The 230,686-nt window shown below is 37.3% G+C and carries 186 protein-coding genes, 1 tRNA gene and 3 pseudogenes (2 of these 190 cut by a window edge); 71 read left to right on the top strand and 119 right to left on the bottom strand.

The features are described from left to right. From clpP to AYT27_RS03025, 5 genes and pseudogenes are all read right to left on the bottom strand, one after another. On the bottom strand, positions 1-472 hold the 5' portion of the coding sequence (clpP, locus tag AYT27_RS03045; RefSeq protein WP_011180516.1) for an ATP-dependent Clp endopeptidase proteolytic subunit ClpP. It extends 161 nt beyond the left edge of the window; only the first 472 of its 633 coding nucleotides appear in the window; its start codon is at positions 470-472; its stop codon lies beyond the left edge, outside the window. Between the two features lie 145 nt (positions 473-617). Then, a pseudogene (locus tag AYT27_RS03040) lies at positions 618-1,423 on the bottom strand (hypothetical protein). 11 nt (positions 1,424-1,434) lie between these two features. Continuing rightward, positions 1,435-2,811: a Trk system potassium transporter TrkA gene (gene trkA, locus AYT27_RS03035; protein ID WP_011180515.1), complete on the bottom strand. Its 1,377-nt coding sequence runs from the start codon at positions 2,809-2,811 to the stop codon at positions 1,435-1,437. Positions 2,812-2,814: 3 nt separating this feature from the next. Beyond that, positions 2,815-4,173 (bottom strand): nitrogen assimilation response regulator NtrX, encoded by a 1,359-nt coding sequence (gene ntrX / locus AYT27_RS03030; protein ID WP_011180514.1) that lies wholly within the window; start codon positions 4,171-4,173, stop codon positions 2,815-2,817. A 1-nt stretch (position 4,174) separates the two neighbouring features. Further along, positions 4,175-6,439: a sensor histidine kinase NtrY-like gene (locus AYT27_RS03025; protein ID WP_011180513.1), complete on the bottom strand. Its 2,265-nt coding sequence runs from the start codon at positions 6,437-6,439 to the stop codon at positions 4,175-4,177. Between the two features lie 159 nt (positions 6,440-6,598). Here AYT27_RS03025 and rirA point away from each other — a divergent pair, with 159 nt between their 5' ends. Genes rirA through AYT27_RS03010 form a run of 3 tightly spaced genes read left to right on the top strand, consistent with a single transcriptional unit; the run spans position 6,599 to position 8,768 of the window. Continuing rightward, entirely contained in the window at positions 6,599-7,066 is a 468-nt protein-coding gene (gene rirA, locus AYT27_RS03020; RefSeq protein ID WP_011180512.1) for an iron-responsive transcriptional regulator RirA, read from the top strand. Positions 7,067-7,089: 23 nt separating this feature from the next. Beyond that, on the top strand, positions 7,090-8,283 hold the full coding sequence (locus AYT27_RS03015) for a bifunctional 2-C-methyl-D-erythritol 4-phosphate cytidylyltransferase/2-C-methyl-D-erythritol 2,4-cyclodiphosphate synthase (RefSeq protein WP_075320647.1): 1,194 nt from the start codon (positions 7,090-7,092) through the stop codon (positions 8,281-8,283). Then, the gene (locus tag AYT27_RS03010) at positions 8,280-8,768 is read left to right on the top strand and encodes a CinA family protein (RefSeq protein ID WP_011180510.1); all 489 of its coding nucleotides are present in this window, start codon (positions 8,280-8,282) and stop codon (positions 8,766-8,768) included. Before AYT27_RS03015 ends, AYT27_RS03010 begins: the two co-directional genes overlap by 4 nt. 87 nt (positions 8,769-8,855) lie before the next feature. Here AYT27_RS03010 and AYT27_RS03005 read toward each other — a convergent pair whose 3' ends face one another. The 14 genes from AYT27_RS03005 to tpiA form a co-directional block, all read right to left on the bottom strand. After that, positions 8,856-9,317: a type II toxin-antitoxin system RatA family toxin gene (locus AYT27_RS03005; protein ID WP_011180509.1), complete on the bottom strand. Its 462-nt coding sequence runs from the start codon at positions 9,315-9,317 to the stop codon at positions 8,856-8,858. 2 nt (positions 9,318-9,319) lie between these two features. Further along, the gene (gene lipA, locus AYT27_RS03000; RefSeq protein ID WP_011180508.1) at positions 9,320-10,282 is read right to left on the bottom strand and encodes a lipoyl synthase; all 963 of its coding nucleotides are present in this window, start codon (positions 10,280-10,282) and stop codon (positions 9,320-9,322) included. A 72-nt stretch (positions 10,283-10,354) separates the two neighbouring features. After that, positions 10,355-11,815, bottom strand: a complete 1,461-nt coding sequence (gene lpdA, locus AYT27_RS02995) for a dihydrolipoyl dehydrogenase (protein WP_011180507.1) — start codon at positions 11,813-11,815, stop codon at positions 10,355-10,357. Positions 11,816-12,039: 224 nt separating this feature from the next. Further along, a complete protein-coding gene (locus AYT27_RS02990) occupies positions 12,040-13,368 on the bottom strand; it encodes a pyruvate dehydrogenase complex dihydrolipoamide acetyltransferase (protein ID WP_011180506.1) in 1,329 nt (442 codons plus the stop codon). Positions 13,369-13,382: 14 nt separating this feature from the next. Further along, positions 13,383-14,756 carry a pyruvate dehydrogenase complex E1 component subunit beta gene (locus AYT27_RS02985; RefSeq protein ID WP_011180505.1) on the bottom strand — a complete coding sequence of 458 codons (1,374 nt, stop codon included), beginning with the start codon at positions 14,754-14,756 and terminating at the stop codon, positions 13,383-13,385. 16 nt (positions 14,757-14,772) lie between these two features. Further along, the gene (gene pdhA, locus AYT27_RS02980; protein WP_011180504.1) at positions 14,773-15,813 is read right to left on the bottom strand and encodes a pyruvate dehydrogenase (acetyl-transferring) E1 component subunit alpha; all 1,041 of its coding nucleotides are present in this window, start codon (positions 15,811-15,813) and stop codon (positions 14,773-14,775) included. 128 nt (positions 15,814-15,941) lie between these two features. After that, on the bottom strand, positions 15,942-16,271 hold the full coding sequence (locus tag AYT27_RS02975) for an FtsB family cell division protein (protein WP_011180503.1): 330 nt from the start codon (positions 16,269-16,271) through the stop codon (positions 15,942-15,944). A 182-nt stretch (positions 16,272-16,453) separates the two neighbouring features. Next, complete coding sequence (locus tag AYT27_RS09670) at positions 16,454-16,588, bottom strand: hypothetical protein (RefSeq protein ID WP_368670527.1); 135 nt, start codon at positions 16,586-16,588, stop codon at positions 16,454-16,456. Positions 16,589-17,236: 648 nt separating this feature from the next. Then, positions 17,237-17,641 (bottom strand): TM2 domain-containing protein, encoded by a 405-nt coding sequence (locus AYT27_RS02970; RefSeq protein WP_011180502.1) that lies wholly within the window; start codon positions 17,639-17,641, stop codon positions 17,237-17,239. Positions 17,642-17,736: 95 nt separating this feature from the next. Continuing rightward, on the bottom strand, positions 17,737-19,005 hold the full coding sequence (eno, locus tag AYT27_RS02965) for a phosphopyruvate hydratase (RefSeq protein ID WP_011180501.1): 1,269 nt from the start codon (positions 19,003-19,005) through the stop codon (positions 17,737-17,739). 59 nt (positions 19,006-19,064) lie between these two features. Continuing rightward, positions 19,065-19,904, bottom strand: coding sequence for a 3-deoxy-8-phosphooctulonate synthase (kdsA, locus tag AYT27_RS02960; RefSeq protein ID WP_011180500.1), 840 nt, complete (start codon positions 19,902-19,904; stop codon positions 19,065-19,067). 36 nt (positions 19,905-19,940) lie between these two features. Continuing rightward, the gene (locus tag AYT27_RS02955; RefSeq protein WP_011180499.1) at positions 19,941-21,569 is read right to left on the bottom strand and encodes a CTP synthase; all 1,629 of its coding nucleotides are present in this window, start codon (positions 21,567-21,569) and stop codon (positions 19,941-19,943) included. Between the two features lie 127 nt (positions 21,570-21,696). Then, entirely contained in the window at positions 21,697-22,155 is a 459-nt protein-coding gene (gene secG / locus AYT27_RS02950; RefSeq protein WP_011180498.1) for a preprotein translocase subunit SecG, read from the bottom strand. A gap of 81 nt (positions 22,156-22,236) precedes the next feature. Continuing rightward, positions 22,237-23,001: a triose-phosphate isomerase gene (gene tpiA / locus AYT27_RS02945; RefSeq protein WP_011180497.1), complete on the bottom strand. Its 765-nt coding sequence runs from the start codon at positions 22,999-23,001 to the stop codon at positions 22,237-22,239. 151 nt (positions 23,002-23,152) lie between these two features. Between tpiA and AYT27_RS02940 the strand changes: the two genes are divergently transcribed. Beyond that, complete coding sequence (locus AYT27_RS02940) at positions 23,153-25,042, top strand: peptidyl-prolyl cis-trans isomerase (protein WP_011180496.1); 1,890 nt, start codon at positions 23,153-23,155, stop codon at positions 25,040-25,042. Positions 25,043-26,576: 1,534 nt separating this feature from the next. Here AYT27_RS02940 and AYT27_RS02935 read toward each other — a convergent pair. From AYT27_RS02935 to AYT27_RS09155, 12 genes are all read right to left on the bottom strand, one after another. Next, entirely contained in the window at positions 26,577-27,437 is an 861-nt protein-coding gene (locus AYT27_RS02935) for a phytoene/squalene synthase family protein (RefSeq protein ID WP_011180495.1), read from the bottom strand. Continuing rightward, positions 27,434-27,820, bottom strand: coding sequence for an Mth938-like domain-containing protein (locus AYT27_RS02930; protein ID WP_011180494.1), 387 nt, complete (start codon positions 27,818-27,820; stop codon positions 27,434-27,436). Before AYT27_RS02930 ends, AYT27_RS02935 begins: the two co-directional genes overlap by 4 nt. Positions 27,821-28,300: 480 nt before the next feature. After that, entirely contained in the window at positions 28,301-28,747 is a 447-nt protein-coding gene (yajC, locus tag AYT27_RS02925; protein ID WP_011180493.1) for a preprotein translocase subunit YajC, read from the bottom strand. 367 nt (positions 28,748-29,114) lie between these two features. Further along, positions 29,115-30,293 (bottom strand): M23 family metallopeptidase, encoded by a 1,179-nt coding sequence (locus tag AYT27_RS02920; protein WP_011180492.1) that lies wholly within the window; start codon positions 30,291-30,293, stop codon positions 29,115-29,117. A 167-nt stretch (positions 30,294-30,460) separates the two neighbouring features. Then, a complete protein-coding gene (locus AYT27_RS02915; RefSeq protein WP_011180491.1) occupies positions 30,461-31,120 on the bottom strand; it encodes a protein-L-isoaspartate(D-aspartate) O-methyltransferase in 660 nt (219 codons plus the stop codon). A 135-nt stretch (positions 31,121-31,255) separates the two neighbouring features. Continuing rightward, positions 31,256-32,533 carry a serine--tRNA ligase gene (serS, locus tag AYT27_RS02910; RefSeq protein ID WP_011180490.1) on the bottom strand — a complete coding sequence of 426 codons (1,278 nt, stop codon included), beginning with the start codon at positions 32,531-32,533 and terminating at the stop codon, positions 31,256-31,258. A gap of 48 nt (positions 32,534-32,581) precedes the next feature. After that, on the bottom strand, positions 32,582-33,376 hold the full coding sequence (gene tatC / locus AYT27_RS02905; RefSeq protein WP_011180489.1) for a twin-arginine translocase subunit TatC: 795 nt from the start codon (positions 33,374-33,376) through the stop codon (positions 32,582-32,584). Next, positions 33,373-33,813, bottom strand: coding sequence for a Sec-independent protein translocase protein TatB (tatB, locus tag AYT27_RS02900; protein ID WP_011180488.1), 441 nt, complete (start codon positions 33,811-33,813; stop codon positions 33,373-33,375). The genes tatC and tatB overlap by 4 nt, the downstream gene beginning before the upstream one ends. Before the next feature lie 47 nt (positions 33,814-33,860). Continuing rightward, positions 33,861-34,172: a twin-arginine translocase TatA/TatE family subunit gene (gene tatA / locus AYT27_RS02895; protein WP_011180487.1), complete on the bottom strand. Its 312-nt coding sequence runs from the start codon at positions 34,170-34,172 to the stop codon at positions 33,861-33,863. 258 nt (positions 34,173-34,430) lie between these two features. Then, on the bottom strand, positions 34,431-34,664 hold the full coding sequence (locus AYT27_RS09165; RefSeq protein WP_223396432.1) for a hypothetical protein: 234 nt from the start codon (positions 34,662-34,664) through the stop codon (positions 34,431-34,433). A gap of 52 nt (positions 34,665-34,716) precedes the next feature. Further along, positions 34,717-34,908, bottom strand: coding sequence for a glycoside hydrolase family 3 N-terminal domain-containing protein (locus AYT27_RS09160; RefSeq protein ID WP_236087016.1), 192 nt, complete (start codon positions 34,906-34,908; stop codon positions 34,717-34,719). Then, complete coding sequence (locus AYT27_RS09155; RefSeq protein WP_223396429.1) at positions 34,908-35,255, bottom strand: glycoside hydrolase family 3 protein; 348 nt, start codon at positions 35,253-35,255, stop codon at positions 34,908-34,910. Before AYT27_RS09155 ends, AYT27_RS09160 begins: the two co-directional genes overlap by 1 nt. 845 nt (positions 35,256-36,100) lie before the next feature. Here AYT27_RS09155 and AYT27_RS02885 point away from each other — a divergent pair. From AYT27_RS02885 to pgsA, 3 genes are all read left to right on the top strand, one after another. Beyond that, positions 36,101-36,964: a 23S rRNA (adenine(2030)-N(6))-methyltransferase RlmJ gene (locus tag AYT27_RS02885; protein WP_011180486.1), complete on the top strand. Its 864-nt coding sequence runs from the start codon at positions 36,101-36,103 to the stop codon at positions 36,962-36,964. A gap of 390 nt (positions 36,965-37,354) precedes the next feature. Next, complete coding sequence (uvrC, locus tag AYT27_RS02880) at positions 37,355-39,340, top strand: excinuclease ABC subunit UvrC (protein WP_011180485.1); 1,986 nt, start codon at positions 37,355-37,357, stop codon at positions 39,338-39,340. A gap of 74 nt (positions 39,341-39,414) precedes the next feature. Continuing rightward, entirely contained in the window at positions 39,415-39,996 is a 582-nt protein-coding gene (gene pgsA / locus AYT27_RS02875; RefSeq protein WP_011180484.1) for a CDP-diacylglycerol--glycerol-3-phosphate 3-phosphatidyltransferase, read from the top strand. 103 nt (positions 39,997-40,099) lie between these two features. Here pgsA and ndk read toward each other — a convergent pair whose 3' ends face one another. Further along, positions 40,100-40,522: a nucleoside-diphosphate kinase gene (ndk, locus tag AYT27_RS02870; RefSeq protein WP_011180483.1), complete on the bottom strand. Its 423-nt coding sequence runs from the start codon at positions 40,520-40,522 to the stop codon at positions 40,100-40,102. 510 nt (positions 40,523-41,032) lie between these two features. Between ndk and AYT27_RS02865 the strand changes: the two genes are divergently transcribed. Beyond that, on the top strand, positions 41,033-42,910 hold the full coding sequence (locus tag AYT27_RS02865) for an ABC-F family ATP-binding cassette domain-containing protein (protein ID WP_011180482.1): 1,878 nt from the start codon (positions 41,033-41,035) through the stop codon (positions 42,908-42,910). A 277-nt stretch (positions 42,911-43,187) separates the two neighbouring features. Here AYT27_RS02865 and bafA (AYT27_RS02860) read toward each other — a convergent pair whose 3' ends face one another. From bafA (AYT27_RS02860) to bafA (AYT27_RS02850), 3 genes are all read right to left on the bottom strand, one after another. Then, entirely contained in the window at positions 43,188-45,812 is a 2,625-nt protein-coding gene (gene bafA, locus AYT27_RS02860; RefSeq protein ID WP_011180481.1) for a BafA family autotransporter, read from the bottom strand. A 391-nt stretch (positions 45,813-46,203) separates the two neighbouring features. Continuing rightward, entirely contained in the window at positions 46,204-48,774 is a 2,571-nt protein-coding gene (bafA, locus tag AYT27_RS02855) for a BafA family autotransporter (RefSeq protein WP_011180480.1), read from the bottom strand. 380 nt (positions 48,775-49,154) lie between these two features. Continuing rightward, complete coding sequence (gene bafA / locus AYT27_RS02850; protein ID WP_034447392.1) at positions 49,155-53,171, bottom strand: BafA family autotransporter; 4,017 nt, start codon at positions 53,169-53,171, stop codon at positions 49,155-49,157. A 564-nt stretch (positions 53,172-53,735) separates the two neighbouring features. On the opposite strand from bafA (AYT27_RS02850), the gene AYT27_RS02845 reads away from it, so the two are divergent. Next, positions 53,736-55,025: an MFS transporter gene (locus AYT27_RS02845; protein ID WP_034447393.1), complete on the top strand. Its 1,290-nt coding sequence runs from the start codon at positions 53,736-53,738 to the stop codon at positions 55,023-55,025. On the opposite strand, the gene AYT27_RS09150 is transcribed toward AYT27_RS02845, so the two are convergent. Together AYT27_RS09150 and AYT27_RS02830 are read right to left on the bottom strand one after the other, a co-directional pair. Continuing rightward, positions 55,022-55,288: a hypothetical protein gene (locus tag AYT27_RS09150; protein ID WP_011180477.1), complete on the bottom strand. Its 267-nt coding sequence runs from the start codon at positions 55,286-55,288 to the stop codon at positions 55,022-55,024. The two genes, AYT27_RS02845 and AYT27_RS09150, sit on opposite strands and share 4 nt — an antisense overlap. A gap of 188 nt (positions 55,289-55,476) precedes the next feature. After that, positions 55,477-55,923, bottom strand: a complete 447-nt coding sequence (locus tag AYT27_RS02830; RefSeq protein ID WP_034447394.1) for a DNA polymerase III subunit chi — start codon at positions 55,921-55,923, stop codon at positions 55,477-55,479. A gap of 409 nt (positions 55,924-56,332) precedes the next feature. On the opposite strand from AYT27_RS02830, the gene lptF reads away from it, so the two are divergent. From lptF to rsmA, 6 genes are all read left to right on the top strand, one after another. Continuing rightward, complete coding sequence (gene lptF, locus AYT27_RS02825; RefSeq protein ID WP_011180475.1) at positions 56,333-57,523, top strand: LPS export ABC transporter permease LptF; 1,191 nt, start codon at positions 56,333-56,335, stop codon at positions 57,521-57,523. After that, positions 57,520-58,617, top strand: a complete 1,098-nt coding sequence (lptG, locus tag AYT27_RS02820; RefSeq protein WP_011180474.1) for an LPS export ABC transporter permease LptG — start codon at positions 57,520-57,522, stop codon at positions 58,615-58,617. Before lptF ends, lptG begins: the two co-directional genes overlap by 4 nt. Then, entirely contained in the window at positions 58,618-60,987 is a 2,370-nt protein-coding gene (locus tag AYT27_RS02815) for an LPS-assembly protein LptD (RefSeq protein ID WP_011180473.1), read from the top strand. It begins immediately after the preceding gene. A 101-nt stretch (positions 60,988-61,088) separates the two neighbouring features. Then, positions 61,089-62,039, top strand: a complete 951-nt coding sequence (locus AYT27_RS02810) for a SurA N-terminal domain-containing protein (RefSeq protein ID WP_034447395.1) — start codon at positions 61,089-61,091, stop codon at positions 62,037-62,039. Further along, on the top strand, positions 62,039-63,052 hold the full coding sequence (pdxA, locus tag AYT27_RS02805) for a 4-hydroxythreonine-4-phosphate dehydrogenase PdxA (protein ID WP_011180471.1): 1,014 nt from the start codon (positions 62,039-62,041) through the stop codon (positions 63,050-63,052). Before AYT27_RS02810 ends, pdxA begins: the two co-directional genes overlap by 1 nt. Continuing rightward, entirely contained in the window at positions 63,043-63,873 is an 831-nt protein-coding gene (rsmA, locus tag AYT27_RS02800) for a 16S rRNA (adenine(1518)-N(6)/adenine(1519)-N(6))-dimethyltransferase RsmA (protein ID WP_011180470.1), read from the top strand. The genes pdxA and rsmA overlap by 10 nt, the downstream gene beginning before the upstream one ends. Before the next feature lie 38 nt (positions 63,874-63,911). On the opposite strand, the gene gmk is transcribed toward rsmA, so the two are convergent. The 7 genes from gmk to AYT27_RS02765 all read right to left on the bottom strand — a co-directional run bounded on the left by gmk (position 63,912) and on the right by AYT27_RS02765 (position 70,099). After that, entirely contained in the window at positions 63,912-64,577 is a 666-nt protein-coding gene (gmk, locus tag AYT27_RS02795) for a guanylate kinase (protein WP_172642087.1), read from the bottom strand. Positions 64,578-64,645: 68 nt separating this feature from the next. After that, positions 64,646-65,752 (bottom strand): endolytic transglycosylase MltG, encoded by a 1,107-nt coding sequence (gene mltG, locus AYT27_RS02790; protein ID WP_011180468.1) that lies wholly within the window; start codon positions 65,750-65,752, stop codon positions 64,646-64,648. Between the two features lie 110 nt (positions 65,753-65,862). Then, complete coding sequence (gene fabF, locus AYT27_RS02785; protein WP_011180467.1) at positions 65,863-67,125, bottom strand: beta-ketoacyl-ACP synthase II; 1,263 nt, start codon at positions 67,123-67,125, stop codon at positions 65,863-65,865. Positions 67,126-67,235: 110 nt separating this feature from the next. After that, positions 67,236-67,472 carry an acyl carrier protein gene (locus AYT27_RS02780; RefSeq protein ID WP_011180466.1) on the bottom strand — a complete coding sequence of 79 codons (237 nt, stop codon included), beginning with the start codon at positions 67,470-67,472 and terminating at the stop codon, positions 67,236-67,238. Between the two features lie 261 nt (positions 67,473-67,733). Continuing rightward, the gene (gene fabG, locus AYT27_RS02775; protein WP_011180465.1) at positions 67,734-68,471 is read right to left on the bottom strand and encodes a 3-oxoacyl-[acyl-carrier-protein] reductase; all 738 of its coding nucleotides are present in this window, start codon (positions 68,469-68,471) and stop codon (positions 67,734-67,736) included. 19 nt (positions 68,472-68,490) lie between these two features. Continuing rightward, complete coding sequence (gene fabD / locus AYT27_RS02770) at positions 68,491-69,435, bottom strand: ACP S-malonyltransferase (RefSeq protein ID WP_011180464.1); 945 nt, start codon at positions 69,433-69,435, stop codon at positions 68,491-68,493. Positions 69,436-69,511: 76 nt separating this feature from the next. Continuing rightward, complete coding sequence (locus tag AYT27_RS02765) at positions 69,512-70,099, bottom strand: undecaprenyl-diphosphatase (protein WP_011180463.1); 588 nt, start codon at positions 70,097-70,099, stop codon at positions 69,512-69,514. Positions 70,100-70,449: 350 nt separating this feature from the next. On the opposite strand from AYT27_RS02765, the gene rpsF reads away from it, so the two are divergent. From rpsF to rplI, 4 genes are all read left to right on the top strand, one after another. Next, complete coding sequence (rpsF, locus tag AYT27_RS02755; protein ID WP_011180462.1) at positions 70,450-70,857, top strand: 30S ribosomal protein S6; 408 nt, start codon at positions 70,450-70,452, stop codon at positions 70,855-70,857. After that, a complete protein-coding gene (rpsR, locus tag AYT27_RS02750; RefSeq protein WP_011180461.1) occupies positions 70,857-71,105 on the top strand; it encodes a 30S ribosomal protein S18 in 249 nt (82 codons plus the stop codon). The genes rpsF and rpsR overlap by 1 nt, the downstream gene beginning before the upstream one ends. 143 nt (positions 71,106-71,248) lie before the next feature. Further along, the gene (locus AYT27_RS02745) at positions 71,249-72,229 is read left to right on the top strand and encodes a hypothetical protein (protein WP_011180460.1); all 981 of its coding nucleotides are present in this window, start codon (positions 71,249-71,251) and stop codon (positions 72,227-72,229) included. 24 nt (positions 72,230-72,253) lie between these two features. Next, on the top strand, positions 72,254-72,874 hold the full coding sequence (rplI, locus tag AYT27_RS02740; RefSeq protein WP_011180459.1) for a 50S ribosomal protein L9: 621 nt from the start codon (positions 72,254-72,256) through the stop codon (positions 72,872-72,874). A 773-nt stretch (positions 72,875-73,647) separates the two neighbouring features. Here rplI and AYT27_RS09550 read toward each other — a convergent pair. Continuing rightward, positions 73,648-73,782: a hypothetical protein gene (locus AYT27_RS09550; protein WP_263283921.1), complete on the bottom strand. Its 135-nt coding sequence runs from the start codon at positions 73,780-73,782 to the stop codon at positions 73,648-73,650. 690 nt (positions 73,783-74,472) lie between these two features. On the opposite strand from AYT27_RS09550, the gene AYT27_RS02730 reads away from it, so the two are divergent. The 5 genes from AYT27_RS02730 to AYT27_RS02710 all read left to right on the top strand — a co-directional run bounded on the left by AYT27_RS02730 (position 74,473) and on the right by AYT27_RS02710 (position 80,386). Beyond that, a complete protein-coding gene (locus AYT27_RS02730; RefSeq protein ID WP_011180458.1) occupies positions 74,473-75,960 on the top strand; it encodes a replicative DNA helicase in 1,488 nt (495 codons plus the stop codon). Positions 75,961-75,965: 5 nt separating this feature from the next. Next, positions 75,966-77,339, top strand: coding sequence for a DNA repair protein RadA (radA, locus tag AYT27_RS02725; protein ID WP_011180457.1), 1,374 nt, complete (start codon positions 75,966-75,968; stop codon positions 77,337-77,339). A 144-nt stretch (positions 77,340-77,483) separates the two neighbouring features. Further along, positions 77,484-78,065: a CvpA family protein gene (locus AYT27_RS02720; RefSeq protein ID WP_011180456.1), complete on the top strand. Its 582-nt coding sequence runs from the start codon at positions 77,484-77,486 to the stop codon at positions 78,063-78,065. Positions 78,066-78,143: 78 nt separating this feature from the next. Next, the gene (gene purF / locus AYT27_RS02715; protein WP_034447399.1) at positions 78,144-79,634 is read left to right on the top strand and encodes an amidophosphoribosyltransferase; all 1,491 of its coding nucleotides are present in this window, start codon (positions 78,144-78,146) and stop codon (positions 79,632-79,634) included. A gap of 2 nt (positions 79,635-79,636) precedes the next feature. Next, positions 79,637-80,386 (top strand): SDR family NAD(P)-dependent oxidoreductase, encoded by a 750-nt coding sequence (locus tag AYT27_RS02710; RefSeq protein ID WP_011180454.1) that lies wholly within the window; start codon positions 79,637-79,639, stop codon positions 80,384-80,386. A 575-nt stretch (positions 80,387-80,961) separates the two neighbouring features. On the opposite strand, the gene pssA is transcribed toward AYT27_RS02710, so the two are convergent. The 5 genes from pssA to cysS all read right to left on the bottom strand — a co-directional run bounded on the left by pssA (position 80,962) and on the right by cysS (position 86,858). Continuing rightward, positions 80,962-81,801 carry a CDP-diacylglycerol--serine O-phosphatidyltransferase gene (pssA, locus tag AYT27_RS02705; RefSeq protein WP_011180453.1) on the bottom strand — a complete coding sequence of 280 codons (840 nt, stop codon included), beginning with the start codon at positions 81,799-81,801 and terminating at the stop codon, positions 80,962-80,964. An 8-nt stretch (positions 81,802-81,809) separates the two neighbouring features. Continuing rightward, positions 81,810-82,508, bottom strand: coding sequence for a phosphatidylserine decarboxylase (locus tag AYT27_RS02700; RefSeq protein WP_011180452.1), 699 nt, complete (start codon positions 82,506-82,508; stop codon positions 81,810-81,812). Positions 82,509-82,623: 115 nt separating this feature from the next. After that, positions 82,624-84,507, bottom strand: coding sequence for an ABCB family ABC transporter ATP-binding protein/permease (locus AYT27_RS02695; protein WP_011180451.1), 1,884 nt, complete (start codon positions 84,505-84,507; stop codon positions 82,624-82,626). Positions 84,508-84,629: 122 nt separating this feature from the next. Then, entirely contained in the window at positions 84,630-85,304 is a 675-nt protein-coding gene (locus tag AYT27_RS02690; protein WP_011180450.1) for a DUF421 domain-containing protein, read from the bottom strand. A 42-nt stretch (positions 85,305-85,346) separates the two neighbouring features. Continuing rightward, on the bottom strand, positions 85,347-86,858 hold the full coding sequence (gene cysS / locus AYT27_RS02685) for a cysteine--tRNA ligase (RefSeq protein ID WP_011180449.1): 1,512 nt from the start codon (positions 86,856-86,858) through the stop codon (positions 85,347-85,349). 526 nt (positions 86,859-87,384) lie between these two features. Here cysS and AYT27_RS02675 point away from each other — a divergent pair. Further along, a complete protein-coding gene (locus AYT27_RS02675) occupies positions 87,385-87,756 on the top strand; it encodes a TIGR02301 family protein (RefSeq protein WP_011180448.1) in 372 nt (123 codons plus the stop codon). Between the two features lie 228 nt (positions 87,757-87,984). Here the strand turns inward: AYT27_RS02675 and AYT27_RS02670 are convergent, their stop codons facing one another. Further along, entirely contained in the window at positions 87,985-89,313 is a 1,329-nt protein-coding gene (locus tag AYT27_RS02670; RefSeq protein WP_011180447.1) for a dihydroorotase, read from the bottom strand. A 65-nt stretch (positions 89,314-89,378) separates the two neighbouring features. Between AYT27_RS02670 and ygfZ the strand changes: the two genes are divergently transcribed. Together ygfZ and AYT27_RS02660 are read left to right on the top strand one after the other, a co-directional pair. Then, positions 89,379-90,236 (top strand): CAF17-like 4Fe-4S cluster assembly/insertion protein YgfZ, encoded by an 858-nt coding sequence (ygfZ, locus tag AYT27_RS02665; protein ID WP_011180446.1) that lies wholly within the window; start codon positions 89,379-89,381, stop codon positions 90,234-90,236. 8 nt (positions 90,237-90,244) lie between these two features. After that, positions 90,245-90,865, top strand: coding sequence for a YfbR-like 5'-deoxynucleotidase (locus AYT27_RS02660; RefSeq protein WP_011180445.1), 621 nt, complete (start codon positions 90,245-90,247; stop codon positions 90,863-90,865). A gap of 1,313 nt (positions 90,866-92,178) precedes the next feature. Here AYT27_RS02660 and panB read toward each other — a convergent pair. The 11 genes from panB to rpoZ all read right to left on the bottom strand — a co-directional run bounded on the left by panB (position 92,179) and on the right by rpoZ (position 101,715). Further along, positions 92,179-93,006, bottom strand: coding sequence for a 3-methyl-2-oxobutanoate hydroxymethyltransferase (gene panB, locus AYT27_RS02655; RefSeq protein WP_011180444.1), 828 nt, complete (start codon positions 93,004-93,006; stop codon positions 92,179-92,181). Positions 93,007-93,009: 3 nt separating this feature from the next. Next, complete coding sequence (panC, locus tag AYT27_RS02650) at positions 93,010-93,864, bottom strand: pantoate--beta-alanine ligase (protein ID WP_034447650.1); 855 nt, start codon at positions 93,862-93,864, stop codon at positions 93,010-93,012. 155 nt (positions 93,865-94,019) lie between these two features. Beyond that, positions 94,020-94,790 (bottom strand): DNA repair protein RecO, encoded by a 771-nt coding sequence (recO, locus tag AYT27_RS02645; RefSeq protein WP_011180442.1) that lies wholly within the window; start codon positions 94,788-94,790, stop codon positions 94,020-94,022. A 5-nt stretch (positions 94,791-94,795) separates the two neighbouring features. Then, positions 94,796-95,698 (bottom strand): GTPase Era, encoded by a 903-nt coding sequence (era, locus tag AYT27_RS02640; RefSeq protein WP_011180441.1) that lies wholly within the window; start codon positions 95,696-95,698, stop codon positions 94,796-94,798. Next, positions 95,691-96,398, bottom strand: coding sequence for a ribonuclease III (gene rnc / locus AYT27_RS02635; RefSeq protein ID WP_034447401.1), 708 nt, complete (start codon positions 96,396-96,398; stop codon positions 95,691-95,693). The genes era and rnc overlap by 8 nt, the downstream gene beginning before the upstream one ends. After that, positions 96,379-97,191, bottom strand: coding sequence for a signal peptidase I (lepB, locus tag AYT27_RS02630; RefSeq protein ID WP_011180439.1), 813 nt, complete (start codon positions 97,189-97,191; stop codon positions 96,379-96,381). The genes rnc and lepB overlap by 20 nt, the downstream gene beginning before the upstream one ends. 80 nt (positions 97,192-97,271) lie before the next feature. Beyond that, positions 97,272-97,673, bottom strand: coding sequence for a holo-ACP synthase (gene acpS / locus AYT27_RS02625; protein ID WP_011180438.1), 402 nt, complete (start codon positions 97,671-97,673; stop codon positions 97,272-97,274). Further along, on the bottom strand, positions 97,670-98,272 hold the full coding sequence (locus AYT27_RS02620) for a DUF2062 domain-containing protein (protein ID WP_011180437.1): 603 nt from the start codon (positions 98,270-98,272) through the stop codon (positions 97,670-97,672). Before AYT27_RS02620 ends, acpS begins: the two co-directional genes overlap by 4 nt. 93 nt (positions 98,273-98,365) lie before the next feature. After that, positions 98,366-98,944, bottom strand: a complete 579-nt coding sequence (pyrE, locus tag AYT27_RS02615) for an orotate phosphoribosyltransferase (protein ID WP_011180436.1) — start codon at positions 98,942-98,944, stop codon at positions 98,366-98,368. A gap of 17 nt (positions 98,945-98,961) precedes the next feature. Continuing rightward, on the bottom strand, positions 98,962-101,187 hold the full coding sequence (locus tag AYT27_RS02610; RefSeq protein WP_011180435.1) for a RelA/SpoT family protein: 2,226 nt from the start codon (positions 101,185-101,187) through the stop codon (positions 98,962-98,964). A 129-nt stretch (positions 101,188-101,316) separates the two neighbouring features. Then, the gene (rpoZ, locus tag AYT27_RS02605) at positions 101,317-101,715 is read right to left on the bottom strand and encodes a DNA-directed RNA polymerase subunit omega (RefSeq protein ID WP_011180434.1); all 399 of its coding nucleotides are present in this window, start codon (positions 101,713-101,715) and stop codon (positions 101,317-101,319) included. 549 nt (positions 101,716-102,264) lie between these two features. Here rpoZ and AYT27_RS02600 point away from each other — a divergent pair. Further along, positions 102,265-102,933, top strand: coding sequence for a uracil-DNA glycosylase (locus AYT27_RS02600; RefSeq protein WP_011180433.1), 669 nt, complete (start codon positions 102,265-102,267; stop codon positions 102,931-102,933). A 46-nt stretch (positions 102,934-102,979) separates the two neighbouring features. Here the strand turns inward: AYT27_RS02600 and smpB are convergent, their stop codons facing one another. Together smpB and dapA are read right to left on the bottom strand one after the other, a co-directional pair. Continuing rightward, positions 102,980-103,456, bottom strand: coding sequence for an SsrA-binding protein SmpB (gene smpB, locus AYT27_RS02595; protein WP_011180432.1), 477 nt, complete (start codon positions 103,454-103,456; stop codon positions 102,980-102,982). Between the two features lie 15 nt (positions 103,457-103,471). Then, positions 103,472-104,356, bottom strand: a complete 885-nt coding sequence (dapA, locus tag AYT27_RS02590) for a 4-hydroxy-tetrahydrodipicolinate synthase (RefSeq protein ID WP_011180431.1) — start codon at positions 104,354-104,356, stop codon at positions 103,472-103,474. 247 nt (positions 104,357-104,603) lie between these two features. Here dapA and AYT27_RS02585 point away from each other — a divergent pair, with 247 nt between their 5' ends. After that, entirely contained in the window at positions 104,604-106,706 is a 2,103-nt protein-coding gene (locus tag AYT27_RS02585) for a lytic transglycosylase domain-containing protein (protein ID WP_011180430.1), read from the top strand. A gap of 127 nt (positions 106,707-106,833) precedes the next feature. On the opposite strand, the gene AYT27_RS02580 is transcribed toward AYT27_RS02585, so the two are convergent. Continuing rightward, positions 106,834-107,625, bottom strand: coding sequence for an energy transducer TonB family protein (locus AYT27_RS02580; RefSeq protein ID WP_011180429.1), 792 nt, complete (start codon positions 107,623-107,625; stop codon positions 106,834-106,836). 241 nt (positions 107,626-107,866) lie between these two features. On the opposite strand from AYT27_RS02580, the gene AYT27_RS02575 reads away from it, so the two are divergent. From AYT27_RS02575 to AYT27_RS02555, 5 genes are all read left to right on the top strand, one after another. Further along, positions 107,867-110,044, top strand: coding sequence for a TonB-dependent hemoglobin/transferrin/lactoferrin family receptor (locus tag AYT27_RS02575; RefSeq protein WP_011180428.1), 2,178 nt, complete (start codon positions 107,867-107,869; stop codon positions 110,042-110,044). A gap of 254 nt (positions 110,045-110,298) precedes the next feature. Continuing rightward, positions 110,299-111,342 carry a hemin-degrading factor gene (locus AYT27_RS02570; protein ID WP_011180427.1) on the top strand — a complete coding sequence of 348 codons (1,044 nt, stop codon included), beginning with the start codon at positions 110,299-110,301 and terminating at the stop codon, positions 111,340-111,342. Positions 111,343-111,358: 16 nt separating this feature from the next. Beyond that, positions 111,359-112,264 (top strand): heme/hemin ABC transporter substrate-binding protein, encoded by a 906-nt coding sequence (locus tag AYT27_RS02565; protein ID WP_011180426.1) that lies wholly within the window; start codon positions 111,359-111,361, stop codon positions 112,262-112,264. A gap of 1 nt (position 112,265) precedes the next feature. Continuing rightward, positions 112,266-113,363 (top strand): FecCD family ABC transporter permease, encoded by a 1,098-nt coding sequence (locus tag AYT27_RS02560; protein ID WP_011180425.1) that lies wholly within the window; start codon positions 112,266-112,268, stop codon positions 113,361-113,363. Then, positions 113,360-114,160 (top strand): heme ABC transporter ATP-binding protein, encoded by an 801-nt coding sequence (locus tag AYT27_RS02555; RefSeq protein WP_011180424.1) that lies wholly within the window; start codon positions 113,360-113,362, stop codon positions 114,158-114,160. The genes AYT27_RS02560 and AYT27_RS02555 overlap by 4 nt, the downstream gene beginning before the upstream one ends. Positions 114,161-115,409: 1,249 nt before the next feature. On the opposite strand, the gene AYT27_RS02545 is transcribed toward AYT27_RS02555, so the two are convergent. Further along, complete coding sequence (locus tag AYT27_RS02545) at positions 115,410-116,390, bottom strand: phage tail protein (RefSeq protein WP_011180423.1); 981 nt, start codon at positions 116,388-116,390, stop codon at positions 115,410-115,412. Positions 116,391-119,474: 3,084 nt separating this feature from the next. On the opposite strand from AYT27_RS02545, the gene thiC reads away from it, so the two are divergent. The 9 genes from thiC to AYT27_RS02500 all read left to right on the top strand — a co-directional run bounded on the left by thiC (position 119,475) and on the right by AYT27_RS02500 (position 131,150). Further along, the gene (gene thiC / locus AYT27_RS02540; protein ID WP_011180422.1) at positions 119,475-121,307 is read left to right on the top strand and encodes a phosphomethylpyrimidine synthase ThiC; all 1,833 of its coding nucleotides are present in this window, start codon (positions 119,475-119,477) and stop codon (positions 121,305-121,307) included. Further along, complete coding sequence (locus tag AYT27_RS02535) at positions 121,304-122,254, top strand: FAD-dependent oxidoreductase (RefSeq protein ID WP_011180421.1); 951 nt, start codon at positions 121,304-121,306, stop codon at positions 122,252-122,254. The genes thiC and AYT27_RS02535 overlap by 4 nt, the downstream gene beginning before the upstream one ends. 3 nt (positions 122,255-122,257) lie before the next feature. After that, on the top strand, positions 122,258-122,455 hold the full coding sequence (gene thiS, locus AYT27_RS02530; RefSeq protein WP_011180420.1) for a sulfur carrier protein ThiS: 198 nt from the start codon (positions 122,258-122,260) through the stop codon (positions 122,453-122,455). 3 nt (positions 122,456-122,458) lie between these two features. Further along, positions 122,459-123,232 (top strand): thiazole synthase, encoded by a 774-nt coding sequence (locus tag AYT27_RS02525; protein WP_011180419.1) that lies wholly within the window; start codon positions 122,459-122,461, stop codon positions 123,230-123,232. Beyond that, the gene (locus AYT27_RS02520; RefSeq protein ID WP_011180418.1) at positions 123,229-123,834 is read left to right on the top strand and encodes a thiamine phosphate synthase; all 606 of its coding nucleotides are present in this window, start codon (positions 123,229-123,231) and stop codon (positions 123,832-123,834) included. The genes AYT27_RS02525 and AYT27_RS02520 overlap by 4 nt, the downstream gene beginning before the upstream one ends. Beyond that, positions 123,825-124,583: a hydroxymethylpyrimidine/phosphomethylpyrimidine kinase gene (locus AYT27_RS02515; RefSeq protein WP_011180417.1), complete on the top strand. Its 759-nt coding sequence runs from the start codon at positions 123,825-123,827 to the stop codon at positions 124,581-124,583. Before AYT27_RS02520 ends, AYT27_RS02515 begins: the two co-directional genes overlap by 10 nt. Positions 124,584-125,012: 429 nt before the next feature. Continuing rightward, positions 125,013-125,840 carry a uracil-DNA glycosylase gene (locus AYT27_RS02510; protein ID WP_011180416.1) on the top strand — a complete coding sequence of 276 codons (828 nt, stop codon included), beginning with the start codon at positions 125,013-125,015 and terminating at the stop codon, positions 125,838-125,840. Positions 125,841-125,916: 76 nt separating this feature from the next. After that, positions 125,917-128,544 carry an aminopeptidase N gene (gene pepN, locus AYT27_RS02505; RefSeq protein WP_011180415.1) on the top strand — a complete coding sequence of 876 codons (2,628 nt, stop codon included), beginning with the start codon at positions 125,917-125,919 and terminating at the stop codon, positions 128,542-128,544. Between the two features lie 284 nt (positions 128,545-128,828). Next, positions 128,829-131,150, top strand: a complete 2,322-nt coding sequence (locus AYT27_RS02500) for an ATP-binding protein (protein WP_011180414.1) — start codon at positions 128,829-128,831, stop codon at positions 131,148-131,150. On the opposite strand, the gene AYT27_RS02495 is transcribed toward AYT27_RS02500, so the two are convergent. The 13 genes from AYT27_RS02495 to AYT27_RS02435 all read right to left on the bottom strand — a co-directional run bounded on the left by AYT27_RS02495 (position 131,147) and on the right by AYT27_RS02435 (position 147,239). Further along, complete coding sequence (locus tag AYT27_RS02495; protein WP_011180413.1) at positions 131,147-131,671, bottom strand: methylated-DNA--[protein]-cysteine S-methyltransferase; 525 nt, start codon at positions 131,669-131,671, stop codon at positions 131,147-131,149. The genes AYT27_RS02500 and AYT27_RS02495 overlap by 4 nt on opposite strands. A 411-nt stretch (positions 131,672-132,082) precedes the next feature. Further along, complete coding sequence (locus AYT27_RS02490; protein WP_011180412.1) at positions 132,083-132,907, bottom strand: outer membrane protein; 825 nt, start codon at positions 132,905-132,907, stop codon at positions 132,083-132,085. Positions 132,908-133,889: 982 nt separating this feature from the next. After that, complete coding sequence (locus tag AYT27_RS02485) at positions 133,890-136,814, bottom strand: bifunctional [glutamine synthetase] adenylyltransferase/[glutamine synthetase]-adenylyl-L-tyrosine phosphorylase (RefSeq protein ID WP_011180411.1); 2,925 nt, start codon at positions 136,812-136,814, stop codon at positions 133,890-133,892. A 96-nt stretch (positions 136,815-136,910) separates the two neighbouring features. Beyond that, positions 136,911-138,293 (bottom strand): sensor histidine kinase, encoded by a 1,383-nt coding sequence (locus AYT27_RS02480; RefSeq protein ID WP_011180410.1) that lies wholly within the window; start codon positions 138,291-138,293, stop codon positions 136,911-136,913. Next, positions 138,290-138,976, bottom strand: a complete 687-nt coding sequence (locus AYT27_RS02475) for a response regulator transcription factor (protein ID WP_011180409.1) — start codon at positions 138,974-138,976, stop codon at positions 138,290-138,292. The genes AYT27_RS02480 and AYT27_RS02475 overlap by 4 nt, the downstream gene beginning before the upstream one ends. An 81-nt stretch (positions 138,977-139,057) precedes the next feature. Then, a complete protein-coding gene (locus AYT27_RS02470) occupies positions 139,058-140,569 on the bottom strand; it encodes a Do family serine endopeptidase (protein ID WP_011180408.1) in 1,512 nt (503 codons plus the stop codon). A 185-nt stretch (positions 140,570-140,754) separates the two neighbouring features. After that, positions 140,755-141,213 (bottom strand): cytochrome c-type biogenesis protein, encoded by a 459-nt coding sequence (locus AYT27_RS02465; RefSeq protein ID WP_011180407.1) that lies wholly within the window; start codon positions 141,211-141,213, stop codon positions 140,755-140,757. After that, positions 141,210-143,195, bottom strand: a complete 1,986-nt coding sequence (locus AYT27_RS02460; protein ID WP_011180406.1) for a heme lyase CcmF/NrfE family subunit — start codon at positions 143,193-143,195, stop codon at positions 141,210-141,212. Before AYT27_RS02460 ends, AYT27_RS02465 begins: the two co-directional genes overlap by 4 nt. A gap of 7 nt (positions 143,196-143,202) precedes the next feature. Further along, complete coding sequence (gene ccmE, locus AYT27_RS02455) at positions 143,203-143,682, bottom strand: cytochrome c maturation protein CcmE (protein WP_011180405.1); 480 nt, start codon at positions 143,680-143,682, stop codon at positions 143,203-143,205. Between the two features lie 188 nt (positions 143,683-143,870). Continuing rightward, positions 143,871-144,605, bottom strand: a complete 735-nt coding sequence (locus AYT27_RS02450) for a tetratricopeptide repeat protein (RefSeq protein WP_011180404.1) — start codon at positions 144,603-144,605, stop codon at positions 143,871-143,873. A gap of 304 nt (positions 144,606-144,909) precedes the next feature. Further along, complete coding sequence (locus AYT27_RS02445) at positions 144,910-146,322, bottom strand: ATP-binding protein (protein ID WP_011180403.1); 1,413 nt, start codon at positions 146,320-146,322, stop codon at positions 144,910-144,912. Next, positions 146,319-146,987, bottom strand: coding sequence for a response regulator transcription factor (locus AYT27_RS02440; protein ID WP_011180402.1), 669 nt, complete (start codon positions 146,985-146,987; stop codon positions 146,319-146,321). Before AYT27_RS02440 ends, AYT27_RS02445 begins: the two co-directional genes overlap by 4 nt. 18 nt (positions 146,988-147,005) lie before the next feature. Then, complete coding sequence (locus AYT27_RS02435; protein ID WP_034447405.1) at positions 147,006-147,239, bottom strand: hypothetical protein; 234 nt, start codon at positions 147,237-147,239, stop codon at positions 147,006-147,008. 335 nt (positions 147,240-147,574) lie between these two features. Here AYT27_RS02435 and AYT27_RS02430 point away from each other — a divergent pair, with 335 nt between their 5' ends. The 4 genes from AYT27_RS02430 (at position 147,575) to AYT27_RS02415 (ending at position 152,299) form a co-directional block, all read left to right on the top strand. Next, positions 147,575-149,725, top strand: a complete 2,151-nt coding sequence (locus AYT27_RS02430) for a transglycosylase domain-containing protein (RefSeq protein ID WP_011180400.1) — start codon at positions 147,575-147,577, stop codon at positions 149,723-149,725. A 19-nt stretch (positions 149,726-149,744) separates the two neighbouring features. After that, positions 149,745-150,341 (top strand): DUF1214 domain-containing protein, encoded by a 597-nt coding sequence (locus tag AYT27_RS02425; protein ID WP_011180399.1) that lies wholly within the window; start codon positions 149,745-149,747, stop codon positions 150,339-150,341. Continuing rightward, entirely contained in the window at positions 150,334-150,873 is a 540-nt protein-coding gene (locus AYT27_RS02420; RefSeq protein WP_011180398.1) for a DUF1254 domain-containing protein, read from the top strand. Before AYT27_RS02425 ends, AYT27_RS02420 begins: the two co-directional genes overlap by 8 nt. Before the next feature lie 640 nt (positions 150,874-151,513). Beyond that, on the top strand, positions 151,514-152,299 hold the full coding sequence (locus AYT27_RS02415; protein WP_011180397.1) for a DUF1499 domain-containing protein: 786 nt from the start codon (positions 151,514-151,516) through the stop codon (positions 152,297-152,299). 1,590 nt (positions 152,300-153,889) lie between these two features. Here AYT27_RS02415 and AYT27_RS02410 read toward each other — a convergent pair. Beyond that, a tRNA-Gln gene (locus AYT27_RS02410) sits at positions 153,890-153,964 on the bottom strand. Positions 153,965-154,999: 1,035 nt separating this feature from the next. Between AYT27_RS02410 and AYT27_RS02405 the strand changes: the two genes are divergently transcribed. Beyond that, positions 155,000-155,602, top strand: coding sequence for a superoxide dismutase (locus tag AYT27_RS02405; RefSeq protein ID WP_011180396.1), 603 nt, complete (start codon positions 155,000-155,002; stop codon positions 155,600-155,602). Between the two features lie 80 nt (positions 155,603-155,682). On the opposite strand, the gene AYT27_RS02400 is transcribed toward AYT27_RS02405, so the two are convergent. Next, the gene (locus AYT27_RS02400) at positions 155,683-157,779 is read right to left on the bottom strand and encodes a S9 family peptidase (RefSeq protein ID WP_011180395.1); all 2,097 of its coding nucleotides are present in this window, start codon (positions 157,777-157,779) and stop codon (positions 155,683-155,685) included. 903 nt (positions 157,780-158,682) lie between these two features. Between AYT27_RS02400 and AYT27_RS02395 the strand changes: the two genes are divergently transcribed. Further along, entirely contained in the window at positions 158,683-159,120 is a 438-nt protein-coding gene (locus tag AYT27_RS02395; protein ID WP_011180394.1) for a Ros/MucR family transcriptional regulator, read from the top strand. A 103-nt stretch (positions 159,121-159,223) separates the two neighbouring features. Here AYT27_RS02395 and AYT27_RS02390 read toward each other — a convergent pair whose 3' ends face one another. Next, entirely contained in the window at positions 159,224-159,634 is a 411-nt protein-coding gene (locus AYT27_RS02390) for a SufE family protein (RefSeq protein ID WP_011180393.1), read from the bottom strand. Positions 159,635-159,746: 112 nt separating this feature from the next. Then, on the bottom strand, positions 159,747-160,121 hold the full coding sequence (locus AYT27_RS02385) for a DUF5330 domain-containing protein (protein WP_011180392.1): 375 nt from the start codon (positions 160,119-160,121) through the stop codon (positions 159,747-159,749). A 900-nt stretch (positions 160,122-161,021) separates the two neighbouring features. Between AYT27_RS02385 and AYT27_RS02380 the strand changes: the two genes are divergently transcribed. Beyond that, the gene (locus tag AYT27_RS02380) at positions 161,022-161,870 is read left to right on the top strand and encodes a peptidoglycan-binding domain-containing protein (protein ID WP_011180391.1); all 849 of its coding nucleotides are present in this window, start codon (positions 161,022-161,024) and stop codon (positions 161,868-161,870) included. A 202-nt stretch (positions 161,871-162,072) separates the two neighbouring features. Here AYT27_RS02380 and ppdK read toward each other — a convergent pair whose 3' ends face one another. From ppdK to AYT27_RS02365, 3 genes are all read right to left on the bottom strand, one after another. Beyond that, entirely contained in the window at positions 162,073-164,748 is a 2,676-nt protein-coding gene (gene ppdK, locus AYT27_RS02375; RefSeq protein WP_011180390.1) for a pyruvate, phosphate dikinase, read from the bottom strand. Between the two features lie 183 nt (positions 164,749-164,931). Further along, complete coding sequence (locus AYT27_RS02370; protein ID WP_011180389.1) at positions 164,932-165,588, bottom strand: DsbA family protein; 657 nt, start codon at positions 165,586-165,588, stop codon at positions 164,932-164,934. An 85-nt stretch (positions 165,589-165,673) separates the two neighbouring features. Next, complete coding sequence (locus tag AYT27_RS02365; RefSeq protein ID WP_011180388.1) at positions 165,674-166,174, bottom strand: DUF721 domain-containing protein; 501 nt, start codon at positions 166,172-166,174, stop codon at positions 165,674-165,676. Positions 166,175-166,335: 161 nt separating this feature from the next. Between AYT27_RS02365 and mutY the strand changes: the two genes are divergently transcribed. Then, positions 166,336-167,442, top strand: coding sequence for an A/G-specific adenine glycosylase (gene mutY / locus AYT27_RS02360; protein ID WP_011180387.1), 1,107 nt, complete (start codon positions 166,336-166,338; stop codon positions 167,440-167,442). Between the two features lie 47 nt (positions 167,443-167,489). Here mutY and AYT27_RS02355 read toward each other — a convergent pair whose 3' ends face one another. Continuing rightward, positions 167,490-168,578 (bottom strand): site-specific DNA-methyltransferase, encoded by a 1,089-nt coding sequence (locus tag AYT27_RS02355; RefSeq protein ID WP_395948342.1) that lies wholly within the window; start codon positions 168,576-168,578, stop codon positions 167,490-167,492. A gap of 396 nt (positions 168,579-168,974) precedes the next feature. On the opposite strand from AYT27_RS02355, the gene AYT27_RS02350 reads away from it, so the two are divergent. From AYT27_RS02350 to AYT27_RS02320, 7 genes are all read left to right on the top strand, one after another. After that, positions 168,975-169,676, top strand: coding sequence for an HAD family hydrolase (locus AYT27_RS02350; protein ID WP_011180385.1), 702 nt, complete (start codon positions 168,975-168,977; stop codon positions 169,674-169,676). Between the two features lie 1,013 nt (positions 169,677-170,689). Beyond that, on the top strand, positions 170,690-171,025 hold the full coding sequence (locus AYT27_RS02345) for a hypothetical protein (RefSeq protein WP_011180384.1): 336 nt from the start codon (positions 170,690-170,692) through the stop codon (positions 171,023-171,025). A 181-nt stretch (positions 171,026-171,206) separates the two neighbouring features. Continuing rightward, positions 171,207-171,569 carry a hypothetical protein gene (locus tag AYT27_RS02340; RefSeq protein ID WP_011180383.1) on the top strand — a complete coding sequence of 121 codons (363 nt, stop codon included), beginning with the start codon at positions 171,207-171,209 and terminating at the stop codon, positions 171,567-171,569. 212 nt (positions 171,570-171,781) lie between these two features. After that, entirely contained in the window at positions 171,782-172,150 is a 369-nt protein-coding gene (locus AYT27_RS02335) for a hypothetical protein (protein ID WP_011180382.1), read from the top strand. A 648-nt stretch (positions 172,151-172,798) separates the two neighbouring features. Then, a complete protein-coding gene (gene thrC / locus AYT27_RS02330; protein WP_011180381.1) occupies positions 172,799-174,196 on the top strand; it encodes a threonine synthase in 1,398 nt (465 codons plus the stop codon). A gap of 86 nt (positions 174,197-174,282) precedes the next feature. Continuing rightward, positions 174,283-175,563 carry a M16 family metallopeptidase gene (locus tag AYT27_RS02325; protein ID WP_011180380.1) on the top strand — a complete coding sequence of 427 codons (1,281 nt, stop codon included), beginning with the start codon at positions 174,283-174,285 and terminating at the stop codon, positions 175,561-175,563. A 445-nt stretch (positions 175,564-176,008) separates the two neighbouring features. Further along, the gene (locus tag AYT27_RS02320) at positions 176,009-178,894 is read left to right on the top strand and encodes an EAL domain-containing protein (RefSeq protein ID WP_011180379.1); all 2,886 of its coding nucleotides are present in this window, start codon (positions 176,009-176,011) and stop codon (positions 178,892-178,894) included. 47 nt (positions 178,895-178,941) lie between these two features. Here AYT27_RS02320 and AYT27_RS02315 read toward each other — a convergent pair whose 3' ends face one another. Next, positions 178,942-179,526 (bottom strand): YqgE/AlgH family protein, encoded by a 585-nt coding sequence (locus tag AYT27_RS02315; RefSeq protein WP_011180378.1) that lies wholly within the window; start codon positions 179,524-179,526, stop codon positions 178,942-178,944. Between the two features lie 72 nt (positions 179,527-179,598). On the opposite strand from AYT27_RS02315, the gene AYT27_RS02310 reads away from it, so the two are divergent. Beyond that, on the top strand, positions 179,599-180,453 hold the full coding sequence (locus tag AYT27_RS02310) for a protein-disulfide reductase DsbD domain-containing protein (RefSeq protein WP_011180377.1): 855 nt from the start codon (positions 179,599-179,601) through the stop codon (positions 180,451-180,453). 46 nt (positions 180,454-180,499) lie between these two features. Here AYT27_RS02310 and rnhA read toward each other — a convergent pair whose 3' ends face one another. The 4 genes from rnhA to cyoE all read right to left on the bottom strand — a co-directional run bounded on the left by rnhA (position 180,500) and on the right by cyoE (position 184,111). Beyond that, positions 180,500-180,967 (bottom strand): ribonuclease HI, encoded by a 468-nt coding sequence (rnhA, locus tag AYT27_RS02305; RefSeq protein WP_011180376.1) that lies wholly within the window; start codon positions 180,965-180,967, stop codon positions 180,500-180,502. Between the two features lie 5 nt (positions 180,968-180,972). Further along, positions 180,973-181,932 (bottom strand): homoserine kinase, encoded by a 960-nt coding sequence (locus AYT27_RS02300; RefSeq protein ID WP_011180375.1) that lies wholly within the window; start codon positions 181,930-181,932, stop codon positions 180,973-180,975. 23 nt (positions 181,933-181,955) lie between these two features. Then, complete coding sequence (gene ispH, locus AYT27_RS02295) at positions 181,956-182,987, bottom strand: 4-hydroxy-3-methylbut-2-enyl diphosphate reductase (RefSeq protein WP_011180374.1); 1,032 nt, start codon at positions 182,985-182,987, stop codon at positions 181,956-181,958. 185 nt (positions 182,988-183,172) lie between these two features. After that, the gene (gene cyoE, locus AYT27_RS02290) at positions 183,173-184,111 is read right to left on the bottom strand and encodes a heme o synthase (protein ID WP_011180373.1); all 939 of its coding nucleotides are present in this window, start codon (positions 184,109-184,111) and stop codon (positions 183,173-183,175) included. A 427-nt stretch (positions 184,112-184,538) separates the two neighbouring features. Between cyoE and AYT27_RS02285 the strand changes: the two genes are divergently transcribed. Further along, positions 184,539-185,078, top strand: a complete 540-nt coding sequence (locus tag AYT27_RS02285; RefSeq protein WP_011180372.1) for an invasion associated locus B family protein — start codon at positions 184,539-184,541, stop codon at positions 185,076-185,078. An 87-nt stretch (positions 185,079-185,165) separates the two neighbouring features. Beyond that, positions 185,166-186,584, top strand: a complete 1,419-nt coding sequence (gene tldD / locus AYT27_RS02280) for a metalloprotease TldD (RefSeq protein ID WP_011180371.1) — start codon at positions 185,166-185,168, stop codon at positions 186,582-186,584. Between the two features lie 63 nt (positions 186,585-186,647). Here the strand turns inward: tldD and AYT27_RS02275 are convergent, their stop codons facing one another. The 8 genes from AYT27_RS02275 to AYT27_RS02240 form a co-directional block, all read right to left on the bottom strand. Continuing rightward, positions 186,648-187,901, bottom strand: a complete 1,254-nt coding sequence (locus AYT27_RS02275; RefSeq protein ID WP_011180370.1) for a class I SAM-dependent RNA methyltransferase — start codon at positions 187,899-187,901, stop codon at positions 186,648-186,650. Next, positions 187,894-188,643 carry a TlyA family RNA methyltransferase gene (locus tag AYT27_RS02270; protein WP_011180369.1) on the bottom strand — a complete coding sequence of 250 codons (750 nt, stop codon included), beginning with the start codon at positions 188,641-188,643 and terminating at the stop codon, positions 187,894-187,896. The genes AYT27_RS02275 and AYT27_RS02270 overlap by 8 nt, the downstream gene beginning before the upstream one ends. Before the next feature lies 1 nt (position 188,644). Next, positions 188,645-190,567, bottom strand: a complete 1,923-nt coding sequence (gene dxs / locus AYT27_RS02265; protein WP_011180368.1) for a 1-deoxy-D-xylulose-5-phosphate synthase — start codon at positions 190,565-190,567, stop codon at positions 188,645-188,647. Between the two features lie 206 nt (positions 190,568-190,773). Further along, positions 190,774-191,028, bottom strand: coding sequence for an exodeoxyribonuclease VII small subunit (locus AYT27_RS02260; protein ID WP_011180367.1), 255 nt, complete (start codon positions 191,026-191,028; stop codon positions 190,774-190,776). A 7-nt stretch (positions 191,029-191,035) separates the two neighbouring features. Then, positions 191,036-192,142, bottom strand: a complete 1,107-nt coding sequence (ribB, locus tag AYT27_RS02255) for a 3,4-dihydroxy-2-butanone-4-phosphate synthase (RefSeq protein ID WP_011180366.1) — start codon at positions 192,140-192,142, stop codon at positions 191,036-191,038. Positions 192,143-192,145: 3 nt separating this feature from the next. Continuing rightward, positions 192,146-193,246, bottom strand: coding sequence for a chorismate synthase (aroC, locus tag AYT27_RS02250; protein ID WP_011180365.1), 1,101 nt, complete (start codon positions 193,244-193,246; stop codon positions 192,146-192,148). Positions 193,247-193,373: 127 nt separating this feature from the next. Continuing rightward, entirely contained in the window at positions 193,374-194,192 is an 819-nt protein-coding gene (gene fabI, locus AYT27_RS02245; protein WP_011180364.1) for an enoyl-ACP reductase FabI, read from the bottom strand. 110 nt (positions 194,193-194,302) lie between these two features. Further along, positions 194,303-195,205: a DnaJ C-terminal domain-containing protein gene (locus tag AYT27_RS02240; protein ID WP_011180363.1), complete on the bottom strand. Its 903-nt coding sequence runs from the start codon at positions 195,203-195,205 to the stop codon at positions 194,303-194,305. A gap of 317 nt (positions 195,206-195,522) precedes the next feature. Between AYT27_RS02240 and pdxH the strand changes: the two genes are divergently transcribed. Beyond that, entirely contained in the window at positions 195,523-196,146 is a 624-nt protein-coding gene (pdxH, locus tag AYT27_RS02235; RefSeq protein WP_011180362.1) for a pyridoxamine 5'-phosphate oxidase, read from the top strand. A 708-nt stretch (positions 196,147-196,854) separates the two neighbouring features. Here the strand turns inward: pdxH and ubiA are convergent. After that, complete coding sequence (ubiA, locus tag AYT27_RS02225; RefSeq protein WP_011180361.1) at positions 196,855-197,859, bottom strand: 4-hydroxybenzoate octaprenyltransferase; 1,005 nt, start codon at positions 197,857-197,859, stop codon at positions 196,855-196,857. 91 nt (positions 197,860-197,950) lie between these two features. Here ubiA and purD point away from each other — a divergent pair, with 91 nt between their 5' ends. After that, positions 197,951-199,234, top strand: a complete 1,284-nt coding sequence (gene purD / locus AYT27_RS02220; RefSeq protein WP_011180360.1) for a phosphoribosylamine--glycine ligase — start codon at positions 197,951-197,953, stop codon at positions 199,232-199,234. 597 nt (positions 199,235-199,831) lie between these two features. Here purD and AYT27_RS02215 read toward each other — a convergent pair. The 4 genes from AYT27_RS02215 to AYT27_RS02200 all read right to left on the bottom strand — a co-directional run bounded on the left by AYT27_RS02215 (position 199,832) and on the right by AYT27_RS02200 (position 203,549). Next, complete coding sequence (locus AYT27_RS02215; RefSeq protein ID WP_011180359.1) at positions 199,832-200,356, bottom strand: DUF6101 family protein; 525 nt, start codon at positions 200,354-200,356, stop codon at positions 199,832-199,834. A 150-nt stretch (positions 200,357-200,506) separates the two neighbouring features. Further along, positions 200,507-201,916 (bottom strand): FAD-binding oxidoreductase, encoded by a 1,410-nt coding sequence (locus AYT27_RS02210; RefSeq protein ID WP_011180358.1) that lies wholly within the window; start codon positions 201,914-201,916, stop codon positions 200,507-200,509. 2 nt (positions 201,917-201,918) lie between these two features. Then, on the bottom strand, positions 201,919-202,881 hold the full coding sequence (locus AYT27_RS02205; protein WP_011180357.1) for an L-threonylcarbamoyladenylate synthase: 963 nt from the start codon (positions 202,879-202,881) through the stop codon (positions 201,919-201,921). After that, positions 202,878-203,549: a ribonuclease HII gene (locus tag AYT27_RS02200; protein ID WP_011180356.1), complete on the bottom strand. Its 672-nt coding sequence runs from the start codon at positions 203,547-203,549 to the stop codon at positions 202,878-202,880. The genes AYT27_RS02205 and AYT27_RS02200 overlap by 4 nt, the downstream gene beginning before the upstream one ends. Positions 203,550-203,941: 392 nt before the next feature. Here AYT27_RS02200 and AYT27_RS02195 point away from each other — a divergent pair. After that, positions 203,942-204,981 (top strand): annotated as a pseudogene (locus AYT27_RS02195) (tyrosine-type recombinase/integrase). A gap of 165 nt (positions 204,982-205,146) precedes the next feature. Here AYT27_RS02195 and AYT27_RS02190 read toward each other — a convergent pair. The 3 genes from AYT27_RS02190 to AYT27_RS02175 all read right to left on the bottom strand — a co-directional run bounded on the left by AYT27_RS02190 (position 205,147) and on the right by AYT27_RS02175 (position 208,114). Beyond that, on the bottom strand, positions 205,147-206,055 hold the full coding sequence (locus tag AYT27_RS02190) for a 4-(cytidine 5'-diphospho)-2-C-methyl-D-erythritol kinase (RefSeq protein ID WP_011180355.1): 909 nt from the start codon (positions 206,053-206,055) through the stop codon (positions 205,147-205,149). Positions 206,056-206,313: 258 nt separating this feature from the next. Then, positions 206,314-207,165 carry a S49 family peptidase gene (locus AYT27_RS02180; RefSeq protein ID WP_011180354.1) on the bottom strand — a complete coding sequence of 284 codons (852 nt, stop codon included), beginning with the start codon at positions 207,163-207,165 and terminating at the stop codon, positions 206,314-206,316. A gap of 157 nt (positions 207,166-207,322) precedes the next feature. Then, positions 207,323-208,114 (bottom strand): tRNA1(Val) (adenine(37)-N6)-methyltransferase, encoded by a 792-nt coding sequence (locus tag AYT27_RS02175; protein ID WP_011180353.1) that lies wholly within the window; start codon positions 208,112-208,114, stop codon positions 207,323-207,325. A 198-nt stretch (positions 208,115-208,312) separates the two neighbouring features. Between AYT27_RS02175 and AYT27_RS02170 the strand changes: the two genes are divergently transcribed. From AYT27_RS02170 to glyS, 4 genes are all read left to right on the top strand, one after another. Next, complete coding sequence (locus AYT27_RS02170) at positions 208,313-209,383, top strand: polyprenyl synthetase family protein (RefSeq protein ID WP_011180352.1); 1,071 nt, start codon at positions 208,313-208,315, stop codon at positions 209,381-209,383. A 91-nt stretch (positions 209,384-209,474) separates the two neighbouring features. Beyond that, positions 209,475-211,169: a tetratricopeptide repeat protein gene (locus AYT27_RS02165; protein WP_011180351.1), complete on the top strand. Its 1,695-nt coding sequence runs from the start codon at positions 209,475-209,477 to the stop codon at positions 211,167-211,169. A gap of 101 nt (positions 211,170-211,270) precedes the next feature. After that, on the top strand, positions 211,271-212,224 hold the full coding sequence (locus AYT27_RS02160) for a glycine--tRNA ligase subunit alpha (protein WP_011180350.1): 954 nt from the start codon (positions 211,271-211,273) through the stop codon (positions 212,222-212,224). Further along, positions 212,217-214,439 carry a glycine--tRNA ligase subunit beta gene (gene glyS, locus AYT27_RS02155; protein WP_011180349.1) on the top strand — a complete coding sequence of 741 codons (2,223 nt, stop codon included), beginning with the start codon at positions 212,217-212,219 and terminating at the stop codon, positions 214,437-214,439. Before AYT27_RS02160 ends, glyS begins: the two co-directional genes overlap by 8 nt. 686 nt (positions 214,440-215,125) lie before the next feature. On the opposite strand, the gene AYT27_RS02150 is transcribed toward glyS, so the two are convergent. From AYT27_RS02150 to AYT27_RS02110, 9 genes and pseudogenes are all read right to left on the bottom strand, one after another. After that, entirely contained in the window at positions 215,126-215,620 is a 495-nt protein-coding gene (locus AYT27_RS02150) for a F0F1 ATP synthase subunit B (RefSeq protein WP_011180348.1), read from the bottom strand. A 12-nt stretch (positions 215,621-215,632) separates the two neighbouring features. Beyond that, the gene (locus AYT27_RS02145; protein ID WP_011180347.1) at positions 215,633-216,199 is read right to left on the bottom strand and encodes a F0F1 ATP synthase subunit B; all 567 of its coding nucleotides are present in this window, start codon (positions 216,197-216,199) and stop codon (positions 215,633-215,635) included. A gap of 142 nt (positions 216,200-216,341) precedes the next feature. Further along, a complete protein-coding gene (locus AYT27_RS02140; protein ID WP_004855165.1) occupies positions 216,342-216,572 on the bottom strand; it encodes a F0F1 ATP synthase subunit C in 231 nt (76 codons plus the stop codon). A gap of 58 nt (positions 216,573-216,630) precedes the next feature. After that, positions 216,631-217,389, bottom strand: coding sequence for a F0F1 ATP synthase subunit A (locus AYT27_RS02135; protein ID WP_011180346.1), 759 nt, complete (start codon positions 217,387-217,389; stop codon positions 216,631-216,633). A 7-nt stretch (positions 217,390-217,396) separates the two neighbouring features. Beyond that, positions 217,397-217,822 (bottom strand): AtpZ/AtpI family protein, encoded by a 426-nt coding sequence (locus tag AYT27_RS02130; RefSeq protein WP_011180345.1) that lies wholly within the window; start codon positions 217,820-217,822, stop codon positions 217,397-217,399. Between the two features lie 221 nt (positions 217,823-218,043). Continuing rightward, positions 218,044-218,503 (bottom strand): annotated as a pseudogene (locus AYT27_RS09140) (integrase); the annotation flags it as partial. 893 nt (positions 218,504-219,396) lie between these two features. Beyond that, positions 219,397-220,824, bottom strand: a complete 1,428-nt coding sequence (gene der / locus AYT27_RS02120; RefSeq protein WP_011180344.1) for a ribosome biogenesis GTPase Der — start codon at positions 220,822-220,824, stop codon at positions 219,397-219,399. A 4-nt stretch (positions 220,825-220,828) separates the two neighbouring features. Further along, positions 220,829-221,500 (bottom strand): DUF2659 family protein, encoded by a 672-nt coding sequence (locus tag AYT27_RS02115; protein ID WP_011180343.1) that lies wholly within the window; start codon positions 221,498-221,500, stop codon positions 220,829-220,831. Between the two features lie 663 nt (positions 221,501-222,163). Then, the gene (locus AYT27_RS02110) at positions 222,164-223,936 is read right to left on the bottom strand and encodes an SLC13 family permease (RefSeq protein WP_011180342.1); all 1,773 of its coding nucleotides are present in this window, start codon (positions 223,934-223,936) and stop codon (positions 222,164-222,166) included. Positions 223,937-224,302: 366 nt separating this feature from the next. Between AYT27_RS02110 and AYT27_RS02105 the strand changes: the two genes are divergently transcribed. Then, entirely contained in the window at positions 224,303-225,991 is a 1,689-nt protein-coding gene (locus tag AYT27_RS02105) for a hypothetical protein (protein WP_011180341.1), read from the top strand. A gap of 154 nt (positions 225,992-226,145) precedes the next feature. Further along, positions 226,146-227,507 (top strand): Na+/H+ antiporter NhaA, encoded by a 1,362-nt coding sequence (nhaA, locus tag AYT27_RS02100; RefSeq protein ID WP_011180340.1) that lies wholly within the window; start codon positions 226,146-226,148, stop codon positions 227,505-227,507. 922 nt (positions 227,508-228,429) lie between these two features. Here the strand turns inward: nhaA and AYT27_RS02095 are convergent. Continuing rightward, the gene (locus AYT27_RS02095) at positions 228,430-229,686 is read right to left on the bottom strand and encodes an aspartate kinase (RefSeq protein ID WP_011180339.1); all 1,257 of its coding nucleotides are present in this window, start codon (positions 229,684-229,686) and stop codon (positions 228,430-228,432) included. Between the two features lie 193 nt (positions 229,687-229,879). Here AYT27_RS02095 and ubiG point away from each other — a divergent pair, with 193 nt between their 5' ends. Beyond that, positions 229,880-230,623 (top strand): bifunctional 2-polyprenyl-6-hydroxyphenol methylase/3-demethylubiquinol 3-O-methyltransferase UbiG, encoded by a 744-nt coding sequence (gene ubiG, locus AYT27_RS02090; RefSeq protein ID WP_011180338.1) that lies wholly within the window; start codon positions 229,880-229,882, stop codon positions 230,621-230,623. Positions 230,624-230,645: 22 nt separating this feature from the next. Here the strand turns inward: ubiG and grxC are convergent, their stop codons facing one another. Beyond that, on the bottom strand, positions 230,646-230,686 hold the final stretch of the coding sequence (gene grxC, locus AYT27_RS02085) for a glutaredoxin 3 (protein ID WP_011180337.1). The gene runs 217 nt beyond the window's last position; the window shows 41 of its 258 coding nt (coding positions 218-258); its start codon lies beyond the right edge, outside the window; the stop codon is at positions 230,646-230,648.

The following is a 230,686-nucleotide window of genomic DNA, read 5'->3' as shown; positions in this document are numbered from 1 at the left end:
AACGCTGTTTCATCTTTATAATATCTTGCGCATGCCGCTCAATATCTGAAGCCTGACCTTGAAAACCACCAGATGGCTGATGCACCATAATACGTGCATTGGGCAGAGTAAAACGATGACCTTTCGCTCCAGCCGTTAAAAGTAATGATCCCATAGATGCTGCCTGCCCCATGCAAAGCGTAGAAACAGGAGGGCGAATAAACTGCATAGTATCATAAATTGCCATACCAGATGTTACGACACCACCTGGAGAATTTATATAAAGACTAATCTCCTTCTTAGGATTTTCCGCTTCCAAGAAGAGTAATTGTGCACAAACAAGCATCGCCATACCGTCTTCAACGGGACCATTAATAAAAATAATCCGTTCTTTTAAAAGACGAGAAAAAATATCATAGGCCCGTTCGCCCCGATTAGTTTGTTCAATAACCATAGGAACAAGACTTAATGCTGTTTTTATTGGATCACTCATATTTTTAATTCCGTTCATATAACAATCACTTTTCACGCATTTAACGCTTTCATCCATAGGCTAACACTAGTTTCTTGCGTAAGCCACAATCAACGCTCCTTCAGGCAAAATTAAAATCCCAATGGTTAAAATAGCAATAACAACTCTAACAGAACAAATCATGAGCACCAAGAATGCGAGACAGTGCCCAATTGTAAAAGCTGCCTTCTTGAGATTTTTGAGTGGTCTTTGCCTTTCTGTGGATATGAAATCCTATAAAACATGGATCTGCAAGTAGCTCAACACCAAAAGCTAAATCAAAAATATACTCACTTTTTGCCCCGTCCAATAATAAAAAATTTCCTTTTTCTTTGCATCATGAAAAAAAACCATACCGTTTAGCTAATCGCGAAATACCATCATTGCCAAAGATCATAACTCCAAGATTTACCAGTAAAATAGATATTTTTTCCTCTTTAACCAAAATGACTTCCAAATACGACATCTAAACCAAAGCTACTCAAGAATAATTTCTGTGCATGCCCAATAATCTCCAAACACCTTTATAATAGGGTTATCAGGTAGAAAATAAAGCGCACAAACACCTACTCTTAAAGCATTTTCTCTTGCGAACCAATCTTTATTCACATCTGGATGAAACTGTTTGACCAGATAAACATCTGTATCCAACCAAACACCTTGTTGATACTTCATCAACATAACACGAAAAAAATCCGAAAACTGAACAATTGTATATCCTGGTTTACTGTCAGAAAAATTGGGATCACGGCGGTAAATTTCTGAACGTAGTAGAATCGATTCGTCTTCATGTAATTCAACACCAGCAAGTAAATTTTTCATTTTACCATAATTAAAGAGCTTAACGCGCTGCCCAGTTTTTACCATTGAAGGCAAATAAAGTCTCTCACCTAATCTCAATTTTCTGCTATACAAAACAGTGCAAATATCCATTAAGCAATATATCAAAAATATTCCAAACTTACACGAAAAAGTTGTTCAACATCATGAACACATTCAGCAAGAGCAAAAATCACGACACGATCGCCAGGCAAAATACGCGTATCTGCTGAAAGCTGTATTATTGTCTTATTGCGATAAATCGCACCAATCCTTAAACCGTCTGATAAACCTAGCTCCGACAATGACTTACCAACCAATGAAGAAGTTTGCATCACTTCAGCCTCAATAATTTCTGCCTGACCATTAAAAACCGAGTGAACAGCACGAATACGCCCACGACGCATTTGTTGCAAAATTCTTGATATCGTAACACTATGTGGATTAAGATATGCATCCACACCAACTGCGCGGCTAAATTCCTGATAAGCAACATTATTGATTAACACCATATTGGCTTTGCATCCCAGTCTCTTAGCAATAATAGCACTCAAAAGATTGACCTGATCTTGATTGGTCAATGTAATCATTAAATCGGCCTGACCAATTCCAGCTTCCTGAAGAATAACTGGATCTAATACATTACCATATAAAACGGTCGTTTTTTCGAGTTGATCAGCAATTGTTAGTGCTCTCTCTCTCTGCGATTCTATAATTTTTAACCTTAATTTATGGAGGCGCTTTTCAATAGCTTGAGCAACATAAAGACCTATATGTCCACCTCCTGCAATAATCATGCGATGTGCATCTTGTTCTTTATGACCAAAAAGCCCAACTGCACGGCGCATCTGATCACGAGCAGCAACAAGATAGGTGATGTCGCCAACCTGTAATTGTGTCTCTGAGTGCGCTACCAATAATTCTGAGCCACGCTTAATAGCAGTAACTGTCGTACGAAGATCCGGAAAAAGCTCCGTTAACTGACGCAAAGGTGTATTAATAACTGGGCAATCTTCCATACATTCCAAGGCTAACGCAACAATATCATCGTTGCAAAAATAAAGAACATCTATTGCACCAGGTAGAGCAATACGACGCAGAACCATTTCCCCAACTTCAATTTCTGGCGAAATAACCACATCAATGGGAATATTTTCTCGAGCAAAAAGCGTTTTATAACGGGGTTCTAAATAGGATTGTGAGCGAATACGTGCAATTTTTGTTGGAACATTGAACAATGAATGCGCCACCTGACAAGTCACCATATTGACTTCATCAAATAAAGTTACTGCAATCAACATATCAGCTTTATCTGCATCAGCAGCCAAAAGGACCTCAGGACGAGAACCATGGCCAACAAAACCTCTCACATCCAACGTATCACGAATTTTTTCAATCAATCTCGCTTCAATATCAATAACAGTGACATCGTGATTTTCAGCAGCAAGACGCTCTGCTATCCCATAACCGACCTGTCCCGCCCCGCAAATAATAACACGCATAATCTATGAAACTCCGAGTGCCTTAAGTTTACGGTGCAAAGCTGAACGTTCCATACCTATAAATTCAGCTGTACGCGATATATTTCCACCCAAACGCCCAATCTGCGCTTCTAAATACTTCTTTTCAAACAATTCTCGTGCTTCACGTAATGGTAAATCCATTATACTCTCATCTGTATCCATTTGAAGGCGTGGCAAAGAATCGCTCACTTCACTAGGGAGAAACTCTGTTGTTATTGGATCATCACCATCACGTACAAGAATGAGAAGACGCTCAATATTGTTGCGTAGCTGCCGTACATTACCCGGCCAAGCATGCGTTTGCAAAATAGCCATTACATCATCACTAATTTCACGCGGTTTAATACCAACTTGCTGTGATATTGTTTTAACAAAATGGCGGACAAGTTCTGGAATGTCTTCACGACGTGCTGAAAGCGGTGGAACAGCAATAGGAACAACCGAAAGACGGTGAAAAAGATCTTCTCTAAAACGTCCATCAGAAATGAGATTTTCAAGATTTTGTGCTGTTGAGGAAATGATACGAACATCCACCTTAACACGTTTTGTGCCACCAACTCTTTCAAATGCCTGGCCCGTCAAGACCCGAAGAATTTTACCTTGAGTCTCACGTGGCATATCAGCAATTTCATCAAGATACAATATTCCACCATGGGCTTCCTCTAATGCGCCAATCTTACGTTCTCTCCCCTCCATTTCGCTGCCAAACAATTCTATTTCCATTCTTTCCGGGGTAATCGTTGCAGCATTTATTGTAACAAATGGCCCATTCGAACGCGTTGAAAGTGCATGAATGGCACGTGCTACCATCTCTTTTCCAGCACCCGAAGGACCTGTAATCATGATCCGACTATTGGTCGGCGCTACTTTTTCTATGATTTGGCGTAAATGTTTTATAGCGGTTGATGTTCCAAGCAGCTCCAATGTCTCATTCGAGCGCTTTCGTAATTCTAAAAGCTCACGTTTTAAATTTGAATTTTCAAGAGTTCGTTCTGCAACCAAGACAAGCCGATCAGCTTTAAAAGGTTTTTCAATGAAATCATACGCCCCTCGTTTTATCGCAGAAACAGCTGTCTCAATAGTACCATGACCAGAGATCATTACCACTGGAAGATTGGGATATCGCGTTTTAATTTCATCAAGCAGCGCTAATCCATCAAGACGACTTCCTTGCAACCAAATATCCAAAAAAATGAGCTTTGGAATACGCTCACTAATTTGTGCCAATGCTTCATCAGAATTACATGCAACACGTGTTTCATAGCCTTCATCATCTAAAATACCAGCAATAAGCTCACGAATATCCGCTTCATCATCGACAATTAAAATATCTGATACCATCTTATTCCCCTATCTTATGATTTATGGCTTGTGCAACATTACTCTGCTTAGCCCCATCTGCCGGAAATATCAAACGGATCATCGCTCCACGACCTTCATAAAAGCTTTTTGGTGCATCGTGCAATTCCATGTAACCACCATGATCTTCAATAACTTTGCGCACAATGGCTAATCCAAGCCCTGTGCCCTTTTCCCGTGTTGTGATATAAGGTTCTAATAATTTTTGCCTTTGCTCTTTAGGAAGTCCTTTACCGTTATCAATAACATCCACAACCACAGATCCTTCCTGATAATAAGAACGTACAAGAATATGACCGTGAATACTTTCCTCTCGCATGACTAAGTCTATAGATTCGCTCGCGTTTTTGATAACATTGCAAAAAGCTTGTACAATGAGGCGGTTGTCAAATGCGCCGATAAGTGGTGCACTTCCTAAGTCTTGCTCAAAATGAATATCATGTCGCGTAACTTCTATCAAGAAACATGCTTCACGCAGTAATCCACGTATATCTAAAATATTCATTTGCGGTTTGGGCATGCGCGCAAAAGAAGAAAACTCATCAACCATACGCCCAATATCTCCAACTTGTCGAATAATTGTGTCGATACACCGCTCAAAAACCTCTCGATCCTGTGTAATAACTCTGTCGTAACGTTTACGAATACGTTCAGCTGATAATTGAATAGGTGTAAGTGGATTTTTAATTTCGTGTGCAATACGGCGTGCAATATCTGCCCACGCCGATGAACGTTGTGCTTCAACAAGATCTGTAATATCATCAATAGTTAGAACCCAAGATTGCCCCTGTCCGTCATCCTTTTCCATCGTAATTTGCACATTACAAACGCGTTCTTGTCCCGCAACACTTAAGGTTACCTGCTCACGATGATTTTTACGACCTAGTGAACGCGCAAATTGAAAAACCTGGTCAATTTCAGCACTTAACGATAAAAGACTGTGTCCAATAACGTGCTCAGAGCGAATATCAAACATCGTTTCAATAGACCGATTGATAATTGTAATATTCCCATTATCATCGATTCCAGCCACACCCGCTGTTACACCAGACAAAACAGCTTCAGAAAAACGCCGTCTCTCATCAATTTGATCACGAACTGCAATCAATTCATTACGTCGACTTTTCAGTTCACTGACCATGTAATTAAAAGTTTTTGATAATTGCCCAATATCTCCATCCTTTGCACGGACTGGCACAAAGACCTCCATATTTCCAGAAGCTACATCATCGGCAGCACTAATAAGAAGGCGAATAGGGCGCACCAAGCGATCAGCAACAGCAATACCAGCCCAAATAGCAGACAGGAATAAACTAAAAAAAAGACACAAATAAAGCATACCAAATGCGATTTGTGTCAGCAGACGATTTTCATTTAAATCACGATACCGATCTGTATTAACTTCCGTCAAGCGCAAAGCAGACAAAACATCTTTATCAACGTCACGCACTAGATACAAAAATGTGTTTGGAATATTGGTAAATTTTAAAATAATGCCAAAATAATCATGAACCCCTGGTTGAAAAGAAAAAGGCCTTGTGCTGGTTGCTCGCTCGATAAGATTGGAAGGGGGAATAGGCAGTTTATCCTCATCACCAAGATCGCTCGATATAAAGACAGTTCCACTAGAACTTAACAAAAATGCACCACGCAGATTACGCCCTATAGCATGACGTGTTAATTGCATCCGATATTCAGCTGGATTACGCCCTAAAAGCTTTTTATTATCAAGTGCAAAGGCCATAGCATAGGATAAATTTTTCAAATTTTGCAGCATTTCATCAGCGTAAGCATTCGCTAAATTAATAGAAGAACCTACAATTTGCCGTGTTGTCGTATCAAACCATCGATCAAGGCCTAAATTGAGGGCAGGTCCCGATACAAGAGCAACTGCAACAGCTGGCATTGTTGCAACAAGTGCAAACAATGAAATAAGACGCACATGAAGACGAGAGCCTGCACGTCTTGAACGCCACGCACGAATGATAGGGGTCATCTCGTAAAAAACAATGATCACAAGCCCTAAAACCCAAACACTATTAATCCCTATAAGAATGAGAGTTACAGCCCTACTGGGAACAACAGGAGTTAACCCAATAAGAATAATAAATGAAACAGACGCTGTTAATAAAGCCAACACAATAATTGTGATACCTAAAAAGATATACACCTTACTTAAGCGATACAATTCATCATTATAAGTACTTTGTTCTATGTCTTGGAGATTCGTTATAGATGTTGTATTCATAATTAGCTTACACTACCTTATCCCATTGTCTCCATATAACCTCTTGTGACAAAAATTGACAAGGCCACATTTAAAATATAGCCAATAAAGAACTTCTACATTTTCCGAAATATATTTAAAATAAAAACGCTTTCGGTAATATTTTACAGAGGAGATGAGATGCGGTTAACAAAACAGACAAATTATGCCCTCAGGATTCTCATGTATTGTGCAGATAATCAGGAATCTCTTAGTCGTATTCCAGAAATTGCCAAAGCATATGCTGTTTCTGAACTTTTTTTATTTAAAATCCTTCAACCACTTGTTGAAGCAGGTTTTGTAAAAACAGTACGAGGACGCAATGGTGGCGTTAAACTGGCCAAACCTGCAGCAGAGATTTCGGTAGCCGATGTTGTAAAAGTAACAGAAGATAACTTTTCCATGGCAGAATGTTTTGATAATGCAAAATCTAATTGCCCATTGATCGATTTTTGTAGCTTAAATACCGCACTTCAAAAAGCATTAAATGCTTTTTTTGATGTATTATCCGTGATATCTCTTGCTGATCTGCAACGCCCATCCTTTCGAAATCAATTAAAGATTGATAATCGTGAAATAATCAACTCAAATCATGTGAAAGGCAACTAAGTAAAACATAAGGAAAACCAACCATTTCTATTGCAGCAGTCATATTAGCCGCTGGACGCGGTAAAAGAGCAGGATCTCTTCCAAAAAAACCAAAACAATACCGACTCTTAGGACAAGAGCCGGTTATTTGCCATACTGTGCGTTGTTTTTGCCAAAATCCAGCCATAACAACGATTATCCTCGTTATTCATCCAGAGGACCGTCAAATCTGTGAACAAGCTATTGCCGACTTTAAAGAGCAGCTCATCATCGTTGAAGGAGGAAATACTCGCCAAAAATCTACCTTACGTGGACTTCAAGCACTTAGAAAGTTTAAGCCTAAATATGTACATATTCATGATGGTGCACGTCCCTTTGTCGAAAACAAGCTCCTCGAACAAATACACACCACCGTTACTCCTCAAGAAGGCGTTCTTCCCGTTCTCGCCGTCTGTGATACTCTCAAACGTATCAATAGCACACACCATGTTTTAGAAACAATTCCACGCACACATCTTTATAGCGCACAAACTCCACAGTGTTTTCCTTTTGAACGCATCTTAGCAGCCCATGAAAAAGCAATAAAAACTTGCAAAAAAGAATTCACCGACGATTCTGCAATTGCTGAATGGTTTGGAATTTCTATGCGTACCATTCCTGGAAGCCCTCACAACATAAAGATTACATGGCATGAAGATTTGAATACCGCACATTTATATCTCCAGAAAAAAATGCAAATGTTTCCTGATATCCGTACCGGCAATGGTTATGATGTTCATTCTTTCGAAGAAGGAAATTCTCTTATATTATGTGGCATAAAAATCCCTTTTCATAAAAAATTAAATGGACACTCTGATGCTGATGTCGCTCTTCATGCACTTACAGATGCTCTTCTCGCTACCCGGGGAGCAGGAGATATCGGCACACATTTTCCCCCCTCTGATCCTCAATGGCAAAATGTATCTTCAGAAATTTTTCTACGTCACGCTCTTGATATTGTTAAACAAGCAGGTGGTCGTATTGCCAATGTTGATATCACACTCATCGCTGAAGAACCTAAAATCGGCCCCTATCGTCATGCAATGGTAGGAAATCTTATGAACATGCTCACAATTTTACCCGATCGAATCTCTATAAAAGCCACAACAAATGAAAAACTTGGATTTATTGGTCGTGGCGAAGGCATTGCGGCTTTTGCAACAGCAAACGTCCTTTATCCAGGAGAAATTCCCAAATGACATGTTTTTGTGAAAAACAAGCACGTGAAGTCCTTACAGCTTGTCGCCAAAAAAGTTTGCTTTTAACAACTGTCGAGTCTTGCACAGGAGGGCTCATTGCTGCAAATCTCACCAATATTGCAGGGTCATCTGATGTACTTGATTGTGGATTCGTTGTTTATTCAAATGAAGCTAAAACACGCCTTGTTGGCGTACGCGCTGAACTTATAAAAACCTATGGTGCCGTTTCAAAAGAAGTTGTTCTTGCAATGGCCGAAGGCGGATTAAAATATTCACGAGCTGAAATTGCAGTCTCTGTAACAGGAATTGCAGGACCAGGAGGAGCATGTTTCGATAAACCTGTAGGACTTGTGCATTTCGCAGTTGCTTATAAAAATCATAAAACTCTGTACACAGAAATGCGCTTTGGCAATCTTGATCGCAAGGCTATCCGTCATGCAACTGTTAAAAATGCTTTGAAATTGATCTTGGAATCTCTGCAATGATACCTTCTCTCTCTGATTTCCAGATGACACATCACTACAATCACATCCCATGATATATGACAGATATCATAAATTTAACTGAATAAATTATATTACCGGAGAACCATAAATCCTATGAGCACGCCTTTCAAAAGCATCGGTAAATTTATGAAAAGCAATATCAAACATTGAGCCCATTACCAATCCAAGCATTTTACTTTTAAATTCATAATCAATAAAAAATTCTATATTACAGATGTTGCTCTTCTCAGTATGATGAAAAGCCCAACGGTTTTCAAGATATTTGAATGGACCATCAATGTATTTAACCTCTATGCGTTTTTCCTTCGGTTGAAGAAAGACTTGAGTTGTAAAAGTTTCTCGGACAAGCTTATAGCCAACTGTCATGTCTGCAAGAAGCAAAGTCTTTTCCTCACATTTTTTACGAGAACGGACTATTAAAGCCTCACACATTGGTAAGAATTCAGGATAGCATTCAATATCTGCAACAAGATCAAACATTTCACGGGCACTATGGGCAATTTGCCGATGTGTTGTAAAAGTTGGCATAACTATCTCTGTAAAGCAAATTTTTCATCACGCGCTTTTTGCAAAATTGCAAAATCATCACCCGCATGATGAGATGAACGCGTCAGAGGATTGGAAGCCATATGTAAAAAACCTTTCACTTTACCAATTTTGGCAAAAGACTCAAACTCTTCGGGAGGCACAAAACGAATAACTGGATGATGCTTTCGCGTAGGCTGCAAATATTGCCCAATTGTCATAAAGTCAACATCTGCAGAGCGTAAATCATCCATCAATTGGAGAATTTCATTTCGTTCTTCTCCAAGACCAACCATAATTCCTGATTTTGTAAAGATTGTCGGATCCAGTTCTTTAACACGTTGTAATAACCGAATCGAATGAAAATAACGTGCCCCTGGACGAACCTTTAAATATTTAGAAGGAACCGTTTCTAAATTATGATTAAAAACATCAGGTTTAGCAGCAACAACAATTTCTAAAGCTCCATCCTTATGGCGAAAATCAGGTGTGAGAACTTCAATTGTTGTTTTAGGAGCTTTTCGACGAATCGCATAAATCACTTTCGCAAAATGCTCAGCACCACCATCAGCAAGATCATCACGATCAACTGATGTAATGACAACATGTTTTAATTCCATCCGTGCAACAGCATCTGCCACACGTTCTGGCTCGTTCTCATCAACGGCAAATGGTATACCTGTTGCAACGTTGCAAAATGCACATGCCCGCGTACATATTTCACCCAAAATCATAAAACTGGCATGACGCTGGCTCCAACATTCACCAATATTTGGGCAACCCGCTTCTTCACATACGGTTACTAATTTATGAGCACGTACAATACCATGCGTTTCCTTATAGACCTGTGATGTTGGCGCTTTTACACGAATCCAATCCGGTTTTTTTTGAACACTTGTATCAGGACGATGTGCCTTTTCAGGGTGACGCAAACGTCTATCTGTAACTCTATCAACAACCGTAACCATTTAAGCCTTTGCCTTATCAATATGGAATACCAATGAAAAATTAAACACAAAATTTTCCAGACAATCCAGTCATCAAGCATTTAAAACTTGACCATAAGCATCCAACACACTCTCTTTCATCATTTCCGATAATGTCGGATGTGGAAAGACAGTATGCATCAATTCTTCCTCGGTTGTTTCAAGATTCATAGCAATAACAAAACCTTGAATCAATTCTGTTACTTCTGCCCCTACCATATGCGCACCAAGAAGCTGTCCTGTTTTTTTATCAAAAATAGTTTTCACTAATCCCTGATCTTCACCCAAAGCAATCGCTTTGCCATTCGCTGAAAAGGAATAACGACCAACACGTATATCATAGCCTGCTTCTTTTGCCGCCGCTTCTGAAAGCCCTACAGAGGCGACTTGCGGTGTACAATATGTACAGCCTGGAATTTTCCTTTTATCAAGAGGGTGAATATTCTCCAATCTCGCAAGACGTTCAATGCATATTACACCTTCTTCTTCTGCTTTATGTGCTAACATAGGTGGACCAGCGACATCACCAATCGCATAAATACCCTCTACACCTGTCCAACTCCACTCATCAGTTACAATGCATCCACGATCAGTTTTTATACCTAATGCTTCTAATCCAAGATTCTCAATATTACCCTGAACCCCAACAGCGGAAATCAATCGATCCGCTGTGATCGTTTCTCTTTTACCCTTCACATCAATATGTGCAGTAATGGAATCGACAGCTTTTTCAACCTTTGTCACTTTTGCTTGGCTAAGAATGCGAATGCCTTTTTTCTCTAACCGTTTACGAGCAAATGTTGAAATTTCAATATCCTCAGCTGGCATGATGTGAGGCATCATTTCAACAACAGTTACGCTTGCCCCCATATCATGATAAAAAGAAGCAAATTCAATGCCAATGGCCCCAGATCCCATGACCAAGAGCGATTTCGGCATTACGTGGGGAATCATAGCTTCAAAATAAGTCCAAATGAGCTTCCCATCTGGCTCAATACCAGGAAGGATACGAGGACGTGCACCCGTTGCAATAATGATGTGCTTTGCTTGATAAATCCCTTCTCCTAATGTTCCTTTTGGTACTGGATTTTGCGGTTGCATAATCGGTTTGGAAGATGACGAAACCGTAATTTCCACAAGCTGACTCCCTTTCGCCTTCTTTGTAAATTTCGCTTCACCCCAAATAATATCGATTTTGTTTTTTTTCATCAAAAAACCAACACCAGCATTTAAACGCGCTGAAACTGCACGCGAACGTGCCACGACATCTTTGATATCAGCCTCAATTGAACCGTTGAGCTTTAAACCATAATCCTTCAAATGTTCAGAAAAATGCTTTATTTCCGCTGAACGTAAAAGTGCCTTTGTTGGAATACAACCCCAATTTAAGCAAATCCCACCTAGATGTTCACGTTCAACAATCGCAGTCTTAAAGCCACATTGTGCCGCACGAATTGCGGTTACATATCCGCCAGGACCTGATCCAATCACAATTACATCATAAAGATTCGCCACACTCATTCCTCCATGGATATACACAAAATGGACACGCACTCTTCGAGCTTAAAACAAAAAAACATGATAAAATTTTCTAGTAACTTTCATTCTAAGCTTCACATAAATGCCTTTACTCAATCACAAGTAGCAAAAACATCGCCCTTCAAACTCTTTAAATTCACTTTTATCATATTAACATACCATACTCACAAACACTTTACGTGAAGCACGTTTAAAACAGCTCAAATGAGCATTGTTAATGGATTTTCAATCATCTTCTTAAAAGTACGTGCAAGCTCTGCTGCTAACGCACCGTCAACAGCACGATGATCAGCGGAAAGTGTAACCGACATGACTGTCGCAGCCGCCAATGCACCATTTTTAACAACAGCACGTTGTTCACCTGCACCAATGGCAAAAATCGTCGCATGTGGCGGATTAAGAATAGCAGAAAAACTTTTCACACCATACATCCCCATATTCGATACAGCTGTTGTTCCCCCCTGATATTCTTCCATTTTCAGCTTAAGCTCACGTGCACGCTTTACAAAATCCTTCATCTCATTAGAGATAATCGATAAAGATTTTTTCTCTGCATGGCGAACAATTGGTGTAATTAACCCATTCTCAACAGAAACAGCTACCCCAACATCACAATGTTTGTGATGAAGTATTCCACCCTCAAGCCAAGAAACATTAGCATCGGGAACTGCCATCAAAGAAAGTGCTACAGCTTTAATAATCATATCGTTAACGGAAAGCTTATAAGCAGGCTTAGAACCTTCTTGCATTTTAATTATTGGTGCAGCAGCATTCAATTGTGTACGCAACTGCAATAACGCATCGAGTTCACAATCGAGCGTTACATAGAAATGTGGGACTTTTTGCTTTGATTCTACCAAACGTTTGGCGATTGTTTTACGCATATTATTATGAGGAGTGAATGTATATTCATCCTCTTTAAAGAGTTGCAGTATCTGTTTGTCAGAAGTATTTGCCGTTACCGGCTGTTCAATTTGTGAAGAATAAGAAGCCTTTGAAACACCACCCTTCATGGCCTTTTCTACATCGCGCTTGATAATACGCCCATGAGGACCACTTCCAGAAACAAGTGATAAATCAAGACCAACTTGAGTTGCCAATCTCCGCGCCAAAGGGGAAGCAAAAAAACGCATTCCCTTTTTACCTTGCTGCATTACTTGCTGGACTGATGATATATGAGAGATCTGTGCTACCTTTGAATCTCTCTGTTTTTCACCCTCTGATTCTTTGATTGCAAAAGAGGAAGGGGAATCTTCTGCAACCTTTGCTACTTCAGCTAAATCTTCTCCTTCTTCTGCTAAAACAACAATTAAACTATTCACTTTAACGCCTTGTGTTCCAGCAGGAACAACGATTTTAGCAACAGTTCCTTCATCAACAGCCTCGACTTCCATTGTCGCTTTATCTGTCTCAATTTCGGCAATTATATCACCAGAGGAAACCTGATCCCCCTCCTTGATATTCCATTTTGACAAATTCCCTTCTTCCATTGTTGGGGAAAGCGCAGGCATTGTAATTTTAATGGGCATAGTGCTTCCCTCCGTTATGCTTTATACGTCACAGCCTTAACGGCTTCAACAATTTCAGCGGTATTAGGCAAAGCCAATTTTTCAAGATTTGCAGCATAAGGCATCGGAACGTCTTTGCCAGCAACTGTAGCAACTGGAGCATCAAGATAATCAAAAGCCTGCTGCATAACACGCGTTGCTATCTCAGTTCCGACAGATGACTGAGGATATCCCTCCTCAATTGTTATCAAACGACCTGTCTTTTTGACTGAAGAAACAATTGTTGGAAGATCCATCGGACGAATGGTTCTTAAATCAATCAATTCAACATCAACACCGAGTTTTTCAATTTCTGGCAATGCTTGAACTGCATAATGCATACCAATCCCACACGCAACAACCGTCACATCCTGTCCAGATTTATGAATACGCGCTTTTCCAATAGGTAAAACAAAATCATCTATTTGGGGAACATCAAATTGATGACCATACAAAATCTCATTTTCAAGAAAAATAATGGGATTGTCATCACGAATAGCAGCTTTTAGCAAACCTTTTGCATCGGCAGCACTGTAAGGCATAACAACTTTAAGACCTGGAACATGACTATACCAGGCAGCATAGCACTGAGAATGCTGAGCACCAACACGTGCAGCAGCCCCATTGGGACCTCGAAAAACCATAGGAGCGGTCATTTGCCCACCAGACATATAACGGGTTTTCGCTGCGGAATTGATAATTTGATCCATTGCCTGCATAGCAAAATTAAATGTCATAAACTCGACAATGGGACGCAGCCCTCCAAAAGCAGCACCAACAGCCAACCCTGCAAAACCATGTTCTGTAATTGGTGTATCAATAACCCGGCGTGTACCAAATTCTTCCAATAAACCTTGGCTAACCTTATAAGCACCTTGATATTGTGCTACTTCTTCCCCCAACAGGAAAACCATTTCATCACGCCGCATCTCTTCAGCCATAGCTTGATTAAGCGCTTCACGCACCGTCATCGTAACCATCTTTGTCCCCGCTGGTATATCAGAATCAGGAAGAGTATCCAAAATAGGAAGTTGTGGCACTGATGAAGAAAAAGAAGAAGATGCACCCCCATTCTTTTGATGCGTATTTAAAGAATTTGTGCTCTGTGAAATATCCTCAACAGTTTCACCTTCTTCTAACAATACCGCAATAACGGTGTTAACTTTCACCCCTTCAGAACCTTCAAGCACACAAATTCTACCAAGAGTACCTTCATCAACAGCCTCTACTTCCATCATTGCTTTATCCGTCTCAATTTCAGCAATGATATCACCAGAGCTAACTTTATCGCCTTCTTTCTTGAGCCATTTAGATAATTTACCTTCTTCCATCGTTGGTGAAAGCGCAGGCATCAAAATATCAATAGACATACTTGCTTCCCTCGCATCAAACTAAAATGTCAGTATAGAGCTCAGAAGCATCTGGCTCTTGATCACTTTGCGCAAAATCTACCGCATCAGCGACAATCGCACGCACCTCTTTATCAATAGACTTTAAATCGTCTTCGCTCGCAAAACCTTGTTGAAGAATTCGATTTCTTACCTGATCAATCGGATCCTGTTCCTCTTTTATTTTCTGCACTTCTTCCTTTGAGCGATATTTCGCTGGATCAGACATGGAGTGACCACGATAACGATAAGTTTGCATATCAAGAATAATAGGCCCTTTACCTGAACGTGTCCAAGTAATTGCTTCATCAGCAGCCCCTTTTACTGCTCGAACATCCATACCGTCAACAACAATACCTGGAATTTCAAAGGAAAGACCACGACGAGAAAAATCAGTTTCTGCAGAGGCACGAGCAACTGATGTCCCCATAGCATACTGGTTATTTTCAATAATATAGACAACAGGAAGCTTCCAAAGCGAAGCCATATTAAAACTTTCGTAAACCTGCCCCTGATTGGCTGCACCATCACCAAAATACACCAATGTTACATTATCTTTACCAAGATACTGATTCGAAAACGCCAAACCAGAACCAATCGGAACCTGTGCACCAACAATGCCATGACCACCATAAAAATTCTTTTCTTTAGAAAACATATGCATCGATCCCCCTTTCCCCTTAGAAAAACCACCTTGACGCCCTGTTAACTCTGCCATAACCCCACGGGGACTCATCCCAACCGCCAACATGTGTCCGTGATCACGGTAAGATGTAATAACCTGATCACCTTCTTTTGCTGCCTTCAGCGTTCCAATAACAACAGCTTCTTGACCAATATAGAGATGACAAAATCCTCCGATAAGCCCCATACCATAAAGTTGGCCTGCTTTTTCTTCAAAACGGCGAATTAAAAGCATCTCACGGTAGGCATCAATTTCCTCTTCTTTTGTAAAATTAGCTATTTTTGCTTTCTTTGTGGTGTTTGATAATGCATTATGCACCACCGACGCAGAATTTTTTTTTAATCGTTCTGCCATATTAAACTCCCTATTATGATTATTTAGGAATAACCTTTACGAACAAAAGTTACAAGCATTATCACTCAGCTTAAATAATATCATAGGGGATTGGTTTAAAATATTTTTTGAAATTAAGCAGTTTATAATTAACTTTTAATCTCATTTAAAGGAGTTAAAATTGTCAATTCATTCGGCTTAGAAAAGTTTAAATTCCTTCTAACATACTCATCTAGCATATCCTTTTCAATATGCCCGTTGCGTAAAAGAGAAATACGCTTTTCAATAAATATCCGTTCAGCTTCTAACTTCTGAAGCTCCTCTTCTAATTCGACAATATATTGATTAACTTCACTGCGTGAATACAAGCCATACTCACCATGATAAATGTGATAACTGAAATAGCTCAAAACTCCCACTGTCATAAGTGGAAGTACAAAGCGCATTTTGATTGATCTGCGTTTTTGCTTTGTCCACATAAAATAGAATAATCTTTAAAGAATAATCCTCTTAACACCTGATTCAATTATGAACAATTTTCATTAATACCTCATTACCAAATCCTACACATGCAAATAATTTATTCTTATACACTGAGCACCCCTGCCATAATAAAGCTATGCCATATTATCTTCTATTATATTACAATATGCGGTATTTACTAATTTATGACTCCATACTCATTTTTATCTGTAAAGTTTGCTGTTAAAATGGCTATAAAATCAATAAATGCCCAAATCCCAGATACAAATGTCCTTGAAATTGTTAGAGTTAGAAATAGTATTACAATACCCATCCCAACTTTACCAACCATAAAGAAGTGAATACCAAATATCCCCACCAAAATAAGCAAATGCTCTTAGCATTTGTGATTTTTTCGGCTGTCTTTCATTCAAGAGAGGAACAACAGATTTAATGGCGCCTCCTTCACATACAAAATTAATGGTAATACCCACCCTCGGGTAGACTTTTTCTTAACCAATCCCAAGTCTCAAATTATAGCGCTTACCCCCATCGCCTAAAATGAGATAAGCCCCTTGATCTTAACCAATAATCTTACCTTTTATCCTTACTATTTATAAAATTACTACTCACATGTTCTTCATAAAAAAGTTTTTGCTCTCTTGATAAGATGTTCATGAACTTCACAGGAAGAATACAAGTCATACTCAACAGGATAAATGTTATAATGAAAATAGCTTAAAATTTTCCACCTATCATAAGCAGAAATACAAAGTACAATTTAAATTAATTCGCGTTTCTGCTTTGACCACATAAAATAGCACAATAGTTCACAATTTTCTCAATATCTTTATTAAATTATGTATAATATGCATAATCTTCATGAAAATTTCAGCATTAAATGCTCAAACCCAAGAAATATTGCTTACTTTTTATATTATACATTTACAATAATAGTTTATTTTATCATATACAATCTCTACTAATGTATAATTTGATTGCCATTTTTGTCAGTAAACTTCCCTGCCATAATGACTATAAAATCAACAATTGTCCAAATTCCTGTGATCATCAACCCGACAAGTGTTAACGATAGAATAAGCATTAAAGCACCCGTCCAAACTTTACCAACCATAAAACGATGAACACCAAATATACCAGCAACCCAACAAACGAGTGCAAGCATTACTTTTAAATGTTCTGACTGTTTTTTTAATAATGGAAAAACAGAATTGACAACATCTCCCTCACATACAAAATCAACAGTATCACCTATCTTCGGTGGATTCTTCCCTGACCAATCCCAAGTCGCAAATTGATAACGCTTACCATCATCACCGGAAACGAGATAAGTCCCCTGATCCTGACTAATAATTATACCTCTCATCTTTTAACACCTATAAAATCGTTGCCCCATATGTCTCATCATTAAATTTTATAACCCCAATGATATCACAATTTAAAATTTTACTCTTATCACTATCAACAATACCAATTGCCCGCATAACATGCCTGCAATCCTAGCATTTCTTCAATACGAATAAGCTGATTATATTTTGCTAATCTATCCGAACGTGCAAGAGAACCCGTTTTAATTTGCCCACAATTGGTCGCAACGGCAAGATCTGCAATAAAAGAATCTTCCGTTTCACCTGAACGATGAGATATAATGGCACGATAACCTGCTTTATGCGCTGTTTCTACAGCATCAAGCGTTTCACTTAGCGTGCCAATCTGATTAACTTTGATAAGAATAGAATTGGCTGCTCCCATTTTGATACCATCCCGCAAACGCGCAGAATTTGTTACAAATAAATCATCGCCAACAAGCTGACATTTTTTACCAATCGAGTCAGTGAGTAACTTCCAACCTTCCCAATCATCCTCAGCCATACCATCTTCAATTGTGATAATAGGGTAAGTTTTAATAAGTTGTGCTAAATAATCTACCTGTTCCCCCACATCACGATATTTCCCCTCACCTTCATAAAAATAGGAACCATTTTTATAAAATTCGGTTGCAGCACAATCTAAACCAAGGGCAATTTGTTCACCTGGTTTATACCCACATGCTATTATAGATTCCATAATAAAATCAATCGCTTGCTCGGCGCTTTTAAATTGAGGTGCAAAGCCACCCTCATCACCAACATTGGTATTATAACCTGCATCTTTTAAACGTTTTTTTAACGTATGAAAAATTTCAGCACCATAGCGAATTGCTTCTTTTAGCGTAGATGCTCCTACAGGAATAATCATAAATTCTTGAAAATCAATCGGGTTATCAGCATGAACACCACCATTAATAATATTCATCATTGGTGTCGGAAGAATATGTGCTTGTGTACCACCAATATAACGATATAGAGGTAAAGACAATGACTCTGCTGCTGCTTTTGCAACAGCCAATGAAACACCAAGAAGTGCATTAGCTCCAAGACGTGCTTTGTTTGGTGTTCCATCCAAGGCAATCATTGCTTGATCAATGCCGATTTGATTTCTGGCATCTCGTCCACCAAGTTCCTCAAGAATCTCGCCATTTATTGCAGCAATCGCTTTCTTAACGCCTTTTCCTTGATAGCGCGTACCACCATCACGTAGTTCTACAGCTTCATGGGCACCCGTCGATGCCCCAGAGGGAACAAGAGCACGGCCCAAAGCTCCATTTTCCAAATGAACTTCAACTTCTACAGTTGGATTACCTCGGCTATCAAGTACTTCACGTCCAATAATATCGACAATTATAGTCATATGTGTTTCCTTATCCAACAAAAGTCTCGATCATTTTAACATAATGAGAAACATCTTCTCTATTCAATTGTCTTCTTTGACAGATAATCAAATTCCATTAAAGTCTCAAGCAGTCTTTGTAAATGATCAATTTTAATCATATTCGGTCCATCAGAAGGAGCATTATCTGGATCTTGATGCGTTTCTAAAAAAATACCGGCCACCCCAACCGAAACAGCCGCACGCGCCAAAATTTCAACAAATTGACGCTGCCCACCAGATGAATCACCCTGACCACCTGGCTCCTGAACAGAATGCGTTGCATCAAAAATAACAGGAGCACCAAATGAACGCAAAATAGGCAATGAACGCATATCAGAAATAAGTCGATTATAACCAAATGAAGTACCTCGCTCACAAAGCATAACATTCCGGTTACCACTTTGCGTGACCTTTCTTAAAACATTCTTCATATCCCACGGTGCTAAAAACTGACCTTTTTTAATGTTGATAACACGCCCCGTTTTGGCTGCTGCCACCAAAAGATCTGTTTGACGACATAAAAAAGCAGGTATTTGCAAAATATCTACTGTTGAAGCAACAACCGTACATTGCTCTTCTGTATGCACATCAGTCAAAATCGGACAACCAAATTCCTTCTTCAAATCAGAGAAAATAGCCATTGCATTTTCAAGACCAACACCCCGTACGGCACTCAAAGACGTCCTGTTGGCTTTATCGTAACTCGATTTATAAACAAATCCAATACCAACTTGATCCGTAATTGTCTTAATTCGGCCAGCCATTTCAAAAGCGTGATCGCGACTTTCTATCTGACATGGCCCCGCAATTAATGAAAAGGGTGCTTCATTTGAAAAAATAATATTTCCAACTTTCACAATGGCATTTGGTTCAGACATTTTATCCCTCAAAAAGCAAATAACTCAATTTATGAACTAAACCAATCGACTTTGTTCTACAGTGGCTTCAATAAAAGAAGAAAAAAGTGGATGTGGATCAAAGGGACGTGATTTTAGTTCTGGATGATATTGAACACCAATGAACCATGGATGATCTGCATATTCTATCGTTTCTGGCAAAACACCATCAGGAGACATACCAGAAAAAACCAAACCACATTGTTCTAGCTTGTCTTTATAATCAATATTGACCTCATAACGATGACGATGTCGCTCGTAAATCCTTGTCATGCCATAAATTTGGGCAATATGGCTATTTTCTTTCAACTCTGCGGCAAAAGCACCAAGACGCATGGTACCACCAAAATTGCCACATTTTGTGCGTTTCTCAAGCACATCCCCTTTGAGCCATTCTGTCATTAAACCTACAATTGGATTTTTCGTTTCGCAAAACTCACTTGATGAAGCATTCTCAATCTGTGCAATATTGCGCGCAGCTTCTATACAAGCCAATTGCATCCCAAAACAAATACCGAAAAATGGAACTCTACGTTCCCGCGCAAATTGAATTGCTCGCATTTTGCCTTCTGCACCACGCACCCCAAAAGCACCAGGCACCAAAATTCCATGAACTTTTCGTAAAGTGGACGTAGGATCTTCTCTTTCAAAAAGCTCTGCATCAATCCATTCAATATTAACTTTTACTTTATTGGCTAAACCACCATGCGCAATCGCCTCAGTGAGAGACTTGTAAGCATCTTTCAATCCCGTATATTTTCCAACAACAGCAATTGTCACTTCCCCTTCGGGATGGTGAATTCGATGTGTAATATCTTCCCAACGATCCATGTTGGGTTTATGTGCTGGATGCATTCCAAAAGCAGAAAGAACTTCTGAATCTAACCCCTCTTTATGATATGCTATGGGAACATCATAAATCGTTGGCATATCTAATGCCTGAATAACAGCAGTTGGGCGAACATTACAAAAAAGTGATAATTTACTCCGCTCTGTTTCTGGAATAGGCCTATCTGCACGTACCAACAAAATATCGGGAGCAATACCAACTGATTGTAATTCTTTGACAGAATGTTGTGTTGGCTTGGTTTTTAATTCACCAGCCGAAGAAATATAAGGCATTAATGTAAGATGCACATAAATAACATTTTGCCTCGGTAACTCATTATGAAGCTGACGAATCGCTTCAAGAAAAGGCATTGCTTCAATGTCACCAACTGTGCCACCTATTTCACATAAAACAAAGTCAAATTCTTCGTTTCCCGTAGTAATGAATCTCTTAATTTCATCAGTAACATGAGGAATCACCTGGACTGTTGCACCCAAATAATCACCACGTCTCTCTCGTTCAATGATATTGCGATAAATACGCCCTGTTGTAATGTTGTCTTGGCTATTTGCAGAACGCCCGGTAAAACGCTCATAATGACCAAGATCAAGATCCGTTTCTGCACCATCGTCGGTTACAAACACCTCACCATGTTGATAAGGTGACATCGTACCTGGATCAACATTCAAATAAGGATCAAGTTTGCGAAGCCGTACGCTATACCCACGAGCTTGCAATAATGCAGCTAATGCTGCTGCTGCGATGCCTTTTCCAAGGGAAGAAACCACACCACCAGTAATAAAAACATAACGTGCCATGGGCTTATAGTGATAAGCAGTTTATAATGATTTTTCCAGAAAAAAATGCGAAAAGAAACAGTTTTTTTCTATAAAATAAAAAAGGTGAAAAAATCACCTTTTTTCAATCTATACTTTCTTAAAAAAACTACTTTGCATCATTACCAGGAACTGGATTTTCAAGAATCGGCGGAACTGGGTTTTCAGTTGCAGGATGATCTTTAGACTGATTTTGTTCCTGAGGTGGAACCGAACCACCACCTAGCTCCTCCAAAATAGAAGGTTCAGCCTCACTCTTTGATGATGGCGCAACTTCTGAAGTGCCTTTATTTGTAGAGTTTTGTTCTGAGTGAACTGGAATACGTTTGAGAATATCAGAACTGGAGTTCGATATACTGCCTACTACGGTAAGTCCAATGGACACTGCAAAAAAACAGCACGCTAGGATAGCTGTCAAACGAGATAGCGCATTTTTGCTACCACGGGTTTTCATCAACCCCGAACCACTACTCACACCAAGCCCGCCACCTTCCGAATGTTGGATTAATATAACACCAACCAAAGTAATAACAACTAAAAAATGGATAACAATAAGTACTGTTTGCATAAATCCTGCTCTTCAAATAACTCTTTATGGTTATTTACACATAAATTGCACACAATCCAAGGGAAAACAAAGAGTTCTCTCTTATAATTTACGATAAACATCGCAAATAGTTAAAAAATCAATCGCTTTTAAACTTGCTCCACCTATCAGAGCACCATTCACATGAGCAGTACTCAGAAGCTCGAATGCATTGGATGGTTTTACTGATCCACCATACAGCAAACGTATCTTGGCCCCCTCATCACCAAAACGAGAATGCATCTTATGGTGAATAAACGCATGTACCTCTGCAACATCTGCTGAAGTCGCTGTATTGCCTGTCCCTACAGCCCATACAGGTTCATAAGCGATAATGATATTTTCTGCTGTTGCACCATCTGGTAAAGATCCTTCAAGTTGCCGCGTAAGCACATCCAACACTTTATTACTTTTGCGTTCTTCCAATGTTTCTCCAACACAAATAAGAGCAACAAGACCTGCTCGCCATGCCGCTTGCACTTTAGCACGAACAATTGCATCACTTTCCTGATAAACTGTGCGACGCTCTGAATGCCCAATAATGACATGACTTGCTCCTGCTTCTTTAAGCATAAAAGCTGAAATATCTCCAGTATAAGGACCATAATCATCAAAATGACAATTTTGCCCTCCTAAGAGAATATTTTCTCCACCCAGAATATCAAAAGCACGGGATAAAAGCGTTGCTGGAACACAAATAAGCGCTTCAAACAAACGACCTAAATCAGAGCTAATGCCAGCGGCAATGGCACGTAATTCTCCAAGAGATTCACCAGTTCCATTCATTTTCCAATTTCCCGCAATAAAAGGTCGAATATTTGGAGACATATTTTTACCTCAAGAGCAATCACAACATTTTTTATCTTTAGGTATCAAATTATAAAATGAAAGCAAGTCTTTAAGCTTGCATCTTACGCATCTTTATTGCAAATTCCGTTATTACTTTGATGATAACTCATGCTAAAAATGGAATTGAACGATGCTTGACATCATAAGAAACGCCACAAATTCTTGGATTGCTAGAATTTTTCTTGCTATTTTGCTTTTATGTTTTATCCTTTTATGGGGGATACCACAGTTACACACAAAAAGTGAAAGAGATCTTATCTCTTCTGGAGAGTCCATAATAACTATCGATGATTATCGTCTTGCACTGGCTGATCAAAGTGCACGTTTAGCACTCGCCTCTCGTCTTGGACGCATGTTCACACCAAATGAAATGCAGCAATACCAAATCCCCGCTTTTGTTTTTAATCAGTTACAACAAGATGTGCTCTTTGATGAACAAACGCGTCAAATGAAAATCAATCTTTCAAAAGATGCCATAGCCCGTAAAATTGGTGCGGATAATATGTTCCAAATAAATGGTGTCTTCAAACATGATTTGTTTCGTAACTACCTTCAACAATTACATATAAGCGAAAGTAATTTCCTTGATTATTACACAAAAAAAGAAAAACGTAATCAGCTCATTTCAGCGTCACTGTCAGGGATGAAAGCACCAGATCTTTTTTATAAAGCACTCGCCTTTTATCAAAGAGAAACCCGTATTGCCGATTATCTCGTTCTTGATCTAAAAGAAAAGGAAATAATTTCTGAACCTCATCAAGAAACGTTGCAAAAATGGTTTGAAACACATAGAAATAAATTTCGTGTTCCAGAATACCGTACAATTTCTTTCTTATCCATGGAACTCGCTGATTTTATAAAACCCAAAGATATCTCAGAAGATGAGGTAAAAAACTATTATACACAAAACTCCTCGCGTTTTATAACTCCTGAAAAACGCACGATTGAAGAATTGCGTTTCCCTACACGCGAGGCTGCAGATAATGCAGTAAAAAAAATAGCCGATGGATTAAGCTTCGATGACTTAGTTAAAGCTGAAAACAAGACTCTCAATGACATAAAAAAAGGGCCTTTCACAGAAAATGAACTTCCTAGTTATTTATCCTCTGAGATTTTTGAACTTAAACAAGGACAAATCAGTGCTGTAATCAATGATTTACAAGGTCCTGTTATCATTCGTGTTACAGATATTACACCTGCAGGCCCCATTCCCTTTGAGAAAGTAGAAGACAATATTCGTCAAACACTTGCTCAAAATCGTGCTGCTGATGATATACGTAACAGTTATACGGAAATTGAAAATGCACGTTTTGAAGGTGCTTCTTTCAAAGAGCTTGCTGACCAATATAAATTACCCTTGCGAACAATTACCCTTGATAAAACAGGAAAAACAATTGAAGGCACAATACTTACAGATCTACCCCAAAAAGATCTTTTGCTTAACTCCATTTATCAATCAAACGAAGGAGCTGATCTTGATCCACTCTCTCTTCCAAATGGTGGGTATCTCTGGTACAAGATCAATACTATCATCCCTGCGCGGGATAAAACATTTGAAGAGGCAAAACAAGAGGTCATTGCCCAATGGAAAAAAGAAGAAATCCAACGCCTTCTTGATGAAAAAGCCAAGGACGCTCTCAAACAGCTCACTGAAGGAAAAAGTCTTGTTTCTCTCGCACATATACTTGGTGTTACAAAACAAACAACACAGCCCCTTCGGCGCCAAGATTCATCTGAAATCCTTGGATTTGAAGGCGTTAAAGCATTATTTTCTGGTCCAAAAGGTCACTATGGCATAGTAAAAGGTCCGATTGCAAAAAACCGTATCCTTTATCAAATAAAGGAAGTTACTACTCCTAAAGATATCTCTCCTCATACCCTTTCATCTGATATTCGTAGTAACATAGATATGATGATAAGAGAAGATCTAAAGCTAGAGATGCTGCATGTTGCCAATAAAGAACATCCTTTAAAAATTAATAGCGCTAACTATAATCAAATCTTCCAAGCTCTTCAATAATAGTGTTGCAAATGATCTTAAGTATTTATTTAATAAAATTGTGCTTAGCGTTTTATCTGCAATTTAAAAATCAGGCAAAATTCTTTTTGCCTGAGTGTGGAGCGTATAATATCTCTAAATAATGAGCTTTCTTTCAAATCCTTAAAACTGTAGAAAAATAAATGCGTCACAGCTTTATCGGACGGGGATAAATTTTTATAGACGAATGAAATTTAGAAAAGCGTTTCTTTAGGGTATTTAAAACTTTTATCAGCTCTAACTGAACTTTAAATATTGTTGTGACAAACAGTAATCACTTATTTCTTCATAGTCTCTCCATAATTAAAAATTTCCATGTAAGAAGAAAAGAGAGTTTCCCTCATTAAAACAAGAAATCATGCTTTATTGGAAAATAGACCTCTCAATACATTCAAAGCTCTGAGTATTAAAATTCCAATATCCCTAGATTCTGCATATTTAACTCTCCAAACGAGAGGATAATTGAAAAATTGACTAGGAATTTTATCAAAGAAGAAGCTTCTTTATCGAATCACTAGGATATAGATCTCAAATCTCTGAATTTCTTAAAGGAGATTTTGATAAAGTGATGGTCTTTGTAGAGATGCTTATCATCGTTCTGTACTGTTTTCTAAGTTGCACGGAAAAAAACAGAAATACAGTTTTATTTCCTCTCTAGTTTTCTTAATGCATCTAAACATAGCCTTTATTCGCAAAAACTGAATGTATTTTCATCCTCTTCAAAAAATTGAGATTTTTGAACAATATCATTCCAATTCCCTGTTTGAGAAGAAAATGTAAAGATCGGTTCAAGATCTCCACCAAAGCATGACTCTTCGAGAGTAATCTTGGCTTACTTCTTTGCAATTTTTTTCTCAATGTTTCCTTCTAATGCTAAGCTTTTCTATAGCCTCCAGAAAAATCTATAATCTACAGCATAGGGGTACCGCTCGAATAAAGGTGACATTGACTCACAGATCATTATTATAACCCATAATCCTTGATAAACTCTTCCAAATTGAATTCTAGACCTCTTTCTGACACCAAGTGTCATAACATTTAGAGATGTTAAGTCTCTTACCTAAAGGTAAGAGAAAATCCTCACTGTTTTTAAATAAAATGAATGCTTTCAACAAAAAGACAGATAAGATTTTCAGTCCTCACTTACATCTGAAAAACTTATCCTCAATAAATTCTTAGTTAGCACCACTACGCTTTTACTCCCAAATTTTGCTCGGATGCAAAAACCCTAGAAAACCAGCTGATCTATTGTATGAACTTCATCTCATGGTTTTGTATTCTCTACATCCATCGATACAGGGAATTTAACAAAATACATAATCAATGAGTCAATATGCATTATTTTCAAAATTGTAAATCCTAATTTTAACTCTTTTGAGAGCATCCCACTTCACACGTTAGCGCTGTTTCTAAAATGAGAAGGAAACGGATTGAAGTCACAATAGCATTGCACTCTCCAATATAAAAAATCTGTCCGTATCTTTATCAATTCTCTTTTTGTGAATGCTCTTTTATTCTACAATATTTTTGGAAGATTACTGCTTATCGCGGCTTTGGTTATAAACCAATAGCGATGAAGTAATGGTAAAGCTGCGTTTTCCTGAAAAACTGCCGCTCCTAATTGTATTGCCTTTTGAAGAGATGCTGGTATAATTGCCAATGGAAGAAAAGCTGGTTTAAGAGTTTTAGGCATCATATTAAAATATTCGTAGAACCTATTGTAATGATCTCGTGATAATGCAACCATAGCTTCAATGACGTGGCATTTTTGCTCTTTACTGATACGGTTGGACTCCAACTCTTCCCTCTTTATCCCTAAAGCCTTGAGCATATCAGCAGGTAAGTAATATTGATATCGCGATTGCATGAATGATAAAAGACGTAATACACCACTTAACCCTTGTGCAATCCCTGCATGTTGATAGGCATCTGTAAAATTTTGTGCCATATCTGGATCTAATATCTGACAAGAAAGCTGTAAAATTATACTTGCTGTCTCACCACAATAGAATTCGAGATCGTAAAGAGTCGCTATCGGATTGTGATAAAGATCTAAAATCTGAGCATCGCAATAACGTAAAAAAGCTGTTTTAGGTAAATTAAAAAGAGTCATCGCCATAAATAAATCACTCAAAATCGGATTGCTTTCACTCTTTTCCATTTCACTCTTAGCAATCGAATCGTACCACCAGCGTAATCGTATCTCACCGATAAGGGGATTGTGCACATTTTCACGAATACGAGCAATTTCTGCATTAAAAGCATAAAGAGCGGCCAATGCTCTACGCTTCTTTTTAGGCGCAAATAAAACTGATATATAACGATCACGATCTGCAGCACGTAAAATATCAAGACTATAAGGAAGAAAATTGATCATTCTACAGCAAATAATAAAGCAGCAACTGCACGATCTTCAGCTAACAGAACATTAAATGTACGCACTGCTGCTCCTGTACTCATTGTATCTGATGAAATACGCTTTTCCCATAACAGTACCCGTAACTCTTCAGGTAATCGCAATAATTCAACTCCCGTGCCTATTAATAAAACCTCAATTTGATCTGACTCTTCTAATACACGAGATATATCCTCTTGAGTAGGAACAGGCCCTGTCATATCAATACCATAAATACCTGATGGTATACAAATAATAGAACCTCTATGTGACATATCAGCAAAACGAAAGCCACCATTTCCGTAAGCATCAATAGGTGCACGCCCTGGGAAATGGGCCTCGCGAATCTGAATTGCATGAGACATCAGTCATTGTCCTTTATTTTGAAAGCTCAATTGCGTTTTTCCCCTTCACCCCTAAAAGTCAGCAAAGAAGCAATAATATCCTACATTGCGAGGTTAATGCAAAATCTTTTATAAAAAATACACCTCTGACACTGCAACAAGCAATATATAAAAACTATTACAAACACTCTGGAAACAGCTTGTAATAAAACGCAGTTAAATACCATATCCGTTTAAACATATTTATTGAAAAAAATTATCTGTGCCTATTCGCTCAAAAACAAATAATTTTTGTCCTATAGAACAATGATCTTGTTCAAAGAATAGTTAGAAATTATCACAATGTTCAACAAATAAAATAAATATTTAAAAAACTTATTAAGGTGCATTTACTGACTATAAAACCATCCATACAATGAAAAGGCTTTTATATATTTATATAAAAGCCACTCATTTTCATAAAAATCATTTTTAAAAAGACATGATAACTGTAATCATACTTTAAGAGTGCTCTTCCTTTGATACAGCTTTTTTCTCTTTAGAGGCGCTCATATTTTCCTTCTTTACAGCTTTAGCTTTTGATGGTGCTTTCACTTTAGTATTCAATTTCGATTTTTCTTCCGAAATTGGTTCTCCTTTAACGCGAACATCCGATAGTGTTGAACGTATAACACGAATACGCATACCATCACAAATTTCAACCTCTAATTCACCGCTCTCATCGTAAACTTTCGTAACCTTTCCAATAACACCACCGCCCGTTATTACTGTATCACCACGACGCACAGCATTAAGCATTTCCTGGCGCTTTTTCATTTGCGCACGCTGTGGGCGAATGATAAAAAAATACATAATCCCAAAAATCAGAATGAACGGGACGAAAGTAACAAGTGAGGGCCCGTTGGAAACACCGCCTGCAACTTGAGCATAAGCGTTAGTAATAAACATTTTTATCTCCTATAGATTAAACTTCAGGTATTTCCTACTCTCTCAAAATAAGCTTTTGGTTGAAAAAAGCTTTCCTAGAGGATCATCATACAAAGCAATAACTACACAATTGTAATTATAGCTTTATCGAAAGGCAATAAATCCTTAAGAGGCAGAAGGCAACGAGAAAAAACTTTAAAAAAACAGATTTATTTCTCTTTTCGGAAAAAATAAATGAACAATAACTTTCTTCCCTTCCAAATCTGTTAAACTGATCGCTATCCTTAAACATTTAAGTTTTTCTGCTGAAAAAGCATTAATTTAAGCAGATTGATTGTTTTGTCTGAAATCCAGATAAATTGTAGCTTTTTAAAAAAGTCATCATACGTTAGTTTTCTAAATACTTGATAGGATCAACAGGTAAAGAATTCTCGCGTACTTCAAAATAAACACGTGGAGTTTTAACATCGCCTGAAACACCAGACTTAGCGATCTCATCACCACGCCGTATCCTTTGGCCTCTAGTAACAACAAGCTTGCTATTACATCCATAAATAGTGATAATATTATTTTCATGTCGGATCATAACAACATTGCCAAGCTCTTTTAACCCATCACTTGCGTAAATAACAATACCGTTTTCCGCTGCCTTTACCGATGAACCTTCAGGTACAGCAATATCTATTCCCCGACTCATTGTCGTCCCTCTCTTTTGACCAAACTGACTTAATAAACGCCCTCGTACCGGCCAACGCATCTTAGAAATTCCTGTGGCTTGTGGTGTCACACCATTATCTTTATTCATCACGGTATCTAAAACACCCTTTTCATAATTCAATGAGGACATCTGTGCGGAAGAATTCTGCTCACCATTTGACCTGTTTATCTGTGCAGAAGGCTTGGGTGTTATAGGAGCTTTCTCTGTAGATGAATACTTCTTGTGTCTTATGGAAGATGCAGATTGAGACTGGGATAAAGATTGTTTTGATGCACCCCAATCATTATTGCGAACATTCGAAGTTTCTGCTGTACGCCCACTTGGAATCATAAGGACCTGACCGATATAAATGGAATTACTCCTTATGCCATTTACTAATTTTAATGCCTCAACACTGACCCCTCTTTGTCGAGCAATGCTTAACAGTGTATCCCCAGTTTGAACAATATAAGAGTTTTGCCGAAAAAGAGGATCATTCCTCATTTGTGAACGAGAAAGTGTTCCAAGATTGCGTGGCGGTGTTCCCATAATTCGACTATTAGGAGAAGACGTCCCATCTTGGGGTGGAGAATTATACGCAGTATTATCATAGGTTGATAAATCATTAACTGGCTCTACAGGTGGCAATTCAGTACTTTGTATCATACCAGCGCCGTATGACAATGTTGGAGAATCCGTATACGTTGACATTGTTGTAGATATATTTGGCTGATTAGAAATCGTAGGATAAGAGAAAGGATTAGCGAAACGCTGCATACCAGAACTACACCCCACAAGAACCATTATCATCGCTAAAAGCGCTATACCCTGATTACACCGAACAACATTACCCAAAACTTTTAAACACATAGTTTTGCTCACTCACCAATACTCAACTCAATCTATTAAAGCTTTGTAATATTACCTAAGAGTTAAAATAAGATATTTTATTTGGGAATATCTTTACAATAAAATCAAAGTGAATTTATCATAAAATAAAAGAGGAAGCATTTCATGGAGTATCTATAGTCTGAAAATCAAAGAGTTTCTGCAATACCTTCAATAAAGGGTTGATAACGCACTTGAAACATTTCTAAGCACTCAAACCGGCTAGCAATTTTTGTATAACGCGTAATGGTTTGTACCCCTTCATCGGGTCCTATAGCTTGAATGAGAATTCCATTTTCAGTTAAAAGTTCTAAAAATTCCTTCGGTTCATCAGAACGTGATGGCCAAATAAGAATACGATCAAACGATCCAAAACCTGTAATAATACGGCTTCCATCAATCTGCCGTACAACAATATTTTCAATGCCTAAAGTTTGAAATTTTTGACGCGCCAAATCAACAAGCGTTTTATAGCGATCAACTGTTATCACACGGTCACTAAGGCATGCCATAAAGGCAGTACAAAAACCAGAACCGGTACCAATCTCTAAGACACGATGTTTTTTTTTCAAAGATAAAGCATAAAGAATCAAGAGCTGCTCTTCCAAACGCTCAATATATTCACCACACTCAATTGGAATAACTTTATTATCATAAGCGCTCTTAAACCAAGGAGAACTGACAAACTGTTGACGCGGAATTTTCTCCAATGCCGTAAAAAAGCGAACATCATCAATTCCTTTGCTGCGCATTTTTAGCACAAGACTAGCTAGCTCCTCATGAAATCGTAAAATACCCTTTTGATCCATACTATCATTCGATCTCCAACAGAGTCATTATACCATTGTATACACACTTTATTTCTTTTAAAATGGCATCGTCTTGTGTTTTTATGCTATCATTTGTCAATAATAAGCGTATATCCGTTCTCCTTTTGCAAATTTTTAAGCAGTTATGCAACGCATGCCCCTCATATAAGGTTGTAGAACATCGGGTATAATAATTGACCCATCAGCCTGCTGATAATTCTCAAGAACGGCAATAAGACAACGACCAACAGCCGTACCAGAACCATTAAGACTATGGACGAAGTGTAATGTTTTCTCACCTTCTTTACGATAGCGTGCATTCATACGTCGCCCTTGAAAATCTCCACAAACTGAGCAACTGGAAATTTCACGGTAGCATCCCTGACCAGGAAGCCAAACTTCAATATCATAAGTTTTACGTGCAGCAAATCCCATATCACCCGTAGAAAGAACCATAGTCCGAAAAGGTAAATCAAGCCGTTTTAGTACATCTTCTGCACATTCTGTCATACGTTCCAGTTCAATTAAAGACTGCTCTGCCGTGGTAATTGATACCATTTCCACCTTCCAAAATTGGTGTTGACGCAACATACCACGTGTATCACGTCCTGCTGACCCCGCCTCTGAGCGGAAACAAGGAGTCAAAGAAGAAAAGCGCAGCGGCAAATCCGATATCTCAAGAATTTCATTGTTTACCAAATTGGTTAACGGCACTTCTGCTGTCGAAATAAGCCACCGACCATCTGTCGTCCGAAAGAGATCATCAGCAAATTTCGGCAACTGAGCTGCTCCATAAACACTCTCATCACGAACAAGGAGAGGCACAGAAACTTCTGTATAACCATGCTCATAAACATGCACATCAAGCATAAATTGACCCAATGCGCGCTCAAGCCGCGCTAAAGCCCCTGAGAGTACTGTAAAACGTGTACCCGACAAACGGCTTGCCCGTTCAAAGTCCATCTGTTTGAGATTTTGACCAAGATCAAAATGTTCCTTTGGTGTAAAGTCAAATGTCGTAGGTACACTAAAATGTCGAAGAACAACATTATCGCTTTCATCTTTACCTTCTGGAACATCATCTAATGGAATATTTGGGAGTGCTGAAAGAGCATTCTCCAAACTCTCCGTCAATCGCTTTTCTTCTGCTGTAGCAGAAGAAAGAAAGACTTTAATCTCTTCAACTTCAGCTCTAAAGCGTTCAGCCATTTTCTGATCACAGACAGCTAAAGCCTGTCCTATTTTCTTTGAAGCTGTATTGCGACGCTCCTGCGCAGATTGTACTTTAGCAACATGTGACCGACGCTCAAGATCAAGTTTTATTAACCTTTCAGCTTGCGGCTCAATGCCTCTCTTTGCCAACGCCTCATCTAATTTCTCAGGATGTTCACGAATCCACTTAATATCAAGCATCAAAATTCCTCATTTGCATCGTTTCTGTTCGTTTTCCTATCACACAAGTTATAAACTTCTCTTAAAGGAATTTTTTTTCTTTTCCATATAGTAGGCAATTAAAATTGAGATCTCGTAAAGAGCTATAGTTGGTAATGCTACCGCAAACATAGTAAAAAAATCCGATGGCGTTACTATTGCTGCAATTATAAAAGAGATGAGAATAGCCCACTTTCGTTTAGACGCTAAACTATGAGAAGTTAAAAGTCCAACTTTCATTAAAAGACTCGTGACAAGAGGCAATTGAAAAATCAAACCAAAAATTAGAATAAACGATGTCATAAAACTCAAATAATCGGAGATACGCACTATAAACTCTATTCTTAAATGAACATCCGGAAGAAATTGCTGAGAAAGGCTAAACCAAAGCATAATCGGTGCCAACAGAGCATAAACAAACGCCCCACCAACACAAAATAAAATCGGTCCACCAATGAGAAATGGTAAAAAAGCCATACGCTCATTTTTATAAAGTCCTGGTGCAATAAAGCTATAAAACTGAAAAGCCGTATAAGGAAAAGACAAAATAGTTGCCCCAAAAGCAGCAAGTTTCATCTTCGTTAAAAAAGTTTCCCATACTTGTGTTGATTGCAAACGAATACCCTCAGGATTACCACCTGATATTTTCATTGCCCACTGATAAGGCAATATCAAAAAATTTAAGATATAATCTTTGACAAGAAAACATATAATAAAAGCGATAAAACATGCGATCAGAGCAGCAATAATTCGCTGACGTAGTTCAATCAAATGCTCTAAAAGGGGTGCCATATTGGCATCAACTTCATCTTTCTTAACATTCATGACGCACTTTCTTTATCTTTAGAAGTTACAAATACGCTCCCAGAACTATGAGCATCAACAGGTACATCTAAATCTTCATTGGTTTTGTTCTCATTACATTCAAAATTTTCTTGATCTTTTTCTAATTTATGGTGCGTTGTATTTACATCAAAATTATTGAGGATATCGCCTCTTATATCCTGCATGGGATTTAAAATTCCTGTCAACTTCTTGTCTGGATTAAAATCGTTCATATCCGATAATGTCTTTTGCAAATCATCAAGCTCAGCTTGTTTTATTGCATCATCAAACTGGTGACGAAATTCATTCGCTGTTGAACGCACATAAGCTATTGCCCTTGCCATTGTCTTTAGCATTTTAGGTAAATCTTTTGGTCCAACTACGACGATGAGAACAAGTAAGATCACGAGAAACTCTAGCCCATCAATCCCAAACATCAGTTTATACTCGACTTCCTCATTTAAACAATTATGATTGATTTTTTTTATTTTACACGCTGTTTTTTAACAACAGAAGTTTTGCCTTTTCTAGAGGAAGAAGAACCTTTTACACGCGTGGTTGCACGCTTCACTGATAAAGACTGAAATTTTTGAGGTTCAACATCTACTGTTTCAGAATGGTGGGCCCTTTCAAGCTTATCCTCGAGAATGTCCTCTTCATCTTTCATATTCTTTTTGAAAGCTTTAATCCCCTTCGCCACATCACCCATTAATTCAGAAACCTTACCGCGCCCAAAAAGCACAATAATAATCAGTAAAATTACAATTAAATGTGTTGGTGAAAAAATATTACCCATCACTCTCTCTCACGGCTTTTTAATTTAATTTCACTTATTCGTACTGGCTCTGTAAGAAATGTACCAAATATAATCATATCTTACTTGTATATTTTCTTCTCAAATTAAAGGCAATTGCACATTTTTTATTGTAAACTCGCTTTTTGCCTCTCTCCAACTTTTACTTAGCATATTACAGATAAGCACAAATAAATCAAAAATGACAAACCTCTTCACATAAAACTCAAAAGATTTGAAGATTCCTCTCTCAAAGCAACTTTATCTGATCTGTCTGGTTTGCAAAACACGCCTGCGAGTCCTATACACACATTCCAATGCCTTACCTTTTAAAAATGGCGCAGTATGCGCAACCAAAAACGTCTCTTCTAAATAACCATCGGCAATGCGTAGAAAAATATCACAGCCTGTAGCAAAGATTTTACGTGTTAAATTGGAAAAATTTTTCGAAAGCGCATTTTTCCAAAGAGCTTTTATTGATACATCATCTGACATTAAAAGCTCATTAGAACCTCTCTTTTTACGAATAATATTCTCAATAACTCTTTTAAAGTGTTGCAGGACCCCTCTTGTCAATTGCTTCATAGACAATATGCACAGTCATCGCAGCTGGAGAATCAGCCAAATTTTTAAAAGGCATAAAATCATACTTTTCCAAAATATCAAGGGAGGCATCAACATGTGCTAATTCAAAATGCGTATCGCAAAGCGCTCTACTATGTCCTGGAATATGTTTCATCACCGGTAAAATACCTCCATCCAAAAGCCCCTTATAGCAGCTGCACACCCTAAAGCTGTCACTGTTTCTAAATCTTTAGCATAAGCACGCTTTCCAATAACATCGTGTTCTCCACCCACCGGAATATCTAAAACAGGAAGATAATTGGCATTTATACCAAGCTTTATTAAATCAAAAGCATGAAATCGAGATATAATCCATGCAATGCAAATTCCTTTACTTTGATCCTTTTTATAAAGATTCCCCAAAATTGCAGCTGCTGGATAATGAGGTACCAAAGACGGAAACAAACTTTGTACCTTTTCTCCTTCTTGATCAATAAAAATATCATCCCACTTACCACACATAAAGATGTAGTCAGCGTCTTGACATCATCTGCTGTCTTAATATTGCGGGTAAATAAAATAAAAACCCAAGGCTTATCTCAGCAATGAACGCTTTTTCATCTTCTTTAAAAAAAACCAGAAATACCAGTAATCATAGCTTTTATTTCTGACATTATTGCAATACTTTGATGCTTATTTGCTTCACAATCCCTCGTTTGATTGAGACAGTTCATACATTTCATGTCAATTTTTTAAAACTCGTCTCTCGAGATCCTATACAAAAACCTCACTGTTTCACATATTTAACGTGAAACTTGTGCTCTCCTAAAAAGCCATTTCTTAAATCTCCCGTGAGAAATCTGTCGATACAGCATGCAAAAAATTTACTCTTGTTGTTCATAGAATTTATAATTGATCAGTTTAACTACTTTTGAGATCTTCAAACTGAATCAGCTTCAAATATTTGGCTAGCTTATTGGTGACTGTGCACATTCCGCTTAAAATTTTCAGTAATTCTCGACTGACACATCAATTAACTTGTACCTTTCATTCATTTCATTTTGGGGAAGGCAATAATAAAGGCATTCTTTCATAATCTGTCCAATGCATTAATCGAAATATTTTCTCTTTTTTTCATATGTTTTGTCACAAAATTTGAAATTTTAGTGATTAATCTATTTTATACAGATTAGGTTGATATAAAACACCACTGCCAATTTGCGACATTGGTACTTTACTAAACAGATATGTTTTTTTGATCAAGATACGATTTTATCTCTTTCATAAGGCTTTTATGAATAGAAAAACTGTCGTTTTATGTTAGTAAAGGCATTTGGTAATGCAATACAATAGGGTAGAGTTTACTCATGAATTATCGGCATATTTATCATGCTGGCAACTTTGCTGATGTTTTTAAACATATTATTGTCACCCGCATCATAGAATATCTCAAACGCAAGGAAAAAGCTTTTCGTGTTATAGATACCCATGCTGGAATCGGTATTTACGATCTCTCCTCTTTGGAAGCACATAAAACGGGAGAGTGGCGTGAAGGTGTCTACCAACTTCTTTCAACGCCTATTCCAGAAGACTTAAAAGCACTTCTTTATCCATGGTGCAATATTATTGAAACACTCAATAAGGGGAAAAAAGACATCCTATTTTATCCTGGCTCTCCTGTTCTTATTCGCCAATTATTGCGTAAACAAGACCGATTAACAGCAATTGAATTGCACCGTGAAGATTATCACATTTTAGCAAAAAATTTTGCTGGTGATTATCAAACAAAAGTTTTACATCTAAATGGATGGCTTTCCTTAAATGCCCATCTGCCACCAAAAGAAAAACGTGGTTTCATCCTCGTTGATCCTCCCTTTGAAAAACCTGGTGAATTTTCTCGTCTTATTGAAGGGTTGATGAAGGCGTATCGCCGTTTCTCTGGAGGGATTTATGCTTTATGGTACCCTGTTAAATATGATAAAGAAATTGAAAATTTTCTTCATGCATTGCATCAAACAGGAATTCCAAAAATTCTACAACTCGAAATGCGTATTCGAAAAAGCTCCATACCGCCTACAATGAATGGAAGTGGCATGATCCTTATCAATCCCCCCTATCTTCTTGAAGAAGAAATAAAAAAGCTCAGTCCCTTTCTTATCGCTCGTCTTGGGCAAGATAAAAATGCCCAAATAACTCATAAATGGATTCAAAAAGAACAGCTATTATGTTAAAAAATTTCTATGCTCCCTAAAAAGAAGATCCTTTTCAGGGCCATTAAAGAGGATTAAACTACTTTAAAAAGTGCAGGACAAAGTGAATTCTTTAGTTTACAATTGATTTCAAATGCATAGAAGAGAAAAAGTAAGATTTATTATTTAAAAAAATATATTATCATATAGTTATCATTTCAATCAGTTCATGAACTGAAGGTGGCCTACTTATAAAACTGTTTTCTGAGATTGCCTTCGATTTTTTTATAAAAAGTAATAACTCCAAAATCGTGTAATTTCGTGCCATAATGCATTATTTATAGGAAAAAAACTATAAATACATAAACAATAAGGCTTAATGGAACAGAATATTTCATATAAAAAAATACAAAACATCCCTTGGTAAACTGAATGATCTTGAAAAATAACATCGCTTATGCCGAAAATGAGCAAGAAAAGCTCTCTTTTCTCTCTCATATTACATGGGATGATGCGCATCAAAGAAATGATAAAAATCAATTTAAAGGTGCCAAACTCATACAAGAATTTGTCAAACATCTTCCGCATAAGCCAGGAGTTTATCGGATGGTTGATGAAAATGGTAAGGTTCTCTATGTTGGCAAAGCACGTAATCTTAAAAAACGTGTCTCAAACTATACACGTGAACAAGGACACAATAACCGTATCACCCGAATGATTCGTGCAACATCTCATATGGAATTTGTCGTTACTCACACAGAAATAGAAGCGCTCCTTTTAGAGGCTAATCTGATCAAAAGGTTGCATCCACGTTTTAATGTATTACTGCGTGATGATAAAAGCTTTCCTTACATCATTATTACTGATGATCATCGAGCACCCGCACTTTACAAACATCGTGGCGCTCGAACACGAAAAGCCCATTATTTTGGTCCTTTTGCTTCTTCGAGCGCTGTTACACAAACAATCAATGTTTTACAACGCGCTTTTTTATTACGCACCTGTACGGATTCAGTTCTTGAAAACCGTACACGTCCTTGTTTGCTTTATCAAATCAAGCGATGTTCTGCGCCCTGTACGCATGAAATTAGTGACCGTGATTACAGAGAACTCGTTAAAGGAGCAAAATCTTTTCTTTCGGGGAAAAGCCAATCCATTAAAAATGATATGGTTCAAGCTATGCATAAAGCTGCAAAAAATTTTGATTTTGAACAAGCTGCCGCCTACCGTGATCGTTTATCGGCACTCTCTCACATACAAAGTCATCAAGGCATTAATCCCCAAACAATAGAAGAAGCAGATGTCTTTGCAATTGCGCAAAAGGAAGGAATAAGCTGCATTCAAGTGTTCTTTTTCCGCATGGGACAAAATTGGGGAAACAGAGCATATTTTCCTAAAGCAGACCCATCTTTCTCCAGTAGCGAAATTTTAGCGAGTTTCCTTTCCCAATTTTACGATGATAAACCACTTCCCAAACTCATTCTTTTATCTGAATCGATTGAAGACAAAACACTTCTTGCAGAAGCATTCAGTCTAAAAGCAAATCGTAAAATATCCCTTTCTTTACCCAAACAAGGTGAACGCAAAACTCTGGTTAATTATGCCTATATCAATGCCCATGAAACACTTGGGCACAAGCTTGCTGAAACAGCTACACATACAAAATTGTTTCAGGGTATTGCAGAAATATTTCAACTGCCTCATACCCCATGCCGTATAGAAATCTATGACAATTCCCACATTATGGGGACAAATGCAGTAGGTGCAATGATTGTTGCAGGTAAAAACGGATTTATTAAAAATCAATATCGCAAATTCAACATTCGCTCAACCGATATCACACCTGGCGATGACTTTGGTATGATGAAAGAAGTCATTAAACGAAGATTTTCACGCCTTATCAAAGAGCATGGTCTGCCTCATGAAAGCAAAAACATACAAAGTAAAGACGATGCTTCTTTTCCCATTTGGCCTGATCTTATCTTAATCGATGGAGGTAAAGGACAAATAAACAGTGTGCATACAATATTATCTGAATTAGGATTAGATAATTTCATGACAGTAGTAGGAATAGCGAAAGGCGCTGACCGTAGAGCGGGACGTGAACGTTTTTTTATAAAAGGAAAAACACCTTTTACGCTTCCCCCGTGTGACCCTATTTTGTATTTTTTGCAACGTCTACGTGATGAAGCACATCGTTTTGCAATTGGGACTCACAGAGCAAAACGAAAAAAAGAAACATTGAAAAATCCGCTTGATGAAATCGAAAATATTGGTCCGACAAGAAAGCGTGCGTTGCTTCATCATTTTGGAAGTGCTAAAGCCATTGCAAGCGCTTCACTAGAAGATTTAACAAAAGTTATAGGAATTTCTACCACAATTGCACAAAAAATTTATAACCATTTTAATGAAAAATAGGCTTGTTGCATAATCTTTGCCTTATTACGTTTATAAAGTATATTGTAATTTCAAAAAAAATTGAAAATAATTTTATGAAAAATCATACTTTTTCTTTTCCAAATATTTTAACTTATGCACGAATTGTTGCTGTGCCAATGGTTGTTGCATGCTTTTTTTTAGAAGGACGACTGCAATCAAGTGATATTGCACGTTGGGCTGCTGTTTCTATTTTTGTAGTTGCATCTATTACTGACTTTCTTGATGGTTACCTTGCCCGTATTTGGGAACAAACATCTAATATTGGGCGCATGTTAGATCCAATTGCAGATAAACTTCTCGTCTCGGCCTGTTTACTCTTGCTCGCAGCAGACAGTACTATTGCGGGGTGGACATTATGGGCAGCTATTATTATTCTTTGTCGGGAAATTCTTGTATCCGGATTGCGTGAATATTTAGCTGAATTGAAAGTTAGTGTCCCTGTCTCTCGCCTCGCAAAATGGAAAACTTTTGTACAAATGATAGCTATTATCTTTCTTTTAGCGGGACCAGCTGGCAATAAAATTATCCCTTATACATTGGAATTTGGCATCACTATGCTGTGGATTTCTGCCCTTCTTACATTGTGGACAGGATGGGATTATTTTCGTGCAGGTTTAAAACATGTTATCATATAAAAAATGATAAACTTCACAACTCTTTTAAAAAAATTCATAACCTCATAAGAAAAATTCCGAACAGTATGTTTCGGAATTTTCTGCTTTTCATATATGCCTTTTATTAACCAACAATTTCTACTTCGGAAAACCAAAAAGCAATCTCTGTTTTTGCCGTCTCAGCACTATCTGAACCATGGACAGAATTTTCACCAATTGACAAAGCATGGACTTTACGAATTGTTCCTTCCTGCGCATCTTCAGGATTTGTAGCCCCCATTACTTCACGATTTTTAGCTATTGCATTTTCGCCTTCTAAAACCTGAACAATGGTTGGACCAGAAGACATAAGTTCGACCAATTCACTAAAAAATGCACGCTCTTTATGAACAGCATAAAATTTTTCAGCTTCACGTTGGCTCATCCACACACGTTTAGATGCGATAACACGCAGCCCCGCATCTTCAAGCATTTTTGTAATTGCACCTGTTAAATTACGACGTGTTGCATCTGGTTTAATCATTGAAAAAGTACGTTCTACAGCCATTTGACCACCTTTATTTTATTATAAATATTATCTGACCGTTCTATAGCGAGCAAGACGTCTCTTGCCAAGTGACTATGAAAAAATCCGCACCAATTTTTAGAATTGTATAGTTCTTCGCTGATTTCAATAAAAAATCTCATTTTAACCTCTTGCCTCATCATAGATATAATAGATTGATTTATAAGGATTATCTACCTTTCTTCAACTTGAATGAAAAACCCGAAGATTGTAAGATTTTCTCATTTTAAACCCTCTTATAGTGAATTCATCAACATCCTTCGCTTGCAAATCACAAGGTGGATGAGCATGTGAATAAAAACACTTAAAAAAAGGAGTAAAAATACCTCTCATGAACCGTCTATAAGAGCTGTCGCAACGCAACATTTTGAGCTGACAAATAGAATGATGATGCCAACTTGCACCAAGAATAAAGATGATAACTACACACTCTCTTTAAAGATTAAATCCACTTGCGCTTATTTTAAAAATATGCAAGGGAGATTTTTCATTATGTTAGTATTGAATGATATTACAATACGGATAGCTGGGCGTCTTTTAATTAGCCGTGCTAACATTGCTCTTCCTACTGGTTCAAAAACTGGATTTGTTGGCTATAATGGCACTGGAAAATCAACCCTTTTTCGCGCCATTACAGGTGAAATATCACCCGAAAACGGCGATATTATTATGCCCAAAAGTACAAAGATTGGTCACGTTGCTCAAGAGGCACCCGCAACCGAACACTCTTTGCTTGCAACTGTCTTAGCCGCCAACACAGAACACGCCAATCTTCTCCATGAAGCAGAAAGCGCAACTGATCCTCTGCGGATTGCTGCCATTTATGCACGCTTAGCCGATATTGATGCCCATGCTGCAGAAGCACGCGCCGGAAAAATCCTCTCTGGTTTAGGATTTGATTCTCACACACAACAGCGACCTCTCTCATCCTTTTCCGGCGGATGGCGTATGCGAATTGCGCTAGCAGCTATACTGTTTACTGAGCCTGATCTTTTACTGCTCGATGAACCAACAAATTATCTCGATATTGAAGGAACTCTCTGGCTCACTGAGTATGTGCGTCAATACCCCCATACAGTAATCATAATCAGTCATGATCGCGATTTTTTAAATAATACAGTTAATTCTATCATGCATCTCGAAAATAACCAACTTACTTTTTGGCGTGGTAATTATGATCAATTTGAACAACAAAAAGCTGAAGTTGTTAAAGTACAACAAAAACAAATTGAAAAACAAGAAGTGCAACAAAAACATATGGAAGATTTTATTGTTCGTTTTCGTGCTAAAGCAAGTAAAGCGCGACAAGCGCAATCGCGCCTCAAAGCTCTCGAAAAGCTTAAGCCCCTTACAACGTGGAAAATTCAGCATGTTCAGCCTTTTATCTTTCCAAAAGTAGAAAAGCCTGTAGCTTCTCCTATTATTGCATTATCAAACGTAAGTGTTGGTTATGAAACAGGAAAACCAATTTTAAAAGAATTAAATTTAAGAATTGATAATGATGACCGTATCACTCTCTTGGGCTCAAACGGAAACGGAAAATCAACTCTTGCTAAATTGCTCGCTGGCCGTCTGAAAGCGGAAAAAGGAACAATCACTCTTGCTCCACATCTGAAAATTGCTTTTTTTTCTCAACATCAACTTGATGATCTGAAACCGGAAGAAAATGCAATAGATCACATGCGTCATCTCATGCCAGGAAAAGCAGACGCTAAAATACGCGCAGCAGTCGCTCGTATGGGAATATCAACGGAAAAAATGATGACAAAAGCCAAAGAGCTTTCAGGAGGTGAAAAAGTTCGCTTGCTTATGGGACTTACTGTTTTTGAAGGGCCCCATCTTCTTATTCTTGATGAACCAACCAATCACCTTGACATTGATAGCCGTCAAGAACTGATACATGCACTCAATCATTTTAATGGAGCAGTAATACTTATTGCTCATGACCGCCACCTTATCGAAGCAACAATGGATCGCTTATGGCTTGTGAAAAATAAAACTGTCCTTCCTTATGAAGGTGACATGCATACTTACCGTAAAGAGATTCTTGGACTTTCATCCAAAAAAGAAACAAATGTATCCCTCAAAAAACAACTTTCCCTTTCTAAAAATGATCAACGAAAAAGCAACGCTCAAAAACGTTCTAGTCTTGCTCCATTACGTAAGAAAATTGTAGAAACCGAAGCATTGATAGAGTACCTTCATAAACAAATTGCACAACTTGATGAAGAACTTATTTCTGCTTCTTTTCATAACAAAATACCTGAAAAAATAAAAGAACGTGCCCAAAAGGCTAAAAAATTACAAGAAGCTGAAACACTCTGGTTTACGTTATCTGATCAATATGAAACACAAATGATGCAAAAATAAACTCTTATCACTTCAAAATTTTGCTTGCTTGGGAACTCTAGGATAATAGCCATCCATAAGGCAAAAAATTCACGACTCGACTAAAAATTACGCATCAAATGGATAAGAAATCAGAGGAAACACTCTCTATAACGACCGAACACAAACCCCACCCTCCCTCTGTTAGGAAAATGCATTTACATTCTCTCACAGAAAACTCTCTCATCACTGAGTATTAAACTCACAAAAAACTATTACATTTTCAAAACAGCTCAGAAAATACAACCAGATTGTATCCTTAAAAACTATAGCGTACCCCTAAAATACCTTGGAATGACTGCTTCACCTTGTCCCCTTTAACATACTGTGCTTCCGCATAAAGCTTGAACTTCTTACTCACTAAACTACTCAAACCAATCCCCAATTTACCAAAATTCCCCGACAAGTCCGTGACAAATTGATGCAGCTTATTAATCGTCGTATGATTGCTATCTCTATTCTCACGCAACCACGCTGCCGTAATGTAAGCCATAGAAGTAACATCTCCTCCTAAACAGAATTCATATCCCGCAGATAAACCAACCTCACTGCGTAAGGATGTAAAGGCATTTATATCACCCGTCATCTCATTCGAAAGCTTGATCTCTTTACCCTCTACCTGCAACCAGCTCAATTGTGCATAAGGTTGCATCCAACTACTCTTCGTTGTCTCAAAACGATAACCCGCTTCAAATGATGTACCCAACCCCCATTGATTATAATTTCCTTCAATCGCTATACCATTCGTTGAAACAGCCTTTAGGTTATTCTGATACTGATTGTATTTTAAAATACTATCTAAATACCATCCACTCTTATCAAAATAAGTTGCATACGCTCCAATGCTATAAGTGTTTATGCCGCTCACACCACCTCGTGCATGTGCAACACGTGCTTGATCATAACTGCCAAAACCACCGATATAAAACTCTCCACCCATTAACTCACTTACACCACTGACACCTAAAACTATACCTGTCTGATCAAGCTTAAAGTCTTTATGATCTGCAACGATGTGTTCTTTGCTCTTAATTGCGTGCGCCCAGAAAGCCGTATTTTTCTTACCTCTGTCTAGAATTCCTCTTCCCGCACGTACAGCTTGCAGCTCATTGTGAAAAACCAGTGCTGGAATCACAGACATGGACAATACTGCATCTGTAGAGGGAGTGGTTAAAAAGTGAGAAACTGACAGCTTCTGGCTTGATTGTGGAGAAGAGCTACCTTGCTGACCTGGACGTAAAATCATTTGATCGGCTAAAGATTGGCCATCCGTAGAAACTACTGACTGCTGTTGTTCATCAGAAAAATGATAATGACCTGTTGGACTCGATGTATCAGACGCTGGTTTTTCTAAAAATGGAATCGTCGGAGGAATAGGAGGATGCTGTGCATCTCTCAAATGCCGCGGAGGTCTTGGCTTGGATGTCTGTTCATTATTTTTTCTACGAGTAGTCTGAGAATTGGAATCTTGCCTCTGAGAAGAAGAGAAATTCTGATGAGATTGCGCATCCACACCCACATCACTAGATGAAGCAACTAAAGGAACACGAGTTTTCGATTTATTTTTTACACACTGACTGTAATTATTCGAACGATCTGCCCTTTCAGTGCCTACACCTAAATACCAAACTGTGTAATCACCACTAGAATCAGCACATCTGTTTCTCTTTTGCAAAGTGTACATATATGCTCCTCCATCCACAGCTGTAATTTTCTTACCAAAGTAATTTGCTAGAGCAAAATTAGCTCCTTCACCTTGGCTTCTATCGGTAATTAAATTAAGTTCAGCAATAATGCTACTGTTTCGTGAAAAAGAACTTGTGATCTCAGCTCCAGAATCGGTAATGCTTATGGTATGATTACCCGCACTATTACTACCAATCGATAAGTAATCTCTATTTTCGTCTTTAGTACTTATATTCAAATTGAAATGTAATGTACCCGAAAGAAATTCAACATGAAGTGAAATATGACGTCGATCATAGGGAACAGAAGAAAAAATAATAGTTCCTCCATCACCACTTAAACTGTCAATTTCAATCTGAGGTGTTTCATTGTTGTTTCGCTCACCAACTCCGAATAGCCATTCAGCAACCCTTCCTTCCACAAAAAGTTTTTCTCTTATGATATGATCTGTTCTATCACCTGCAAATAAATAAAGATGTCCTTTATCATTGACCTTTATTTCCCCTTGTAAATCTGCACCAACATATAACCACGAACTGGCAGAACCATTAACCGTTAGTCTATCTATAATTCCACCAGGATATACAACTTGAACAGCTTTATCCTTCAAGATAGTATTAGTAGCCATTCCTTCTGCTAAAATGTGCTGCCTACCATTCCCTGAAACCACAGTGTTTTCTGCAAAACCACCACCGATTTTTTTATTCCCCATATACAGATTCTGTTCCCCTCCTTGCGTAACTTTCGTATTCCAAGCTTTCGCGTCATCATATACATTCTGCTGCCCCACTACTCCATTTCCACCAGAAACTATAGCATCATATGCACTGCTCTGCCTTTGTAAATCGTCAAAATTTGCAGGACTCTCTTCAAAAACAAATTGCTTACCACCGCTGATTTTAGTATCTATTGCTTTTCCTCCACGTGTAACTATCTGTTTTCCACCCTCTTCAACAGTAGCACCTATGGAAGTTTTTCCATTCTCAACAATTTCTACACCACCATCCTGGATCATAATATTACTACTCGGAATAAGTGACTGAGTAACCAGCGCTGAGCTTTTTGCTATCTTTCCCCCACTTGTCACACTTGTTATCTTTTTTAGCGCCCTATTCTTATTCTCACTCGCGCTTGCAACTTGCACAAAACAACTGCTGATTATAAATATTGAAAAACTTAATTTGTATTTATGCCGCATGATTCACACTCCACTATCAATAATGAAAAAAATATCCCGCGACTACAAAGGTAGTTTACTTTAGATTAAACCATAATGTGTTTTATTTATGTTGCAATTACTTTGTAATGCGGCATCATAAACTTTAAATATTAACAGTCATTACATAAATTAAAAATCTATTATCATCTAATAAAGAAGAATTATACTAAAATTAAAATTGTCTCTTATATTCAAGACACAATTTGTAATGCTTGCAATAGTAAATGAAAAAACGAAATTGCTCTTAAATAGAACATAAGTGCATTAGCACTATCTCTACATCAGAAGAATGTAGAAATAGTGCATATTTAGCTCATAAAAAACAATCAAATTTTTAAATTAAAATTGACCAGAAAATAAACGTATAAACTTAAAAAATATAACGTAACCCCAAAATGCCTTGAAGTGCTTGCTTAATCTTATGTCCTTTAAGATAATGCGCTTCTGCATAAAGCGTTAAGTTATCATTAACAAAACTGTTTAAACCTATTCCCAATTTACCGGCATTTCCTGACAAATCGGTAATAAATTTATGCCGGTTATTAATTGTCGTATGATTATTATTTATATTCTCACGCAACCAAGCTGCCGTAATATAAGCTGTTAATAAAGTTTCTGCATTCATAATAAATTCATGCCCTGCAGTTAATCCAACTTCGCTACGTAATGAAGTCAATGAACTTATATCAGCTGTCATTCCATTGGAAAGTATGATTTTTTTACCTGCAACTTGCAAACCTGTTAATTTGACATAAGGTTGCATCCAAGTGCTCTGCGCTGGTTCAAAACGACAGCCCATTTCAAATGACCCACCTATTGCCCACTGATTATAATTACTTTGAACGACTAAACCATTCGTTGAAAGAGCTTTTAAATTATCACGATAATAATTATATTTCAAAACACCATCTAGATACCATCCGCGACGATCAAAATACGTTGCGTAAGCTCCAACGCTATAAGTGTTGAGATCACTGTCACCACCTCGCGCATGTGCAACGCGTCCTTGATCATAACTGCCAAAACCACCAACATACAACTTTCCATGCATTAATTCGTTCAACTGATCAGCGCCAACCACTATACCTGTCTGCTCAAGCTTAAAATGCATATGACCTGTAGCAATGCGGTCTCTGCTCTTAATCGCATAAGTCCATAAGCCTATGTCTTTCTTGTTTTTGTCCAGAACCCCTCTGCCAGTACGCACAATTTCCAACTCATTATTAAAAATAAGTCCAGGAGCTACCCCTGTAGAGAGTACAGCATCAACTGAAGGAGTCGTCGACAGACCACCAGAAACTAACGGATCTTTCGGATCAGGAAGTGAAGATTCTGGTCCACTGATACGATCCGCAGATAAAAACCAAATTTTTCCATTTTCACCCTTTCTCTGTTTCAAATCATACATATAGGTCCCACCATCGATAGCATGAATTTTTTCACCAGAGAGATCTGTCAAAGTAAAATAAGCTTCACCACTGCGATCCGTAATTAAATCACGCTTATTTGAAAAAGGATCAGTAATTTCAACACCAGAATCAGCAACACTTAGTGTGTGGTTACCTTTGCCATTCTCAATGAAAAGATAATCACCACGATTTTGTGCAAGAGTGGTATTAAACTCGAAATGTAAACTTCCTGAAAGATTATTAACATGAAGCTGAGAGTAATACGGATCCGAGCCGGTAAATGCAAAAAGAACACTCCCCTCACCACTTAATTTCTGAATGAGAGAGCTTTTGCCATCAAACTCATCAGTGATAGAGTACAATTTTGTCTCTTTTCCATTTAAAATAACCTCTTCTACTGTAGTACGATGTTGCTCTTTTCCAGCATAAAGATGAAGTTGTCCAGAATGACTTACCAGTGTTTTTCCTTCTAACGTACCACCAGCATACACCAATGATTTTGCTTCATCATTAATTGTTAAATTTTTTACAGATCCATCAGCATATATTTCCTGAAGAGCGGTCTCATTTAAAGTAACTCCAATAGCTTTACCCTCTTTTAAAATACGCTGTTTACCACCACCAAAGACTTGTGTATCAAAAGCAGAACCACCATTTTTTGCGCTTTGAGTCTTTTTTGCAATCTCTTGCACACCTCCTCGCATAACTTTTGTATTCCAAGTTATCCCTCCATCGTATATCTTTTGTTGTCCTAGTGTTTCCCCTTGACCATAAATAACAGTATTAGAAGCACTACTCCCTTTAATCTGTCCTCCAACATCCCCTTCCCCGAAAACAAGCTGTTCTCCACCATAAATTTTGGTTCCTTCTACTTTTCCTCCATTCCCAACACTTTGCTGCCCCCCTTCTTTAACGACAGCATTTTTTGAAAAGCCTTGTTTTCCTTTTAAAGCCTGAACATTTTCAGTCCCACCCTGTTCAATTTTGCTATTCTCACTGAGACCTCCCGCATAAACATAAATCTCTGCGCCATTCCTCACAGTGTTATTGATGGACTGCCCCGGACTATCTATTTCACCATCATTTGAAATGTAAGCTTTTCCATTATGATCGAGTACAAAATTTTCCAGACGCGCCCCATTTTTAACAAAGATGAGTTCAGGACTTTTAAGTACAGGAATACTTCTTCTTTGCGCATTCTGCACAGCATTGCCACCACTCTTGCTCTCAAGTCCTTGTATTTTTCTGACCAATGTTCCAGAGCTGTTCTTCATGGTAAGACCACTAAGCATTTCCAAAGCGTCTACCCCCTTGTTCATCCCAAAAAGGATATTCTTGTCAGGTGTTCCAAGTATACAATTTCCTGTTCTTACATCCTCATTATATTGAGTATGCAATGTTTTTTCATTTTCATTATAGCTTGAAGGTTGACACAAAAGCCATGACCTCCCCTCCTCACCCGCAACAGCTACTTGTACAAAACAGCTACTGACTATAAGCACCCAATAACTCCGTTTCCACTTATATCGCATAACTACATCCTCCCCCTTTATATCTGGATAGATACAAAGCGTAATTAGCTCTGCAAAACCTATTTTCAACCTAACATTGTAATAATTCTCTTTAACGTCCTCTTTATTTCGCTAAAAAATACCCTTAGAATCCTTTCGAATATTTTTTTGACTGAAAGTATAAGAGAGTTCTTTCATTGTTCTTTTCGTATTTTTCCCCAAGGTTTTTCATCAAAGAGAAAGAATAAAATAGAAAAAACAACACACTTTGAAGCACACATCTTGTTATGAAAATCATATCAGCATTCGCTCAAAAACTATTCTTTAACCATACATGGAATATTTCGCTTTAAAAAACGACACTTTCAAAACAGCTCAGAAAATACAACCAGATTGTATCCTTAAAAACTATAGCGTACCCCTAAAATACCTTGGAATGACTGCTTCACCTTGTCCCCTTTAACATACTGTGCTTCCGCATAAAGCTTGAACTTCTTACTCACTAAACTACTCAAACCAATCCCCAATTTACCAAAATTCCCCGACAAGTCCGTGACAAATTGATGCAGCTTATTAATCGTCGTACGATTGCTATCTCTATTCTCACGCAACCACGCTGCCGTAATGTAAGCCATAGAAGTAACATCTCCTCCTAAACAGAATTCATATCCCGCAGATAAACCAACCTCACTGCGTAAGGATGTAAAGGCATTTATATCACCCGTCATCTCATTCGAAAGCTTGATCTCTTTACCCTCTACCTGCAACCAGCTCAATTGTGCATAAGGTTGCATCCAACTACTCTTCGTTGTCTCAAAACGATAACCCGCTTCAAATGATGTACCCAACCCCCATTGATTATAATTTCCTTCAATCGCTATACCATTCGTTGAAACAGCCTTTAGGTTATTCTGATACTGATTGTATTTTAAAATACTATCTAAATACCATCCACTCTTATCAAAATAAGTTGCATACGCTCCAATGCTATAAGTGTTTATGCCGCTCACACCACCTCGTGCATGTGCAACACGTGCTTGATCATAACTACCAAAACCACCGATATAAAACTCTCCACCCATTAACTCACTTACACCACTGACACCTAAAACTATACCTGTCTGATCAAGCTTAAAGTCTTTATGATCTGCAACGATGTGTTCTTTGCTCTTAATTGCGTGCGCCCAGAAAGCCGTATTTTTCTTACCTCTGTCTAGAATTCCTCTTCCCGCACGTACAGCTTGCAGCTCATTGTGAAAAACCAGTGCTGGAGTCACAGACATGGACAATACTGCATCTGTAGAGGGAGTGGTTAAAAAGTGAGAAACTGACAGCTTCTGGCTTGATTGTGGAGAAGAGCTACCTTGCTGACCTGGACGTAAAATCATTTGATCGGCTAAAGATTGGCCATCCGTAGAAACTACTGACTGCTGTTGTTCATCAGAAGAATGATAATGACCTGTTGGACTCGATGTATCAGACGCTGGTTTTTCTAAAGACGAGGTAGAGGAGGAAAACTGCGGATCTTTAGTTATATTCTGGTGAATATGATTCCGATATGAAACCTCAAAAAACTGATTTTTAGAAATTGAAACGGTTGAAGAATCAAAACCCGATGGCTTCTGATCTAAATTTTGGTGAATATTATTTTTACGTAACCCTACAACAGCATTAAAAGGATGAACAGAAGAGAGAGGCTTTTGACGTAAACTTCGGCACCTCCCTCTTTGACACAGAATTTCAGCTGCCTGTTCTTCCGAAGCTAGACTTGTTGAAAGAACAGAAATCGGTTGATTTTGATTTAAATGTCGGAAAAATCTGCCTCTACGCTGGACACTATCAATGTATACTGCAGACAAATACCAAATTTTTTTATTTCCATCATCACCATTTTTCTGTTTTAAACCATACAGATAAGTTCCAGCATCAACAGGTTTTACTTTTGCACCAGATAAATTTTGCAAAGTAAAATGCGCCCCTCCACTTTGATCAACAATTAAATCAAGTTCTGTTGAAGAAGGATTGGCAATTTCAATTCCAGAATCTATAATGCTTATTGTGTGATATCCTGAACCATTCTTGATAGAGAGATAATCACCTTTTTCTTCTGCAAGGCTGACATTAAAATTGAAATGCATACTACCCGAAAGATTATCAATATACAGCCGAGAGTAATACAAATCATTTCCAGCAGAAGTAAAAACAATTTCTCCTACACCGCTTAACTTTTGAATGTAAGAACTTTTGTCATCAAATTCATCAGAAATAGAGTATAAACGGGCATTTTCTCCACTTAAATCAATATCTTCTACCGTAGTCTGATGATCATTATCTCCAGCATCAAGATGGAGTTGTCCAGAATCTTTAACCGTTATTTTCCCTTCTAACATCGCACCAGCAGAAACCCACGAATTCGCTCTATTTTCAATCGTTAGATTTTTCACGTATCCACCAGCATGAACTACTTGAACAGCACCAGTGTATAAAGTAACAGTGTCCGCTTCACCTCCTGCTAAAATACGCTGCATCCCACCCGCGAAAACTTCAGTATTGATCGCTAAACCACCGCTCTTTTGTGCAAAAGTATCATCCTCTGAGAACCATTTAGCAAGAGTTTGTATTCCTCCTTCCATAATTTTTGTTCCTACAGCCATTCCATCATCATATACACTCTGATATCCTGGTATTTCACCTTGTCCGTAAATGGTTGTGTTATAGGCGCTGCTTCCTGCAATACTCCCATTTACATAACCATCTCCAAAAATAAGCTGCTCACCGCCATAGATTTGAGCTTTCAATGTAACCCCTCCACCCTCGACATTTTGTTTTCCACCTTCATAAACAATAGTAGATTCTGAAATACCTTGTTCTGCCACAATCTCAGAACCACCATGTTCAATTGTCGTATTTTTACTGAAACCACCTGCCTCAACATAGAGTGTTCCAGCCCCCTCAACCATAGTGTTAATGGACCATTTAGGATCATCTGATTCTCCATCATCAGAAATATGAACGCTATCCTCACTGATTATAGAGCTTTGCAAACTTTCTTCTTCCTTTTCCATAATGAAATCATCTGGATAAAAACTGAAATCACTTGCATAAGAACTGACTATAGGATCTTGTGAAACTGTCACATCCTCTTCTTTTCCAAGAGATCCATTTATAGGCAACCCCATATTAGATGAAGTGGTTAAAGAAGTAGAAACCTTTTCTGCAGAAGCTAAATACCAAATCTTTTTTTCTCCATCATTACCCTTTTTCTGTTGCAAACTATACATATAGGCTCCACCATCAATAGTAGCCGCTTTTTCACCAGAACGATTCTTTAAAGAAAAATGAGCGTTTCCACTTTTATCAGTAATTAAATTAACTGATTGGAAGGAGTTGTTTGCAATTTCAGCACCAGAATCTAAAACGCTTACTGTATGATCACCTGCTCCTTCCTCAATAATAAGGTAGTCGCCGTAGCGTTCTTTAACATTAACCCTCAAATTGAAATGTAGACTTCCTGAAAGATCACCAACATAAAGCAGAGAATAATAAGAATTAAGCTTTGTAGAATCAGGAGAGGTAGCAGTAGAAGTGAAAATAACACTCCCGTTACCACTTAATTTCCCAATCAGAGAGCTTGAGCCATTAACTTCAGTAGCAATAGAGTATAATTGCGCCTCCTTTCCATTTAAAAGAATCTCTTCTGCTGTAGTTTGATGTCCTCCATCTCCAGCGTAAAGATGGAGTTTTCCAGAGCCATTAATCTTTACTGCCCCTTCCAATATTGCACCAGAATAAACCAACGAATTGGCTCCGCTATTAATCATCAGAGTTTCTACATATCCACCAGCATAGACTCTTTGAAGGGCTCCTTCTTCCAAAGTAACGGTATTCGCTCTCCCACCAGCAAAAACATTCTGTACCCCTGCCGCAAACACCCTAGTATCCACTGCCAATCCACCAATATCTCCAAGCCATGTACTAAGATTTTGTTCTCCTCCGCTCATAACATCTGTGAAAAGAGCCACTCCATCATCATACACATTCTGTTGTCCTAATGTCTCACCTTTACCTTGAATTTTAGAGCTATAAGCATAACTCCCCTCTCCTAAAATGATTTGTTCGCCACCATAAACTTTAACCTCCTCCGTTTGTCCTCCATACTCGATACTCTGTAATCCATATTCATCAATAAGAGTACCCTTTGAAGTTTCTCCATTTCCGACACTCTCAACTTCACCCTCCTTAATTATAAAGCTCCCATTGATGATATTCTTATCCATTTCTCTTGGCTGTTCACTTAGACCTACTGCTCTGTGTGATTTGTCTCCTGACTCAGCTACTGTTTCTGCATTTGCAGTCTTGATAAGAAAACTACTGGTCATCAACAATGTCCAAAAACTCACGTTCAATTTGCGTTGCATTCTTCAAACTCTATGATTTTAAATAAATTCCGCATATTGAGAAAAAGTGCATAGAGGAAAACATCTCGATGCTATTGCTCATGTCCCTGTTTTTAAAGATGGTAAAACATCTTACACACATCATTCACTGTAATAAGTTCTGTATCCCCAAAACAAATGTGTGTTATTAAACTCATGAAAAACCAAAGATTGTATTACCTTTATACACTCAAAAAGTGTCTAAATTGCAGCGATACAAGCTTTTTAAATGCTCTTGAGATACTAGAAACTAGCTTACCAAATAAGATTGATCCCTAAAGAGATAAAAGTAAGAGTGCATAAAAAAACAGTAATGGGAAGTTAAAGAGATTGCATCGTCTATAATAAGATATTTCTCTCTTTTAAACAGTATTTTTATTATCTTCAATTCAGACGCATATACAGTAAGTCATCTATGCTTATTGCATTGTTCTCATAAACTGGAATCATAATAATACCGACTCGACACTGGTTCTAAATTTTTATAATTATAAGCTTTTAGTTTCATAATTTGATTTGTCATATACTGAAAGGGACATTCTGTTCATGTCTATAAACTCAGAAACACAAGGTATAAGCAAACAAAACTCTCCTCGTCGCATTTTGTTTGCAAGCCTTATTGGTCCAACAATTGAATTCTTTGATTTTTATGTCTTTGCAACTGCCGCAGCTCTCATATTTCCTCATGTGTTTTTTCCAACGCAAAATGATCAAATTGCCATTTTGCAATCTTTTCTGATCTTTGGAGCAGCCTTTTTTGCACGCCCCCTTGGATCAATTATCTTTGGACATTTTGGAGATAAAATTGGACGAAAAGCAACCCTTATCGCCGCTCTTCTAACGATGGGACTATCAACAGTCATTATTGGTTTTCTTCCTACTTATGAAACAGCTGGATGGTTTGCTCCCTTTTTCTTAACCCTATGCCGTATTGGACAAGGAATGGGGTTGGGAGGCGAATGGGGTGGAGCCGTTCTGCTTGCAACAGAAAATGCTCCTCCCCAAAAGCGTGGATGGTATGCAATGTTTCCTCAATTAGGCGTTCCAATTGGTTTGTTCTTATCTATTGTCGTTTATTTAGGTCTATTGCATTTCCTTGATCATGACGAACTTTTAGCATGGGGATGGCGCATTCCTTTTATTGCTTCAGTTTTTCTAATGCTTGTGGGATTATGGGTTCGTCTCTCAATCAACGAAACAGTTGAATTCAAAAAAACTCTTGAACGCAAAGAGCGTGTTCAAGTCCCTATAATAGATGTCTTTTTAAAATGCCCACGAATCTTATTTCTTGGGACATTTGCTGGTATGGCAACATTTGTTTTATTTTATTTGGTCACCGCATATTTGTTAAGTTATTCAACAAACCATTTGCAATTGTCATTTTATCAGGCTCTCCAAGTAGAAGTCATTGGTGCTATCTTTTGCGGAATTTTCACTGTCCTAACTGGAAAACTCGCTGATCGTATTAAACGCAGAACTTTGATGATTTGCATCACAATAATTACTGGTATCTATTCTTTCGCAATTCCTTATTTCTTAAGCTCTGGAGTCATAGGAGTGCTTGCAATGTCTACCATTGGTTTGTCGATCATGGGAATGGTGTATAGTCCTCTTGGTGCTGTTTTAGCTTCACCATACCCAACAGCAATTCGATACACTGGTTCTTCTATAACCTTCAACTTAGCCGGTATCGTAGGTGCATCTCTTGCACCTTATATTGCGGAATATCTGGTACAGCATTTTGATACTTCTTATATCGGCTATTATTTACTTCTTGCCTCTTTTATTTCACTACTTTGCTTTGTTGGATTTACGGATGAGGAAATATCAAACTAGAACACAATAAAGAAGAAAAATAAAATGAATGCTGGCGGCAGAAATGCTGCCAATTTCATTTTCAAAGGCATTGGGTGAGGAACATTCCACCACAGTATTCCAGCAAACAGTGCACTCAAAAAAAAGAACAAAATATCCGCTATATTATTAATATAAGCAATAGAAACTATTTGTGATAAGATATGTGTTGTCCCCAACCATGAAACGCAAAAAAAAGCTAACATTACAGCCCATAAAATAAGCAAAATTCGATCAATGATCATTATCACTCCGTTTGAATATTTTGTCAGAAAGATAATTATGAACAATTGTAGAACACATCTTTATTACTCCCAGAAGAAACATCACAATAAAAACCCAATATCCTCCTTCTGATCCTTCTGCAATAAAATTGCCTGATTGATTATTCCTACCAGTCCTATAAAAGTCAAAATAATAGATGTTACATGCATCAAACTTGTTTTTTCCAAGAGCGATCTTCAGTCTGCTGCCAATAAGTCAAATTATGATTTTCCATTTTATATTTTTTCCACTGTGCGCGAACAATGTGCAACTGTTCATCACTTTGACCATCAAAGAGCACTACAAGTCGTTGATAAGCATTTATATCCGAACAAATCGCTCCCTCTATGAGAAAACGTATCTTTGAATCATTCGGATTCTCCTGCCCTGTAGTAAGAAATACAGGCTGAAAATTTGGATATTGATCACACTCAGTTCCGTGTCCAATAAATGCTTCATCAGCATAAACCCATAAACGTGTATCTATAGCATCACGTCGTTCTTTACTCACACATTGTATTGTTACCCTACTAAAACGTCCTAGTGCACGTTCTACAAGTGTTGGCAAAATATCTTCCAACGTTGACTGCGTCAAATGATAGAAAAGAATATCCACCCTCTTCGCCCTTATCATTCTTTATAAAAAAAACAATATCTTTTTGAAGAAACTTCTCTATCCCTCATACAAAAGAAAATGTTTTGAGATAAAATGATTCTTTTTTCGCATTTGTGTATAAATGCTTTTTTCTGATGTGTATTAAAGATAGAAAAAGAAAAAAACAAATCGTCATCTCTTAAGTTAATAAAAGTTCTTTAGTCCGTTTTTTAGTTTCTCTATAGAATACAATTGAAAATAGAATATAATGTATGGCAAAATATGTTGAAATTAACTAGCTACTTTATACTTTTTATTGGTGAAAATGCGCAAGGTAAAGAGGCGGTTTTCAAATTTTGGTTATCTTTTTTAACCTAGTTCGTATAGAGTATCTACTTTCTAATTAAATTTTAAGGATGTTATCCAATCTATGCGTATTATTGAGTTATACATCCTGAAACGCATTCTTATTCTGTTCAGTGCTGTCATGATTGCAGCAATTGGTATCAGTTGGACAGTGCAAATTCTTGCACGAATAAACTTTCTTACAACAAGTAAACAAACGCTTCTAACAATCTTGCAATTTTCAATCTCATTGGTTCCTTCTGTTATTTTTCTTGTTATCCCATTTGCATTATTGATTGCAATTACAAGCACTCTCTCAGCAATGAATCAAGACTCAGAACTCGCTATTATCAGTGCTTCTGGTTTTCCCAAAAGCACTGTTTGGAGACCAATTCTTCTTATCGCTTTTGTTGCATCGTGTGCATCCTTTTTTATAGCCAATTTTGTCATTCCTCAAGCACGTCTTAATATGCGACAAATGCTAGCAACTACTCATTATGATCTTATTAATCTTTTCATTAGTGAAGGCAGTTTCCAAAAACTCGCTAATAACCTTTACATAGAAATTGGCCAACGCAATCCCGATGGAACCCTTGCACACCTTTTCATTGCTGACCAGCGTGATCCTAAGATTGATCTTTTTTATTATGCAACAAAAGCATCAGTTGTTAGTAATAAAAACGGCCATTTTCTAGTCCTCAATAACGGTGAAATAGAAAGGATCAATCATCAAAATGACAGTGTTTCAATCGTTCAATTCAGCTCGTATACTTTTAGCCTGGGTGAATTCATCCCCAACGATAAAACGCCCACTCTCTATCCAAAAGATAGACCTCTTTCTTATTTGCGAAATCCTAACCCAAAAGATCTATACTATCAGCGCAAACCACTCCAATACAGAGCTGAATTTCACCGCAGACTTACAGAATGGCTCTATCCTATCGTTTTTTCACTCATTGCATTAGCAGCAGCAGGAGATACACGCTCATATCGGCAAGTAGGTAATTCTGCAAATTTCTCTGCAATTGCCTTTTCTTTTCTGGTTTACTGGATAGGATATTTTGCTGCCGAAAAAGCAAAGAGTGATCTTGCATACGTTCCTCTCCTTTATATTATACCAATAGGAGTAAGTATACTCGTTTTTTTCATGCTCTTAACAAATCGTACAATTGGTACTCCTATAAAACTTAACGAGGTTATTCAAATTGTTTTTCAAAAAGTAATCAGCAAATTTGAATATCGAAAATCTCAATCTCCCCCGGATGAGGTATCATGATTGGATGGACGCTTGGGCAATATTTCTTTATACGTTATCTCAAAATGACCTGTTATTTTTTGGGAGGGATTTTTGTTCTTGCTCTTTTAATTGATTTTACAGAAAATTCTGGTCGATTATCTTCTCTGCCCCGTTATACGGCAAAAGATGCATTTCTTATCTCTGTTTTACGCATCCCTTTTATCATGCAACAGCTCATCCCCTTTATTGCACTCTTTTCTGCAATGGCAATGTTGATCTCACTTAATCGAAAATCTGAGCTTGTTGTGACTCGTTCAATCGGTATTTCTGCGTGGCAGTTTCTCATGCCTGCTTGTTTTGGAGCTTTTCTTTTTGGATTATTTTCAATTCTTCTCGTTAACCCTCTTGCCGCATGGGGATTTTCTCAAGCAGAAAGAATGATGACAGAATGGCGCAGTAAGAATAATAATGTGCTTACATCTCTTCATAACACACGCATCTTATGGTTAACACAACGTACACATTCAGGCAGAACAACCATTGGTGCTAAATCTATCACCGATCAAGGACTTTCTCTTATAGATGCAACCTTTGTACAGTACAACGATAATGCAACAATCAAAAATTGGATTAACAGCAGAAAAGCAACATTGATAAATGGGGCTTGGCTGTTAACAGATGGAACAATTTATAAAATAGGGCATCCTCCTGAAAAGTTTTCTGAACTTCAGATACAAACCACCTTAAAGCCTGAATTTTTAACTGAACGTTTAGTGAATCCCGCGACTATCCCATTTTACCAATTACCAACAAAAATTATGATTGCACGCTCATTTGGTTATTCTGCCAATAATTTCGATATGTATTTACAATCTTTGATTGCATTACCAGCATTGCTTATAGCAATGACTCTGATTGCAGCAGTTGTATCTTTAAACTTTACGCGCTTTGGACAATCTAAAATATTGATTCTTGGTGGCGTAATCGCCGGGTTCTCACTTTATGTCATTTCCATACTGGTTCAAGCTTTTGGTAATGCCGGATATATTCCACCAATTATTGCAGCTTGGACACCAGTTTTTATTGCATTATTTTTAGGAATCTCTTTTTTACTCCATAAAGAGGATGGCTAAGTGAAAGCATTAATAAGTAAGAGAGTGATTTTGATAAAATTACATACACTTGCCTTTAAAAGTATTATAGGTTGTGTCCTAGGTATATTTTTATCCTGTTCTACAAGCGCCAAAAATCCTACTTTTCTTGTTCAAAATCACAGCCCAAAACCAGTAAGTCCTCTTTTGCTCTCTGCAGATGAACTCATCTACAATCGTGATGAAAATACTGTTTCTGCACAAGGCAATGTGCAAATCGAATATAATGGCAATAAAGTTGTTGCCCAAAAAGTCACTTATAATCAAAAGACAGGACGTATTATCGCACAAGGAAATGTTGAAATTGTTCAAAAAGACGGTAATAAAATTTATTCAAATCAGATTGATATGACCAAAGATTTTGGCGAAGGCTTCGTAAATGCTTTACGCATCGACACAGCCACCAATATCCATTTTGCGGCAACAAGTGCTACACGCCGTAATAACCAGATAACAATCTTTGATAATGCCACCTATACAGCCTGTGAACCTTGCTCTTATAAACCAGAGAGAGACGTCCTTTGGAAAATTAAAGCAAGAAAGATCATATGGAATAGCGTTACCAAAAAAATTCAATTTGAAAATAGCCGTTTTGAAGTTTTTGGTGTACCGATTGCACAGCTTCCAACTTTTGAGCTCTATGACCCAACAATACGGCGTGCTAGCGGTTTTCTCGCGCCCCATTTTTTTTATGCCGATTATTTGGGTATGGGCATAAAAAATTCTTATTTCTGGAATCTTGCTCCCCATTATGATTTAACACTTTCCTCTACACTCTATAGCCAACAAGGTCTTCTAACCGAGGGTGAATGGCGTCAACGTTTTCAAACGGGCAATTACAACATTCGCTTCGCTCATATATACCAATTGAGACCACAAAACTTTGACAATGATACGATTGATGCACAGCATAAAAACCGTTATATGCTCGCAACAAAGGGTGATTTTCGTCTTAATTCACGCTGGACTTATGGATGGGATATTCTCGCTCAATCTGATCGACATTTTAGTCGTGCTTATAAACTTGAAAATTATAGGGATCCTACACAGCTCTCTCAGCTTTATCTAAATGGTCTTGCAGGTAAAAACCACTTTGACATGCGTTTTTACCATTTCAAGGTTCAAGATTTGATCTTAAATGATCCTGGTCATGAACGCCACTCTCGACAAGCGTGGGTTCTCCCTCAAATCGATTATTCTTTCACACCAGATGAATCAATTTATATTGGATTGCTTACTTTTCACAGTAATATGCAATCAGTTTATCGTCATCATACTAACTTTAGCTCTAGCAACTGGAATGGACATCCGCTTAACACTGTGAGGCTTTCTGGTATCGCAGGAAATAGTTTTCGTTTAACAAACGAGCTAGAGTGGAAAAAGCGCTTTACCATGCACGGTGGACTCATATTAACTCCTCTTCTCTCTTTACGTGCTGATATCATGACAACAAATACGCACGACAACAAGAATGCTCATATAACAAATGACCCCTTATCAACAGTCCGTGGCTCAGCACTGCGCGGTATGGCAACTGCTGGTTTAGAATTACGCTATCCATTCCTCATTACATTTGATAGCTCTACACATATTATAGAACCAACTGCACAAATTTTTATACGCAATAATGAACAATATATTGGACAAATCCCCAATGAAGATGCGCAAAGCTTTGTATTTGACGCAACCACTCTCTTTCAACGTGATAAGTTCTCTGGTTATGACCGCGTAGAAGGTGGAACAAGAGCTAATATAGGACTAAGGTATTCTGGAAACTTTAACAATGATTGGTCTCTTTATGGTGTTATTGGACAATCTTTTCATCTTGCAGGAAAAAATTCTTTTGCAGAAAAGGACTTTGTTAATGTAGGCATTCATTCTAGCCTTGAAGCAACACGGTCAGACTATGTTGCAATGTTTGGTGCAAATCATAAGAGTGGTTTTTTCTTGGAAGCTCGCGGACGTTTTGATAAAAAAACGGGAGAAATTCACCGTAGTGAAATTGAAGCGTCACAGAAATGGCAAAATTTTGAGGCTGCTGTACAATATGCCTATATTGCAAGCCAGCCAGACTATGAATATCCACAAGAGCGTCAAGAAATTTCTTTTCAAACTGGTATTAAACTGACTAACTCTTGGTCCATTAGCAGCAATGCCAGTTACGATTTAATATCCGATACATTCGTAAAGAGAGGAATCAGCTTACGTTATGCAGATGAATGTTTCGGGCTAACATTTGGTTATCAGCAAGTCATTAATCTAGGAAAAAAAACACCTTTGCAAAACTTCAATTTCTCTCTTTCATTGCGTACAATTGCAGATATCGGAAAAAAAACAAAATCAGATTTATAAGGAGAATTATAGGTGATATAACTTACCATTGTTTTTATAAAAAAAAACGTATATTTTAAGTCATCGGTGAGAATTGATAAACAATGCGAAAGCCTAATTATATGAACAAATTGAAAAAGCATATTCTTACTTTATTTTGTATCGTACCTTTGAGCATAAGCAACCTGCTGGTTAGTGAAATTCCGTCGACCTTTGCGCAGACTGTCATTGTTGTTACAGTCAATGGCAAACCTATAACAAATTACGATATTCAAAGACGAGCAGCTTTTCTCAGACTGCAACAAAAGCAAGGAAATCTCTCTGAACAAGCTAAAAATGAACTTATCAATGAAGTCCTCAAAAATATCGAAATAAAGCGCCGTAATATTGAGGTAAGCAATAATGAAGTTGAGAGTGCTTTTAAAAACTTTGCAGCACAAAATAATATGACTGTTGATCAACTCAACCAGATCCTAATAGACAATGATATCACCGTACAACACTTTAAGGATTACATCCGTGGACAATTAGGATGGGGGCGTCTTGTTAATGCACGTTATCAAGCTGAAACAGGTATGATCAGCGAACAAGAAGCTGTACGCAGAATATTAAAAAATGGTGGTGTCAAACCTTCAACAAATGAGTATACACTACAGCGCATTATTTTTGTCATTCCTGCGCATCGCCGTTCAGAAATCTTTGAAAGACGCCAAAGAGAAGCGAATAATTTCCGCGCACATTTCCAAGGATGTGCTAACACTTCAAAGCAAGCAAAGGGCATTTTAGATGTTACTGTCCGAAACTTAGGAAAATTTCTTGAACCTCAGCTTCCCAGAGAGTGGGAACAGGCTATTCGTATAACACCTGCTGGAAAAATGACACAATTGCAAGAAACAGCTGATGGAATTGAAGCAATTGCTGTCTGCAAAATAAAAAGAGTTTCTGATGATTATGTTGCTAGACTCATTTTTTCCCTTCAAGATAATAAACAAAAAAGCCCGCAAGAACTTGAAATCTTAAGTGAGAAATATTTAAAAGAATTGCGGCAGGTGGCGCGTATTAAAAGTTCATAATGGATGTACTTGTTGTTAGTGGTGGTGATCCTGCCGGAATTGGTCCTGAAATAGCACTAAAAGCGTGGAATTTGCGTGCCACACGTCAAATTCCGCCTTTTGTTCTTATCGCTGACCCAGATGTTATTCGTGCACGTGCGCATTTCTTACAGATTGACGTCAAAGTAGAAGCTGTTTTAACAGATAATCCTGTAAAAAACTTCCAAGAAGCTCTTCCCGTAATACCTTTAAAAAACCGGCAAAGTGATCAACTAGGATTACCTTCACATGAAAATGCTGCTGGAATAATTGAAGCGATCAAACGCGGCGTTCAGTTGATTCAAAGTGGTCATGCTTGTGCACTCGTCACTTGTCCTATTGCAAAAAAAAGCCTTTATGATGCTGGATTTGAATTTCCCGGTCATACAGAGTTGTTAGCCGATTTAGCCCATCAAGCTTCCGATAAATATTATCATCCAGTTATGATGTTATCTGGACCTCGATTAAAGACCGTGCCTATTACTGTTCATATTCCATTCAAGAAAGTTCCCTCACATCTTACCCACCATTTAATCGTCCAAACAGCACTCATTACTGAAAAAGACTTAAGAACGCGATTTAAAATAATTTCACCTCGTCTAGCTGTTGCTGGACTTAATCCTCATGCTGGAGAAGAAGGAGCAATAGGAAAAGAAGATATTGAAATTATCATTCCTGCTATTGAAACTCTTAAAAATAAAGGACTTAATATTGTAGGTCCCTTGCCTGCCGATACAATGTTCCATGAGTGCGCACGAAAAGCATATGATGTTGCCCTTTGTATGTATCATGATCAAGCCCTTATCCCTGTTAAGACATTGGACTTTGATACCACTGTCAATATCACTTTAGGGCTCCCATTTATTCGTACTTCTCCAGATCATGGAACTGCTTTTGATATTGCTGCTAAAGGGATTGCCTCTCCTGAAAGCTTTATTTCTGCTCTTAAACTTGCACATCAACTGGCGGAAAATAGTTTTACACCATGCCAATAGATAGTCTCCCTCCTCTTCGTGAGGTCATTAATACATATGGATTGCAAGCGCATAAATCCTTAGGCCAAAATTTTCTTTTTGATCTTAATTTAACATCTAAAATTGCTCATCAAGCAGGAAATATAGAAGGAAAACCCGTTATTGAAGTGGGCCCAGGTCCTGGAGGTCTGACACGCGCATTGCTTGCAAAAGGTGCCATTGTAACAGCAATAGAGCGTGATGAGCGTTGTATACCAGCTCTCTTAGAGATAGAAAAACATTATCCACAAAAACTAAAAATCATTTGTAATGATGCTTTAAAACAAGATTTTTCAAAACTGTTTGAAATATCTCCAGAAAAACCACGTATTATTGCAAATCTTCCTTATAATATTGGAACACAACTCTTGTTAAATTGGCTGTTGGCTGAACCATGGCCTCCTTTTTATGAATCAATGACATTGATGTTTCAACGTGAAGTTGCGCAACGTATTACGGCAAAACCTCAATCCGCCCATTATGGACGTTTGAGTGTCTTAACCGGATGGCGTACCATTGCTAAAATTGCTTTTGACGTACCTCCTCAGGCCTTCATACCAGCACCCAAAATAACTTCTTCTGTTGTTCATATCATTCCGCGAACACAACCTCTCACCTGCTCCGCACAAAAATTAAGCTTTGTAACAAAAACTGCTTTTGGACAAAGACGAAAAATGCTTCGCCAAAATCTTAAAACACTTGGAGGTGAAGTACTTTTAGAAAAAGCTGGAATCGATGAAACACGCCGTGCGGAAACGCTTGAAATTTCCGAATTTGTGACTTTAGCTAATTTGGTGATCTAAAAAGCGTAATTTTATTCTTTTTCAAAACGATAAGGAGATTAATCAATCTTTTCAGCAATAAGCCCATTAATAAAAGGCTCAAGAAAGAAACATCGTTCGCGTTTTACTGTTTCCGCTAAATAAATCGATTTAATAAGTGACACGGATTGATTTAAATTTTCATTAATAATTACATAATCATAAGAACGCCAATGCTGCATTTCTGTTCGTGCATTTTTCAAGCGTAAATTGATGATATCTTGGCTATCTTCTGCTCGACGATATAAACGTGAAATAAGCTCTTTCATTGACGGTGGAAGAATAAAAACAGAAACAGTATCTCCTGGCATCTTTTTTTGAAGCTGTTTTGTGCCTTGATAATCAATATCAAATAACATATCTCTACCAGTACTCAACACGTTTTCAACGCTCTCACGTAAAGTGCCATAATAATTTCCATGAACTTCTGCCCATTCAATAAACTCATTACCATCGCGCTTACGTTTAAACTCTTTCTTTGAAATAAAATGATAATGAAGGCCATCCACTTCACTTGGACGTTTTTGCCGTGTTGTCATACTTATAGAAAGTTCTAATTTTCCATCTTTCAAAAGTAACCGAGAAAGGGTTGATTTACCAGCTCCTGAAGGTGAAGAGAGAATAAATAAAAAACCGCGACGTTGATTTCTTTTTTTAGCACTCAATTCATTTTCAAAGAAGGTCACCATATCGTTCTACTTTTTTAACTTTTCTTCAAACTTCAATAACATGCTTTCTAAAGTCTCCCAAAAAATTAATGTGTTGCTTTTAATGCACGCCATTTGCGGACATTTATATTATGTTCCTCCAAAGTTCTAGAAAAAACATGCCCTCCAGAACCATCAGCTACAAAATAGAGCACATCACTGCTCGGTGAATGCGCCACCGCTTTCAAAGAATCTCTACCTGGATTCGCAATAGCTGTTGGTGGCAACCCCTTAATTTTATACGTATTATATGGTGTTTCCTTCTCAAGATCTGAACGGTAAATTGCACGACCGGATGGCAGTCCTTTCCCACCAAAGAGACCATAAATTACTGTTGGATCAGATTGAAGACGCATATGTTTTGCAAGACGGTTATAAAACACCGCAGCAACTTTCGGTCGCTCTGCTGCAATTCCTGTTTCTTTCTCAACAATTGATGCCAATATAACAAATTCGTCAATGGACTTGATTGGCAAATCAGGTGAGCGTGTAGCCCATATAGCATGAATGAGTTTTGTCTGTCCTTCGCGCAACCTGTTTATAATTTCTTTACGCGTTGTTCCCCGAATGAAATGAACAGTATCCGTCATCAAGCTACCCTCTGGAGGCAAAACTTTTGGAAGATCCCCAATTAAAATTTCATTAGCCGCTAATCGATCGAAAACTTGTTGAACCGTCAAACCTTCTGGTACTGTAAATGTGTACTCAATAGATTTTCCTTTCACTAGGATATCCATAATATCCCGCATCGAAGCATATGCTGGAATTAAATATTCACCAGCCTTAAGATCTGTTGTTTTTTGATGGTAACCAACCCCATAAACAAAAACATCAGATGATCGAATGAAACCACGTTTTTCAAGAAGTGAAGCAATTTCACGAATTCCTGTTCCAGGATAGATAAGGACAACTTGTTCTTTCTCTGTTATCCCTTTTCCTTCAAAAATACTTTTTCCAATATAAAGAGGAATACTTATGGCCAAAATAAAAACCACAATAAGCATCAGAAAAAAATGACCGAGAATAACTAACGGATTACGAACAATAAACGACTTCTTTCGTTTCTTTGCTAATAAAAACTTATTATTTATTATATGATTCGAAGAGGAATCATCTACGTCCTTCAGGAGCCTTTGATTGTTCACATCGGACACAACTATCAACCTCAATAATTTTTAGGTACTTATAAATATAATCTCTCATTTAATATTTTTAATAATTTTATAATAAAGTATAAAATATAGAAACAAATAAAAAATATTTATTATTCCGAAAAACGCCGCATCACTAAAGACGCATTTGTTCCACCAAATCCAAAAGAATTGGATAGAACTGTATCAATTTTTCGCTCGCGCGGTTTATGTGGAACAAGGTCAATTTTCGTTTCAATTGATGGATTTTCAAGATTAAGTGTTGCTGGAGCTATATTATCTCGTATAGCTAAAACACAAAAAATAGCCTCAGCTGCACCAGCTGCACCAAGTAAATGTCCTATAGATGACTTTGTTGATGACATGGATACTTGTGGTGCATAATAGCCCAAAACACGCTCAACAGCAGCCAATTCTATAACATCAGCCATCGTCGATGTACCGTGAGCATTAATGTAATCAAGTTCGCTTACATTCACTTGTGCACGCTTAAGAGCAGCCATCATACTACGCTGCGCACCTTCACCACTCTCTGAAGGTGCTGTAATGTGGTAAGCGTCACCAGATAGACCATAGCCAATAATCTCAGCATAAATACGAGCACCTCGTTTTTTTGCATGTTCAAGCTCTTCTAAAACAACAATCGCTGCTCCTTCCCCCATCACAAAACCATCACGATCAACATCATAAGGACGTGATGCCCGTTCAGGATCATCATTACGACAAGTAGAAAGAGCTCGACAAGCAGAAAAACCAGCAAGAGATATTCGATTTATCGGGGATTCAGTGCCACCTGCTAGCATCACATCTGCATCACCCAACGCAATCAAACGTGCTGCATCACCAATGGCATGTGCACCTGTTGAACAGGCCGTTACAACCGAATGATTAGGACCACGCAAACCATATTTAATAGATACATAACCAGAAGCAAGATTAATCAAACGTCCTGGAATAAAAAAAGGAGAAATACGCCGTGGACCTTTATCACGAAGCGTATAACCAGCCTCAACAATCCCTTCAATGCCACCAATACCCGAACCAATTAACACACCTGTGCAAATCTGGTCTTCATCACTCTTGGGAAACCACTCAGCATCTGCAAGTGCTTGGTCAGCGGCTGCAATTGCATAAACAATAAATGCATCAACCTTACGCTGCTCCTTGGATTCCATATGCAAATCAGCATTATATGTACCATTTGTACCATCCCCTACGGGGATACGCGCAGCAATCTGGCACGATAAGTCGGATACATCAAATTCAGTAATGCGTCGAACACCACTTTTTCCTTCAAGAAGTCGTTTCCAACTATACTCGACATCACCAGCTAATGGAGATACCAATCCTAAACCAGTAATAACAACACGCCTCATGACTTTGCAACCCTGAATTGAGATTTACTCTTCAAAGCTCTCTTCTCAAAATAGCCCCCAAAGAATATAGGCAAAAGCATCTTAAACTTTACACCTTTGCCTTTTAGAAATTATGCAGAAGCTTTATCAATAAACTTTACTGCATCACCCACTGTGAAAATCGTTTCAGCAGCCTCATCTGGGATTTCTACACCAAATTCTTCTTCAAAAGCCATAACGAGCTCGACCGTATCAAGGCTATCTGCTCCTAGATCATCGATAAAGCTCGCATCTTCTACTACCTTATCTGCATTAACCCCAAGATGCTCTACGATAATTTTCTTAACGCGCTCTACTGTATCACTCATGTTGAAATCCTCGATTATATTATTTTCCTATAATTTGGTTAGCTATATCAGATCATCTAATCAAGCAATAGATGCTTTATTCTAAAGATTTTAGTAGCAATTTAAAACATCCTGTGGATATCCCCTACAAAATAAACCAATCTGACATTCTGATATCAATTGATCAGCTACCCTTTTAAAGAAACAGATGGATTTTTCTATTTCAGTCGTCACTATCTAAAATAATACGACTTATAAATCAACGTGGAATAAAGCAAATACTCAGATCATTGCCATCCCACCATTGATATGAAGTGTTTGACCTGTCAGATATGCCGCTTCATCACTCGCTAAATAAACAGTAGCAAAAGCTATTTCTTCCCCTATTCCCATACGTTTCATTGGAATCATAGCCATAATAGCTTCTTTTTGCTTTTCATTCAGTTTGTCTGTCATTGCAGATTTAATGAATCCTGGAGCAATACAATTGACAGTGATATTTCGTGAAGCAATTTCTTGTGCCAATGCTTTAGAAAAACCTATCAAACCAGCTTTTGCAGCACAATAATTCGTTTGCCCAGGATTTCCGACAACACCAACAATAGATGTTATGTTAATAATCCGTCCGTAGCGACGGCGCATCATCGAATGTATCAATTCACGTGTCAAAGTAGAAGCAGCTGTTAGATTGACTGCTAAGACATCATCCCAGTCTTGATCCTGCATACGAACAAAAAGACCATCTCGGGTGATTCCAGCATTGTTAACCAAGATATCGATACCCTCCATTTCTCTTTCCGCAACTTCAGCCAGTTGCTTAATGGATTTACGGTCAGAAAGATTGGCAGAGAACACAAAAACATCTTTTCCTAAATCTGCAGCAATTTCTTTCAGCTTGTCTTCACGTGTTCCATGGAGCCCAACAATTGCCCCTTGTGCATGGAAACAACGCGCAATTGCCTCACCAATTCCTCCCGTTGCTCCCGTCACAAGAGCTTTACGACCTGTTAATTTAAACATTTTTCAGACTCCTTAAAGACTAAACACCAAGCACCCGTAGTGCTGCTTCTATTTCCTCTGCTGTCCCAACTGTCAATGCCTTTATATCCTTATTAATACGACGCGCTAAACCTGTTAATACCTTCCCAGAACCAATTTCAAAAAGTGTATTAACTCCATTGGCACTGATCCACTCAATCGTTTCACGCCATCGCACTCTCCCGGTTACTTGTTGGACAAGAAGCGACACAATACGCTCTGGATCACTTTCTGGTATAACAGATACATTGGCAATGAGAGGAACAATAGGAGCTGTTTTGTTAACAGTCAAAAGTGCATTCTTCATAGCATTGGCAGCAGGTTGCATTAAAGCCGAATGAAAAGGTGCAGAAACAGGAAGGAGAACAGCACGTTTAGCACCTTTTTGTGATGCAACCTCTACCGCTGTCTCAACTGCTTTTGCTTCACCTGAAATAACAATTTGCCCACCACCATTATCATTGGCTATCTGGCAGAGTCCTTCCTCAGCAACAATTTCACAAATTTCTTCCACATCTTTTTCATCCAAACCAATAAGTGCTGCCATAGATCCTTCACCAACAGCAACAGCAGCCTGCATAGCGTTTCCACGAATCCGCAAGAGCCTTGCCGTATCAGTAAGACTAAATGTACCGGCAGCACAAAGAGCCGAATATTCCCCTAAAGAATGGCCTGCAACAAATTTTACCTTTTTTTCTACATTAAGCCCCAATTGTTCCATCACACGAATAACTGCCATGGATACAGCCATTAAAGCTGGTTGCGCATTTGCTGTTAACGTTAAAACATCTGCTGGCCCTTCAAAAATGATATCTGATAATTTTTCACTTAAAGCATCATCCACTTCCTCAAAAACCATTCGCGCTGCAACAAATTGCTCTGTAAGAACTTTTCCCATACCAATAAGCTGACTCCCCTGCCCTGGAAAAGTAAAAGCTGCACCCATCAATCGACTCCTAAATTGTTCAATGAAATTGTTTTCTTTTGAACTTATTTATGAGCACAAATCAAGATAAAGTACTTTATTTGGAACGAATATCCCTCTTAAAATTATATTTTAATGGCGGAATTTGATATAAAAACTGAGGAAAGTATGGTACCATAAACTGAATGACCCCCCAACTTATAAGGCTTCCCAAAATTGTACCAGCCAAAATATCAAAGGGATAATGTACGCCAACAAAGATACGCCCCCAACAAATCAAACATAAAAATATCGCTGCAAACCGAGAAGCAATTTTGTATCTATAAAAATAGAAACACGCCATATAAGAAGAAATAGTTAAGGCATGATTACTAGGAAAAGAAGCTGTTGCACGATGCTTAATCAGTGGCGTTGTCAAACCCACAACAAAAGGGCGTGGACGTAAATAAACAAGGGAAATCAGATAACCTATAAAAAGAGCCATACAAATGCTCACACAAATGCTGAGCACTACGCGTCGTTCCCTATCCCCACCGCAAAACCACAATGCACAAAGATGTAGTGGTATAATATAAATTAAAAACTTTGCACAAAAAACACTAAACAAAACTAAGACAGACCATGATTGATGATGACTAGCAAACATTTCAAAAAGTGCAACATCAATCTGGTTTAAAAAATCCATTCTTTTCTCCTTCCTTCTTATAATTTTATAGCATTGTCTTTTCATAAGAAGAGCAAACTGTATAAAAAATATATCAAGATTTAATAAATCACATTTTTTATGAGCATAAACTTGCTATTTTAAAAGATAAGCTGTAAATACCGAACGTTCGTTACCGGCATTTTGGCTGGAGATTGAACGGAGGACTGAAAATTACCAGTAGGAAATGCAATATTTCCGACCTCCCGTATCTTCGCTCTCGAATGTCTCGAATTGTAAACGCGTCCTTTCTTCTTTGGATTTCCAAAAAAGACAAGTCGCAGAGGCTTTGCGCTAAAACCGGTAAAGTTTAATTGAAGAAAGGCAAAACAATGGCTCTTTATGAACATATGTTCCTTGCCCGACAAGATATTGCACCGCAGCAAGTTGATGAACTTTTGAATATCTACAAGGGTGTCATTGAAACGTACGGTGGAAAAGTTGGGCGTGTAGAAAATTGGGGTCTTCGTCCCCTCGCTTATCGTATTCGCAAAAACCGTAAAGCTTATTATGTACTGGTCAATATTGATGCACCAGCTACAGCAATTGCTGAAGTTGAACGTCAAATGCGAATCAATGAAGATATTTTGCGTTATATGACCATTCGTGTAGAAAAACACGAAAAAGAAAAGTCTGCTATGTTCTCGCGCCTTGATCGCAATGGTCACATTGGCCATGATGAAAAGCATCCTCGTTCTCCAAGTCGTCAACGTGAAGATGTTATTGAAGGAGTAGAATAATGACTGAGATGAATCAAACTGCAATACGTCGTCCTTTTCATCGCCGTCGTAAAACATGTCCGTTTTCAGGTACTAATGCTCCAAAAATTGATTATAAAGATATCAAATTATTACAGCGTTATATTTCAGAACGTGGGAAAATTGTTCCTTCACGGATTACAGCCATTAGTCAGAAAAAACAGCGTGAATTAGCTAATGCCATCAAACGCGCGCGTTTTCTTGGCTTGCTTCCATACGTTATAAAATAAAAAATGCGTCTCTGCAGCTGGGGAACTCCTCAGCCGCTTTTCTTATATGATTTGGAAATAGTTCATTTTACTATAGGAAGATATAAAATATCAAAGTTGGGGTATGACAATGCTCCTAACTGCTGAAAGCAGGACAGCAATAAATGAAAAATTTTCGTACTTATGAAATAATGACTGGTATTTTAGCTGGGTTATTTGCTGTTGTTATAGGAATGGCAATCATCAGTGTTATAAATATCGCGCCCTACTTTTCTTTTCTTCTTGGTTGTTTTCTTTCACTGCCAATTTTTATTGTTGCGTTCGGTCAGGGAACATTAGCTAGCCTTGTTGCCTTAATAAGCGCCACTGTTGTTCTCATCATAGTTACAAATATTTACATTGCTTTTGGCTTTATGTTATTATTCTTTCTTCCTGCTGTCTATGCTTCTTGGCTCCTTGGGCTTGCACGACCAGCGCAAAAGGAAAATTCGTTGATATGGTATCCATTATCATCGGTTATCTTTCATTTAACCAACTTTATAGCTCTTATATCAAGCTTTATAGGACTCTATGTTGAAACTCATCCATCAACATCTCTTATTGCGAAGAAAATCACTGCAAACATAGCACAAGCTATGCAACAATCACAGTCATTAAAGGAAGCTGATATAATTGCCTTTAGAGAACTTTTAATGACGCATGCAGCAACTTTAACAGCTATTGTTTTGACTGTTTATAGTCTGATTTTTCTCATTGGTAATCTTTATTTTTCAATGATAACAGCACAGCATATGAAGTGGCTCAAAAGACCCCGTGATGATTGGAGCAAAACTCTCCGACTCCCAATCTCAGGACTTGTTATTTTCATTGGTGTTTGTATAGCATCTATGATTGAATTAGGCCTCACTCTTAATTTAAGCGCACGTGTCTTTAGCACTGCGTATACTGTCGTTATATCAATCAGTGGACTAGCGTATCTCCACAATATTACAAAAGGAATAAATGGTCGGATCATTATACTCTCCCTTGTTTATATTGCTATTTTAACCGTCGTTTTTGCTCCACCTATTTCTTTTATGATGCTTTTAATGGGTATTTGGGCAGCTATTCAATACAACTTTCAGTCACGCAACAAACTTCACTAATTTATTAGTTCGAAAGGAAAAACTATGGATATTATTCTGCTTGAGCGCATTCCTCGTCTCGGTCAGATGGGTGATATTGTCTCAGTTAAAGATGGTTATGCACGTAACTTTCTCCTGCCTCAAGGTAAAGCTTTACGTGCTAATGAAGCTAATAAAAAACATTTTGAAATACAGCGCGCGCAACTTGAAGCTCGTAATCTTGAACGCAAAAGCGAAGCAGAGAAAATTGCTGAAAAACTTGATGGTAAATCTTTCATTGTCGTGCGTTCAGCTGGTGAAACAGGACAACTTTACGGATCTGTATCAACACGTGATATTTCTGAAATCATAACAAGTGAAGGCTTTTCTATAGGACGCAATCAGGTTGAACTTAATCATCCAATAAAAACGATTGGCCTCCATACCATCATGCTTAGCCTACATCCTGAAGTTCAAATTTCTGTGATCATTAACGTTGCGCGTTCAGCCAGTGAAGCACAACGCCAAGCAGAAGGTGAAACTCTTACCTCTGCCGAAGCAATCTACGATGTTAGAAAAGAACTATTAGCAGAAAATCAAGAAGAAACGTTCGCAGAAAATCAGCAAAAAGCGTTAGCAAAAGAAATGAATGACAACGATGCAAACAGCATCAATGAAGAGGCTTAATTGCCATTTTTCTCTGTTTTGCATCTTTTTATTTTTCTGCCGTTTAAATTGGTATTTCATAAAATACTCAGCACTAAAAGCTGAGTATTTTATTATTATCATAATAACTTAAAAACTAAGTTTTTGTTATAGAATCAACCTTTGATGTGTTGTGTAAAAACATCGAGGAATAAACATTATACATATTGTGACAAGCAATTTACATTAACAAGACCACAATCAGAAAAAAAAGATAAAATCACTTTTGGAGAGACAAAGAACTTCTTCAATCATTTTCAGTGCTTTTGATAATAAGGGCACACAAAATTCTGTTGTAATATCACGCTTTCTTTCCATATTTTCAGCAGAAATTTTCTATAAATCAACGTCAATCTAATCTTTATGAATATTACACCAAGGATTTGTATGAACACCTGTAAGAATAAGCAAGCGCAAAACTAGACGTATTATCGTTTTTGTTTTGCAAAGTGTCTGATAAAAAGTCGGAGTATCTTTCCAATCCATAAGTCCGCATATCTTCCGTTTTATGGCATTTTTCCCCAAAGAGCCTTTGCTTTTTCTTCTGCCTATAAAGTCAACATCCAACCCTAGCGCAACAGCATATTTGAGACAAATATTAGGGATGGTTCAGTGCTTTACGAGCTATATCAGCTTTCGCATGCTAAGTTGGAGCAAGAATATGTACGTATATTTGTTTGGTTTATCCCTGAAACGAGAAGATAGCCAATTTGGGGAAAATAAAAGCCCGTAAAGGTAAGCACCAGCTCCTAGCCTTATTCATTATCCTTTAATTCGGCTTTACGGTTTTCAAAAGTATTTAAATTAATATCTTTGAAATAATGGAGACTGCGCATTGCTTCACGTTTTTGTTCCTGATGTTCTTTAATGGAGTCGTGCCCCACACGCAAAACGAAATGCCATTATGTTGCACATTCACGCGCTTGTTTTCAAGAGATATCTCTTAATGCTCCCAAGCATACTTCAACGGCTGCATCTGTGAGAGGTATAATGGTAAAGCCATTGTGCACCACTACCTTTGTGTTTATGAGGTGCAAACCGGCACCATTATTCTCTTTGCCAGCTCAAAATATCCCGATACCTTTTGTATTGAGAGATTCGTAAGAAGCATTTTTACTCCTTTAAGTAGTTCTTCCCCCCCCTTATGACATACACGAGAATGCTTTGATTAATTCACTACAAGAGAATTTAAGATAAAAGAATTTTACAATACTCGGAGCTTTCATTCAAGTTAAAAACGGTAAATTATCTTTATAAATCAATATAATGTATATATTTTAAACCACGTAATGTCCTAATATTCAAAACACGGTGGCATATTTTTTTAGAAAACAGAAAAACCAATTTTGAAAATTACTTGATACCCTTACCTGAAATTTTTAATTTAAAAGGTAAAATATAAAGGAATATGTTACATATTAAGCCTTGCATGTATTGTCATTAAGAAATTAGAGATCAAAACCTTTAAAAATTGAAAACGTGATTTTAACTTAACGAAAATTTATAATCCTGTTTTTATATATGCATTACTCGATTTATTGCTTAAAATAGCTAAACACAATCTTAGTGGAAAAAATGTTATGGAAGAAACAAGCGTCGTCAATTTCAGCTCTTCGCAAAAAGAAGAAGCTTCTTTTCGAGAACTTCCACACAATATTGAAGCCGAGCAAGCATTGCTTGGAGCACTTCTTATTAATAATGATGCGCTCGATCGCGTTTCAGATTTTCTAAAACCCGAACATTTTTTTGAACCATTGCATCAAAAAATCTACGACGTTGTGTCTCATCTTATCAAAAATGGAAAACTTGCAAATCCGGTTACTATCAAGCCCTTTATTCCAGCAGAAGAAAAAATTGGAGATATTACTGTATTTAATTATGTTATTCGTTTAGCTAAAGAAGCAGTAACAATCATTAATGCTGAGGATTATGGACGAGTCATCTATGATCTTTTTATCCGGCGATCCTTGATTAATATTGGTAACCAAGTTGTTAATACAGCTTTTGATGCCCCTTTAGAGCTTACGCCATCCCAACAAATTGAAACTGTTGAAAATCAGTTGTTTGAACTAGCAGAAAAGGGGAAATATGGCGGTGGGTTTGAAAATTTCAATGAGGCTATCAAAAAAGCTATTGACATGGCAACCGCTGCAAAAAAGCGTTCTTCACACTTATCAGGGATAGCAACCCATATTAAAACACTTGATGAAAAAATGGGAGGATTACAACCCTCTGACCTCATTATCCTTGCTGGTCGCCCTGGTATGGGTAAAACATCACTGGCTACCAATATTGCCTTTAATATTGCTAATGCTTGCAACCATGATGCCAACACACAAGAAAATGAGGGAGGTATTGTTGGATTCTTCTCGCTTGAAATGTCATCAGAACAGCTTGCAACCCGTATTATTTCGGAACAAACAGAGGTTTCCTCTTCTGACATTCGACGTGGATCTATTTTAGACGAGCAATTTTCCAAAATCATCCGTGCCATGAATCAACTACAAAAAGCACCTCTTTACATTGACCAAACTGGTGGGATATCCATCGCTCAATTAGCAGCGCGCGCACGGCGTCTCAAAAGACAACACGGTTTAGATGTCTTGATTATTGACTATATACAACTCATGACAAGCAATTCGAAGCGTTCGTCTGAAAACCGTGTTCAAGAAATTACAGAAATTACGACAGGACTCAAAGCATTAGCTAAAGAACTGAATATACCCATTATTGCGCTTTCACAGCTTTCACGCCAGGTCGAAAATCGAACAGATAAACGTCCACAACTTTCAGATTTACGGGAATCTGGTTCCATTGAGCAAGATGCCGACATTGTCCTTTTTGTGTACCGTGAAGAATATTACCTTAAAAATGGAGAACCAAAGATAGGCACTCTTGAATATGAAAGATGGCAAGAAACAATGGACAAAGCTTTTGGAAAAGCGGAAGTTATTATCGCAAAACAACGTCATGGACCAACAGGAACTGTTCATCTTGCTTTTCAGTCTGATTTTACACGCTTTAGCGATCTGGCAGACAGTAATTATCTTCCAGAGCAATATGGTTAATCATTATGGCACGCATCCGTGTTCAATTTATCTGTCAAAATTGTGGGACTGTCCATTCACGCTGGGCTGGCAAATGTAATTCCTGTGGAGAATGGAATTCCCTTATTGAAGAAAATGCGAATAGCGGCATCGGCACTGGCCCCAAGCAAAATGTTCATAAGGGGCGTGTAGTGGCTCTTACATCTCTTTCTGGAAATATCGAAGATGCTCCACGCATCCATTCTGGCATTGCTGAACTTGATCGTGTGACTGGAGGTGGTTTTGTACGTGGATCAGTCTTACTTGTTGGTGGCGACCCTGGTATTGGAAAGTCAACATTGCTTACACAAACAGCAGCAGCCTTATCGCGAAAAGGACATCATGTTATCTACGTTTCAGGAGAAGAAGCTGTTGCACAAATCTGCCTTCGTGCCCAAAGGCTTGATGCTGCAAATACAAAGGTTAAGCTCGCTGCTGAAACTAATGTTGAAGATATTCTTGCAACCTTAAGCGAACACAAAAACCTTGATATGGTTATTATCGATTCTATTCAGACCCTATGGTCAGATGCAGCAGATTCAGCACCCGGTACTGTCACACAAGTGCGCATTAGCGCTCAAGCAATGATCCGTTTTGCAAAAAAAACAGGAGCAGCTGTTGTTCTTGTCGGCCATGTTACAAAAGAGGGACAAATTGCCGGTCCTAGGGTTGTCGAACACATGGTTGATGCTGTTCTTTATTTTGAAGGTGAAGGTGGACATCACTATCGAATCCTTAGAACTGTAAAAAATCGCTTCGGACCAACTGATGAGATTGGTGTTTTCGAAATGTCTGATAAAGGATTACGGGAGGTAATCAATCCATCTGAACTTTTTTTGGGTGAACGAAATGAAAAAGCACCAGGAGCTGCTGTTTTTGCAGGAATGGAAGGAACACGTCCAATACTAGTAGAAATTCAAGCGCTTGTTGCTCCCTCTTCACTCGGAACACCACGACGTGCCGTTGTTGGATGGGATGGCAATCGCCTTTCAATGATTCTTGCCGTCTTAGAAGCTCATTGCGGTGTCCGCTTTGGACAACATGATGTCTATCTGAATGTTGCAGGAGGATATCGTATATCAGAACCAGCAGCTGATTTAGCTGTTGCCGCTGCTTTGGTATCCTCTCTCACAAATATTCCTCTCCCAACGGAGTATGTCTATTTTGGTGAAATAAGCCTTTCAGGAGCTATCCGCGCGGTTTCTCATTCAGCACAGCGTATCAATGAAGCCCAAAAACTCGGTTTTCAAGGATCTGTTCAACCCACCACAACAACCAAAATGATAAAATTGCCAACTTTTCAACAAAAAACATTCTCTGAACTTTCTGAATTGATCGCCGCTCTTGCCACAGGTAAATAACGAACTACTCTACATGCATCATAATAAAGAAAAAACTCTACAAAATGAAAAAGATCCTTGCTATAAGAATAAAAAATGGCATAACCCCAAAATACTTGCATGCCATTTAAATAAAGTGCAATTTTATGTATAAGGAATAAACAAATGATCATAACAGTTCTTGATGGAATTGTCGTAGCAGTCATCCTGTTTTCTGCCTTTCTCGCCATGCTCAGAGGATTTTCACGCGAAGTATTATCGTTAATTTCTTGGGCAATTGCAGCTGTTGTCACATTATTTTTATTTAAACCCGTAGTGCCCTTCTTTGAGCAGTATATTTCTAATAAAATGGTTGCGTTGATCACTACATTGATTGTAATTTTTATTATTGTTCTGATTATTACTTCAATCATTACAATGAAAATATCCGATTTTATTATTGATAGTCGAATTGGTATATTTGACCGCACTATCGGTTTTATCTTTGGAGCACTGCGCGGCTTATTAATCATGGTCATTGGCATGTTACTCATTAATGCACTTGTCAAACCTGAACAACAACCTGACTGGTTAAAAAATGCAAAAACAAAGCCCATCATTGATTCACTGGGACAAAAAGTCTGGAACATATTGCCTAAAAACCTCGACACTGTTCTCGAAAAAACCGAACAACTCTTTAAAAGAAACGATGCAAACACAAATGATCAACATTCTCATGAAAATATGTCCCAACAAAATGGAAAATAATTTGTCATTGAGGAAAAAATTCAGATAATACTAATGCATGATATGAACCGTTTCTCACATCATAATCGAAAGAATACGATGACAAAAATCGACATTCCATTTCAGGAGTTTTCATTGAATGACGATACCCTTCATGAAGAATGCGGAGTCTTTGGTATTCTTGGCCATGAGGATGCAGCGACTTTAACAGCTCTTGGACTTCACGCGCTTCAACATCGTGGACAAGAAGCAGCTGGGATTGTTTCTTACCATAATAAAATGTTTCATCAAGAAAAGCATCTAGGTCTTGTTGGTGATCATTATACAAACCCCGCAACACTTGCGCGTTTACCGGGAAATCGCGCTATCGGGCATACCCGTTATTCAACAACTGGAGAAATAGCATTACGCAATGTGCAACCCCTTTTTGCTGAGTTAAAAGCTGGAGGTATTGCCATTGCCCATAATGGCAATCTTACTAACGGTCTTACATTACGCCGAGAACTCATTGCTTCCGGTGCTATCTGCCAATCAACATCAGATTCTGAAGTTTTTCTTCATCTTATTGCTCGTTCACGTTATGAATCGTCGTCAGATCGCTTTGTTGATGCTATTCGAAAAGTGGAAGGTGGTTATGCCATGTTAGCGCTCACACGCACCAAACTGATTGCTGCGCGTGATCCAATAGGTATTCGACCTCTGGTGATGGGTGAACTTCATGGTAAACCAATATTTTGTTCCGAAACCTGTGCCCTTGATATTATTGGAGCAAAATATATTCGCGATGTTAAAAATGGAGAAGTCATCGTATGTGAAATACAAAAAAATGGGGAAATCACCACAAAAATTATAAAACCAGAAAATAAGAAACCAGAAAAACTTTGCCTTTTTGAATATGTCTATTTTGCGCGTCCTGATTCAATCGTCGGAGGACGAAGTGTTTATATGACACGTAAAAATATGGGTATCCGTTTAGCTCAAGAAGCCCCCTGTGAAGGTGATATTGTGGTTCCTGTTCCTGACGGGGGAACACCCGCTGCAATTGGTTATGCCCAAGAAATTGGAATTCCCTTTGAGCTTGGTATTATTCGTAATCATTACGTCGGACGCACATTTATCGAACCAACACAACAAATTCGCGCTTTTGGGGTTAAATTAAAGCATTCTGCAAATCGTCCTGTTATTGAAGGAAAACGTGTCATTCTGGTCGATGACTCCATTGTACGAGGAACAACATCCGTTAAAATTGTGCAAATGCTCCGCGATGCAGGAGCAAAAGAAGTTCATATGCGCATCTCTAGTCCTATGATTTTCTATCCCGATTTCTATGGTATTGATACACCTAAAGTTGAAAGTTTGTTGGCTAATCAATATCCAGATTTAAAAGCTATGTGCAATTTTGTTGGAGCTGACTCATTAGAATTTCTTTCAACAAATGGTCTATATCTTGCTGTGATAGGAGAAAAACGAAATAATGCTGATCCACAATTTACTGACCATTATTTTACTGGAGATTATCCTACACATCTAGTCGATCAAGAAAGTATTCCTAAAATTTATCAATCATCTGTCCTAAAAACAAGAGATTAAGGATGAAAAAACTTGATTTTAGTCTCTTTGGTCGTGTTGCACTCGTTACCGGTGCTTCAAGAGGAATTGGATATCATTTAGCATTAGAGCTTGCAGAACGTGGCGCTCACATTATTGCTCTTGCACGAACAATGAGTGGGCTCACTGAACTTGACAATCAAATCCAAAAAAAAGGTGCTCGCGCAACACTCATTCCAATCGACTTACATCATATGGAAAACATTGATGCTCTTGCTACTTCAATTACTCAGGATTGGAAAAAACTTGATATTATGATCGCAAATGCAGGAATCCTTGGAACTCTTTCACCAATAGCTCACATAGAAAATAAGGTATTTGAAGATATTTTTCAAATAAATCTTATCAGCCAATGGCGCTTAATGAAAGCTGTTGAACCCTTATTGCGTAAATCTGATGCTGGACGAGTAATTCTTTTATCTTCAAGCGTTGCTCATGTTGCCCGCGCTTTCTGGGGACCCTATGCAGCCTCTAAAGCGGCTCTAGAAATTATTTCCCGTTGTTGGGCAGAAGAATTAAAACAAACCCCAATCAAGATTAATTGTGTTGATCCCGGTGCAACACGCACTGCCATGCGCGCCCAAGCTATGCCTGGGGAAGATCCTCAAACTCTTCCTCCACCACAAGAAGTTGCAGAAAAGATAGCACATTTACTCTCACCTGATTTAAAGGAAACCGGCAAACTCTTTAATGTGCGTAAAAATCGATTCATGAATTATCACGCACCTAATTAAAGCAATAAATTAATTTATAAAAATAATTCATTTTTTTCTGATGAATTAGAAAAATCATTTAAGAAAATAGTAAATATATCTTTCATAAACTATCTAAATTAAGAGTCATTATGGCATTGCAAACTAGCAAATATAATGATGATGAAGGTTTGTGTCTTTAATTGTAAAAATGATAGTGCATAATGGATTTTTTATCTCCTCTACAAACCGCTGTTATATGAAAATGCGGCATGGGTGTTCTGTAGTCATTAACAAATGATTTAAATCAATCCATGTCACTTATTAAATCGATTAGCCGAAATAGTAAAATGCGATTAATGCTTCTTTCTTTAATCTTTTATTAATGCGCTTATTGCTGAAAAGATTGATTAAGCTTCTTATTGTTTTCAAAAAGAATAAAGTTACGCTTTTGAGATCACCAACTTAGCTAAAGTCACACATTCGGAAATTGCAAGCGTCTTTGCAAAATAGGCTTGGAAGAAACTTGCTATTTTTTGTTAAGAGCCATAGAAACAACCAAACTAATTAATTTTTTTCTGTTTCTATTTTTCTTACTAAAAATCAAATATAAAACTCTATGAACTTGAGAGCGTTTTAATATTTGCCTTTTTTTCTTCCAAAGCAGCTCGTTTATTATAAGCTACAAAGCTACACGGAAGAAAAATCATATAACTAACAGCTGTAATCAATAAAGTGTGCCATGTATAAGTTGCCAGAAAACCTACATAAATAACAATGCCCAGCATGCACGGTACAACGATATCACGTCTCAAATTTTGATTAATTGTTTTTCCATTCCATACAGGTAAACGACTGACTAAAAGAAAAGCAATAATCACAGTATAAAGGCTAAAAAACAATGCCCAACTCCAACTTGGAACCAAACCAAGAGCTCCTAAATACATAGGCAATAAAAGCAATAACGCTCCCGCTGGGGCAGGAACACCAACAAAATAATTCCCCTGCCATTTTGGTATATCTGTGTTATCCAACATCACATTAAAGCGTGCTAAACGCAAACAACAAGCAACACAATAGACAAGCCCTGCAATCCAACCGACTTGGTGAGCTTGATTCAAAACAAAAGAATACACAATAAGTGAAGGTGCAACACCAAAATTAATAACATCGGCAAGAGAATCCATCTGCGCTCCAAAAGATGAACTTCCATCCATTAAACGGGCAATGCGACCATCAGCCCCATCTAGAATTGCTGCCAAAAGTACCATTAAAATAGCAGCCTCATAGCGATGCTCAAAAGCCAAACGAATACTGCTCATCCCTGCGCAAATTGCCAAAATAGTAATAATATTAGGAATGATATACCGCATCGGTGTGGGTGAACGCCACCGATTTGCAACATCATCATGCTGTCCTTCAGGATTAAATGAAGAAAATAGCGAAAAATTTCCCATTGTTCGTCCTAATCGAATCTAAATTCAGTTGTAGCACTCTTATCGTCAAAAGAACCTAAAACTGTTTCTCCAGCAATTGATGTCTGACCAACTGTAACACGCAATTTCACTTCATTTGGTATATAAATATCAAGACGAGACCCAAAACGAATGAGTCCAAAACGTTGTCCAGTAACAACGGAATCATCTTCTTGTGACCAACAAACAATTCGGCGCGCAATTGCTCCAGCTATCTGTACTACGCCAATTTTACCATGTTTGCTGTCAATCACCACCCCATTTCGCTCATTAAACTGGCTAGCCTTATCAAGCTCAGCATTGGCAAACTGACCTGGATGATAGATAATAGATTCCACTTTACCACTTATAGGAACACGGTTGATATGGCATGAAAAAATATCCATAAATACGGAAATACGGATCATTTCTGCATTCCCTAATCCCAACTCTTCAGGGGGAATACAGGGCCCCACAAATGAGATGCGCCCATCAGCAGGAGATATAATCCAATTTGGATTCAAAGGGATTACGCGCTCTGGATCGCGGAAAAAATAGATACACCATACCGTGAGGACAAGGCCACACCAAAACAAAGGACTCCATACCCAACCAAGAATGAGTGAAATAACAAAAAAAGCTATGATAAAAGGATAACCCTCTTTATGAATTGGTGCAAAGCTATTATGGACAGATTGTAGAATACTCATATAATTTCCTATTCATCAATATGATCTAAACAAGTAATAAAGCTTTTTGTTCCTCCCATCTTTCTCTATACTTAATCAATCACTCTCTATAAAGCTAAAGATCATTTCATACAGCTTATTTTTTACGATTAACAACACCCAACTCATCTTCTTCACGCATTTTACGTAGTTTTTCTTCTGCTTGCGATGCTTCAAGTTGCTTATTCCACATTGAAGCATACAAACCTTTCTTACGCAAAAGTTCTGTATGTGTCCCATTTTCAATAATACGACCATTTTTGAGAACTAAAATTTCATCAGCATTGATAACAGTAGAAAGACGGTGAGCAATTATTAATGTTGTACGTCCACGACTTATAATATCCAATGCTTGTTGAATTTCTTGTTCTGTTGCCGTATCAAGAGCCGCGGTTGCTTCATCGAGAATAAGAAGTGGAGGAGCTTTTAACAGTGTCCGTGCAATAGCTACACGCTGTTTTTCACCACCTGATAGCTTAAGCCCACGCTCACCTACCATAGACTGAAAGCCTTCCGGAAGCATCTCAATAAATTTTGATATCTGTGCCATTTCAGCAGCTTTGTGCATCTCTTCCTCTGTAGCACTTGGACGCCCGTAGTAAATGTTATAAGCAATTGTATCATTAAATAACACTGTGTCCTGCGGTACCATACCAATAGCTTCACGCAAACTTTTTTGTGTTACATTACGGATATCTTGTCCATCAATTGTGATAGAACCTGCATCAACATCATAAAAACGAAAAAGCAACCGAGAAATAGTCGATTTACCAGCACCTGATGGACCAACAATTGCAACGGTTTTGCCTCCCGGAACCTCAAAATTAATATCTTTGAGAATTTGGCGATTCTGATCATAGGAAAATTTTACCTGATTAAACCGAATACTCCCATTATTGACCACTAATGATTTGGCATCTAATTTATCACTGATTTCCTTCTGAACATCTAAAAGATCAAACATAGCTTCAATATCAGTTAAGCCTTGTCGAACATCACGATAAATTGAACCAATAAAATTTAACGGAATAGAAAATTGTATTAAAAGCGCATTAATAAAAACAAAATCCCCTAAAGTTTGTGTTTTATAAAAAATTTCGTAAGCCGACATCAACATCAATGTCGTCATTCCAATACCAAAAATAAAGGCCTGACCAAAATTCAACCAGCCTAAAGATGTCCAAATCTTCGTCGCGGCTTTTTCATAACCTGCCATAGAAGAATCAAATCGACATGCTTCTAGAGTTTCATTGCCAAAATATTTAACTGTTTCAAAATTTAAAAGAGAATCAACAGTACGTGTATTAGCCTCAACATCTGCTGTATTCATTTCTTGCCGAATACGAATGCGCCAATCACTCGCTTTAATTGTGAACCAAGTATATAAAACAACTGTTACAACAACTATAAGAAAATAATGCCATCCATAACTTACATACAATACAAATGCCGTCAGAACAAATTCTAAAATCGTTGGTACTGTATTAAGAATTGAAAATCTAACAATAGCTTCAATTCCCTTCGTCCCGCGCTCAATCACACGAGAAAGGCCACCTGTTCGCCTTTCCAAATGAAATCGCAAAGACAGTTCATGAACATGTACAAAGGTCTTATAGGCTAACCGACGAATAGCATGTTGACCAACCGTCGCAAAAAGAGCATCCCGTAATTGGTTTAGTCCAGCCTGAATAATACGTGCAACATTATATGCCAAAACGAGCATGAGAGGCACAACCCAACTGGATGGAAACCATACAGGAAACTCTAAGTTCACATTGAGTGCATCTGTAGCATATTTAAAGAAATAAGGGACAGATATGAGAATCAGCTTGGCTAAAATAAGATAAAACGTTGCCCATATAACACGCATCTTTAGATCGCGCCGATCTGCAGGCCACATATAAGGCCATAAGTTATAAAGCGTACGTAAAGTTTGTCCTGTATCTGACGATACAGTTTTTACTATTTTATTCCGTTTCATAAAACCCTAACTTCTCTATCATCCATTCAACAAATATTATAATTCTTCCTCTTCTTGTCGTTTACAGATCATATTTTTTCTATACGCTTTCGGTAAACTATACTTATTATAACTGTTTCAGCCTAGACTGTTTTTGAAAAAGGGACAAGAAATAATCCTTGAGAGGATTTATTAGTTTGATCTGTATTCTTCTCATACCATTCTGCTGCAAATAAATTCTCAACCTTTACATGCTTTTTTTTCAATTCTGCTTGAAGCCATTTTTTTGATTTACCAATCTCTTTAAGACCATCATCGAGAATTTTGCCACTTTGCACTAAAATAGTAGATTTTTTCCCCTCCTCCTTTTTAATAACAGTATAATCGCCATTGGTCTCCAAACGAACAAAAGCCGCTTCATGTAAATTACAGCCTTTAATACGTAACATTGTAATTAAATCATTTACACTGATACCCAACTTCTTAATCTCATCCATTTGGAAAACACCATCTAAAACTAATGCAATACTTCGCCCCATAACAAGATGACGAAAAAAAACTGAATGGCGTCCCCATAAATTAAGTGAGGTGATCAAAGTTTGCCAAATAAATAAAACAAGCAATAATTGAATGATACTGATATTGTGATTATAAATAACGCCCCCAATGATACTCCCCATCACAAAATTGCTTACCAAATCAACCGGTGTCATTTGACTAAGACTACTACGACCCATGGTTCTTAAAATGAAGAGGAAGGCTACAAGGCCTACAATCAATTTAAGTGCAACATATCCATAATAAGATAAAAATTCCATCAAGCTTCCTCCTTAGTTATGAAAGCTGCTAGAATCCGAGAATTAGAACCGTTTTATTTCCCACATAGTCGTACGTTCACCAGTTTGTGGATCCTTGATATCTTTTAAGACAATCCCCTCGGCTGCAAGCTTATCACGAATTGTATCCGCAGCTGTCCACTCTTTATTATGGATAAGTCGTAACCTTTCGGCAATGCGCTGATCAATAAATTTTTCATCAAGAGAGGTTTTTCTCATAAATAATGGGCATTTTCCATCTCTAACCCACTCTTGCCGTAAGAGTCCAAAGAAATTCATCCCACTTGCAAGAGAAACAGCATTCCCTCGTTTATAAAATTTTCGTAAAAGAGTAAGTGCTTTGGGAGTGTTAAGGTCATCACTGAGTGCGTTTATCAAAGAGTCATCAATGACCTCATTCTTCTTCTCCATCTCCGTCTTTTCACAACGAAGCAACTCATACCAACGATACAATTCGCTACTGGACTGCATTAAACGCTGAGCGGTCCAATTTAACGGTTCACGATAATGCGTTTGTAACATCGAAAAACGGGCAGATAAACCAGCCCAATTTTGTTTCATTTCATTTGTTAAAACACCATTGAATTCAAAAAAATCACTCTCTAAAATAGAACGAATGGTGATGAAATTGCTAAGACTTTTAGACATTTTCTTGCCTTCAACTTGCAAAAAACCGTTATGCATCCAAAGATTAGCCATTCGTTCAGTCCCAAAAGCTGAGCAACTTTGGGCAATCTCATTTTCATGATGAGGAAAAATCAAATCAAGTCCACCACCATGGATATCAAAAACATTTTCTGTTGGATCATCGCAGGTTAAACCACCACCATAGGGTGCTAATAACTTTGCCATGGACATTGCTGAACATTCAATATGCCACCCCGGACGCCCCAAAACAGGAATTCCTGCCGGCGATGTCCAACCTGGTTCCCCCTCAGCAGAAGGCTTCCATAAAACAAAATCCATCTCTTCTCTTTTATAAGATGCAACATCAACACGTGCCCCCGCTCTCATTTCATCTAATGAGCGTTTTGCAAATGATCCATAATGGGGATCATTTCTTATACTGCTTACCGAAAATAAAACATGATTTTCCGCTTTATAAGCATGCCCCTTTTCAAGTAATCTTTCAATTAAAGAACGCATCTCCTCTAAATGATCAGTTGCGCGCGGTTCAATGGTGGGCGGTAGACAACCAAGTGCCATTGTATCTTGTTGAAATTGAGTATATGTAAGCTGCGTTAATTGGCGAATAGCGTCGTTTAGTGCTAGTTCTGGATATTCATAAGCTGCGCGTGCATTAATCTTATCATCCACATCTGTAATATTACGAGCATATATAACATGCTCATTGCCATAAACATGGCGCAATAAGCGAAATAAAATATCAAAAACAATCACAGGACGTGCGTTACCTATATGCGCATAATCATAAACCGTCGGACCACAAACATAAAGACGGACTCTTGTTGCATCTATCGGTATAAAATTCTCTTTTTTACGTGTAAGCGTATTATAAAATCGCAACTCTCTCATCCTTACACTCCGTTAACGATATTTACTCGCTGCTTTTCAAAGTAAAGCTTATCCAAAATCACTGCATTAGGTAAATTGAGATCACAACTTCTTAATCTTATGTAAATTCTCATAACTGCTCCATTTTAAAGGCTCTCTCTATCATTCGTTACAAAAAAACAATCCTTATTTATTTGATTGAGCAAGAGCATTTTCTTGAGAAAGATCTTTTATCCCTTTTTTTGATGAAAAAACTCTTAGAGGAAGAAATTTTTGACGCAGCAGAAATAACGCGAATTTACACAAAAAACAGATTGCATGCAGAAAATCTGAAATTTTTAATCACAAAAAACTTCGTGAAAATTTTCAATATTCCCATAAGTGTTTCCTTACTATCTCTCATGCCCTAAATTTTATAATGCATCCCGCTGTTTGTAGTGATGTACACATCGCTTTTGTCATATTTTTCAACATATGTTCAATGACAAAATGACTTTATCTGCGGTTGTAATTGTATAGAAATTTATTAAAATGGAGCAATAAAATAATGTCTAATATATTGATAAAAATTGCTATTTTAACATTTTGTTTAACTTCAACGCCAACTTTTGCGCAGCAATCTCCTCCTTATGATACAAAATTATTACGACTGGCAGAAATTTTGGGAGCCTTACATTCTCTACAAAATCTTTGCAGCACTCCAACAAACCACTGGTATGATTATATGAACTTACTGATTGAAGCAGAAAAGCCGACTCCACAAAGACGCGCTTATTTTTATGAGGCATTTAATGAAACTTATCGCGCTTTTTCAGAAAATTATCATCGTTGTACAAAATCAGCAATTGAATCACACCAAAGATACGTTAAAGAAGGAAAATTCTTATCTGAAAATCTTCTCATGCATCTTAACAATTAACCACCTATAAAACCAGTAAACCCCTAATCTTCACTATATTTACGATAAATTACTAAAATGAACAAACCGCTCAACCAGGTCTGACATAAATAACCATTTCAATTTCTAAAAAATAAATCCTTAAAAGGTTCTTATTTATGTATGATCAATATTTATGTGCGTTAAATCATCAAGAGAAGCTTTTCCAGGCAAAAAATCATCCTATGACACCTCTCAACTTTAATCTGCTTACACCAAAACTTCCGTAAATTTAACAGGTTCACCCTGTGAAGGTGTCACAATTTCACCTTCCCACATAACCCGCATACCACGGATAATGGTCCCAACGGGCCAACCTTTAACTTTTTTACCATCATAAGGTGTCCAACCCGCGCGTGAACCAATCAATACATTCGTTATAATCTCTTCCCGTTTAAGGTCAACAATAGTCAAGTCAGCATCATATCCAACAGCAAGGCGCCCTTTACGGCTTATGCCAAAAATACGGCTAGGACCATGAGACGTGAGATCAACAAAACGTTCAAGAGATATCTTTCCTGCATTTACATGGGTTAACATAATGGCTGCTGTTGTCTGCACACCTGTCATACCTGAAGGTGAGGCGGGATAAGGTTGGAACTTTTCTTCAAGCGTATGAGGTGCGTGATCAGAGCCTAAAATATCAATGATACCCTGCTGAACACCGTACCAAAGCGCTTCACGGTGGCGACTCTCACGGATAGGTGGATTCATCTGAATCAACGTGCCCAATCGCTGATAATCATCAGCCGTTAAAGTCAAATGATGTTGTGTAACTTCAATTGTTGCGACATCCTTATGATTTTTCAAAAAATCAATTTCTTCCGCAGTAGAAAGATGTAAAATATGGATACGCGCCTTCGTTTCATGCGCAATTTTCACCAAGCGTTGTGTGCATTTTAACGCTGCAACCTCATCACGCCAAACTGAATGCGATGACGCATCTTCCTCAATACGCAACATTTTACGCTCTCTGAGCCTTGCCTCATCTTCAGAATGAAAAGCCGCACGACGGCGTATGTTCTTCAAAATAAGACGCACACTTTCATCATCATCCACTAAAAGATCACCCGTAGAAGACCCCATGAAAACTTTAATTCCGGCAACACCAAAAAGTCTTTCTAACTCAACCAATTCATGGGCGTTTTCACGTGTTCCTCCAACCCAAAATGCAAAATCACAATGCATTCGATGAAATCCACGTTTAATCTTATCAATCAATGTTTCTTCCGATATCGTCAATGGATCAGTATTAGGCATTTCAAATACTGCTGTAACTCCTCCTAAAACCGCAGAACGAGAGCCACTTTCCAAATCCTCCTTATGTTCATTGCCTGGCTCACGAAAATGAACTTGGCTATCAATGATACCAGGCAAAATATGAAGCCCTATACAGTCAACCACCTCACCAGCAGACGCACGTGTAAGATCACCAATTTCAGCAATACGGCCATTCGTGATACCAATATCACGTTTGCCACTTCCGTCATGATTTACAACTGTTGCGCCTTTAAAAATTGTATCAAATGTTTTAAACATAACCGTACTCCTTCAATATCACCTCATTTATCGATTATGTAACTTTGAGCAGAAAGGCAATAACCATGATTGAGAAGCCAAATGCCATTTGCTTAAAAAACCGTAAGATTATTAAAGTTACGGGTGAAGAAGCAACACATTTTCTGCAAGCCCTTATCACAACAGATGTCAAAAAAATCGGTCTACAAGAAATTTTCCCTGGAGCCCTTTTATCTCCACAAGGAAAGGTTCTTGCTGATTTTCTCATCGGCAAAAGAGAGGATGGTTATTTTATTGATATTTTTTCATCTTTATCTGATCTCCTCTACAAGCGCCTACTCCTCTATAAAATGCGTACAAAAGTTGAAATTATGCAACCTTTACAAGAATTTGTTACAGTTTCTTGGGAAAATGAAACAGATAGTTTAAATTTTTATTCAAGTTTTATTGATAAACGGTTTCCAGCAAAAGAAAAAATAATACGAATCTATGGTGAAACACCCTTTTTGGCTTCAGAATGTCATGACAATTGGAATCGATTACGTATCCGTTATGCAATTCCAGAAAGCGATAAAGACTATGAAATCGGTAAAGTCTTTCCCCATGATATTAATTATGATCAAATCAATGGATTAGCATTCAACAAAGGGTGCTATATCGGACAAGAAGTTGTCTCACGAATGCATCACCGTCGTGCAGCACGACGCCGTATTTTACTTGTAAAAAGTCAACATGAATTAATCCCCGGTGCCAACATTGTAGCAGGAACAAAAATTCTTGGTTCTTTAGGAACATGTGCTGCAAATGAAGCCCTCGCTTTAATGCGTATTGACCACATCAAAGATGCAATGGATCATAATACTCCCTTTACAGTAAAAGATGTTCCTGTCACTATAAGTATTGCTGAAAATATGAATTTTACTTTCCCTGAAAGCACTGTGTAAACTCACTAATGGCTAAAGCTCAATTATCACAAAATGGAGAAGCGCGCGCTTGGCAAAGAATGCTTTCTGGCCGGCGACTTGATCTTCTAAACCCCTCTCCTTTCGATATCGAAATCGAAGATATTGCTCATGGACTAGCTCGCGTCGCACGTTGGAACGGTCAAACACAAGGAGAATATGCCTATTCTGTTGCACAACATTCACTCTTGGTAGAACAAATATTTCAGAAACTTTTTCCACAATCGCAGAACAATGAATGCCTTTGTGCTCTTCTTCATGATGCACCAGAGTATGTCATCGGTGATATAATTTCACCCTTTAAAGCTGTTATAGGAAAACAATATGAACTCATTGAAAAACGTATACAAGATGCTATACATATGCGCTTTTCTCTCCCCGTTGCTCCCTCTCAAAAACTCTTAAAAAAAATCAAACAAGCTGATCGCATTGCTGCATTTCATGAATCTATTATTCTTGCCGGATTTAATACAGAAGAAGCCCTTCGCTATTTCGGTCACCCAAATAATATTTCACCCGAAGGACTCAATTTGCAACCATGCTCCACAACGAAAATTGAGAACGCTTTTTTAAAACGTTTTCATGATCTTGATGTTGAAAGATTACATTGATATCGCTTTTGATCGTTTACCTTTTGTCACAACCTAAAACACTCCATAGTATTTTAGCTTCATGATCCGAATCTTTTTATACATGCAAAAGTCTCCATATAATTCTCTACAAATTTAGTAGAATATCATCTCACTTTTATAGGAAATAATATTCAAAAAACATTGTGTATATTAGATCGTTTTGCTTTGTACAAAAAACTCTTTGCATTCAACCTATGAAAAGAATTTTTATTCTGAGAGGAATGCATCCCATAAATGGTGTAACGTAAAATCCATTGAACACCACTATCTTTACGATTATGAAAGAAAAAGCTGGACCATCATTCTATTTGCCAGCTCCCAATATTGCTAAAGCCCTTGGCACTTGAGATGATTTATAAAAGGCATTTTTATCCCTTTCTTTATGTGTTTTTACTCACACATCACTTCTACTTATAACGTGTAAGCGAATGGTCTTGATTTATTCAAATAAATGGATTTGAAATGAGAGAATCTTATGATATTAAAGTTTCTTATCCAAGATGGATAAATGATAAATTATCCTTATAAAACAATACTTTGTACATCTCTTGAATACAAGTATTATTAGCGATAACTTATGTATTTTCACCCCATTCAACAAGCTAAGCTGTTTAGATCATAGCATCCCAGTTCTACAATTCTACAAAGTGAGACAAAAACGTAAAGTCTGACTCACACCATCCTTCATAGCATGACTCTTCGGAACCAAATCTTTGGCTTATTTCTTACAAAATCGTCTCTCTCGTACTGACCTTCTTTATAGAATTGCTGCACAATCTATAGTCTGCAAGCACAAGAATGAAAACAGACAAAAATAGCACCATCCCTGATAATTTCACCACCATAGTCTACATTCATAGTTCTTTGCGTATTCCTCAAAAACCGGATGCCAGATCCATTTCTGGTACCAAGCCTTGTAACATTTAAGGATGCTACGCCATTTTCCATAAATAAAGGAATGAAATCACCATTTGTTTGAGAAGTAAAAGAAAAATTTTCGCTATTTTAAAATAAACGCTTTCAACAAAATAACGAGAAAGTTTTTCAGTCATTATATGCATCGGAGAGACTTATCTTCAATAAATGCTAACTCTATTACCAATCCTTGGCTGATTTGATACTTCTCTCTGGTAACACTTTGTTCTTTACAAATGGAACGTTATTACCAGCAACCTTCACTCTCACATCTTGACTTAGTTGAACAAAGCCTAGGCAGAAAGAAAAATTCCCACAAAGAAATATCCGTTCATATTAACCTTATATAGCAAGCACTTTCTAGCAAAGTCTTCGTCTTAACCTGACTTTTGTTTGAGCTTATAAATTTCTTCATCACTTGGAAAAGTACGTGATTTAACATCATCCGCATAACTCTTAATCGCCTTCTCCATCTCCTGTTCGAGAACACCATAACGGCGTACAAATTTAGGGACCCATGTACCGTAACCTAACATATCTTCCATCACCAATATCTGCCCATCACACTGACTAGATGCACCAATGCCAATGGTAGGGATAGAAAGCATCTGTGTAAGTTTTACTGCTAATGGTTCTACAACTCCTTCCACAACAACAGCAAAGGCACCTGCCTTTTCAATTGCTGCTGCATCAGCTTCAATCTGTTGCCAATTACTTTCATTGCGTCCTTGCGTCTTAAAACCACCAAAACGATTCACTGCCTGTGGTGTCAGACCAACATGACTCATAACTGGGATACCGCGTTTACACAAAAAATCAATTGTTTCCGCTATATAAACACCACCTTCAAGCTTAACTGCACTACACCCTGTTTCTGCAAGAATACGCGATGCATTGGAAAAAGCTTGTTCTGGGCTTTCTTCATAAGATCCAAAAGGCATATCTACAACCACAAGAGCCCTCTTAGATCCACGCATAACAGCCTGCCCATGCAAAATCATCATATCCAAACTCACTGGCAACGTTGTCTCAAACCCATGCACAACCATACCAACGCTATCACCAACTAATAGCAAATCACAGTAAGGATCAGCAATCCGCGCACTATAAGCCTGATAAGCAGTTAGAGAAACAATCGGTTCTTGTCCTTTTCTTGATCGTATTTCAGAAGCAGTAATACGCTTTACAGCCTTATGAATAGTCATTTTTCAGCCCTTTTCTTGCAATATGTATTGATCAATAAGCCTAATTTCACCAAAACGGACAGTTAATAATAAAACTGCCGATTTATCCAATCTCCCCTTAACCACAGATAAAGTTTCCATATCCCGTAAGTCTATTGATTCAATAATCGCGCGCGATTCTTGCTGTAAAATATCCCGAACAATTTTACATAATTTATCAACCGACCGTTCCCCTTGGCGATAGAGATTTTCAGCAGCTTTACCGCTCTCAGGAATAATTTTTGCCGCTTTTCGATCTTCTAATGTTAAAAACTGATTACGGGAAGAACTCGCTACACCATCTGCTTCACGTAAAACAGGCACTCCTACAACTTCAATAGGAAAAGCTAAGTCTTCAACCATACGACGAACAATCAAAATCTGTTGAAAATCCTTTTCCCCAAAAAAAGCTTTATCCGGCTGAACGATGTTAAAAAGTTTCGCAACAACGCTGGTCACACCACAAAAATGTCCTGGACGTAATTTCCCTATCAACATACGTGACAATTTCTCTACATTCACAATTGTCTCATTTCCCGGTGGCCACATTTCTTCTACAGAAGGTGTAAAAAGATATTCAACACCGGCTTCTTCTAACAAAGCACAATCGCCTTTCAAATCTCTTGGATATTTATCAAAATCCTCATCGGGACCAAATTGCTTCGGATTGACAAAAATAGAAACCAATACTCGATCACACATTGCCCTTGCTCGCCGTACTAATGCGATGTGACCATTATGCAATGCTCCCATAGTTGGAACCAAACCAATCGAAAATCCTAAACGTCGTTCTTCTGTGATAGATTGGCGTACTTCGGGAATTGTTTTTAAGACTCTCATCTTCATTTTCTATTCATTTTTTCAAATTAATAAACTCATGCTCGCATACAAACTGTAATACCCGTATAGTTTGATAGAACCCGCCGAAAATCTTAATCGCCGTTTTTCTGCGACAAATCAACATACTTTGGTAATTGTTTCTAAGATCGATATTTTCACATTCTATTTATTGTCTTCAGATCAACAAACGATGCTTGCATACGGAATCGCTGTTCAAACAATTGTATCAAACTTATACGCACCGATGGCTGTTTTATATTTCGTGGTTCCCAGACATGACGCATTAAAAAGAAACCTGTTAGAATAAATCCATTTTTTATGTCACTAAAATCAACAGGACGAACAGTTCTTTGCACAAGAAACTGGGGTAAATTTAAGAGCTTTTCTCTCCAAGGGTGCCCTGCTTCCTCGCATACAGCACGTCCTGATTTCGGTGATACGTAACAAAGTTTTTCTAAGCGGCCTGTTGCAGCACAACGAGATAAATCAAGGCCGAAGCCAAGTTCTTCAAGAAATCGCATTTCAAAACGTACAAGCAATTCAGCGTTTATAAACGGTTCATCAAAACTCTGCATAAAAAGATGTAAAATATCATATAAAATAGGATGCGGATCACGCTCAGGAAGAAGATGCAAATGGAAAACGATTAACTGCAAAGCATAAAGTGCTTCTGGGAAAAGAATTAACCGGGCGGCATGTAAATCAAGTGCTTCAAGCCGAAAAAGTCCTAAATGTTCATCTAAACGTGCCCACCATTCAGCCTCCACAAAATTTCCAGGTTGAAGAAGAACCGCCATACGACGCGAACGTCCTCCTTTTACTACTCCCATATAACGCCCATGCTGACGCGTCATCACTTCAAGAATAACACTTGTTTCACCATATTGGCGTGTACCGAGAATAATAGCTTGTTCTTTCCATTTCATTTTATTTAAAAAAAATCTAGTCCCATTTCGCGATAACGTTCCGGATCGGTATCCCAATTGTCACGCACTTTTACAAAGAGAAAAAGGTGAACCTTTTGACCCATAATATCCATTAATTCTTTACGCGCAGCCTGACCAATTGCTTTAATTGTATCGCCTTTTGCTCCTAAAACAATTTTTTTCTGACTATCACGCTCGACGTAGATAACTTGATTAATTCTAACTGAACCATCTCGACGCTCTTCCCAGTTTTCTGTTTCAACTGTTGAAGAATAGGGAAGTTCATCGTGAAGACGAAGAAAAAGCTTTTCACGGGTAATTTCAGCAGCAAGCTGACGCATAGGCATATCTGAAATTTGATCTTCTGGATAATACCATGGCCCCTCCTGCATCATTGTGCTTAATGCATGAAGCAAATCCTTGCAACCAGAGCCCTTGAGAGCTGAAATCATAAATGTCTGCAAAAACTTTACGTGCTCATTAATCCCAGCGGTTAAGGCTAAAAGGGATGACTTAGCAACTGTATCAATCTTATTAAGAACGAGAATTTTATCCTGTTTAATATTCGCTACAATATCTAACATCTTACAAACTTCATCCGAAAGACCATTCTGAGCATCAATCAAAACTAACAGCACATCAGCATTCTTAGCCCCTCCCCAAGCAGCAGATACCATCGCACGTTCTAACCGTTTATGAGGAGAAAAAACACCTGGTGTGTCAATCAATACAATTTGCGCATTATCATGAATGACAATACCTCGGATTAAAGTTCGTGTCGTTTGCACTTTATGCGTTACAATTGAAACCTTCGTTCCAACTAACTGATTCACCAATGTCGACTTCCCAGCATTAGGCATTCCAATGAGTACAACAAAACCAGAACGCGTTTTCATAACGTCATTCATGATTATTTTTTTCCATTGTTTCCCATATACCCTCTCGTCGTAAAATTTTTTCAGCTGCCATTCTTTCAGCACATCGTTTAGAATTTCCTTGCCCAATCTCCGACGCAAAACCAGGAATGCTTACCTCTACCATAAAAACAGGATCATGATCTGGACCAGAACGTTTTACGACCCTATAATGTGGTTGTACACCACCTTGTACATGCGCCCATTCCTGTAACTGTGTCTTGGCATCACGCCGACCAGCATCCATCTGCTTCGCCCGACTTTGCCAATACCTTTGAATAAAAGGTCTAACACTCTCCAATCCCCCATCAAGATATATTACAGCAATCAAAGCTTCAATCACATCGGCATACATATTTGTTAGCCGACGACCTTTTAAGTTTTTCATTTCAAAACCAACATGGATCATAACAGGCAGTTCCATTTCTAGTGCAATATCAGCACATGTCTGCGCATTCACTAAACTGTTTAAACGTACCGATAACTCACCTTCACTTGCCTGTGGAAACAATTGATACAACATTTCCGCAATCAAAAGCCCAAGGACCCGATCACCTAAGAATTCCAGTCTTTCATAATTTCCCTGTTCTGAACCTTGTACACTTGAATGTGTTAACGCTTTTTTTAATTTCTTTTTATCTTTAAAGTAATGCCCCGTCAGTTTTTCAAGCTGATCAATCATTGGAAGCTTCATCATTAATTCCTTGCTTGATAAGCGGCAAATCATGAACAGTATTAATAAAAGAAAACAAACGATTCCAACGCACATCAAATGGCCAACGCCAAATTTGCCAAGCACTTGAACCATTACTGATAGAGAAAAAAATTATACTTGCTCGACCAATAAGATTTTCTTCTGGAACATATCCCACGTCTAAACGACTATCGTCTGAATTGTCACGGTTGTCACCCATCATAAAATAATGCCCCGATGGAACTTCAAAGACCTTTGTGTCATCAACTTGCGGGATAAAAGCTAAATCAAGTGTATCGTAGCTAACACCATTAGGCATTGTTTCGCGATAAACCTTAACAGGGTAATTAACCTCTGTTATATCAACATTTTCAACCTTGCCCATAAAGTGACGTGAAACGGGCTCATCATTAATATAAAGGATACTCTGACGAACTTGTATACGATCACCCGGTAGCCCAACAACACGTTTGATATAATCAATATCAGGATTACTCGGTAAACGAAAGACAACAACATCTCCACGCTGAGGTTGAGATGCCAAAATACGACCCGAAAAAAGAGGAGGAGAAAAGGGCATAGAAAAACGAGAGTACCCATATGCATACTTAGAAACAAACAGATAATCTCCTACTAGCAAAGTAGGACGCATTGAACCGGAAGGAATACTGAAAGGCTGAAAAAAAAGTGTCCGAATAAGCGCTGCTAACAACAACGCCTGTACCAATACGAAAACAAATTCAAGAATTCCGCTCTTTTCTTTATTTTTATGCATTTTCTCTTTCTGGATCATCACCAACTGCCTTCCCATCACAGATATAAGTTTTTTTATCATAATGTTTCAAATAGCAAAAGTACAATCTCCTATGAAACCTATCCACGTGGAAATGCTTCGATAATAATGAATGCCTGCGCCCAAGGAAAATCATCCGTCATGCTAAGATGAATGATAGCATCGTGATGAGAAGGCAATAACTTTTGAAGTTGCATTTGCGCACGATTTGTTAATTTCATAATTGGTTTCCCAGATGGTAGATTGATCACCCCCATATCCTTCCAATTTATACCGCAAGCGATTCCTGTGCCTAAAGCTTTAGCACAAGCTTCCTTTGCAGCAAATCTTTTGGCATAAGAAGAAGATTTTTTTTGAAGACTCTCAGATCTATTCCGCTCAATATCCGTAAAGATACGTTGAACAAAACGATCACCATAACGAGCCAACATTCTCTCAATGCGTCTTATATCAGTCAGATCACTTCCAAGACCAACAATCATAAGATATCACCCGATTTTCTTTGCCACAAACGCTTTTTTTTTGTAATCTTTTGATATCGCTTTTGTTGAAAGCGGGTGATTGCTCTGTAAGCGCCTATATAAGATAAACCACCAAAAATAAAACCTAAAAGTACACCACCTAAGATCATCGGTCTCATGATTGATTGCCATGCGCCCTTGAAAAGAAGAGATGTATTTGAAAGTGCCAAACCGTCAAACAGAGTGCGAATTTGAGAAAGAGAAATCTCACTCACATCGCTAAAAAGTGATAAACAGAAAGAGCCTACCTTATAATCAGCCATAATAATCAGAAAAAATGTAAGTGGATTAGAAAAAATCGTACCAATAATTGCTGCTGCGAAATTTGCGCGCAAGATCCACGAAAAAAATATTGCCAAAACGATATGCATACCAAAGAGAGGCGAACAAGCTAAAAAAATACCGATAGAAAACCCCAGAGCAACTTTATGTGGCGTTGCAGATATTCGCAAAATACGTTTACGTATATAACAAAATGAGCGAGAAAATGAACGACGTGGCCATAACCAAAGTCGAATACGCTTTACAAAATCTATTGGCTCTCGACTACGAAAAAGCATATGATTCTCAATATATATTTTGTGAAAATAAAATAATCCATATGATTCAAATTAATGTTTCCAAGCTTTTGCATAAAAAAAATAGAAAGACAATTAAATATTCCGACTTCCTGGCTTAATCGCTGGAAGTTCCGCGAGTTCAGCAGGAACTGCATCACTAGCATAAGATGCTATCTCGTATTCAGCAAGTGAAATCAATGGAACTCCGACATCAACCTTACCGCCAGAACGATCAAGAATACATGCGCTCGCCAACACATTTGCTCCTGCTGTAACCAGAGCCTCAACCGTTTCACGAATAGAAAGACCTGTTGTCACAATATCTTCAACAATGACAACCCGTGCGCCTTTCTTGATTTCAAAACGACGCAGCTCAAATCTGCCATTTACACGCTCTACCCAAAGAGAGGGAATACCAAGATGACGCGAAGTTTCGTATGAAGGAATAAGACCACCAATTGCAGGACCAACCACATAATCAATTTTTTCCTCGACAGATTTTTTGATTTTTTCAGCCAATCCACGACATAACTTCTCCGTCAAATGAGCATGCATGAACACTTTTGCCTTCTGCATATAAGTAGCACTATGACGGCCTGATGTTAAAATAAAATGCCCTTCTAAAATAGCATCTGCTTGTTTAAAAATATCAATCACATCTTGTGTATTCACCGCAAAATCTCCCTTTTTTATCCATGACCTCGCCGGACTGTACTAACCGAACCAGCCTTTTTTAACTGAGAAAAAATACGATTCAAATGTTTTAAATCCCAAACTTCCAGATCAATCATAATTTCTGTGAAATCTGGTGCTGTGCGGATAAAAGATAAATTTTGGATATTAGCGTCATTAGCAGAAATCACTTGCGTAATTTCAGCTAAAGAGCCCGGACTATTAACAGCCAAAATATTAATCCGAGCCGGAAAACGCTCACTCATTTGGGCATCAATATCCCAACGGACATCAATCCATCGTTCAGGCTGATCATCATACGCCATCAAAGCCGAAGACTGTATCGGATAAATAACAATCCCTGCCCCAGGTTGCATAATACCAACAATCCGATCTCCCGGCACTGCCCCTTCTGGAGAAAAACGTACAGGAATATCTCCACGGGTTCCTCGAATAGGTAATGCTTTGGATTGATGCTTCTCTATAGTTGAATCCTTTTCATTTTCTGGAACTTTAAAAATCATACCTTGAGCATTTTCAATGTTAAACCAACCTTCTTCCCCAGGTTTAAAAGAGGACTTTTGGACCACACGGTGATCTTGATAATCAGGATAAACTGCTTTAATCACATCAGCGGAAGGCAATTCACCACGCCCAACAGCAGCTAATACATCTTCCACATCTTTACGTGCCAAACGTGGTAAAACTTGCTTAAGAACATCTTTTGAAAATTGTTTTCCCATATATCCAAACGAATGCTCGAGTATACGATATCCCAAACCTGAATATTGCTTGCGTACTGCTGTGCGCGTTGCTCGACGAATAGCTGAACGTGCTTTGCCTGTTACAACAAGAAATTCCCATGCCGCTGGCGGAATTTGAGCTTGTGAACGTATAATATCAACTTCATCACCATTTTTTAATTTTGTCATTAAAGGCATAATACGACCATTGATTTTTACCCCCACACAAGAATCACCAATGTCAGTATGGACTGCATAAGCAAAATCAATAGGGGTAGCACCTTTTGGAAAAGCAATTAACCGGCCTTTTGGAGTAAAACAAAAAACTTGATCTTGAAAAAGCTCAAGCTTTGTATGTTCTAAAAACTCTTCTGGATTATCCCCATCTGATAAAGACTGAATCGTTTGGCGTAACCATGCATAGGCATTGGTCTCATTTGATAACTTTGAAGTCGAATAATTGGAACCGTGATCTTTATAAATGGAATGTGCAGCAACACCATACTCAGCAATTTCATCCATATCAGCAGTTCTAATCTGTAGTTCAACCCGTTGCCTCGAAGGTCCTACAATCGTTGTATGAATGGAACGATAATCATTCTGTTTTGGGATAGAAATATAATCTTTAAAACGACCAGGTACCATTGGCCAGGTAGTATGAATAACACCAAGAGCACGATAACAATCATTCACTGTTTCAACAATAACCCGAAATCCAAAAATATCGGATAATTGTTCAAAAGATAATGCTTTACTTTCCATTTTGCGAAAAACGGAATAAGATTTTTTCTGACGGCTTTTAACATCTGCTTTAATGCCATTCTTGAAAAAAAGTTTTGTTAGTTCATTTTCAATCCTGGAAAGCAAATCACGATTGCGCTTTGATAATTCAGAAAGTCGATTGGTAATCGTACGATAACCTTCTGGATTTAAATAAAAGAAAGAGAGATCTTCTAACTCTTCGCGCATATCCTGCATACCCATACGGCCTGCAAGTGGCGCGTAAATATCCATTGTCTCCTCAGCAATACGTCGACGTTTATCATCACGCATAACACCAAGGGTGCGCATATTATGAAGGCGATCAGCAAGCTTAACTAAAAGAACACGAACATCATCAGAAATAGCAATAAGAAGTTTACGCAGATTCTCTGCCTGAACTGCCTTCTTTGATACGAGATCAAGCTTATTAAGCTTTGTCAGCCCTTCAACTAACTTACCAATTTCAGATCCGAAAAGCTGATCAATTTCAGCCCGTGTAGCACTTGTATCTTCAATTGTATCGTGCAAAAGCGCAACGGCAATTGTTGCTTCATCCAACCGCATATCTGTCAAAATAGCAGCAACTTCTAAAGGATGAGAAAAATAAAGATCCCCCGAAGCACGCTTTTGATGACCATGCTTTCGCATTGCATAATCGTAGGCCCTATTTAAAAGACCCTCATCAACGTCAGACTTGTAACGTTGGACACGCCCAACAAGCTCACACTGACGCATCATATAAGCATATCCTTTATCTTTTCACAAACCTAACCTTATTCAATATGAATATTTCATTTAAAAAGACCAAAAAAATAAATGCTCCCGCACGACAACGTATATTTGCTCTTGTAATATAAATTGCCGCAATTAATAATCGTCACTCTTCTCTGGAACGACCAAACCTTCGATACCCGCTAAAAGCTCTTCTTCAGACATATGATCGAATGAACTGCCCTCTTCTTCCGAAGAAGTACCCAAAACACCTCCAGCCTCACTTGAATGAGAAATAAATTCGCTTGCCATTTCTGGCTCATCCACTTCCACATGCTTTTGTAACGAATGAATAAGATCTTCTTTTAAATCGGCAGGAGATAGCGTTTCTTCTGCTATTTCACGCAAAGCAACAACGGGATTTTTATCATTATCACGATCAACCGTAATCTGCGCACCCTGCGAAATTTGACGCGCCCGATGTCCAGCTAAAAGCACTAATTCAAAGCGATTATCGACTTTATCAATACAATCTTCTACCGTTACACGGGCCATTTATGCCTCTTTCTTAAAGATTAAAAAATTTCATAATGAGTGCAAATATATACAATAATCAAAAGAAAACACAAGAAAAACAAAACAAACTTTAATATTTTTTTACTCAAAAGCTTATTGAAGAAAATTCTTGGAAGCTTTATAAAAAGCGTATAACCTCTTTGAGCTAATATAAATACTGCTTAAAAAAAGTTTTAAGAGGAGCTAATTCAAACATGCATTTGACAAAGTGCCTCTCTTTAGAAACTTTATCCTTTAAAGGGATATCAACCATCCTAAACTCTTAAAAGTTTTTCGCAATAACAACAGTTTTATGTGCACTTTTTATGATAAAATATTTATTAAAAATAAGAAACTCTATCCCATTAACATCTTATTCATCGAATACATCACTGAAAGAGTGTCTCTCTTTACAAAATAATCGGCCATGATTTTATGTTAAACCTTGTTATCAAAAAGATTGTTATTCATTATAGGTTGTTTACAAAGACATAATCGGTCATAAAATAACTGGAAAAATTCATATAAAATGATTGATAGCTTCTCACAATGAATAGCCAATTAAAATCGCTTTGCCCAGAACCACCGCAAAACTGCGATTTATGCCCACGTTTACATAAATTCATCTCCGACTGGCGTATAAAAGAACCGAGCTGGTATAATGCTCCAGTACGCCCATTCTTTCCCTATAAAGGGGCAGACACAACACGCCTTCTCATTGTCGGTCTTGCTCCTGGATTACGCGGCGCAAACCGAACTGGACGCCCGTTTACTGGTGATTATGCTGGACACCTGCTTTATTCCACTTTGAAAAAGTTTGGTTTTGCCCAAGGGACGTTTGAAGAAAGAGCTGATGACACCCTTGAACTGATTGATGCAGCAATTGTTAATTCAGTTCGTTGTGTTCCCCCAGAAAATAAACCTACTGGTGCAGAAATTAACACTTGCCGATATTTCTTTTCACCTCTTTTAACAAATCTTCCCAAACTTAAAGCTGTTATCACCCTCGGCACCATTGCACATCATTCAACACTCCGTGCCCTCAATGCAAAAGTTTTAGCTCATCCCTTTGGACATGGACAAATAAACAACATCGGCAGATTACGCATCTTCTCAAGTTATCACTGTTCACGCTATAATACTAACACTGGTCGCTTAACGGATGCTATGTTTCATCAGATTTTCGAAGCAGCAAAAACATATCTTGATCAAAGCTGAAATCTCCTTAGAAGCATTATAAATAAGGACAGACAAACAAATCCTATCATCCATATCTTTTTAAAAGTCGTGCTTTTTCACGCCCCCAATCACGTTTTTTTTCCGTTTCACGCTTATCATGCAGCTTCTTTCCACGTGCCAAAGCAATCTCTAACTTAGCGCGCCCTCGTTCATTAAAATAAAGTTTAAGGGGAACAAGTGTCATTCCTTCACGAGAAGTTGCATTAAAAAAACGCGCCATTTCACGTTTTGAAATTAATAATTTCCGCAAACGACGCGGTTCATGGTTAAAACGATTAGCCTGCGTATATTCAGGAATATAACTGTTCACTAACCATAATTCCCCATTTTCAAAGCTGGCATAACTTTCAGCAATATTCGCATGATTGGAACGCAAAGACTTCACTTCCGCTCCCTGAAGTACCAGACCGGCCTCAAGGTTATCGAGAATTTCATAATTAAAACGGGCTTTACGATTATCCGCAATTATTTTTCGTACTGGCGCGTTCTTTTTTTTGTTCATGTACAGTATATCACTTCATTCTTTAAGCAAACCCGCATGGTATAAAGCTTCATCAATAATCTTCTTTGTGGTATCCGAAAGCGGAACAATCGGCGAGCGAACAATAGTGCCACAAAGCCCTAATTTTGCAGCGGCATATTTAATACCAGCAGGACTTGGTTCAATAAACACCGCACGATTGAGAGGCATCAGAAGATCATTTAATTTGAGGGCTGTTTTATAATCACTACATAAACAAGCAGCATGAAGCTGTGCACAAAGCTTTGGAGCAACATTGGACGAAACCGAAATACACCCTACACCCCCATGTGCATTAAAACCCAATGCTGTACAATCATCACCAGAAAGCTGTACAAAATCTTTACCACACTTTTCACGTTGTTCACTGGCACGCTCAATTTTACCGGTTGCATCCTTTACACCAATGATATTTTTAAAATCACGACAAAGGTCTCTCATCGTCTCCACTGCCATATCAATCACAGAACGACTGGGGATATTATAAATTATAATCGGGATAGAAATTGCTTTTGCAATGGAAGAAAAATGTGTGTATAATCCCCTCTGATTAGGTCTGTTATAATAAGGCGTAACAACTAAAACTGCATCTGCACCTGCTTTCTCTGCATGCTTTGCAAGCTCTACAGCCTCACTTGTGCTATTTGATCCTGCTCCAGCAACAACAGGAACACGCTTAGCAACCTGCTCGACACATAATTCTATAATTCTCTTATGTTCTTCATGAGTTAAAGTTGGTGATTCACCCGTTGTACCAACAGGGCTTACGCCATTAATACCTTGTGTAATCTGCCACTCGACAAAATTGCAAAATGCTTTCTCATCAATAGCGCCATTATCATCAAACGGTGTGATAAGCGCGGTCACAGCTCCCTTGAGCATTATAAACTCCCTGTAATGTTCGCTTTATTTTTTAAATCGCCTTTATAAGTTATCCATAATAGAACATAATCTTGCTCTCTCACTGAAGCAAGATGAATTTCATAAAAGCTTTTACAAGATTAGCATCTCTCTTCTTCAATTCCCAAAATTTCTTTAAAGTATCAATCTGCATTAACGCGTTTTTCATGCTTCTGTCTTAGAAAAACTTGAGTGTTTCAAAAAAGTAAGGTCTTAAGGTCTTTTCTCTATGTATGCATTCTTCATCTTCTCCTTCGTATCAACCTTTACTGCACTTATACTTGAAGCAACAATTTTATTTTCAAGTGCCTGTGCACAAACAACTCTTTTGCACAGACAAATACCAATCCCTTTAGTTCGCCCTACCCCCTTTGTCATAAAAAAACAAGCTACAAAACCTTTTAGACAGATTCACACAACACCCCACAATATTCCTACATTCACAAACACTTCTACGCTCAAAAAACTTAAAGCTGGCTTAGATGCACTTTCAAATAATAATATTGCAAAAACAATCAGCCTTCGCAATTCAATGGAAAAGGATAGCCTTGATCGCCATATTTTGACATGGGCAATTGGGATATCAAGCAAAACCAATGTACCAAGCTCGGAAATATTTAATGCAATCAAAGAACTAAAAGGATGGCCCGGCATAGCGGCTATGCAACGCAATGCTGAACGTGCTTTTATTAATGAAACGAATTTCGCACCGGTGATTATCCAAAAATTTACGCATCATTTACCCCTTACAGCACAAGGTATAGCCACATATGCTAAAGCACTTATCACAACTGGGCAAACCGCTCGTGCTCGACAAATCATCGCGCCATGGTGGCATAAAACGAAGCTCAATGCACAAGAAGAAGAGTTTGTTCTTAAAAATGCAAGTGCAGCATTACAACCTATTGATCATCTGAAACGCATGCAATTTATGCTTTATGCGCATCGATTTGATTCAGCAAAGCGCGTTGCAAAATTAGCCCATGCTCAATCTCTTTTTAAGGCTTTTATCGCAGTCGAAAAAAGTGATCCTCAAGCCGCACAGAAGTTACATTCTGTAGAACGATCATGGCAAAAAAGTCCTCTCCTTCAATTTGCTTACATTCGCCATCTTCGTCGAACTGGACAATATAGTGAAGCCGCAACACGCATGATGAGAACACCCAAAAATATCTTACGTCTTATGAACCCTCATGCATTATGGAGAGAACAACGTGCCCTTTCTCGTGAAATGCTCGATTTAAACAAACCTAAAATTGCTTATAAACTCGTTGCAACACACACTGGTATGAAAGCTTCATTGACAATCGATGCTGAATTTCATGCAGGATGGTATGCACTACGGTTTCTTCATAATCCTCAACTGGCAATGCAGCATTTTTCGCGTATCCCTCAGTTATCTTCTGCACCTCTTTCAGCATCCCGTGGATACTATTGGATGGGACGAACAGCAGAGATACTCGGTGAACATAAAAATGCCCAACATTATTTTCATCGCGCAGCCCATTTCAGTGCAACTTATTATGGTCAATTAGCAGCTTCACGACTGAATCAAAAAAAACTCGAAATCTCCTTTCCAAAACCAACAACCTCTGAGCGACAACGTTTTAGCGCACGAAAAGCTATTCAAGCAATTCAACATCTTGAATCAGCTGGCTATTCTGATTTTGCTAAAATTTTTTATAGAGAACTCGGAGAAAAAATAGAAAGCCCTGGTGAATTAGCTCTTCTAGCTGTTATGGCAGAAAAAAACGGTGACTATTATACAAGCCTTAAAATTGGAAAAACTGCTGTTTTTCAAGGTAAAAATGTTGGTGCACTCTCCCATCCTCTCGGTGCAATACCAACCTCCGCTAATATTTCTGTAGCAGGAAAAGCGCTTATCTATGCCATTGCACGTCAAGAAAGCGAATTTAATCCAAAAGCCATATCAAAAGCAGGAGCACAAGGAATCCTTCAATTGCTTCCTACGACAGCAAAAGCACTCGCAAAAAAGCATTCAATCGCATGGTCACAAAAAAAATTCAGCAGTGATGCCAGTTATAATGCTACGTTAGGTGCCCATTTTCTAAGGGAACAATTGGAACGTTTTAACGGATCCTATATATTGGCCCTTATTAGTTATAATGCAGGCCCCCGTCGCGTTAATGAGTGGATAAAACGCTATGGTGATCCTCGAGGACAACCTCTTGATAAAGTCATCGATTGGATTGAACGTATCCCTTATACAGAAACACGTAATTACGTAATGCGTATCATGGAAAATTATGGAGTCTACAAAGCAAGACTTACTGGAAAAACAGATATAAAAGCTGATCTTCTTTCCGGTTGATGAAAATGAAAAAACTTCAATCCACTAAAAAGCAGTTCGTTCCGTTTCGTCAACTTATAGACCACAATATCATAGCAATTCTAAACATGAAGGAATGTGAAAATTAACCTCCAAAAAAACCGTAAAATCAGCTAAATATTAAGGATACTCGAATAATTTTATTCACTTTTGATGGTGGTGGTGGTGGAAAAAAACCAACACGTTGAAGTGCTACCATGGCTAATCGATCAAGTTCTGGATCACCCGCAGAAACTACAACACGACTAGAAAAAATATTCCCCTGCTCATGCACCCTAAATTCTAACTTCACCGTTCCTTTTGCACCACTGGTACGCTGTCCTATAACATAATTTTTTTGCTTTTCCAGTTGTGCCTGTACTTTTGCTAACCATTTCATTAACAACGCATCCTCAAGCGCTGCTATACGACTGATCTGACTGGTGGTAGACGAACGCGGTTCTACAATGGAATGCTTTACTGCAGTCTTGAGTATCGGTATCGGTTTTTTGTTGAATACTTTATGCTCCACTTTTGGAGGAAGAGATTCTTTCACAGGCTTGAGAAGTGAAAAATCATTTTTTTCTCCATTCCACTGAGGCTCTTCTGGTTGAACTTCATCTTCTGGTTCTAATATCTCTGACTCTTGCTCTGAAAGATCAGGCTGCAACATTTCTGGTTCTATGCTTGGTTCTGTGCTTAGATCCGATAAATCTGCATTAAGATCTGGCATATTTGTATCGACATCCGGATAGACAGTTTCTTGCGCAAAAGTCAGCATAATCGTGGAAGAAAGCGTACCATTACGTACACCAATACTTGGAAAATAAAATTGTGCTCCTAATGCTATATGAAAAAAGAAAGCGCCAAAAAATGCACCAATCCAAAGAGCTAATAACCGCCTTGTATCTGAAAAATTCATCATTTCTTCCGCCGTTATTCTAAGCTTAATATCGATGTTCAAATTCATTAAACAAGCTATTTTGAAATTACAACTTTTTTCTTGACTGTTTTTATCATGTTTAATATGGTTTTCTTGTGATTTTCTGCTAATATCAAATCACTTGCTTGGCTGGCTAGTTTTGATTGGTGAGTCAAGCGTTTTTATTATATGTAATTTTCAAAAGTTAGAGGGGATGTTTAACAAAAGGTTATGATGTGTTATGCGAATAAGACAAAAAAATATCTATAAAGGTTGTGCGATTTTAAGTGCACTATCGGTTTCTATACCTTCATTTGTTTTTGCACAAAGCAACAATTTAGGTAGTGTAACTGAACTCAAACCCATCATTATTAAAGAAAAAAACATAGAGAATGTCTCGGATTCGATAACCATTTTGACTAATCGTAAAACTGCTAAGGACATTGATGAAAAACAAATAAGTGATGTCCATGATGTTAGTCGTCTTAATCCTTCCGTAAACTACAACTCAAGAAATAATAGTTTTGTGATTCGTGGTTTAGATGCAAACCGTGTTCTCACAACAATGGATGGTATTGCTCTTCCATGGTTTGATGATATAGTACGTGGGAGAGGTGGAAATACAACTTTTGATTTTAATGCACTTTCTACATTTGATGTTATTCAAGGATCTGATTCCAGTCTTTATGGATCCGGTGCACTAGGGGGCGTTGTTGCTTTACGTACCCTTAATCCTGAGGACCTTATTACTGAAAACAAGAATTGGGGTAGTCTTATAAAAGGTGGTTATCATTCTGTTGATAACAGTTGGCATATAGATCAAGCTATTGCATTGCGGAATAAGCAAACATTCGTGCTTTTTCAAGGATCTCATGTGGAAGGGCATGAACGTAAGAATATGGGAACTGTAGAAGGCTATGAAGAGCGTACACGTAAAAACCCTGCTCAGTTTGACAAAAATAATTTGCTTTTTAAAATTCATCAATATTTCAATGGCAATCACCGTTTTGGTTTAACCGCAGAACGTTTTAATTACAATATCAATACGCATTCATTGAATGCATCTACAAGGTATGCTCCAGGTTCTGTTTATGATCAGGATAACAAGCGTCGTGAGCGTTTTTCTTTGTCTTATAATTATAATGGCAATGAAGACGCACTTTTTGATGCATTTTCTGGGCAGCTTTATTGGCAAAAACAAATCAGTCGTCATATCATGAATGGATTTCGTGTTAAAGCGCCTGAAGGGGATTATTTAAGAGATAATTTCTTACGTGATACCAGTTACGGTTTCAATACTCATGCTCTCAAAAAAATGAATATTGGTACAGTAAGTCATACATTAAAGCTTGCTACTAATGTTTCATCGTCTCAATTTCATCACTATCTATTAGGTAAAGACAATTGTCATTTGAAAGAATATGCACAGGGATGTGCCTTTTTGCCTGCTAATCGATCAGATTCACCGGATACAAACAGCTACAATTTTGGTTTTGCTTTGGAAAATCAAATTGGCTTTGCCGATGATCATTTCCGCGTGACACCTGGGGTTCGTTATGATTGGTATAAGCACATTCCTCAAAAAACATCCTCTTATGAAAAAGCTCTCATTTCTGACAAATATCCTCCAGAAAGAAATGGTTCGCGTTTTTCTCCTAAATTACGTATGGAGTGGGATGTTCGTGATCAAGTAACATTCTATGTACAATGGGCACAAGCTTTTCGCGCTCCACGTGTTTCAGAACTCTACCTCTCCTATGTCAAACCTCCCCTTTATTATGTAAAAGGAAACCCTGACCTTAAGTCAGAAACAAGTAATGGATATGATATCGGTATACGATATGGAAATGCAAATTTTGGTGGTTCATTTAATGCTTTTACCAACCGATATAAGAATTTTATAACTACTGAGGATAAGGGATCATCAGAAGAATTCCGGTTTGGACGTCGACACTATGTAAATCTTTCAAACGTGCGTATTTTTGGTGTTGAAACAAAAATGCATTGGGTTCTTAATAATGGTTTCCATAGCAATTTTGCCCTTGCTTATTCACAAGGGAAAGACCTTGACAAAAATGAGTATCTTAACTCAATTCCAGCTTTAAAAGCGATTATTGGAGTAGGATATGCAAAAGACACTTGGGGGGCGGATGTTGTGGTTACTTCGTCTGCTAAACGTGATAAAGTTGCTAAAGGTTCTGATTATCAAAAAATTCCGGGCTACAAGGTTGTTGATGTATCTGGTTGGTGGAAACCATTCGATAAAAAAGGCCTTGTTGTAAGAGCTGGTATTTATAATCTTTTCAATGAAAAATATTGGAATGTATCAGACCTTCCTGATGGAAAAAGTTCAACACCAAAGGATTATTACAGCCAGCCTGGTCGTAACTTTAAGGTGTCATTCGTGCAAAGGTTTTAGTCACTTCTGTTAACCATTGGATCAATATAAAGTTATATCGATAAAAGGGTAAATTATTATGTTGCTCCTCAACCTACAAAGACTTGAAAGAGGGGTTTTAACTGTTACTGATTTGTCCGCTTTTGGTTGTGCTGCTGTTGATAATAGGACCTTATTGGGTAAAATGGTTTGAACCCTTAAAAAGGTTCAAACTATTGCTTTGAAATTGTAAAATTTTAAAAGTTAGATCTCAAAAAATATTATAAGGAAAGTCCATGTCATATACAGCCGAAATGATTATTCGTTTGCGTGAAGAAAAAAAAGAGATGCGTAATCGTGATTTTGCAATCTCTATTGGTATATCTGAAGCAGAACTTATTGCTGCCTATTGTACAATTGGAAAAGCAAAAAGACTAAAAACTGATATTGCCGTTCTCCTGGAAAATGCTCCTCAACTTGGAACAGTTATGGCATTGACACGTAATGAACATGCTGTTCATGAAATCACAGGATGTTTTGAAAAAATTGTTCAAAACCAACATGTCCTTCTCACACTTGGTGAAATTGACCTACGTATTTTTGCAAAACAATGGAAATTTTGTTTTGAATACGAAGCAATTGTTCTTGGAAAGCCTACGAAAAGTCTGCATTTCTTTGATCAAAATGGCGTTGCTATTTTTAAACTCTATTCTAAAGATACCACAAATATGGCAGAGTGGAATAAACTTGTTGATAAGTTGCTCCATGAGGATCAATCACCCGTTCTTGATATCCCTCCAAAAGCAATTCCAAACAAGCGCGATATTGTAGAACTGAATGTTGAAGAATTTCGCGATCGTTGGCGGAAAATGACTGATGTACACCAACTTCACGGGATTATTTCTGAACTCAAAATTAATCGACATGATGCTGTAAAATATGTAGGAAATGAATTTGCTCATGAATTAAAGAGAGAAGCTATTGAAATTATGCTCAACCAGGTTGCGCAACAAGAAGTACCTATTATGTGCTTTGTTGGAAACAAGGGATGTATCCAAATTTTTAGTGGACAAATAAAAAACATTAAGCAAATGGGACCTTGGCTTAATGTTCTCGATAAAAAATTTCACCTGCATTTACTCATTCCTGGAATCAAAAATGTATGGTGCGTTCGCAAACCTACCAGTGATGGTCATGTCACTTCACTTGAAGTTTTTGATGAAAATGATGAGATGATTATTCAATTCTTTGGTATGCGAAAAGAAGGGCAAAAAGAACGTGAAGATTGGCGCTCTTTATTAAATAGTTTGCCTCAAAGCCACGCAGTAGCAGTCGCTTAGAAAGGTAAAGTTGGATATGTTTACACTTCTTTTACACAAACGACCAAAATTTTTCCTTATTTGTATACTGCTCTTTTTTACCTTCTTTTCTAAACAAGTGGTCGCTGAACCTGTAACGCATTTTCCTGAAAATGCACGGATCGTCTCTATTGGCGGATCACTTACAGAAATTGTTTATGCATTAGGAGCTCAAGATCAACTTGTTGCCCGTGATAGTACAAGCGTCTATCCGCAACAAGCACTCAAACTTCCTGTACTTGGATATATGCGTGCGCTTTCACCTGAAGGTGTTTTATCACTTGCTCCGGAAGGTATATTACTTGTCGAAGGAAGTGGTCCTGCTTCAACAATTGATATTCTTAAAAAAACATCTATTCCTATAGTCATTATACCAGAAAACTATTCTCGTGAAAGTGTTATAGAAAAGATTCGTCTTGTTGGCAAAGCTCTTCATAGGGAAATGCAAGCAGCTACGTTGATTGAAAAAATAAACCGTGCTTTCGTAGATAATGATGCTCTTTTAGCAAAAGTAACAAAACCAAAGCGAGTACTGTTTGTTTTATCCGTGCAAAATGGCCGTATCATGGCCTCTGGAACAGGGACAGCTGCCGACGGTATGATAAAACTTTCCGGTGGTATCAATGCCATCACTGGTTATAAGGGATATAAACTCCTCAATAGCGAAGCGTTATTGAAAGCAAATCCTGATGTTATTTTGCTTGTCAAGCATGGGGAAAATTCCACTAACATTGATAAGATTTTAGCCTTACCAGCAATTCAAGCAACAACTGCAGCAAAAAATCAGGCTATTAAACAGATGGATGCTATGTATCTTTTAGGATTTGGTCCACGTACTGCAAACGCATCAAAGGAGCTTATTGATATGCTCTATGGTGTAGGTCAAAATGGTAAGAGCTTATAACATGCTAGACACTCCATCCATTGTGCATACATCTGAAACAAAGGAGAATAAAAGAGTAAGTCGTGCGAACTTAGCAAAAATTTTGCTCTTAAGTTTAATTGTGTTTCTTATCTTCAGCATTTTTGGAGGACTCTTGCATGGTGCATCAAAGGCTTCTTTCATTGATTTCCTTCATGTAATGCTCACACAAGATTTTTCGATGAGTAGTAGAACGCGTGATTACCTCATACTTATAGACATAAGACTGCCGCGTATTATCTTGGGAGTGTTAGTTGGAGCAGCTCTTGCTGTCTCTGGTGTTCTTATGCAAGGTCTTTTCCGTAACCCTCTTGCAGATCCGGGGATTGTAGGCGTATCTGCAGGTGCCGGTCTTGGAGCTGTTTTAGCAATTGTTGTCGGTATTGCCTTTCCTTCTTCATTGGCACCTTTTCTAGAACCTTACAAGGTTATCATAGGTGCATTTTGTGGTGGTCTATTATCAACAATTGTTCTCTACGCGATAGCAACACGTCATAGTTGCACATCTATTGCAACAATGCTTCTTGCAGGCATTGCTCTTGGTGCCTTAAGCAGTGCTGTTGTTGGAACATTAATTTTTATCGCAAATGACCAACAATTACGTGATATTACTTTTTGGAATCTTGGCTCTCTTGCAGGTGCAACATGGTTGAAAGTGTGGCTTGTTTTTCCCTTTATCTGTATTGGTCTTCTTTTTTCTCCTTTTTTATCACGCGCCCTTAATGCTCTTGCTCTTGGAGAAGCTGTTGCTGGCCACATTGGCTTCCATATTCAACGGATTAAAAATATTGCTATTTTCCTTGTTGCACTTATGTGTGGTAGCGCAGTCGCTATCAGTGGCGGTATTGGTTTTATCGGTATTGTTGTTCCCCATATTTTGCGTCAACTCATTGGTCCTGATCATCGCTATCTTATTCCTTGCTCAGCCCTCTTAGGAGCGGCATTACTTATTTTTGCCGATACCTTTGCACGCTTAATTGTAGCCCCAGCAGAATTACCAATCGGAATTGTTACAGCACTTTTTGGTGCACCTTTTTTCCTTTGGATTCTTATATGCAAACGAGGAATAAATTTTTCATGATTGAAGCAGTTGATATCTGCGTTCAACGCGGAAAAAAACAGATCCTCAAACATGTTGACCTCCAAGCAAAAAATGGTGCTATAACCGTCATTATCGGTCCTAATGGATCTGGGAAAAGTACTTTTGTCAAAGCACTGAGTGGAGAAATTCCCTACAGTGGAAAAATGACTCTAAATGGTCATGATGTTACCCAAACAAAAACTTCTAAAATGGCAACAATGCGTGCGGTGCTCCCACAGTCAACAACGTTAGCATTTCCATTCTTAGTCCATGAAGTCGTAGAACTTGGTCTCTCCATAAACAAATTTACTATTGCAAAAAAACAATTCCAAAATCTTCCTCAAAAAACTTTAGAACGCGTTGGACTAGCTGACTATGGTCACCGACTCTATCACCAATTATCAGGTGGAGAACAAGCTAGAGTACAACTTGCCCGTGTGCTTTGTCAAATCTGGGAACCTATTTGTAATAAAATCCCTCGTTGGATGATATTAGATGAGCCTATTGCTAGCCTTGATATCCAACATCAACTTGTTGTTATGAATATTGCTAGAAATTTTGCCCATCGTGGCGGTGGCGTTCTTGCTATTCTTCATGATCTCAATCTTGCCGCACATTATGCAGATAAAATGATATTGCTAAAGCAGGGAAAAGTTTATTGTGAAGGAAGTGCCTCTACCGTTTTGACAACGCAAAATCTGCGCGATGTTTATTCTTGTTCGTTAAACGTTTCTGAATTGCCTCAAGCAGACATCCCTTTTATTTTGCCACAAACAGCGCAGCCCCTAATGAAATAGCGTATTTTTTAGAATAACTATTTGCTTAAATCAAAAAAACAAGTCGTATGACAAATTAAAATACGCAAATATGGTGAGAAGTTTTTTTGTTTTTAATTAACTACTTCCCATTCATAGTTTTCTTTATAAAAGTAGCGCTTTTTATATTGTATGAAAGCGTCAAATACCGTCATATTTGTTTGTTTTATCCTTATTCATCATCAAAAAAATCGTTTACTTGCATGTTATAAAAGAGAATAACGTGTGAATAAAAACCGTTTGAGAAAAGACTCAATATTCACCTCTTAAGAACTGCCTTAATGCAAAAACAGCAAGTATCCTAGAATTGAAAAAAGGAAAGTAATCAATAAGGATAATTGCCTATTCATGATAAGGCGCGCATTTGGAAAAATTCATGTATATTTGATTAATGTAAAAGTTAAAGACTTAATTGAAAGCACTGCGCAAATTTATGATAATACGCGTGTAAATCAATCAAGCTTAATATATATGATAATGCTATCATTTATGATGATATTTCTTTATAATGAGACAATTTCTGAATTTGAAAATGATAATGGAACTCAAATCTGCATATGATTACGTTTCTTAATATAGAAATGAGGTATATGCTAATTAAATATCCGAATGCAGAAAGCCCTCCTTTTTAAAATATTTTATTCAAATCTTTATCTTCTTATAAAAGAAATTTTCATTCAAAAATGAAACAATTGTTTCAACCGTTACGCACTTTATAAAATTAGAACTGTTGAGACTTTATTTGATGGAAAAGCAAGCGATCTTAGTGGGTTTGTAAAGCTCGACAGTAACTTAAGTTAGATAATAATAGCCTGGCTGGCAATAATGTTTGAGTTTACAAAAATACCATAACGAAAAATCACGCTAAGATTGCTAGCTCTGTAAAGGTCTGGGGTAAAGCTCATGGATTAGCAAAACTAAAACAATAGATGAATAAACAGCACACTCTTGTACAGTCTCCTTTACGATAAATTCTCAATGACTTTTACAATTTTTTTCGTACAATCACACACATAAAGAAAAAATAACTTTCGACTATTTTTTCTTATAGTAGGTTTTCCCTCCCCACGAGACTTCTAAAATTACTAACCTAAAAATCATTAAAATATTGCTTTTAGCATTCTCAAGTATCTTAATAAATGGCATATGGAGCATTTATGACTTTTCATAGAGAATAACGCGGATTTTCTCCGCGTTCATAATATCATAGATTATTTATCATCCAAAAGTCTCACGATTTTATGGCATAAACAACCGTTGTATTCACAGGCCGTGTTTCTGCCTCACCCGTTGGAGAAAGACTGATATCGTGCGTGTGCGCGCCAGCTGATTGTGTCACCCCTGTACTAGATTGACGGTAATAAAAGGGATTCCTTCTGCCAATGTCACCGGAGTCCCATCCAACTCCATAATACTGAAATTTGTGCGTATGTTCACCAGCTTCTTCAATCGTGCCAATATGTGTATGGGATCTAATACTATCGTGCTGCTGATCTGCAAACTGTCTACCTGCATCCAAACCGCGACCATCATCAAAGCCACGTAAAAACATGCCCCTAAAGTCAGGAACTTTAAAGGTTGTATCGCTGTCTTTTCCCCATTTGTCACCTATCGCCTTGAATAATTGCGGATAATCTTTACGCTCATAGACTGCACCATCACATAAAAGCCAGCCGCTTGGCACTTCTTGCATAGCAAAGGTCGCGATAAACCCTGAAGGAAAGGTTTCTATCTTTGGTGGTGGAAGAGGTGTGGGATTTAAGAGATACCAACCACCATGATCTTCCATTGAAACATCCTTATTATACACCATTTCATAAATAGCATCCCTTTGTAGCTCACCGCCCTCTAATGGTGTAACACCTGCATTAGTTGCTTTATAGAGCAGCTTCTCTTCTATGTTATTAACAATTACTGTCGTCGTACCAACATTTACACCGCCGGCTTTAAAACGTATAATAATATCATTTTTATATTCTTCTATAGGTGAAGCCGTTGTTACTATGATTGATGTTGTTTTATCTTCTGCATTTACTATAAACGTTGAATCAAGAGAGCCGCCATTATCTGCAAGATATTCACGCACACGCTGCATCATCGCCCGCGCACTATCATTGACAGAACTTGGTGGCTGACCTTCTGCCCAATTAATGATATTATCTGAATGTGCATTTTCATCAGCCTTTAGCGACCAATCGTAAATATTCGACATTATAATATTCCCCCTTCTTCTCAATAGTTTTTTAGCATTTTTTTCTTTTTACTAACCATATGCAGCGATCTATTTTCTTACTTGAGCGCTCAATTAATAGTATTCAATCTATTAATGATACTAAGGTGTGGAGAACTGCATTATTATTGGTGTAATACATCATTTTTACTGTATCATGTGTATTCTTTAATTTTTTTTATTTCCTGCGGTTAAATGAAATAAATTACCACATCTTTTTTAATAAAATCAGCATCAATGCCTTTCACTTGCAATATTATCACCCAATTTTGGAGTTGTTTTTTCTACTACTGTCTTCTGTAGTTATATGATTACATTTTGGAATCTCTTTTATCGTTTTAAAGTTGAATAAATATTGTTCATAAAATTCCCTACCGTAGATCTTACAAACTTATCGTTGAAATTATTTATCTTCTAAATAGGAAACCTCTAACATACTAGAATTCTTGATTAAGAATCGCTACATTTTGTAGCGCTTTCAATCCTTTTAGATTGTTTAATCCGGTAATATTTTTTACTCTCTGTCTTTATATTTTACTTATGTATTTTGAAAATTATACAATAATTTTAATGCATTGATCTGTAGCTACAAAATCATCACACGTTGTTTCGCTCTATTCTTACCAGAATAAGCTATATTTTTTGTTGAATTTCTTTCCATATCAAAAAAATTAAGAAAATCTTTTTAGGTTGAAACAAGTCGTTTGCATTATTCACCAAGTTCTTATCTGCACACAAATACTCTTTCGAGTATACCTTGTTTCATTAAAATTGTTACGGAAAACTCATTTTACTAGACTAACGTCAGCACTCTTCTCAAAAATTTGCCCTATCCAGTGTAAAGTGCTCTCGAAGATGCACTCAATACAATGGATCTCCCATATTTTAACTTAAACTAGAAATGACGTACTTAATATACTGCTTAATAAACTGAACTGACTATGCATCATACATTCTCTTTTCCATCGAAAAAAGTTATCATCTTCGCGAACTAAGAAAACGTAAACTGACAACCCTCTAATGCTCTGCAAAAATTGCACTCAGAGCTCCCACAATCAACTTTCTGCTAATCACTTATCCCCCCACAGTTAGCATAAACACCTTTTGATATATTTTATTATATGTAGAGTTTTTTTTCAAGAACAATAAATCTTTTTAACAACCCTGCAATTACGAATATCCTTCATTTTCATATAAGAGTTTCAGAATAAGCATCTGCTAAACAATCTCATTAATCAATTCCACCTGATTAGCTCAAACAGAGCAAAATAGTATCTCATCAACTTTATACTTTTAATATCGCTATCAAAATCTAAAAATTAAAAAAGCTATGCGTCCATCAAGCGATTTAAGCAATGACTAACTCACCTCGTAACAGCCTTTTAAAAATAGTCTTTTTAAAAATTATAGCTTTTAATTGCTCCTTTAATATCTTTTTCAACACTTTCCACAAATTCTGAAACTGATGCGCACAAAAATAGTGCTAAATATCTCTTCTACTATACTTATCCTCTTTGCAAAGTAATCATTAAAGCAAAAATTTTTTCTCAAAACCGCATTTCTTCTAAACTGCGTCAACAACTTTTTACTTAAAAATAAGAGCAAATTTTCCGGACAATCTTAATCTGTCTTGTCATCATTTACCATCAACTTTTTAATCATAAATAATCATCTATACATTGAATTAGACTCATTAATACCTTAATATTTTGTTATTTTAAAAACTTTCAATTATCCCTTATTATAATGTAAGAAAACTGTTCCATAGCAAGTTAATGGAGAGAGCGGTATGTATATTAAACAGCAACTTCAGAAAAGATTAAACTTGCGATTAATGAACCGTTTTAATGCAAGAATAATAGCAAACATTGAGGATAAAAAATATAATGATAATTTTGCTCTGTTATTTCATAATTATAAAGATAGCGAAGTTTATTAGATCTAAAGAAATAATTTCAATACGCTTTATTCTGTAGTGAATGATGTTCTCATTCTTTGTTGTTACAAAGCTGTAAAGGCTTTCTCAATATCAATAAATAAGCAGAATGGCACTTAAGTCTCTGTAAACTATTATTAACATATTTTTATCTGTTTACTTAGCTGCTTTGATTACGGTTTTTTTATATTAGTTCTTCCTTCTTGTTGCACTCATGATCATTGCAGTGATGTCTGCTTTACTTTGGTATTTTAAATTCAAAATTTCTGTATTTCTATTCACAAGGATAGCCAATGTTTTATTAGCTTTCCGTTCTTTTTGTAATATATTACCATCTCCAAATGCAAAAAAAGCAACTAAAATCCTTCCTTACACTTAATCTTCCTTCAAAAGAGCGAGTCATTGCTTTTGTAACGCTGTAAATGTCTTTGAAGCTACACAGTCACGTGTTTTTTGAAAAAGCACTAAGCAAAAAAACATTTCACATTATGCTATTTCCTTTTTCCCAACCAAATATTTATAAAGCGTGCAACCAAAATAAATATTTAAACAACCAGCAGTAATACGTACTGTAAATTCAGCTGCAGCGATATCATAATTGAAAGTATTTTTCGACTAGATAAAAAGTAACATGATATTTCTTTACATAAAGAGTGCTAACCGTAAAAAACTAACTTACATTAAAAAATAAGTTACAAAAAATTAAGAATAGAGGGCAAAAATCTAACCAAAGAAATAACCCTAAACTCTCTCAAAGTTATAATAAATCATTGATTTCACTATTTTTTACAGGCAATAATTAATATTGTAGCGAATTATTTATCATAATATCTATCTTCATTTCTGAAAAATTCACCAAAATCGTTAAAAATATATCTTTATGATTGACAATATATAAGTATTTAAGCCAACCATATTCACGCTAATAAAAGTTTTATTAAGTGAGAGTCTAATACGAATATTTTAAAGATATTTTATCAATTTTTTCAAAATAAAATTTCGCGGGCTCTATTAGATGTATATAAAAGCAATATATGCGTTCTTTTTAAGCGTATGTATTGATGATTTGAATACATCGCCGTTAACATCGCTATCTGTTTTTGAATGATGAATCTATAAGGAAAAAGTTTATGCAGAAAAATATTCCATCAATCAGTTGCAGTCCCTTTCCCGCCTCACGCAAAATTTATCAACAAAGTCCTCTCTTTTCTGATGTTCAGGTACCACTGCGTGAAATTTCATTGACAGATGGCAGTGCTGAAAAATCTTTAAATATCTATGATACGTCTGGCCCTTACACTGACAACGATATAATCATTGATATTACAAATGGCTTGCCCGCAATTAGTTTACCTTGGCTTTCTAAGAGAGCTGATACTGAACCTTATCCTGCACGACCAGTCAAACCTGAAGATAATGGATTGCTTTATGATAAAACGCCTCCTCCGGCCTTTAAACAAAAGCGGCCTATTTTGAGGGCAAAAAACGGTAAAGCAATTACACAAATGGCTTACGCACGTGCAGGCATTATTACCGCAGAAATGGAATATGTGGCTATACGAGAAAATGAAGGATTAACAGTAAAAGATCAGCCAAAAGCGCAACCCGATAAAATATGCAATGGATCAATACCAGAAATTTATACTGCGGAATTTGTTCGCAATGAAATTGCCTGCGGACGTGCTATTATTCCTCATAACATCAATCATCCAGAATGTGAGCCAATGATTATTGGACGAAATTTTCGTGTTAAAATTAATGCCAATATTGGAAATTCAGCAGTTACTTCATCTATGGCAGAAGAAGTTGATAAAATGGTTTGGGCTATTCGTTGGGGAGCAGATACAGTTATGGATCTTTCAACAGGCCGAAATATCCATAATATTCGTGAGTGGATTATTAGGAATTCTCCAGTTCCCATCGGAACTGTTCCACTTTATCAAGCACTTGAAAAAGTACAGGGTATTGCTGAAAACTTAACATGGGATATTTTTCGTGATACTCTTATTGAACAAGCAGAACAGGGTGTTGATTATTTTACTATCCATGCAGGATTAAGATTACCTTTCATTCCTCTAACCATTGATCGCATAACAGGTATTGTTTCACGGGGCGGTTCTATTATGGCAAAATGGTGCCTCCATCATCACAAAGAAAGTTTTCTCTATGAACATTTTGATGAAATTTGTGACATTGCACGCACGTATGATATCTCTCTTTCATTAGGAGATGGATTGCGTCCTGGCTCTATTGCCGATGCTAATGATGAAGCTCAATTTGCTGAACTTAAAACTTTGGGGGAATTAACAAAAGTTGCCTGGGCAAAAGATGTACAGGTTATGATTGAAGGACCTGGGCATGTGCCAATGCACAAAATTAAAGAAAATATGGAACAACAATTAGATCTCTGTCATGAAGCGCCTTTTTATACTTTGGGACCTCTTACAACTGATATTGCACCTGGATATGACCATATTACATCAGCAATTGGTGCTGCTATGATTGGATGGTTTGGAACTGCCATGCTTTGTTACGTAACACCTAAAGAACATTTAGGACTTCCCGATAAGAATGATGTCAAAACTGGTGTAATCACTTACAAAATCGCTGCTCATGCTGCTGATCTTGCAAAAGGTTTACCAAGAGCACAACTACGCGATAACGCTCTCTCACGTGCACGATTTGATTTTCGATGGTATGATCAATTTAACCTTTCTCTTGATCCAGAAACAGCCTGTGCTTTTCATGATGAAACAATGCCTAAGGAAGCTCATAAATTGGTGCATTTTTGCTCCATGTGTGGACCAAAATTTTGTTCTATGCGTATTTCCCATGATATTCGTGACACAGTACACAGAAAAATAAAAGATGAAGGTATGGTCGCCATGGCGGAAAAATATCAAAAGAATGGTGATCTCTATATAGACGTTAGTCCTCCTCAAAAGAAGATAGTAAACCATTGAAAAACATTCTTATTAAAGGTGCAGGTGTAGGGGGATTAACAGTCGCCTTTATGTTACAACAAAAAGGTGTTTCTGTTACCATTTCAGCACCCCCTCATTCTCCTGTAGGAACTGCTAGTTGGTATGCAGGAGGAATGCTAGCACCTTACTGTGAAAAAGAAAACGCTGAACAAATCGTTGAAGACCTTGGCATACAAGCGATACAATGGTGGCATAAAACACTTCCCAATCTCGTCATACGAAAAGGAACTTTAGTTGTTGCACCTACACGGGATAGGGGAGAACTTGAACGATTTTCAGCGCGTACACATCATCATAAAATTATAAATGGTGAGGAAATAGCACATCTTGAACCGGATCTTGCAGAACGTTTCAACCACGCACTCTTTTATGAAAATGAAGCACATCTTGACCCGCGCCAAGCACTTATCACTTTAAAAGAAGATCTTATAAAAAATGGAGTCTGTTTTGTTGATATAGAAACATCTGAAAAAAAATTTGATCTTGTCATTGATGCGACTGGAATAGCGCGTTTAGGAAAAGACAAAAATATACGGGGTGTACGCGGCGAAATGCTTCTCGTACGCAGCACAGATATTAAAATTTCTCGTCCAATTCGCCTCCTTCATCCACGATTTCCTCTCTATATTGTTCCTCGGCAAGATAATATTTTTATGATTGGCGCAACAATGATTGAAAGTGACTTTGATGGTGCCATCTCGATAAGATCAATGATGGAATTACTCAATGCGGCTTATACCTTGCATCCTGCTTTTGCCGAAGCAGAAATTATTGAATCCGGCGTTGGTATACGACCATCTTATCCTGATAACTTCCCTTCTGTATACAAATATGGTAACCATATTTCTATTAACGGATTTTATAGACATGGTTTCCTTTTATCTCCCGAAATGGCAACACGAGCGATGAAATTGGCGTTGGAGTAAAGCATGCAAATATTTGTCAATGGTGAAACAATCGAAACAGAAGTCATCACTCTCAATCTGTTGCTTGAAGAATTAGGTTATGAAGGAAATTGGCTCGCAACCGCTGTTAATGCAGAAGTTGTTCCCATAGATGCACGAAGCCGATGTGTCTTACATGAAGGAGATAAAATTGAAATCTTAAGCCCAATGCAAGGAGGCTAAGCTATGCTGAATCTGTACGGACATAAATTTTCTTCTCGTCTTATGTTAGGTACAGCGCAATATCCTTCACCAGCAATTCTTCGTGATGCTATTCATAAATCGAATACAGAAATTGTAACAGTTTCGTTACGCCGAGAAACCGCTGGTGGAAAACAAGGTGGACAATTTTGGCAGTTTCTTAAAGAACTGGATATAACAGTGCTCCCCAATACCGCTGGTTGTTATACTGTTAAAGAAGCTGTTACAACCGCGAAACTTGCACGAGATCTCTTTAAAACATCTTGGATTAAACTCGAAATTATCGGTAATCCCGATACTCTACAGCCAAATGTTTTTTCTTTAGTCGAAGCAGCAAAAATTTTAAACAGTGAAGGTTTCAAAATTTTTGCCTATACAACAGATGATCTCATTGTTGCTGAAAAGCTCTTGGATGTTGGCTGTCAAGTCATTATGCCTTGGTGTGCTCCTATTGGATCTGCAAAAGGCCCACATAATACTGATGGATTGCGTTCTATCCGTGCTTACCTTCCTGATGTTACTCTTGTTATTGATGCTGGCATTGGACGCCCATCACATGCTACCGTTGCCATGGAACTTGGTTATGATGCAGTGCTTCTTAACACCGCAGTTGCTAAAGCAGCTGATCCTGTCTTAATGGCTGAAGCATTTTCTAAAGCTATTCAGGCAGGACGTATGGGATATAAAGCGGGCATTCTTGAAGCACGCAATGTAGCTGTTCCTTCAACGCCAATTATTGGAAAAGCAGTATTTTCATGAAACTCGATCCATTTTATCCCATCGTTGACAATGCGGATTGGGTTGAGCGTTTGGTTCCTCTTGGCATCAAACTTATACAATTGCGTATGAAAAATGAAAATCTTAAAACAATCCGTGAACATATTAAGCGCGCAAAAAACATCTGCGATAAATTGGGAGCACAATTAATTATTAATGATCATTGGACAATAGCAATTGATGAAAAATGTCATTTTATTCATCTTGGACAAGAAGATTTAAGGAATGCTGATCTTCCCGCAATTCGTAAAAATGCTATAAGATTTGGTCTTAGTACACATGATGAACATGAATTGGATATCGCGCGCTCTGTTGATCCTGACTATATTGCCCTTGGTCCTATTTATCCGACAATCTTAAAAGAAATGAAATGGATGCCGCAAGGATTAGAAAAAATTAAACAATGGAGAAAGCAGATTGGTGCTTTACCTTTAATTGGCATTGGTGGCTTAACACCAGAACGCGCAATTGGTGTTTTGAAAGCAGGAGCCAATAGTGCCGCTGTTGTAACCGATATTCTCCTCCATAAAAAACCTGAAAAACGTGTAAGACAGTGGATCAAAGTGACACAAGCATGGCGTTGATGCCTTCTATTCTTATTGTTGCAGGCACCGATCCAACAGGAGGTGCTGGTATTGTTCGTGATATAGAAACAGCTGCACATTTTCAAATAAAAGCAAATTTAGCAATTACTTGCATTAACGTACAAGATGATAACCATGTTGCTGAAATTGTTCCAATGTGCGAAAAACTCATAGCTGCGCAAATGCGCGCAGCCTTAGAGGCCAATCCAATAAGCGCAATAAAAATTGGGATGACAGGAAATCAAGCAATTATCGCAGCAATCTGTAATGTCATAGAAGACTATCCTCATATTCCGGTTATTCTTGACCCGGTACTTTTTGCCTCATCAGGAGGAAAACTAACAACGGAACCAATCATAGAAATTATGATCAATAAACTTCTCCCTTACGTTGATCTTTTAACACCCAATAGGGAAGAGCTCGCCCTTCTCAGCCAAACCCCATTGGCATCTTGTCATAAGCAAGCAATACAACAAGCAAAAAAACTTCTGTCATTTGGTCCACGTTCTATCTTGATAAAAGGTGGACATGCAGATGGTCCCCTTGCAACTGATAGCTTCATTGATAAAACTGAAATCATCGATATTTCCACTGTGCGCTTAACGAGAACAATGCGTGGAACAGGTTGCATCCTCTCCAGCGCTATTGCAGCACATTTGGCATTAAATGAATCTATGATACAAGCTATAAAAAATGCAAAAGAATATATTTACAGATTACTGTTAAATCACAATCAAAAAGGTGATTAATTAATATTATATCACAATCTTATTAAATATTCTTGCTCACTTTTACAGTTTATATGCTTATTATTTCCTAAAATAAATTTATATCTATATCTTTAGAATTATTTAATTATTTTTAAATTATGATTAATATAAATTTCATACTATAAAATTATCTTTTTTATTTTATAAATATTATAGATTCTTAATTTATATAACTTTTTTGAGGAAAAATTTTTATTATAGGATAATTTAGTATATCTTAACGAAAAAGATCACACATTGAAAAATACATACAACTGCGAACCACTCTATTGTATAATTTTTCTTTTCTATCAAGAAAAAAGGATATCATTGTTTCCTACATAAAAATTACTCATAAACACATCATAAAGCTTGAAGGATAATTTTATCTGCTCTATTCCTAATAGAGAGATTATAAGAAAAAATAAAATGTTAAATCATACTCCGTGCTCAATCACATATGAAGAACTGTTAAGCTTCTATAAAGAAAGCGGTGTAGATACTGCCTTAACAGATCTACCTATTGATCGCTTTAGTCAATCTGCTTCTTTAGAAAAAAAATCAACACAAGTAGTAAAGATTTCTCATAATCAACAGACATCGCCATCCATAAAGTTAGACAATCATCCGCTTTCTAACTCTACTATCATACAAGGTGAACTTTCGGCTATAGAGAGTGCAAAAAATGCGAATACACTTGATGAATTAAAATCTGCTCTCCTCGCGTTTAATGGCTGCTCATTAAAATTGACAGCAAAAAATACCTGTTTTTCAGATGGAACAGCAGGAAGTCCTCTCATGCTTATAGGAGAAGCACCAGGACGAGAGGAAGATATACAAGGAATTCCTTTTGTAGGGAAAGCAGGAATGTTACTGAATAAAATTCTTGCATCAATTGGCTTAACAAGAAATAGTGTTTACATAGCTAATACTATTCCTTGGCGTCCACCAGGAAATCGCACACCCACGCCAAGAGAAGTTGCATTATGCCGCCCTTTCATTGAACGGCAAATTTATTTAGCTAATCCTCGTATTCTTATAGCACTGGGAGGGGTTGCGACACAGTTCCTTACGGGAGCGCAAAATGGAATTATCCGAACCCGAGGTAAATGGCTCACCTATAAAAGCGAGAACAACATAAAAATACCTGTTATGCCAACCTTTCACCCTGCTTATCTTCTTCGAACGCCGAGTCAGAAAAAGCTTACGTGGCTAGACTTTCTAGAAGTAAAAAATCGCTTAGACAGCCTTTTATAATTGGTTAATTCTGCTTTACCTCAACGCGTAAGCTCTCTTTTAATTTGTAACTTTTAAACACTAATAGGAAAAAATTATGCAACAATCATCAGTCCCTATTTATCGTCTGGAAGAATACCAGCAAACCCCTTACGCTATACCTAAAACACAACTGCACTTCCGTTTAGCGCCAACAAAAACCTATGTTACAGCAACATTGTTTCTTGAACCGCGTCATAATACAAAAGAATTAACACCTCTTGTGCTTTCTGGGGATGATCTTACACTCATTTCTGTTGCTCTTAATGGCGAGATATTGCCTGAAAGTGCTTATAAAGTTACTCCTTCACGTTTAGAAATTACTACCCCACCAGCTACTCCTTTTACATTGCAATTGGTCACAGAAGTGAATCCTGAAAGCAACCGCCAACTCATGGGGCTTTATCTTTCAAATGGTGTTTATTGCACACAATGTGAATCAGAAGGTTTTCGTCGTATTACTTATTTTTATGACCGCCCAGATGTTCTTTCCACCTATACGGTAAAAATTGAAGCGGATTCTAAAACAATCCCTGTCTTACTTTCCAATGGCAATCTCATCGAAACAGGAACTCTTGAGAATAATCGCCATTTTGCTCTTTGGGAAGATCCTTACCCCAAACCATCCTATCTCTTTGCGTTAGTTGGTGGTAATCTTGACAAGTTAGAAGACCATTTTACCACCCTATCTGGCCGACGTATCAAACTTGCTATCTATGTGGAAAAAGGAAAGACCAAACGTGCAACCTATGCAATGGATGCTCTCAAACGTTCTATGCATTGGGATGAACAATGTTTCGGGCGCGAATACGACCTTGATGTTTTCAATATTGTTGCTGTTTCCGATTTTAACATGGGTGCAATGGAAAACAAAGGACTTAACATTTTTAACGATAAATATATTCTAGCAGATCCTGAAACAGCAACTGATCATGATTATAGAAATATCGAACGTATCATTGCTCATGAATATTTCCATAATTGGACTGGTAATCGTATTACTTGTCGTGATTGGTTTCAACTCTGTTTAAAAGAAGGCTTAACTGTTTACCGTGATCAAGAATTTTCCTCAGATCAAAATGTACGTAGCCTACAGCGCATTGAAAATATAAAAACATTGAAAACTATGCAATTCACTGAAGATTCTGGTCCACTTGCTCATCCTGTACGGCCCCGTCAATATAGCCAAATCAATAACTTTTACACTGCAACCGTTTATGAAAAAGGTGCAGAAGTCGTTCGCATGGTGCATACTCTTTTAGGCCCTACTCTCTTTCGTAAAGGGATGGATCTCTATTTTCAACGTCATGATGGGCAAGCTTGTACAATTGAAGATTTTATCGCTTGTTTTTCTGAAGTCTCTCATCAAGACTTCTCACAATTTATGCTGTGGTATGAACAAGCAGGAACACCCAATGTGGAAATCGACCATCATTATAGCGATGGTGTTCTCACGATTCATGCAAAACAACATATTCCAGCAACACCCGAACAAAATACAAAAAAGCCTATGCTTATCCCTATCGCTTTTGGACTCTTAGGACATAATGGAGAATCTCTTACCTATGAAGCTGATGCAGATATTCAATCAGGGGTTATGCTTCTTTCTAAAAAAAACCAAACTTTTACATTAAGGGGACTGAGCGAAAAGCCTATTTTATCACTGCTTAGAGACTACTCTGCACCTATCAATCTACAAACTCCATTCAATGAAAGCGAATTCATTTTTCTTGCACAAAAAGATGACAATCAATTTAATCGTTGGCAATCGCTTAACCAATTGATAACGCAAGCTCTGATTAAATCTATTCAAGATGAAACACAAGCAACAGTGGATATGTCCTCTGCTTTGCTAAAATTGATTGAAAACATCATTACAGATGAAAACCTTGAACCAGAGTTTCGTGCATTTTGTTTAAATTTACCAAGCGAAATTGAACTTGCCCATATAATCGGTAAAAATGTCGATCCAGAGCGTATTCACTATGTGCGAAATCAATTTTTAGCTTCACTCGCACATACGCATCAAGAGCTCTTCATAAAAATTTATATGCAAATGGAAACCAATGAGCCCTATTCACCAAACATTGCACAAGCTGGAAAACGAGCATTACGGAATATTGTACTAGACTATCTTTCCATCGCCGAATCCCAACCAAATCGTGCTGCCAAACAATATGCGACAGCTAATAATATGACTGACCGTATGGCCAGTATAGCTATTTTAGTGCAGCGCTTTAAAGAAAGTGAGCAGGCGCAAAATGCCTTAAATGATTTTGAAAACCGATATCGACATGACCCTTTGGTCATGGATAAATGGTTCTCGATTCAAGCAATGGTTGCGGGGACATCAACTCTTGATCATGTTCGAAAACTCATGCAGCATCCGCTTTTTTCACAAGATAATCCTAATCGTGTACGCGCTTTGATTGGTATCTTTGCCTCTCATAATCTAACGGGATTTAATAGAGTTGATGGTGCACCTTATCATTTTCTTTGCCAAATCATTTTGGAAATTGACAAAAAAAATCCACAGCTCGCTTCATGGTTATTAACAAGGATGCGCTCGTGGCGACAATTAGAACCCGTTCGAAAACAAAAACTTGAAACCGCATTAAAAACAATTGCAGAAGCTCCTCAATTGTCAAGCGATGTCGCTGAAATCATCTCTCGTATCCTAGCTTAAAATAAAAAATATTTATAATCAGTATTTTATAAATATTATAAAATAATATTGACGAATTATTCGATCATAATAAGCCTATAAATAGGTAATAAAATACCTGTTTATAGGTCATGTGAAAGTTCCTTTTCATTTCCATAATCCACACTCAATAAAAGTAAAATACCTTTTTCTAAAAAAAGACTGGACAGAGGACTCGTGTTTTGATTCATTGCACCCTATGGGGTTTATTATGAATATCGAAGCAGTTTTTAAATTACATTATTCCATAATTAAAGGAACGAGAAATGGCTAAATTGGACGCATGTAATGCGCCAACGGAGATATATGCTGATTCAAAATCGAGCGCTCAAAATCATAAAGCGCGAACAAAGCATATCAATCCGCTTTTTGACTCGTCCTATCAAAAACTGCTCTTTATTGAACCTTGGTTGAGGCGTTCACTTCCATTCGTCATTGTCGTATTTCTTGTTGTGCTGGCAGCAATTCGTTTTGTCTCAATCTATGATTTGCGCCACACAATTGATAAAAATACGCGTTCTACGATCACTCTGTTAGCTGCTCATATTGCCAATACAATTGATCGTGACTTACTTGCCGCCACTCAGAAAGGAAAAGCCATTGCTCTTTCTCATACTTATTTGCAAAATATCCTTAGTAATTTTCAAAACCAAGGTCTGATCAAAACTGGCACTGTTATCGCCATAGTCGATCAAAAGGGTAATATCTTAGCATCATCCAGTCCTGAAATCATTTTAGGAAAACCTTTACAGGACTTTATCTCTGAGAGCATTGCTTTGCGATCTCTCAGAAAACATGCTGGAATCATGAAAGTCACAATAGGAAAAGATGCACCTGCTCTCGCTTCATTTCATCAAACAGAAAATGGAAAATATGGTGTTTTTATCAGCGAAAAAACGCAAGAGATCTACAGGGAATGGCGAAAAATTTTCTCGTTAAATATAACCCTGCTCATAGGAACAGGAGGCGTCATTTTAGCTCTTCTCTATGCTTATTACAATCAAATCGTACGAGCACGCAAAACAGATTCGATCTCAGAAAAAATTCAAAATCGCATCGATATGGCAATGATGCGTGGACGTTGTGGACTATGGGATTGGAATATGGCAAGCGGACGTGTTTACTGGTCACGAGCAATGTATGAAATGCTCGGTTATATACCTCAAGATGCACTGCTTTCAATTTCACAAATTACCGCTATTATCAATCCAAACGATGCTAATTTTTTTGATCTCGCGCAAGAGTTAATGAGTGGTAAGAAAAAGCATATTGATATTAATGTTCCCATGCGTCATGCTGATGGGCATTATGTATGGATGCGCATTCGTGCTGAAGTTACGGATGAAGAAGAACTTCATTTGGTTGGTATTGCTTTCGATATTAGTGAACAGCGTCAACTCGCAGAAGAAACAGCACAAGCTGATCTTCGTATCCGTGATGCAATTGAAAATATTTCAGAATCTTTTGTACTATGGGATTCAGAAGGACGTTTAGTCATGTCCAACAGCAAGTTTTGCGAATATGCAGCTATCCCTAAACAAGTTTTACAACCAGGGATCCAACGTGCAACCGTTGAAGCCATGGCACGCCCTGCAATCAATGAATATCCTCTCAAAGACGATGGTACTGGGAACTTAACCAGTATTCGCCAAACTGCAGATGGTTGTTGGCTCAAAATTAATGAACGACGCACCCAAGATGGAGGACTTGTTTGCATTGGTACAGATATTTCTGAACTGAAACAACAACAAGAAAAATTTGAAGACAGTGAACGACGTCTTTTCTCTTTTATTCAAGAACTCAAACGTGCTCGAGGAAATGCTCAACAACGCGCAACAGAAGTTGAAAAACTTAATAAAAGTCTGAAAGCAGAAAAAGAACGCGCTGAAAGTGCTAACAAAGCTAAATCAGAATTTTTAGCCAATATGTCCCATGAATTGCGTACGCCTCTTAACGCCATTCTTGGCTTTTCAGATATCATGTTGCAATCTACCTTTGGTCCTCTTGGCTCACAACGCTATCAAGAATATATGCATGACATTTATAATTCAGGAAACCATCTTCTCACTCTTATCAATGACATCCTTGATATGTCCAAAATCGAAGCTGGAAGATTTACCCTTGATCGTAAAAATATCGATCTTGAACCCATTATTAGTGAAGCGGTGCGGACACTTACACCACAAGCTCAAGAAAAAAATATTTCTGTCTCAACAAATATTGCTCCAGAACTGCATGCAGAAGTTGATGGACGTGCCATGAAACAGATCTTCCTCAATCTCATCTCCAATGCTGTGAAATTCACACCTTCTGGCGGAAGTATTAATGTTTGTGCTTTCAAGAAAAAAAATAACCTTGTTTGTAGAATTAAAGATACAGGCGTTGGCATTCCCCAATCAGCAATCAAAAAACTCGGACAACCTTTTGAACAAGTTGAAAATCAACTCACGAAAACCCATACCGGCTCAGGTCTTGGGTTAGCCATTTCACGCTCTTTGCTAGAATTACACAAAGGAAAACTTGAAATTATCTCTAAAGAAATGAAAGGTACAACTGTAACCATTACAATGCCCATTAAACAAAGTTAAATTTCACCCTTTTGTTCCCGTTGTAGTAAAATCTTTTTCCGCCAAATACCCCAACGATATCCAGAAATAAAACCATCCTTGCGCACCACACGATGGCAAGGAATGAGTAATGCTAATTCGTTACGTGCACATGCATTCGCAACTGCACGAAAAGCATTGGGCATACCAATGTGTTGTGCTAACGCTTCATAGGAAATTGTTTCACCACATGGTACTTCACATAATCCCGTCCATACTTTCTGCTGAAAGACTGTACCAATTATATCTAAGGGAAAATCATGTTTCCTTACAAACTTAGGGCTTTCTATCATTGCTACAATATGTGTTACTTCTTTCTTAAATGTGCTATCATCATCCACTTGTTGAACATCACCAAAACGTACTGTGAATTCCTGTAATAATTGTTCTGGAGTATCTCCCAATGCTATATTACAAATCCCTTTGCGAGATTTTGCCACCAAAAGCCCTCCTATTGAAACGTTTTTTAGACAAAATATTCTCTGTTGGGAAATATTCAGCATTCTGATTTTTTATACTTTTTAAAGATTTTGAAAACTCTCAATGCAATAAAGAAAGAAAATTTTCTCATGACTTTCTTTATCGCACTTTTTACACGGTGATGCAAAATCACCCGGAAATTCGTTTTCTTAGTTATTAATTTAAAATCATATTTTAACTATTTTATGGGATGGAATATAAAGAGAACAATAAAAAGCTGAACTCTCTTTAACCCTGAAAGCTCGTAACTTTATCAGAAATCAAATAATTAACACCTGAAAAGCGTATAATTTTAGCATAAAAGCAGATCCTACAAAAAGTACTGCACATAAGAGAACATCTCTCTTCAAAAAGAATACTTTATGGCTCATACTTGAAAAAAGAAAAGTCCCATTCGAAAATGAGACTTTTTAAAAATTTAAGCTTACAAAAAATCAAAACTTGTACGCTACACCAACACGAAAATCATTTGTTTTGTAGCGCATTTCAATTTTTTCATCTGCGAACTTCTTCTTACCATAATCTGAATAACGATATTCTGCACGTACAATAACATTATCAGTCATTGCAAAATCAATGCCTCCTCCAAGGGTATAACCAACCATGGTCTTTTTTTCATCATGAATAACATTAGAAATATCAATGGCTTTCTTTGTTTTATCAGCTTCCTTTTCAAAGATATTTTGAAGCTGCGTATAAGCAACACCTCCTGCAATATAAGGCATCATACGATCAACAACAAAACCAACTTTCACTCGTGTGGCACCAAACCATTTTTGTTTTAAAGTATGAGACAAAGCTCCATTCGTCACTTCTGCAGAAGTGTCTTGATTAGTTCCTACTGAAACTCTTTCCACTTTTTTTTCTGACGAGACTTCTGGCGGAACTTCTGGCCAAGTAATAATTTTCGTATTTTTTTTACCAGACCACATCACATCCGTATCAATACCTATAATAAAACCATTATTGATATCAAAGTTGGAACCTGCATAAATCCCACCTACAAAACCAGAAAGTTTGGGTACAAATTCCTTTTTAACCGGAGTCCATTTCCCTGTTTTCTCATCTCCTAAATAACTCAAAGCAGTCTTACTTGAAAAATTACCAACTTGGCCACCAAGGTAAAATCCTGCCCAGGAAAAAGCAGGAACTGCCACCACAGGCACTGGTTGTTCTGGAACTATAACATCCGCTGCCTGCGCTATAGAAATTGAAATTAAAGAAAAAATAGATGTTGTGATTAAATATTTTGTAGTCATAATTGCTCCCCTAAAAGCTAATGTGACACATAATGTGGGGATGGTTTCATATTTTTTTCAAAAAATCTGTAGTAAAAATAACACAGATGTAAAAAAAATAATCTCTCAATTGGAAATTCCAAAAAAACTTTAATAGATTATGCCATTTTTTGGAATCTATCTTCTTAGAAAGTTTCCTATATTTTAATCAAAGAAGTTTTATTATTCGCTTTGAGGAGTTTCTTATATTCCATCATTGCCTGACACTATGCAAATCCATAATATTCATTTTTAAAAAGAAAATGAAGTCGTTTAACATAACTGATAAAGCTTTTTACCCTATTTTCTCAATATGATTCTGTTATCGAAGTGGTAAAAGATACAGAGCTAGAACTTTTTCAATATTTTATCTCAATTTAAGCAATAAAAATGCCAACTCTCATTCTTTTCTGAAAGAGCTCTGTAGCATCCTCAGTTCATTAAATGTCTTCCTTGATATAGTTTTATTAACATGCAATGTGTTACTATAATATGTATTGAGTAAAAAAAAGCTAAACAAACACTATCTTTCCTTAAAAGGAAAAAACGCATTTTAATTTTCTGAATGAATGTAATATTTGGAAGTCAGTAATTTAGCATAAAAACCAATTCAATCAGCACAAAAAATTAACTGAAAACGGCTTTTTCTCTCTATTCCAATAAGGCACGTAACTAGAAAATATAAAAAATCATGCATTGATCGACGAAAATAAGTGAGAGCACGAACAATTCATGTAAAATTATAATTTTACTCATAGAGACCAAAAGAGAATGTATTTTTCAAATTTAGACTAAAATTAGTGATCTCGTAATCATAAAATGCGTTTCTATCGAATAAATAAAAAAGTTATCGCTCTAGATTAAAAAACTTACAAAAAATTTTCAACAGAGACCTAAAAAATTATAAAATTTATATTTTATAAAAAATATTTTTTGCAATTGTAATTTTCTCATAAAAATATCTTCAATATTTCATGACTTGTTTAAAAATTGAATATACTAATTGCCCTGTTTCTTCTATTAATTTTTCAACACGCAGTAAATCAGGTTCTCCAACACTGCTTAACAAAAGGTCACTTAATCCCGGTGGCATATTATTAAGATCAAGAGCATCATTTAAGCAAAGTCGTATAATTTGGCTCAAATTTGTATAGAGGCCATAAGCATGGTGTAAATCAGAAATAAATGACTGATTAAGAAAACTGTTCGGTAATTGGGTCAAAATATCTGCTGTAGTTGCTCCAATTTGAAACACAATCACATGCGTAATAAGAGCAAATTGGGCAATAAACTCCAGATGCATGATACCACCAGGCATTCTTTTTAAATCCCATCGATTCTCTGGTGGTTTTCCTTTGCCAATCAATACATGCATCTCACATACTGCTTTTATTACATCCTTTTTATTACGAGAAAAAGCAATAATTTCATAAACTTCATTTTCTAACTTTTGTAAAAAATCAAGATCTCCTGCAATACCTCTTGCCCTTGTCAAAGCAAGATGTTCCCATATCCATGCTTCCTTACGATAATATTTCCTAAAAAATTCAAAAGAAACAGCAACAGGTCCCTTATTACCTAACGGACGCAATCTTAAATCAACTGCATAAAGAATACCTTGACTTGTAAGAGTAGATAAAGCTGCAACAAGACGCTGTGTCAAACGGGTATAATATTGAAAAATATAGAGAGGTTTCCCTCCATCAGATATTTCAGCATCCTCATCATGTTCATAAAGCAAAATAAGATCAACATCCGAACCAGCAGTTAATTCACAACTTCCAAGCTTACCCATGCCCAGTATACCAACACGCCCCCCTTTAATATTGCCATGAAGACGAGAAAATTCTTCTTGAACTGTAGCAAACGTTTTTGCAATTATAAGATCAGCAAGGGCCGTAAATGCAAAACCTGCTTTTTTTCCCGTAATTGCACCATTCAAAATTCGAATACCAATCAAAAAACGTTGCTCATCAGCAAAAACCCTTAAGTGATCAAGAATTTCTTCATAAGAAATTACACCTTCAAGAAAATATTCAAGCCGATTTTTTAAATAAGTTTTTGTTGGCAACTCTGAAAAAATAGTTGGATCTAACATTCCATCAAAAACATGGGGTTTATGTGTAATAATTTCTGCAAGACGTGGAGCCGCGCCCATGATAAGCACTAACATATCCAAAAGAGAGGGGTTAGACTGCAAAAGACTAAAAAGCTGAATTCCTGAAGGCAGTCCCTGTAAAAAACTATCAAAACGCAGCATCACTTCATCGGCTCGTTTTGTCGCACCAAAAGCTTTCAAAAGCGCTGGGGTCAATTCCGTTAATCTTTCACGCGCTTCAGCAGATTGAGTAGATTTATAACGCCCACAATGAAGTGTGCGCATAATACGGCAAATATCGCTCGCCCTTTCAAAACCTAAACGTCTTAATGTTATTAATGTCTCTGGGTCATCTTCTTCACCTGTAAAAACTAAATTGCCAATTTCTAAACCAAGTTCTTGCTCGTTTTCAAACAGCGCCGCATAATGTTTTTCAACAACCTGAAGCGTTTTTAATAAATCGCAGATAAAACTGTTCGTCTCTTGATAGCCCATCAAATATGCAACACTGGTGAATTGAGAAACATCAATTGGGAGAATATGCGTTTGTTCATCTGCAAGCATTTGAATACGGTGTTCTACATTTCGTAAAAAAGCATAACTTTTTACAAGGCTATCTCTCGTTTTCTCACTGATCCAACCAAGTCTGTGAAGCTCTGCTAACATCGCAACTGTCTGACGTCCACGCAATTGAGGAAAACGCCCTCCAGCAATGAGTTGTTGTGTCTGGACAAAAAACTCAATCTCACGAATACCACCTCGTCCTAACTTTATATTATGTCCATAAGCAGAAATTTGATCATAATTTTTATATGCATGGATTTGACGTTTGATCGAATGAATATCCGCAATAGCAGCATAATCTAAATATTTCCGCCACACATAAGGGAAAAGCTCTTTGAGAAAGTTAAAGCCTGCACTTTTATCACCAGCAACTGGGCGTGCCTTAATCATAGCTGCCCGCTCCCAATTTTGTCCACGCCCTTCGTAATAACGTAAAGCAGTCCTTACCGGTAAAGCTAAAGGCGTTGAACCTGGATCTGGTCGAAGTCGAAAATCAAGACGAAAAACATACCCCTCCGCAGTACGTTCTTGAATGATACGAATTAGTCGACGTACCATTTTAGAGAATACATCAATACTCTCAGAAAGATTACCAACATGAGGCGACATTTCATCAATGAAAACAATAAGATCAATATCAGAAGAATAATTAAGTTCTCCTGCCCCAAATTTTCCCATCCCTAAAATGATTAAACCGCAATCTTTTTCTGGATCTTCACGATTTGACAAATTTATTTTACCATGATCATGCGCTTCTCTTAAAAGAAAACGAAGTGCAACACCTAATGCGGCTTCTCCCAAACGAGTCAACCAAGCGCATGAAATTTCATAAGTAAAAACACCACCTAAATCAGCTAAAGCAATGAGAACATGAGCTTCCCGTTTCTTGCGTCTTAAAGCCGCCATCAGTGTAGTTTCATGTATAGATTTATTCTTATCAATGAGCGTAATATCCTCTATAATTTCGCTCAATCTTGTTTCTATATCAACATATAATAAGGGACTGAGATACGAGGGATTTGCAATCAAAACCTCACGCAAAAAAGGCGATAAAGTCATAACTGCGTTTAGAAAATTAATCTGCTTTCCTTGGTTTGAAAGAGAGGAAACAAGCGACTCTAAATTTTCTTTTCTCGCTTGTTCTGTAATATCTTTCAGCCATTGAGAACCACTTTCATCAAGAGGACGTAAAGGGAGAAGTTGTGTTTTTAAAAAAGCATTTTTCATCTGCACTCCCTTGAAAAGAATTTAACTTTTCTTTCTAATCACCTTATACTTAAAAAAAATAGTTGTTACGTATCAAAATAGAACGATAAAATACTTTTAAGGAAATAATAAAACAGCTCTAAGCCCTGGATTGGCATCTTCAAGTAAAAGTTCACCACCATGAAGTTTCATGACAGCTTTTGCTATACTTAAACCAATACCAAAACCGGGCCGTGTTCGGCTTTCTTCAAGACGAAAAAAACGCTCTGTTACTTTATCACGTTTATCTGCTGCAATTCCCGGACCATTATCGCTAACGATAACTAACAAATGTTCACCACGATATTCCATCGATAAACAAACTTTCGCCCTCCTTCCATCTTCAGAAGCATATTTAATCGCATTATCGATAAGATTAAAAATTGATTGTGCTATAAGCTCACGATTTAATTTCAACTCTTTATCAAAAGTCTCTCCTAACTGAAGCAAAACACCAGACTCTTCAGCAAAAGGTTCGTAAATTTCAACAGCATCTTCAAGAATTAGCTTCATATTCATAGTTTCAAGATGCTCAATTGCACTGCTCGCTTCAATGCGTGAAATCATTAAAATAGCATTAAAAGTACGAATAAGTTGATCTGACTCAGCAATAATACCATCAAGTGCTTGACAATATTCAAACTTTGTCTTTTGCCCCGAAAGCGCTGCTTCAGCGCGATTTCTAAGACGCGTTAGTGGTGTTTTTAGATCATGAGCAATATTATCTGATACTTGACGCAAACCAATATTTAATTCTTCAATGCGGTCTAACATAACATTAAGATTAGCGGACAATCGATCAAACTCATCCCCTACCCCAGAAACAGGTAAACGCCCACTGAAATCACCCTTCATCAAGCGCTGTGATGCAGCTGTTACATGATCAATTCTCTGCAATGCACGCCTACCAACAAAAAACCATATAAGTAAAGCCCCTCCAACCATTGCTGCGAGAGCAATCATAACTGCTTTACGAATAACCGCTGCAAAACGCTCTGGTTCATCTAAATCCCGCCCCACAAGAATTTTCATAGCATTAGGCAAATTAACAATAATTGCCAAAGCCCGATGTTCACTTGTTTTGCCATGTTCTCCAAAACGCGAATACAAAAAAGAATTCGAAAGAAAACCATTATGATTCAGAAGTCCAACTTCAATACGCGCAACATTGCTTGCTAAAATGCGTCCCATAGAATCAGTGATAAGATAAAGAAAAGCCCCAGGTTGTCGTGAACGATAATCAATAGTACGTATTACTAAAGGAAGCCCACCATAGTTATAAGCGTTTTCGATACGTCTTAACTCTTCACGCAAAGCCTGTTCCGTTTGCTCAGTTAACAATGAAACAGAAAATGCCGTTATATAAATAGAAAGTCCTGTTGCAACTAACCCAAATAGTAAAATATAAAGTGCCGAAAGTCTTAGCGCAGTTGTGCGCATCATATTGAGTAAACGATTCATATTTTGTTATCTGGTGCTTTCAGCATGTATCCAGCTCCACGTATAGTATAGAGAAGTGGAACATCAAAGTCTTTTTCAATTTTTGCTCTTAACCGGGATATATGAACGTCAATGACATTTGTTTGTGGATCAAAATGGTAATCCCAAACATTTTCTAAAAGCATAGTACGGGTAACAACCTGCCCAGCATATCGCATCAAATATTCAAGTAAACGAAACTCTCGTGGCTGTAATATAATATTTCTATCACCCCGTTTTACTGTATGTGCTAGCCGATCAAGTTCAAGATTGCCTACACAATAAACAGTTTCTGCTTCTTTAGGATTTTTCCGTCGTTGCAACACTTCAACACGAGCAAGAAGTTCAGAAAAAGCATAAGGCTTTGTCAAATAATCATCACCTCCTGCACGCAATCCCATCACACGATCATTCACTTGTCCTAAAGCTGAAAGAATGAGAGCTGGTGTTTCATTGCCTTTAGCACGCAATTCAGCAATAATAGAAAGACCATCACGATGTAAAAGCATCCGATCAACAACCATAACATCATAATTTTCTGTTTCAGCTAAAGCGTATCCAGTTTCACCATCATACGCAACATCAACCGAATGCCCAGCCTCTTCAAAAGCTTTTTCGAGATAACGTCCCGTTTCATGATCATCTTCGATAACGAGTATCTTCATAAAACGCATCTCCGTTATTTTATCAAATCACGTTTGTAGGACAAAAGTTTACAAAACTTCTGCCCTACCATTAATCAAGTATTATTTTTTAAAAATAGGAAGAGCGACAAAACGATTTTGATCATTTGTTCGCACTTGTAGAAGTATGGCTTTTCGTCCTAACTTTTGGGCATTTTTGATAGTGTCCGTAATATCAGAGACCTTTTTAACAGATTTATTATTAACTGTTACAATCACATCACCAGGACGTATTCCTTTATCTGCAGCATCAGAATCTGGATCTACATCAGTTACAACCAACCCTACCCCATCATCAGAAGGAGCAACAATCAAACCATAATCTTCCAATGTTTCATCTGAATTACCGTGCTCATTTGAATATTTTGAGCCATCCTTCATATTTTCGTCTTCAGGCATCGAATCAAGTTTAACCTTAATATTCTCTTCTTTACCAGATTTCCAAACTCCTAAGGTTACTGTTTCTCCTGGGCTCATATTTGCAATACGCTTTGCTAGATCACGGACATCATTAATCTTCTCACCATTTACCGAAATAATAACATCACCTGCCTTGATACCAGCTTTTGCGGCTGGCCCCTTTAATGGATCGGTAATTAACGCACCTTTAGCCTCCTTCAAACCAATTGAATCAGAAATTTCTTTTGTTACAGGCTGAATCTGAACCCCAAGCCAACCACGCTGAACTAAACCTTTTTCGATAAGTTGTTGCACAACCTGCTTCGCTGTTGCTGCCGGAATAGCGAAAGCAATCCCAACGTTGCCCCCAGAAGGAGAAAAAATTGCCGTATTCACTCCAACAACCTTTCCGTTAAGATCAAAAGTTGGACCTCCAGAATTTCCTCGATTAACTGCAGCATCAATCTGAATAAAATCATCATAAACACCGGTACCGATATCACGTCCACGTGCTGAAACGATACCTGCTGTCACAGTTCCACCAAGACCAAATGGATTACCAATAGCAACAACCCAATCACCAACACGAAGTTTTGAATCATCACCAAAATCAACGTACGAAAATTTTCTTTTTTCATTGACTTTTAATACTGCAAGATCAGTTCGTGGGTCCGTTCCAATGAGTTTTGCATTCAGTTCTGTACCGTCATCAAGAACAACAGCGTAACTTGTGCCATCAGAAATCACATGATTATTGGTCACAATATAACCATCAGACGAGATAAAAAAACCCGATCCAAAAGCTATAGGACGCAGTCTATGCGAACGTTGCAAAGATTTATTACTAGGCTTATCACGATTATAAAAATCTTGAAAAAACTTTTTCAAGGGATGTTGATCTGGTAATTGGTCAAAACCCGGAGTACTAAAAAAATCACTAAAAAACCATTCTTTTTTCTTTTTATTGCTCTTCACCTGCACTGAAACAACAGCAGGCTTTACTTGAGAAACAATATCTGCAAATCCCTGCTGTTGCATTAATGAACTAAATACAGAATTTGCATGAGCTTTTGTCGTCCACAAGCTTGATCCACATCCACTAAAAAACAGTGCAGTTTCTAAAGCAGCAGAAAAACTTACTGCGGCTAATGTTGTGAAGAAAGTTTTTTTAACCATTTGGTATGTGCTCCTATTTAATCATATTGTTATCCCAATTGCAGTCCTTTATAAAATAACAAACCTTACCGTTTTCTGTCTAAATTGTTAAAGTTTTGTAAGGTTTAAGAACGTAAACAATACATCCTGATGAAAAAAACTAATATCACTTTAAATGTACCCTATTTTTTCCTGTAACATCTGTGTTAATCAAAGAATATTTTTGACTGCTTTTCTTCACTAGCATTCAAAGTAATTACTTTTTCGTTCTTGTACCATTTTATTTGGAAAAATATGGCGCTTGCACCAATAATGATAATTATCAAAGGCGATAACCATAAAAACCAAGTTGTTTTATTAAATGGTGGTTTCAAAAGGATAAAGTCACCATATCGCTCAACAAGAAAATCAATAACCTGCTGATTGCTCTCACCCATTTTCAAACGTTCACGAATTAAAAGCCGTAAATCACGCGCTAATAAAGCATCCGAATCATCAATTGATTGATTTTGGCAAACTGGACAACGCAAGTGTAATGAAATATCACGTGCACGTGCTTCAAGAACTGTATCCTTTAAAACTTCATCTGGCTCCACTGCCATTGCTAATGACAGAGAAAAAACAATGATTAAAAAAAATAAAGTGCAAAATAGTTTCTTTTTCATCTCAATGCCTTTTCAGAAAATTTAAAGCGGGAGACTCTCCGTTGATGCACTCTAATGCGAAACCAATAACTAAAAAGAGAGAAACATCCGCCCATAGCCATCATCAATGCCCCTAACCAAACACATATTATGTAAGGCTTCCACCATATATGTAAAACAAGCCCTCGTTCATCTATCCGTCCTGGAACAATATAGAGCTGAGATAAACCATGATTTTGAATACCAACTTCCGTTGTTGATGTATTTTGACTTGGATAAAACCGCTTTGATGCTGTTACATTACCCACCGTATTTTTATTTTCATATATTGTAAAATGAAACTCTATTGCTGAATAATTCGGGCCAGTTTCATCATGCACTTCATTCAAATGAAGAGTTTTATCTGCTATCGTTACCATATCTCCTTTATGCATGATGAGAATACGCTCTTGCCCAAAAGTTGCGACATAGATAATACCAAACAATGTAACACCTAATCCCATATGCGCTATTGCTGCACCAAAAACGGACCATGGTAATCCAATAAATCTTTTAAACCGTGCTAATAAAGCTATTTTGCGATGTCCGCTCTTCGCCCAAAGACCAGCTAAACTACCTAAGAAAACAAAAGTTGAAAGTCCAATTCCTAAAATGGCAAAAATATCACGCAAAGAAACTACATAAAATGTGATAAAACAAACTATAGCGACTAATGCAAAAACAACCCACAGCCGTTCAAAAACTGCGAGAAAATCACCGCGTTTCCACGCTATCATTGATCCAAATGGAACCAATAATAACAATAACATCATTAAAGGCCCACAGGTAAGGTTAAAAAAATCTGCTCCTACAGAAATTTTTTGCCCTGTTAACAGCTCAATAAAATAAGGGTAGAGCGTACCAATCAAGACTGTCGCTGTTATTGTTGTGAGCAATAAATTATTTAAAATAATAAAACCTTCACGAGAAATTGGCTGAAAAAATCTTCCCGGTGTCAAAGCAGGTACCCGCAAAGCAAAAAGAGACAAAGCCCCTCCCGTGAAAAACAATAAAAGTGCAAGAATTGCTCGTCCTCGTGCTGGATCAAGAGCAAAACTATGAACTGATATTAAAAGACCAGAACGAACAAGAAAAGTTCCCATAAGAGAAAGGGAAAAAGTAAGAATGGACAAAAATAAAGTCCAACTTTTCAATATTCCCCGTTTTTCAAGAGCGAGAGCGGAATGTAAAAGAGCTGTTCCTGAAAGCCAAGGCATAAACGAAACATTTTCTACTGGATCCCAAAACCAATAACCACCCCATCCTAACTCATAATAAGCCCAATAGGACCCAACCATAATACCCAATGTCAAAAAACACCAAGCAAGTAGAAGCCAAGGACGAACCCAACGCGCCCAAAGTCTATCGACATATCCCATAATCAATGCAGCTACTGCAAAAGAAAAACAAAGTGAAAAACCAACATAACCTAAATAAAGAAGTGGTGGATGTATTGCTAACGCGATATCCTGTAAAAGAGGATTGAGATCTTTTCCTTGCAAGGCGGGTGGATTAACACGTAAAAATGGATTGGACATAAAAAGAATAAATAAAAGAAAAGCGCTTGTCATCCAACTTTGGCATACTAAAATAAGTGCCTTAAGCTGTTCTGGCAAATGCTGGCTAAACAACGCCACCAATGTACTAAAAAAAGCGAGACTTAAAACCCATAACAACATAGATCCTTCGTGATTTCCCCAAACACCAATAATTTTATACAGCATTGGCTTTTCTGAATGAGAGTTCTCAACCACATTCAAAACAGAAAAATCAGAAACAATATGGGCATGAACAATAATCAAAAAAGATAAGAATAATAATGTAAAAGTAATATATGTTAGGGGAACAGCTGTTTGCATTAATGAACGCTCTCCCCACAAAAAAACTAAAACGGGTAAAAAAGCCCCTAATAAACTCACTGCAAAAGCTGCGGATAAAAAAAGATGCCCCAGTTCGATAAGCACAATCGAATTATTTCTCCACTCTGTGATGTTTGTTCAAACGATCAGCTGTTTCTCTAGACATATAAGTCTCATCATGTTTTGCTAAAATACGCGTACCTATAAAAAAACCTTGTTTATCAAAATATCCTTCTACGACAACACCTTGACCTTCACGAAAAAGATCGGGTATAGCACCACTGAAAATCACTTTTTCATGTTTTACGTTATCTGTTACGAAGAAAATAACCCCCCTATCTCCAACATACTCAACAGTCCCCTTTTCAACAAAACCACCTAAACGCAAAGGACGTCCCATTAGAATATCTTCTTTTGTAACTTCAGATGGCATGCGAAAAAAGCTTACTGTATTACGCAATGCATACGTAATAAGGCTTGTTGCAATCGCTATAATCAAACAACAAAATAAAACTATCAGCAATCGCTTTTTCTTTCGTTGCTTTAAAATGACTCTCAATGAAGGAGAGTTATGGAATGATTGACTGCTCATAAACTGTCTAAGAAAATTCTTTTATTCATACGGTATATCAATATTCATTATTTCCATGCACTATCTTTTAAAGATAGCTTGGCATATTTTGCTATATGGGCACAACTTTTTATCAATATCTTTAACGCTCTCGAATATCCTCTCCGATTTAATACTCTAAACTGGCTACAATCATTTTTCTTAAGATTCTAATCAGATGCATCACGTAACTGAATAATCATAGCTTCAATATGTGATCGTCCTTTAAAATCCTCAGGCATTGTCTCAAGAAAATTTTTTAAAAACTGTACTGCCTGTACAGATTTTCCAGCCTGATGAAGCGCTTCCGCTAGTAATAAACGAGGATAAAAATCATTTGGCGCTAAATCTGCTGCTTTTTGAAAAGCATTTTGTGCTTCTTGCGTAATCATTCCGCCTTCATAACCAATCAATGACAATCCATATCCCACAAGCCTTGGAGCCGATTCTCCATTTAAGCGAAGTGCCTCTAAATAAATGTTCACAGCATCCTGAAAATACCCTTCTTCGAGGTATCGTATCGCTAATGCGTCTGCTAACTTACCATCATAAGGTAAACGCAAAAAAAGTACTTGTAGACGAACAAGCTGTTCACGTTTATTCAGTGTCTTTGGATCTTTATCCATGAGTTCACTAAAAAAATAACTTTTAACTTCTGGATTGCCTGTAAAACTGTAAATGCTCCAAGTTATAAGAAGAACAAAAAAAATACTCAAAGCTACAAAAGTATGTCTCTTTTTATGATATGTGTAAGGCTTATCAAATCCAACCGAATACATACAGCTTCTCTCACTCTCAATATCTTGAGCTCTCAATTCTTTTTTGGTCCCATAATTATGTAGAGAAAGAAAAAGTATACTCGCCAGAAAAGTGAGAAAAAATACTGCCAAGACTAATAAGAGCATATCATTTTGCTACCAATATGAAATTCAAAAAGCGGAACTAATTTATTCTCCCACCCTATCCATGAAAACACTGATGTAAAAAGATAGAAAAGCACTTTATTTTATCTTATAATATGGTAAGTTTATCATCATTTTCCCAATACGCATAAAAGCATAAAAATAAAATTTTATTTCTAAATTCTGATTACAAACAGATATTGCCCTTCAACATCCTGACATGATTTTCTGCCCTGTGCATTACATGTAAAAATATTGCATCGCTCATATAAATTTTAATATATACGCTCTACAAAGGAAAAACACATTACCTTCTTGGTAATAAAACTTTTGCATATAACCCTCCCAAATCAGAACGCGATAAGAAAAGGCTTCCACCATATTCGTTAACCATATCAGAAACAATTGCTAACCCTAAACCTGTCCCCGGTTTACTCTTATCAAATCGACGACCTCTTTTAACAGCTTCATCAGTTTGTTCTTCTGTTAAACCAGAACCATCATCTTCTACGAGAAGGCTAAAGAATTTCTCTTCTTCAATATTTTTTTCTAAATAACAAGAGATCAGAACTTTGGTGCGAGACCACTGAGCAGCATTTTCAATCAAATTACCCACAACTTCCTCTAAATCTTCCTTTTCACCAGAAAAAATAATATCATTAACATCCATGACAAAACGAAACTGTTTCTCAGGATTAAGCTTTTCCATAACTCGCACCAAACGATTAACTACTTTGCGCACAGATGTGTGATAAATCACACTGTCGCATTGTGCAGCAATGCGCGCACGTTGTGTATAATGATTTATTTGGTCCTGCATTATTTTAATTTGCTCTTTCAATAAAATCGCTTGTTCTCCGCGTATTTTATCAGCCTCATTCATAACAACTGATAAAGGAGTCTTTAAGGAATGTGCAAGATTACCAACCTGAGTCCGAAATCGTTCAATAATACGCTGATTATTATGAATGAGAGCATTCATCTCTTGTGCTAACGGCAAAACTTCGCTTACTAAATCCGTATTGACATAATTAACCCTCCCTTCGCGAATATCATTCAATGCTTGCCGGATAAGCTTCAACGGTTGAAAACTAAAGAGAATAATAGCAATGTTTATAAGAACACTGCCTATACCAAAGCTCCAAAGAAAAATTTGCAAAACCTTTTTAAACTCATGTACTTGTGCATGTGCCTCATCAATGTTCCCAATGAGACGAAAACGCGCAATGTGATCCTGATTATCAAGAACAACATCACTCTCAATCACTTGTAAATTCTGATTATTGGTCCCTTTTATTCGATAAGAACGAAAAAATTTGTTGTCAAAAAGTATATCAGCATCACTAGGTGAAAATATTTGTCCGCTTCCTAATGATGGAGAGGTTAGCCTTCCTTTTAGGTTAGGTGATACAGCAAAAACTTCCCAATACCAACCCGATGTTGGATCTGCATAACGAATATCATTAATCCCCAAATTTCCTTTTAATTCCCCCTCAGGTGACACAGTCACTGTCGCAATAAGACTGTAAAGCTGAGCAGAAAGAATACGCTCTAGGCTTTGTTCACTTGAGCGCTGATAAAATAAAATACTAACTGCAGAAATCAATGAAAGCGAAATAATAACCCATAAGGTTGATAAGATCATAACGCGTAAACTGAGAGATCTACTAACGAAAAAAAATACCCTTTTAAGCCGACCATTGTTCTTTAGAACATTCATTGATCACCTGGCATTCTTACTCGATAGCCCATTCCACGAATGGTCTCAATTAAATCCATCCCAAGTTTTTTACGCAAACGTCCTACAAAAACTTCAACCGTATTCGAATCTTTGTCAAAATCTTGATCATAAAGATGTTCGGTAAGTTCCGTCCTTGAAACTATTCTATCGCCATGATGCATGAGATATGAAAGGAGTCTAAATTCATATGACGTCAATTTAATTAATTGACCATCAAAAAAAACACGAGAAGTTTTCGTATCTAACAAAACTTTACCGCAGCATAACGTGCTTGTTGCATGACCTGTAGAGCGGCGAATTAACGCCCGCAACCGTGCCATCAATTCTTCTAAATGAAAAGGCTTCACAACATAATCATCAGCACCTGCATCAATGCCAAGCACCTTATCAGACCAGCGATCTCGGGCTGTTAGCATTAAAACAGGCATGAGATGACCTTCTTTGCGCCATTTTTCAACAACACAAATTCCATCTAGACGCGGCAAACCAATATCAAGTATCACAGCATCATAAGACTCTGTACTACCTAAAAAATAAGCCTCTTCACCATTGAAAGCACTATCTGAAACATATCCCGCATTTTTTACAGCTTCTGCTAATTGACGATTGAGATTCCGGTCATCTTCAACAATTAAGATACGCATCACAACATCTGCCAAGAACTAATCGGCGGGAACTGAAATTTCAACACGGTGCAGTTTTTTCCCATCACGAGCAGGTACTACAAATACAACCACACATATACCTCTTCCCTCCTGAACAACTGGTGTTGAACGTACTAAAACGGCCTTCTTTTGAGTCGCAAGCTTTTTGCCAATTTTAGCACATTCAGCAGCTCGAACAGAATTTGTATCTAGAAAAACTGCTATCATTAGAAACAAAAAAACTTTTTTCATAGATATTTTATAATCTCTTTTAGGTGAATATAGAATGAACAATATTTTTTTCTCTCTAAAAATCACGTATGAGGAACACCTTCCATTCTGTATAATAGCATAACCACCTAATACTACCCTATATTTGAACAACTTAAAAATAAAATTTGCTTCAAAGATTATACAATAATTGGAAGAGAAAGTTTTTAAACAAATAATAAAAGCTGAAGATACGATCTACAGAAGCTAAAATCGTTTTAAAGTAAGCTCTTTCTTTGTCAAAACTATAGCAAAAAAGTATTTTTACTCCATATAATGATTTGTTTGGTTACATCACTTTGTCATAGGCTCTTTCAATGTTTGACTTTTTTAAAAAAAAGAAAGCACAACAGAATAGAACCTTTCATAGTCCTGCATTCATTGAACTAGATGCACTTTTCGATACAGCACTTTATCGCCTCCGCTCTACTAACAGTCTCTTCTGGAAAAAGACAAAAATTATCTCACAGTATTTTCATATCCGCGGATGGAAACGATTGATAATCGAAATTCTTGATGAAACACTCACGTTAGGATTGATTGGTTTTACTCTTTTTACTATCGTTGGCGTTTCCGTTTTTGAGTTAATAAAAAAAGATTGGTATTTGCCTAAAAATTTTTCCATTCTTTTTCTAGATCGTTATGGAAATCCCATCGGCCACCGTGGTGCATTACCAACTGCATTCGTCCCCGTTGAAGAAATGCCCGATTATGTTATTAAAGCGGTTCTTGCGACAGAAGACCGCCGTTTTTTCGATCACTGGGGTATTGATCTGCAAGGACTGACTCGAGCAATTTCCCAAAATATGCAAGCTAAGAGCGTAGTTCAAGGTGGCTCAACCCTTACACAACAACTAGCTAAAAATTTGTTCTTAACAAATGAGAGAACTATAACACGCAAAATCAAAGAAGCTTATCTTGCTCTTTGGCTAGAAGCAAATTTCAGCAAAAAACAAATTTTGCAACTTTATCTTGACCGTGCCTATATGGGAGGAAACAATTTTGGTATTACAGCAGCTGCAAAATTTTATTTTGGGAAAAACATACGCAATATATCTCTTAGCGAATCTGCTATGTTAGCAGGACTTTTCAAGGCCCCAACCAAATATGCTCCTCATCGTCACCTTTTTGCCGCCCAAACACGTGCCAATGTGGTATTAGCTAATCTTGTTAATAGCGGTTTTATGACTGAGAGCCAAATTATCAACGCCCATCGTCATCCTGCCAGGGCACTTTCAAAAATAAAAAATACTCAACCTGATTATTTTCTTGATTGGGTATTCGACGAAGTCAAAAAAATGGCGGACCAACTTCCAAGTCATACTTTAATCATTCAAACCACTCTTGATCCAAATATTCAAAAAGCAGCAGAAGAATCAATCGCATATCATTTACAGCAATATGGTCAACAATATCGTGTCACACAAGCTGCCACCGTCATACTCGACAATAACGGCGCTGTATGTGCAATTGTCGGAGGAGTGGATTATAACAAAAGCCAATTTAACAGAGCAACACAAGGCGGCCGACAACCTGGTTCTTCATTCAAACCTTATGTGTATGCCGCCGCAATGGAGCATGGTCTGTCTCCCTCAACAATCGTCCTAGATGCTCCAATCAATTGGGGAGGCTGGTCACCGAAAAATAATTCAGGTCGTTATCTCGGTAAAATCGATTTAGCAACTGCTTTAGCTTTTTCCATTAATACGGTACCTGTCTATCTTACCTATCAATATCTTAACCGCAATACAAAACCTATTATAGATTTGATCAAAAATATGGGGATTCATGCGCATATTTTATCACACAAAACTATGGTTTTAGGCACATCCAATATGACCCCTATGGATCAAGCAACCGGTTTTAATGTCTTTGCTAATGGAGGAATGGCTGGGAATCGCCATGGTTTTACGCAAATCAGGACAACAAATGGACATGTGCTGTGGGACTTTGAGTATAACGGGAATAAACTACATCGAGCCCTCAGTAGCCAATCAGCAGCTTATATGAATCAAATGATGGTTGGTGTCACAACACGAGGATCCGGTAAACGTGCCGCCCTCCCCATGACCCTTGTTGCCGGAAAAACTGGAACATCACAATCCTATCGTGATGCATGGTTTGTTGGCTTTACTGGTAATTATACTGGAGCTGTATGGATGGGCAATGATGATTTTTCACCGATGAATCGAGCTTTTGGTGGTGGTATTCCTGCCATGATATGGCACACTATCATGCTCTCTGCACACAAAAATATCATGCTCAAACAGCTCTATGGTGTCAAAGATTCTCTTCTCCCTTATCAACCACCAACACGTCCTTACAATAATGATTCTGAACCTGCACTTCCAATACCCTATACGCTTTCCCCTGAAACATTGAATATTGTACGTCTGATTAACAACGATCTGAAAAAGCTATCTGTAATCTCTTTAAAAAGGGAAACTATCGGAGCTTCAAAACTTTGAATTCGAGATATTTTCTATCATGTTTGTTAAGATCATTATTCCCTTTTCCATTTTTGTTTCCTCCATTTTATGTGGAACACTGAGTGTCGATTATATCCTCAATTCTTTTAATCATTTTGGACGCTTCACAATTGGAGAATGGAGTGCTTACCCTCAAATGGGAACATCCAACACTGATCCATATACGCGCGCACGCGCTGCCAAGCGAGGTGATATTTCAATTGGGCGCACTGAAGGACTTATTTTTCAAATTTGGAAAGATAACCACGGACGTCCACTAAAACCCAATTGCCATTACTTACTTAAAGGCCACATCCCTGAAACACACCTCTTTACGCTTTATACAGCTGATAGATCACTCAAACCATACACTTCATCCAAGGAAATACCTTTCGAACTCTACACAAACAATATTATCTATGAAAATGATGGCTCATTACGCATTAATATTTCGCCAACACCGCAAAGTGGTAATTGGCTTGCAACGGTTAGTCAAAAAGAATTCGGACTTATTCTTACTCTATATGACACCCCAATTATCTCTGCAACAGCATTGCAAAAGCTCACCATGCCATCTGTAGAACAAATTCCATCAGGACAAATAAACTGTGATTAAATTCTTTCACGCCGCACTTCTTGCAATCATTGGCGCTATCATTGTCCATATTTGCGTTCTCTTTCTGATACCCTATTGGGCAAAAAATAATATATGGACAGAACTTAAAAAATCAGGAGCATCTTATCAATTTGTTGACTTGGATGCGCATAATTCTTTTCAGCAGACTAGTGATCCATTCTTTCGTCTTAAAGTCTGCAGATTTGATCTCGAAAATGGCCCTGTTCATTTAAAGGCTCTGAAAACAAACCAATTTTGGTCATTAGCAGCTTACACACAGAACGGAATTATTTTCTACAGCTTGAATAACCGAACAGCCCCTGATGCTACTCTTGATCTCATCATTGGAAAGCCGATTCAAATCATAGAGCTCAAACAATCAAAGCCTAAAAATAATGCCAATTCAGTTTTGATCGCTAAAAATTTAAAGAAAGGTTTTGTAATCTTACGTATCTTTTCCCCTTCTTTACTCGCAAAGAAAGAAAGTGAAGCCTTCTTTTCATCTGCAACCTGTCGAATATTGAATGAATAAATTCACACCGTCTTACGACTGTACAACAGCTTGTTCTCTATACGATTGAACGAAAGTATATTCAAATATTAAGTTTCAAACGCAATCTGCTAAAAATTAGAATTCGAATTGCAATCCTTATTCCAATTTTTAAATACCTGAATTTTTTCTTGCGATAAAAATCATCCAAAATGATCTGTGCAATACTTTTTTGTTGAGACAATAACCTGCTATACAACTTCGCAGAACAAATATCAGTACATTGATGATAAACATGAAATACAATGGAGCTCTTATTGCACTGAAAGCATATCATGTTCGATAGTAAAACTTATCTTCAGCTAGAAGAAAACAAATGAGAGTAAAGTACCAATTTCTTTTGGTAAGCACATTCATCACAAAGCTTGTCATTTGAATTTATTTTCGCGTTGTTACAATCAGTCCCGATAAAGTTTAATCCATTACATTGATAAATCCATGGAGGAGATAACAATTATCCACCCCAATTAGCGAGAATGACTACAAAAGTTGATGGAGTATAGAGCGTCCTTGATCTTAAAAGTAAGTGCTTTACTTTTTTATATAACTAGAAGCTTTCTATAAGATATGAAATCTAAGAAAAATTTTGCTTCTGGTCCGTAATTGAGGGGAAGAAAGCTTCATGAAGAAGACATATGTTCGGTTAATCTCAAGAGCAGCGATATGGTCACCTCGTTTTGGCACGTTAGCGTTCTTTATTTTGTTATTTTCAATCCTTTTACAGCGTTTTTCCGTAATTGACATAGTTGATTTCATGATTTTGATCGTCATCTCTGCTTGCTGTGTTGTTGTTTCCCTTTTCCTTGCACTTAAAGCACTGTACAGTCTGTGGGTGCACGGTGCTCTGGGCGGAATGAAAGCTTTACAAGGGATTATTTATTCATTGATCACTGCTACACCATTGGTATTATTTTTTGGATTTTGGTTTGCTTTACCTGCTCTTTATGATGTTTCTACGGATACACAAAAACCACCAGCTTTCTTTCGCACAATACGTCCCCGTGATGCTTTGCCGCTTAAGAGTGTTTTGATTGGGCAAGCGGCATTACAAATGTCACAATGGCCAGAAATGTCAGGACGTCGTTATGATGGCTCACCTGATCACATCCGCGATTCCGTTCTCAATGTTTTAGATGCTTATGGTTGGCCTATTGTCGCTCAAAGAGAATTTAAAGGTGAAGAAGATGAGATTTATATTGAAACGATAGCAAAAACTTTTTATCTTGGTTTTACTTCGGACATTGTGATCCGTTTAACCAATGAAGGTGATACAACTTTTGTTGATATGCGTTCTGCTTCGCGTTATTTGTCAAGAGATTTAGGATCAAACGCCGCTTTTATTATCAATTTTATGGATGCACTTGATACAGAAATAGCATCACTCCCTCTTTCTCAAGATGATGATTAAAAATTTAAAAGCTTTGCATGCTCTCTTTAGTAACGTCGTTTATTCTTAAAATAAATTTTTCAACGTGTGAAAATGAATAAATAATTTATCACCTCTCAACTCTCATAAGCATATTGATATCTTTTGACCGCAGCTGAAAAGTTATAAAAGCCCTTCAGTGCATAAACTTTGGTTAAGATTCTTGAATTCGCGTTCTCAATTTAATAGCATAATAAATTGATTTTATCACAAGGTTAGGGAATAGGATTGATACAACAAGCTACAAAAACATCTCGTACAGGTTTATTTTTTTGCAAAAATAAAAAATTATTAATTATATCAATACATTAAAATATATTTATCAAAAACTTTATGTAAATTATTATAGTTAAAGAAAAAATAAAATAAAGAACATACTAATTATCAGCAACAATGTTTTTGCCGATTCTTTCAAATTGCAACCATTAAACCTTCGAAAAAATAACACATACAAAGCCGTAAATAATTCAATGATGATGTAATTTAATAAATAATAATCATCATATTAAAATATATTATAATTTAAAATGATTAATATCTAATATATTTGATTATAAAATAAATATTGAAAATAATAGACATATGATATTATTAATTAATAGGATAATAATATTATCACTAATGTCCATTATAAAAATGTAAATTATAAAATATTAACTTTTAAAATACCTTGTTGGAAATTCTCTATAAGTTATAATTAATACCCTTAAATTTTATTTATGATGATCATAATATTTACAAACCTTATTTACAAATCCTATAAGCCCACGCCTGCTCTCCTGCCAACTTTATAGCCCCGATATTTCATCCAATATGGTGCCTCCTGCTATGCCCCTTCTTGAATTCACATACCTCGAAGTCTACCAGAGACAACTTCTCCAATTCTTTCTGCAACTTTCCCTTTAATGCTGCATAAACTCATGGCATTGCCATAATTTTTAATATCGCATACCGTTGATCAACTTATTAAACAATGTGAATCACTAGATAAGCTTGACTTCCCCATTTTAATTTTCTTTTTTATTAAAAACCTATTATAATGATATAATTTCAGTAGCTATCATATGTCTTAGAAAAGTATGAAATATAATTTCAGAAGATATTAATAAAAATTACTTATAAATAAATTATGTCTATATTTTTATTATGAGTAATTACAAATTATATTAAATAATAATTTTTACAATTCTATTAAAATATTTAATATTTTTTTTAACAAAACAATAAAATAAAATGAGTTATTAAGTAGAATTCTATATATATAATTCTTTTTAATTACAAAAATTATGAAGAATATATTTACACTATCATTAAAATTAGTTTTACGGTCTTTTTTTGCACGCATATCCTGAACGATGCTACATTTTTAAATCAATTACCAACTGCATCTTCCCTTTTAGTACGAAAAAAATCTTTTGTTGCCCTTGTGGCAGCTATCAAGCTATTTTTCTCAGCGGAGAAAAAACATCTCACAATAATAAAGTAATCAAAAAGGTTCGGGATAGGCGGAAAATAAGTTAAAAGATCAGTAGAATCAAAATTCCCGAACTTTTAATTGATTATACTAGAAATTGGCTGGGGTACCTGGATTCGAACCAGGGAATGCCGGTACCAAAAACCGGTGCCTTACCGCTTGGCTATACCCCAAAAGAAAAATATGCTCACAGCTATTTTTGCATCTTATAGCGATTCCTGTGATTGTGCGCAATATCTGAAATCAAAGCTCTTAAGTTTTTTATCATAAAGTTTTGCGATCTCGTTAATGTTACATTGATACAAAATTCGTAACAAAAACTTGTTCTTATATACATTCCTAAAAAAAGGCTAATTATTTATTTGTTATTTTGCATTTCTTGTGTTTTGCTCTTTTATCTTCTCATTCCATTCTTTATTCATAGCATAAAATTTAAATTTATATTTTACTAACATATTTAAAGTCTATCATTGACTATCCCTTATTTTAGCGTCTTTTCTTAATGCATTCAAACCTAAGTTCTTTAAATAAAATAAGGAAAATGTAAAAGCTTTGAGTGTTAATGGTTTTTTGTCTTCTTGACCGCATATTTGATTTTAGTTATTCAGCGCATAAGAATTCATCTTCTTACCACTTATAGATTGTGCCAATAATATAGGGGAAAATGAAATGCGATTATCGTGGCAAACCCTTTTTTTGGCCAATATGCGCACACTATCAGTCACAATTCGACTTCTGAAATGTTCTAGATCTGTGCGAAATGAGTAGTATCTGTAAAAAACAATTACTACTAACATATTGAAAAAACTGTGATAAAAACGCTAACATACTCAATGTCGAATAGGTTAAAAAAATCTTTGCACAAATTAAATAAAGATATTTTTGCAGAATAATTAAATTTTAGCGAATATGTGCATAAATTGATAGCTATTTAAATGCCTTTTCATTCTGTGCACCAACTCAAATTTGAAGATATTTGTGTTTTCTGTTAGGCGGCCGAGTTTATGAGTTTCTTCAGGAGTAGGATTAAATCAATCAGTGGTATTTTGATTAATTAAGAAAATATAGCAAGAAAAAGTATCTTTACCAAGAAATGATCACAAAAACTAAATTAATACAAATAAACTTCAACATTTGATTTTAGGTGCTGTAAATGGCAAATTAGGCTTATCGAGTGAGCTTAACAATTAGAATCAAGGAGATTTTAAATGGCTTTTGAACTAGCACCTTTACCTTACGATTATGATAGCCTTTCGCCTTATATGTCACGCGAAACACTTGAATATCATCATGATAAGCATCACCTCGCTTATCTGACCAATACTAATAATTTTGTGAAAGATTTAGGCTTAGAAAACGAAAGCCTTGAAAATATTGTAAAAAAAAGCTTTGGACAGAATATTGGTTTGTTTAATAATGCAGCCCAATACTACAATCATAATCATTTTTGGCATTGGATGAAAAAAGGAGGGGGGGGTCAAAAACTACCTGAAAAATTAGCAAAAGCTATCGAATCTGATTTGGGTGGTTATGATAAATTCCGTGCTGATTTTATTGCTACTGCCATTGCACAATTTGGTTCTGGATGGGCATGGATTGCTGTTAAAGATGGTAAACTTGAAATTATGAAAACGCCTAATGGTGAAAATCCTCTGGTTCATAATGCGCAACCTATTCTGGGTGTTGATGTGTGGGAGCATTCCTACTACATTGACTATCGCAATGTGCGTCCAAAGTATCTTGAAGCCTTTGTCGATCATTTAATTAATTGGGACTATGTTTTGAAACTTTATGAAGATTGCGGACTTTAAATTGTTTGCGTAATTTTTTATGTTGTATTAAAGGCTCCATAATTCATGAGGATATGGAGCCTTCCAAAAAGAAAAGATATTCAAGTTAGCAGCATTTTTCCCGTTATTTTTAAGATATATGCATAAATATACGCAATTTCTTCCAACTTTGAAAAACGCCCAGCTGCACCTGCGTGACCTGAATCCATATTAATGCGTAATAAAATCGCATTATCATCTGTTTTTAAATCGCGCAGTTTTGCCACCCATTTTGTAGGCTCCCAATAGGTTACACGAGGATCAGTTAATCCTGCAATTGCAAGGATAGAAGGGTATTTTTGAGCTTTAACGTTATCGTAAGGTGAATAGGAGGCGATAAGATTGTAATCCTCTTGTGATTCAAGAGGATTTCCCCATTCAGGCCATTCTGGAGGCGTTAGCGGCAGTGAAGCATCTAACATGGTTGTTAAGACATCAACAAAAGGCACATTCGCTACAATCCCAGAAAAATCCTGTGGAGCTATATTTGCGATAACGCCCATTAACATCCCTCCTGCCGAACCACCATGGGCGATAAGTCGATCATGAGAAGTGAATTTATTATTTACAAGGTAGCGCCCACAAGTAATAAAATCTGTAAATGTATTGTATTTAAAACGGTGTTTCCCTTTCTCATACCATTCAACTCCTTTTTCTTTTCCTCCACGAATATGAGCAATAGCATAAACAAAACCTCTGTTAACCAAAGACAATACAGTACTATTGAAATTTACAGGAATAGAGATTCCATAAGCACCATAACCGTAGAGCAAACAAGGAGCACTCCCATCAAGAGCAGTGGTTCTATGATAAAAAAGTGAAATAGGAACTTTCTCACCATCATCTGCAATTGCCATAATACGCCGTGTTATATACTCATCTTTGTTATGCCCTGAGGGAATTATTTGCGTTTTTAGAAGTGTTCGTTTGCGACTTTTCATCTCATAGTCAAAAACTTGATCAGGTGTTGTCATAGATGAATAGGTAAAGCGAATAGTTTGACTATTATATTCTGCAGCACCTTGTAGACCTAAGGAATAAGCTTCTTCTGTAATAGAAATGGAATGAATTTGTTTGGTGGTACGCTCCATTACTTTTATACGAGGAAGCCCCTCAAAGCGTTCAAGCCAAACAAGAAAATCTTGATAAGCATCATGGCATATGATTAAACATCCAAGTTGGTGCGATACAAGCTCAGACCAATTTTCTGATTGTGGAGATGTGTATGGCGCTACCATAATTTTGAAATCTTTTGCGTTATCTAAATTGGTAAGAATATAAAAGACATCACCACCTTCTGTAAGAGAATATTCAATACCTTTTTGTCTCTTCCGTACACATTGGGGAACAGTGAGAGGTGCTTTTGCAGGGATCAGCCAAATTTCTGACGTTTCATGATCATGAATATTAATATAAATAACATCATTAAGTTTAGAACCGCTTACATTTAAAAAAAATCCTGGATTATCTTCACGAAAAATCAGCTTATCTTGCGATTGGTCGGTGTTTAATCGGTGATAATAGAGCTCTGAAGGCCGATGATTTTCATCTATCTTAGTATAGAAGAAACCTTCAGATTTAGCATCCCATATAATTTGTCCGGATGTATCCGTGATTGTATCCGTATAATCAGACAATGTTTCCAAATTACGAATTTTAGCTGTGTAAAATTCAGATCCCTTGTCATCATAGGTCCATACAACATGTTTATGATCAGGAGATTCTTGAACTGAACCAAAATTGAAATATTCTTTCCCTTCGGCCAAGGCATCACCATTAAGATAAACATTTTTTTCCTCTCCATTCCTTGATGTACGAAAATAATGGGGATACTGGCCTCCGGTAACGTAAGAAAATCCGTACGCAAAAGGCCCATGTTTTATAGGAACAGAACTGTCATTTTCCGGGATACGGCTTTTCATTTCAGCAAAAAGCAAATCTTGTAATAGCTTGGTATCAGCCATTTGAGCAGCTTGATAGGCATTTTCTTTTTCAAGATGATGCCTAATATTTTCATCAAGACAGCTAGAATCTTTTAAAACGTCTTGCCAATTAGATGCACGCAGCCAATGATAGGGATCATCGCGACAAATACCGTGATATACGTCTTTATAAATGATTTTGGATGCTTTGGGTGGAAGTACAGAAGAACGGGTCATATATAATCCTACGTAGAAATATATTTATGGTTTCGTTTATATGTTAGAATCATATTATTTTTGCAAATGTATAAATTTATACGTTCCACATACGCGCAGAAATATAATCGCAATAATTTCCACAATTACTCGCTGTACTTCTGTTTCTTGCATGTCATAAGCACTGTTTCTATAAAGATCATGCCGCTTTAATAGATATACTAGAAGATTACACTTTTTAGCAGTATAATTAAAATTTTTTTCAAATAGTAGAAATAAATTCTGGATAGACACAATAAAATTTATTTTAAGAAAGAAAATTCACTTAAACTGTATAGTCTGAAGAGAAAAAAATCCTTCAATACCATACTGATATCTATTTATATATTATCCCATGATGTGCTGCATCTCTTAATATATATTTTGGTTTTTCATCTTATGCACCATATTTTTTGAATAAAAAAAATTGTTTAAGCCATTTTTTATTTCAGAAAAAGATCATCTTATGATAACAAAAAATAAAATTTGTAAAATTGAAAAATAATAATATAATATTATAAATATATAAAATGAAAGCTTTAGTTTATATTTACGGTTTTAAAGCTAATATTTTTATTGAAAATTTAAATAAAAAATAAATAAATTCGTTCTATATTATTTTTTATATTTATGATCTATTTTAAAATCATGCACGATCTTTTATAAAAAAAACTATAATCTAACAGAAAAGAAGTCATTTCTTCTTATTATATATTATGACAAAAAATAGGTTTTTGTTTGATTTTTTTGTGTTTCGGCGATTTTATAGAATAATTGAATTGACAAAAAAGATTTTTGTACAATATGAAACCTACGTGCATGGGATCTCTGTATTATGAGTATGAGTGCCAATGATATCTCGATTTTAAATTAAAGGAAAAAAGAATGGAACATCGTCCAGTCTTAGAGACTGAAAGCAATTTAGTTATTACATTAGTTGCTGATATTGTTGCTGCTTACGTGAGTAATAACTCGATCCGACCGACTGAAGTGCCAAGTTTGATTGCTGATGTTCATGCCGCTTTTCGTAAAGCAGGGAACGCAGATTTAACAGAAGTTGAAGTTGAAAAGCAAAGGCCTGCTGTTAACCCAAAACGTTCAATCTTTCCTGATTATCTCATTTGTCTTGAAGACGGGAAGAAATTTAAATCCTTGAAACGTCATCTCATGACCCATTATGGGATGTTGCCAGAGGAATATCGTGAAAAGTGGCAATTGGACAGTTCTTACCCTATGGTTGCACCTAATTATGCAAAGGCGCGCTCAGCTTTGGCGAAGGAAATGGGGCTTGGACGTAAAAGCAAACGGAAGAAAACAAAATAACCGTATTTTTCAAAAAATTCGTATCTCTAGTCTATAAAAGTGCTTTTTAGGAAGCACATTTTCTGTGAAAATTTTGTGCTGTTGGTGCTACGATAGTGTAATTCTATACGTAACTCTCGTTACGAATTCTTTCAATCATCGATTTAAGACCATTCGATCGTTGTGGTGTAAGATTTTCGTTTAAGCCAAGTGTTTCAAAGAGTCCTTCGGCATCGGCATCGCGAATCTCCGAGGCTTTTTTTCCTGAATAGAAGGCGAGAAGAATATAGATAAGTCCACGCACAATGTGGGCATCGGAATCACCTTGAAAGGTCAATATTGGGTTTTCTGAATTATCGCGTGAAGACAAAAGCCATACTTGGCTTACACAACCAGGAACTTTGTGCGCATCGTTTCGAGCGCTTTTTGGAAAAACCGGTAATTCATGACCAAGTTCAATCACATAACGATAACGATCTTCCCAGTTATCCAAAAGAGAAAAGTTTTCTATAATATCATCAATCGTTTCTGCCATAAACTCAATCCTGTTTTGTTTTTGTGATGATCATGTTGATGTATTTGGTTGACAGAATAAGCGCTTATTCCTCTTAGCATAAAACCAATAGTGCGCATTAAAAACTCTTACTTCAAGGGAATGTTGGATGATTCTTTTTTTGTGTAGGCTTTTCATCCATATTGGGAGAAATGTTTTCAAATTGAGCCATATTTTTATTACTTAATATATTTCCAAGATATTCGTAAGTTGCTTTTGCACCATAACGTGCACGCTCGCTAAGTGAACTTAAAAAGGATTTTCCGATTTTGCAGGCTTCTCTATTACGGTCACAGAATTTTCCTAAATCATTGAGAGTTTCTTTAAAAGCCATCATTACATCGCTCGTTTTTGTCTCAAACTCTCTCTGATTAAAGGAATGGTTATTGCTTGGCTTTGCTGCAAAAAATGAGATGATGATAAAAACAAAAAACAAAAAAAATGATAATTTGATTAAAAAACGTATCATGTGCAGCTAATGTACCACATTTTTAAATAAAACAAAAGTAACAGTTTATGCTCTTTCTCGTTAATAAAAATTTATAAAATGGGTATTTTATAAAATCGAGCAGTTTTACCAGATTTGTGTCATTAACTAAAAATATAGTATATATGATTGTGCAAAAATGGAATAAATTCTCTTCTTAGTAACTTAACATTAAATTTATATAGCCAAAGTAGAGCCATTAGAGATAGAGAGGCTCATACTCTCATCACACTATAATAAGCGTGAATAGATTGTGTGAGAGAAAAACAATAAGATAGCAATTAGGATAATGGCAGAATCTTAGAATCCCTTGCCACACCTATTAGAATTTTCTGTTGCTACAAGGAAGCTCCAATATAAAATTGAGAGGATTAAACAAACTGCTCATTGATCTTGCGTATATGTTTTTGAAAATAATCCCAGCTAAAATGTACAAAATTTATTGAATATTAGGAGAATGGATTTATATCGGAGCATGATAGGACCACGCTGATCACAGCATTAACGGAAAAACGTAAAAGTTCAAATATGAAAAACATTTGAGAAAAGCTGTCATCAGTTTGTCAGTGTTATAGGATGTTTCAACTTAATTGCAAATTCTCTCAAACATATGCGCAAAAAATATATAATAAGATAATGTATAGACTGTCTTTGAGATGCTCATAAAGAATTGATTATAGGTGATAATGAAATTGAGAAATGTGTACCAAAGCCTTTGTTTATTTATAAATACCACTTTTGGATAAAAGATTTTATTTATTTTAACAATTTTAAAGGATAGAGAACAGTAACATAGATATCTCTCATTCTTGCTTAAAGTGAGAATAATTTATATTTTTTCTGTGTGAAAAACAATTGTGACTGGAACTAAAAATTAAAATAATGATAAAAAAAAGAAATTCAAGAAGGCAAAAAATTAAAAAAAGTCGTATACAACGCAGTATTATTATAACATTTTTTCTCATAAATATTCGTTTTATTTTTTTTATTATAAAAAAAAGTTATCTCTATACACAAAAAAATACTTTGTTCTTTGTTGGTTTTATCATTTTTATTGTTAGTTTTGGCTTTTTTTCATTTAATGCTTTATTTTTACAAATGAAAACACATCAGAATGTTTTTACTCAAATGAAATTCATGTCTGGTGCAAATACAAATATAGAAAAAAATTCTGCTTTGTTCTTAAAAGAAGAAAAATTTCAATCAAATAGACATGTTACTTCTTTACTACCTCCGAATTATTTAAAGAAAAACTCATCTTCACATTCTGCGTCACAAAGCATACTAGAAATGCAAAAGAAATTAGCAAAACTAGGACTTTATGATGGTTCTTTAGATGGGCTAGAGGGACCTAAAACACGTCGTGCCATAGCACTATGGAAACAACAAACTGCTGAGGAAATGCAAAACCGTATTTTGCAAAAAAACACAAAAGATGAAATTGCGATATTAATTAAGCAGAGCGAAATGGAAATGATCAATGAGAAAACAAAAACAAAAGATCTGCCTCGTTCAACAGAACCTGTTTTAGAGCCTACTATTGCAGATATTATAGAAGTGCAAAAAGCCTTACGTATTTTTGGTAATCAAGAGGTCATTGTTACAGGTGTAGAAGATCAAAAAACAGTAGAAGCTTTAAAACAATTTCAAAAAATGTTTGATCTTCCCATAACGGGTAAGATCAATCATACAGTTTTGGTGAAAATGCATGAAATCGGTTTGTTAAATTGAATGTAATCAGCTATTTTATAAAATAAACCCTGAAAACATGTTGTGCCTTATAACTTTTCTCATAAATTTACAAAGATAGGCTTCCTCTCTCATATATACTATTTATAAAGTACCCTAGAAATTTCTTTTTTTCTTTAATGAAAGAAATAAAGAGACCATAACAATTTATTTAACCACCACAGCAACCATACAAAAAAATATTCTAAAATCTCTCTCTCTTTTTTGCAATTGCTGACTGTGCTGCAGCTAAGCGCGCAATTGGTACCCGGAAAGGAGAACAAGAAACATAATCCAGATCATTTTCTTCACACAAAGCAATAGAAGCAGGATCGCCTCCATGTTCACCACAAATTCCCAATTTAATTTTTGCACGCTGCGAACGTCCACGCTTTGCAGCAATGGCAATAAGCTCCCCCACTCCATCACGGTCAATAGATACGAAAGGATCTTGTTCCAAAAGTCCTTTTTGGAAATACGTTGCTAAAAAAGGTGCAGCGTCATCACGTGAAATACCAAAAGTGGTTTGCGTCAAATCATTTGTACCAAATGAAAAAAATTCGGCAGTTTCAGCAATTTCATCTGCTCGAAGAGCCGCCCTCGGCAGCTCAATCATCGTTCCAACCATATACTGAATAGTGCTTTTCTTCTCCTTCATTACTTCACAAGCTACCTGATCGATATGTGTTTTCACAAAATCGAGTTCAGATTTCAGTGCAACAAGTGGTACCATAATTTCAAGCATAACAGGAGATCCAGACTTTTGAGCAGCTTCTGCTGCTGCTTCAAAAATTGCCCGTGCCTGCATTTCCACAATTTCGGGATAAGTAATAGCCAAACGGCATCCTCTTAATCCAAGCATAGGATTAAATTCATGCAACTGCTGTGCACGTTCAGCAAGCGCCTCCTTAGAAACCCCCATAACTGTCGCAATATCAAGAATTTCTGCATCCGTTTTTGGCAAAAACTCATGGAGTGGCGGATCTAGCAAACGGATAGTAACAGGCAATCCACACATAATTTCAAATAATTGGACAAAATCTGAACGCTGCATTGGCAAAAGCTTATCTAGTGCTTTACGACGTCCGTTTTCATCATCACTTAAAATCATTTCACGCATAGCGACAATACGTTCACCAGAAAAAAACATGTGCTCCGTACGGCACAGACCAATACCTTCAGCCCCAAAAGAGTGCCCCATACGTGCATCAGAGGGTGTCTCAGCGTTGGCGCGAACTTTTATACGCCGCATCCCATCAGCCCATTCCATCAATTTTGCAAAATCTCCGCAAAGCTCAGGTTGCAACATCGCAACCTTGCCTTTAAAAATTTCTCCACTCCCACCATCAATTGTAATGACATCGCCTTTTTTAAAACTTTGCCCTGAAGCAAACATTGTGTTTGTACTATAATCAATCCGCACACTCCCTGCACCAGAAATACATGGCTTTCCCATACCACGCGCTACAACAGCAGCATGACTTGTCATACCACCGCGTGTCGTTAAAATCCCTTCTGCAGCGTGCATACCATGAATATCTTCTGGACTTGTTTCTATGCGTACCAAAATAACTTTTCGTCCTTCTACCGATGCAGTTTCTGCCTCTTCCGAAGTAAAAACAATTTCACCAGTTGCTGCTCCTGGAGAAGCAGGTAAACCACGTGCAACAACAAAACGCCCTGCTTTGGGATCAAGTGTCGGATGTAGAAGTTGATCAAGCGATTTTGCATCAATTCGCATGACCGCTTCTTCACGGCTTATCAACCCCTCCTCAACCATTTCAATCGCCATCTTTAAAGCCGCACGTGCGGTTCGTTTCCCCGAACGAGTCTGTAACATCCACAATTTACCTTTTTCAATTGTAAATTCGAGATCTTGCATATCGCGATAATGCTTTTCAAGCTTCTGCCCAATGTGATACAATTTCCCAAAAGCTTCTGGCATGATTTTTTCTAAAGATGGCTTATTTGATCCCGCAACAATACGTGCATTTTCTGTAATATTTTGCGGAGTTCGAATGCCTGCTACAACATCTTCACCCTGTGCATTAACTAAGAATTCACCGTAAAGCTCTTTTTCCCCTGTTGATGGATTGCGTGTAAAAGCAACACCCGTTGCTGAATCTTCACCCATGTTGCCAAACACCATCGCCTGGACATTAACTGCCGTTCCCCAACTTTCAGGAATATTATGTAAACGACGATAAGTGACCGCACGTGCTGTCATCCAACTTGAAAAAACCGCTCCAATCGCACCCCATAATTGTTGTTCAGGATCTTGCGGAAAAGGTTTACCTAACTTTTCTTCAATATATGCCTTATAAGAAACAATAACATCTTGCCAATCAACTGCCGTCATTTCTGTATCAATAGTGTAACCCTTGCGCATTTTTGAATCATCAAGAATCTCTTCAAAATACGAATGCTCTAATCCCAAAACAACATTCGAATACATTTGAATAAACCGGCGATAACTGTCATAAGCAAAGCGTTCATTTTTGGTTTGTAAAGCAATTGCTTTCACAGTTTCATCATTCATACCAAGATTAAGCACTGTATCCATCATTCCCGGCATAGAAGCCCGAGCTCCTGAACGAACAGAGAGTAAAAGTGGCCTTTTTTCGTTACAAAATTCACGTCCTGTTTTTTCACCAATATGCTTAAGCGCTTGTTCGACAGCTTCCCGTAATTCCTTTGGATATGACTTGCCATATGCGTAATAAAAATTACAAACTTCTGTCGTAAGAGTAAATCCAGGAGGGACAGGCAAACCCAAATTACTCATTTCAGCTAAATTAGCCCCTTTGCCACCGAGAAGATTGCGCTCGCTTGCACTTCCTTCTGCACTACCATCACCAAAACTATAAACCCATTTTGTCATCGTACAAGTCCTCCCATATCAGCATCAAAACATCATTTGATCTGGGCTAATCCTCAAAAGCAATATTCGATTCAAAATTGGCTAAACCAAAGAAACATCATCTTATCAATGTGAAAAATCCCTTTTCTTCGAAAAGAAGAGCAACGATCACAAATATCAATACCCATCTTCTGAAAAAAAGATTTAGTTTTTAAGAAAACTGTCAATCACTGAAAAGAAGGCTTCTACTGACATCGCACCTTCATATTTATTACCATTAATAAAAAAAGTAGGTGTTGCATTGACACCAAGTTCTTTTCCACGCTCAAAAGATGCATTTACTTCATCTAAAATGGACTGATTTTTCAGACAAGCATTAAAACTTTCATCGGTAAAACCTGCCATTAAGCCAATTTTCTTCAACGGCGTCACAGCATCTCTCGCCCAGACCCACTCAGACTGTTTTTGAAATAAAACTTCTATCAAAGGAAAATAACGATCTTCTGGTGCACAGCGCGCCAACATAAAGCCTGCCGTTGCACGAGAATCAAAAGCAAAATCTCGGAAGATAAGCTTCACTTTTCCCGTTTTGATATATTTTTTACGAATTTGAGGAAGTACATCATTATAAAAATGTGCACAATGAACACACGTTAATGAAGCATATTCAACAATTGTTACTGGTGCGTTTTCCTCTCCCTCAAACCTATCCTTAGCCTTGCCTGATTTAAGAAGTTCGGCCATATCAACAGTCGAAACTGGTTTAACTCCACTAGCTAAAACGGTGGTTACACTGATTTGCATGGTTGTCATTAGAGCAAAAATTACTGCAAAAGACAAAAAGGAACGATAGTTTATCATCAATAATACTTTTCTGTTGTTATTAAACGAATAAGAATCCAACACTCTTTAATATACTAAAGAAAAACATCTAAAATACTCTGCTCTATTTATTCTTTTTTTCTGCAAAAATGCAACAGCCAAGTTCATAAAGTGATTGGCGTAAACTTTCATTTTCAACCCCCTCAAGCATTTTTTCCACGCATTTTTTTTCTTTTACACTCAAGGATAACTTCCTCGGCAACTGATTACTAAAAACCGAGACGCTTCTTTGTTCAATTTTGATGCGGTTAAGAGCAATATACCCAAAAAAAACATTAATTCTATGAATCAATTCCGCTGTCTCATGTATCAATTTTAACGCAACAAACCCTTCACACGCGACAATAAGTGTTCCAGGTTGGAAAATTTCATCTTGATCCACGCGACGTTTCCAAATAATTTTAAGTGGTACTGTATGCTCAGCGATATCGCGTCCTGCAATCTGTGACCAATTTTCTATAAGCGCCACATTAAGTCCTGTTCGCTTACGTAAAATTGGATCAAGCATTTTAAATATTATCTCAGAAAGAGAATAAAAATGGCGCTTTTGAAATTGTTTGCTCATTTTTCTAAATCATCATCAAAACATTTACTAAATTATAAAAATTCCTTCTTTCATCTAAGAGCTTTTACCCTCAAAAACTCATTAAATATCGACAAAATCCGATAATTACTTAATCAAAAGTCCTATAATAAGGAAGAAACAAATTATGAATTGCAAAATAAATGCTTTTTTCTTTTGCATTTTATATCTCCCTATGGTTGACAAAAATCATGCATGAAATTTCTTTGCGCCTTCTTTCTTGGTACGATCAAAAACACCGGCATCTCCCATGGCGTATTACCCCCAAAGAACAAATGCAAGGCATCCGCCCCGATCCTTATCGCGTTTGGCTTTCTGAAATCATGCTTCAACAAACAACTGTCGAAGCTGTTAAGCCCTATTTTAAAAAATTTCTGCAACTTTGGCCTGATCTTTCTTCTTTAGCAAAAGCTTCACAAGATGATATCATGAAAGCGTGGGCTGGTCTTGGCTATTATTCACGCGCACGCAATCTTAAAAATTGTGCTCAGCAGCTCGTTGAAGACTACGGAGGACAATTTCCACAATCTATAAAAGTATTGCGTTCTCTATCCGGTATTGGAGACTATACTGCTGCAGCTATCGCCGCTATTGCTTTTAACCATCCTGTAGCTGTTGTTGATAGTAATGTCGAACGCGTTGTAACACGCTTATTTGCTATCACCTCAGTCTTGCCCAAAGCAAAAGCTGAAATTAAAGAAAAAACACAAAAAATTACTGCTTTAAATCGCCCAGGCGACTTTGCTCAAGCCATGATGGATCTGGGAGCAACAATTTGCATACCACGTAAACCATCTTGTTCCCTCTGCCCTCTTCAAGGTTTATGTAGAGCAGAAAAAATGCAAAAAGCAGAATTTTTTCCAGTCAAAGCTCCTAAAAAAGAACGTCTTTCAAAAACTGGTGCTGCTTTTGTTGTTCTTAATGAAAAGAGGCAAATTTATCTAGAAAAACGACAGGGTAAAAAATTACTCGGTGGTATGACCCAAATTCCTAACAATATTGGAACAAAGAACCCAAATGGACTCCAAAATGCACCCTTTATTGCCAATTGGCAATTTAAAGGACAAATTACACATGTTTTCACCCATTTTTCTTTGAAACTTGACGTTTACTATATTAGCGGTATTCGCGAAATAAAACATCAAAATGGCTGGTGGTGCGATATTCATCATCTTGCGGAACAGGCTCTCCCTACCGTGATGAAAAAAGCCATCGCAGTCGCGATTCCTCACCCCTTCAAGTTAAAATAACGCCCCCACTGAACAGATGAAATATTTAGTAGCGTGAACTGATCATCTTATAAAATACCAGTTTTTAACATCTGTGAACGTATTACCATTCTTAACTCATTTATTGATTTCAATTGTCCGTCTTCTTCGTAATACCAAAATGTCCAACCGTTACAGCTTTGCAGATCTTGAGCCTTTCGCCCCATTGCATGAATAGAACCAGCTTCACCACCATACATGAGAGTGCCGTCAGCTCTTACAATAGCAGATACTTGCTTCTTCCGATCATAAAGAACTTCTCCAGGACAGATTAAACCCGCTTCAAGTAAACTATTGAAGGCAACACGCGGTTCTGCTTTTTTTCTATCCAAAATTGCTAATTCTGGTTCGTTTAAAGGTTTAATCTTAGCAATCCTTTCATATGCTGCATCAATATATTGTTGCTCACGTTCAATACCCACAAAATCACGCCCCAAAAGTTTAGCAACAGCACCTGTTGTTCCCGAGCCAAAAAATGGATCAAGAATAATGTCACCAGGCTTACTAGACGCTATAATAATACGCGCTAATAAAGGTTGTGGTTTTTGTGTCGGATGTAATTTACGCCCTGCTTCATCTTTTAAACGTTCAGCACCTGTACAGAGAGGAAAAAGCCAATCTGAACGCATTTGTATATCTTCATTGGCAGCTTTTAAGGCATCATAATTAAATGTGTATTTTTTATCCTTTTGATCTCGAACAGCCCAAATAAGCGTCTCATGAGCATTTTGAAAGCGACGCCCACGAAAATTAGGCATGGGATTATTTTTACGCCAAATTATATCATTCAGTATCCAAAAACCTAAATCTTGTAAGGCCGTACCAACCCGAAAAATATTATGGTAAGATCCAATAACCCACAATGTCCCATTGGGTTTTAATACACGACGACACGCAAGAAGCCATGCACGCGTAAATGCATCATAAGCAGCAAAATTCTCAAACTGGTCCCACGCATCATCAACTGCGTCAACAAGCGAATGATCTGGACGGTATAAAGCACCCTCTAATTGTAAGTTATAAGGAGGATCGGCAAAAATCATATCAACAGAATGTTTGGGCAGTTTTTCCAATACTGCAACACAATCTCCTTTTAAAATTTTATTACGCCATGACATCTGTGCAGAAGTCTGAACAAAATCTTTTTGAAGCTGAATAACTGACATGAAATACCCAACAAAATGAACTGAAATTATCCCATAATCAAAATGGCTTATAGGCCCGCATTACTAATCTATATTTACAAAATAGAGTAAATGGATCGTTAAACTTATTCAAAATTGTTGCCTATTTCTGCAAAATTGATATTTGTTTTGCTATTAAGAATAATAAAGCAATTTCATACTGATCAATCCTTATTTCTCTTTCTTTAAAGATACTCTTCACATATCTTTCTTTTTTTATCAAACCAACAGGAATCACTTTCAAAGCATATTTTTATGAAATAAAGTCTTCTCAGTGTCATTCTAAAGCAAGTTTTCAAGCTTAATAAGTAACATGTAAAGGAATATCTTATGCCTAAGATAGATCTCATTATTTTTGATTGTGATGGAGTTCTCGTAGATTCTGAATATCTCGCAGCACAAATTGGATCTCAATTACTTAAGAAAATTGGATATGAAATATCACCTGAAGAATTGAGTGCGCGTTATGCAGGACTAATCTTTCCTGATATTCTTAAAAAAGTTGAACAAGAAACAGGAAAACCAACTTCTGCTCATCTTATAGATCAGATGTCAGATCTTTTTCGAGCACAAATAAAAACTGAACTACGTGCTATCGATGGTATAAAAGAAGCGATAGAAGCTATACAATCTCACTATCCTTATTGTATTTGCTCTAATGCAAGAAGCACAGAGATAAAAGAAATGCTCACTATCGTTGATCTTTATGATTTTTTTGATAATAAAGATAAAATATTTTCTGCTCCTGAAGTTGGAACAAAAAAAACGAAACCTGCTCCTGATGTTTTTCTTTTCGCTGCACAACAATTGCGCGTAAAACCAAAAAACACTATTGTTATAGAAGATTCAATTCATGGCGTACATGCTGCAACCGCAGCAGGCATGCGCGTTATCGGTTTTACTGGAGGATCGCATAGCTATCTTGGCCACTCTAATGCACTTGTAGAGGCTGGTGCTGAAACAGCTATCGCAAAACATGCCCATTTACTAGAAGTCTTAGAAGCAATGGCAGTGTGGCAAGATTTACCATAAAAAGATCCCTTAGAAATATATCAACTTACACTGTTTTTCAGTAATATTTTTACTAAAATTTTTTTGCCTTGATAAAATATACCACAAGAATTAAGAGATAATTGTATTAGCTGCGTATGATCACCAGCAGCTCTTAATCATTTTTATCATCAGTAACGTCATTGCTATGCAATCTGCATTCTGCTCATCGTAAATAAAATAATATATTTAATAACCTGAAAATGATACAATCAACATGCTCCTTATCCCTTTGGGGAATTAGGTAATAATGATGCAAATAAATACACTACATAAATAAGATCTACATACAATTCTTAGCTTAAACCATACAGCTCATAGCATTCACCATCATGAATAAAGTTGCATCAATATCCTAAGTATAATTTAGTAAAAACCTTTTTATTGCATCTTATTAAAGTTTTTAGATCTCCTTTTACTGCATATTGGAAACTAAACGGCGCATTCATCAATTTATCCTACTATAATTTTAAATCATAAATTATAAAATTACATCTTGTATCTTAATTTATTATTTTAAATACGTATAAAAAATATAATATAAATTCATTTATGCTTATTATCTCTATTAATTAAATTTGATCCTTACAAATCATATTTATGATTTAAATATAAAATGAGATCATTAAATTTGTGATTCAACTATCTATAATCTAAAAATAAAAACAACGCTTAAAATTAAAAAAATATCCAAAATGAGAATAAAAAATAAATTCTATAGATAAGAATTATAGGAAAAGTTTGATAAGAATTTATAAAATATTTTTTAAAAAATTTCTTTAAAATATTTATCTTAAATTATCATATCTTTAATAATTAAAATAATTATAATTCCACTATGTATTTTTTACTATTGATTAAATATACATAATGATATACATTATTATGCATCATTTGATGTGTAAATACGATTTGTATATATGTAATTCATTTTCACTATATTCAATGATGTATTTAATAATTTAATTAAAATATAGAATATTTGAGGTAAAATTATGAAAAAAGTACTTAGAAATCAGCTCTTGAGTATTTTAACGATTAGTGTTTTTTTTCTTTCACAAGTTGCAAATGTTCATGCAAATCATTTAGAAAATAACTCTCAGCCAGTCGCTCCTATTTCCGTAGTAGAACAGGGAAATAAGGAAACAATCAATATGGCTGCTTTTTATATTCCAAGCTTAAATCATGGAACGGAAAATGAAGTTGCCTTTGAAGGTAAAGTTGAAAAGGTAGTTGACATCATTACGCTCGGGGTAGGTATAATGAGCGCTGGATACATAATTTCAACCGTAATAAATTGGATATCGCAAATTATATCATTCTTCAAATAACGCATAAAGAATCATATAAGCTTCATTATGTGTTTCTTGATATTATAAAGGCACATAATGAAGTAGATATCCTTTACCAAAAGCATTAATCATCGTGAAAATTTACCGACTTCTGCATTACTGACTTCCTCGATGCATCTGCTTATTTATATGAAATAATAAAAACATTTGAGGTAAAATTATGGTTAAAGTATTAAAAAATCAAGTGTTCAGTATTTTTATTGTAACATTTTTTTCTTTTTCACAAATTATAAGTGTTAGTGCTCATGCAAGTCCTTTGAAAAACAGTCCTCAGCAAGAGAATATTTCTGTTTCTGTAATGGAACAAGGAAAAAAGATAGCAATTAACATGGCTACTTTCTATATGCCAAATTTCACTTATGAAGCAAAAAATGAAGCTGCTCTTGAAGGAAAAGTTGAAAAAGTAGTCGAGCCTATCACAATAGGGATTTTTGGTATTGGAATGGCAATCGGGTATGCAACAACTGCAGTGGGACTGCTATTCGGGTGGATAATAAATCTCATTATATACAAAACAAAATAGTAGAGCTCACAAAATTTCTCTTTCAAATATGGAAACTTAATAATTCAGTATAGAAAATGAAAATAGCTTACGCTCTGTACTCATTATTACCCATAAAACGCATCGTTAATTCTTGTGAGCAAAAACAATCCTAAAAACTTTTTTTCAGCGCATCTCCTAGCTTTTTCGATGCATTTGATTAGTGATCAATTAAAAATATTTGAGGTAAAATTATGGTTAAAGTATTAAAAAATCAAGTGTTCAGTATTTTTATTGCAACGTTTTTTTCTCTTTCACAAATTATAAGTGCTCATGCAAGTCCTTTGAGAAATAGCCCTCAGCAAGAGAATATTTCTGTTTCTGTAATGGAACAAGGAAAAAAGATAGCAATCAATATGGCTGCTTTATATATGCCAAATTTCACTTATGAAGCAAAAAATGAAAATACTTATGAAGGAAAAATTGAGAAGGTGTTTGAGCCTATTACACTAGGAATTTTTACTACCGTAGGAGCTCTAGCTTTTGGCTTCCTGACAGGATCTATCATGGGTATATTTACTGGTATACTTGGATGGGCAGTAGGTAAAACTAAAGGTAAATAATCCTAAATTATCCGGTTACTTTTTTCTTTTTTTAAAAATATTTTTTAAATTGCAGTCTGTCTCACATAATTGGGCAGACTGTTTTTTGTATTTTATATAAATAATCTTACTACATTACCAATAATACTGCGTAGAAAAAATATCATACTTATTAGTATGGAAACTGATATTTAAACGAAATGAAAATTACTCCAGAGACACAGTTCATGCACTAAATGCCATGAAATTACCTCATAAATCTTCCAACATGAATTATCCTATACCATTGGAAGAGATTAATTTGTATATGATTTTTTTATTATACAAAGTAAGAATAAAAAAATAACTATGAGTAATTGATTTTTTGCAAGGAAGGTCTTCAATAAATACTATTCTCTATATTTATCTCAGTATTGAAGAAAGTGCATCAATTAACATGAATTGCAAAATAAGCGAATGAATAATAGAAAAAGGTCTCTCGTCTATAACAAACTTTTCATAAATATTTATCTCTTAACTTTAAAGACTCGAAAGGGTTCATGTCATTGTTTTTCATTACTTATAAGAATAAACAAATCAATTTCTATTGATTGAATAATTTAAATATTATGAAAAACATGAAATAAATAACTTGACCAACTCGTCGGAAATAAACAAAGGAAAAAACTTATGCAATATATCAGCACGAGAGGTGAGGCTCCTGCTTTAGGTTTTATTGAAACTATCATGACTGGACTGGCTAGTGATGGTGGACTTTATCTTCCAGAAAAATTCCCCCAATTATCATTCGATGCATTACGAGCGCTTCGTGGCCAATCCTATATGACAATCGCTAAAACTATTCTTTGGCCCTTTGTGAATAACGAAATTGAATATACTTCTTTTGAAAATATGATTTCTGAATCTTATGCTACCTTCCATCATCCTGCAACCTGTCCGTTACTGCAAACTGGCCCAAATGAATTTATTCTTGAACTTTTTCACGGTCCTACTTTGGCATTTAAAGATGTTGCAATGCAGTTTCTTTCTCGACTGATGGATTATGTGCTCATCAAAAAAAATAAATCCGCAACAATTATTGCTGCTACATCAGGTGATACAGGTGGTGCCGCAATACAAGCTTTTGCTGGAAGAGAATATTCAGACGTTTTTATCTTGTTTCCTAAAGGGCGTATATCACCCGTTCAGCAGCGGCAAATGACGACCAGTCAAAAAACAAACGTGCATGCCATAGCCATTGAAGGGAGTTTTGATGATTGCCAAGCACTGGTGAAAGCAATGTTTAATGACCATAATTTCCGGCAAAAAAAAGCACTTTCAGGAGTTAATTCTATAAATTGGGCGCGTATTATGGCGCAAATTGTTTATTATTTTTCATCCGCACTTTCTTTAGGTGCTCCTGATAGAGCTGTCTCATTTACTGTTCCTACTGGAAATTTTGGTGATATTTTTGCGGGTTATGTTGCTGCCCGTATGGGATTACCCATTGCCCAATTGGTCATTGCAACAAATGATAATGATATCCTCGTGCGCACATTGACTAATGGTACTTATGAAACACAGCCGACAACCCACACAACGTCACCCTCTATGGATATTCAAGTCTCTTCTAATTTTGAACGCTTACTGTTTGAAAGTGGCGATCGTGATCCTGTGTGGATTCGCAATGCGATGGAAAACTTGAAAAAGTCAGGATATTTTAATCTTAATGAAAAGCAGCTCAAAAATATTCGTTCCCTCTTTTCTGCAGGGAAAAGTAGCATAGCTGAAACGGCAAAAATAATTGACAGTGTTTATAAGGAAAGCGGCTATCTCGTTGATCCACATACAGCTGTTGCGCTTAAAGTAGCCCGTGAAAACAGACAACCACATATTCCAATGATCGTCCTCTCTACTGCTCATCCTGCTAAATTTCCTGATGCCATCAAAAATGCCTGTGGACTTAATGCTCCATGGCCATCTCGTCTCAACGATTTAATAGAACGCGAAGAACATTTTATAGGTCTTGCTAATGATGAAAAAATAGTAAAAGATTACATTTCTTTAAAATCGCGTGCATCTTATTAAACTTAGCTGCATTAATTCAGATTAACAATATTCCAATACTCTATAATAATTAAAGTATTTGGCTTGTTTAACGGAGTCATGAACACATGGGTGTAGATATCAGCCGCCTGCGTAATGGTTTGACCATCGCCACACATACAATGCAACAAATTGACAGTGTAGCGCTTGGAATATGGGTTAAAGTTGGCTCACGTAATGAAACCTTTACACAGCATGGAATCGCCCATCTTCTCGAACATATGGCTTTCAAAGGAACGGAAAACCGTACAGCCTTTCAGATTGCAAGTGATATTGAAGATGTCGGTGGTGAAATCAACGCTACCACCAGTACGGAAACTACCGCCTATTTTGCACGTGTACTTAAAAACGACATTCCGCTTGCCATTGACATTCTAGCCGATATTTTGATGCATTCAAAATTTGATGAGGATGAATTAGAACGAGAAAAACAAGTAGTTTTTCAAGAAATTGGTGCCGCTCGTGATGTTCCTGATGATGTTGTTTTTGATTACTTTACTGAAACAGCCTTTCGTCACCAGTCGCTTGGTCGCTCTATTTTAGGAACACCAAAAACAGTTCAATCATTTACATCTGCTGATCTCCATAGTTTTATGAATAAACACTATAGCGCAGACCGTATGATCGTAGTTGCAGCAGGCGCTGTCCAACACGAAAATTTCCTGCAAGAAGTCGAAAGTCGCCTCAGCACTTTTCGTCCTCACTCAACAGAGCCTCTCACAAACCTTGCCAATTATGTCGGAGGCGATTTTCGTGAATATCGCGATCTAATGGACACACAAGTTGTTCTTGGTTTTGAAGGACGCCCCTATCATGCGCGTGATTTTTATGCTGCACAAATTCTTTCAATCATTCTTGGTGGAGGTATGTCATCACGACTCTTTCAAGAAGTGAGAGAAAAACGTGGATTATGCTATTCTATTTATGCTTTTCATTGGGGCTTTTCAGATATCGGACTTTTTGGCCTTCACGCTGCCACCGGACAAGAGAAACTAAAAGAACTGCTTCCTGTAATTCTCGATGAGCTCTCTAAGGTAAGCAAAAATATCCACACCAATGAACTTCAACGAGCACGAGCACAATATCGAGCTACCCTTACAATGGCGCAGGAAAATCCATCTAGTCAAGCTAATTTCATTGCCCGTCAAATACTTCTTTATGGCAGAGAAATTCCACTATCTGAAACAATTGAACGCTTAGAGCTTATTACTCCTGCAAGATTAACTGATTTAGCTGGCCGTCTTTTTATCAATGCCACTCCAACATTAGCAGCTGTTGGACCTGTTGGCTCTCTCATGAATTTCGATAACTTAACATCAACACTTTCATCAAATATAAAGCAGGTTTAAATACACCTTTTTCAAACGCTTTAGTACACTATTCCCTATGTGAAGTTTTAAAAAGAGCTAAATAATATAATACACACATCTTATGATAAAATTTACCACAAAGACTCTTCTTCCTGAATAAGTTTGGAAAATATTTCTCAAAGAGGTATACAAAACTATCCAACTCACGCTTCATGTGATAAGAGATCTAGTCAATAAAAGTATATCTGTGAAATCTAAAAACTAATGGCTTAATTTTTTTCTCCCCTAAAACTAAAATTCCATCGGTTTCAAGCCTCATTGAGGCAAGCAGATATCTGATTTATATTTGTGTGAAATCAGCGTAACTTTTTAAAAGGAAACGATAACCGCTCATTATGTAGAATCAATTATAAAAGGTGGACGTATTTTCTTGAAAAGATAAATTAAAATTAAATGTCATAAAAAATACTGAGAGTGAAACATTGTGAAGAGTTTGCGTAAAATAATTAACATCATCTTTGTTATAGTCCTCAGCTCTTTTGTTCATCTTACTTCAGTACAAGCAATTGAGCCTGTTAAAATCTCTTCTCAGGATGCCGCTCTTGATCTTTCAAGAGCAATCGAAATTCATCATACTGACAACTCTATCTTTCAAACAAGTACAGTGCCAGGGCCAGACGGTATTGTATGGCGCATTGAAGTGCAGGCGAAAAATGAAAAATTTTCTGGAAATTGGGCAGTATTTTCTCTTGCAAATCCTACAGACGAACAAATTGATCGTCTTATTGTTGCCCCCCATTATCGCATGGCACACTCCGGTTTTCTTTGGCCTGACCTTGGATCAGCACGGATTCAATCCATAACGCCAAGCGAAGGTTTTTCCCTTGATCGTCAGTCCAGTGCAAACTTTGATATCTTTCGTATTACACTTAATCCTGGTGCCATCGTTACATTTGTTGCAGAGCTTAATTCTGCAAATTTGCCACAAATCTATTTATGGAAACCTGAAGCTTATAAGGATGCCATTAATTCTTACACGCTTTATCATGGTATTCTTCTTGGTATATCAGGTTTTTTGGCGCTTCTCTTAACTGTTCTTTTCGTCGTTCGTGGCACAGTTCTTTTTCCTGCAACAGCTGCTATCGCCTGGGCGGTGCTTTTTTATATTGGCATCGACTTCAATTTTTTAAACAAATTCTTTGCCGTTACCTTAACAACACAACCAATCTGGCGTGCTGGTACAGAAGTAGCGCTTGCTGCCACACTCTTCATTTTCCTTTTTACCTATCTATGTCTTAACCGTTGGCACTATCACTTCAGTTATGGTGCAATTGTGTGGACTATCACTCTTTGTGGTCTGGGAGCGTTCGCTGTTTATGACCCAACTAGAGCAGCTGGAATCGCTCGTTTGTCATTTGGCCTCACCGCTGTACTTGGTATCATTTTAATTAGCTATTTTTCCATCCGAAATTATGACCGCGCAATCATGCTTATCCCAACATGGTTGCTTATTAGCTGCTGGTGTTTAGGAGCCTATGCCTGCATAGCAGGATATTTAAACAATGATATTATCCAACCAGCTTTATCAGGTGGATTAGTGCTGATTGTTCTTCTCATCAGCTTTACTGTCATGCAACAAACTTTTTCCAATGATGCTTTCCATGAAGGAATATTTTCTGACCTTGAACAGCAAGTGCTCGCAGCAAAAGGGGCTGGAAATATTATTTGGGATTGGAATGTCGAACGTGATCGCATTATTGTGCATCCAGATATGAAGTCCCTCTTTGGGACAGAAACACACAAACTCAATGGTCCTATGCAAAACTGGATTTCAGCCTTGCACCATGATGACCGTGAACGCTTTCAAGCCGTATTGGATATCATCCTTAAAAATAAAAAAGGACGCATTGATCAAATTTTTCGACTTTCTTCCGGTGGTGGTTATTATCATTGGTTTTCTCTTCGTGCACGTCCAGCTATGCAAAAAGATGGAAAAATTACTCGTGTCATTGGCACCATTGTCAATATTACTAACCACAAGAAAGCCGAAGAACGTTTATTGTATGATGCAATCCACGACAGCTTAACGGGACTCCCTAATCAACAAATTTTTTTCGATAGATTACAAAACTATACCTCTTTGGCTAAAGCAAATATTAAAATTAGACCAACTGTCTTTATGATTGACTTTGACAATTTTCGTCAAATTAATCACAAATTAGGCATAGCTGTTGGTGACACTGTATTGCTCATTATAGCACGTCGCTTGAGCCGTCTTATTAACTTCCAAGATACCTTGTCACGTCTTTCTGCAGACCGTTTTGCAATCATTTTACTCAGCGAAACTGAACCGCAAAAAATTGCAGCATTTGCAGATCGTCTGCACAAAACAATCTCAGCGCCTATTGCACTTACAGAAAAAAAAATAATGCTTTCACCATCAATTGGGCTAGTCACGTGGAGTGAAAATAGATCAACTGCCAAAGATATTTTAAATGATAGTGAACTAGCGATGATCCGTGCAAAACAAATGGGCGGAAACCATATTGAACCTTTTCGCCCCAATTTTCGTACGTTAGGCCTCGAGCACAACACTATGGGGCAAGACGTTCATTATGCCATAAAACGTAATGAAATAAAAATTCTCTACCATCCTATTCTTAATTTATCAGATGGACATATTATTGGTTTTGAAACAATTGTAGAATGGCATCATCCAAATTATGGAAATCTTAATATCTCTGATTTTATCCAGATCTTAGAAAACGAACAAATCGTTATGGATTTAGCAGAATTTATCATCGACAATGCCGTTATTGATCTTATAAATGTACAAGAAAAATTCTTCCAACAATCTTTCTTTATTTCAATCAATTTACCAAGCCCGGAAATGGTTCATCCTCGCTTCATAAGTCAATTACGCTCCACTCTGCTTCGCCACCCACTTAACAAAGGGGGATTGATGATAGAAATATCGGAATTTGTCTTGAGAAAAAACCCTGAACAATCAGCGCACTTTCTTGAACAAATTAAAGCACTGGGACTAAATCTCGCACTGGATAATTTTGGAACAGGTTATTCATCACTTGCGTATCTCGTTCGTTATCCATTCGACATGGTTAAATTAGATCGTTCACTGATCTCAATCGATTCGCCTAAGAAAAAACTTATTCTCAAATCTATTATCAATATGGCAATTGATCTTAATTTACAAATCATCGCAGAAGGCGTTGAAAATGAAAAAGAAGCGATTTCCCTACGTCAAGAAGGCTGTAAATATGTTCAAAGCACACTTGTTACTAAACCAATTGCCATCGAAGAGTTAATCACTCTCGTTCAAAATCATTTCCCTTATAAAAACAAGCCATAGGAGAAGAATATACTTTTAAATCAAAACTCGGAAAATAGTGAAACTCTTTACGCATGCCCCATTTCAGAAACAAGATAGGTTGGGTTGATCCCCATACGGATTAAACTTTCATCATATTTGCGATTCAAATCGCTTTCGAAAAGAAAACTAGGCGATGTGGAACTTATCAGCCAGCCGTTCGTAGAAATTTCTGCCTCAAGTTGTCCCGCTTTCCATCCAGCATAACCTAGTGCGATCAATGCATGTTGAGGACCTTTTTCACAACTGATTGCTTTTAGTATATCAATTGTTGCAGTAAAACAGATCTTATCCGCAACAAGAACGGTTTCTTCACAAGCATAATCATCCGAATGAAGTACAAAACCACGTGAAGGATCAACAGGTCCACCATAGCGTACGGGAAACTTTTTTATTGGTTCAGAAAGATCTTTTTTTTGACCACTGTTTATGACACCAAGATGAAGTAAAAGCTCAGGAAAACCAATATGATGCAATTGATTGAGAATAATCCCCATAGCACCAGCATCAGAATGTGCACAAATATAAATAACAGAACGGATAAAGCGTTTGTCATTCATTCCAGGCATTGCTATGAGTAACTGTCCACCTAAAAAGCCACCACGTTGCTTCATTAATCTGTTATTCTCCATAACTTACATGTTAAAATTCCAGTCCAGTTCATACAAAAAGAGAATAAAACGCAAATGAAAAAAATTCAAATCTTTATACAATTAAAAAATATTTCAATTTTATGTTATAAAGAACTTTTAGTTACTTTAAACTTAATATTCGTATTTTTAGGATTTCTTCACTCCTCTGTTAGCGCTCAAACAAAACAAGAGGTATATCTTTTTACAACACCTTGGTATGAATCAGATGGAGGACGCGTCAGATTATCTATCACCAATTCTTCTCTTTCTAAAATAAGAAACGGCGTCATTGAAATTGTTCTTAAACCTGGATGGAAAACATACTGGCGCAATCCGGGTGATTCAGGTATGGCACCATTTTTTAATTTCAAGCAACAAGTTTCTTATGAAATCTTTTATCCCACACCACAGCTTTATGAAACAGAAAATGACTGGTCAATCGGTTATAAAAATGAAGTCCTATTGCCTTTTACCATCTCCCATACAAGCGGTAACTTAACTGGTTCTTTAACTCTTGGATTATGTAATAAAATCTGTCTTCCGTTTACTGTTAACTTTAATTTTTCTCCATCCATTCAAAAAAACAAACGGCTTCCTTTATCCCTATTAAAGAAGGCTCAGGATGCCTTACCTCATACAATACATCATGAGTTAAAAATAAATGTTAAAAAAGAGACAAATACCCTCTTTATTAAAATAAAAAATAACAAGAAAATCATACCGATATCTCTCTTTTTAGATGGAGGAGAAATGCAAATTGGACCAGCAAAAAAAGTAAGTGATACCGCCGAATATACACTTTTTAGCGCTCCTATCCATTTCATACCAAAAACAACAAATAAAACAGTTTTTTACACGGTTTCCTTTAAAGATTACGCCTTAAGCGGAACATTCATCGTTCCTCTGTAATCAAACCCTCTTTCTATTCCGTGATCAAAGGAAAAGATCTCAAAGACTATGCCGAAAAACATCCATTTTCGCGATATTCAGCAATTGCCTTACGTGCAAGTGCATCTGCACGCTCATTATCTGGATGACCAGTATGCCCTTTTATCCAGTGCCATCTGATAGTATGGAAAGAACAGACGCCCTCAAGAGCTTGCCATAACTCTTTATTTTTAACAGGTTTTTTTGACACAGTCTGCCAATTATTCTTCTTCCATCCTTTAAGCCATAAAGATATACCGTTGCGCACATAAACTGAGTCCGTATAAAGATCGACCGAACAAGATTCTTTAAGTGCCTTTAACGCACAAAGTGCCGCCATTAGTTCCATTTGATTATTGGTCGTTTGTACTTCTCCACCATAAAGCTCACGTTCATGACCATTCCATCGTAAAATCGCTCCCCACCCTCCAACTCCAGGATTTCCTGAGCAAGCACCATCTGTATAAATTTCAACGACTTTCTGTTGATGTAACATAAAATTTAAAAACCTAATTCACTTAGTGAACCTACATTACTGAAAAAACAAAGCTTATGCCAATATTCCCATGGGTCTTTCTTAACAACAACACTACCCGGCGGTGTATTGAACCAATCATAAAGGCGTGTGAGTAAAAAGCGTAAAGCTGCACCACGTGCCAACAGAACAATCGCATTCAATTCTAAAGGCACCAGTGGCCTTATTTTTTGATAACTTTCCAATAGCCCACGTGCTTTGATAAGATTATAGGAATGGTCATGTTCAAAACACCAAGCATTCAAACAAATAGCCAAGTCATAAGCCCAAAAGTCATTACAAGCAAAATAAAAGTCAATAATGCCAGAAAGACGATCGTTCAAAAAAAACACATTATCATTGAACAAATCAGCATGAATAATACCTGTCGGCAAAATCGACGGCCAATTTTCTTCTAAAAAAGCCAACTCAGTATCAATTTTTTTTCCAAACTCTCTAAGCAACGGATCTTTCCTTACTTGGCAACGTTTCCATAAGCATTTCCAATCCACAAGAGAAAGAGTATTTCTCCGACTAAGCGAAAAATCCTGAGCAGCTAAATGCAACTGGGCTAGACTACAACCCACTTCGCAACAATGATAGATATTGGACTGGCGGACCCATTCCCCTTCCAAAAAGGTAATAATAGCAGCAGGACGTCCTGCTAATTCACCGATCATCATCCCATTATTTTGAATTACCGGTTGAGGACAAGGAACGCCCCGTCTCCCTAAGTGCTGCATAAGATTACAAAAAAAAGGCAAATCATCTTTTGAAATACGTTGTTCATAAAGCGTTAGAATAAACTTACCTTCTGTTGTATACAGCATGAAATTAGAATTTTCGATACCCTCCACTATGCCTTGATAGGAGAGAAGCGAACCTATCGAATAACGTGTTAAGAATGCCTTCAAATCATTTGGATGAATATCTGTATGAACCGCCATTATTCTGCTTTCATTGAAGGCATTTACATATCCTGATTTTTGTTTTTTAGCATCTCAGATCGACCATTCATAAAAGCCATATCTTGAGGAGTCAAAACAACATCACGTAATTCGCGATTGACTAAAAATGTCTCGTTTTCCACCACTGTTTCAGCCAATTCTATTGTCACATTATAACGCTTACGAAAAGCTGAAATAATTTCATCAACAATAATTTCAGGAGCAGAAGCTCCCGCTGAAAGACTTACGACAGAAAGAGCACCTAAATGATCAAAATCAATTTCATCAGCCCGTTGAACTAAAATAGACTGCCGCGCACCCGATCTCTCAGCAACCTCTACCAAACGTCGTGAATTAGAAGAATTCGGTGCACCAACAATCAAAAATAAATCGCTTCCCAGAGCTGCTGCCTTAACAGCATTTTGGCGATTCGTCGTAGCATAGCAAATTGATTCGGCAGCTGGTGGTTCCAACGCAGGGAAACGTCTTTGTAATACATCAAGAATCTCTGCTGTATCTTCAACAGAAAGTGTTGTTTGCGTTACAAATCCTAAATTATCTGGATCATCTGGTTGATAATGCAAAGCATCTTCCACCGTTTCAATTAACGTAACACCCCCTTTTTCAAGCTGTCCCATTGTTCCTATCACCTCAGGATGACCAGCATGACCAATCAATATAACATGACGTCTATGGCGTTGATGACGCATTGCTTGTTTATGAACCTTAGAAACCAACGGACATGTTGCGTCGAGATAAAACAAATTATAACAATCAGCCTGTTCTGGTACAGATTTTGGCACACCATGCGCAGAAAATACAACAGGTTGATTGCGATGTTCTTCTGGAATCTCATCAAGTTCTTCTACAAAAATGGCCCCCCGTTGCTGCAATCCTTCAACGACATAGCGATTGTGTACAATTTCATGACGAACATACACCGGAGCACCATATTTTTTTAATGCAAGAAGAACAATTTGGATAGCGCGATCAACCCCTGCACAAAATCCACGTGGATTACAAAGGCGTATTATTAAAGGGGAAAGTATAGACATAAACCTTCCTTAATATTTATAACTTTGATCATATATTTAAACTCATTGTTCTTACGCACAATACAAACAGTGTAAAAAGAAAAATTGAAAAAAACCTCCTGCCCTGTAACAGCGCATCACGTATGACACATTCTTATAATTATTTAAGCAGAGTTATTTTAAGTTTTCTTTTTAATTTCATTGTACTAGAGAATGATGAAACACCAAACAAAAAATTCAATCAAAAGAATTCCAAATATAGCCGCTAAATAAAATAACGAAAAGAAAAACGTCTTTTTTGCCATCAAAATAGTTGCGTCATACGTATTAGATTTCCACAAACGATAAGCAAAATGAATAAAGATAATACTTAAAACTGTCGAAAAAATACCATAGAAAACACCCGCAAAACCGATAATAAAAGGTCCAGCAGCACATATTGCCATCAAAATAGTATAAAATAAGATCTGTTTTTTTGTTGAATGCTCCCCTCGTACATTAGGCATCATAGGAATACCCGCTGCATCATAATCAAGAGATGAAAAGAGAGAAAGAGACCAAAAATGCGGTGGAGTCCACATAAAAATAATTAAAAATAATAAAAAGCTCTCAATATTCACTGTACCGGTTGCCGCAGCCCATCCAATCATAGGTGGAAAAGCTCCAGCTGCACCACCAATAACAATATTTTGCGGCGTTCTACGCTTTAGCCAAATTGTATAGACAACGATATAAAAGAAAATTGTAAACGCAAGAAAAAGTGCTGCAAACCAATTAACGAAACTCCCCATAATCAATACAGAAAGTATAGAAAGAACCATGCCAAAAATAAACGCCTTCCTGGAACTGATTTTACCAGCAGGAATAGGGCGACTTTTTGTACGTTCCATCACCGCATCAATGTCAGCATCATACCACATATTCAGTGCTCCAGCACCGCCACCACCTACAGCAATACACAAAATTGCTAAAAAACCATACAATGGATTTATAGAAACAGGTGATACGATCAATCCGACTAGAGCTGTAAAGACAACAAGCAACATAACCCGTGGTTTTAATAATGTGATATAATCATAAACACTCGGTTTTGGCGAAATTGATTTACTACCACTTGCAACCGATAATTCTCTTGGAATAGACATTCCGCTCACAGACCTTTTCCATCTCTGTCATCCATAAGCAAATACTTTCTGGCATATGGAAATGACCAATTAATATATGAGTACTTTTGAGAACATAGAGGATACTTCTCTTATACGTATCCCTTAAAAATAGAGAGAAGTATCTGCAACAAAAATACATTTTTTCAATACACATTTTTTCTTACATTAAAACAATACACATTTTTTCTTACATTAAAAAATGTATCATAAAAATAAAATACATCTTACCAAACATCATAAAGCAATACTAAAAGCTTTTTCTCTTAGAACACTGTTTTTTTCACTTTTTCTTTCGTGCATATGGGGTAATATGTTTTGGTAGAAACTGGTTTTATGTTATAATTTTAGTTTAAAATTCTTTTATACAAACCTTTACACAAGAGTGTTGATTTAGGTAAGGTTTTCTGTGGTACTTTATAAATTGATAAAAAAAAATTTCCTCGTTGGTGCTGTTCTTTACGCACTTTATAATAGCTCCATCACTCACGCTGTTGCACAAACATCGGATATACAAAGTGTCCCTCCCCCACAAACCTATGGTGCATGGACAAAAGTCTGTTCTCTGCCGCCAGGTACACCTAATATACAATGTGAAGTTGTGCAAAACGTACACACACAGAATCGGTATGATATTACCCTGCGTGTTACCTTTTATAAACTTCCTAAAAATCAAGGTGTTCTGATGCGTGTTTTTGTTCCAATCCGCGTTGAATTGCGCCCTGGTGTTGGACTTAAAATTGACGATAAAAATATGGGACGAATAGAATATCGCCGTTGTCTGGGTGATAATTGTGTTGCTGAAGCGGTTCTTAAAGACGATATATTAAAGCTTTTTTTAAAAGGTAAAACAGCAACCTATTTTATCTTCACAACTCCCGAGCAAGGAATCGGAAGCCTCATTGATCTTCAAGGACTTAATGATGCCTATACAAATTTACCAATGTAATAAAATTTGTCTCTCAGAATCTGTCTTATAGTTTCTTGAAAAAACAAATGAAATCTTCCAGACATCAATGAAAATAGGATAACCGTCATGAAATCCCTGATTGATCATTTTGATATTGCTTCAGCTAAAGTACAATCACTTGTGCAAGAAACACTTCACCATGCTGATGATGGCGAGCTTTATCTTGAGTATACAGAAAGTGAAACGCTTTTATTTGACAATAGACAGCTTAAAAATGGCTCATTTCATCAAGATATGGGGTTTGGTCTGCGTGTTGTTGCTGGAGAAGCTACTGGATATGCACACTCTAGTGAATTATCAGCTGCCGCACTCAAACGTGCTAGTGAAGCAGCTAAAACTGTTACCTATAAGAATCATGCAGGGCCTTATAGCGTAGCACCTCAACAAACAAACAAAAAACTTTATCAGCCACATAATCCCCTTAATGCTCCATCATTTGAAGAAAAAAGTGCACTTTTGCAAAAAATTGATGACTATTTACGTGCAAAAAATGATAAATTGCATCAAGTAACTGTTTCTCTTTCCGGTTCACTACAGCATGTTGAAATTTTACGCGCTGATGGGAATCTTGTGCGTGATATCCGTCCTCTTGTACGACTTTCCATATCTGTGGTTGCTGCTGAGGGTAATCGGCGTGAAAATGGCTTCTATGGATGTGGTGGACGACAAGCATTTAGTCAATTCATTAGCGAAGAAAATTGGAAAAAAGCTGCCGATGAGGCTTTGCGTATGGCTCTCATAAACTTAGAAGCAGAAGCAGCTCCAGCAGGAACATTTGATGTTGTCTTAGCCAATGGATGGCCTGGCGTTATGCTTCATGAAGCCGTAGGCCATGGATTGGAAGGAGACTTTAACCGCAAAAAAACATCTGCTTTTTCTGGGCTTTTGGGTCAACAAGTTGCCGCAAAAGGTGTCACAGTTGTTGATGATGGTACAATTCCAAAATGTCGTGGTTCACTCACCATTGATGATGAAGGTACGCCATCAGGATATAACATTCTTATTGAAAATGGAAAACTTGTTGGTTTTATGCAAGATAGGCTAAATGCTCGGCTTATGGGTGTTAATCCAACTGGAAATGGACGGCGTGAATCCTATGCATATGCACCAATGCCACGAATGACAAATACGATCATGCTAGGAGGCGACAAAACACCTGAAGAAATTCTATCTTCACTCAAAAGCGGTATCTATGCTGTTTCCTTTGGTGGTGGACAGGTTGATATCACTTCTGGAAAATTCGTCTTTGAATGCACTGAAGCTTACAGAGTAGAAAATGGCAAAATTGTAGCCCCCATTAAAGGTGCAACTCTTATTGGAAACGGGCCAGAAGCCATGAAACGTATTACAATGATTGGAAATGATAGTAAACTTGATAATGGTATCGGTACGTGTGGAAAAGCCGGACAAAGCGTACCTGTTGGCGTTGGACAACCTCATCTGCGCATTAATAATATGACAATTGGTGGAACAGAACTTACATGAAAGATACAAATCAACTTGATTAAAAAAATTCTCAACAGAATTTAAAAGAGTTTTCAATCTAAGCTAAAGCTTCCAATTTGCCTTTATTTTTCGTTTGCTCAAAAGTGCAACAATTTCAACATGTGGTGACCATAAAAATTGATCAATCGGTATGATTTTCTCTATTGTGTAGCCACCGGCAACAAGAAGAGATAAATCACGAGCAAATGTAACAGGATTACACGAAATAGTGACGACACGAGGGATTGTTGTCTTTGCTAATTCACGTACCTGTTCTTGTGCACCAGCACGTGGAGGATCAAAAACAACGCACTCAAAACACGACAACTCCTTCGCAGAAAGTGGACGACGAAAAAGATCACGTCTTTCACAAGTTATTGTTTTTAAACCCGTCGCAAAACGCGCTGCCCGATCTAAATTTGCTAATGCTGTCTCATTATTTTCTACCGCATGCACATTCATCTTTTTTGCCATACGTAAGGTAAATGTTCCTAACCCTGAAAACAAATCAACGGCATTCTTTGCTTTTTCTAAATAGGCCAAAATAATATTGCCCATAATATTTTCTGCTTCAAAAGTTGCTTGTAAAAACCCACCAGCAGGAAATTCAACACAGACATCTCCGAAGTAAACCAATGGTTTTTCTCGTTCAACCAAAATTTCACCTTCCACAGATAAACGTGTCATTCCATATGCAAGAGCTGTATGAATCATTTGCTGACGAATATGCTCATCTCTTACAACACACCCATTGAAAGCAACATCTAAACCATTTTCAACAGATGTCACTGTAACCTGAAAACGCTTGGTATGATTGCCTACAAGAGCGCAAAGTAACTTGATAGAATTGAGTTTAGACATAATCTCTAAACGTGTGACTGGACATTCCTCAAGTGCGATAACATCATGAGATAAATAACGGTTAAAGCCAACAATATGACCTTTCTGAGTGGCAAGCGCTGTTAAAGTGATTCGCCGGCGATTTTGGTATCCACCTTCAATTAAAGGAGAAACAAAAACATCAATCCCATATCTTTTCAGCGCATCAATAACCAATTGTCGTTTCCAAGAGCGATAAGCATCAGCATGCCAATGCTGAAGAACACACCCTCCACAATTTTCAAAATGTTGGCAGATGGCATCAATGCGTTCTGATGATTTTTTTTCTAAGGCAATAAGTTTTCCATATTTTCCACGAAGAGCAACTATAGCTACCTCTCCCGGTAAAGTAAAAGGAACAGAGAGAGAGTCATGCGATATATTGGAAATACCGTGACCACTTGCTCCAATATGGTCAATTACAACTCTGTTACTCACTCTTTTTTTCTCCGAACAACAAATATTCTAAATTGCCATCAGCACCTGCAATGGATGAGGGAAGCAAACCTTTTGCAATCCAGCCTCTTTGCGTATTGAGCCAATCAAAAAGTCCCTCAGCAGTTTGTTTTGCTCTTGATAGATCTTTCAATATCCCCCCTTTACTAAGAAATTCTCGACCAATTTCAAATTGTGGCTTTACCAATAAAACGGCTTGTGCTCCCTGCTTTGCTAAAGACAAAACAGGAGGTAATGCAAGTTTGAGAGAAATAAAACTAACGTCTGAGACAATGAGATCAATCTCCCGTCCACCTAAATGTTCCTGTTTTAAATCTCTAACATTTAAGCCTTCCAATAAGGTTATCGCACTGTTGCCAAATAAACGTGCATCCAATTGATTATGACCAACATCGACAGCAATAACATGCTCTGCTCCGCGCTCTAAGAGAACTTGTGTAAAACCACCTGTCGATGCACCAATATCAATGGCAGTCACTTTATCCGTTACAATCGGAAATGCATCAAGTGCACCCATCAATTTTAGTGCCGCACGTGAAACATAATTTTGTGCTGGATCAAAAACGACAATTTCTGCATCATCAGGGATGATTTGCCCAGCTTTTAAAATGATTTCACCATTCACCTTAACCGTTTGACGCACAATAGCATCACGTGCTCGTGAACGAGTCGTAAAAAAGTTTTTTTCAACTAAAAGAATATCGAGCCTTTTTCTAACGGCCATCTCATACTCGAACTCTCTGCACTGTCCGAATCTTGCGTCCTAAAGCAGAAAAAACCGTATTAACAATACCAACAGCATCAAGTCCTATACGCGAAAGAACTTTCTCTTGTGAACCATGATTCAAATATTCATCAGGAAGTTTTAATGTGCGAACTTTCAAACCATGTTCTAAAAGCCCTTCTTGTGCCAAAAACTGTAATAAGTGCGCTCCAAACCCGCCTATTGCACCTTCTTCAATTGTCACTAATACTTCATGCTCACGTGCTAAACGACGCATCAAATCTTTATCTAAGGGCTTCGCAAACCGTGCATCTGCAACAGTCGTAGACAATCCTTCAGCACTCAACTCATCAGCAGCCACCAACACTTCTGATATCCGCGTTCCAAAACAAACCAAAGCTATCCTGTTTCCCTCATGCAGAATACGTCCTTTGCCAATCTCTAATATCTCACCGCGCTGCGGTAAATCCATGCCAATGCCTTCACCACGCGGATAACGAAAAGAAATTGGCCCCTGATCATAAGCTGCAGCGGTACGTACCATATGCATCAGTTCCACCTCATCAGAAGGCGCCATGACAACAAATTCAGGAAGAGTAGTCAAAAAAACAATATCAAAACTGCCAGCATGCGTCGCACCATCTGCACCTACAAAGCCAGCTCGATCAATCGCAAAACGCACAGGCAACTTTTGAATCGATACATCGTGGATAATCTGATCATAAGCGCGCTGTAAAAAAGTAGAATAAATCGCGACAAAAGGTTTATAGCCTTCACAGGCCATTCCAGCAGCAAAAGTTACTGCATGCTGCTCAGCGATACCAACATCAAACATTCTCTCAGGAAATTTTTCAGCGAAAAAATCAAGACCCGTTCCAGTTGGCATTGCCGCTGTTATAGCAACAATCTTATCATCATAACTGGCTTCTTCTCTTAAAGCTTTAGAAAATACTTTAGTATAGGGAAGAACATTGCTTGATGCTTTAACCTGTTTACCTGTTATAATATCAAAACGATTAACACCATGATATTTATCCAATGATGCTTCCGCAGGTGCATATCCCTTACCCTTATGCGTGACTACATGTATCAAAACAGGACCTGTAGGATATTCACGAACATTCTTTAAAACAGGCAATAAATGCTTTAAATTGTGACCATCTATTGGTCCAACATAGTAAAAGCCAAGCTCTTCAAATAAAGTTCCTCCAACCAAAAAACCACGCGCAAATTCCTCTGAACGACGTGCTTTGTCTAAAAAGAACTTGGGCAATTTTTCACCTAGCACCTTTACCCGTTCACGCAAACTACGGTAAGCGGGACGAGAAACTAATCGTGCAAGATGAGCACTCATAGCACCTGTAGGTGGTGCAATAGACATATCATTATCATTAAGAACAACAATCAAGCGTGCATTTAAAGCACCAGCGTTATTCATCGCTTCATAGGCCATACCAGCAGACATAGCGCCATCACCAATCACAGCAACAATATTGCGTCTTTTCTCTGCTTTTAAAGCACTTGCCACCGCCATACCAAGACCTGCTGAAATAGAAGTAGAAGAATGCCCTGCACCAAATGGATCATATACACTTTCTGAACGCTTTGTAAAACCTGACAATCCCCCCTCTTGACGCAATGTGCGAATTTTCTCTCTACGTCCCGTTAAAATTTTATGCGGATAAGCTTGATGACCAACATCCCAAATAATCCTATCCTCAGGGGTATTAAAAACATAATGCAATGCAACTGTAAGCTCAATAACACCAAGTCCTGCACCAAGATGACCACCTGTTACGGAAACCACATCAATTGTTTCTGCACGCAACTCATCAGCTAACCGTGCCAAATCAGATTCAGGAAATGCCCGCAAATCTTGTGGTTCACAAACACGATCAAGTAATGGCGTCAATGTCCGAGACAAAAAAAACTCCCTATTATCTTATTAAAAGAATGAAATATTAAGAATAAGCCTTCTTCACTCTTTCGTTTACAGTGTGGTGCATTTTATCGAAATACTTTATCTCTATAGAATTATCTACAGACTTTCCCACTTTTAATTCATTTCATAAAAAAAACGATAAAATGCGTTCCCTATAAACTTGCAATAAATATTCTAAATGTTTAGCATTATTCAGAATCAAGTGGTTCTACACCTTCTGGAGTACCTCCCTCTGAAAGTTGAATCTTCTCAACTTTAGCTTCTGCAGCTTTCAAGAGTTTCTCGCAATGTTTTTTAAGAGCTTCACCACGTTCATAAATGTCAATTGATTGTTCTAAAGGTACGTCCCCACGTTCCAAATTTTCAACAATCACTTCAAGCTGCTTAAGCGCCTGCTCAAAACTTAATGTAGCAACATCTCCCTTTTGTATTTCTTGTTTCATGTGATCCTCACAAGATATCTGTTCTGGATATACGAATTCCAAAACCTTCCAAACCTACATAATGACGCTCTTTAGAAGCATAAAGGATAACAGAACTAATCCCTAAATGCTTTAAAATTTGTGATCCTAAACCAATTTGGCGCCATTCTTCTTCGCGTTCAATCGCTTGCGTATGGCTTTCTCCCCCCCTCATTGCTAGAGCCTGAATACTAACAGCGGATTTTACACCAACAGATCCTTCACGCAAATAAACAAACACACCACGTTTTTCTTTTTTCATCATACGCCGCATGATTTCTAAAATATCTGAAGTTTGACCAAAAACATCGTTCACAATATTTTCACGATGCAAGCGCACAGGAATATCCTCACCGTCACGGATATCACCAAAAATGATTGCAACATGTTGAACAGCTTCCCAAGGAAGTTGATAACTTTGAACGACAGCTGGTCCTACTAATGTTTCAATATGCATTTCTCCAACATGTTGGATCAACATTTCCTTACGTTGGCGATAAGCAATCAAATCTGCAACTGTTATGATATGAAACTGATTCTCTTGTGCAAATCTTGTAACTTCATCTCCATGTTTCACGCTACCGTCATCATTGACCAATTCACCAATAACGCCAACTGGTGGCAAACCCGCCAATTTACATAAATCAACAGCTGCCTCCGTGTGGCCTGAACGCATGAGAACTCCCCCTTCATGCGCAATCAATGGGAAAATATGTCCTGGACGGATAAAATCGTTCGCACCAGCATTCGAATTAGCAAGATTACGCACCGCTAATGTACGGTCGTGTGCTGAAATCCCTGTCGTTGTTCCATGTTTAAAATCAACAGTCACAGTAAATTGGGTACGATGCACTGAATTATTATCTAACACCATAGGAGTAAGATTAAACCGTTGCGCTTCTTCTTTTGGCATAGGAGCACAAACAATACCCGTTGTATGGCGAATGATAAATGCCATCTTTTCTTCTGTGCAATGGACAGCGGCAACAATCAAATCACCTTCGTTTTCACGATCATCATCATCTGTAACCACCACAATTTCACCGCGTTCAAAAGCGCGAAGTGCAGAAACAATTTTTTTTTGATCATACGTCATTATTCACCTTTTGAAGCACCCTACCTGGCCGCGATGCCTGAGATAATGATCCGCAAGAGCACAAGCTACCATTGCTTCACCAACAGGAACAGCACGAATCCCAACACATGGATCATGACGCCCCTTCGTTATAACATTTACATCATTACCATCAACATCAATTGAACGACGAGGAATCAAAATTGATGAAGTAGGCTTTACTGCAAAACGTGCAATAATCGGCTGTCCACTCGATATTCCGCCTACAATACCACCAGCATGATTGGATAAAAAGAGCGGTTTTCCATCACTCCCCATCCGCATTTCATCTGCATTTTCTTCCCCCGTCAAGCGTGCTGCTGCAAAACCATCACCTATTTCGACACCTTTCACCGCATTAATCGACATAAGTAATGATGCGATATCCTGATCAAGTTTTGCGTAAATAGGTGCTCCCAAACCTGCTGGAATATTTTCTGCAACAATCTCGACAACAGCACCAACAGATGAACCATTTTTATGAACCTTATCGATATAATCACTAAAAACCTGTACCATCTCTGCATCAGGCGTAAAAAAAGGATTGTTATCAACCTCTGACCAGTTCCAACGATTGCGATTAATCGTATGAGGACCAATTGCTATCACAGCTCCCCGTACAATCACACCAGGAATAATTTTACGAGCAACAGCACCTGCTGCAACACGTGCTGCCGTCTCACGTGCTGAAGCACGTCCGCCACCTCGAAAATCACGAATGCCATACTTAACATCATACGTATAATCTGCATGCCCTGGACGATACTGATGAACTATTGCGCTATAATCCTTAGAACGCTGATCCATATTTCGAATCAACAGGGAAATTGGTGTTCCTGTTGTCACAAATGTTATCCCATCGTCTTGAACAATAACTCCTGAAAGTATCTCTACTTGATCCAACTCACGGCGCTGCGTCGTGTATTTGGATTGTCCCGGTTTACGTTTATTAAGATAAGATTGAATATCTGAAAGAGTAAAAGTAATGCCTGGAGGACAACCATCAATGACACAACCAAGAGCCTCACCATGACTTTCACCCCATGTTGTTACACGAAATAGATGACCAAATGTATTATGTGACATGAAAAATGACTCGTTTCTCTGTCATATATGCAGCTAGAACATATATTAAACTCTGCAAAACAGTCTCTATTTTAAAGTATCCTTGACCGTTTTAAATTCGGTTAAATCACCGCCGTCTCATAAAACTTTATTCTTTAACGACGGAAATATCTGGTGCATCAACAGCTTTCATACCTATGATGTTATAACCTGAATCCACATGATGCACTTCACCGGTAACAGAACGAGACAAATCCGAAAGCAAATAAAGAGCAGAATCACCTACCTCTTCGATTGTCACCGTACGACGTAAAGGAGCATTATATTCATTCCATTTTAAAATATAACGGAAATCACCAATGCCAGAAGCAGCTAAGGTTTTGATTGGCCCAGCAGATATAGCATTCACACGAATATGTTTAGGACCTAAATCCACTGCCAGATATTTCACGCTCGCTTCAAGAGCTGCTTTTGCAACTCCCATCACGTTATAGTTGGGAACAACCTTTTCCGCACCATAATAAGTCAGCGTTAAAATTGACCCACCATCCGACATCAATTTCTCTGCACGCTTCGTCAAAGCTGTTAAGGAATAAACAGAAATATTCATGGTCATCATAAAATTCGATTCGCTTATATCGACATAACGACCGCTTAGTTCCTCTTTATCAGAAAAACCAATAGCATGAACTAAAAAATCGAGCTTGCCCCATTTCTTCTCTATTGTGTTAAAAACCGCATCAATGGATGCACTATCAGAAACATCACAATGACCACAAACAAAACCCTTTACTTCTTCAGCCAAAGGCTCAACACGCTTTTTCATCGCCTCACCTTGATAGGTAAAAGCAAGCTCTGCACCCGCGCTACTTGCTGTTTTAGCTATTCCCCAAGCGATAGAACGATTATTGGCTAATCCCAAAATTAAACCACGCTTGCCATACAATAAACCATTACCCTTAGCCATTAGCATTGCCCTGTTGCTACTTGAAATTAATAATTATCTCTCTGCCTATGACATAGGTCAACTTTTTCTTCAAGCAATTGCTTTAAAATCAAACAAATATATCTCAAAAATTATCCTTTTTGCATTTGCAAAAACTGTTCTAATGCAGAATCTCCTCCTTCCGGCAACATGATACGAACATGCACATAAAGATCGTCTCTGTTGCCATTTTTTAAACGAAGTCCTTTTCCTTTCAGCCGTAAAACACGATCAGAACTTGACCAAGCAGGTATCGTTAACACTACACGCCCCTCCAAAGTTTCAACTTCTTCTTTTGCTCCTAAAACAGCATGTCTAAGGGGAACTGGTAAATCAAGATGGAGAGCCCTTCCTTCAACGCGCAAACGAGGATGTTTTTGAATATGAATGGTTACTAATGCATCTCCTGCTTGGCCATAAGCCACCTCTTCTCCCTGACCTTTTAAACGAATAGTTTGCCCATCTTCAACATAGTCTGGAAGCTTAATTTTTAACTTTTTCCCACTAGGAAAAACGGCTTCCACCTTTTCTACTCCAACCATCTGCTCTAATGTTACCGTAAGATTGGCACGAATATGAGCACCCTGTTGGGGGCGATTATAGTGTGCAGAATTTGAAAAGCCCCCTCCTCTGCCAAACAGATCGCGAAAAATATCGTTCGGGTCAAAACCTGCACCACCTGAAGAACCAAAATTAAATCCTTTTGCTCCTCCTGAAAAAGGATTGTGTCTATTGCTAAAATTTTCACCAGCACCGTAGGTTTGATAAAGCGGTTTTCCCTCCATATCAATTTCACCACGATCAAATTGTGCTTTTTTATCTTTATTGCCTATAATTTCATAAGCTTGATTAATTTCAGAAAACTTTTCTTTAGCCTTTGCATCATCCACATTGTGATCTGGATGATACTTCTTTGCTAATTTTCTGAATGCTGATTTAATTTCTTGCGGTTTTGCAGTACGGGCCACACCCAAAATCGTATAGGGATCACGCATATTACCCTCTTTTCAATCTTTTCATTTTTAAAACATCAACTGATACGTTATTCAATATCCCTCACAGCTTCATTAGTCACTTCTAGATAATAATATTTCTCTCTCTCTTTATATGTCTATAAAGCAACTAAAATACTAGATAAAATAGATACTTTTTTACTATAGCGCTTATATTCTATGCTAAAGAGAAAATAATTAAGATACTAAAAATATAACGGAAAGGTATTTTTGAAAGAGAAAAATAGCTCTTTAATTTTCAATGATAAAATAAATTAAACCCTAAGCCTCACGCTTTCTCGTTAATATTCGGAGATAATATGGGCAACACCGTACAAACAGACAATGACTTTATGCAAATGCAAAAACCTTTTGCGCTCTTCGCAAAATGGCTTGAAGAAGCAACAGTGAGCGAAATAAACGATCCTAACGCTATGGCGTTAGCGACAGTTGATAAAACAGGCTTCCCGAATGTTCGTATGGTTCTTCTTAAAGACTTCAGTCCCCAAGGTTTTGTCTTCTATACCAACTATGAAAGCCCTAAAGGACAAGAAATTTTAAAATCAATGAAAGCATCCTTAGTTTTTCATTGGAAATCACTCCGCCGTCAGGTTAGAATTCGAGGAATTGTTGAAAAAGTCACTCCTCAGGAAGCGGATGCCTATTTCCAATCGCGACCACGTGACAGCAGAATCGGTGCATGGGCTTCTAAACAATCTCAACCATTAGAAAGCCGTTTTGTCCTAGAAAAAGCCATTGCCCGATATACTACGCGTTATGCAGTAGGCAATATCCCACGCCCACCTTATTGGTCCGGTTTCCGTGTTAAGCCTCTTTCTATTGAATTTTGGTGTGATCGCCCATTCCGTTTACATGATCGCCTACTTTTTACACGCGATTCTGTTGAACATGTCGATTGGAAAAGGCAAAAGCTCTATCCCTAATCCTTCAAGCTTTAAAGAATGAAAACTTTGTTTTCTTATAAAGGAGAAAAACAAAACCATCATACTATTTGCCAACTCCTAATGTTGCTACAACCCTTGCATTTAGACGGTTCATTAAAGGCATTTTTACTCCTCCCTTAATAGTTTTTATCCATACGCTAATTCTACTTATGACATGCAAGGGAATGATTTTAATTGATTCAACATAAACATTGAAATAAAAAAACCTTATGATTTTAAGTTCTCTCATTCAAGTTGCAAAATGATAAATTATCTTTATAATTCAGCTTTTTTCATAATGATAAAACGATTTTTTTTGCAAAAATAAGAACGAATCATTGATTTCAATTTAAATCGAAGAAATACATCCTTTATGCAAAGTTTATGTGATAATAATCTTTCGCCAATTGTATCGCTTGAAGAGAGATTACAATTATAAAGCTTATCCAAGTAAATGTTTTAGTTCAATAAAACTAGATAAGGTGATTAAAAATAAGCAGCTTGAATTAAGGACAGAGTGGTTAATTGAACATCCCATCTTGAGCCTTTTTTTAGCTTTTTCCAGAATGCAACAAGACGATAATTTTATTCATATGGGAAGAATTTTAAGGCTGAAATAAAAAATTTAAAAATTAATAACAGCATTTTTAGCTCTTCATTCCCTTCACGTTTAGCATCACAGAACAGATAATTTATTATCTTGTCTTGCTAAACTATAGGATAAAATATCCTCCCTATACCACCGCATACTAAACCAACAAAAATCACAAAACCAATAAACGAATTCGATTTGAAGAGCTTTAGGCATTGTGAACTGTCATCTATATCAATAACTTTAATTTGAATAAACATATGGATACTTGCCACAAAAAGTCCAAAAAAACTAATGAGAGGGACTTGCGCCAAATAAAACGCTAAACTGACGAATACCAAAAAACCACTATACAAACATACCAGAGCACACTTGGTACCTTTACCAAAGAGAAGCGCTGTGGAAAGTACACCAACGGTAGCATCATCCTCTTTATCTTGATGCGCGTAAATTGTATCATACCCTATCGTCCATAAGATTGATCCCACATACAGTAAAATTGGTGCCCAACTCAAACTTCCACATATCCCTGCCCACCCCATTAATGCTCCCCAATTAAATGCAACACCTAAAAAAAACTGCGGCCAATATGTTACCCGTTTCATAAAAGGATACAATGCAACCGCTACCAATGACGAAATACCCAGAAAAAAACTAAACCTATTAAATTGCGATAAGACGCCTAAACCAACCAAACATTGCACTAATATAAAAACTTTTGCCTGAAATCGACTCACATGTCCTGTCGGCAATGGACGAGAACGTGTTCTCTCTACCTGAGAATCAATTTTATGATCAATAAGATCGTTCCAAGTACATCCTGCACCCCGCATAGCTATAGAACCCAGAAAAAAAAGAAAGAGATACCACAACCAATTCATTAACATTGGTAAAAGAGGTACTCTCTGCATTTCATGAGAAAGAAAAGCCATCGTTGTTGACCAGAAACAAGGCCACATCAACAACTGCCATCCGATAGGCCGATCCCAACGTGCCAATTGAGCATAAAACCACAAAGAGCAAGGAAGAAAATGATAAACCCACTGTTTGGAGGAGGCATCCATAACTCGTCCCTGATTTTCACAAGATTGAATATGTGTAATATTTTTACTTTTTTTCATCAAATGGCTTCACCTTTAGTCTTGCGATAGAAGCATTTCACTCTTATGACAAGAAAACTGATTTCATCATCTTCTGTATTAGGAGTAAGTAATGAACATTCTTCTTATCGGCTCAGGCGGACGGGAACATGCTTTGGCATGGAAAATAGCAGCATCTCCAATGCTTACAAAATTATATTGCGCTCCTGGAAATCCTGCAACCATAGAATTGGGTGAAAATATTGATTTGGACATTAATGACCACCATCTTGTTATTGATTTTTGCAAAACACATTCTATTGACCTTGTGATTGTTGGACCAGAAGCACCACTGGTTGCGGGTATAACAGACTCTCTTAATAACGCTAATATCTGTGTATTCGGACCTACTCAAAAAGCTGCTCAGCTAGAAGGTTCAAAAGCTTTTACAAAGGATTTATGCCGTAAGAATAACATTCCTACAGGAACTTACCAATGTTTTAATGATGCTGAAAAAGCTAAAGCCTACATTCGTCAACAAGGTGTTCCCATTGTCATTAAAGCCGATGGCTTAGCTGCTGGAAAAGGTGTTGTCGTTGCTATGACAATGGAAGAGGCATTTAACGCTGTTGATGCCTGCTTCAAAAGTGCTTTTGGTGATGCAGGAAACAAAATTGTTGTAGAATCCTTTCTTGAAGGTGAAGAAGCAAGCTTTTTCTGCCTTTGTGATGGTAAAATTGCTATACCTTTTGGATCTGCTCAAGATCACAAACGTGTCGGTGATGGTGATACTGGAGCAAATACCGGCGGCATGGGAGCTTATTCACCAGCTCCCATCATGACCCAAGAAATGGTTAATCGTACCCTCAACGAAATTGTTGAACCGGTTCTACATAGCTTGAATCAAATGGGATCTCCCTTTAAAGGTATTCTCTTCGTTGGATTGATGATAACGAAAAAAGGACCCGAATTAATTGAATTTAATGTACGATTCGGTGATCCAGAATGCCAAGTTTTAATGATGCGTCTACAGAATGATATTCTCCCGATTCTGCTTGCAGCAGCGCGAGGAAATCTTGAAAACACCTCTCTTCAATGGTCTAAAAAAACTGCTTTAACCGTTGTTATGGCTGCGAAAGGTTATCCAGACTCTCCTCAAAAAGGCACTGTTATCCGTAATGTTGATAAGGTGAACGCTCTTCCTGATGTGAAAGTTTTTCAAGCCGCTACAGTATTACACAATGGAGAACTCATTGCCAATGGTGGACGTGTTTTAAATATAACAGCGACAGGAGAAACTATTCTGCAGGCACAAAAACGCGCTTATGAAGCTGTTGATTTTATTGACTGGCCAGAAGGCTTTGTACGCCGCGATATTGGATGGCGAGCTGTTGCGCGAGAAAATTCAATCCTTTGAATATTCTTTTTTGATAATTCGATAATTTCACCTAGAGATCATGGAGCATAAATCTGCTATATATTCTGTATGACTCATGATTTTGGAAAAAATATTGAATTTTCTTCTTAAAAACAAAATATGCCCATTACAAAACAGAGAAAACAAGAAAACTTTATGAGTATAAAATGGTGATCGCAATCTTTGTGATTACTGTTACTACTGTTTTTCTTTCAGATTCATTTTCCCATCACTTTTTACATCAAGCTCGAAAATAAGCATTATATATTATCATTGCCTTTTTAGAGAGAAAAGCAAAGCTATGATTTTTTTTCACTTAAAAACCCTATTTAATACTTGAAGGATGCTACAAAAGCAGAGTCTATATTCGTCGAGAAAATGCTCCCATTGTCATGAAAGCCAATAGCTTAGCGGCTAAAAGAAAAAGATATTGGTATTCTAATGATAATAGAAGAAGCGTTGAAAGCTGTTGAAACCTGCAACAAAGCTCTCTTTGGAATAAAAATCTCCTCTACAGTCAATAAAAAATACAGAATATAGCAAAACTCAACGAATCTAGTGGCATAATAGTGAAAAAAAAAGGCATATTAATATTTGCTATAGTGCAACCTGATTCGCGATCATTAAACGTAAACCCAACGGATTGCGATAACGGAGTAAAAAGCGCTTTTTTCTAAAATGCAATGTCGTAGAAAAAAATCGACGTAAATCAGAACGATCTTTAACCACCACGAGACGATTATCTTCATTAATCATAAGCATTGGAAGACTATAAGTATCCGCCCATAATCGCCAATCTAGAAGAACATTATTCAAATCTCTAGAAACTAAAAGCGGGACACAAGATTCCTCATTTGCATGCAGCAACTCTAATGCGACAGCTTTTTCTCCTGAAAGGGTTATTACAGTACGCGCCGCAATTCCTTTGAATTGATAAGATGGCACTAAACGTGATAAACTTGAAAAAGTATCCGTTTTAAAAAAAACGCCGCGCTCACTTAACGAACAAATCATTTGATTGCCCGTTTTTGATGAAAAATATGTCGTTGTTTGTGGCAAATGGCACGGATCTAATCGAAATTCAAGCACCGCTTTTGCCTGATTAAAGCATTGATTAGCCATATACAATGTCCCAATTTATTCTTAACAATATATATCCTCTAACAGCTTTTTATCATCGGATTATTAAAAGATTGAATAAAAAACAACTGGTTTCTTTTTTGGTTATTGAAATCTAAACAAAAATACATGACAAAATTCATCACTCTTGAACTATAATATTTTTCCAGGGTTCATAATCCCTAAAGGGTCGAGCGTTTTCTTAATCTTTTGCATAATGTCTAATGCAACAGGTGATTTAAAAGTGCGAAGCTCCTCACGCTTAAGCTGACCAATTCCATGCTCTGCAGAAAATGTGCCCTGATAGCGCATCACTAAACCGTGAATACGGTGATTCATTGGTGACCATAATTGCAAAAATGTTGCAGTATCAGATCCAACGGGTTGTGTAACATTATAATGCAGATTTCCATCGCCCATGTGTCCAAAACAAACCACCCGTGCACCTGGAGCAATATCTTCAACAATAAGAGCTGCCTCAGAAATAAAGTCAGGAATGGAAGCAAGAGGCACAGCAATGTCGTGCTTAATAGATCCTCCCGCTAATTTTTGTGCATATGATATACTTTCACGCAATTTCCAAAAAAAATCTTGTTGCTTTAATGATTGCGCAATAATTGCATCTTCTATTACAGCATCCTTTAAAGACTGTTCCAAAATAGTACTTAGAACCGATAATGCCTCATCATTACCCTGCAATGATGAAATATTAAGTAACACATACCATTCATGCTCATGTTCAAAAAGATGCCTCTCGCACATCTTATACTTCAAAGCCATTTGCAAGCTCAGTTTTCCCATAAGCTCAAAACCAGTCAACATTCCTCCCCCCTGGCATTGCGCAAGAGATAAAAACTCAAGAGCCTTACCTGGACTGTGTAAGCCGACAAAAGCAACAGCTTTTCCTTTGATCTTTGGAAAAAGCTTTAAAACCGCTGCTGTTATAACACCTAACGTGCCTTCCGCACCAATGAAAAGGTTTTTCAAATCATAACCGCTATTGTCTTTCTTTACAAAACGCAAATCCTCTAAAATACGGCCATCAGGTAAAACAACCTCTAAACCAAGACAAAGCTCACGCATATTGCCATAAGCTAAAACAGCTGTGCCACCAGCATTAGAGGAAAGATTTCCCCCTATCTGGCATGAACCTTCCGAAGCCAAAGAAAGAGGAAAAAAACGTCCCGATTCATCTACTTTTTTCTGTAAAGTCTGTAAAATGACACCAGCCTCCACCACAGCAAAATCACCCTCAAGATTAATACACCTAATCTTGTTCAATCGTTCCATGGATAAAAGAACGCTGCACCCATTTTTATCTGGCTGCTGCCCGCCGACAAGACCTGTATTTCCACCCTGGGGTACAATTGGTGTACGTGTCTGACTAGCCAATTTCATAATTGATGAAACTTCCACTGTAGAAGCCGGACGTAAAAGCAACGGTGTTCTTCCATGAAAAAGTCCACGCTCTTCAAGCAAATAGGGTGCAATAAGAGCCTGATCTGTTATAGCATGCGCAGCACCAACAATTTTTCTAAATCTTTCAATTAACTCACGCTCCATTTTCATTTTCCCTTTGGAGCTGCTGCACGTATGAGGCGATCATTAATAGCCTCACCCAATCCGTAAGATGGAATAGGTTCTACTGCAATAGATCTCACCTTGAGTGAATCCAATTGCCTCATGTATTGAAATAAATGAAAAGCTGCCTCTTCTAACTGTCCACTCTCGCTAAGATTTAAGACAGAAACGGCATTTTCAACCCCCATAATGCGTTTTATGCCAAATGCTAAAAGTGCTTCACCATGTTCTACCTTTTGGACATTCAAACGAACCGCAGCATTGGGCGCATAATGCGATTTTAACATGCCTGGTGCCTCAATCGCAGCTCGCTGATCTATTCGCTTCAAAGACTTTCCAGCAACTTCTTCAATATCTTCAGCAGCAATCCCCCCAGGACGCAAAAGATAAATATTCTCATCAGAAACCTTAATAATCGTTGATTCAAGCCCTATTTTAGAAAAACCTCCGTCAAGTATCAAAGGAACAGATTCTCCTAAAGATGCCCAAACAGCCTCAGCTGAAGTAGGACTAAGGTGTCCTGATTGATTTGCACTAGGAGCAGCGAGAGGTCGACCAAAACATTTTACAACTTCCGCAAAAAAACTATCTGGAAAACGAACCGCCAATGTATTCAGACCAGAAGTGGTTAAAGGATGGATATTATGCTGTGCCTTTAAAGGGAGAACGAATGTCAAAGGCCCTGGCCAAAATACTTCCATTAAATGACGTGAAAGAAAATCAATTTCAACATAGCGTTCCGCCATAAAAATACTGCTTACATGAGCAATAAGAGGATTAAATTTCGGCCGCCTCTTTGTCAAAAAAATAGAAGCGATAGCATTTCCATTGGTTGCATCACCAGCCAATCCGTAGACAGTTTCTGTCGGTAGTGCCACTAATCTTCCCTGTTCAAGGAGCGCAACAGCTTCTTTTACCGAAGCACTATTGAAAGGCAGAATCGTCATGACATATAATCTCTGTAGCGCTTTTTAAGCGGTGCAAAACTATAACGATGTAGCCCCACAACCGGTCCATATTTTTCAAGAGCAGCACGGTGCGCTAGCGTTGCATAACCCACATGCTTCTCTAAACCATAGCCTTTATAAACCTGTCCCGCGCATTCCATCATCTGATCACGCGTTACCTTAGCAATAATGGACGCTGCCGCAATTGAAACCGAACGCTGATCGCCTTTAATCAAAGCAGTTGCTGGACATGGTAGCTGAAAGGGAATATCGCGTCCATCAACCAGTGCATAGTGAGCTGGAACTGCTAGTCCTCTAATACAGCGACGCATTGCTTCTAAAGTTGCTTTTCTAATATCAGACTGATCAATCGTACGGGCGCAGAGACTGGCGATTGAAATTGCTAAAGCACTTTGCAAAATTTCATGATAAAGCTCATAACGTCTCTGGGCAGAAAGTTTTTTTGAATCGTTCAATCCATCCGGAATACGGTTTTTATCCAAAATAACTGCTGCTGTTACCACAGGTCCAGCAAGAGGACCACGCCCAACTTCATCAACACCCGCTATATACAAGAATCCCTGTTTCTGCAAATCCAATTCACACGCAAAATTTGGCTTAAACGGTAAATTAAATACGTTCGGTAAATTATCGATACGATGAGACATGAAGTTATTTTTGCACTGCTATGCGTTTTCCGCAAGCCCTACAGAAAAAAATAGCACATAAAACAAATCACTCTGCCCTCTTTGCAGACAAAAAAAGACTTCCTTCATGAAATATCTCATAGAAATCTCTAATTTTCTTAAATATTACCCACTGAATCTTACATGCTACGGCGTGAATCTGAAAAATATAAACTCGAAGATCCATCTGTTGTCACATAGCATTATCATCTTAAATAAATTTTTATTTATCTCCTTTCACGCTCTGTGCACCTCACTTTCTAAGCCAGAGGACGATTCAAACATAGACTGGGAATTCCATAAAAGAAGAAACTTTTTATCCAATCACGAGGTGATAAATTGGAAGTTTTTTAATTTATTGATATGAAGTTGCCATGCCCAAAGCACACCCTCCTCATCTTGTCAAAGAAATCACACACTATGGTAAAATTATATGGCATGTGCGGATTGGTCATGGGCAACGTATTAGAATCCACGGAACCTATGGAATACGAAAGTTTGTTGAAAACTACAAAAGTGCACTTGCCGAATTACAAAGCATTATACCTCCTAAGCCTAAACCAAGATAAATCTATTGAAGTATCATTTGCATAGCTGCTTAAACAATATTTTAACAGTACCCATTGGCATAGCCTCACTAAAAGTACGAAAATACAAGGAGAACTTACTCTAATAAAAATTTCCAGTACCATAAAGTAATATTTCATACAAAGAAATAAAAGAATCACATATTACAATAGGTATTAAACGGCGAAAAGAAGCACCACCAGCTACTCAAAATTTTCTGAAATCACTTAATAGAGTTTTTAATTGGGAAATTGAACAAGAACTTTTAGAAAGCAATCTAACTTTAAGAGTCGAAAAAAAACCTCTCAAAAACAAAGACGGCTTCCCTGTTTGGAAGAAGAAGATAGAGAGAAATATTATCAACAATGGGCTATCGATACTCATGAACGCATCTGGATTGACTTTCTTCTCTACACAGGCTTATGTTGCGGGAACGCTGTTTGTATTGGTTGGAAAAACATCAAAGATAATATCATTCATCTCACGGCAGAGAAAAGCAAATCCAAAAAAATGTCTTTCTTCCAATTTTTCCTGAACTAGTAGAAAATCTTTAAATTGTTCCCATTGGTGATGAAATATTCATTTGCGGAAAAGAAGGTAAGAAACTAGCTAAAGAAAGCTTGACAGCTGTATTTTATAAAGCATGCAACCAAACAGGAATTAAAAAATTAGCACATTGCTTAAAAAAATGAACAGTGACACACGTAGCAAACTCACAGGCAACGATATCACCTTTGAAAGCGCTGTTTGGCCGGACAGATGACACTATGGCACCTCTTTATACAAAAAACGTGGATCGTAAAAAAAACTTACCCTTGAATTAATAAAAAAGCTCCACAACAATTAGAAATAGAGATAACAAATTTAATATAATCAATACTCCCTTACAATTACTATAATCCATTGATTGAATTGCTATTTTCCCCTAGGATAATAGCCCCTCTGTTCTTTACAAACGGAATGTTACCACTATTCCACCTTTACTTTCAAATCTTAACTTAACATAAAAAAACTAGAGCTTTGCTAAAGTTACAATAGGTTTAACAAACCAGTCTGGATACATCGCTTTAATAAAAAGAGCAGCCTGTTGCGCTGCTTGCTTATCTTTAAAAATACCAAAACAAGTTGCACCAGTCCCGGACATGCGAGAAAAAAGAGCTCCACTCTCATCTAATGCACATAAAACCTCAGACAGTTGAGGTGCAATTTTTAAGGCAGGAACAAAAAGATCGTTACGCGTTTCCTGTAAAGCTTCAACCAATGAATCAACCGTCTTTAGAGCTGCCGAATCAATTTTCAAGGGTGGATGATCGCGCTTCTCTAAAGCCTTAAAAACAGTTTTTGTCGCAATCTGTTGACCATGATTAACTAAAACCATTGCAAGAGAACAAGCCTCTTTTAGCCGTGTTATATCTTGCCCAATTCCTTTAACAAAAAGTGGCTGCTGATACTCCAATGCAAAAAGACACATTGGTACATCAGCGCCAAGAACTAAACTCATTTCCGCTAATTTTTCACAAGAGCAATCAAGAGCCCATTGCTGACGCAACAGACTCAAAACACCAGCAGCATTACCCGAACCACCACCAACCCCTGAAGCAACCGGCAATAATTTAACAAGTTGAAAAAAAGCAGGTTTAGCACATTCAGGAAAGGTGTTACACATAAAATCATGTGCACGAACAACCAAATTTTCTGCATCAGAAACAAGCTCATCTGCAAAAGGACCTGTTAAAACAAAGCGGTTACTCCCAAAAGGTGTGCAGCTTAAACAATCACCACTGAGACTAAAATAAACCAAACTTTCTATTAAATGATAACCATCAGCGCGTTGCCCTACAACATGCAAAGCTAAGTTCAATTTAATAGGGGTAAATAAATAAGAAGGCGCTTGAAAAAAAGCTTGTCCATTCGATATCATCTGACGTAATATTGATCAGTGTGGGGATCGTTTACCAATGTTCCACTTATACCAATTTGTGATTTAGATTCTGCGTGGTAAAAATGATGCCATATCCTTTGTAATCGTTTCCTAAACACACAATAAGTATAAAAAAAGCTATAATACAAATGAAACTCATCGCCATCATTCGTATCATTTTAAATCTTTTCTCTTCCAACAAGCGCTTTTAGGCAAAATCATCAACTAAACTCGGCAAATATAAAATCACTCTTCTCATTATAAGCCATAATACTGCCAAAGCGCTCTCTCTTGTGCTACCATCAAAGCACTATCAATTGCTGTATGGACCGCATGAGCAGTAACTCCTGAAGGAGTTTTAGGTCCAAAAAGACTTTTTGGAGGTATAATTAATCGAAGTTTTGTATCATCCCCAAACCGCTCCTTAATAACAGAGCGCACATCATTCAACCCATCTATAAGGCCAAGTTCAACGCTTTTCTTTCCGCTCCAAAACATTCCTGTAAAAATATTTGGATCATTAGACAACTTTTCTGCACGCCGCTCCTTAACCAAATCAATAAAAGTTTTGTGAACTTCGAGTTGCAGAGATTTCAAATGCTCAATATCCGTTTTCTTCTCTGGCTGAAATGGATCCAATGTAACCTTGTTTTTTCCTGCTGTATATACACGACGTTCAATTCCAATTTTCTTCAAAAGTTCAGGAAAACCAAAAGAAGCTGAAACAACCCCAATGGAACCAACAATTGAAGAAGGATCAGCAAAAATTTCATCCCCAGCACAAGCAATCATATAACCACCCGATGCCGCTATATCTTCAATAAACATAAGAACCTGCTTCTTTTTTTCCTCTGCCAAATCACGGATACGTTTAAAAATCAAACGTGATTGCACAGGAGAACCACCAGGAGAATTGATAATAACTGCAACAGCTGGTGCTTTTTTATAAGCAAAAGCCTTGTCTAAAAGATTTGCACACCTGCCTAACGAAAGTGTACGCGCTATCGATGAACTTGAATCAATAATCGCCCCATGAAGGCGTACCACAGGAATTTCAGTTTTACTGGAATAAAAACGATGTGGAATAAAATTTTTGATAAAATTAACCAAAATAAAATTTCCTTATAAATTCTTGAGCATTAAATTAAGCAGGGACAACAGAAAGGGAGGACCTTACAATACCCAAAAATACCAATCAAACCCCATATTATAATCAAAAATAAAAGCCTCATCCAAATTTAAAGAATAAATTGGAAAACACAAGATATCATTTTAAAAGTTCCCACAAACTTATATGCCCATTATTAATTGCATCAATTTTTGGTGAAAAAATATGACAACCATCTTCATGTATAACCAGTGGGCGCAACAGAGATAATGCCGCTCTACTGCCTCGTTTTGCATAAAATAAAACACGAATTGCAGCTTTTTCGGTGCGTGCGTGAATAGGAATTACACAAATATTACCAAAGCGCCCCTCCAAAGCACACAAGATATCGGTCAATGATTGCGGACGTGCAATTAACCCCAAATATCCACCCGGCTTAACAATTGCTGCTGCGCTTCGCAACCAATCATCAAACATTGATTCAGGCATAACATGTGCCTCAAACTTCTTTTCATCAGGTGTTTTACGATCGACAGGATTATTAAAAGGTGGATTCATAATTGCAAAATCAAAAGCATTATCCACTAGTCCTGCTTCTAAACGAGATCTCCCTTTGAGTGTAACATCTGCTTTTAACAAGCAAACGCGCTTAGAAAGATTCTCATTTTGTTTTAACATAAGCGTTTTTTGAGCGTAAGATACCATAAAAGCCGAACGCTCAACCAATGTAACATGAACATCCAAACAACGGGCAGCAACCGCCAATCCCACAGCACCAGCACCAGCACCCAAATCAACAACCTTACCCTTAAAATTATTGGGAACCAAACTCGCTAATAACATAGCATCCATGCCAGAACGGTGACCACATAAACGTGGTTGAACTAAATAAAACTTTCCACGATGAAACGCATCTATTGTTTCATCGCTATAATTCTTTGTTTTATTCATTTAAAATCCCAATATTTATCCTCATAATCCAAAACTCTTATCTGTAAAAACTTGCTAAAATGAAACTGCTTTTAATTTCTCCCATAATTTTATAAAAACGTGATTATCCAAGCATAAAAAACATTCTTTGCGAATACTACCCAAAACTTGCATTTTCAAATGCGCTATCAAAGCTTGAGTCAAAGCAAAACCCTCTTTATGCTATGGATAAAATTCATATATGTCCATTACAATACTCTAGGAGTAAAAATATTGCGTGCTGCTATAAAATCGGATCAAATAAAAAATAATCCAATTTCTCTCCAATCCCTCGTCAATCTCACCAAAGATGATATGGAACACGTAAACCAATGCATCTTCTCTATGGCAAAATCAGACGTTGAAATAATTCCTGAAATTTCCAACCATCTTATCTCTTCAGGTGGAAAACGATTGCGTCCAATGCTTACATTAGCTTCTGCTCGTATGTTTGGTTATCAAAATGATGGACATATAAAACTCGCAACAGCAGTTGAATTTATGCATACGGCAACCTTATTACATGATGACGTAATCGATGAAAGCAATTTACGACGCGGAAAATCTACTGCAAGAATGATTTGGGGAAATCAAGCAAGCATACTTGTTGGTGATTTCCTATTAGGACAAGCTTTTAAAATGATGGTCGATGTTGGTTCTATAGAGGCACTCTCTGTCTTAGCAAATGCTGCAGCAATTATTGCAGAGGGAGAAGTTATGCAACTTTCGGCCACAAAAAATATAGAAACCAGCATTTCAGATTATCTCAAAATCATCAATGCAAAAACGGCTGCACTTTTTTCAGCGGCCGCTGAAGTTGGACCAATTATTGCTGGTTATGGACATGAAGAGCGTCTTGCATTGCGCGAATATGGAACATTTTTAGGATTAGCCTTCCAATTGATTGACGATGCACTTGACTATGGTGGAACTGCTAAATATTTGGGGAAAAATATAGGCGATGATTTTAGAGAAGGCAAAATCACAATGCCTGTTATTCTTGCATATGCCCGCAGCAACGCCGTAGAAAAAACATTCTGGAAACAAGCGCTTGAAAATGGCAATAGCAATGATGAAACCTTCGCACATGCACAACACTTAATAGAAAAATATGATAGCCTCACAGACACAATAGAACAAGCGCGTAGCTATGGAAAAAACGCAACTCATGCTCTCGCTGCAATAAGCGAAAGCCCCATTCATAATGCATTAATTGAAACTGTTGACTTTTGTATTGCCCGTGTAAACTGATTATTTGCAATAATTACAATATTTTTCAATAAAGTAACCGGATATGGTTTATAAGTACAGTCAATTGATTATCTTAAGAAGGATTAGCTCTATGCGCAGTGTAACAGTATCCGGCTTTCTTACTCTCATTATCTCCGGTATTATGCTGATACCATCCCCCGCCTATAGCAAAATCGATACTACTCTCAATACAAGCTCATTTATAGGCGCTTACCTGGCAGGGAGGGTCGCAAATCATGAGAACAAAACAGATCTTGCCATCAAATATTTTAAAAAGGCTCTTACTTATAAACCTGAAAATATTGAAACACAAGTAGAGATGCTTGAAGCGATGCTCTTTTCAGGTGCTTTTAAAGAAGCTGTTAAACAAGCCCAAAAATTGAAAAAGCAAGGCATTACGAATCCCTTTGTCTCTTTGACGTTATCGATCGAAAGTCTCATCAAAAAAGACTACAACAAGGCCAAGATTCTTCTGCAATTAAAAACACTTCCCGCTGCCAACAATCCAATACCTGAATTAATCGGTGCTTGGGCCACATTCGGATCTGGGTACCAATCTCAAGCAATTACTCATCTTCAAAAAATCCAAGGACCTGCTTGGTATAAGCTTTTTATAAACTACCATCTTGCACTCATGTGCGATCTCGCAGGACATAAGCAGAATGCACAAAAATATTTCACTCAAGCGCTCAATACTCAACAAGCCACTCTTATAGCCCCTAATACTTATGAACATATTATCATAGCCTATGCCTCATTCCAATTGCGCTCTAAAATGCGCATTCAAGCTCTTCAGACCCTCAAACACGGCGAACAAATGCTGCCAGGACGAGAAATATTTAAAAATATTCGAGAAAAAATTGAAAAAGGTGCTTCTTTAGAAAGGCTCATTAAAACACCTCAGCAAGGAACTGGCGAAGTATTGTATAACTTTGGAACAACACTTAACCATAAAAACTCACAACGAATTGCACGTATTTTCACACAGTTATCTTTAATCTTATCACCCGAAAATGACGCAATAATGTTTCACCTGGCAAATATCTCTGCCAAAGTGAATGATCTCAATCAAGCCATTAAACTTTACCGCTCTTTACCACAAAGCTCGCCTTATTATAGGGTTGGACAATTACAGCTTGCTTTCATTCTTGCAAATAACAACAATCACAGTGAAGCTATCAAATTGCTCACTTCATTAAAGAAAAAAAATCCCAATGATCGCCACATTTTGATAACACTTTCTGCACTTTATATGCAAGATAATAAATTTACCGAAGCTACCAAAACTCTGGATCGTGCTATTGCACAAATAACAAATTTTCAACAAGATGATTGGAAGCTTTTTTATCAGCGTGGAATCGCCTTTGAACGTTTACAGCAATGGTCAAAAGCAGAAAATGATCTGCGAAAAGCACTTGATTTTTTTCCCAACCAACCGCAAGTCCTTAATTATTTAGGCTATTCACTTGTTGAGCGTGGTGAAAAACTTGAAGAATCACTCCATATGCTGCAAAAAGCCTCTACGTTACAACCTCAAAATAGTCATATCCTTGATTCTCTAGGGTGGGCTTATTATAAGCTTAAGCAATATAATCAAGCTGTTCAAATATTGGGAAATGCTGTCAGGTTACAACCTGAAGATCCAACATTGAATGATCATTTAGGCGATGTCTATTGGCGAGTTGGGCGTAAACGTGAAGCAATGTTTCAATGGAATCACGCAATCGATGGGGAAGCAAAAAACTCCAAGGAAATCCAAGAAAAATTGAAATTTGGTTTGCAATAAACAATGTTGCTTGACCACAACCACATGAAACAATAGACAGTCATAGAGGCTGAAATTTCTTTGGTCGCTATCTGTTGATCAAACATTAAAGAGTATAAAGCGTGAAACTGCCCGAATATCTCAATCCTACACGTTCTTTTCAGGGGCTTATTTTAACTTTGCAAAATTACTGGGCCCATTATGGATGTGCAATTTTGCAACCTTATGATATGGAAGTCGGAGCTGGAACTTTTCATCCGGCAACAACACTTCGCTCACTGGGACCACGTCCTTGGAAAGTGGCTTACGTCCAACCCTCTCGACGCCCAACAGATGGCCGATATGGTCAAAACCCAAACCGTTTACAGCACTATTATCAATTCCAAGTGCTTCTCAAACCCTCTCCCCCCAATTTACAAGACCTTTATATTAAGTCGCTACAAGCTATCGGTCTTGATACAATGCTTCATGATATTCGCTTTGTTGAAGATGATTGGGAAAGCCCAACGCTCGGAGCTTGGGGACTTGGATGGGAATGTTGGTGCGATGGGATGGAAATCTCTCAATTCACTTATTTTCAACAGGTTTGTGGCATTGAATGCGTTCCTGTTTCAGGAGAAATCACCTACGGATTGGAACGTCTAGCAATGTATATCCAGGGTGTTGATAACGTCTATGATCTTAATTTTAATGGTTTAGAGGAAGAAAACCAAATAAGTTATAGAGATATCTTTTTACAAGCGGAGCAGGAATATTCACACTATAATTTCGAATTTGCTGATACCAAATTGCTGCATCAGCATTTTATTGATGCAGAACGCGAATGCATAGCACTCCTTGGAGCTGGAAAACCAAATAAAGAAAATAGTTCACACTTATGCGTTTTTCCAGCTTATGATCAATGTATTAAAGCGAGCCACATCTTTAATCTTTTACAAGCGCGTGGCGTTATTTCTGTGACTGAACGACAGAGTTATATTCTTCGCGTTCGTGATCTTGCACGCCGCTGTGGGGAAGCCTTCTTACTCACTGAAGCTGGGAAAATACACACTAACGGAGAAAAAACTAATGTCTGATCTTCTTCTTGAACTTTTCAGCGAAGAGATCCCTGCTCGTATGCAACGAAAAGCTGCTGCAGACCTCAAAAAATCTGTGACAGATCAACTTGTGAATGCAGGTTTAACCTATAAAGCTGCCCATGAATATTGGACACCTCGGCGGCTGACATTAAACATACGCGGTCTTTCTATACGTTCAAAAGATACCCATGAAGAACGCAAAGGACCCAGTACAAAATCTCCACAGCACGTAATTGATGGCTTTCTTCGTGCAACAGGATTGAGCGACATTTCTAAAGCACACATTGCACATGATCATAAAAAGGGTGATTTTTATATCGCTAAAATCGTCAAAAAAGGACGAAGTGCAGAAGAAATTATTGCTGATATTCTACCAGATATTATTCGTAACTTTCCATGGCCAAAATCTATGCGTTGGGGCAAAGATTCAGAAAAAAGTGGAGCTCTGAAGTGGATTCGATCTTTACAAAACATTCTTTGCGTCTTTGGACCAGAAATTGGTGAAACACATGTTATCCCTTTTACAATTGGTTCTCTCAAAAGCAATAATTTAACCTATGGTCATCGCTTTTTAAGTGACGGAAAACCCCTCCAAGTTCGCCGCTTTGATGACTATGTTACCCAACTTGAAATTCATAAAGTCATTTTGGATGCCGAAAGACGAAAGAATATTATTTTGGCTGATGCGCAAAATCTTTGTTTTGCAAACGGTTTAGAATTGGTTAAAGACAATGCTCTCTTAGAAGAAGTTGTAGGACTCATTGAGTGGCCTGTTGTACTTATGGGAAATTTTGACAAATCTTTCCTTAATATTCCTCCAGAAATTATTCGCCTAACCATTCGAGCCAATCAAAAGTGTTTCGTAACCCGCAAACAAGGCGAAAAAATTAAACTTTCTCATCATTTTATTCTCGTTTCTAATATTCTTGCAAGTGACGAAGGCAAAGAAATTTCTAAGGGAAATAGTAAAGTTGTCTGCGCTCGTCTTTCCGATGCACTCTATTTTTGGCAAACAGACCAACATGACTTGCCAGATATCAAATATTTGCAATCTTCTGCTAAAAAACTTGATCTCGATTTAAAAAAACCTCTCGATCAAAGAATGGCACAACTTGATCATTTAAATGTGACTTTTCATGCAAAATTAGGCACGCAAGGTGCAAGAGTAGAGCGAATCACTATTCTTGCACAACAAATTGCGCCTTTGGTGCACGCAGATCCTTTCTTAGCTAAGCGTGCAGCAGTGCTTGCAAAAGCTGATTTACAAACAGAAATTGTTGGAGAATTTCCGGAACTACAGGGGCTCATGGGACGAAAATATGCCCTTCTTCAAGGAGAAGATCCTCGCGTAGCTGAAGCAATCGAAGACCATTATAAGCCACAAGGACCAGCAGATCGTATTCCGCAGGAGCCTCTTGCTATAGCAGTTGCACTAGCAGATAAAATTGACATGCTCGTCGGTTTTTGGCTCATTAATGAAAAACCAAGCAGTTCAAAAGATCCCTATGCATTAAGACGAGCAGTATTAGGAGTTATCAGGCTTGTGCTTTTGCGTGACTGGAAAATCAATCTTATGCCATTATTTAATCTGACAGCGAATCTTTTCTTACAACAAAAAACTCCATATGGGACATCTCGAAGAGAAGCTACGCAATCGCAGAATGTACTTCCTGAAAAAACAGAACATATTTTATCGGATCTGTTATCTTTTTTTCATGAACGTTTGAAAATCTATTTAAAAGAAGAAGGCGCTCGTTATGATGTTCTTGAAGCAGTCTTAAAAAAAGATGCTGACGATCTGTTGCTGATTGCACGTCATGTCGAAGCACTTATCGCCTTTATCAATACAAGTGATGGAGATAGCTTTTTAGCTGCTGTAAAACGTACCGTAAATATTCTTGAGGCTGAATCCCAAAAAGATTCAACAATAGAAGATGAAATTAACCCTGAACTCTTTATTGAAACAGAAGAAAAACAACTCTATCAAGCAATCACTGAGATAGAGAAAACAGTTCATCACTCTATCAATGCAACAAATTTACCACACCTACTCAATACGCTAACACCACTGGGAAAATTTATAGACACATTTTTTGAGAAAGTATTGGTAAACGATAAAAATCCCCATGTTCGGACGAATCGTCTTGCTCTTCTCAAACGTATTCATACTCTTACACAAAAAGCTGCGGATTTCTCAAAACTTGTAGTCTAAATTTAGACTCTGTCTACCCCTTAAAATTTGAGAGTAAAGATAGATAAATGAAAGAATTCTATTTGTAAAAAATAGGAATGTTATCATAGGGAAATAGAATATCAAATACAGAGAGTTACAAAGAATTTATGATTTATTGAAGTAAGTCTCTGAAATGCACATGAATTTTAGAAAGCCTTACTTGCCTTTTTTTCAAGAAAACACCTCATAACTATAATAAATCCTAACATCCCTTTATCGAAGGCTTCTTCAATAAACTCAAACACTTCAGACAGACACGTCTTTTCATGATTTAGTAAAAAAGCTTCTTCTTTATGGAATTCTTTTTCTATAGTTTAATCATCTTTCTGGCTTAGAGAATGAAATGAAAAAAATCTAATATTTTATAAATTGAAAAAATAATGAAAATAAAATTCTTCTTTTCCTGAGCACTATCATTAAGTATTTTAAAAGAACCTTATGAAATAACTTCACTATACGGCTTGAGATAATTTAAAAAAATTGTAATTATTTTTAGTGTAAATAATACTTTATTATCATTAAGCAGAAAGGTGATTAAATCATCAACTCTAAAAGCTAAGAGAGATAAAAATCAGAAAATCATTGCCAGCTTTGAAAAAGAACACTCTCCTCCAAGGATTAGACTTTCGAAATCACTTAATACCTGGATTAAGATAGGCTAACTCTTAATTAAGATACGTTTTCATTTTTGTGAGAGATTCTTGGACAAGAGACTCCTTAATGAGTTCATTCGCTTTATGAGAATCTAATTCCTTTTCGATAAGCACACGGGCAGCAGAAACCGCCAAATCGATAGCAGACGACGATACCATACGTATCGCATCAGCTTCTGCTTGAGCAATTTTTTGCTCTGCCAATTTATTGCGATTCTTTACATATTCTTCTGCTTTTATACGAGCTTCAGAGATAACAGCCTCAACTTCACGTTTAGCTGCAGCAATAATCTCTTGCGCATCCTTTTCTGCTTCTGCATGTTTGCGCTGATATTCAGCTAGAACTTCCTGAGCCTCTTCACGAAGACGCAGAGCTTCATCAAGCTCATCCTTGATACGCTTTGCCCGTGTATCAAGATGGCGTAAGACCATTTCTGGAACTTCAAAATAAACCAAAAGAGCTAAAAAAAGAACTAATCCAACAAAAGCCCAAAAAGTATCTGTCATTTTTGTAAATCCTCAGTAACCTGTAGCTTTAACAGCTGAACGAACAGACTCTTTACTGACTTCAACATCAATCAATTTTTTTACAATTTCAAGAGCTACTTCTTCAGCAATGGAGCCAACACTCTTCATAGCTTTATCGCGAATTTTTGCTATCTGTTTTTCAGCATCTGTCAACTTTTTCTCTAAATTTGCTTCAATTTCCTTTCGTTCAAGCTCAACCTTTTGTTTTATCTCTTCACTAGCTGTCTGCGCTATAACATGAGCTTGTGAACGTGCTTGTGCTAACTTCCGTTCGTAAGTTTCAACAACAATATCTGCTTCTTGTTTCATGCGCATCGCTTGATCTAAATCAGATGCGATTCGATCCCGACGTGTTTCAATAACACCACCAATACGCGGTACAATCACACGAGAAATGAAAAGATAAAAAAGCCCAAAAGAAATTGCTAACCAAAAAAGATGTGAACCAAAATGCACAAAATCAAAAGGTGGAAACACACGATCGATACGCTCTGCTACATTTTTAATATGCTCTAACGATGTCTCAGTGTTCTGCGCATAAGCACTGGAAATAAACATTCTTTTTTATCCTTCAAATAACCTGACTTAAGGCTCTTTATTTTAGAACAAATGATGGCTGACTAACGTTCCTTCCTTATATAAAATCAAAAGAGCATGCCTACCTCTCATAAAGAAAGCAGATATACCCTTTTGAAAATAATCAAACCGCAAAAAGAAGCAACAAAGCAACAAGCAATGAAAAAATGCCCAAAGCCTCTGTCACAGCAAAACCAAAAACTAGACGACCAAACTGACTATCTGCAGCTGATGGATTGCGTAACGCACCAGAAAGATAGCTACCAAAAATATTTCCAAGACCTAAAGCTGTGCCTGCCATACCAAAGCAAGCAAGACCAGCACCAATATATTTTGCTGCAAGCACTAATTCCATATTATTTATTCTCCTTTAAAGCGAAATTGCACCATTTGACGGAAAACCGCCAGTTTTATTAATGCCCCGGATGGACTGCATCATTAAGATACATACAAGTTAAAACCGTAAAAACGTAAGCCTGAAGAAACGCAACCAAAAATTCAAGAGCAGTAATCGCTACAGTCATGATAAGCGGTAAAATAGAACCACCTACGCCCATGATTCCTATTCCAATCATTGAGACAATAAAACCAGAAAAAACTTTGAGGGTAATATGGCCAGCAAGCATATTTGCAAACAAACGAAGTGAAAGACTGATAGGACGAGAGAAAAAAGAAATAACTTCAATCATCGTAACCAAAGGTAAAATCAGAACAGGCACCCCACTGGGAACAAACAGTTTCAAAAAACCAACCCCATGCTTATAAAAACCATAACTAATCACCGTAAAAATCACCAACATCGCCAGTGAAAACGTGATCATAATCTGAGAAGTAATCGTATAAAAATAAGGGAAAAGACCAATAAAATTAGCAACCAAAATAAAAGTAAACAGAGAAAAAACTAAAGGAAAAAATTGCATTCCCTGCACACCAGATGATTCTCGCAAAGTCGATGCTACAAATTCATACGCCATCTCTGAGACAGATTGCATCCGCGTTGGCACTAACCCTCGACTTGATGAGGAAATAAAGAGAAAGACTGAACTTACAACAACAGTCGCAACTATAAAAAATGATACATTTGTAAAAGATAAATCCATATTTCCTATGGAAATATTAATCAACCGTGAAACCTCAAATTGATGAACAGGATCTGGAGCGTGCGATGTCACTTCAACCTCATTTATCGGACCTTTTATCGGCCCCTTTATCTTGGCGCGACGCGCCTTTTTGACCTAATTGACTGAAGGCAATATAGCCTACAGACCGAAGAATACTCAAGACACCAGCAGCAAATCCAAGAAAAAGAAAAAATACTAATCCCCATGGCAATGAACCTGCTAGCTGGTCAAATCCTAACCCTAAAACAACGCCTACGATAATACTTGCCAAAAACTCACTAGAAAGCTTAATTGCACGTGCCATCGTTCCTTGTGGCTCTCCTCCCTCTTTTCTATACCCTCGCTTCTTTAATGCTTTTTTACGCATTAAAGCTAAACCTAAATTCTGACTACGACATTCCAAATCCTCTGAATTAAAACAGTCTTCTTGCTTTTTTCCGTCAGCTTCCTCTTTTGGTACAACGGGCTCGTTGTCCTTTGCCATAATTGGCTCCTTAATAAAAAGCAAAGTCAAAACGCATCTTACAAGACCGTGCGTAACATATTGGTCCCCAATTTATTCGTCAAGCCAATAAAAGAAATCTATCACAATTTATCGCATAAATAGCGTGGCTTTCAATTTTATAAACTGCAACCCTGAACACACCTTCAAATGCCCTCCTCATCCGGGTGATAATGCCCTGTTGCATTACCTTGAAATAAAACCATAACTGTCCTTCTGCCCGTTTGGATAATTTCTAAAACGGGTATACAGCCTAATTTGGGAAGAATATAAAGTTTTAAGGGTCTAAACCAGTTCCCATCTTTACCATCTCCTTTTAATTCGACTTTACGACTTTCAAAAACATTGAGGAGCAATATCTTTTAAATCATGCAGATTAAGCATTGCCTCACGCTTTTGTTTCTCACGTTCTTTAATGGGATCACGCCTTTCATGTAAAACAGAATGGCATTGGATTGCCAATTCACGCGTTTGTTTTAAAGAAAAATTTCTCAATGCCCGCCAGTCCATTTTGCGACACCACGCCCGTAAATGATATAACGATAAAGCCATTGTGCCTCCCCATCTTTACGCTTATGAGAAGCAAGTCAGCACCCTCATACTCTTTACTAACTCCCAATGTTGCGACAGCCATTGGCACTTGAGACGGTTCATAAGAGGCATTTTTACTTCTTGTCTTTAATAGTTTTTATCCACACGCCAGCCCCGCTTATAACGTGCAAGGGAATAGTTTTTTTGATGCAATATAAACAAGTTTGAAATGAAAGAATCTTACGATATTCAGGACTTTCATTCAACATGTAAAACAATGCATTACCGTTATAAATCAATGCGTTGTCCAAAATGTAGAAACACACTGAGCAAACATCCTCCGAGATAAATCCGTTATTTTAGGCTTCATCCATCCTTCATCAATAAAACGCATTCCTCTTTGAATGTACGAAATATAAGCCCTCCCTTTTCATACAGAACATATACAAAGAGCTGTTAAACAGGATTTTAAAGATGAACGCTATACCACTTTGTGCAATTGCAATCAAAGTTGGCGTTTCTCTTCCTACCACTTGAATATTGATAACTTTTGCAAACATTTTTATTTGAATAAACCACCGCAAACAGTGGCATTCTTGCCCCCCAACTACCTTTACTGCCTATGGAAAGATGGTGCAAAGCTCTTTGCACAAGCCAGCACCATAATGCTATTCTCTAGTCTCCAATTTCGCATCTGCTCCTGCATTAAGAGGATTGTATTCTTTCTCAAACGATTTTTGTCCACATGTTAATCTCTCCTCTAACGTGGAATTAAACTGCAATTTTTTAATTTTGATAAGGGGAATTGAAATGAAAGAGTATTACTCTATCGGATTTTCTCATTTAATAAGGAGAGTAATAAATTATTTTTATAAATCAATTTATCATATCGAAGATAACATTATGTCTATTTTGTTGATCAATTCATTTTTGATATTAAAACTCAATAATTCATAAAAAAGCTTATTTAAAAAATTGTTTTTATTAAATGCAGATTTCATAAACTTTGAAAAAATAGAGAGTGATTATTTCTTTTTGGAACGCGTTGCAAAGGGATTATCAGATGCCCGTAATGATATGCGAATTGGTATCCCAGGCATATCAAACGTATTACGCAATTCATTAGAAAGATAACGTAAATACGATTGAGGCATGAGCTTTGGTCGCGAGCAAGAAAACACAAATCCAGGAGGACGTGTCTTAACCTGTGTGACATATTTGACCTTAAGTCGACGCCCCAAAACCGCAGGCGGGGGATGATGCGCAACGATCGTTTCAAGCCATCGGTTCAATTTTCCCGTGGAAATACGACGATTCCACACACGGTGCATCATCATGACATTTTCCATCAATTTATCAATCCCTTGACCATATTGACCCGATAAAGGAACAGCTCTCAAACCACGAACTTGAGGAAGAAGGCGGATGCATTTTTCATGCAAATCAACCAATGTTGCCTGACTATTTTCAATAAGATCCCACTTATTGAAAGCAATAAGTGGAACACGCCCTTCACGAATCACAAGATCAGCAATTTGTAAATCCTGCTTTTCAAAAGGTGTAGTTGCATCAAAAACAATTACTACCACTTCCGCAAAACGAATTGCACGCAAAGTATCTGCAACAGAAAGTTTTTCTAATTTTTCTTGAATTTTCGACTTTCGACGTAAACCTGCAGTATCAAAAAGCTTAATATGACGACCGCGCCATTCCCAATCCACAGAAATGGAATCACGAGTTAATCCTGCTTCAGGTCCTGTCAACAAACGATCTTGCCCTAACATCCTATTGATGAGAGTTGATTTTCCGGTGTTTGGGCGACCAGCAACTGCAATCCGAAGGGGTTTACTTTTATCGTAAACATCCCCCTTTTCTTCTAAATTATCAATATAATCATCAAGAGATGCTGACTGTAAAGCAATATGTTCTTCTTGGTTTTTGCTTGCAAAAATTCTCTCTCCCCCACTAGCCTTCATAATTGCATCACGAAGATCCGAAAGACCTAAACCATGTTCAGCAGATATTGAACAAGGCTCCCCCAACCCTAACGACCATGCCTCATATTCTCCCCCAATTGCCGCTTTTGACTCAGATTTATTGGCAACAAGCACAATCGGCTTGCCTGATTTGCGAACCAGTGACGCAAAATTTAAATCACTCGGCGTTATTCCACTCTTTGCATCAAATACAAATAAAATAAGATCCGCTTCATCGATAGCAGCTTTTGTATGAGCACGCATACGACCTTCGAGTGTATGATCACCGGTTTCTTCCAACCCAGCCGTATCAATCACATCAAAACGCAGATCTTGAAGTGTTGCAGCATGAACACGCCGATCGCGTGTCACACCAGGCTTATCATCAACCAAAGCCAATTTTTGCCCAACCAAACGATTAAAAAGCGTTGACTTTCCAACATTAGGACGACCAACTATAGCAATGGTAAGGCTCATTAATTTATTCCCTATTTGCCTTGCCCTCAGCTTGCATAAGCTCAAGCATAATGCGTGCTCTCTCTGTTATTTTTGATCCTAGAGCACCTTCTTTAGAAATCTTCCTAAAATAATCAACCGCCTCATCCATTTTATCAGCTTTATAAGCAGCTAAACCCAAAGCCTCTCTTGCAGACATACGCATAGACCCAAGATCATTTGCCATGTCTTTGACGCGTTTTTTGACATCATCTAAGCTTCCTGTATCAACCAAAATATAAGCCGCCCGAATTTTTGCAACTGCCCGCAAAATTGGTGGTGCTTTTTCATCAGCCGCGATAGAATCAAAAACCTCCACTGATTTAACAGCATCCCCTTGTTCCATGAGTAAAGAAGCCTCACGCAAACGCGCAAGAAAAGGATACCCACCAAAGTTAGAGGCTTTAACATCTTCCAATCGTTTCATCGCCTCATCAAAATGGCGTGTATCCGCAAAATCAAGAACTTCTATAAATGCATCACCAATATGACCGGCTTTCTTCATTTGCACATGATGATAAATTTGATAAATAACGATCATCAATACAAAAATAATGGCTGCAAAAACAACCCACAAACCGTAACGTCTCCAAAAAGCAAGAGCCTTTTCCTGACGAAACTCTGCATTAACTTCAGAAATAAAACTATCATACGACATGTATCATAACCTTGAAAAAAATTACTTTCTGCACTTTTACGCATAAATGAATAAATATGGTAGCCCTAATTAACTTAAAATCTTAAAATTGCCAGTTTATTCGTTTCAAATCATAGCCTATTCATTTCAAATCACTGTATATCTGATCGGATTGGATTTTTTCAAATGTATCAATCAAAAACAATGTTAATGCCTTTTAGTTCACATTACAGCTCTTAGAGAGCTTTATTTGTAAAAATAGGAAAGTCATCACGGGTCTATCGTTACTATGAATACTTGCTTACAATCTCGATAGTGTTATCCTTATCTCCCCCTAGTGAGTTAGGAGCATCACTCATTATGTGTATAGAAAAAACCTTTTAAAATCTTAAAAGTAACTGGTGTGTTGTGGTTTTTAAAATCCTCAACAGTAAAATGACAATGGAAAGCCAATTCACTAAAAACATCATAAAAAATCCATAGCTCAATTTTCATAATTGAAAACATTTTAAACCAAATAAACAAGCATTTTTACTCTCATAAAATTAATACTGAAGTCCATAATAAAGCTTGATACAAATACATGCTTCAAGCAAAACCATTTACGCAAAGTCTCTCATTTCAACTTACCTTTATAAGATTAACGACCTTTGTGATTGGATATTTATAGGTTCTAAAAATGTTCTATTGTAATGGCCAAATCCACATGAGCATTGGAACCGCAACAATTATTATTAATACTGCCAAAGGAGCGCCAAAGCGTGGATAATCACTAAAACGATATCCTCCTGGCGCCATCACAAGCATATTACTTTGATGTCCAATAGGTGTAAGAAACTCACACCCCGCACCAATTGCAACAGCCATCAGAAAAGCTTCAGGTTTATAATGAAGAGAATGCGCAAAACTCGACGAGATTGGTGCTACCATCATCACTGTCGCTGCATTATTTAAAAATGGCGTTACCAACATGGCTGTAATCAACATAAGCGCTAATGCACCAGATGGAGGAAAAAATACCGCTAATTGACTAAGCCACTGACCTATAAGATCCGTACATCCTGTCTTCTCTAACGCTTCACTCACTGGAATAAGAACTGCTAATAAGACTAATATTTGACCATCGAGTGCTTGATACAAATCACGCGCTGGAAAAACGCGAAAGATAACCATTGCAGCGGCAGCAGAAAAAAAAGAAAACGCAACTGGAACAATCTGAAAAGCCGTAAAAATAATTGCTATAAAGAGAATAGCTAAAGAGACGAAACCATGTCGTAAATTACCAAACACAATATTACGTTTTGCTAAAGGCAAACATTTCAGTTCCCGTAACAAATTTGGGATAACCGCATCTTGTCCCTGCAAAACAATCACATCACCAAGATGAAAGTCTATATCACCGAGTCTCCCCCGCACTCTTTCATGCTGACGACTTAACGCAAGCAAATTCACATTATAGCGATCAAAGAGTGAAAAACCTCTCGCGCTGACACCAATAAGAGGTGAATTATGTGTTATGACTGCCTCAACAATATTAATGTCGCTGTCCTTATCACCCGTGGAAATAGTTCGATCAGTAGCAAACTCTAAACGAGCAGCACTCATTACACTATCTAGCCCCGTATGTGAACCTTCCAGCAAAACAATATCATTTTCAGACAAAACAAAATCTGGCAATGGGGAAATAGATATTTTATTTCTGATAATTTGAACCACCATAACATCACCGCCTGATGGCTTAACAAGATCAACAATAGTTTTTCCCACAATCGGCGAATTTGCTGGAATATGCACTTCCAAAACATAATTACGAATATCAATCGCATCATCAAACGAAACACCTGAACGAACACGCACAGGCAAACGCCAAGAAAAAAAAACCAAATATAAGACACCAGCAGTAGCAACAGCTGCACCAACCGGTGTAAAATCAAACATAGTAAAAGGAGCCCCAGATAAACGTTCTCGCATAGCTGAAATGACAACGTTAGGGGAAGTTCCTATCTGAGTCATAAGACCACCTAACAAAGAACCAAATGCCATTGGCATCAAAAAGACAGAAGGTGAAACCTGAGAACGACGAGCAAATTGAAAAGCAATCGGAAGCATGATAGCCAAAGCACCAATGTTTTTAACAAACATTGATAAAAGCACCACAGAAATAACCAAAAACGCCAATTGAAGGCGCACAGATTTTACCTCTGGCCAAATCCGTTGGATAATAAATTCCATTATACCAGAACGCGATACAGCCGTACTGACAACAAATACACTCCCTACAATGATAACAATATCATTACTAAAACCGCTAAACGCCTCCTTCGGGCTGACAAGGCCAACAATGCAAGCAATCAGTAATGTACAAATAGCGATAAGATCATAACGGAACCGATCCCAAATAAAAAAAATCATCATGAGACCAATGATAGGAAAAGCCATTATTTGATTTTCTGTCATGATACCCATTTCTCCCCATTAAATTGTAATAAACAATACCATATCTTCTGTGTTTTAGCTGTTCTTATAAACAGCGGCAAGATAAAAGCAGAAATAGGAATACCTTAGAGTGATTTAAAATGGTAAAATGAGGATCAGCATATATCTTCTTGTCTGTTATAAGTGCCTTTTATAAAAGGCTAAAACCAAAGAAAATTGGTGACAATTAATACAGTTGCATTATAAAAAAGCGAGAATGCCTCTAAAAAAGAGAGTAAAAATAGATAACTGTTGAAAATGGTACATGCTATATTTTAACATTTGTCGTTATTTAAAGAAATTTATTTTCACTCTTTTGAGAAAATGATAAAAGTGAAAGAAAAAATAATGATCAATCTTAATAGTGGGTACCGAAGTAATCTAAAACATTGGCTTACACTTATTATTGGATTTTTTGCTATTCTGGCAATTATATTTGTCGGCGGTTTTTATATGGCAAAACCCTATCTTGACAGTTTTGTGAAACAAGAAATAGCACGTCGCTCCATAAAAGCAAAAACATCTGAAGTTAGTATCATAGGCAAAGTCAATTTGACAAATGTTACCCTACCAGTTCCTGCCGGAATATCACTTAAAATTGGTGCCATTTCAGCTCGCCCCCCTCTTTTTTTTATTCCTGGCACTTTTACACTTTATAATGTTGACTTAAAGCGTCATAATATTCACCTCCAAATTCCCAAAATTTCTTTTAATAGCGTATCCTTAAAAGAAAAGGATAAAACAATCACATCGCGTCTTTTGCAACAAATTATGCGTCTTCAATTTGCCTCCATGATTGCACCAGATATATCTCTTTCTGTAAAAAACGAGAATAAATTAACCGGAAAATTTGAAATAAAAGGTTTTCAGCTTTCTCATTTTAAAAATGGTCGTATTGGTTCTGTTAGCATCAAAAATATGGGCCTTGCGACGATAACCGCAAATGGTACAAAACAGATGCTGAACGTCAAGAGTAATACAATAAAAGCGCAAGATATTGACATCAATTACGCACATTCTATCATTTTCGGAAAACGTAACGTTCTCAATCAAGGAAAAACCATCATTGGTCCTATTTCTTTAGAGAACGTAATGGTCAATGTTTTTGAAGAAAAAGAGAAGAATATTTCCTTTTCTCTTGGCAAATTCAAAACATCTGGCCTAAAAATGAAGCCGTTCAAACAAACACCTGAGAGATTAGTTGAAGCTTATCTTAATGCAAGGAAAGAAAATAACCAAGAAGCTGAAAAAATAACAGAGAATGCTATTATTCTAAACACTCTACTTGCTACTACTTCAATCGATGCCAAAATTGATAACGTCACCATTGATATACCACAGTTAAAAGCAACCCTTGCATCCTTCCAATTCAAACCAAGCCAATGGGAGCAGCCTATACCGAAAAAACTTCTGCTCTCTCTCGATAATCTCTCGATTGTACCTAAAAAAATGAATGAAAAAGACTTAGAATTCCTCCAAAACATGGATGTTGAACGCCTTGATCTTTCAGGAAAACTTAATATCTCCTATGATGAAAAAAGGCATACCCTCCTTCTTAATCCAATGTCTTTCAATATAAAGAATATTGGCTCTGGAGAAATATCTGCTAAAGCTATTGATGTTGATACAAAGCTCTTCTCTGGGCAAAAAGAGGCAATAACTGCTGTCTCTCAAAATTTTGGTATAACTGAAATTGACGTACGCTATACGGATGCTGGTTTCATTGATAAACTCTTTTCTTATCTTGCACAAAATCTTAATGACAGCAAACATGATCTCAAAAAGGAACTCTATGATGACTTCTATATCATGATGACACAAAGCCCCCGAATATTTTTGAAAAATCACGAAAAAGCTGAAAGTATTGCAAAGTCCTTTGGTGATTTTGCTAAAAATCCACAAACATTGATTATTAAAATAACAGCAAAAGATAACAAAGGCCTCACAATCGCTGATCTCGAAACTGCACTTCAAAATGATTTGTCCACAGCTTTGAGCAAAGTAAATCTCACTGTCAAAAATGAATCATCACCTTAAAAAAATATGTTTATTTTTTAATATAATGATCTTGTCTATAAGATTTAAGAGCTTTATCCTTCTTTTTTCTTTTGTATGGTACAAGAGAATACCATACAAAAGAGTTCATGTAGAAAATATATATTCGTAAAATTGTCGATAGTTGGAGTTGTTTATGTCTGATTTATCTTCAAATCGCCTGCCTAATCGCGCTTCTCGTGTTACGAATCAAGCGCTTTCAGCTATTGAGCGTTTTCTCCATATCGAAGCCCTCAGCGGTGTTGTCCTTTTATTAGCCGCTGCTGCTGCACTCATGTTTGCCAATTCTGAATATGCTTCTCTTTACGAATCCTTCTGGCATACACCTCTTGGCTTTAACTTTGGCCATTTTACCCTTTCATGGGATTTACATTTCTGGGTTAACGATGCTCTCATGGCTGTTTTCTTTCTCGTAGCTGGAATGGAAATCCGACGTGAAATTCATGAAGGTGCTCTAGCCGATTTTAAACAAGCAATTTTACCAATTGTTGCAGCAATAGGTGGAGTTTGTCTTCCTGCAATTATTTATTTCAGCTTCAACTTTAACAGTGGACAGATACATGGTTGGGCTGTGCCAACAGCAACAGATATTGCCTTTGCGCTAGGTATTCTTGCTCTTCTTGGAAAAAAAATTCCTTCTAACCTTCATATCATTCTCTTATCCTTAGCAATTATTGATGATATTATAGCTGTTCTTATTATTGCTTTTTTCTATTCAACGAACATTGATCCTAGTGGTCTCGTTATTGCTATAGCAGGTATTGCTTTAGTATTATTTTTTCAATGGATTGGATTCGCATCAGCATGGCTTTACATTCTACCTGGTGCAATCATTTGGTGGGGCTTAATGGTAACGGGCATTCATCCATCACTTGCAGGTGTGATTTTAGGTATGATGACTCCAGTTCTTCCGACTCGTACGCTTATAGCTCCGCTTACAATACTGAGCAACGCTATGCAAATTCTTCAAGAAAAAAATACAAAAACAGACCTGCATCATATCTCAACTGCACTGAAAAAAATGCGTAAAGGACAACGTGATATAATTGCGCCAGTAACACGTATTCAAAAAGCATTGCATCCATGGGTCGCATATGGTGTGATGCCAATTTTCGCTTTTGCAAATGCTGGTGTTAGTTTTGCAAATTTTGATCTTTCTTCTGATAAATCTTTCTTGATTGTTCTTGGTGTTGTAATTGGTCTCTTTATTGGTAAACCTCTTGGTATTATAACTGCAAGTTATCTAGCAGTAAAATCAGGGCTGTGTCGATTGCCTCCTCAAATGACATGGGCAGGAATTTTGTTGATTGGGTTTTTAGCAGGAATTGGCTTTACAATGTCTATCTTTGTTTCAATGCTTGCTTTTAAAGATATTGTTCTGCTTGATTCTGCAAAAATTGGTGTTCTTTGTGGATCTGGTTTATCTGCTCTTATCGGGCTTGGATATGGCCTCATTTATATCAAACGCAATAAAAAAGCGTCTCATAGTTCTCAATAAAAACAAACGAAAACCTACTTTCTTATGCTCATCTTTTACAAAACAGTTTGATTGAGTTGTTACATTATGGCTGTATCATAATTACAAAAATGAATAAGAAAAAACATTCTGATATCTATCATCGACTGACAATTGGAAAAGGTATTTTTTTGAAAATTATTTAATCCCATCTTAAAATCTTATGTAAGGAGATCCATCCTCATAATGTGTGATTAGCATAAAACACTACGTCCTCATCTGATTTTGTTTAGATCCTGACCGATTAATATAGATGAATGGTGTGTGTAAGATAATCAAAAGGAACAAATTATCTATTGTAACCTTTTCAAAAGGTTTTAATGAACAGTCTCAAATATCTCAATTTTATCATAACTATAATTATGCAAATTACGGTTTTCATAAACGCAGTAGATTGTTATTTAGTTTGATTGAAACTATCTGAGGCTTTTCTTACTGAAGTTGATATAAATGACCTTATATCCAAAGCCGAAAAGAGTAGATAAATCAAACCTGGAAATCAGTACGTTAAGAAAAAAGAAGGATTTTGTGCATTCTTTAAAGTGAATATCTTCCTTCAACTCACAATTGCTGTGCGCTTATTTATTTTAGATTTTTATTCACCCTTATGCAAAAAATAAAATTAAATCCACCGTATCTATAGAAAGTTTTCAACAATCATTTGAGAAAATAAAAAATATTAAGGGAATATATCTCGTCGCCTCTATTTTGCATAATAGCGTGAATAATTCAATGAAATCAAATCTATAAGCTCTATAATTTAACTCAGCATTCACAAAGTTTCCTACATAACATATATATTTGAACGAGTGTATATTTCTCATCTTCCATTGAACAACTTATGTAGGGAGTTTTTCACTCCCCTACTCCTATGAATGATCACATTATTGGAAACCTTTTATGCTTAACCCTTATCAAGTCCATAAACAGCATGTAATGTTCTCACTGCAAGCTCAGTATAAACGCTGTCAATCAAAATAGAAATCTTAATCTCTGAAGTCGTGATTGCTTGAATATTAATACCCTTTTCAGCCAAAGCCCTAAAAGCTGTAGCCGCAACACCTGCATGACTGCGCATTCCAACACCAATAACAGATATCTTGGCAAGACCGCTTTCAGATTGGATAACATCAAACCCAATCTCTTTACGATTTTTCTCAAGAAGCGCAACAGCCTTATCTACATCTGCTGATGGTACAGTAAAAGTCATATCAGTTTTTGAACCATCTTCAGAAATATTTTGTACAATCATATCAACATTAATTCGCGCTTCGGCCAAGGGGCCAAAAATTGCTGCGGAGATCCCTGGGCGATCTGCAAGCCGACGGAGCGAAATTTGCGCTTCATCCTTAGCAAAAGCAATACCAGTAACATTCTGTTGTTCCACGATTTCATCCTCATCGCAAATAAGTGTTCCAGAAGAATTCATTGGATCACCCATGCCTAATGCATTGGGATCCTCAAAACTTGAACGCACGAAGGTACGGACGTTATGAACCATAGCCAATTCAACAGACCGAACCTGTAAAACTTTTGCCCCAAGAGAAGCCATTTCCAGCATTTCTTCAAAAGCCACTTTTGGTAAACGACGTGCCTTAGGTTCTACGCGCGGATCCGTTGTATAAACACCGTCCACATCTGTATAAATATCACAACGATCAGCCTGTATAGCTGCTGCCATTGCAACAGCACTTGTATCTGATCCACCACGCCCCAAAGTAGAAATCCGATTATCTGGCGCCAATCCTTGAAAACCAGCAATAACTGCTACCTGACCTTCCTGAAAACGTTGTATTAAAAAAGATCCATCAATATCTGTAATACGTGCACTCCCATGTGCACTATCTGTGTGAATAGGAATTTGCCAACCAAGCCATGAACGAGCATTCACTCCCATTTCTTGAAGTGTAAGGGCCAACAAACCTGCCGTTACCTGTTCACCAGAAGCAACAACCACATCATATTCATAAGCATCTTTATGTATTGGTGAAGCGTCACATGTCCACTGAACAAGCTCATTAGTTTTACCGGCCATTGCGGATACCACCACCGCAACCTCATTGCCCGCATCTACCTCTCTTTTAACATGCTGTGCAACATTATAAATACGTTCAATGTTTGCTACAGATGTTCCGCCAAATTTCATGACAATCCGCGCCATCAATAATACTCTTACCTTTACGTTTCTTATCTCAAACGACAGTAAAAATAAGGACTTACTCCCGTATCAATAAACCACTTTTCACATACCTAATATCTATCATTTGTGCAAGTGCACTCTATGTATGTTAATTTCCCTTGACTTTGGATACAATCAACTTGACTTAATTATGAAAAAATAAAAAATGAGCAATATGATAAATGAAACACGCACCACACTTGATCAAAGTGAAGTTGACCATTTTTCGCGTATTGCCGCTGAATGGTGGAATCCACACGGAAAATTTCGGCCACTTCATCAATTCAATCCAACACGCCTTGCTTACATTAGAGAAAAAATCTGTCTAGAACTTCATCGTGATCCTGTTTCACTTAAGCCCTTCGAAAATTTAAAAATCCTTGATATTGGCTGTGGAGGTGGTTTATTATGCGAACCAATGGCACGTCTTGGCGCTATGGTTGTAGGAGCTGATGCTTCCCAAACAAATATTGAAGTCGCAAAAATCCACGCAGCCCAAAATGGCCTTTCAATTGACTACCGCACCACTACTGCGGAAGCACTTGCTACTGAAGGAGAGCAATTTGATATCATCCTTAATATGGAAGTTGTTGAACATGTGGCTGATGTTAATCTCTTCATAGAGGCTACAGCAAAAATGCTCAAGCCACAAGGATTGATGTTTATCTCAACACTCAACCGTACATGGAAAGCATGGGGACTCGCTATTATAGGCGCTGAATATATTTTACGTTGGCTTCCGAAAGGAACCCACAACTATAAAAAGTTTCTCAAACCTCGAGAACTGAAGAATCTCTTATTACAAAACGCTCTCACTGTCGTTGATGAGATCGGTGTTACTTATAATCCATTAAACGACAGCTGGAATCGCTCAAAAGATATGAACGTTAATTATCTGCTTCTGGCAAAAAAATCTTAAGCAAACATAATCTCCAATTAATTTAATGTACGTCCTGCAACAAAGAATCGAGCTTCCCTTTAT

The organism is Bartonella henselae str. Houston-1 (assembly GCF_000046705.1).
In the GTDB taxonomy this organism is placed as follows: domain Bacteria; phylum Pseudomonadota; class Alphaproteobacteria; order Rhizobiales; family Rhizobiaceae; genus Bartonella; species Bartonella henselae.
The sequence above is the reverse complement of the archived record's forward strand: the minus strand, read 5'-3'. Positions and strand labels throughout refer to the sequence as shown.

Bases quoted from the DNA above. Each gene is read 5' to 3' on its own strand.
- trkA (WP_011180515.1), bottom strand. From the start codon at position 2,811: ATGCGTGTTATTATTTGCGGGGCGGGACAGGTCGGTTATGGGATAGCA.
- ntrX (WP_011180514.1), bottom strand. From the start codon at position 4,173: ATGGTATCAGATATTTTAATTGTCGATGATGAAGCGGATATTCGTGAG.
- AYT27_RS03025 (WP_011180513.1), bottom strand. From the start codon at position 6,439: ATGAATACAACATCTATAACGAATCTCCAAGACATAGAACAAAGTACT.
- rirA (WP_011180512.1), top strand. From the start codon at position 6,599: ATGCGGTTAACAAAACAGACAAATTATGCCCTCAGGATTCTCATGTAT.
- AYT27_RS03010 (WP_011180510.1), top strand. From the start codon at position 8,280: ATGACATGTTTTTGTGAAAAACAAGCACGTGAAGTCCTTACAGCTTGT.
- AYT27_RS03005 (WP_011180509.1), bottom strand. From the start codon at position 9,317: ATGCCAACTTTTACAACACATCGGCAAATTGCCCATAGTGCCCGTGAA.
- lipA (WP_011180508.1), bottom strand. From the start codon at position 10,282: ATGGTTACGGTTGTTGATAGAGTTACAGATAGACGTTTGCGTCACCCT.
- AYT27_RS02990 (WP_011180506.1), bottom strand. From the start codon at position 13,368: ATGCCCATTAAAATTACAATGCCTGCGCTTTCCCCAACAATGGAAGAA.
- AYT27_RS02985 (WP_011180505.1), bottom strand. From the start codon at position 14,756: ATGTCTATTGATATTTTGATGCCTGCGCTTTCACCAACGATGGAAGAA.
- pdhA (WP_011180504.1), bottom strand. From the start codon at position 15,813: ATGGCAGAACGATTAAAAAAAAATTCTGCGTCGGTGGTGCATAATGCA.
- AYT27_RS02975 (WP_011180503.1), bottom strand. From the start codon at position 16,271: ATGTGGACAAAGCAAAAACGCAGATCAATCAAAATGCGCTTTGTACTT.
- AYT27_RS09670 (WP_368670527.1), bottom strand. From the start codon at position 16,588: ATGGGTATTGTAATACTATTTCTAACTCTAACAATTTCAAGGACATTT.
- AYT27_RS02970 (WP_011180502.1), bottom strand. From the start codon at position 17,641: ATGAGAGGTATAATTATTAGTCAGGATCAGGGGACTTATCTCGTTTCC.
- eno (WP_011180501.1), bottom strand. From the start codon at position 19,005: ATGACTATAATTGTCGATATTATTGGACGTGAAGTACTTGATAGCCGA.
- kdsA (WP_011180500.1), bottom strand. From the start codon at position 19,904: ATGTCTGAACCAAATGCCATTGTGAAAGTTGGAAATATTATTTTTTCA.
- AYT27_RS02955 (WP_011180499.1), bottom strand. From the start codon at position 21,569: ATGGCACGTTATGTTTTTATTACTGGTGGTGTGGTTTCTTCCCTTGGA.
- secG (WP_011180498.1), bottom strand. From the start codon at position 22,155: ATGCAAACAGTACTTATTGTTATCCATTTTTTAGTTGTTATTACTTTG.
- tpiA (WP_011180497.1), bottom strand. From the start codon at position 23,001: ATGTCTCCAAATATTCGACCTTTTATTGCGGGAAATTGGAAAATGAAT.
- AYT27_RS02940 (WP_011180496.1), top strand. From the start codon at position 23,153: ATGCTTGACATCATAAGAAACGCCACAAATTCTTGGATTGCTAGAATT.
- AYT27_RS02935 (WP_011180495.1), bottom strand. From the start codon at position 27,437: ATGATCAATTTTCTTCCTTATAGTCTTGATATTTTACGTGCTGCAGAT.
- AYT27_RS02930 (WP_011180494.1), bottom strand. From the start codon at position 27,820: ATGTCTCATGCAATTCAGATTCGCGAGGCCCATTTCCCAGGGCGTGCA.
- yajC (WP_011180493.1), bottom strand. From the start codon at position 28,747: ATGTTTATTACTAACGCTTATGCTCAAGTTGCAGGCGGTGTTTCCAAC.
- AYT27_RS02920 (WP_011180492.1), bottom strand. From the start codon at position 30,293: ATGTGTTTAAAAGTTTTGGGTAATGTTGTTCGGTGTAATCAGGGTATA.
- AYT27_RS02915 (WP_011180491.1), bottom strand. From the start codon at position 31,120: ATGGATCAAAAGGGTATTTTACGATTTCATGAGGAGCTAGCTAGTCTT.
- serS (WP_011180490.1), bottom strand. From the start codon at position 32,533: ATGCTTGATATTAAGTGGATTCGTGAACATCCTGAGAAATTAGATGAG.
- tatC (WP_011180489.1), bottom strand. From the start codon at position 33,376: ATGAATGTTAAGAAAGATGAAGTTGATGCCAATATGGCACCCCTTTTA.
- tatB (WP_011180488.1), bottom strand. From the start codon at position 33,813: ATGTTTGGGATTGATGGGCTAGAGTTTCTCGTGATCTTACTTGTTCTC.
- tatA (WP_011180487.1), bottom strand. From the start codon at position 34,172: ATGGGTAATATTTTTTCACCAACACATTTAATTGTAATTTTACTGATT.
- AYT27_RS09165 (WP_223396432.1), bottom strand. From the start codon at position 34,664: ATGTCAGATGATGTATCAATAAAAGCTCTTTGGAAAAATGCGCTTTCG.
- AYT27_RS09160 (WP_236087016.1), bottom strand. From the start codon at position 34,908: ATGAAACATATTCCAGGACATAGTAGAGCGCTTTGCGATACGCATTTT.
- AYT27_RS09155 (WP_223396429.1), bottom strand. From the start codon at position 35,255: ATGTGTGGTAAGTGGGATGATATTTTTATTGATCAAGAAGGAGAAAAG.
- AYT27_RS02885 (WP_011180486.1), top strand. From the start codon at position 36,101: ATGAATTATCGGCATATTTATCATGCTGGCAACTTTGCTGATGTTTTT.
- uvrC (WP_011180485.1), top strand. From the start codon at position 37,355: ATGATCTTGAAAAATAACATCGCTTATGCCGAAAATGAGCAAGAAAAG.
- pgsA (WP_011180484.1), top strand. From the start codon at position 39,415: ATGAAAAATCATACTTTTTCTTTTCCAAATATTTTAACTTATGCACGA.
- ndk (WP_011180483.1), bottom strand. From the start codon at position 40,522: ATGGCTGTAGAACGTACTTTTTCAATGATTAAACCAGATGCAACACGT.
- AYT27_RS02865 (WP_011180482.1), top strand. From the start codon at position 41,033: ATGTTAGTATTGAATGATATTACAATACGGATAGCTGGGCGTCTTTTA.
- bafA (WP_011180481.1), bottom strand. From the start codon at position 45,812: ATGCGGCATAAATACAAATTAAGTTTTTCAATATTTATAATCAGCAGT.
- bafA (WP_011180480.1), bottom strand. From the start codon at position 48,774: ATGCGATATAAGTGGAAACGGAGTTATTGGGTGCTTATAGTCAGTAGC.
- bafA (WP_034447392.1), bottom strand. From the start codon at position 53,171: ATGCAACGCAAATTGAACGTGAGTTTTTGGACATTGTTGATGACCAGT.
- AYT27_RS02845 (WP_034447393.1), top strand. From the start codon at position 53,736: ATGTCTATAAACTCAGAAACACAAGGTATAAGCAAACAAAACTCTCCT.
- AYT27_RS09150 (WP_011180477.1), bottom strand. From the start codon at position 55,288: ATGATCATTGATCGAATTTTGCTTATTTTATGGGCTGTAATGTTAGCT.
- lptF (WP_011180475.1), top strand. From the start codon at position 56,333: ATGCGTATTATTGAGTTATACATCCTGAAACGCATTCTTATTCTGTTC.
- lptG (WP_011180474.1), top strand. From the start codon at position 57,520: ATGATTGGATGGACGCTTGGGCAATATTTCTTTATACGTTATCTCAAA.
- AYT27_RS02810 (WP_034447395.1), top strand. From the start codon at position 61,089: ATGAACAAATTGAAAAAGCATATTCTTACTTTATTTTGTATCGTACCT.
- pdxA (WP_011180471.1), top strand. From the start codon at position 62,039: ATGGATGTACTTGTTGTTAGTGGTGGTGATCCTGCCGGAATTGGTCCT.
- rsmA (WP_011180470.1), top strand. From the start codon at position 63,043: ATGCCAATAGATAGTCTCCCTCCTCTTCGTGAGGTCATTAATACATAT.
- fabF (WP_011180467.1), bottom strand. From the start codon at position 67,125: ATGAGGCGTGTTGTTATTACTGGTTTAGGATTGGTATCTCCATTAGCT.
- AYT27_RS02780 (WP_011180466.1), bottom strand. From the start codon at position 67,472: ATGAGTGATACAGTAGAGCGCGTTAAGAAAATTATCGTAGAGCATCTT.
- fabG (WP_011180465.1), bottom strand. From the start codon at position 68,471: ATGTTTAAATTAACAGGTCGTAAAGCTCTTGTGACGGGAGCAACGGGA.
- fabD (WP_011180464.1), bottom strand. From the start codon at position 69,435: ATGGGTGCAGCTTTTACTTTTCCAGGGCAGGGGAGTCAGCTTATTGGT.
- AYT27_RS02765 (WP_011180463.1), bottom strand. From the start codon at position 70,099: ATGGATTTTTTAAACCAGATTGATGTTGCACTTTTTGAAATGTTTGCT.
- rpsF (WP_011180462.1), top strand. From the start codon at position 70,450: ATGGCTCTTTATGAACATATGTTCCTTGCCCGACAAGATATTGCACCG.
- rpsR (WP_011180461.1), top strand. From the start codon at position 70,857: ATGACTGAGATGAATCAAACTGCAATACGTCGTCCTTTTCATCGCCGT.
- AYT27_RS02745 (WP_011180460.1), top strand. From the start codon at position 71,249: ATGAAAAATTTTCGTACTTATGAAATAATGACTGGTATTTTAGCTGGG.
- rplI (WP_011180459.1), top strand. From the start codon at position 72,254: ATGGATATTATTCTGCTTGAGCGCATTCCTCGTCTCGGTCAGATGGGT.
- AYT27_RS02730 (WP_011180458.1), top strand. From the start codon at position 74,473: ATGGAAGAAACAAGCGTCGTCAATTTCAGCTCTTCGCAAAAAGAAGAA.
- radA (WP_011180457.1), top strand. From the start codon at position 75,966: ATGGCACGCATCCGTGTTCAATTTATCTGTCAAAATTGTGGGACTGTC.
- AYT27_RS02720 (WP_011180456.1), top strand. From the start codon at position 77,484: ATGATCATAACAGTTCTTGATGGAATTGTCGTAGCAGTCATCCTGTTT.
- purF (WP_034447399.1), top strand. From the start codon at position 78,144: ATGACAAAAATCGACATTCCATTTCAGGAGTTTTCATTGAATGACGAT.
- AYT27_RS02710 (WP_011180454.1), top strand. From the start codon at position 79,637: ATGAAAAAACTTGATTTTAGTCTCTTTGGTCGTGTTGCACTCGTTACC.
- pssA (WP_011180453.1), bottom strand. From the start codon at position 81,801: ATGGGAAATTTTTCGCTATTTTCTTCATTTAATCCTGAAGGACAGCAT.
- AYT27_RS02700 (WP_011180452.1), bottom strand. From the start codon at position 82,508: ATGAGTATTCTACAATCTGTCCATAATAGCTTTGCACCAATTCATAAA.
- AYT27_RS02695 (WP_011180451.1), bottom strand. From the start codon at position 84,507: ATGAAACGGAATAAAATAGTAAAAACTGTATCGTCAGATACAGGACAA.
- AYT27_RS02690 (WP_011180450.1), bottom strand. From the start codon at position 85,304: ATGGAATTTTTATCTTATTATGGATATGTTGCACTTAAATTGATTGTA.
- cysS (WP_011180449.1), bottom strand. From the start codon at position 86,858: ATGAGAGAGTTGCGATTTTATAATACGCTTACACGTAAAAAAGAGAAT.
- AYT27_RS02675 (WP_011180448.1), top strand. From the start codon at position 87,385: ATGTCTAATATATTGATAAAAATTGCTATTTTAACATTTTGTTTAACT.
- AYT27_RS02670 (WP_011180447.1), bottom strand. From the start codon at position 89,313: ATGTTTAAAACATTTGATACAATTTTTAAAGGCGCAACAGTTGTAAAT.
- ygfZ (WP_011180446.1), top strand. From the start codon at position 89,379: ATGATTGAGAAGCCAAATGCCATTTGCTTAAAAAACCGTAAGATTATT.
- AYT27_RS02660 (WP_011180445.1), top strand. From the start codon at position 90,245: ATGGCTAAAGCTCAATTATCACAAAATGGAGAAGCGCGCGCTTGGCAA.
- panB (WP_011180444.1), bottom strand. From the start codon at position 93,006: ATGACTATTCATAAGGCTGTAAAGCGTATTACTGCTTCTGAAATACGA.
- panC (WP_034447650.1), bottom strand. From the start codon at position 93,864: ATGAGAGTCTTAAAAACAATTCCCGAAGTACGCCAATCTATCACAGAA.
- recO (WP_011180442.1), bottom strand. From the start codon at position 94,790: ATGAAATGGAAAGAACAAGCTATTATTCTCGGTACACGCCAATATGGT.
- era (WP_011180441.1), bottom strand. From the start codon at position 95,698: ATGAATGACGTTATGAAAACGCGTTCTGGTTTTGTTGTACTCATTGGA.
- rnc (WP_034447401.1), bottom strand. From the start codon at position 96,398: ATGAAGCTTCCAATGATTGATCAGCTTGAAAAACTGACGGGGCATTAC.
- lepB (WP_011180439.1), bottom strand. From the start codon at position 97,191: ATGATCCAGAAAGAGAAAATGCATAAAAATAAAGAAAAGAGCGGAATT.
- acpS (WP_011180438.1), bottom strand. From the start codon at position 97,673: ATGATTGTTGGTCTTGGAAGTGATCTGACTGATATAAGACGCATTGAG.
- AYT27_RS02620 (WP_011180437.1), bottom strand. From the start codon at position 98,272: ATGCTTTTTCGTAGTCGAGAGCCAATAGATTTTGTAAAGCGTATTCGA.
- AYT27_RS02610 (WP_011180435.1), bottom strand. From the start codon at position 101,187: ATGATGCGTCAGTGTGAGCTTGTTGGGCGTGTCCAACGTTACAAGTCT.
- rpoZ (WP_011180434.1), bottom strand. From the start codon at position 101,715: ATGGCCCGTGTAACGGTAGAAGATTGTATTGATAAAGTCGATAATCGC.
- AYT27_RS02600 (WP_011180433.1), top strand. From the start codon at position 102,265: ATGAATAGCCAATTAAAATCGCTTTGCCCAGAACCACCGCAAAACTGC.
- smpB (WP_011180432.1), bottom strand. From the start codon at position 103,456: ATGAACAAAAAAAAGAACGCGCCAGTACGAAAAATAATTGCGGATAAT.
- dapA (WP_011180431.1), bottom strand. From the start codon at position 104,356: ATGCTCAAGGGAGCTGTGACCGCGCTTATCACACCGTTTGATGATAAT.
- AYT27_RS02585 (WP_011180430.1), top strand. From the start codon at position 104,604: ATGTATGCATTCTTCATCTTCTCCTTCGTATCAACCTTTACTGCACTT.
- AYT27_RS02580 (WP_011180429.1), bottom strand. From the start codon at position 107,625: ATGAATTTTTCAGATACAAGGCGGTTATTAGCTCTTTGGATTGGTGCA.
- AYT27_RS02575 (WP_011180428.1), top strand. From the start codon at position 107,867: ATGCGAATAAGACAAAAAAATATCTATAAAGGTTGTGCGATTTTAAGT.
- AYT27_RS02570 (WP_011180427.1), top strand. From the start codon at position 110,299: ATGTCATATACAGCCGAAATGATTATTCGTTTGCGTGAAGAAAAAAAA.
- AYT27_RS02565 (WP_011180426.1), top strand. From the start codon at position 111,359: ATGTTTACACTTCTTTTACACAAACGACCAAAATTTTTCCTTATTTGT.
- AYT27_RS02560 (WP_011180425.1), top strand. From the start codon at position 112,266: ATGCTAGACACTCCATCCATTGTGCATACATCTGAAACAAAGGAGAAT.
- AYT27_RS02555 (WP_011180424.1), top strand. From the start codon at position 113,360: ATGATTGAAGCAGTTGATATCTGCGTTCAACGCGGAAAAAAACAGATC.
- AYT27_RS02545 (WP_011180423.1), bottom strand. From the start codon at position 116,390: ATGTCGAATATTTACGATTGGTCGCTAAAGGCTGATGAAAATGCACAT.
- thiC (WP_011180422.1), top strand. From the start codon at position 119,475: ATGCAGAAAAATATTCCATCAATCAGTTGCAGTCCCTTTCCCGCCTCA.
- thiS (WP_011180420.1), top strand. From the start codon at position 122,258: ATGCAAATATTTGTCAATGGTGAAACAATCGAAACAGAAGTCATCACT.
- AYT27_RS02525 (WP_011180419.1), top strand. From the start codon at position 122,459: ATGCTGAATCTGTACGGACATAAATTTTCTTCTCGTCTTATGTTAGGT.
- AYT27_RS02520 (WP_011180418.1), top strand. From the start codon at position 123,229: ATGAAACTCGATCCATTTTATCCCATCGTTGACAATGCGGATTGGGTT.
- AYT27_RS02515 (WP_011180417.1), top strand. From the start codon at position 123,825: ATGGCGTTGATGCCTTCTATTCTTATTGTTGCAGGCACCGATCCAACA.
- AYT27_RS02510 (WP_011180416.1), top strand. From the start codon at position 125,013: ATGTTAAATCATACTCCGTGCTCAATCACATATGAAGAACTGTTAAGC.
- pepN (WP_011180415.1), top strand. From the start codon at position 125,917: ATGCAACAATCATCAGTCCCTATTTATCGTCTGGAAGAATACCAGCAA.
- AYT27_RS02500 (WP_011180414.1), top strand. From the start codon at position 128,829: ATGGCTAAATTGGACGCATGTAATGCGCCAACGGAGATATATGCTGAT.
- AYT27_RS02495 (WP_011180413.1), bottom strand. From the start codon at position 131,671: ATGCTGAATATTTCCCAACAGAGAATATTTTGTCTAAAAAACGTTTCA.
- AYT27_RS02490 (WP_011180412.1), bottom strand. From the start codon at position 132,907: ATGACTACAAAATATTTAATCACAACATCTATTTTTTCTTTAATTTCA.
- AYT27_RS02485 (WP_011180411.1), bottom strand. From the start codon at position 136,814: ATGAAAAATGCTTTTTTAAAAACACAACTTCTCCCTTTACGTCCTCTT.
- AYT27_RS02480 (WP_011180410.1), bottom strand. From the start codon at position 138,293: ATGAATCGTTTACTCAATATGATGCGCACAACTGCGCTAAGACTTTCG.
- AYT27_RS02475 (WP_011180409.1), bottom strand. From the start codon at position 138,976: ATGAAGATACTCGTTATCGAAGATGATCATGAAACGGGACGTTATCTC.
- AYT27_RS02470 (WP_011180408.1), bottom strand. From the start codon at position 140,569: ATGGTTAAAAAAACTTTCTTCACAACATTAGCCGCAGTAAGTTTTTCT.
- AYT27_RS02465 (WP_011180407.1), bottom strand. From the start codon at position 141,213: ATGAAAAAGAAACTATTTTGCACTTTATTTTTTTTAATCATTGTTTTT.
- ccmE (WP_011180405.1), bottom strand. From the start codon at position 143,682: ATGAGCAGTCAATCATTCCATAACTCTCCTTCATTGAGAGTCATTTTA.
- AYT27_RS02450 (WP_011180404.1), bottom strand. From the start codon at position 144,605: ATGCTCTTATTAGTCTTGGCAGTATTTTTTCTCACTTTTCTGGCGAGT.
- AYT27_RS02445 (WP_011180403.1), bottom strand. From the start codon at position 146,322: ATGAATGTTCTAAAGAACAATGGTCGGCTTAAAAGGGTATTTTTTTTC.
- AYT27_RS02440 (WP_011180402.1), bottom strand. From the start codon at position 146,987: ATGCGTATCTTAATTGTTGAAGATGACCGGAATCTCAATCGTCAATTA.
- AYT27_RS02435 (WP_034447405.1), bottom strand. From the start codon at position 147,239: ATGAAAAAAGTTTTTTTGTTTCTAATGATAGCAGTTTTTCTAGATACA.
- AYT27_RS02430 (WP_011180400.1), top strand. From the start codon at position 147,575: ATGTTTGACTTTTTTAAAAAAAAGAAAGCACAACAGAATAGAACCTTT.
- AYT27_RS02425 (WP_011180399.1), top strand. From the start codon at position 149,745: ATGTTTGTTAAGATCATTATTCCCTTTTCCATTTTTGTTTCCTCCATT.
- AYT27_RS02415 (WP_011180397.1), top strand. From the start codon at position 151,514: ATGAAGAAGACATATGTTCGGTTAATCTCAAGAGCAGCGATATGGTCA.
- AYT27_RS02405 (WP_011180396.1), top strand. From the start codon at position 155,000: ATGGCTTTTGAACTAGCACCTTTACCTTACGATTATGATAGCCTTTCG.
- AYT27_RS02400 (WP_011180395.1), bottom strand. From the start codon at position 157,779: ATGACCCGTTCTTCTGTACTTCCACCCAAAGCATCCAAAATCATTTAT.
- AYT27_RS02395 (WP_011180394.1), top strand. From the start codon at position 158,683: ATGGAACATCGTCCAGTCTTAGAGACTGAAAGCAATTTAGTTATTACA.
- AYT27_RS02390 (WP_011180393.1), bottom strand. From the start codon at position 159,634: ATGGCAGAAACGATTGATGATATTATAGAAAACTTTTCTCTTTTGGAT.
- AYT27_RS02385 (WP_011180392.1), bottom strand. From the start codon at position 160,121: ATGATACGTTTTTTAATCAAATTATCATTTTTTTTGTTTTTTGTTTTT.
- AYT27_RS02380 (WP_011180391.1), top strand. From the start codon at position 161,022: ATGATAAAAAAAAGAAATTCAAGAAGGCAAAAAATTAAAAAAAGTCGT.
- ppdK (WP_011180390.1), bottom strand. From the start codon at position 164,748: ATGACAAAATGGGTTTATAGTTTTGGTGATGGTAGTGCAGAAGGAAGT.
- AYT27_RS02370 (WP_011180389.1), bottom strand. From the start codon at position 165,588: ATGATAAACTATCGTTCCTTTTTGTCTTTTGCAGTAATTTTTGCTCTA.
- AYT27_RS02365 (WP_011180388.1), bottom strand. From the start codon at position 166,174: ATGAGCAAACAATTTCAAAAGCGCCATTTTTATTCTCTTTCTGAGATA.
- mutY (WP_011180387.1), top strand. From the start codon at position 166,336: ATGCTTTTTTCTTTTGCATTTTATATCTCCCTATGGTTGACAAAAATC.
- AYT27_RS02355 (WP_395948342.1), bottom strand. From the start codon at position 168,578: ATGTCATGGCGTAATAAAATTTTAAAAGGAGATTGTGTTGCAGTATTG.
- AYT27_RS02350 (WP_011180385.1), top strand. From the start codon at position 168,975: ATGCCTAAGATAGATCTCATTATTTTTGATTGTGATGGAGTTCTCGTA.
- AYT27_RS02345 (WP_011180384.1), top strand. From the start codon at position 170,690: ATGAAAAAAGTACTTAGAAATCAGCTCTTGAGTATTTTAACGATTAGT.
- AYT27_RS02340 (WP_011180383.1), top strand. From the start codon at position 171,207: ATGGTTAAAGTATTAAAAAATCAAGTGTTCAGTATTTTTATTGTAACA.
- AYT27_RS02335 (WP_011180382.1), top strand. From the start codon at position 171,782: ATGGTTAAAGTATTAAAAAATCAAGTGTTCAGTATTTTTATTGCAACG.
- thrC (WP_011180381.1), top strand. From the start codon at position 172,799: ATGCAATATATCAGCACGAGAGGTGAGGCTCCTGCTTTAGGTTTTATT.
- AYT27_RS02325 (WP_011180380.1), top strand. From the start codon at position 174,283: ATGGGTGTAGATATCAGCCGCCTGCGTAATGGTTTGACCATCGCCACA.
- AYT27_RS02315 (WP_011180378.1), bottom strand. From the start codon at position 179,526: ATGAAGCAACGTGGTGGCTTTTTAGGTGGACAGTTACTCATAGCAATG.
- AYT27_RS02310 (WP_011180377.1), top strand. From the start codon at position 179,599: ATGAAAAAAATTCAAATCTTTATACAATTAAAAAATATTTCAATTTTA.
- rnhA (WP_011180376.1), bottom strand. From the start codon at position 180,967: ATGTTACATCAACAGAAAGTCGTTGAAATTTATACAGATGGTGCTTGC.
- AYT27_RS02300 (WP_011180375.1), bottom strand. From the start codon at position 181,932: ATGGCGGTTCATACAGATATTCATCCAAATGATTTGAAGGCATTCTTA.
- ispH (WP_011180374.1), bottom strand. From the start codon at position 182,987: ATGTCTATACTTTCCCCTTTAATAATACGCCTTTGTAATCCACGTGGA.
- cyoE (WP_011180373.1), bottom strand. From the start codon at position 184,111: ATGTCTATTCCAAGAGAATTATCGGTTGCAAGTGGTAGTAAATCAATT.
- tldD (WP_011180371.1), top strand. From the start codon at position 185,166: ATGAAATCCCTGATTGATCATTTTGATATTGCTTCAGCTAAAGTACAA.
- AYT27_RS02270 (WP_011180369.1), bottom strand. From the start codon at position 188,643: ATGGCCGTTAGAAAAAGGCTCGATATTCTTTTAGTTGAAAAAAACTTT.
- AYT27_RS02260 (WP_011180367.1), bottom strand. From the start codon at position 191,028: ATGAAACAAGAAATACAAAAGGGAGATGTTGCTACATTAAGTTTTGAG.
- ribB (WP_011180366.1), bottom strand. From the start codon at position 192,142: ATGACGTATGATCAAAAAAAAATTGTTTCTGCACTTCGCGCTTTTGAA.
- aroC (WP_011180365.1), bottom strand. From the start codon at position 193,246: ATGTCACATAATACATTTGGTCATCTATTTCGTGTAACAACATGGGGT.
- fabI (WP_011180364.1), bottom strand. From the start codon at position 194,192: ATGGCTAAGGGTAATGGTTTATTGTATGGCAAGCGTGGTTTAATTTTG.
- AYT27_RS02240 (WP_011180363.1), bottom strand. From the start codon at position 195,205: ATGCGTGATCCCTATACGATTTTGGGTGTGGCCCGTACTGCAAAACCG.
- pdxH (WP_011180362.1), top strand. From the start codon at position 195,523: ATGGGCAACACCGTACAAACAGACAATGACTTTATGCAAATGCAAAAA.
- ubiA (WP_011180361.1), bottom strand. From the start codon at position 197,859: ATGAAAAAAAGTAAAAATATTACACATATTCAATCTTGTGAAAATCAG.
- purD (WP_011180360.1), top strand. From the start codon at position 197,951: ATGAACATTCTTCTTATCGGCTCAGGCGGACGGGAACATGCTTTGGCA.
- AYT27_RS02215 (WP_011180359.1), bottom strand. From the start codon at position 200,356: ATGGCTAATCAATGCTTTAATCAGGCAAAAGCGGTGCTTGAATTTCGA.
- AYT27_RS02210 (WP_011180358.1), bottom strand. From the start codon at position 201,916: ATGGAGCGTGAGTTAATTGAAAGATTTAGAAAAATTGTTGGTGCTGCG.
- AYT27_RS02205 (WP_011180357.1), bottom strand. From the start codon at position 202,881: ATGACGATTCTGCCTTTCAATAGTGCTTCGGTAAAAGAAGCTGTTGCG.
- AYT27_RS02200 (WP_011180356.1), bottom strand. From the start codon at position 203,549: ATGTCTCATCGTATCGATAATTTACCGAACGTATTTAATTTACCGTTT.
- AYT27_RS02190 (WP_011180355.1), bottom strand. From the start codon at position 206,055: ATGATATCGAATGGACAAGCTTTTTTTCAAGCGCCTTCTTATTTATTT.
- AYT27_RS02175 (WP_011180353.1), bottom strand. From the start codon at position 208,114: ATGAATAAAACAAAGAATTATAGCGATGAAACAATAGATGCGTTTCAT.
- AYT27_RS02170 (WP_011180352.1), top strand. From the start codon at position 208,313: ATGCTATGGATAAAATTCATATATGTCCATTACAATACTCTAGGAGTA.
- AYT27_RS02165 (WP_011180351.1), top strand. From the start codon at position 209,475: ATGCGCAGTGTAACAGTATCCGGCTTTCTTACTCTCATTATCTCCGGT.
- glyS (WP_011180349.1), top strand. From the start codon at position 212,217: ATGTCTGATCTTCTTCTTGAACTTTTCAGCGAAGAGATCCCTGCTCGT.
- AYT27_RS02150 (WP_011180348.1), bottom strand. From the start codon at position 215,620: ATGACAGATACTTTTTGGGCTTTTGTTGGATTAGTTCTTTTTTTAGCT.
- AYT27_RS02145 (WP_011180347.1), bottom strand. From the start codon at position 216,199: ATGTTTATTTCCAGTGCTTATGCGCAGAACACTGAGACATCGTTAGAG.
- AYT27_RS02140 (WP_004855165.1), bottom strand. From the start codon at position 216,572: ATGGAATTAGTGCTTGCAGCAAAATATATTGGTGCTGGTCTTGCTTGC.
- AYT27_RS02130 (WP_011180345.1), bottom strand. From the start codon at position 217,822: ATGGCAAAGGACAACGAGCCCGTTGTACCAAAAGAGGAAGCTGACGGA.
- der (WP_011180344.1), bottom strand. From the start codon at position 220,824: ATGAGCCTTACCATTGCTATAGTTGGTCGTCCTAATGTTGGAAAGTCA.
- AYT27_RS02115 (WP_011180343.1), bottom strand. From the start codon at position 221,500: ATGTCGTATGATAGTTTTATTTCTGAAGTTAATGCAGAGTTTCGTCAG.
- AYT27_RS02110 (WP_011180342.1), bottom strand. From the start codon at position 223,936: ATGACAGAAAATCAAATAATGGCTTTTCCTATCATTGGTCTCATGATG.
- AYT27_RS02105 (WP_011180341.1), top strand. From the start codon at position 224,303: ATGATCAATCTTAATAGTGGGTACCGAAGTAATCTAAAACATTGGCTT.
- nhaA (WP_011180340.1), top strand. From the start codon at position 226,146: ATGTCTGATTTATCTTCAAATCGCCTGCCTAATCGCGCTTCTCGTGTT.
- AYT27_RS02095 (WP_011180339.1), bottom strand. From the start codon at position 229,686: ATGGCGCGGATTGTCATGAAATTTGGCGGAACATCTGTAGCAAACATT.
- ubiG (WP_011180338.1), top strand. From the start codon at position 229,880: ATGATAAATGAAACACGCACCACACTTGATCAAAGTGAAGTTGACCAT.